At 39.1% G+C, this 188,399-nt stretch carries 166 protein-coding genes, 21 tRNA genes, 1 other RNA gene, 1 pseudogene and 1 other annotated feature; of the genes and pseudogenes, 81 read left to right on the top strand and 108 right to left on the bottom strand.

All coding sequences use genetic code 11. The features are described from left to right. Positions 1-134: 134 nt before the first annotated feature. The 3 genes from H5122_RS00945 to H5122_RS00935 all read right to left on the bottom strand — a co-directional run bounded on the left by H5122_RS00945 (position 135) and on the right by H5122_RS00935 (position 543). Positions 135-210: transfer RNA gene (locus H5122_RS00945), tRNA-Glu, on the bottom strand. Positions 211-354: 144 nt separating this feature from the next. After that, positions 355-430, bottom strand: a tRNA-Glu gene (locus tag H5122_RS00940). A gap of 37 nt (positions 431-467) precedes the next feature. Continuing rightward, positions 468-543: transfer RNA gene (locus H5122_RS00935), tRNA-Ala, on the bottom strand. 1,130 nt (positions 544-1,673) lie between these two features. On the opposite strand from H5122_RS00935, the gene H5122_RS00930 reads away from it, so the two are divergent. From H5122_RS00930 to H5122_RS00895, 8 genes are all read left to right on the top strand, one after another. Beyond that, positions 1,674-1,749, top strand: a tRNA-Val gene (locus H5122_RS00930). A 152-nt stretch (positions 1,750-1,901) separates the two neighbouring features. Then, positions 1,902-1,977 (top strand) — tRNA-Val (locus tag H5122_RS00925). A gap of 50 nt (positions 1,978-2,027) precedes the next feature. Beyond that, positions 2,028-2,103: transfer RNA gene (locus H5122_RS00920), tRNA-Val, on the top strand. A 152-nt stretch (positions 2,104-2,255) separates the two neighbouring features. Beyond that, positions 2,256-2,331: transfer RNA gene (locus tag H5122_RS00915), tRNA-Val, on the top strand. Between the two features lie 48 nt (positions 2,332-2,379). Continuing rightward, a tRNA-Val gene (locus H5122_RS00910) sits at positions 2,380-2,455 on the top strand. Between the two features lie 32 nt (positions 2,456-2,487). Continuing rightward, positions 2,488-2,563 (top strand) — tRNA-Val (locus H5122_RS00905). Positions 2,564-2,624: 61 nt separating this feature from the next. Then, positions 2,625-2,700 (top strand) — tRNA-Val (locus H5122_RS00900). Positions 2,701-3,205: 505 nt separating this feature from the next. Then, positions 3,206-4,852: a response regulator gene (locus H5122_RS00895; RefSeq protein WP_029753297.1), complete on the top strand. Its 1,647-nt coding sequence runs from the start codon at positions 3,206-3,208 to the stop codon at positions 4,850-4,852. A gap of 4 nt (positions 4,853-4,856) precedes the next feature. Here the strand turns inward: H5122_RS00895 and msrB are convergent, their stop codons facing one another. The 10 genes from msrB to H5122_RS00845 form a co-directional block, all read right to left on the bottom strand. Beyond that, positions 4,857-5,297, bottom strand: a complete 441-nt coding sequence (gene msrB, locus H5122_RS00890) for a peptide-methionine (R)-S-oxide reductase MsrB (protein ID WP_002958586.1) — start codon at positions 5,295-5,297, stop codon at positions 4,857-4,859. Positions 5,298-5,444: 147 nt separating this feature from the next. Further along, positions 5,445-5,885 (bottom strand): hypothetical protein, encoded by a 441-nt coding sequence (locus tag H5122_RS00885; protein WP_182671375.1) that lies wholly within the window; start codon positions 5,883-5,885, stop codon positions 5,445-5,447. A gap of 2 nt (positions 5,886-5,887) precedes the next feature. Next, positions 5,888-6,406, bottom strand: coding sequence for a DUF2919 domain-containing protein (locus tag H5122_RS00880; RefSeq protein WP_138489372.1), 519 nt, complete (start codon positions 6,404-6,406; stop codon positions 5,888-5,890). Positions 6,407-6,415: 9 nt separating this feature from the next. After that, on the bottom strand, positions 6,416-8,434 hold the full coding sequence (ligA, locus tag H5122_RS00875) for an NAD-dependent DNA ligase LigA (RefSeq protein ID WP_182682099.1): 2,019 nt from the start codon (positions 8,432-8,434) through the stop codon (positions 6,416-6,418). 80 nt (positions 8,435-8,514) lie between these two features. Beyond that, positions 8,515-9,282, bottom strand: a complete 768-nt coding sequence (gene zipA, locus H5122_RS00870) for a cell division protein ZipA (protein WP_154903395.1) — start codon at positions 9,280-9,282, stop codon at positions 8,515-8,517. A 74-nt stretch (positions 9,283-9,356) separates the two neighbouring features. Further along, positions 9,357-12,758: a chromosome segregation SMC family protein gene (locus tag H5122_RS00865; RefSeq protein WP_182682098.1), complete on the bottom strand. Its 3,402-nt coding sequence runs from the start codon at positions 12,756-12,758 to the stop codon at positions 9,357-9,359. A 67-nt stretch (positions 12,759-12,825) separates the two neighbouring features. After that, positions 12,826-13,557 carry an RNA methyltransferase gene (locus H5122_RS00860; RefSeq protein ID WP_182671353.1) on the bottom strand — a complete coding sequence of 244 codons (732 nt, stop codon included), beginning with the start codon at positions 13,555-13,557 and terminating at the stop codon, positions 12,826-12,828. A gap of 76 nt (positions 13,558-13,633) precedes the next feature. Beyond that, positions 13,634-15,670 carry an FUSC family protein gene (locus H5122_RS00855; RefSeq protein WP_182682097.1) on the bottom strand — a complete coding sequence of 679 codons (2,037 nt, stop codon included), beginning with the start codon at positions 15,668-15,670 and terminating at the stop codon, positions 13,634-13,636. Between the two features lie 10 nt (positions 15,671-15,680). Further along, on the bottom strand, positions 15,681-16,541 hold the full coding sequence (locus tag H5122_RS00850; RefSeq protein WP_138489375.1) for an HlyD family secretion protein: 861 nt from the start codon (positions 16,539-16,541) through the stop codon (positions 15,681-15,683). A 168-nt stretch (positions 16,542-16,709) separates the two neighbouring features. Continuing rightward, the gene (locus H5122_RS00845; protein ID WP_024597474.1) at positions 16,710-16,913 is read right to left on the bottom strand and encodes a DUF1656 domain-containing protein; all 204 of its coding nucleotides are present in this window, start codon (positions 16,911-16,913) and stop codon (positions 16,710-16,712) included. 392 nt (positions 16,914-17,305) lie between these two features. Here H5122_RS00845 and H5122_RS00840 point away from each other — a divergent pair, with 392 nt between their 5' ends. The 3 genes from H5122_RS00840 to H5122_RS00830 all read left to right on the top strand — a co-directional run bounded on the left by H5122_RS00840 (position 17,306) and on the right by H5122_RS00830 (position 19,994). Further along, entirely contained in the window at positions 17,306-18,415 is a 1,110-nt protein-coding gene (locus tag H5122_RS00840) for a YjgN family protein (RefSeq protein ID WP_182682096.1), read from the top strand. 9 nt (positions 18,416-18,424) lie between these two features. After that, positions 18,425-19,447, top strand: coding sequence for a M48 family metallopeptidase (locus tag H5122_RS00835; protein ID WP_182682095.1), 1,023 nt, complete (start codon positions 18,425-18,427; stop codon positions 19,445-19,447). A 181-nt stretch (positions 19,448-19,628) separates the two neighbouring features. Then, a complete protein-coding gene (locus H5122_RS00830) occupies positions 19,629-19,994 on the top strand; it encodes a DoxX-like family protein (protein ID WP_310736074.1) in 366 nt (121 codons plus the stop codon). Positions 19,995-20,048: 54 nt separating this feature from the next. Here H5122_RS00830 and speB read toward each other — a convergent pair whose 3' ends face one another. The 6 genes from speB to H5122_RS00800 all read right to left on the bottom strand — a co-directional run bounded on the left by speB (position 20,049) and on the right by H5122_RS00800 (position 27,855). Next, entirely contained in the window at positions 20,049-20,972 is a 924-nt protein-coding gene (gene speB / locus H5122_RS00825; RefSeq protein WP_008138249.1) for an agmatinase, read from the bottom strand. Positions 20,973-20,975: 3 nt separating this feature from the next. Continuing rightward, positions 20,976-22,889 (bottom strand): biosynthetic arginine decarboxylase, encoded by a 1,914-nt coding sequence (gene speA / locus H5122_RS00820; protein ID WP_002958572.1) that lies wholly within the window; start codon positions 22,887-22,889, stop codon positions 20,976-20,978. Positions 22,890-23,436: 547 nt separating this feature from the next. Beyond that, positions 23,437-23,769 carry a YnfA family protein gene (locus H5122_RS00815; protein WP_182682094.1) on the bottom strand — a complete coding sequence of 111 codons (333 nt, stop codon included), beginning with the start codon at positions 23,767-23,769 and terminating at the stop codon, positions 23,437-23,439. A gap of 62 nt (positions 23,770-23,831) precedes the next feature. Then, entirely contained in the window at positions 23,832-24,701 is an 870-nt protein-coding gene (locus H5122_RS00810) for an MYG1 family protein (protein WP_024597468.1), read from the bottom strand. Between the two features lie 232 nt (positions 24,702-24,933). Continuing rightward, entirely contained in the window at positions 24,934-25,395 is a 462-nt protein-coding gene (locus tag H5122_RS00805; RefSeq protein WP_024597467.1) for a GNAT family N-acetyltransferase, read from the bottom strand. 207 nt (positions 25,396-25,602) lie between these two features. Continuing rightward, the gene (locus H5122_RS00800; RefSeq protein WP_182682093.1) at positions 25,603-27,855 is read right to left on the bottom strand and encodes an EAL domain-containing protein; all 2,253 of its coding nucleotides are present in this window, start codon (positions 27,853-27,855) and stop codon (positions 25,603-25,605) included. Between the two features lie 310 nt (positions 27,856-28,165). Here H5122_RS00800 and cysZ point away from each other — a divergent pair, with 310 nt between their 5' ends. Further along, positions 28,166-28,876, top strand: coding sequence for a sulfate transporter CysZ (gene cysZ / locus H5122_RS00795; RefSeq protein WP_182671383.1), 711 nt, complete (start codon positions 28,166-28,168; stop codon positions 28,874-28,876). Positions 28,877-28,948: 72 nt separating this feature from the next. On the opposite strand, the gene H5122_RS00790 is transcribed toward cysZ, so the two are convergent. From H5122_RS00790 to hemA, 14 genes are all read right to left on the bottom strand, one after another. Beyond that, a complete protein-coding gene (locus H5122_RS00790; protein ID WP_182682092.1) occupies positions 28,949-29,470 on the bottom strand; it encodes a hypothetical protein in 522 nt (173 codons plus the stop codon). 1 nt (position 29,471) lies between these two features. Then, the gene (locus H5122_RS20275; RefSeq protein WP_182682091.1) at positions 29,472-32,780 is read right to left on the bottom strand and encodes a PKD domain-containing protein; all 3,309 of its coding nucleotides are present in this window, start codon (positions 32,778-32,780) and stop codon (positions 29,472-29,474) included. 16 nt (positions 32,781-32,796) lie between these two features. Further along, entirely contained in the window at positions 32,797-33,882 is a 1,086-nt protein-coding gene (rlmM, locus tag H5122_RS00780) for a 23S rRNA (cytidine(2498)-2'-O)-methyltransferase RlmM (protein ID WP_024605425.1), read from the bottom strand. Positions 33,883-33,899: 17 nt separating this feature from the next. Next, complete coding sequence (locus H5122_RS00775) at positions 33,900-34,268, bottom strand: DUF423 domain-containing protein (protein WP_024595287.1); 369 nt, start codon at positions 34,266-34,268, stop codon at positions 33,900-33,902. 19 nt (positions 34,269-34,287) lie between these two features. Then, complete coding sequence (locus H5122_RS00770; protein ID WP_182682090.1) at positions 34,288-34,923, bottom strand: alpha/beta family hydrolase; 636 nt, start codon at positions 34,921-34,923, stop codon at positions 34,288-34,290. 2 nt (positions 34,924-34,925) lie between these two features. After that, positions 34,926-35,828, bottom strand: a complete 903-nt coding sequence (locus tag H5122_RS00765; protein ID WP_002958561.1) for a transcriptional regulator GcvA — start codon at positions 35,826-35,828, stop codon at positions 34,926-34,928. A 121-nt stretch (positions 35,829-35,949) separates the two neighbouring features. After that, complete coding sequence (kdsA, locus tag H5122_RS00760; protein WP_182682089.1) at positions 35,950-36,804, bottom strand: 3-deoxy-8-phosphooctulonate synthase; 855 nt, start codon at positions 36,802-36,804, stop codon at positions 35,950-35,952. A 9-nt stretch (positions 36,805-36,813) separates the two neighbouring features. Continuing rightward, positions 36,814-38,067, bottom strand: coding sequence for a DUF819 domain-containing protein (locus H5122_RS00755; RefSeq protein WP_182673859.1), 1,254 nt, complete (start codon positions 38,065-38,067; stop codon positions 36,814-36,816). Between the two features lie 14 nt (positions 38,068-38,081). Then, a complete protein-coding gene (locus H5122_RS00750; protein ID WP_002958558.1) occupies positions 38,082-38,909 on the bottom strand; it encodes a tetratricopeptide repeat protein in 828 nt (275 codons plus the stop codon). A 149-nt stretch (positions 38,910-39,058) separates the two neighbouring features. Then, positions 39,059-39,433, bottom strand: coding sequence for a SirB2 family protein (locus H5122_RS00745; RefSeq protein WP_024605422.1), 375 nt, complete (start codon positions 39,431-39,433; stop codon positions 39,059-39,061). A gap of 29 nt (positions 39,434-39,462) precedes the next feature. After that, on the bottom strand, positions 39,463-41,007 hold the full coding sequence (locus H5122_RS00740; RefSeq protein WP_182673860.1) for a response regulator: 1,545 nt from the start codon (positions 41,005-41,007) through the stop codon (positions 39,463-39,465). A gap of 54 nt (positions 41,008-41,061) precedes the next feature. Continuing rightward, on the bottom strand, positions 41,062-41,901 hold the full coding sequence (gene prmC / locus H5122_RS00735) for a peptide chain release factor N(5)-glutamine methyltransferase (protein WP_182682088.1): 840 nt from the start codon (positions 41,899-41,901) through the stop codon (positions 41,062-41,064). Between the two features lie 2 nt (positions 41,902-41,903). Then, positions 41,904-42,989: a peptide chain release factor 1 gene (gene prfA, locus H5122_RS00730; RefSeq protein ID WP_002958554.1), complete on the bottom strand. Its 1,086-nt coding sequence runs from the start codon at positions 42,987-42,989 to the stop codon at positions 41,904-41,906. A gap of 7 nt (positions 42,990-42,996) precedes the next feature. Beyond that, complete coding sequence (gene hemA / locus H5122_RS00725; RefSeq protein WP_024594740.1) at positions 42,997-44,253, bottom strand: glutamyl-tRNA reductase; 1,257 nt, start codon at positions 44,251-44,253, stop codon at positions 42,997-42,999. A gap of 83 nt (positions 44,254-44,336) precedes the next feature. On the opposite strand from hemA, the gene lolB reads away from it, so the two are divergent. From lolB to H5122_RS00645, 16 genes are all read left to right on the top strand, one after another. Then, on the top strand, positions 44,337-44,924 hold the full coding sequence (gene lolB, locus H5122_RS00720; protein ID WP_033020640.1) for a lipoprotein insertase outer membrane protein LolB: 588 nt from the start codon (positions 44,337-44,339) through the stop codon (positions 44,922-44,924). Between the two features lie 2 nt (positions 44,925-44,926). Further along, on the top strand, positions 44,927-45,784 hold the full coding sequence (gene ispE / locus H5122_RS00715; RefSeq protein WP_154903382.1) for a 4-(cytidine 5'-diphospho)-2-C-methyl-D-erythritol kinase: 858 nt from the start codon (positions 44,927-44,929) through the stop codon (positions 45,782-45,784). Between the two features lie 88 nt (positions 45,785-45,872). Next, positions 45,873-46,820 carry a ribose-phosphate pyrophosphokinase gene (locus H5122_RS00710; RefSeq protein ID WP_002958550.1) on the top strand — a complete coding sequence of 316 codons (948 nt, stop codon included), beginning with the start codon at positions 45,873-45,875 and terminating at the stop codon, positions 46,818-46,820. A 149-nt stretch (positions 46,821-46,969) separates the two neighbouring features. Next, the gene (locus tag H5122_RS00705) at positions 46,970-47,581 is read left to right on the top strand and encodes a 50S ribosomal protein L25/general stress protein Ctc (RefSeq protein WP_002958549.1); all 612 of its coding nucleotides are present in this window, start codon (positions 46,970-46,972) and stop codon (positions 47,579-47,581) included. Between the two features lie 19 nt (positions 47,582-47,600). Continuing rightward, on the top strand, positions 47,601-48,185 hold the full coding sequence (gene pth, locus H5122_RS00700; protein ID WP_002958548.1) for an aminoacyl-tRNA hydrolase: 585 nt from the start codon (positions 47,601-47,603) through the stop codon (positions 48,183-48,185). Between the two features lie 53 nt (positions 48,186-48,238). Continuing rightward, positions 48,239-49,330 carry a redox-regulated ATPase YchF gene (gene ychF / locus H5122_RS00695; RefSeq protein ID WP_002958547.1) on the top strand — a complete coding sequence of 364 codons (1,092 nt, stop codon included), beginning with the start codon at positions 48,239-48,241 and terminating at the stop codon, positions 49,328-49,330. Between the two features lie 453 nt (positions 49,331-49,783). Further along, a tRNA-Met gene (locus tag H5122_RS00690) sits at positions 49,784-49,860 on the top strand. Between the two features lie 46 nt (positions 49,861-49,906). After that, a tRNA-Leu gene (locus tag H5122_RS00685) sits at positions 49,907-49,991 on the top strand. Between the two features lie 39 nt (positions 49,992-50,030). Beyond that, positions 50,031-50,105, top strand: a tRNA-Gln gene (locus H5122_RS00680). A gap of 5 nt (positions 50,106-50,110) precedes the next feature. Continuing rightward, positions 50,111-50,187 (top strand) — tRNA-Met (locus H5122_RS00675). A 90-nt stretch (positions 50,188-50,277) separates the two neighbouring features. Next, positions 50,278-50,362 (top strand) — tRNA-Leu (locus tag H5122_RS00670). Between the two features lie 38 nt (positions 50,363-50,400). Beyond that, positions 50,401-50,475: transfer RNA gene (locus tag H5122_RS00665), tRNA-Gln, on the top strand. A 71-nt stretch (positions 50,476-50,546) separates the two neighbouring features. Next, a tRNA-Leu gene (locus H5122_RS00660) sits at positions 50,547-50,631 on the top strand. 39 nt (positions 50,632-50,670) lie between these two features. Next, positions 50,671-50,745: transfer RNA gene (locus H5122_RS00655), tRNA-Gln, on the top strand. Positions 50,746-50,816: 71 nt separating this feature from the next. Continuing rightward, positions 50,817-50,901: transfer RNA gene (locus tag H5122_RS00650), tRNA-Leu, on the top strand. 39 nt (positions 50,902-50,940) lie between these two features. Next, a tRNA-Gln gene (locus H5122_RS00645) sits at positions 50,941-51,015 on the top strand. 41 nt (positions 51,016-51,056) lie between these two features. Here H5122_RS00645 and H5122_RS00640 read toward each other — a convergent pair. Next, a complete protein-coding gene (locus H5122_RS00640; RefSeq protein WP_007585601.1) occupies positions 51,057-52,640 on the bottom strand; it encodes a bifunctional diguanylate cyclase/phosphodiesterase in 1,584 nt (527 codons plus the stop codon). Positions 52,641-52,794: 154 nt separating this feature from the next. Then, positions 52,795-53,964 carry an FAD-dependent monooxygenase gene (locus tag H5122_RS00635; protein WP_259395741.1) on the bottom strand — a complete coding sequence of 390 codons (1,170 nt, stop codon included), beginning with the start codon at positions 53,962-53,964 and terminating at the stop codon, positions 52,795-52,797. 256 nt (positions 53,965-54,220) lie between these two features. Here H5122_RS00635 and miaB point away from each other — a divergent pair, with 256 nt between their 5' ends. From miaB to lnt, 5 genes are read left to right on the top strand one after another with little or no spacing between them, the layout of a single operon-like run. Continuing rightward, a complete protein-coding gene (gene miaB, locus H5122_RS00630; protein WP_002958544.1) occupies positions 54,221-55,669 on the top strand; it encodes a tRNA (N6-isopentenyl adenosine(37)-C2)-methylthiotransferase MiaB in 1,449 nt (482 codons plus the stop codon). A gap of 50 nt (positions 55,670-55,719) precedes the next feature. Beyond that, a complete protein-coding gene (locus tag H5122_RS00625) occupies positions 55,720-56,778 on the top strand; it encodes a PhoH family protein (RefSeq protein WP_182682085.1) in 1,059 nt (352 codons plus the stop codon). Positions 56,779-56,782: 4 nt separating this feature from the next. Then, positions 56,783-57,241 carry an rRNA maturation RNase YbeY gene (gene ybeY, locus H5122_RS00620; RefSeq protein WP_024596412.1) on the top strand — a complete coding sequence of 153 codons (459 nt, stop codon included), beginning with the start codon at positions 56,783-56,785 and terminating at the stop codon, positions 57,239-57,241. 22 nt (positions 57,242-57,263) lie between these two features. Then, complete coding sequence (gene corC / locus H5122_RS00615) at positions 57,264-58,148, top strand: CNNM family magnesium/cobalt transport protein CorC (RefSeq protein WP_182673865.1); 885 nt, start codon at positions 57,264-57,266, stop codon at positions 58,146-58,148. Then, positions 58,129-59,679 carry an apolipoprotein N-acyltransferase gene (gene lnt / locus H5122_RS00610; protein WP_182682083.1) on the top strand — a complete coding sequence of 517 codons (1,551 nt, stop codon included), beginning with the start codon at positions 58,129-58,131 and terminating at the stop codon, positions 59,677-59,679. Before corC ends, lnt begins: the two co-directional genes overlap by 20 nt. Before the next feature lie 480 nt (positions 59,680-60,159). On the opposite strand, the gene H5122_RS00605 is transcribed toward lnt, so the two are convergent. The 4 genes from H5122_RS00605 to H5122_RS00590 form a co-directional block, all read right to left on the bottom strand. Then, entirely contained in the window at positions 60,160-60,609 is a 450-nt protein-coding gene (locus H5122_RS00605; protein ID WP_182671335.1) for an ATPase, read from the bottom strand. 89 nt (positions 60,610-60,698) lie between these two features. Continuing rightward, on the bottom strand, positions 60,699-61,547 hold the full coding sequence (locus H5122_RS00600) for an alpha/beta hydrolase (RefSeq protein ID WP_182682081.1): 849 nt from the start codon (positions 61,545-61,547) through the stop codon (positions 60,699-60,701). Positions 61,548-61,576: 29 nt separating this feature from the next. Then, complete coding sequence (locus tag H5122_RS00595; RefSeq protein ID WP_182682079.1) at positions 61,577-62,587, bottom strand: RDD family protein; 1,011 nt, start codon at positions 62,585-62,587, stop codon at positions 61,577-61,579. A 152-nt stretch (positions 62,588-62,739) separates the two neighbouring features. After that, positions 62,740-63,825: an alkene reductase gene (locus tag H5122_RS00590; RefSeq protein WP_138489391.1), complete on the bottom strand. Its 1,086-nt coding sequence runs from the start codon at positions 63,823-63,825 to the stop codon at positions 62,740-62,742. 180 nt (positions 63,826-64,005) lie between these two features. Between H5122_RS00590 and H5122_RS00585 the strand changes: the two genes are divergently transcribed. Both H5122_RS00585 and H5122_RS00580 read left to right on the top strand, forming a co-directional pair. Next, positions 64,006-64,782, top strand: coding sequence for a hypothetical protein (locus H5122_RS00585; protein ID WP_182682078.1), 777 nt, complete (start codon positions 64,006-64,008; stop codon positions 64,780-64,782). Positions 64,783-64,849: 67 nt separating this feature from the next. Next, the gene (locus tag H5122_RS00580) at positions 64,850-65,374 is read left to right on the top strand and encodes a CIA30 family protein (RefSeq protein WP_182682076.1); all 525 of its coding nucleotides are present in this window, start codon (positions 64,850-64,852) and stop codon (positions 65,372-65,374) included. A 21-nt stretch (positions 65,375-65,395) separates the two neighbouring features. Here H5122_RS00580 and H5122_RS00575 read toward each other — a convergent pair whose 3' ends face one another. From H5122_RS00575 to H5122_RS00560, 4 genes are all read right to left on the bottom strand, one after another. After that, positions 65,396-65,932 (bottom strand): hypothetical protein, encoded by a 537-nt coding sequence (locus H5122_RS00575; RefSeq protein ID WP_182682074.1) that lies wholly within the window; start codon positions 65,930-65,932, stop codon positions 65,396-65,398. Positions 65,933-66,075: 143 nt separating this feature from the next. Next, the gene (locus H5122_RS00570; protein ID WP_182682072.1) at positions 66,076-66,552 is read right to left on the bottom strand and encodes an FKBP-type peptidyl-prolyl cis-trans isomerase; all 477 of its coding nucleotides are present in this window, start codon (positions 66,550-66,552) and stop codon (positions 66,076-66,078) included. A 2-nt stretch (positions 66,553-66,554) separates the two neighbouring features. Continuing rightward, on the bottom strand, positions 66,555-68,978 hold the full coding sequence (locus tag H5122_RS00565) for a Lon protease family protein (RefSeq protein WP_223231687.1): 2,424 nt from the start codon (positions 68,976-68,978) through the stop codon (positions 66,555-66,557). A 77-nt stretch (positions 68,979-69,055) separates the two neighbouring features. Then, on the bottom strand, positions 69,056-69,514 hold the full coding sequence (locus H5122_RS00560) for a zinc ribbon-containing protein (protein ID WP_002958528.1): 459 nt from the start codon (positions 69,512-69,514) through the stop codon (positions 69,056-69,058). A 175-nt stretch (positions 69,515-69,689) separates the two neighbouring features. Here H5122_RS00560 and leuS point away from each other — a divergent pair, with 175 nt between their 5' ends. The 13 genes from leuS to lipA all read left to right on the top strand — a co-directional run bounded on the left by leuS (position 69,690) and on the right by lipA (position 82,653). Next, the gene (gene leuS / locus H5122_RS00555; protein ID WP_182682071.1) at positions 69,690-72,278 is read left to right on the top strand and encodes a leucine--tRNA ligase; all 2,589 of its coding nucleotides are present in this window, start codon (positions 69,690-69,692) and stop codon (positions 72,276-72,278) included. 1 nt (position 72,279) lies between these two features. Continuing rightward, positions 72,280-72,771 carry an LPS assembly lipoprotein LptE gene (lptE, locus tag H5122_RS00550; protein ID WP_010554703.1) on the top strand — a complete coding sequence of 164 codons (492 nt, stop codon included), beginning with the start codon at positions 72,280-72,282 and terminating at the stop codon, positions 72,769-72,771. Beyond that, positions 72,771-73,808, top strand: coding sequence for a DNA polymerase III subunit delta (gene holA / locus H5122_RS00545; RefSeq protein ID WP_182682070.1), 1,038 nt, complete (start codon positions 72,771-72,773; stop codon positions 73,806-73,808). Before lptE ends, holA begins: the two co-directional genes overlap by 1 nt. Before the next feature lie 17 nt (positions 73,809-73,825). Then, positions 73,826-74,461, top strand: a complete 636-nt coding sequence (nadD, locus tag H5122_RS00540) for a nicotinate-nucleotide adenylyltransferase (RefSeq protein ID WP_182682068.1) — start codon at positions 73,826-73,828, stop codon at positions 74,459-74,461. 55 nt (positions 74,462-74,516) lie between these two features. Beyond that, complete coding sequence (gene rsfS / locus H5122_RS00535) at positions 74,517-74,834, top strand: ribosome silencing factor (RefSeq protein ID WP_002958523.1); 318 nt, start codon at positions 74,517-74,519, stop codon at positions 74,832-74,834. Between the two features lie 37 nt (positions 74,835-74,871). Beyond that, the gene (rlmH, locus tag H5122_RS00530) at positions 74,872-75,342 is read left to right on the top strand and encodes a 23S rRNA (pseudouridine(1915)-N(3))-methyltransferase RlmH (protein WP_002958522.1); all 471 of its coding nucleotides are present in this window, start codon (positions 74,872-74,874) and stop codon (positions 75,340-75,342) included. 9 nt (positions 75,343-75,351) lie between these two features. Beyond that, entirely contained in the window at positions 75,352-77,220 is a 1,869-nt protein-coding gene (gene mrdA / locus H5122_RS00525; protein WP_182682067.1) for a penicillin-binding protein 2, read from the top strand. Next, positions 77,217-78,323, top strand: a complete 1,107-nt coding sequence (rodA, locus tag H5122_RS00520; protein WP_182671323.1) for a rod shape-determining protein RodA — start codon at positions 77,217-77,219, stop codon at positions 78,321-78,323. Before mrdA ends, rodA begins: the two co-directional genes overlap by 4 nt. Then, positions 78,323-79,087 (top strand): septal ring lytic transglycosylase RlpA family protein, encoded by a 765-nt coding sequence (locus tag H5122_RS00515; RefSeq protein ID WP_182682065.1) that lies wholly within the window; start codon positions 78,323-78,325, stop codon positions 79,085-79,087. The genes rodA and H5122_RS00515 overlap by 1 nt, the downstream gene beginning before the upstream one ends. 314 nt (positions 79,088-79,401) lie before the next feature. Continuing rightward, entirely contained in the window at positions 79,402-80,565 is a 1,164-nt protein-coding gene (locus H5122_RS00510) for a serine hydrolase (protein ID WP_002958518.1), read from the top strand. 174 nt (positions 80,566-80,739) lie between these two features. Then, positions 80,740-81,018, top strand: a complete 279-nt coding sequence (gene ybeD, locus H5122_RS00505; RefSeq protein WP_002958517.1) for a DUF493 family protein YbeD — start codon at positions 80,740-80,742, stop codon at positions 81,016-81,018. Between the two features lie 19 nt (positions 81,019-81,037). Next, positions 81,038-81,691 (top strand): lipoyl(octanoyl) transferase LipB, encoded by a 654-nt coding sequence (lipB, locus tag H5122_RS00500; protein ID WP_010554695.1) that lies wholly within the window; start codon positions 81,038-81,040, stop codon positions 81,689-81,691. After that, complete coding sequence (lipA, locus tag H5122_RS00495) at positions 81,688-82,653, top strand: lipoyl synthase (RefSeq protein WP_002958515.1); 966 nt, start codon at positions 81,688-81,690, stop codon at positions 82,651-82,653. The genes lipB and lipA overlap by 4 nt, the downstream gene beginning before the upstream one ends. 78 nt (positions 82,654-82,731) lie before the next feature. Here lipA and H5122_RS00490 read toward each other — a convergent pair whose 3' ends face one another. Next, positions 82,732-84,018, bottom strand: a complete 1,287-nt coding sequence (locus H5122_RS00490; RefSeq protein ID WP_182682064.1) for a VCBS domain-containing protein — start codon at positions 84,016-84,018, stop codon at positions 82,732-82,734. A gap of 255 nt (positions 84,019-84,273) precedes the next feature. On the opposite strand from H5122_RS00490, the gene H5122_RS00485 reads away from it, so the two are divergent. Both H5122_RS00485 and H5122_RS00480 read left to right on the top strand, forming a co-directional pair. Further along, positions 84,274-84,513: an RNA-binding protein gene (locus H5122_RS00485; RefSeq protein WP_002958513.1), complete on the top strand. Its 240-nt coding sequence runs from the start codon at positions 84,274-84,276 to the stop codon at positions 84,511-84,513. Between the two features lie 404 nt (positions 84,514-84,917). After that, positions 84,918-86,537: a M28 family metallopeptidase gene (locus H5122_RS00480; protein ID WP_182682062.1), complete on the top strand. Its 1,620-nt coding sequence runs from the start codon at positions 84,918-84,920 to the stop codon at positions 86,535-86,537. Positions 86,538-86,586: 49 nt separating this feature from the next. Here the strand turns inward: H5122_RS00480 and H5122_RS00475 are convergent, their stop codons facing one another. The 25 genes and pseudogenes from H5122_RS00475 to H5122_RS00355 form a co-directional block, all read right to left on the bottom strand. Next, positions 86,587-87,534 carry a PDC sensor domain-containing protein gene (locus H5122_RS00475; protein WP_182682060.1) on the bottom strand — a complete coding sequence of 316 codons (948 nt, stop codon included), beginning with the start codon at positions 87,532-87,534 and terminating at the stop codon, positions 86,587-86,589. Positions 87,535-87,754: 220 nt separating this feature from the next. Next, positions 87,755-87,970, bottom strand: a complete 216-nt coding sequence (locus H5122_RS00470) for an EF-hand domain-containing protein (protein WP_024597051.1) — start codon at positions 87,968-87,970, stop codon at positions 87,755-87,757. Between the two features lie 80 nt (positions 87,971-88,050). Beyond that, a complete protein-coding gene (locus H5122_RS00465; RefSeq protein ID WP_182682058.1) occupies positions 88,051-88,257 on the bottom strand; it encodes a calmodulin in 207 nt (68 codons plus the stop codon). A gap of 169 nt (positions 88,258-88,426) precedes the next feature. Then, positions 88,427-88,639, bottom strand: a complete 213-nt coding sequence (locus H5122_RS00460; protein ID WP_007585535.1) for a calmodulin — start codon at positions 88,637-88,639, stop codon at positions 88,427-88,429. A gap of 597 nt (positions 88,640-89,236) precedes the next feature. Continuing rightward, entirely contained in the window at positions 89,237-89,452 is a 216-nt protein-coding gene (locus tag H5122_RS00455; protein WP_002958506.1) for a TIGR02450 family Trp-rich protein, read from the bottom strand. A gap of 80 nt (positions 89,453-89,532) precedes the next feature. Further along, a complete protein-coding gene (locus tag H5122_RS00450) occupies positions 89,533-89,886 on the bottom strand; it encodes a cupredoxin domain-containing protein (RefSeq protein WP_182682056.1) in 354 nt (117 codons plus the stop codon). A 20-nt stretch (positions 89,887-89,906) separates the two neighbouring features. Next, entirely contained in the window at positions 89,907-92,153 is a 2,247-nt protein-coding gene (locus H5122_RS00445; protein ID WP_182682055.1) for a heavy metal translocating P-type ATPase, read from the bottom strand. Further along, positions 92,143-92,586 carry a MerR family transcriptional regulator gene (locus tag H5122_RS00440; RefSeq protein ID WP_010554688.1) on the bottom strand — a complete coding sequence of 148 codons (444 nt, stop codon included), beginning with the start codon at positions 92,584-92,586 and terminating at the stop codon, positions 92,143-92,145. Before H5122_RS00440 ends, H5122_RS00445 begins: the two co-directional genes overlap by 11 nt. Before the next feature lie 508 nt (positions 92,587-93,094). Continuing rightward, positions 93,095-93,592 carry a DUF2059 domain-containing protein gene (locus tag H5122_RS00435; RefSeq protein ID WP_182682054.1) on the bottom strand — a complete coding sequence of 166 codons (498 nt, stop codon included), beginning with the start codon at positions 93,590-93,592 and terminating at the stop codon, positions 93,095-93,097. 130 nt (positions 93,593-93,722) lie between these two features. Further along, the gene (locus H5122_RS00430) at positions 93,723-94,055 is read right to left on the bottom strand and encodes a Na+/H+ antiporter subunit G (protein ID WP_002958501.1); all 333 of its coding nucleotides are present in this window, start codon (positions 94,053-94,055) and stop codon (positions 93,723-93,725) included. Between the two features lie 9 nt (positions 94,056-94,064). After that, positions 94,065-94,334, bottom strand: coding sequence for a K+/H+ antiporter subunit F (locus H5122_RS00425; protein ID WP_007378493.1), 270 nt, complete (start codon positions 94,332-94,334; stop codon positions 94,065-94,067). Continuing rightward, positions 94,328-94,864 (bottom strand): Na+/H+ antiporter subunit E, encoded by a 537-nt coding sequence (locus tag H5122_RS00420; RefSeq protein ID WP_182682052.1) that lies wholly within the window; start codon positions 94,862-94,864, stop codon positions 94,328-94,330. The genes H5122_RS00425 and H5122_RS00420 overlap by 7 nt, the downstream gene beginning before the upstream one ends. Next, positions 94,864-96,381 carry a monovalent cation/H+ antiporter subunit D gene (locus H5122_RS00415; RefSeq protein WP_182682050.1) on the bottom strand — a complete coding sequence of 506 codons (1,518 nt, stop codon included), beginning with the start codon at positions 96,379-96,381 and terminating at the stop codon, positions 94,864-94,866. Before H5122_RS00415 ends, H5122_RS00420 begins: the two co-directional genes overlap by 1 nt. Further along, the gene (locus H5122_RS00410; protein WP_010554685.1) at positions 96,378-96,731 is read right to left on the bottom strand and encodes a Na+/H+ antiporter subunit C; all 354 of its coding nucleotides are present in this window, start codon (positions 96,729-96,731) and stop codon (positions 96,378-96,380) included. The genes H5122_RS00415 and H5122_RS00410 overlap by 4 nt, the downstream gene beginning before the upstream one ends. Further along, a complete protein-coding gene (locus tag H5122_RS00405; protein WP_024603510.1) occupies positions 96,731-99,523 on the bottom strand; it encodes a monovalent cation/H+ antiporter subunit A in 2,793 nt (930 codons plus the stop codon). Before H5122_RS00405 ends, H5122_RS00410 begins: the two co-directional genes overlap by 1 nt. A gap of 215 nt (positions 99,524-99,738) precedes the next feature. Next, a complete protein-coding gene (locus tag H5122_RS00400; protein ID WP_182682142.1) occupies positions 99,739-100,914 on the bottom strand; it encodes a hypothetical protein in 1,176 nt (391 codons plus the stop codon). Then, positions 100,901-101,779 carry a lipoprotein NlpI gene (gene nlpI, locus H5122_RS00395; RefSeq protein WP_002958493.1) on the bottom strand — a complete coding sequence of 293 codons (879 nt, stop codon included), beginning with the start codon at positions 101,777-101,779 and terminating at the stop codon, positions 100,901-100,903. The genes H5122_RS00400 and nlpI overlap by 14 nt, the downstream gene beginning before the upstream one ends. Before the next feature lie 141 nt (positions 101,780-101,920). Then, positions 101,921-104,047, bottom strand: a complete 2,127-nt coding sequence (gene pnp / locus H5122_RS00390) for a polyribonucleotide nucleotidyltransferase (RefSeq protein WP_002958491.1) — start codon at positions 104,045-104,047, stop codon at positions 101,921-101,923. A 527-nt stretch (positions 104,048-104,574) separates the two neighbouring features. Continuing rightward, the gene (gene rpsO, locus H5122_RS00385) at positions 104,575-104,844 is read right to left on the bottom strand and encodes a 30S ribosomal protein S15 (RefSeq protein ID WP_002958490.1); all 270 of its coding nucleotides are present in this window, start codon (positions 104,842-104,844) and stop codon (positions 104,575-104,577) included. 153 nt (positions 104,845-104,997) lie between these two features. After that, positions 104,998-105,957, bottom strand: coding sequence for a tRNA pseudouridine(55) synthase TruB (gene truB, locus H5122_RS00380; protein ID WP_182682049.1), 960 nt, complete (start codon positions 105,955-105,957; stop codon positions 104,998-105,000). Further along, complete coding sequence (gene rbfA / locus H5122_RS00375; RefSeq protein WP_002958487.1) at positions 105,941-106,423, bottom strand: 30S ribosome-binding factor RbfA; 483 nt, start codon at positions 106,421-106,423, stop codon at positions 105,941-105,943. The genes truB and rbfA overlap by 17 nt, the downstream gene beginning before the upstream one ends. 109 nt (positions 106,424-106,532) lie before the next feature. Next, positions 106,533-109,193, bottom strand: a pseudogene (infB, locus tag H5122_RS00370) (translation initiation factor IF-2). A 25-nt stretch (positions 109,194-109,218) separates the two neighbouring features. Beyond that, positions 109,219-110,718, bottom strand: a complete 1,500-nt coding sequence (gene nusA, locus H5122_RS00365; RefSeq protein WP_182671311.1) for a transcription termination factor NusA — start codon at positions 110,716-110,718, stop codon at positions 109,219-109,221. Positions 110,719-110,757: 39 nt separating this feature from the next. Then, positions 110,758-111,213, bottom strand: a complete 456-nt coding sequence (gene rimP / locus H5122_RS00360; protein ID WP_002958482.1) for a ribosome maturation factor RimP — start codon at positions 111,211-111,213, stop codon at positions 110,758-110,760. Positions 111,214-111,494: 281 nt separating this feature from the next. Next, positions 111,495-111,571 (bottom strand) — tRNA-Met (locus tag H5122_RS00355). A gap of 434 nt (positions 111,572-112,005) precedes the next feature. Between H5122_RS00355 and H5122_RS00350 the strand changes: the two genes are divergently transcribed. Further along, positions 112,006-112,467: a globin domain-containing protein gene (locus H5122_RS00350; RefSeq protein WP_002958480.1), complete on the top strand. Its 462-nt coding sequence runs from the start codon at positions 112,006-112,008 to the stop codon at positions 112,465-112,467. 289 nt (positions 112,468-112,756) lie between these two features. Next, a complete protein-coding gene (locus H5122_RS00345; RefSeq protein WP_182682047.1) occupies positions 112,757-114,313 on the top strand; it encodes a cryptochrome/photolyase family protein in 1,557 nt (518 codons plus the stop codon). A 60-nt stretch (positions 114,314-114,373) separates the two neighbouring features. Here the strand turns inward: H5122_RS00345 and H5122_RS00340 are convergent, their stop codons facing one another. From H5122_RS00340 to H5122_RS00300, 9 genes are all read right to left on the bottom strand, one after another. Further along, positions 114,374-114,820 (bottom strand): Hsp20 family protein, encoded by a 447-nt coding sequence (locus tag H5122_RS00340; RefSeq protein WP_024595972.1) that lies wholly within the window; start codon positions 114,818-114,820, stop codon positions 114,374-114,376. Positions 114,821-115,056: 236 nt separating this feature from the next. After that, on the bottom strand, positions 115,057-115,587 hold the full coding sequence (locus H5122_RS00335) for a peroxiredoxin-like family protein (RefSeq protein WP_182671309.1): 531 nt from the start codon (positions 115,585-115,587) through the stop codon (positions 115,057-115,059). 113 nt (positions 115,588-115,700) lie between these two features. Beyond that, positions 115,701-117,098, bottom strand: a complete 1,398-nt coding sequence (locus tag H5122_RS00330) for a sigma-54 dependent transcriptional regulator (protein WP_082007326.1) — start codon at positions 117,096-117,098, stop codon at positions 115,701-115,703. A 9-nt stretch (positions 117,099-117,107) separates the two neighbouring features. Next, positions 117,108-117,482 carry an Hpt domain-containing protein gene (locus H5122_RS00325; RefSeq protein WP_039489282.1) on the bottom strand — a complete coding sequence of 125 codons (375 nt, stop codon included), beginning with the start codon at positions 117,480-117,482 and terminating at the stop codon, positions 117,108-117,110. 108 nt (positions 117,483-117,590) lie between these two features. After that, a complete protein-coding gene (locus H5122_RS00320) occupies positions 117,591-118,331 on the bottom strand; it encodes a bifunctional diguanylate cyclase/phosphodiesterase (RefSeq protein ID WP_182671381.1) in 741 nt (246 codons plus the stop codon). 500 nt (positions 118,332-118,831) lie between these two features. Continuing rightward, a complete protein-coding gene (locus H5122_RS00315; protein WP_182671308.1) occupies positions 118,832-119,122 on the bottom strand; it encodes a hypothetical protein in 291 nt (96 codons plus the stop codon). 688 nt (positions 119,123-119,810) lie between these two features. Further along, positions 119,811-122,621, bottom strand: a complete 2,811-nt coding sequence (locus tag H5122_RS00310) for a PAS domain-containing hybrid sensor histidine kinase/response regulator (RefSeq protein WP_182682045.1) — start codon at positions 122,619-122,621, stop codon at positions 119,811-119,813. Beyond that, a complete protein-coding gene (locus H5122_RS00305; RefSeq protein ID WP_182682043.1) occupies positions 122,614-123,225 on the bottom strand; it encodes an isochorismatase family cysteine hydrolase in 612 nt (203 codons plus the stop codon). Before H5122_RS00305 ends, H5122_RS00310 begins: the two co-directional genes overlap by 8 nt. Positions 123,226-123,247: 22 nt before the next feature. After that, positions 123,248-124,285, bottom strand: a complete 1,038-nt coding sequence (locus H5122_RS00300; protein WP_259395742.1) for a response regulator — start codon at positions 124,283-124,285, stop codon at positions 123,248-123,250. A 258-nt stretch (positions 124,286-124,543) separates the two neighbouring features. Here H5122_RS00300 and H5122_RS00295 point away from each other — a divergent pair, with 258 nt between their 5' ends. From H5122_RS00295 to H5122_RS20115, 3 genes are all read left to right on the top strand, one after another. Beyond that, positions 124,544-124,807 carry a GrxA family glutaredoxin gene (locus tag H5122_RS00295; RefSeq protein ID WP_182682041.1) on the top strand — a complete coding sequence of 88 codons (264 nt, stop codon included), beginning with the start codon at positions 124,544-124,546 and terminating at the stop codon, positions 124,805-124,807. Between the two features lie 160 nt (positions 124,808-124,967). Further along, positions 124,968-126,812: a DEAD/DEAH box helicase gene (locus H5122_RS00290; RefSeq protein ID WP_024606656.1), complete on the top strand. Its 1,845-nt coding sequence runs from the start codon at positions 124,968-124,970 to the stop codon at positions 126,810-126,812. Between the two features lie 513 nt (positions 126,813-127,325). Continuing rightward, positions 127,326-127,640: a hypothetical protein gene (locus H5122_RS20115; RefSeq protein WP_259397659.1), complete on the top strand. Its 315-nt coding sequence runs from the start codon at positions 127,326-127,328 to the stop codon at positions 127,638-127,640. Between the two features lie 76 nt (positions 127,641-127,716). Here the strand turns inward: H5122_RS20115 and H5122_RS00280 are convergent, their stop codons facing one another. From H5122_RS00280 to prmB, 8 genes are all read right to left on the bottom strand, one after another. After that, the gene (locus tag H5122_RS00280; RefSeq protein ID WP_182682038.1) at positions 127,717-129,270 is read right to left on the bottom strand and encodes an AbgT family transporter; all 1,554 of its coding nucleotides are present in this window, start codon (positions 129,268-129,270) and stop codon (positions 127,717-127,719) included. A 143-nt stretch (positions 129,271-129,413) separates the two neighbouring features. Then, positions 129,414-129,689, bottom strand: a complete 276-nt coding sequence (locus H5122_RS00275) for a YfcL family protein (protein ID WP_024596509.1) — start codon at positions 129,687-129,689, stop codon at positions 129,414-129,416. After that, on the bottom strand, positions 129,686-130,849 hold the full coding sequence (locus tag H5122_RS00270) for an ATP-NAD kinase family protein (protein ID WP_182682036.1): 1,164 nt from the start codon (positions 130,847-130,849) through the stop codon (positions 129,686-129,688). The genes H5122_RS00275 and H5122_RS00270 overlap by 4 nt, the downstream gene beginning before the upstream one ends. Further along, positions 130,839-131,393, bottom strand: a complete 555-nt coding sequence (locus H5122_RS00265; RefSeq protein WP_182682035.1) for an elongation factor P hydroxylase — start codon at positions 131,391-131,393, stop codon at positions 130,839-130,841. Before H5122_RS00265 ends, H5122_RS00270 begins: the two co-directional genes overlap by 11 nt. 118 nt (positions 131,394-131,511) lie before the next feature. Beyond that, a complete protein-coding gene (locus tag H5122_RS00260) occupies positions 131,512-131,973 on the bottom strand; it encodes a zinc-ribbon domain containing protein (protein ID WP_182682033.1) in 462 nt (153 codons plus the stop codon). Positions 131,974-132,137: 164 nt separating this feature from the next. Beyond that, positions 132,138-132,530 carry a DUF4112 domain-containing protein gene (locus H5122_RS00255; protein ID WP_182682032.1) on the bottom strand — a complete coding sequence of 131 codons (393 nt, stop codon included), beginning with the start codon at positions 132,528-132,530 and terminating at the stop codon, positions 132,138-132,140. Positions 132,531-132,649: 119 nt separating this feature from the next. Beyond that, a complete protein-coding gene (gene aroC, locus H5122_RS00250) occupies positions 132,650-133,747 on the bottom strand; it encodes a chorismate synthase (RefSeq protein ID WP_002962170.1) in 1,098 nt (365 codons plus the stop codon). A 64-nt stretch (positions 133,748-133,811) separates the two neighbouring features. Then, a complete protein-coding gene (gene prmB, locus H5122_RS00245; RefSeq protein WP_007377743.1) occupies positions 133,812-134,747 on the bottom strand; it encodes a 50S ribosomal protein L3 N(5)-glutamine methyltransferase in 936 nt (311 codons plus the stop codon). Between the two features lie 152 nt (positions 134,748-134,899). On the opposite strand from prmB, the gene smrB reads away from it, so the two are divergent. Further along, positions 134,900-135,457: an endonuclease SmrB gene (smrB, locus tag H5122_RS00240; RefSeq protein ID WP_007377742.1), complete on the top strand. Its 558-nt coding sequence runs from the start codon at positions 134,900-134,902 to the stop codon at positions 135,455-135,457. Positions 135,458-135,484: 27 nt separating this feature from the next. Further along, positions 135,485-136,414, top strand: coding sequence for an AEC family transporter (locus H5122_RS00235; RefSeq protein ID WP_182673898.1), 930 nt, complete (start codon positions 135,485-135,487; stop codon positions 136,412-136,414). 1 nt (position 136,415) lies between these two features. Here H5122_RS00235 and H5122_RS00230 read toward each other — a convergent pair whose 3' ends face one another. Genes H5122_RS00230 through sixA form a run of 3 tightly spaced genes read right to left on the bottom strand, consistent with a single transcriptional unit; the run spans position 136,416 to position 138,009 of the window. Next, positions 136,416-137,153, bottom strand: coding sequence for an SDR family oxidoreductase (locus H5122_RS00230; RefSeq protein ID WP_182682030.1), 738 nt, complete (start codon positions 137,151-137,153; stop codon positions 136,416-136,418). Between the two features lie 8 nt (positions 137,154-137,161). Then, a complete protein-coding gene (locus tag H5122_RS00225) occupies positions 137,162-137,515 on the bottom strand; it encodes a RidA family protein (protein ID WP_002962161.1) in 354 nt (117 codons plus the stop codon). A gap of 23 nt (positions 137,516-137,538) precedes the next feature. Continuing rightward, entirely contained in the window at positions 137,539-138,009 is a 471-nt protein-coding gene (sixA, locus tag H5122_RS00220) for a phosphohistidine phosphatase SixA (protein WP_182682029.1), read from the bottom strand. 191 nt (positions 138,010-138,200) lie between these two features. On the opposite strand from sixA, the gene H5122_RS00215 reads away from it, so the two are divergent. After that, complete coding sequence (locus H5122_RS00215; protein ID WP_182682028.1) at positions 138,201-140,924, top strand: insulinase family protein; 2,724 nt, start codon at positions 138,201-138,203, stop codon at positions 140,922-140,924. A gap of 54 nt (positions 140,925-140,978) precedes the next feature. Continuing rightward, entirely contained in the window at positions 140,979-143,231 is a 2,253-nt protein-coding gene (locus tag H5122_RS00210; RefSeq protein ID WP_182682026.1) for an EAL domain-containing protein, read from the top strand. Here the strand turns inward: H5122_RS00210 and H5122_RS00205 are convergent. Together H5122_RS00205 and yeiP are read right to left on the bottom strand one after the other, a co-directional pair. After that, positions 143,228-143,422, bottom strand: a complete 195-nt coding sequence (locus H5122_RS00205; protein WP_024604473.1) for a hypothetical protein — start codon at positions 143,420-143,422, stop codon at positions 143,228-143,230. The genes H5122_RS00210 and H5122_RS00205 overlap by 4 nt on opposite strands. 139 nt (positions 143,423-143,561) lie before the next feature. Then, positions 143,562-144,134 carry an elongation factor P-like protein YeiP gene (yeiP, locus tag H5122_RS00200; RefSeq protein WP_182682024.1) on the bottom strand — a complete coding sequence of 191 codons (573 nt, stop codon included), beginning with the start codon at positions 144,132-144,134 and terminating at the stop codon, positions 143,562-143,564. A gap of 194 nt (positions 144,135-144,328) precedes the next feature. Here yeiP and H5122_RS00195 point away from each other — a divergent pair, with 194 nt between their 5' ends. Next, entirely contained in the window at positions 144,329-144,715 is a 387-nt protein-coding gene (locus tag H5122_RS00195) for an MmcQ/YjbR family DNA-binding protein (protein WP_024596739.1), read from the top strand. 35 nt (positions 144,716-144,750) lie between these two features. Here H5122_RS00195 and H5122_RS00190 read toward each other — a convergent pair whose 3' ends face one another. From H5122_RS00190 to fadI, 3 genes are all read right to left on the bottom strand, one after another. Continuing rightward, on the bottom strand, positions 144,751-145,260 hold the full coding sequence (locus tag H5122_RS00190) for a GNAT family N-acetyltransferase (RefSeq protein WP_182682023.1): 510 nt from the start codon (positions 145,258-145,260) through the stop codon (positions 144,751-144,753). Positions 145,261-145,334: 74 nt separating this feature from the next. Continuing rightward, positions 145,335-147,542: a fatty acid oxidation complex subunit alpha FadJ gene (gene fadJ / locus H5122_RS00185; protein WP_182673903.1), complete on the bottom strand. Its 2,208-nt coding sequence runs from the start codon at positions 147,540-147,542 to the stop codon at positions 145,335-145,337. Continuing rightward, positions 147,542-148,852: an acetyl-CoA C-acyltransferase FadI gene (gene fadI, locus H5122_RS00180; protein ID WP_004335629.1), complete on the bottom strand. Its 1,311-nt coding sequence runs from the start codon at positions 148,850-148,852 to the stop codon at positions 147,542-147,544. The genes fadJ and fadI overlap by 1 nt, the downstream gene beginning before the upstream one ends. A 306-nt stretch (positions 148,853-149,158) precedes the next feature. Between fadI and H5122_RS00175 the strand changes: the two genes are divergently transcribed. From H5122_RS00175 to H5122_RS00135, 9 genes are all read left to right on the top strand, one after another. Further along, positions 149,159-150,115, top strand: a complete 957-nt coding sequence (locus tag H5122_RS00175; protein ID WP_007377762.1) for a MoxR family ATPase — start codon at positions 149,159-149,161, stop codon at positions 150,113-150,115. A 3-nt stretch (positions 150,116-150,118) separates the two neighbouring features. Continuing rightward, positions 150,119-151,063 carry a DUF58 domain-containing protein gene (locus H5122_RS00170; RefSeq protein ID WP_004335626.1) on the top strand — a complete coding sequence of 315 codons (945 nt, stop codon included), beginning with the start codon at positions 150,119-150,121 and terminating at the stop codon, positions 151,061-151,063. Positions 151,064-151,065: 2 nt separating this feature from the next. Next, entirely contained in the window at positions 151,066-151,500 is a 435-nt protein-coding gene (locus H5122_RS00165) for a DUF4381 domain-containing protein (RefSeq protein ID WP_182682021.1), read from the top strand. Beyond that, positions 151,493-152,479 carry a VWA domain-containing protein gene (locus H5122_RS00160; RefSeq protein WP_182682020.1) on the top strand — a complete coding sequence of 329 codons (987 nt, stop codon included), beginning with the start codon at positions 151,493-151,495 and terminating at the stop codon, positions 152,477-152,479. Before H5122_RS00165 ends, H5122_RS00160 begins: the two co-directional genes overlap by 8 nt. Beyond that, positions 152,479-154,410, top strand: coding sequence for a VWA domain-containing protein (locus tag H5122_RS00155; protein ID WP_182682018.1), 1,932 nt, complete (start codon positions 152,479-152,481; stop codon positions 154,408-154,410). The genes H5122_RS00160 and H5122_RS00155 overlap by 1 nt, the downstream gene beginning before the upstream one ends. Further along, a complete protein-coding gene (locus H5122_RS00150) occupies positions 154,404-156,062 on the top strand; it encodes a BatD family protein (RefSeq protein WP_182682016.1) in 1,659 nt (552 codons plus the stop codon). The genes H5122_RS00155 and H5122_RS00150 overlap by 7 nt, the downstream gene beginning before the upstream one ends. 61 nt (positions 156,063-156,123) lie before the next feature. Beyond that, complete coding sequence (locus H5122_RS00145; RefSeq protein ID WP_032827217.1) at positions 156,124-156,681, top strand: sigma-70 family RNA polymerase sigma factor; 558 nt, start codon at positions 156,124-156,126, stop codon at positions 156,679-156,681. Further along, positions 156,681-157,433, top strand: a complete 753-nt coding sequence (locus tag H5122_RS00140) for a DUF3379 family protein (RefSeq protein ID WP_138489429.1) — start codon at positions 156,681-156,683, stop codon at positions 157,431-157,433. The genes H5122_RS00145 and H5122_RS00140 overlap by 1 nt, the downstream gene beginning before the upstream one ends. A gap of 164 nt (positions 157,434-157,597) precedes the next feature. Further along, positions 157,598-158,449, top strand: a complete 852-nt coding sequence (locus H5122_RS00135; protein ID WP_182682015.1) for a Tim44 domain-containing protein — start codon at positions 157,598-157,600, stop codon at positions 158,447-158,449. A 50-nt stretch (positions 158,450-158,499) separates the two neighbouring features. Here H5122_RS00135 and ggt read toward each other — a convergent pair whose 3' ends face one another. Beyond that, complete coding sequence (gene ggt / locus H5122_RS00130; protein ID WP_004335612.1) at positions 158,500-160,173, bottom strand: gamma-glutamyltransferase; 1,674 nt, start codon at positions 160,171-160,173, stop codon at positions 158,500-158,502. Between the two features lie 98 nt (positions 160,174-160,271). Then, positions 160,272-160,814: a GNAT family N-acetyltransferase gene (locus H5122_RS00125; RefSeq protein ID WP_004335610.1), complete on the bottom strand. Its 543-nt coding sequence runs from the start codon at positions 160,812-160,814 to the stop codon at positions 160,272-160,274. Between the two features lie 51 nt (positions 160,815-160,865). Between H5122_RS00125 and H5122_RS00120 the strand changes: the two genes are divergently transcribed. Further along, on the top strand, positions 160,866-161,231 hold the full coding sequence (locus H5122_RS00120) for a hypothetical protein (RefSeq protein WP_024596750.1): 366 nt from the start codon (positions 160,866-160,868) through the stop codon (positions 161,229-161,231). A gap of 101 nt (positions 161,232-161,332) precedes the next feature. Here H5122_RS00120 and fabB read toward each other — a convergent pair whose 3' ends face one another. Next, positions 161,333-162,544, bottom strand: a complete 1,212-nt coding sequence (gene fabB / locus H5122_RS00115; RefSeq protein WP_007582000.1) for a beta-ketoacyl-ACP synthase I — start codon at positions 162,542-162,544, stop codon at positions 161,333-161,335. 179 nt (positions 162,545-162,723) lie between these two features. On the opposite strand from fabB, the gene mnmC reads away from it, so the two are divergent. Continuing rightward, complete coding sequence (gene mnmC / locus H5122_RS00110; protein WP_182682014.1) at positions 162,724-164,733, top strand: bifunctional tRNA (5-methylaminomethyl-2-thiouridine)(34)-methyltransferase MnmD/FAD-dependent 5-carboxymethylaminomethyl-2-thiouridine(34) oxidoreductase MnmC; 2,010 nt, start codon at positions 162,724-162,726, stop codon at positions 164,731-164,733. Positions 164,734-164,790: 57 nt separating this feature from the next. Here the strand turns inward: mnmC and H5122_RS00105 are convergent, their stop codons facing one another. Next, complete coding sequence (locus tag H5122_RS00105; RefSeq protein ID WP_182682013.1) at positions 164,791-166,272, bottom strand: OmpA family protein; 1,482 nt, start codon at positions 166,270-166,272, stop codon at positions 164,791-164,793. A 318-nt stretch (positions 166,273-166,590) separates the two neighbouring features. On the opposite strand from H5122_RS00105, the gene H5122_RS00100 reads away from it, so the two are divergent. Both H5122_RS00100 and H5122_RS00095 read left to right on the top strand, forming a co-directional pair. Further along, positions 166,591-166,914, top strand: coding sequence for a hypothetical protein (locus H5122_RS00100; protein WP_004335602.1), 324 nt, complete (start codon positions 166,591-166,593; stop codon positions 166,912-166,914). Between the two features lie 183 nt (positions 166,915-167,097). Then, positions 167,098-167,733 carry an NAD(P)-binding oxidoreductase gene (locus H5122_RS00095; protein WP_182682012.1) on the top strand — a complete coding sequence of 212 codons (636 nt, stop codon included), beginning with the start codon at positions 167,098-167,100 and terminating at the stop codon, positions 167,731-167,733. Positions 167,734-167,908: 175 nt separating this feature from the next. Here the strand turns inward: H5122_RS00095 and H5122_RS00090 are convergent, their stop codons facing one another. Then, complete coding sequence (locus H5122_RS00090) at positions 167,909-168,667, bottom strand: sulfite exporter TauE/SafE family protein (RefSeq protein ID WP_182682011.1); 759 nt, start codon at positions 168,665-168,667, stop codon at positions 167,909-167,911. Positions 168,668-168,853: 186 nt separating this feature from the next. Between H5122_RS00090 and H5122_RS00085 the strand changes: the two genes are divergently transcribed. The 3 genes from H5122_RS00085 to H5122_RS00075 all read left to right on the top strand — a co-directional run bounded on the left by H5122_RS00085 (position 168,854) and on the right by H5122_RS00075 (position 171,462). After that, positions 168,854-169,858: a YHYH protein gene (locus H5122_RS00085; RefSeq protein WP_182682010.1), complete on the top strand. Its 1,005-nt coding sequence runs from the start codon at positions 168,854-168,856 to the stop codon at positions 169,856-169,858. Positions 169,859-169,893: 35 nt separating this feature from the next. Next, complete coding sequence (locus tag H5122_RS00080) at positions 169,894-170,199, top strand: hypothetical protein (protein WP_182682009.1); 306 nt, start codon at positions 169,894-169,896, stop codon at positions 170,197-170,199. 156 nt (positions 170,200-170,355) lie between these two features. Further along, positions 170,356-171,462: a hypothetical protein gene (locus H5122_RS00075; protein ID WP_310736073.1), complete on the top strand. Its 1,107-nt coding sequence runs from the start codon at positions 170,356-170,358 to the stop codon at positions 171,460-171,462. Between the two features lie 104 nt (positions 171,463-171,566). Here the strand turns inward: H5122_RS00075 and ssrA are convergent. After that, positions 171,567-171,923, bottom strand: a transfer-messenger RNA (tmRNA) gene (gene ssrA / locus H5122_RS00070). Between the two features lie 260 nt (positions 171,924-172,183). On the opposite strand from ssrA, the gene H5122_RS00065 reads away from it, so the two are divergent. Further along, the gene (locus H5122_RS00065; protein ID WP_182682007.1) at positions 172,184-173,809 is read left to right on the top strand and encodes a DUF342 domain-containing protein; all 1,626 of its coding nucleotides are present in this window, start codon (positions 172,184-172,186) and stop codon (positions 173,807-173,809) included. Here the strand turns inward: H5122_RS00065 and rnt are convergent. Then, the gene (rnt, locus tag H5122_RS00060) at positions 173,793-174,497 is read right to left on the bottom strand and encodes a ribonuclease T (protein ID WP_165744211.1); all 705 of its coding nucleotides are present in this window, start codon (positions 174,495-174,497) and stop codon (positions 173,793-173,795) included. The two genes, H5122_RS00065 and rnt, sit on opposite strands and share 17 nt — an antisense overlap. A 202-nt stretch (positions 174,498-174,699) precedes the next feature. On the opposite strand from rnt, the gene H5122_RS00055 reads away from it, so the two are divergent. Beyond that, the gene (locus tag H5122_RS00055) at positions 174,700-175,578 is read left to right on the top strand and encodes an OmpA family protein (RefSeq protein ID WP_002961265.1); all 879 of its coding nucleotides are present in this window, start codon (positions 174,700-174,702) and stop codon (positions 175,576-175,578) included. A gap of 132 nt (positions 175,579-175,710) precedes the next feature. Here the strand turns inward: H5122_RS00055 and H5122_RS00050 are convergent, their stop codons facing one another. Next, on the bottom strand, positions 175,711-176,604 hold the full coding sequence (locus tag H5122_RS00050; protein ID WP_138489441.1) for a DMT family transporter: 894 nt from the start codon (positions 176,602-176,604) through the stop codon (positions 175,711-175,713). A 216-nt stretch (positions 176,605-176,820) separates the two neighbouring features. Here H5122_RS00050 and H5122_RS00045 point away from each other — a divergent pair, with 216 nt between their 5' ends. Then, on the top strand, positions 176,821-178,023 hold the full coding sequence (locus H5122_RS00045) for an aromatic amino acid transport family protein (protein ID WP_007581988.1): 1,203 nt from the start codon (positions 176,821-176,823) through the stop codon (positions 178,021-178,023). A 72-nt stretch (positions 178,024-178,095) separates the two neighbouring features. Here the strand turns inward: H5122_RS00045 and H5122_RS00040 are convergent, their stop codons facing one another. From H5122_RS00040 to H5122_RS00025, 4 genes are all read right to left on the bottom strand, one after another. After that, positions 178,096-179,286, bottom strand: coding sequence for an amino acid aminotransferase (locus H5122_RS00040; RefSeq protein WP_002962951.1), 1,191 nt, complete (start codon positions 179,284-179,286; stop codon positions 178,096-178,098). Positions 179,287-179,366: 80 nt separating this feature from the next. Continuing rightward, a complete protein-coding gene (locus tag H5122_RS00035) occupies positions 179,367-180,026 on the bottom strand; it encodes a GAF domain-containing protein (RefSeq protein ID WP_182671246.1) in 660 nt (219 codons plus the stop codon). A gap of 56 nt (positions 180,027-180,082) precedes the next feature. After that, entirely contained in the window at positions 180,083-181,732 is a 1,650-nt protein-coding gene (locus H5122_RS00030; RefSeq protein WP_182682006.1) for a fused response regulator/phosphatase, read from the bottom strand. After that, on the bottom strand, positions 181,732-182,037 hold the full coding sequence (locus H5122_RS00025) for an STAS domain-containing protein (protein ID WP_002962948.1): 306 nt from the start codon (positions 182,035-182,037) through the stop codon (positions 181,732-181,734). Before H5122_RS00025 ends, H5122_RS00030 begins: the two co-directional genes overlap by 1 nt. Before the next feature lie 135 nt (positions 182,038-182,172). Here H5122_RS00025 and H5122_RS00020 point away from each other — a divergent pair, with 135 nt between their 5' ends. Continuing rightward, positions 182,173-182,502, top strand: a complete 330-nt coding sequence (locus H5122_RS00020) for a translation initiation factor (protein WP_002962947.1) — start codon at positions 182,173-182,175, stop codon at positions 182,500-182,502. Between the two features lie 12 nt (positions 182,503-182,514). Here H5122_RS00020 and H5122_RS00015 read toward each other — a convergent pair whose 3' ends face one another. Next, positions 182,515-185,529: an EAL domain-containing protein gene (locus H5122_RS00015; protein WP_182682005.1), complete on the bottom strand. Its 3,015-nt coding sequence runs from the start codon at positions 185,527-185,529 to the stop codon at positions 182,515-182,517. A 192-nt stretch (positions 185,530-185,721) separates the two neighbouring features. After that, positions 185,722-185,839 (top strand) — a sequence feature (Phe leader region). A gap of 44 nt (positions 185,840-185,883) precedes the next feature. Here H5122_RS00015 and H5122_RS00010 point away from each other — a divergent pair. Then, on the top strand, positions 185,884-187,041 hold the full coding sequence (locus tag H5122_RS00010) for a chorismate mutase (RefSeq protein WP_002962945.1): 1,158 nt from the start codon (positions 185,884-185,886) through the stop codon (positions 187,039-187,041). Positions 187,042-187,102: 61 nt separating this feature from the next. Here H5122_RS00010 and tyrA read toward each other — a convergent pair whose 3' ends face one another. Further along, the gene (gene tyrA, locus H5122_RS00005; protein ID WP_182682004.1) at positions 187,103-188,236 is read right to left on the bottom strand and encodes a bifunctional chorismate mutase/prephenate dehydrogenase; all 1,134 of its coding nucleotides are present in this window, start codon (positions 188,234-188,236) and stop codon (positions 187,103-187,105) included. Between the last annotated feature and the right edge of the window lie 163 nt (positions 188,237-188,399).

Genomic DNA, 188,399 nt, shown 5'->3' with positions numbered 1-188,399 from the left:
CCGTGAAAGGGCGGTGTCCTAGGCCTCTAGACGATGGGGACACATAAATGTGTCACTAGGACAACTGAATTTTTAGACTCGTTTCAGGCGAGCTTTCTTAATAACACTACACTTCCCTATTAAAAATAAGTAAGTGGCGTCCCCAAGGGGATTCGAACCCCTGTTACCGCCGTGAAAGGGCGGTGTCCTAGGCCTCTAGACGATGGGGACACATAAATGTGTCACTAGGACAGTTGATAAGTTTAACTCACATCATGAGCTTTAAGGTAATTGCGTTTAATACAAGTAAAGACTCGAGCTTTAATTGTGACGCTATTTTCTCGGTAAAACCGCCTTTAACTAATAAAAGTTAAGTGGCGTCCCCAAGGGGATTCGAACCCCTGTTACCGCCGTGAAAGGGCGGTGTCCTAGGCCTCTAGACGATGGGGACACAGAAAACTGCTACCCTAGGACAAAACACTAATTTTTGGTGGAGCCATGCGGGTTCGAACCGCAGACCTCTTCACTGCCAGCGAAGCGCTCTCCCAGCTGAGCTATGGCCCCAACTTAATCAATACCCGTCGTGACAAACACATCGTGTATCGCTTAGTGCGGGGCGCATTCTATGCACCACCCAAAATAAAGTCAACAGTTTTTTACCTAGCTTTATTTAAATGGTTTAATTTTCAACAAACTGGCTATCAAGCGTGCTAAAAAACACAATTTGAATAAGATTCTAGCCCTACTGCTTATAATAACATCACTATATTGCAGCGAATACTTAACAACACCCTACTCCCCTATTTAATGCAACAAAATTGCATCAAAGTAAAGGTATACATTTATATGCAAATTAAACTTATCTAAAAAACTACCAATTAAGGTCCCGCCAATCGCTTTAATCTTTTAAAAGTTACAATTGCTTATAATAATCAAAACTTAAATGTGGGTTTGAGAGTACCCGCAGCCTTTACTTGCTTAATAACCAGCGTAACTCGTACTAAAAAATTCGATTATTGTTTGAAGAGCATTTTTAAAAGAGCATTGTAGCTTCGTAATTCTATGTATAAAACTTCAAGGCGCGTTGACCTTTGGTAGGTGAAGCGGAAGCTTTGCTCGGCTTTTACTTGGCCCACTAGGTTACAAACCTCGCGCCGCGATTTAATCGCCCCTAGATTGAACAAATTTGAATCCACAAAGGTCAACACGCCCTAGTTATATGTGATCTATTTAGTCATAACCTGAAGGCTAGTAGCGAGGAATACGTATTTACGAGATGGCTAGGTTGGCTTATAAAAATAAAGTAAGTACAAAAATAGAGTTTAGAATGCTGAAAATAGTATTTGTTTTGGGAAGTTTAGATTAAATTCATTTTTAAATGACCGCTCTATTCGCTAAATAACTCGCCCTAATATTAATCCATCTTGCTCATAATCATAAAAACGACTCCAGTAAAAAAACAATGAGTATCGTAAAACTAATTTTAAGGTTAATAAAATACAATTCCCTACTCACTTTTAGGTGCTTAATTGAACTGCAATATCAAATTTGATGATAAAATAGACTTCAACCATATCCTATTGTTTATAAAACCTTCATTCAGCACATTTTTATCATTCAAGTGTTGACACATTTCCAACTCTATCTATAATAGCGCCCCACAACAACGCAGCAATGCAATGTTGTTTAGATGTGGGTGATTAGCTCAGTTGGGAGAGCATCGCCCTTACAAGGCGAGGGTCACTGGTTCAAGTCCAGTATCACCCACCACTTTTTAGTTAAAGTGTTCACATCTAAATTCTATATGGGTCATAAGCTCAGTTAGAAAATAGAGAGCATTACCGCTACTTACAAGTAACGGCAAAGTTCACTGGTTAAAGTCCAGTACTATTTATTTAATAGTAGCGTTTTAAATTATATGTGGGTGATTAGCTCAGTTGGGAGAGCATCGCCCTTACAAGGCGAGGGTCACTGGTTCAAGTCCAGTATCACCCACCACATATAAAACCTATTACTATATTAATAGTCGTGTTTTAAAATTGTAATATGGGTCGTTAGCTCAGTTGGGAGAGCATCGCCCTTACAAGGCGAGGGTCACTGGTTCAAGTCCAGTACGACCCACCATTCCTAGAATGGTGCATATTACAAAAAAATCTAAATGGGTCGTTAGCTCAGTTAGAAAAAGAGAGCATAACCGCTATTTACAAGTAACGGCGAGGTTCACTGGTTAAAGTCCAGTACTATTTATTTTAATAGTAGCGTTTTAATTTATATGTGGGTGATTAGCTCAGTTGGGAGAGCATCGCCCTTACAAGGCGAGGGTCACTGGTTCAAGTCCAGTATCACCCACCACATATAAACCTATTATTATATCAATAGTCGCGTTTTAAAATTTAATATGGGTCGTTAGCTCAGTTGGGAGAGCATCGCCCTTACAAGGCGAGGGTCACTGGTTCAAGTCCAGTACGACCCACCATTCCTAGAATGGTGCATATTAAAATGTAATTTGGGTGATTAGCTCAGTTGGGAGAGCATCGCCCTTACAAGGCGAGGGTCACTGGTTCAAGTCCAGTATCACCCACCAAATTACATCAAGCGGTTAATTGATAATAAAGAATTAAATAACAGGCATACCTATTATATGTGGGTGATTAGCTCAGTTGGGAGAGCATCGCCCTTACAAGGCGAGGGTCACTGGTTCAAGTCCAGTATCACCCACCACATATAAATACCATCAGATAACTTCTCTAGTAATAACTCTTTCTTTTCATATTAAATACATTTAAGAACTTTATAAAAACTCAATATATAAATCGTGTGTAATTAACTTAGCCGTAAGAAAAAGAGCATCACCACCCTTTACAAATAATGGCCAGGGTCACTGGTATCAAGCCAAGTAATCACCCACCACATATAAATACCATCAGACAACTTCTCTAGTAATAACTTTTCCCATATTAAATACGTTTAACTCCAATTTTTACCTTAAATACATTTCATATTTTTATTAAAATCTAAATTTCCATATCAAAGCACTCATCAAATATAGCGTTTCCATTTTACTTATTTGGTTTTTAATTATGTTATTCGGCTCAGTACTTTCGTAGTTAGATAAACGTATTAGGCAAAGTTAAGTACCTAATAAATACAGCTATCATTTAAATTCCCTTGTAAGGAGTTAAACTGTTGATTATAGTCTGTGTTAAATACAATTACGCTTAAGCCAATGCCAACTAAGATCTATTCAAAAGCCAAAATACTTATAGTAGAGGAGCAGCCACTTGCTCAAAGCTATATGAAACAATCGTTAGAAAGGCTTGGCTTTCGGCAGTTGCGCTTTGCTGATCATGCAAACTCTGCAAAAGAGCAGTGTTTAAGTGAAGAATTTGATCTAATAGTTTGCTCATTCAACTTAAACAAACACCAAGATGGCTACCAGCTTTATGAAGAGCTACGTGTAAAGCAGCTCATAAAAAGTTCGACTGGCTTTATTTTTATCTCAGCAGAAACAAGTGGCTCACTCGTTCATAGTGTTCTTGAGCTGCAGCCAGATGACTTTTTAGTTAAGCCTTTTACAGTACAAGAGCTTAAAACACGCATTGAACGAATCTTAAAGCGTAAACACGACTTACAAACAGTGTATTCATTAATTGATGATGGTAACGATTCAAAAGCTATTAAATTTATTGATACCGCTCTGGATAAAAAAAATAATAATTACAGTCCTATCCTACTTCGCTTAAAAGGCGATGCCCTACTTCGCTTAAAGCGTGCTCAAGATGCAAAAGACTTTTTTAAGTCTGTTCTCGATATTCAAAAATTTGCTTGGGCAAAAGTAGGTTTAGTAGAGGCACTTATAGCGAATAACGAACATATTTTGGCGCAGCGAATGCTCAAGACAATGTTAGAGCGCCAAGAAACTCGTTTAGTAGCCCTTGATTTGTTGGGCAGATTAGAAATAAAGCTAAATCAGTTTGAGCTAGCACAAAGCTTTTTAAGTCAAGCAGCAGACATTGCACCGCGAAACATCACACGCCAAAAATCGTTAAGTAATGTGTCGCTAATTAATCACGACTACGAAAAAAGCTATTTAACTCAAAAAGATATAGCCTCCTTTGCAAAGCACTCAATACACGACCACCCCGATGTATATTTGAATGCAGCACGTGCCGGTATCGACTTTGCGTTAACGACTGATCAAACTGATCAAATTCAACGAATTTCTAGACAAACAAATCAGTACATTAATGATTTAAAAAAACAGTTTCCTAATAATGCAAATCAAGCTCAGATTGATGTACTAAATGCACGACTTCATTACTTAAAAGACGAGCATCAAAAAGCGAAAAAGCTAATTGAGCAGCTTGATGACGACGATACTCATATCCGATCGGTTGATGGAGCACTTGATAAAGCAAAAGCATTTCATGAACTGGGGTTTCATCAGAAGGCGCAAACCTTATTCACACAAATAATTAGCCACTGTGAAAGACACCCTGCAGTTAGCGACACAACTTACTTGCGTTATATTCAGCAGCAACAAAGTGAGCGACGCGATATTAAAATGGGTCCAAAAGAGCTTAATAACCATGCCGTTAATCAATTTAATAAAGGGCAGTTAAATACTGCGCTGGAAGCTTTTACGCAAGCGTTTAGAGTCATGCCTCGTAATCAAAGTATCGCACTTAATTTATTACAGTGCCTATTTGATTCAACTAAGCAATCTGGCAGCTCATTTAATATGGATCTTGCTAGGAGATGCTACGCCCTTCTTGATAAAACTAAATTACAAGCAGATCAGACGCAGCGTTTAGATAAGATTTTACATATAGCAAAAGAAATGAATTTAGATATTCAAAGCGCTAGTAAATAAAATATTAGAGCTTTTTCATTGCTGCAGCATTAACGCAATAACGTAAACCTGTTGGTAATGGTCCATCTGGAAAAATATGGCCTAAGTGCGAATCGCACACATTACAAACCACCTCTATGCGCTCCATACCGTGACTTGTATCATTTACATAACCAATCGCTTCAATTGTCGCAGGTTGCGTAAATGACGGCCAACCAGTGCCACTATCAAACTTTTCATCGGCATCAAACAATAGGTTATCACAGCAAATACACACATACTTGCCAGGTTCAAGTAATGTACAACTACCCGAGCTATCTGGGCGCTCTGTTCCTTTCTTACGTGTTACGTAATATTCATCTTCTGATAGTTGCATCCGCCACTGCTCGTCAGTTTTGACTACTTTTTTACTTGGGGTAGGATTGCCGTTAGTGGCAAAGTTAATAACATCATTCCACTTCAACATAATAGCCTCATTGAATAGTTGATTAACCGTACTTAATAAATTTATAAGAAGTACGGTCAATTATTACGTTATTTAATACATTAAAGATCAGCTAAAGAGTGTTGACCGTTTAAAACTAAAACTCGTTCAATTTTAAAGGTAATCTCCTCAGCTAAAGGTAATATTTTGTTTTTCTGAGTCGGTAAGTATTCGTTTAATAAAACTATCTAGCTCTGCTTTTTTTACAGGTAAACTAACACTCATTTGGCGCTCGTTATTACTGTAAATTATTAGCTCATCATCCTTTGTCGTTATGCGTTCAATACTCTCAATAACTAACCAATCTGGACCATGCTTTTTATCAAAAAATCCCATCAAACTAAAAAGTAGTAAATGTTGGGCATCTCGCTGAATAAAATCCTCTAGCCTATTTCTTGATTTAAATAAGGGCGTTAGCCTATAAACGCTTGAGCAAAAAACAAATACCCACAACCCAAATAGCGCTTTAAACCACATAGACTCTAAAAGCCCAGTGCTAATCATTAAAATAATAAGCACTAACCCTATTAACGATATAGCTATCGCTATTTTTTTATTTACAGCGTCCACAACTAATCCCTTTTAAGTCGCTTTTTTTCTTCTGATGCTTTTTCTGTCGGCTCAGGCCAATCATTAAAAAAAACGGTTAAATAACGGCTTTTCACCAAATACCACAATACCCATAAAACAATCATCATTTGTACTGCTAAAAATGATGAAAATCGATAATGGCTATGCGCGGCTTGAATACTTAACCATGTTAAATCAACAACAGCACATACAATAAGGGGCCAGCGCATATGCCGCCATATTTTTGCTAACTTATCGCTCGCACTGTGTGAATCTCGTGGTCTGCGTAAACAAAATAAAATAGTTGGTATTATTGCGATACTTCCAATTGCTATTGCAATAAAAAAATCATTTTTATTTTTAAAAAATAACGACATTAAATCAAGTTCAGGCCTGCGACTTAAAGCCGCAATCACCCAAATAAAATAGCCACGTAATAGCACAAGCAAACTTAAATTAAATGCAATAGGAGTTCGGTAACTTCCGTACTTATCCCAGTATTCTGGACCGTATCGGCTCATTGTTGCGTCCTAACCATTATGCTTTTGAAGCAGCTCAATTAATTCATCTTCCGTGAGTATGTCGATATCTAAATCTTGGGCTTTAGTCAGTTTTGAACCCGCTTTTTCACCCGCGACTAACGCATCAGTTTTCGCTGATACGCTACCAGATACTTTAGCACCTAGTTGCTGTAAGCGTGCTTTTGCGTCATTACGATTAAGCGTATTTAGCGTACCAGTAAGTACATAAGTAAGCCCAGCAAGCGGTTGTTCTTCTTCAGAAGGTGCACTCAACGCTGGCCAGTTTACGCCTTGCTCTATAAGCGCATTAACAACTTCTAAATTATGCTCTTCATCAAAAAAGCCTCGAACATGTGTTGCAACTATTTCGCCTACATCACTTACCTGCGTTAAACTATCAATGCTGGCATTTATTATATTTTCAAGGGTAAGGAAGTGATTAGCTAAATTTTGTGCTGTTGCCTCACCTGCTTCGCGAATACCTAATGAATATAAAAACTTAGCAAGCGTAGTGCCTTTCGCCTCTTCAAGGGCTGTTACTAAATTTTTGGCTGACTTAGGTCCCATGCGTTCAAGTGATTCAAAATGTCCTTGTTTTAAAATAAACAAATCAGCGGGCGTTTTTATAAGCTCTCTGTCTACCAACTGATCAACAATTTTATCGCCAAGGCCGTCTATATCCAGCGCTTTGCGTGACGCAAAGTGTTTAATTGCTTGTTTGCGTTGTGCAGGACATACAAGCCCCCCCGTACAACGAGCGACAGCTTCGCCTTCAACCTTTTCAACATGAGAGTCACAAATAGGACAAGTTACTGGAAATTCGATATCTCTGGCATCATCAGGGCGGCGCTCAAGTACAACTTGCGTTATTTGTGGGATTACATCTCCAGCACGGCGAATAATAACTGTATCACCTACTTTTACGCCTAAACGTGCAACTTCATCACTGTTATGAAGCGTTGCATTTGATACGGTAACGCCACCCACAAAAACAGGCTTCAAACGTGCAACCGGTGTAATGGCGCCAGTACGACCGACTTGAAAATCAATATCAAGTAGTTGGGTTATTTCCTCTTGCGCCGGAAATTTATACGCAATAGCCCAGCGGGGAGCTCGTGCCACAAAGCCTAAACGCTCTTGTAAGGCCTTTTGGTTTATTTTTATTACTACGCCATCAATTTCATATTTAAGCTCGCCACGGCGCGTTAAAATATCGCTGTAGTACTCAAGCGCGGCTTTAGGACCTTCAACTAATTTTGTCTCTGGGCACAGTGGCAACCCCCAGTCAGTTAACTTTTCTAACTGCTGATAGTGATCCTCAGGAATACTGCCATCAGCTACAAGCCCGGTACTATAGGCATAAAACATGAGTGGGCGTTTAGCTGTAATTTTAGAGTCGAGTTGACGCAAACTCCCCGCGGCTGCATTACGCGGGTTAACAAATACTTTTTCACCGCGTTTTTGCGCTTCAGTATTTAATTTATCAAAGCCAGCGCTGTCCATAAATACTTCGCCGCGCACTTCAAGCTCTTTTGGGTAATCACCACGTAACTTAAGCGGTACATTACGAATGGTTTTAACATTTTGAGTAATGTTTTCACCGGTAAAACCATCACCTCGCGTAGCCGCTTGTACAAGCACACCATCACGATAAATAATTGATACGGCTAATCCATCAAGTTTTGGCTCACAACAAAAAGTAAGCTCATCAGTACTCATTAAGCGCTCTTTTATACGACGATTAAACGCAGTGAACTCTTCTTCACTAAAGGCGTTATCAAGTGAGAGCATGGGTACTTGGTGCGCTACTTGCTCAAATTTACTCAGTGCGGCACCGCCTACTTTTTGTGTCGGAGAGTCGGCGGTTAAAAATTCAGGGTGCTGCATCTCTAGTGCGCTTAATTCGCGTAATAACCTATCGTATTCAGAATCAGGAATACTGGGGGTGTCGAGCACATAATAGTTATAGTTGTGTTGCTCTAATGTAGTACGAAGATGATTAATTTGCTCACTAATGCTGCTAGACATTTAAACCTCAATAAACATAAAAAAAGCCACTTTGACGATTCACCGTCCAGTGGCTTATAAAAATATAATGTATGCGTTATTTACGCTGAAAAAGAACGAACCTGTTCAACATATTGCCTGATGCGCTCTACTGTCATTTCATTTCGCTCAGCATCTAAAATTTGTGCACCAAATTCATCCGCTAACTTTTTAGCTGCGCTGTGCAACATATTAAATGCCGCTAGACCATCGCCGTCGCACGGTAACGTCATAAATAAGCTTACCCCAGCGGTACTAAACTGTTCCATATTATCAATATCAAACGTACCTGGGTTATACATATTTACTAATCTAAATAAAACAGGGCCTTGGCCAGCCGGATCTAAGTGGCGATTAAAAAAACCTTCCTCAGAATATTTAAAACCTAAAGTATTAACTGCTGGTAATAATTTACTGCCCTGCATACTAAGCTCTTCTGGCATTTGAATATGCACAATAACAAAGTCAGACATTTGAGTAGGCGCTTCTTCAGCACTTTGATCTTTTGTTTCAAGATCATCAACTATCTCTAGGTCGTCTTCAATTGGTGTTTCTGGCACGCTTGTATCAATTTGCGGCTCATTTGCATCAAAGTTAAGCTCGCCAAATTGTGGCTCATCACGTTCGTCTTGCATTGGCTCTTTTGGCTCAGCCTCAGTACGAAACGGTTTAGATGAAGCTGGTGCGCTTTGTTGTAATGGCTCAACCCGTTCATTATCCGATACTTCTGGGCGGTCTTTTTTTCTAACTGACCACAATCCATGTATTAATAAACCACCAATGACAATTACACTGATAACGATTAAAACCCATCTTAATTGTTCGGCCATCCCCTCACCTTTTATTATTTGATATGCCTAAAACCTGTATATTAATGAAAAACTAATACACTTGTTATAAAAATTTATGCGTGTGCAAGTTGCACAGCTTGCTCTATATCTACAGCAACCATACGCGATACGCCAGGTTCTGCCATAGTAACACCTGTTAATCTACCTGCCATTTCCATCGCAATTTTATTATGACTAATATAAATAAACTGCACTGATTGTGACATTTCTTCAACCAAACGGCAAAAACGCACAACGTTGGCATCATCTAGTGGTGCATCTACTTCGTCCAGCATACAGAAAGGAGCTGGATTGAGCCTGAATATAGAAAACACTAATGATAATGCGGTCAGCGCTTTTTCTCCACCACTTAACAAATGAATTGTTGAATTTTTCTTACCCGGTGGTCGTGCCATTATACTAACACCACTTTCGAGTAAATCGTCACTGGTTAATTCTAAATACGCGCTCCCACCACCAAAAACTTTAGGAAATAGCTCAGCAAAGTCTTCGTTAACTTGATCGAACGTCGCTTTAAAGCGTGTTTTGGTCTCACTATCAATTTTACGAATTGCACCTTCAAGGGTGCTTAACGCTTTTGTTAAATCATCTAATTGATTATCAAGATAATCACTACGTGCTTTGGCTAAATCAAACTCTTCTATTGCCGCCAAGTTTACTGCACCTAATTTATCTAACTGATTAGTAAATCCTGTTAACTGATTTTGTGCTGCACTTAAATTTAATGAATCTGGTAATTCATCAAGTATTGCTTTTAAGCTTTGTCTCAACTCTTCTAATGGCTCAAGCGCAACTTGCGCTTTTATTACTAAGCTTTGTTCTTCAATTGTTAGCTTTTGGTGCTGCTCTTGCAAGCCCACCAGCTCACCTTGTGAATTTTTAAGGCTTATTTGCTTAGTGTTTAAGCTCTCTTTCGCCTGAGCTAATTCTTTTTGTAGCAATACTAATGCCTGCTCACCTTTTTGATGCTGTGCTAAAAGCTGCGTAATTTTATCGCTAAGTTCTTGCTCTGGTATCAGCAGCTCTTCTATTTCACTAAGTAGTTCTTGCGCACCTTCTGATGCACTAACGTGCTCTTGCTCTGCATGGCTCAATTTGGTTTGGCTTAACTGCCATTCACTGCGTGCCTTTTGCTCTGAGAGCGTTGCCTTATGTGCTTGTGTTTTATATTGCTCAAGCATGCTTAATGCTTCGCTATAACTTTTATCACTTTGTGAGCGCAAGCTATTTGCAGCGTCTACTTCATCCGCTAAGTTAAGTTGCTGCTCATTTAACACTTCAAATTGCTCTGTTTGCTCATCAAGCACGGTATTTAATTGTAAAAGCTGAGCGGTTAATTGCTGTTTTTGTTGCTGTAGCTTTTCTAGTTGTAACTTAAATTGTGCTACTTGCTGCACAAGCATGTCGCTGCGCGTACTGGCTACCGCTATATTTTGCGCAAGCTCATGTATGGCTTCTTTTAGCTCGCTTTGCTCGTTAACTAACTTTATTTGCTCAGCTGTATGTTCGTCACGAGTGTGTGTTACTTGTTGTAACTCGTCCTCGGTATTATTTAATTGCTGCGCTTTATCTTGCAATTGCTTATGCTTTAACAGTAATGAGTTTTCTGCATTACATTCAGCACTTACATGCCAATTACGACCATATAAAGCACCGTTTTTATCCATAACGGCTGTATAAAAACTATCTTTTAGTATTTCTAAATCACCGCTTTCACTATAAGCAATACGTGCTAAATGCTCTGGATAAACACCGCTTGTTATATATGTAGCTAAGCTATTTGTTGGCACACTTTTATCACTATTTGGCCAAACACTGTTATCAGCTTGCTGCTCACTTACATTTAAATGCTCTAAAGATTTAAGTGCTTGCTCTATTAGAAGCTCAAAGCCTTCTTTAACACTTAGCTGATTAAACAAACCATTAGTACGTTCACTTTTCTCATCAAGCCCTAATGTACTTTTAAGCCCCGTTATACTGGCTTTTAACTCGTTTATTGTTTGAGTGAGCGTCGAATATTGTTTTTGTGAGTTATTAACAAGCTCATTTTGCACCTCAAGCTTAGCAGTGCACTTCGTATGTGCTGTTTGTTTAGCGGCAAGCTCTTGAGTTAATGTTTGTGTTTGCTGTGTTTGCTGTATTAACTGTTGCTCTACATCACTACTTTGTAGCTCGTTAAGCTGAACAGTTAACTGATCAATTTGTTCGTTAACATGATCAATTTGCTGCTGAGTTTGTTTAATGTGACTACTATGTAGTTGCACGTTATTATTAAGCTGTTGCTGTTGCTCACACAAAGCTTGCCAATGAGTATGGTGGCGCTGCTTAAGTGCTAATAATTCCTCAAGTTCATGCGTTAACCCACTAACTTGCTCTTCACATACTAAGGCGTTTTCACTTGCCTCTTGCAGGGCTTCATTAAGTTGCTCGCACACAATTTGCTGCTGCGATTTTACCTCAGCACTTTGGATTTGGCGTTGCTGTAATTTAATTAAACTTTGTTTAAGCGTTTGGGTTTGCTGCTTTACATTGATTTGTTGTTGCTCAGCGCGAGTAAGCTCGGTGTGTATTACATGTTGCTGATGCTGTGCATCGCTTAGTTTATCTTGCTGGGCTTGTACTTGCCCTTCTAAGCTTGCAAGTACATCGTCATGCCCTGAGTTAGCGGTTTTAAAAAACAAAATTTGATCATTAAGTTTTTTAATTTGGGCACTTTTTTCAAGTTGCTGCTGATGTAACTTTTGCCATTTTAAAACGGCAATTTGGCCTTTTAGCATGCGTTCTTGTGCTTTTAATTCGCGGTATTTTTTTGCATCAACCGACTGCACAGCCAATTTATCGAGCTGGCTTTGTAGTTCTTTACGCACATCTAACAAACGTTCAAGATTTTCGCGAGTGCTTTTTATACGAGTTTGTGTTTCGCGGCGGCGCTCTTTGTATTTAGAAACGCCTGCGGCTTCTTCTAAAAATACGCGCAGCTCTTGTGGTTTACTCTCTATTAAGCGCGAGATCATCCCTTGCTCAATAATTGCGTAACTACGTGGACCAAGACCGGTGCCTAAAAATATATCGGTAATATCGCGCTTACGGCATTTACTGCCATTTAAAAAATACAGTGACTGTCCGTCGCGCGTTACTAAACGCTTAATAGCAATTTGGTTTCGATCGGCAAATGTGTTTGAAGGACTTCCTTTATCGTTATCAAAAACAAGCTCTACAGAGGCTTGTGATATGGCTTTTCGATTAGTTGAGCCATTAAAAATAACGTCGGTCATGGCATCGCCACGCAGGTTTTTAGCAGAGCTTTCACCTAGCACCCATCGTACTGCATCAATAACGTTAGATTTGCCACAGCCATTGGGGCCAACAACACACGTCATTTGATCAGGAAATGGAATTTTAGTGGGCTCTACAAACGATTTAAAGCCCGCTAATTTAATAGTGCTTAAGCGCATCTTATTGTTATTACCGATTATTATTGTTATTGATTACAAACAATTTAACTCATTAACAGTTAAATTGTTAAGCTTGACGTTTAAAATTATCTAAAATAATACCGGTCGCCATTGCAACATTAAGCGACTCTGCACCACCAAAAGCGGGAATGGTGATTTTATTAGTTACTAACTTTGCACATGTCTCGCGTATTCCATGCGACTCACTACCCATTAGTAAAACGCCTGAGCTCATAAATTGGGTTTTATGCACGCTTTGCCCATCTAAAAAAGCACCGTAAACAGGTAAATTTAAAGACTGTAGATAATCAGGTAAATCTACTTGGCTTACCGATACCCTTACAAATGAGCCCATTGTGGCGCTAATTGTTTTTGGGTTGTAAGCGTCTGCGCTGTCGGTGCTAGTTACTATATGTTTAATACCGTACCAGTCTGCCACTCTTATTATTGTGCCTAAATTACCAGGGTCTGATACGCCATCAAGTGCGAGTATTAAACCACTTGCTTGTGGTAAAGCTGCCTTTGGCATATCAACAATAGCAATGGCTGCATTATTGCTAACTAGCGTGCTGGCTTTGGTGAGGGTCTCTTCATCAGCTTCTATAAAGTTAGCTTGCGGATACTTAACTTGGTACGCATTTATAAATTCGTTTGTAGCAAAAATATTAACCACATTTAATGGGCTGTTTAATAACTCAAGTACGTTTTTCTCACCCTGTACAAGGTATTGATTATATTGCTTTCGGTACTTTTTTTGGCCAAGTTGGCGAATAAGTTTGAGTTGGTTTTTTGAAATCATAACAGCCCCATAAAATTATCCAGCAAGTATAACAGATTTCACTATAACATCTGAACTCGAAAAGCAGCGAATGGGGCTAATTTATCTTACTCGCACTTCTTTCAAAGGTCAGATTAATGCGAATAAACATGCCTTTTATTGCCTCTAATTGATTTGAATCGTCCACCGTCTGAGCCAATTCCCCATAAAGATTATCTGACGCTTGCTTAAACTTATTATTAAACTTGCCCTTGGTTGCCAACATAAATGCATCGGCTAATGTACGCTGCCACTCATTTAAATACTTTAGCTTTGTATTACCAGCCAAATTTTCACAAATTGAGTTTAAACGTACCGACGCATGCCCTAAATTTAGAGCGGTTAGTGCAAGATCAGTAATTACGCGTGAGTGTGAACCTTGATCGTAATTAGTTAGGCGAATTAACCTATCGGCCATGCGGCGGTTATACCAAATACTTGGGGTTGGATGGTTATTTATTTCGAGTAAATCTTTATAAGTGGCCTTAAAAACACGATGAACAAGTAATTGTACACTTGGTCCTGTAAATAACTGAAAAATCCAAAATAAAATACTCACCCCCGCAAAGATTGCCATTGCAGAGCTAAGTGTGTAATCGATTGAAAACGCAAGGCTCATATCGGTACTGGGTCTTACCAAAATCGTAAATGGGATACAAAACCCCAAGCCATATGGCAATGTTTGTTGATCAGCTAGCAGCAGTAAACCCAAAAAATAAGGCCCTGCTAATACAAGTAGCAATATTTCTAATTGCCCACCACTTTGTGATAATAAATTGAGTGCGTAAAAAATAGTTACAATAGCAGCAACCACCACGCCTACCAATAAACGCTTTATTACCACCTGTAAAATAGCTAACGGTATTCTCGCCAACATTATCGAAAATATGACCGGTAAAATCATAATTAATAATGCAGCAGAAGAGCCTGTATTAATCCAAATAAATGCGCCGATAGAAAATACCAAAGCAGTTCTAAATCCAACAATAATGCCAGCTAATGGGTCGCGATATGTAAGCATACTGGGTGCATTTAATAATGTATTATCACGCTCTTCTAACGCTCTGTATGCGCGTAGTAAAATTGTTAAGTCGGCTGCTACTTCTAAGCTCACATTGAGCATGTGAGATTCAAATGGCGAATCACACACCGTATTTGCTCTATAGTCGGTTAGCTCTTTACGCAGCGTTTTAACTTGTTCGGCGCAGTAATCAAAATCGTCAGACTCTTTAATTTGCGCAAATACGTGCTTAAGTTTACTTATTAATTTATCTAAAGTTGGTGTAATAAGGTCTTCGTGGTTTCGCTGTAGGCGGCCAATTATTTGAATTAAGGCCAATAAAGAAAGTACTTTTTGCGACAACTGATTTGCAGCACGCGAGCGCCCTGGACCTTTTGGTCCTTCGTACCTTACTGCGCTGGAATCTTCGTTTATTGATCCCAATGTTGCCATAATGCCATCTATTTGCTGGTGACGGTTTTCGTGCGAGCCCTTAGAATCAAGCTCAATAACTAAATAATGTAACGTTTGATTTATAACCGACCGCGCTTGTACTTGTAGTAAATTTTTAACCTTTACAGGCCAAAATAGATGACTCACAAGCCCAGCACATACAGAACCTATTATTATTTCGCTTACTCGCGCTTGTGCAATATCAAATATACTTTGGCTGCTCACCATTGCCGGAGTAACCATGACTAAAAGCACAATAATGGCGGCTGTTACACCGGCCATAGCAAACGCATACACAAAGTTTGCTTGGCGTACCATTGCCGATAACGAAGAGTTCACCCCCAACCATAATGCCAGTGCACCGAGCGCTAAATAAGGGTAGAGAATTAACTGAGTTAAAAGCAATATGCCAAATAAACCGCCCACTATGGTGCCTATTATTTGGCATATTGCTTTTTCAATAACCAATCCGCTTTGCGGGCGTAATTGCAAAAAAATAGCCGAGACTAACGCCCAATAAGGCCTTTCAAGATTAAGCGACATAGCAATAGTGAGCGCCATCACCATGGCTATAACGCCCTTAGTCGCAAAAATAATTGCCTGTTTTTTAGGAAAAAACAAATTTTGTAATACAACGCCCACTGTATTCCCCTTAACGTGTAGCGAGATGTATAGTGGCGGTCATTCCTGCGCTAAGCTGTGTATTTTCGGGCAACGAATCTAACTTAATATCAACAGGAATACGTTGCGATAAACGCACCCAATTAAATGTTTGTTGCACTTGCGGTAAAAGCTGACCGTTACTTTGTGTATTCGTATTTGCAATGGCTTTACCTACACTCACTACATGCCCTGTTAATTGCTTACCACCACTTAAAAGGGCTATTTTAGCTTTTTGATCAGGATAAATAAGCGGTATTTTACTCTCTTCAAAGTAACCCGTTACATAAAATGAATCTGACTGAACAATAGCAAAAACAGGTGTGCCTTGAGCAACATAGTTACCTTGGCGTAAATTCAAATTAATTATTTGCCCTGATGCAGGCGCAACAATTTTAGTTCTATCAACATTTAACTGCGCAATTGTTTGCTCTGTCTTGGCTAGGTTATAATTTGCCTCAGCAATTTTAGTATTAATACGTGTTGATTCTAGCGTTTCTTCACTAATTGCCTGTTGAGTGTTTAGCTCAACACGTCTTTCGTATTTATGTTTAGCAAGTTCCCATGTATACAATGCGTTTTCTGTGTTTGCTTTACTTTTATCAAGCGCTGCTTGATAACGCTTTTTATCAACATTAAAAAGTACTTCGCCTTTTTGTACGTTTTGACCATCTTTAATATTTAAAGCAGTTACCCAACCCGACACGTCTGGAGCAACCGTGACAATATCGGCTCGAATACGCCCATCACGCGTCCAAGGAGTATGCATGTAGTCAGTCCATACCCAACGCCCAGCAAAAACCGCAGCTATAACAACCAAGATAGTAAAAGTAATACGCAGATATTTAATCATTCAATTTATCTTCCACTTAGTAATACCAACCCGCAATAATACTTGAGTAATTTGAGGGCTTAAACCTGACGCTAACTGTGTTAAAAATTTCTGATATAGAACAACTAAATAACGAAATTTTTGCCTTGTTATCGACACGGTTTTCTTACCTCAAAATAGCTCAATTAATTAAGCAAATTGGTATAAATAGACGGCGAGTGCCAAGTAACAAACAAATAGTGACACCTCAAACCAAGCCACTTTCCAAATACGGTCATGCCAATCTAGTCGATGCAAAGCAAAACGAGTCAACGCCGTTAAAATAAATGCTATTGGGAAGTAAACAATCAGCGGGCTAAACTCTAATCCCCCTAACACGACTGCTTGGAACATAATAAATATCCTAATGTTATTTAAAGCGATGATAAAAGCTGTAAAACCTAAATAAATTTACATCCGCACTACTCTTACAATCTATTATTTTGGCATATAAATCAATTAGCTTAATTGTACGTAGGTGTGCTTAATACATAATTAATGCCATTACATTTAAGCAGCACTAAGTATGTATAGTAGCTAAATCGCATATTAATAAGCTAAAGACCCCAGTTACCAGCCAAATAAATAAACCAGCGAGGTTTGTTTATAAAAAAGTATTAGAGTATTTAACTCAATATTTAAAACGCCTATTTATAGCTGTTTGCAGAAGGGTTGGATAATTATAAACATTGAATTTTGCACTAAAAATGGGTAAATTAACAAAAAAACAACATGGATATAATTTAATGGAATCAATACACCCTACCCCATCTGAAATAACCCCACCAATAAATGAACCTGCTGAACCAATTTTTAGCGGAAAAGTGCAATTTAGTGGTAAAGGTGGTGAGTTTTTTGGAATTTGGATTGTAAATATATTACTTAGCGTTATTACGCTTGGCATATATTCGGCGTGGGCTAAAGTACGTACGCATCGCTATTTTTACGGCCACACCCGTATAGATGGCCATAGTTTTGACTACCTGGCAACACCAATACAAATTTTAAAAGGTCGGATTTTAGCGGTTGTTGTATTTTTTATTTACACATTTTCAATTAGCTTTATGCCTATTTTAGGCCTATTTATTGCTCTTGGTTTTATCTTTTTAATGCCATGGATTATTAACCAAGGTTTACGTTTTAATCTGCGCATGACCCGCCATCGTAATGTTCGCTTTGCTTTTAAAGGCAGCTATGGCGAAGCCTTTGTTAACTTTATACTTTTACCTATTGCCAGCATATTTACGCTTTATTTATTAATGCCTTACGTTATAAAACGTATTGATAGCTATATCCATAGCAATATTAGTTATGGCGATAAACCACTTACTGTAAATCTTAAAGGCGAAACCTATTACCTAACAGCGCTTATTTGCTTTGTAGTGAGCTCTATCACCATGGTGGTATTTATGGGGATTTTAGGATTATTTGGCCTCAACTTAGTAGATATTGAAAACCAACAAAATTTAGAAAACTCTGCAGCGATGGTTATGCTTCCTATCTTTATGATGATTGCCTATGTGCTAATGATTGCCATTGTTTCTGCTGTATGGCACGCCGCTATTAGAAATCACATTTTTGATAACAGCCATTTTGAAGGCGTTGCTACATTTAAATCAGAGCTAAAACCAATTCCTTTCGCTGTTTTACTATTAACTAATATGTTGGCTATTGTATTTTCTTTAGGGCTTGCATACCCATGGACAAAAGTACGTACATCAAAAATGCTCGCTGATGTAACTAACGTCACTATTTATCCTGGTGCATTAAACCTAATCGATACCGCGCAAGAACAGCAATCATCATTTGCTGAAGAAGCTGCAAACGTATTTGATATTGACCTTTCTCTAACTTAAGAGCTCACCATGCATGTAAAGGGACATTTTTTCCCCATCGCATCGAGTAACTATCAAGTGTGTGTTGCCACTATTAGCGACACACACATTGAAGTTATTAACGATGAACACGTTATAGCTCGCCACGCAATCTCAAGTCTAAAATTAAGTTCGGGGATGGCAGGACTTGCCGACGAATTAAACTTTGAAGATGGCAGTCGTTTTATTCCTCAAGATGTAAGTTACAGATGGCCATTTAAAGAAAATAACCACCACGTAATGGAACGCCTTGAAAAAAGTAAATGGGCAATTTTAGCCGCAGTAATATTTACACCGCTTTTTATGTGGTTAGTACTTTATAAAGCAGTACCCGCCATTGCTGTTTACAGTGTTGATACCCTGCCACGTAATGTTGTAGAACAAATGGGGGAGCAAAGTTTTACACTAATTAAAAAGATTGCGCTTGACCCAAGTGAGCTGCCCGCAGAGCAGCAAACTAAAGTACAAGCGCATTTTACAAGTATGCTTAATGCTTTATCGCTTGATCAATCGGTGTATAGATTATCGTTTTATAAATCCGACAGCTTTGGTGCTAATGCGTTTGCACTACCCCATGGCCGTATCGTGGTCACAGATGATTTAGCAAATTTACTTGCCGATAAACCCAATGCACTAAAAGCGGTATTGCTACACGAAATGGGCCATGTAGTCCACCAGCATAGCGTACGTATTACAGCACAATCTGCCGCAAGTACGATTGTGCTAGCGGTTGTATTTGGTGATTTAGAAGGGGTTGCAGAGGTTGCATTAGGTACAGGCGCATCATTTGCTCAGCAAGGGTTTTCACGTGATATGGAACGCGAGGCAGATACCTTTGCACTCATTCAATTAGAGTCACTTGGGTATTCGAGTAATGATTTTGCTGATGCAATAGAAGCGCTGCAAGAAAGCCATACCAGCGAAAACGAGCACCTCGAAAAAGTAAATGACTTATTAGAGTACTTATCTAGCCACCCAAGTGCACAAGAGCGTATTGACAATGCTAGGAAATAATCGCGGTTATATTCAACTTGCTCGCATCATAGTGAGTTTAAGTTGGATATACTAATTCAATTAACTATGGGGGCTATTTTAACGTTAAATAAATCATTTAGTAACTAGGCAAAAAACTTTGTGTTTAGTGGTTCTAAATAAAAGTTTTTTAACGACGTTAGTAATTGATTTAGATCGTTAAATTGTTCAAATAGTTATTTGGGTTAGTATCATTCACGGCTTTTTTCCAAAGCTTTATCATATTGCACCGCTTGAAAAATTAATGACTGGCAGTGCTGGTTTTTCAGCAGAAGTGTCTGATTTAATTACACGTTCAGCGGGAGTCGGCGAAATTATATTTGGCTTGTGTTTATTTGTGTTTTATAAACATAAGCATTTGGTAGCTTTAAATATATTGGCGCTTATGGGGCTTTTACTTGCTGTAGTTGTAATGCAGCCACAATTGCTTATTGAAGCATTTAACCCTGTAACTACTAACCTGCCGCTTATTGGGCTAAGCGTTATTTGGTTAAAAGAAATTGAGCAGTTGAATAATCGATACCTCTAAATAAAAAAGGGTATGCAAATGCATACCCTTTTTTGTAGTACAAAATTTATAAAATTAGTACTTATTTTTATGCGTCCACAAATGCAGTAATTCGCTCGCAATGGTTGCTGCAGCAATTGCGGTAAGCTCACTTTGGTCGTACGAAGGTGATACTTCTACCACATCCATACCCACCATGTTTATGCCTTTTAGCGCACGCAGTACTTTAAGTACTTTATCTGACGTTAAACCACCACACACAGGAGTGCCTGTACCAGGCGCAAACGCAGGGTCTAAACAATCTATATCAAACGTTAAGTAAACAGGTAGGTCACCTACTCGCTCAAGTATTTGCGCTGCAATTTCATTTGCATGTAAATCATTGGCTTGCATTGCATCAATCACAGCAAACTCATGTTTACTTTGATCAAAGTCGGTACGAATACCTATTTGTATACTGTGCTCAACATCAATCAGCCCTTCCATTGGTGCATGATAAAACATAGTGCCGTGATCAAATCGCGAGCCATTGCTATAAGTATCGGTGTGCGCATCAAAATGCACTAACGCCATTTTGCCATGTATTTTTGCATGAGCACGTAATAGCGGAAGCGTTACAAAGTGATCGCCCCCTAAACCTAATAGTGTTTTACCTTGGCGAAGTATTTGATCCGCAGCCATTTCTAGTTGCGCAGTAAAATACTCAGGATCCCCGACAGGGTAAGTAAAGTCCCCTGCGTCTGCCACTTTTAAGCGCTCAAACAACGGGAACGTCCACGGGTATTTAGTGTCTTCCCATGCTAAATGAACCGATGCACGACGAATTGCATCAGGGCCTAAGCGCGCACCAGGGCGGCCCGAGGTCGCTAAATCAAATGGTAAGCCTAAAACCACTACGTCTGCATCAATGGCATTAATGTTTTGCACCATAGGACGACGTAAAAACGTCATCCCATTTGAGTACAATGAGTGATCTGCGTGACCAAACAAAGTCGACATTGCTTATAACTCTTCTAAATAAGTGTAGCCATCAAGGCCGCTTTGCAACTCGTCTAAAACGCTTTGCTGTTCGTGTTTTTCAATTTTAGTGCTTACTAACTGCTCGTATGATTGCTGAAAACTTTCAACATCTAAATGTACATAGCGCATCATATCGGCAACAGTGTCACCTTGGTTTATCTCGGTAATACTTGCAACGCCTTGCTCATCCATATTGACAATTGCGCTGTGCGTATCGCCAAACAAGTTATGCATGTCACCTAAAATTTCTTGATAAGCACCCACCAAGAAAAAGCCCATTAAATAAGGTTTATCAGCGCTAAACTCTGGCACTGGTAGTGTGCTTTCAATACCTTGTCCATCTACGTAATGCTCAAGTGCGCCGTCTGAATCACAGGTTATATCAAGTAATACAGCACGTTTTTTTGGTGCTTCAGTTAAGCCACTTAATGGCAATACCGGAAACACTTGATCAATGCCCCATGCATCTGGAAGCGATTGAAATAACGAGAAGTTTACAAAAAACTTATCGGCTAAACGTACGTTTAACTCGTCAATAATCGGACGATGAAAACGGTTTTTATTATCCATGTGCTTGTTGAGTTCATAACAAATTCGAATGTTAATTTGTTCAGCCCATGCACGCTGCGATAAGTCTAATAAACCGAGTGCAAATTGGTTATGCGCTTCAGCTAAATCACCTTGGCTGTCGTGATAAATCTCAATTAATGCACGGTCATCCGTTAAATCAGTTAACTGTACAAACGATGCCCACATGTTTTTTAATAACAGGGGTGCATCTGCCGCTGGTGCTACTAACTCTTCTGGCGTGTAACTTTCAGTACCAATAACATTAGAAATAAGCACAGCATGATGCGCCGTAAGCGCACGACCCGACTCAGAAATAATAGTCGGCATTGGTTGCTCATATTGCTTACATGTATCACCAATGGTGTACACAATGTTATTCGCATATTCAGCTAAGCTGTAATTCATAGAGTTATGCGACTGGCTACGCGTGCCGTCGTAATCAACAGCTAAACCGCCACCTACATCAAGGCAATCAATTTCTGCGCCTAGTTTACGTAGCTCACAGTAAAAACGCGCAGCTTCGCTTACACCTAAACGTACGTCACGAATGTTCGCCATTTGTGACCCTAAGTGAAAATGCACAAGCTGCAATAAATCAAGCTGGTTTGCGCCTTTTAAACGATTAACTACATGTAAAACTTGCGATGCAGATAAACCAAATTTTGATTTTTCGCCGCCACTCGCTTGCCACTTACCTTTACCTTGCGACGCTAAACGTACACGAATACCAATGCGTGGTTTTACGTTAAGCTCTTTTGCTTGGCTAAGGACCATGTCTAGCTCAGAAAGCTTTTCAAGTACGATATACACTTTATGACCTAGCTTTTCGCCAATAAGTGCTAAACGTACGTATTCTTTATCTTTGTAGCCATTACATACAATAACAGCGCTGGTTTTTTCAGCCAGTGCTAGTACCGTTAGTAATTCAGGCTTGCTGCCGGCTTCTAAACCAAGTTGCTTTTTTTCTACTTGTGCTTGGCTTGCTACTATTTCTTCAACCACTTCACGTTGTTGGTTTACTTTTATTGGGTAAACTAATAGGTAGTCTTTAGGGTAACCATAGTTTTCAATCGCAGTATTAAATGCGCCGCATAAGCTGTGTACACGATGGTGTAAAATTTGCGGAAAACGAACTAAGGCAGGTAAGCTTAAACCTTTATCTTGTAGTTGCTTTGCGATATCTGTTAGTGCAATGGTTTGCTCTGGGGCATGAGCCTTGGGCGCAACATACACATCACCTTGATCATTAATACCAAAAAAACCTTGGCTCCAATGACGAACATTGTAGCTCGTACGAGCTTGTTCTAGTGATGTTGTCTCTTTCATTTATCTTTCTCTTTTATTTAATTAATGCCGACTCGGCTAGTGCCGCGCATTAAAAGAAAAATAGAGATTCAAGTCCAACAAGTATTTTTACTCGTAACGAGTGATTTTTGATGTTAAAAAAATAACCAAACAACTATTGCCCGCTAGCATATATAAAACAGGACTTTGATGATTTTTAAAGATAAGAAAAGTTATAAAAAATGGCTGTTTTTAAATGACTCATTATAAATTTTATTAGCAAAAATGAATTAGCTCATTCAATAAAATTCATCTTGAGTTACTTTGTTTATAAAATTTACTTTTGATGGATTAGAGCAAGACGTTCTCAACACCTCAATTACTCACAGTTGAGGCTGCGTGTTGTGACCAAGTAATACCTATGTATTCTGCAAAGTGAATAAAAACTGCACGTCAAAAACGTTTAGCATACATCCACCAGCTTCAATCATGACTTGGCGCATATGTAGCGTTAGGTATTGCCTGTGGTATTGAAAGTAGGAAATTGCAGTAGTGTATAAGCGAATTCGATTAATTGAGTATAAGCTAACTATGCACTTTTTGGGGCGAACATAATTATAGCCATACCTAGCAGTGCAACTAAACCACCAATAATATCCCACATAGTAAGCTTTACGCCATCTACAACCCATAACCATAATAGCGCAACACAAATATATACGCCGCCATAAGCTGCATATACCCGCCCTGCTGCAGTAGGGTGTAAAGATAGCAACCATGCAAATAGTACCAAACTTAACGCTGCAGGAATTAAAAGTAAAATGCTTTTATCTTGTTTTAGCCAAAGGTAGGGCAAATAGCACCCCAATATTTCAGCTAAGGCTGTAATAATAAAAAGTGCGATTGTTTTTAATTCAAACATAATGCTCCGCGCAAAAATAACAAGCATAACAATCTATATAAATTGTTATGCTTAGTGCGTTGTTATTCGCTAAGCGCCATAGTGGCAAGTTTCATTGTACTTTCAAACGACTTAGTGCCCGCTATAAATAAACCGTTGTGACAGAACACGGCATCGGCAATACCTGTTTCATCTACAAACGCTTGATCAGATAAACCAGACCACGCTTTAGGAAGCGGTTTTCTATCTTCAAACGAGCCAGGCTCAACGGGTACTGTTTGTAATATCCATTGCCCAGAATGCGATGGGTAAACCATGTATAGCGCCTCACTTGATAAAATATGCACTGTTTTTTTCCACGGTGTGTACTTTTCAAGCACGATTACTCTAGCATCTTCTGCATTTTCAATTGCTTTGGCGACAATCTCTTTTGCATTAACACTACCGTGAGCTGAGGCGATAAAACGAATGAGCATACGTGCTGCAAATTCAACGGCTTCATCAAAGCAGGTATCAAAGTTACTTTCTTCTTCCCATGTAGGGTTAAACATTGAAATTGTTTGGCTCAAGCTTATCCCTTTCGATACACCTTCAACATGACCACAATCAATGGCGTCAATAGTTGAAACTAAGCCTGAATCCACTCTATCAGCAACGGCCTGGTTATCATCACACAGTGCTAAGCCGTATTTTTTCCACACTAAACCAAATGATGAAAAAGGAATGCCATTTTCTCGCTCGCCTGCACCACCACGTTGATGATGATCAAAGCGATTAGTTTCAGGGTCGTATTCCCCACCTACATCTATTACGTAGTCGGCACTTTCTATAAGCGCTTTATCGCGTGTGCGTACCAATTTAAACGTTGGCAAAACATGTTTAAGTACCGCAATACTAAAAACGTCATCTGCATGAAAATTACCATTGTGGGTTACTACTGTTATTTCGCTCATTTGTTTATTGCTACTTTTAGAAAAGATAAAAATTCTCGCTTTGTAAGTTAGTCACTAATTATCGAGGCAGATTTTATACGAAGACAGGTGTTAAAAACAGTGAAGTATTCTTGCATCACTATAAAAGCTGCTTTTATAGTTACTAGTTTGAGTATGACTTTTATTACAAGATAATAATGAAGGCAGATATTTACGACACATTAAGCTTTAACATGTCGCAGCGTTAATGAACTTATTTACTAAGCCCTAATTCCATAAAAACACTTTGTGGATTATCTACATATGAGCCAAAACTGCTACAGCGTTTAAAGCCTAAATTTTCATATAAATTGATTGATTTCATTTGTTTTGGGCCTGTTTCTAAGCGTATTAACGGGATTTGTTTTTCGCCAGCTTGATGCAATAAAATCTGCATAATACGTCTTGATAGCCCTTTACCACGATGACTTGGTTTTACATATAAACGTCTTATTTCGCCGTAAGGCTGGGTATCAAATTTCTCTACAATCGCACCGCAGGCAATAATACCTTCTTCAGTTTTTAAACCAATAGCGTACACATTAGGTAAGGTTAATTCGTTTAACTCCAGAGACTGTGCGGTAGCCACAGGATATAAAGAATTTATAAGTCGGTCTATATCATCAAATACATTTACCACGTCGGGATCATTCGGGTTCAAATCGACTAACTGCATAAAGCTTCCATTCATTGTTATAAGTTTATTAAGCTTTAAATAATATATTTAAGCGGTCATAGCTTAGCATTGTTTAATTAAAAAATCTTTACTCCTTATTTAGCATATGGGTTATGACATTTCACCAGCTAAAAGAGCAAAAGTGGCCTAGCAAGTGTGTAAATTTTGCTAAATTATTACTAATTAATAAATAGTAGTGTTCAAGTATTATTGCGCATTAGTATTAGCGCTATGCCATTTTGCATAGCCTTCTTTATCCATCGGCCTTGCAATTAAGTAGCCTTGCATGGCGTCAATATTCATTTTTTTAAGTAAGTCATATTGTTCTGTTGTTTCTACGCCCTCTGCAACTACCTCTAAGTTTAAGCTTTTTCCTAAACTGATAATTGTTTGCGCAATATTAAAGCCAACCGTGCTATCTAAAATTTTATCAATAAAGCTTTTATCTATTTTTAATTCTTTAACAGGAAACGCACTTAAGTACGCTAAGCAGGAGTAACCGGTTCCAAAATCATCAATCGAAAATAAAAAGCCAGCGGCAATGAGTTCTTTCATTTGTCTAATTGTATAATCTATATCGCTTGAGAGCATTGACTCAGTTATTTCTAACTTAATTTGCTGCGCTCGAATATCAAATTTATTGATAGTGCTAAACAGCTCTCCTTTTAAATTTGATGAATTAAACTGGCTTTGACTAATATTAATTGAAACACTAAACGAATCGTCAATTATGTTATCTGCTTTAAGTTCGTTTATTAAAATACATATATCATGTAAAACAATATTTTGTAGTTTTTGAATAAGCCCGTATTGCTCTGCAATTGGTATAAATTCGTTTGCCGCTATTAACCCTTTTTGAGGATGGTTCCACCTAATGAGTGCTTCAGCACCAATAACATCACCATACGTATTTACCTGAGGCTGAAAATAAGCACAAAACTCATCAGATGCAATCGCTCTGACTATATCTGTTTCTAGTTCAGTTTGTTTTTCAAGCAGTGTTTGTAAGGCTGGATCGTAAAAGCTACTGCTATTCCCCCCTTTATTTTTAGAACGATACATAGCCGTGTCTGCAAATTTTAATATATTGCCTGCCTGCGCATTTACGCTATCAATTAGACAAATACCTATGCTGCAGCTTACTTGAAATGCAAGGTTGCCCACTTCAAATTTATCATGAAAAGCTCTTTGAATCTCTTTGGCTACTATTTTGCACTCTATGCTCGCCTGCTGTGTATTTTCTCCAACGTGTTTTAGTAAAATAATAAACTCATCGCCACCCGCTCTGGCCAACGTATCACATCCTTTTATTATTGCGCTTAACCTTTTTGATAATTCCACAAGTACTTCATCACCCGCACTGTGCCCAAGTGAGTCATTAATACGCTTAAAATTATCTAGGTCTAAAAATAATAACGCCCCTATATTTTTATCACGCTTAACACTCTCCACACACATGCTTAATTTGTCGCTAAGCATTCTTCTATTTGGAAGATTCGTTAATGGGTCGTAAAAGGCAAGCTTATGTACTTCTTGTTCGGCCTTTTTCTTTATTGAAATATCTCTGGCCATCCATACTACGTGCCTTTTTGTAGGACTATTGGGGTGGTAATGATCTAATGCAGCAGCCCTGCCTTCAAAAACTATATTGCCCTTTGGTACAGCTAATTCATATTCAAAAATTTGCGTCTCGTTAGTCGAGAGTGTTTTTTTAATAACGTCCATTATCATTTGTGCATCGTCTTGAGAAAGCAGGTCCTTAACACTTTGACCAATAAGGTCCTTGCTTGAATCAAGCAGTAACTCATTAGAGGTACCATACACATCGGTATAAATTCCCTCTTCACTTAAAATAAGAATGAGATCGGGCATTACCTTAGTGAAGGCTTTAAACTTTTCATTACTTTGCTGTAAATTCGCGAGAAGCTGTTTTGCTTTGTTAAATTCGTTACTTTTTTCAAGAGCGATACTAGAAAAGTGCACAAAAAAATCGATTAACTCTAAATCTTGCTTTGATGGTGATTTAGGAGTGCTGTGATAGATAGCAAAGGTGCCTAATAAATCGGCTTGAGTTGAGAAAATAGGCGTTGACCAACATGACTTAAGACCAAACTTTAGTGCCAAGTCTTTAAAGTCCTCCCACAGCGGTGAAGTTTCGATATTTTCAACAATAGTGCGCGATTTCGAAAATGCAGTAGTACCACATGAGCCCACTTTTGGCCCTATATAGACTCCATTAAGCAAACTACAGTACTCTGGATGAATATTAGGAGCTGCGCAATGAAAAAGCTGCTGGCCTTTAACTGATAAGATTGAACACCTAGCGGATTCATCATCAATAATCTGCTCGATTGATGAACAAATTTCAGTAAGCACCTCACTTAAAGGTACCCCTAATGCAATTTTAGATAAAATGCCTTGCTGGTGAGATAATAACTTTTTTAACCTATCCGTACCCATTTTCCTTTACCCGTATTATTTATACACATTGAAACAACAAAAGCTTTAATCAAGCGCTTTTTTCTTACGCAGTAAAGTTCAGTATAGTCATGATTAGTAAGTTTTTTATTTTATTGGCAAAAAATAATCGGGCCTGTCTTAAATAATCATAGTTGCATATTACTGAACACCTATTGTTACTATATAAACAAAACCACAATATTAAAGCTAACACTTTGTTACTTAAAAGTACTGTTCAAAATTTTTAAGCTATTTATACTATAAGTAATGGTAAATATTTTTTGAGGTTACAGTGCAGATCACACAAGGTATGGAATACTTTTTTTCGGGGTTTAAATTAATTAGCCAAAAAGGGCTAAAGCGTTTTGTCCTTATTCCGCTATTAATTAATATTTTGCTGTTTGGTAGCTCGCTGTTTTTTTTAGTTGGCTGGTTAAGTGATAGTTTTAGCTACATAAACAACATGCTCCCCGAGTGGTTAAGCTGGTTAGAGTGGCTAATGTGGCCTATTGCTGTATTAGTTGTTTTGTTTAGCTATAGTATGCTCTTTACAGTTATCACTAATTTTATTGCAGCCCCATTCAATGCGCTCTTGAGTGAAAAAGTTGAGCTTTACCTAACAGGTCAAAAAATTAACGATGACGGCTTTGCCGAACTAGTTAAAGATATACCTCGCATGCTTGCCCGTGAGTGGACAAAACTATGCTACTACCTTCCTCGCGCAATTGGCTTTTTTATATTGTTATGGGTTTTACCGGTCATTGGCCAAATACTATGGGTGTTATTTACTTGTTGGATGTACGCAGTTCAATACGAAGACTATGCGTTTGATAATCATAAAATTGACTTTAAGCAAATGAAAGACGATTTAAAATCTAAGCAAGGTTTGTCATACGGATTTGGTTTTGCTGTTATGTTGTTAACTGCTATCCCTTTTATAAACTTAATAGTTATGCCAGTAGCAGTGTGCGGCGCAACACGTTTATGGGTAGATAACTATCGTCCAAAATATCGCAGTTAATTAAAAGGTTGCTAACTTTTTCAATATCCGAAGGACACCGCATTCTAGATTAAAAAGCACCTAAGGTGCTTTTTAATCTATTTTTAAAGCAATAAACTCAAGCGATGCACGCCTTGGTAATGCATCGCTTTGTTTATCTACTTCTTCAAATTTTTTAATCAAAATACTAAAGCGCTGATTATTAATATTAACGGCTGTAACTTCACCAATTTTTATACTGTAGTTTTGCTGCTGATAAAACAACTTTAGTATTTGACCTTTTACACGCTCTACGTATAAATAAGGTGTTTGGTCTGGCATCTTTAAACGAATGACATTGATTTTACTTAGTTCATGTACCGCGACCCAATTCTGACTCTGCATTAACGTATTATAACGACTAATACCTTCAGGCTGATAAACAACATCTTGGCTTATAACGCATGTATTACAGCCCTTTACTGATTCAATTCGCCAGTCAACAGCTGTATTTTTATAATACAAATTATCATTTTTTAGTAACCACTCACGTGTATTGTTAGTATCGCTACACGCTATTAGTAAGCTAAAAAAACTACTCAAGATAATAAACTTAGTGCTGAGCATTGGCTTCATACTATTGCTCTTTAATTGCTTTTAACTCAGCAATAATTGCACTACTTGGCTGTGCTTCTTTTATATAACTGGGCAGCGTTTCAATATTAGTAGGCGAGCTTTGTAAATTATGCACCTTACTGTTATTTGTCTTTGGCACCCCAAATCGATTACCTGCACTTTGCATATAAAACTGTAAATTAAGCATGCTCCACTCATCTACATCACTCAGTATTGATATTGTATTATCTTGGTTAGTATCAAAGCTGGTTAAGCTTTCGGTGTTAATTGCATTACAATTAAAATCAACTGGTAGTGAGCTATTTCTATTTAACCCCTGTACTTCAAGTATGGTGCTTTCATTTAAATCTGCTGAACTACCATTTGAATAATCAATAATAAAATCATCCGTAGAGCCTAAATGACTATTTGTATTTGGTGCAATATCGCAACTAGCATTGCCTGGGTAAAAACGCTCATAGTAGCGATCACCTTCGTTATTACCTATTGTTGATAAACCCGCTAATTGATATAAATAATTCATAGAGCTTAAATGATTAGGCTTAAAATTAACTTCTTCATCACCGCCATGGTATAAACCTAAGTTATGACCTAACTCATGAAATATTGTTGATGCTTGATAATTATAAGTTACATTGGTTGCTACTTGCGTATCAAGCGTTAAACCCCAGCCCCCCATAGTTACCATTAAATCATTACCGCTTATCTCAGCAATACCCGAACCACTAATACTACCGTCTTCGTTACCACTACTTGCCATTAATAAATAATGGAAAATGGGCCTGCGAGTTATATCGCTATATTCCATTTTGTAAGCAAATAAATTAGGGCTACTTAAATCGTATTCAAACGGGGTATAGCTATTAAAAGGGACAAGATTTCCGCCACCTAAATCAAAGTTTTGCGGTGCTGTATTTGTATTTTGATCAAACAAATCACCCACGTCAAAGTGGACTGTATAGCCTTTTTCTGCAAAAACAGTGGCTACTTTTTCAAGTGCTGTTCGATGTGGAGTAATACCTACATCACTGCTGTCCATATAATCAACTTCAATAAATATATCTTTTTGTGCGGTACGCGCCCCCCACTCATAAAGTGGTAAACCCGCGAATGTTGTACCCTGTTGCTCAGCGCAATCAGGAATACCATCCTCATCATCATCTATTGTGCAATTTATATTGTTTGGCCCAGCGGGTGTGTTAAACACAGAATAACTCCAATCAGTACTTTGATTAGTGTCTTTCGCATTAAGATCGCGCTTTAAGCTGCCTCCTTGCTCGGAGATGATTTGCTCTGCGTTACCACCTTGCCATTGTGATGGCGTTACTGGTTCTTGTACTGAGTTACCAAATTTTACAAAGTCGATTGTTTGTGTACCTGCACTATTAAGTAATTCTACAAAACCGTTTATGTACCAATAAGGTCTAATTTCATCACTAGCATTACCTACAAGCGCTATTTTAGGGTTGTTAAATGACGCATTTGCTAAAAAATCATCTCCAAACCTACTTTGTAAAATAAGGTACTCACCATTTTCAAGCTCTTTATTGGGCAGTGAAAAAGTTGTCTCTGCACTAGTCGAGCTATTAACCATATTAATACTGCGGGTTTTAAGCGAATAACTCTGTAAGTTTACAGCAGCCCCTGTGCCGTTATAAATTTCAATCCAAGGTAGGTCGTTACTAAATTGCACAGAAGAAACTTCAGTTATTTTTATATCTTGGCTAGAGGTAGTAAAAAAAGTAGCTGTTTGCGTTTCAATGGCCGTATCATCAAAATTAGTTAAATCAGCTGTAACACGGACAATATATTGGGTATCTTCATTAAAGCTTGCGCTTACATTTACAGTATGAAAATAAGTACTTGTGTCACTAGTAGTACCCGACAAACTTTCAATATTTAAGGCCAAGCAAGTAGTAAAATCATCTGCTGACACTTGTACGCTTCCTGTACAAGCACCACTACTAGAATTAACTGCTAAAGTGCTCGTTAGCATAATATCTGAAAATGTAATACTAACAGGGCTATCTACAAGAACTGGGTCATTATTACTTTGGGGTGTTACATTACTAATTGTAGCGGGCGTTGAATCAACCACAGTAATATTCAGGGTAAATTCGGTTGTGTCTTTTGAATCAGACGCAGTTAACGTATAGCTTTGTGAAGTGATACTGTTTGCAGGAGGTGTGTAGCTAAAAAGTAAGGCTTGTGCATCAATAACACTAATTTGTGCACCATTTAAATCATCACCAAAATCAATCTGAACGGTATCGTTATCGGCATCGCTAACTACTAAACTAAATTCTGTGGCTTGATTATATTGCACGCTAATACTTACATCATCTGCAGTTGGTGGATTGTTTGGTGCTAATACTACAACTGTTTTTTGAGCGCTATTTGTAGCGTTATCGTCATCGGTTACAGTAACCACAAATGTAACATTGGTATTTTGTGAAACAGTGGGCGCATTAAAGCTAATGCTTGTTTGTGTTTGAGTAAGTTCAACTACAGGACCACTTATTTGCTGCCAAGTTATGCTATTAATACTACCATCGCTGTCTTGTGCATCTGCAACTAGGGTTACGCTGTCACCTTTTTCAGCTTCTTCAGGGCCTGTAACAATGACTGTTGGCGCGCTATTTACTTGATTAATTAAAACCGTTTTACTCGCTTGAGCGCTTTTACCTGCATTGTCAGTTACGGTTACGCTAAAACCTAGTGTTGTATTTTCAGATACATTAGGGGCGGTAAAACTAAGGACTCCATCAGTTTGTGAAAACTCAACATTGTCCCCAGCAGACTGAATCCAATTAATATTACTTATAGTGCCATCTGTATCTTGAGCGTTAGCAACTAAACTAACTTGTGTGCTGGCAAGTGCACTACTTGGGCCTGTTATATTAACTGTAGGAGCATTATTTTGAGAGGTGATAGTGCCTGAAAAAACTTGTTGTGCAGTAGCACCTGAGTTGTCAGTAACTGTAACCGAAAAGCTAAAGGTCGTATCGGTTGTTACACTAGGTGCAGTGGCTGTAAGCGTGTTACCGTTAGAGGTAAACGTAAACTCAGGCCCGCTAAGTTGTTGCCATTGATAGCTGGCAATTTGTCCGTCGCTATCACTTGCAAGCGCTGTAATAGTAAATGATTGATTAGAAGTAATAACGTTACTGCTAACCGAAAGCGTAACACTGGGCGCAGCGTTACCAGGGGCCGTAGTTGTATCACTACTTTCGCCTCCCCCGCCACAGCCTGTGATTAAAAGTGATAAAAAAAGTAAACTTAGCCATTTATTAATATTATTTTTTACCACTTTTAGCCTCTACATATTAACTATACAAATTTTGTGGCACCTTAGTAACGTTTAAATGAACGGTTATTTCCTCACGATCATGATATAGATGTTTAGCTTGCAACTCGTAATTGATACCTTGTTTCTCAAGCTCTTTTCTGATCATCGAAAGACATTCATAAACACTATCAAAGCGTTTTTTCATAGGCAGCTTTAAGTTAAATATAAACTCTTTTGCGTATGCATTTACTGCCCAGTCAATCATTAGCGTAGTCACTTTGGTCGGTTTTTCCACCATATCGCACACTAACCAAGTAATATTTCTTTTTTCTGGGCGATATTTAAAACCGTCGGCTCTAAAATGTTTAACTTGCCCAGTTTGCATTAAATCGTCATTCATTGGGCCGTTATCAATCGCACTTACAAACATACCACGGCGTACAAGCTGATAAGTCCAACCGCCTGGGCATGCACCTAAATCAACACTGCGCATACCGGCAGCTACGCGTGACTCGCGTTGTTGCTCAGGTATAAATACGTTAAATGCTTCATCGAGTTTTAACGTTGAGCGACTCGGTGCATCGCTTGGCATACGAAGGCGCAAAATACCCATGAAAAATGGAGAATTATTAAAGCTATACGAGTAACCAACATAAGCCGTATTGTTTGTTAAAAACATGACATGCATTACTGGGCGATTTGCTTTTGGCTCACGTAGTACAGTATTTTGTTTTTCGAGGGCTTTTTTAAGCGGTGTTGAGATTTTTTTACAGAACGTTAAAAGCTCTTTGCCTTCGTTTGTGTCTGGCGTTTCAACGCGCAGTTCTGAGCATAATGTAAAATCTTTAGCAGCTTCAACTACTGCGCTCACACGGTCCTCTACTGGCATGTTTTCAAGTAATGTGCCGGCAAACCATTGACGTGCAAACACCATGTTTTTAAAATCAACTTTTTTGATTATTTCGTCGCTGTGATGCGCTTCAAAACATTCGTAAACAACATAACCTGTATTTGGTTTTGCTTTTACATACCCTGCAAAACCTTGCTCTGCAGCATGAAACGTTATTTCAGCAGCGGCATCGTTTTCAAAACCACTACGACAAAAAATCACAACACTAGACATATTAACCCTTAAACTCTTTAAAACTTAAATCGTGCAACTTGCACTAAAATAACAATCCAACCAATAATAAAGCACAGCCCACCAAGCGGTGTTATAGGCCCAAGCCACTTCATTCCTGTTAGAGCGAGTAAATATAAACTACCACTAAAAAGTAGTGTGCCCATTATAAAAAAGCCACCAGCCCAACTCAGGTTTATGCCCCATTTAATTAAAATAGCCACCGCAATAAGTGCAAGTCCATGTACCATTTGATACTCAGCAGCCGTTTTAAAAACGCCTAATGAATACTCCGATAAGCGGCTTTTTAAACCATGGGCAGCAAATGCACCTAACATCACCGAAAGCATACAAAAAATACTACCGGTCATTAAAAATAATTTAATCATCTAACCCCCTGCTCAAGTCTTAACGTATCTCAATTTGTTGCTTAATAAATTCAACGGCACTTAACGCTGCTGTTTCTCTATTTTGCAGCTCAGTTACGCCACTTTTTTTACGTGGTTTTAATGAATGATCGCCATCACTCAGCCAAGTAAACAAAGGCTGCTTTGGCATTTTCATAGTAAGAAGTTCTTCACGTGTACCAAATGTATCTCGCTCGCCCTGTAATACTAAAAAAGGGCAAACAATATCAGCAAAATGATCGGTGCGTAATTTTTCTGGCTTACCCGGCGGATGAAATGGATAACCAAATGCTATAACACCTGAAAGGCTTTGCTCTGTACTACATGCAAGCATTGATGCCATGCGACCGCCCATCGATTTACCACCTATAAACAACGGTAAATCTGGCTGCGCATTCGTTAGCACTCGTTCATAATAAATAAGTAACTTTGGTGCTCGCTCAGGAGGCCTGCGTTTATTAGTTTGTTTAGCGATTTGCATATATTCAAAATCAAATAAACCAACATCAACACCCTGCTCGCTTATTAATTTTGCCATGTGCTGCATAAAGTCAGAATCGCTACCAGCACCTGCGCCATGTGCAAATATAAACTGTGCTATTGCAGGTTGCACCGTGCTTTTAAACCATTCAATCATTATTAATACTCATGTTCTTGCTCATGCTCTACTAAGCTCAACATCCACTCTTTAAACGAAACTATTTTACCAAGCTCTGTTTGCGACTCACGAAGCACTAAGTAATACGCATTTTTACTCTCTAGGCTATGATTAAACGGAATTACCAAACGCCCTGCGTCTATGTCGGGTTTAGCTAATACACTATTGCCAATTGCCACACCTTGTCCATGTACCGCTGCTTGTAACACCATAGAGGAGTGGCTAAATATAGGCCCTTGATTTACCTGGATGTTACGCACGCCTGCGGTTTTCATCCACGTTTTCCAGTTTTTACGTGTAGTGTCGTGTAATAGTGTGTGATGCGCTAAATCACTAGGTTGATCAAGCGGCTTTAACCCGCTTAATAACATAGGACTACAAAGTGGTACTAAATATTCGGTATGAAGCTTGTACGCTTGTACGCCATTCCAATGACCCCTTCCATAATAAATAGCAATATCTACGTCATCAGTGAGTGAGTTTTCATCTTGGTCCTGAGCTTTTATTCGCACATCTATCTCTGGATGTAACTCATTAAACAAACTCAAACGAGGCACTAACCACTGAATAGCAAAACTTGGGGTTAGGCTTACCGTTAGGGAGCCCTTAGCGCCACGAGCTAATAGCTTTTCAGTTGCATCAATAAGCTGAGTAAAAATCTCTTTAATATCTAAAAAATAGCCTTGGCCTTCTTCAGTTAATAATAAAGAGCGGTTTTTACGTAAAAACAGCTTCAAACCTAAATGCTCTTCAAGTGTTTTTATTTGATGACTTACTGCCGCCTGCGTTACATAGAGCTCTTCTGCTGCTTTTGTAAAACTTAAATGGCGAGCAGCCGCTTCAAAGGCTTTTAATGCGTTTAATGGAGGTACCCGTCTTGACATAATAACCAAGCTTAGAATTAGTTTTTCTTATGCGTGAGATTATATACATCATATAAGTTTGTGTATATTAAAGGCATAAAAAAAGCGACCTGAGTCGCTTTTTAATAAACATCATGCTTAATTATAAATCGCTTGCACTTGTATCAAGTGGGGCAAAGCTTTTAATTAAATCATCAACCGCTTTCATTTGCGTTAAATAGCCTTCTAACTTACTAAGGGCTAGCGCACATGGGCCATCACATTTAGCTTCGTTAGGATTTGGATGCGCTTCGATAAATAAACCAGCAATACCCAATGCCATACCGCTGCGCGCAAGCTCTGCAGCTTGTGCACGACGACCATCAGCAGAGTCAGCTCGTCCACCAGGGCGTTGTAGCGCATGTGTTGCATCAAAAATAACAGGTGCCATTGCCTTCATGTCATCCATACCCAGCATATCAACCACAAGGTTGTTGTAACCAAAGCTAGAACCACGCTCACAAAGAGCTACGTTGTTATTACCAGCTTCATTAAATTTAGTAATGATATGACGCATTTCATGTGGCGCTAAAAACTGTGGTTTTTTCACATTAATAATTGCACCTGTTTTAGCCATCGCCACAACTAAATCTGTTTGACGCGCTAAAAAAGCAGGTAACTGAATTACATCAACAACTTCTGCAACAGGTGCAGCTTGATGCGGTTCATGTACGTCAGTAATTAGTGGAATTTTAAACGTGTTTTTAATTTCTTCGAATATTTTTAAACCTTCTTCCATACCTGGACCACGGTACGAATTGATTGAAGAGCGATTAGCTTTATCAAATGAGGCCTTAAATACATAAGGAATATTTAGTTTCGTCGTAACTTCTACGTAATGCTCTGCAACACGCATTGCTAAATCGCGAGATTCTAATACGTTAATACCACCAAACAGTACAAACTGTTTATTGTTTGCAAGTTCAATTTCATTAATTTTAATAATTTGGTCTTTCATTTAAATTCCTTAAGGTGCAACTGCTTGCATCATTAATCCACAAATATAAGCCATATAAGTACCCACACCGTAGCCTAGTACAGCTAACAAGACACCAACAGGCGCTAGTGACGGATGAAACGCTGATGCGACAACAGGTGCTGACGCTGCGCCGCCCACATTAGCCTGAGAACCCACTGCCATATAAAATAACGGTGCTTTAATCAGTTTAGCCACAATTAACATAATGCTTGCATGCACTAACATCCAAATTGCACCCACTAAAAATAGCCCAGGGTTATTGAAAATAGCGGTTACATTCATGTGTAAACCAATCGATGCAACCAAAATATATAAAAAGCTAGAAGCTACTTTTGAAGCGCCAAACGCTTCTATTTGCCTCACTTTAGTAAACGATAAGCCTATACCAATCGTTGTTGATATAACAATTAGCCAAAAGAATTTACTGTTTAAGCTGTATTCTTTTGCCCATTCATAAGTAGTGCCAAAGTATGGCCCTAAAAAGTCAGCGCAAAAGTGCGCTAAACCAGTTATACCAAATGCAATTGCAATCAGCGTCATGTAATCATTAAGAGTTGGAATGCGTGCATGTTCTGCATGATATTTTTCCACACGCTTTTTCAAATCTTCAATTGCGCTTGTATCAGCACCCGTCGCTGCATCAATCTTTTTATGATTTGCTGCCATTAACAATAAAACAGCCATCCAAATATTAGCGACAATTACATCGACTGTAATCATTACTGAGAATATATCACCACCAACTTCAAACATTTCTTTCATTGATGCTTGGTTAGCGCCGCCGCCAATCCAGCTACCTGCAACAGTTGTCATACCGCGCCATACGGCATCTGGTCCATGCCCACCAACAATACTTGGGTCAAATGCGCTCACCACTAAAATAGCTAATGGCCCACCAATAACAATGCCTAAAGTACCCACTAAAAACATAATAAGTGCTTTAGGGCCTAAGTTAATAATCGCTTTTAAATCAATACTAATGGTAAGTAGTATTAAACAGGCAGGTAGTAAGTAGCGCGAAGCCACATAATAAACATTAGATTTATTACCATCTACAATACCAAAGGTATTTAATAACGAAGGTAAAAAGTAACACAGTAATAAAGCAGGTACGTATTTATAAAATCGTTTTAAAGCTGGACGCTCACTGTTTGAGGTTTTAAAAATAAACCCCAAAATAATAGCAAGCAAACCAAGCACAACGGCATCATTTGTAATTAATGCGCTTTGAGTTTCAACCATAATTATTCCTATTCTTAATGGTGCGTTTTATTATTATCTTCTAGTTCTTCTATTTGGTGTTGAATAATCTCTATTGCAGGATCGTCCGGACACTCATCTACAAAAAACTGTAAATCATCACGTGCCATTTTAGGGCAACCGAGCTGATTTAATAAGTAACCTCTGTCGCGTCTCTCATACGGGTCGTCGCCTATTAACTCCATTAGCATCTCTACACAGGTTAAAGCATGACCAAATTTATTTTCGCTAATGAAAGACCATTTTTGCTGAGCTAAAAATAACTTATATACTTCGTCATCAAAAATCAGTTCTAGTGGCTCTTGCTCTTGACCATCATCTTCATCTGCGTTTTCAGGGATAATATACCAACTTTGTTGTCCACTGCTTGGCTCTATTATGTAGCCTTCTTCATCACTAATCGCCACATGTACGCCAACATCACCTTGGGTAAGACTAAGGTTCGCGTCACAGTTAGCTTGTTGTAAAAAATGACAAAGTATAATTGCCAGTGTTGTAGGTGAACCACTGCGCATAGAAAGCGTATAGCTTAATGTATTTAATTTATATTCAGGCACTTTTAAACCTGATGCACTAAATAGCCAATCACTGTAAAACATATCTAATAATTTTTCGAGGCGATCGTGCTCATCACTCACTTTTAAACACAGCGCTGAAATTTGCTGTTCAAAGTCAGTTAAAGTTTCATAACATGGTGTTAAATCTATCTGAGGGTCCCACTTTGACTCTGCTTTAATACAGCGGTAAATCGCTGGAGGTGTAAATTCATCGTAAGCATCATCAAGATAAGATTCATCGTGTTCGTCAAACCCGAGGGTAGTCATTAATACTGCAACATTTTAGAAAACGAAGGCGTAGTTTACCTAACTTTAAAGCTATATACCAATATAGAGGTGTATTTGAATATTTTCTGAGAGGGAGTTGTATTTGAGCTTTACAAAACACCTATAAAGCTCAAATAGTCAGATATTACTTAAAGCAAAAAAGCTGATTTAGACGTCGCTAAATAACCTATCGCTAAAATAACAGCAGTGTTAACTAAAACGTAAGCAACTTTAGCCGCCATTTTAGTTTGTCGGGCGCTTTTAGCCCCAATACCAATGTATATAACCACTAAAACTATTTTTTCTAATAGCCAATATTGTTCAAACGGATTAATTTTAGCCATAAATATAAGCGTAAGTGCAGACACTAACAATAAAGTATCTATACTGTGACTACCAATCATTACCGCTTTATTTTTTGCTAATTTACCACTGCCCATTCGCGAAAAAGCGCGAACATAAAATAATATTACACTTAACATCGCAATTGCCATGTGCGAGTGCTTTACTGCTAAATAATCCATATGCCCCTGTACTTCTGTTTTATAAAAATTTAATCAGGAAAACGGCTAAGAACCGCCTCTAACTCATCAAGCTTTTCGTTAAATACTTCAACCATTTTTGGTTCAAAATGTGTGCCTTTTTCAGCATTAATTTCATCAACCACATTTTGTAATGTCCAAGGCTCTTTATAACACCGTTTATGGCGAAGTGCATCGTATACATCAGCAAGTGCGACTATGCGACCAAATACATTAATTGCGTTTCCGCTTAGACCTTGTGGGTAACCAGACCCATCCCATTTTTCATGATGCTCTTTTGCAATAATTGCACCTGTACTCACAATTTCATGGGGAGAGTCTTTTAAAATAGTATAGCCTTTATCAGTATGGGTTTTCATCACTTCCCATTCTTGAGGTTCTAACTTTGCTGGTTTGTTTAAAATCGCATCAGGAATACCCACTTTACCTACATCATGAAGAGGAGACGCCAACCTTACTAAATCTGCATCATGTTTAGATAAACCATAGCCCTCAGCTAAAATATGACAAATATGTGCTACACGTTTAACATGATTACCTGTCTCGGTTGAGCGCTGCTCTACTGCTTCACTTAACCTATAAACAAGCTCTTGTTGTGTCGCTTCTATTTCAGACTGAAGCTGCACATTTTCAAAGGCAAGTTGCACATTTTGAGAAAATATTTTGATTAAATGACGCTGAGTATCCGTTAAATCCTTTGGGACACCAGATATGAACAGCATTGAATTATGATTGTACTCACTACTGCAGTACGCAAATAAGTAATTATCTTTATAAATGATGCTTTTATCATTAAGCGCCTGATGACACGCACTTAACTGCTCAGCTTGTAATACCTTATCAAGCTCTTTACCTTCACTTTTTTCAAAATCGCCAGTGCCAGAGCAAACTATTAGTTTTTTATTTTTTTCATGTTCTGGGTTTTGTGCAACTAAAGTGGTTGCATACATAGCTTGATCAGCAATACCCAATAAAGATGTTAATTGCTGCATAACGCCTTCAATAAAGTGCTCTATTGAATGCGCAGAAAAAATATCACGAGACGCTATAATTATTTTCTCAAGCCCTTCGCGTGACTGCTCAATCGAAATAATATCCCGATACGAGCGTAGGCTCGACATAATAACAGTAAATAATTTTTGAGCCGTTAGCTCCGTTTTCGATTTGTAATCGTTAATATCATAATTAATAATGACTTGACGTTCAGGTGCCTGGCCAGGTTGGCCTGTTCTTAAAATAATCCGTATATGATTATTTTTAGCTTCTTCACGAATAAACTTAGCAACCTGCAAACCAGCGTCGTCGGTTTCCATTACCACGTCAAGTAGCACAATAGCGGCATCTGGATGCTCTTTTATGAGCTCTTTCGCTTCAGCACCTGAGTAGGCACTAATAAACTCTAAGCGTTTATTTTGAAACTCAAAATCACTCAGTGCTAGTTTTGTAACAGCATGTACTTCAGGTTCATCATCAACGATTAATACTTTCCAGGTACCGTGTTCAATCTCATCGATTGTTTCTTCTGGTTCATCTGAAAATAAAAAATCACCCATCATAGTCGAAATTCCTTCATGGCATTATTTAACGCACTAGTAGGCAATTATTATTCTCTAGGGCCACAGTGCAAGTGTTACACGGTCATTGTTACCAAGGTCTTTCACTGTTTTAATATTAACAAACGCCATTTTTTCAAAGAAATGACGTACAGCTTCACTTTGCTCAAAACCGTGTTCTATTAAAAGATAGCCATTAGATGACAAATAGTCACGTGATTGTGTAATTATTTGTTTAATATCAGACATTCCGCAATCATCAGCCACTAATGCCGATAAAGGCTCAAAGCGCACATCACCCTGATTTAAATGTATATCGCTACTTTCTATATAAGGAGGGTTAGTGACAATTAAATTGAATTTTTCGCCATGCAACTCACTAAACCAGTTACTCTGTTTAACATGTACATTATTAATCGCTAATCGCTGCTGGTTACGTGTAGCAAGTGCAACTGCATCGCTTACTCTATCTACTGCAGTAATTTGCCAACTAGGCATTTCACTACCCAGTGCCAACGCTATTGCACCAGTACCTGTGCCTAAATCAAGCACCTTTGCTGTAGCGGATAGCGCTATTTCAAGTGCTTGCTCGACTAATGTTTCAGTATCTGGTCGAGGTATTAGGGTCGTTGCGTTAACTTCAAGCGATAAGCTCCAAAATTCACGCAGCCCAGTTATATGGGCTACGGGCTCACCTTTTAAACGTCTTTGGATAAATACATTAAACTGCGATTGTTGCTCATCACTAAGCGCATGTTCTGGCCAAGTAAAAAGGTAACTGCGAGGCTTTTTAAGTATATGAAGAAGTAAAACTTGTGCATCTAATTTAGCACTTTCGCTGCTAGATGCTAATAAGTCAGCACCTGCAGCAATTGCTTGTTCAAGAGTGTGAGCCACAATTACTCGTCGCCCATGGCCGCAAGTAAGTCAGCTTGATGCTCTTGCATTAATGGGTCAATAATCGCACTTAAATCACCGGCTACCACTTCGTTTAAACGATAAAGTGTTAAGTTAATACGGTGATCTGTAATACGACCTTGCGGGTAGTTATAAGTACGAATACGCTCAGAACGATCGCCACTACCTACCAAGTCACGACGTTCAGAGGCTTCTGCCGCATGGCGTTTTTCATCTTCAGCTTGTTGCAGTCGAGCTGCAAGTACTGACATCGCTTTAGCGCGGTTTTTATGTTGCGAACGCTGATCCTGACACTCCACCACAACACCGGTAGGTATATGTGTAAGTCGAATAGCAGAATCAGTTTTATTTACATGCTGACCACCTGCGCCTGATGCACGAAATGTATCAACTTTTAAATCTGCTGTATTAATTTGTATCGCTTCAGCTTCTGGTACTTCTGCCATAACCGCAACAGTACACGCTGAGGTATGAACACGACCTTGTGATTCAGTCTCTGGTACACGTTGTACGCGATGTACGCCTGATTCAAACTTTAATTGACCGTAAACGCCTTCGCCACTGATATTTGCAATAACTTCTTTGTAACCGCCATGCTCACCTTCATTGGTGCTTACAACTTCTACTTTCCATTTTTTATTTTCTGCGTAGCGGCTGTACATACGAAATAAGTCACCAGCAAAAATAGCCGCTTCATCGCCGCCCGTCCCTGCTCGTACTTCAACAAACACGTTGTTGTTATCTCGCGGATCTTTTGGCAACATTAATACTTGAATTTGATCTTCAATCACTAGTATTTGTGCTTTTGCTTCTTTATATTCTTCTTGCGCCATTTCACGCATTTCAGGGTCAGAATCTTTAAGCATTTCTTCTGCACTGGCTAAATCGTCTTGCGTTTCTTTATAGTTTAAAAACGTTTTTACAATCTCTTCAAGCTCAGAATACTCTTTTGAAAGCGCACGAAAACGGTTTTGATCACTAATGACCGACGGGTCGCTTAGCAGCGCTTGTACTTCTTCGTAACGCTCTACTAAGGTTTCTAATTTATTATAAACAGACTCTTTCATTTAACGGTTATTCCTGATCAATACCTAACATTTTTTTCAACTGGTTTAGCTGCGCCACTTCACCTTTTTTCGCTGCATCTTGTATTGCACGGGTAGGCGCGTGCATTAAGCGATTGGTTAATTTATTGGCGAGCTCTAATATAATTTTTTCTGCATCTTTACCTGTATTGAGCTGACTAACAGCACGCTCTACAAGTTCAGACTTAATTGTTTGTACATCGTTTCGATAATGGCGGATTAAATCTACCGAATCGAGTGAACGCATCCACATTGCAAATTCTTTGGTGCGTTCAGTAATAATTATTTGCGCTTGCTGTGCAGCTTGCTCGCGCGCTGCCATATTCTCGCTTACAATGGTTTGTAAGTCATCAACGGAATATAAATAGGCAGCATCTAGCTCCCCAACTTGGCTTTCTATATCACGTGGAACCGCTATATCTATAAATAGCATAGGTTTGTGACGTCGCTGCTTTAGCGCCTGCTCAACCACCCCTTTACCAATAATAGGCAAAGTGCTGGCTGTAGAACTAATCACTATATCGGCTTTATGCAAACGCTCAGGCAATTGCGCCAAAGCAATCACATCTGCCGACACTTCGTCAGCTAAGTTACGAGCTCGCTCAATAGTTCTATTTGCAACAGTGATATTTTGAGGCTCATTTTGGTATAAATGTTTAGCAACCAATTCAATGGTTTCACCTGCGCCAATTAATAACACATTGGTCTTATCAAGCTTGCCATAAATATGCTTTGCCAAGTTAACTGCAGCAAACGCTACCGATACCGCACTTGCGCCAATATCGGTTTCAGTTCTAACTTGTTTCGCTACTGAAAATGTTTTTTGAAACAACCTATCAAACGTAACACCTACTGCATCGTGGTTTTTAGCACTAAAAAACGATTGCTTTATTTGCCCCAGAATTTGCGGTTCGCCCAACACCAAAGAATCCAACCCACACGCCACGCGCATTAAGTGATTAATAGCATCGTTATCTTCGTAGCAATAAGTGTTTTTGCTCAGTTCATGTTCATCCAAACCATGGAAACTGGCAAGCCAGCTCAACAGTGTTTGGGAATTTTGCTGAGCGAGGCTACAATAGATCTCGGTTCGATTGCAGGTAGACACAATAACCGCTTCATTAAAGTCGGCATGGCCACTTAATTGTTGCAACGCCTCTGAAATTTGCTCAGGCGAAAAAGCCACTTTTTCACGTAATTCTACGGATGCGGTTTTGTGATTTATACCTAGTGCTATTATGGTCATATTTGCCAAATATTGCTGAGCCCTACTTCAAAGGCGGTAATTTTACCAAAAATCAGCGGAATATGGAAAGTAAGGAACAACATTTGATTCGACAATATTTGATTTTATTCATGTTTTTTTTGTTTTTAGGTGGCTGTGCTCATCAAATTGATACAAAAACAACACTTTATGATGATTGGAAACCACGTTTAGCTGCTCAAAAAACTTGGCAAGTAGAAGGTAAACTTGCATTTATTAGCCCAGAAGAGCGTCAATCTGCAAACTTAAATTGGCAGCAAACAACAAATTCCAATAATTTAATACTGACTACTTTTATTGGTACTCGTATTTTGTCGCTTAAACAAACAGCTAACGGTGCTGAATTAGAGTTTGACGGTGAACAATACTTTGATACTAACGCTGCAGAGCTTTTAAAACGATTAACGGGTTTTACACTACCGGTTGATAATGCCGATAACTGGCTTAAAGGCACTATTGACGATGAAAGTTTAATTGTTGATGAGCTTGGGCGTGCAAAGCAAGTATTGTGGTTTGATAATACAGGCAAAAAATGGCAAATAGATTATGGCACTTATGTACAAAACGCAGGTTACTGGTTACCTACTAAACTGACGTTAAAGCACCAACAAATAAAAATTAAAATTCAACTATACGATTGGCAGTTTAAATAAGTATGAATAACAAAACCTCTTTTTCACTTATTGCTCCGGCAAAACTCAATTTATTTTTACATATTAATGCTCGCCGAGAAGATGGCTATCATGAACTTGAAACCTTATTTACTTTTTTAAATTTTGGTGATGAGCTGCATTTTGAGTTAACAACAGATGGGAGTATTTCTGTCGGTGGTGATACTAAAGACATCCCTCTAAATGATAATCTCATCTATAAAGCGGCTTTATTATTACAAACACACTGTAAAACCTCTTTGGGTGTAAAAATAAATTTAATTAAGCGCTTGCCGATGGGGGGCGGTGTAGGAGGAGGTTCATCTGACGCAGCGAGTACTTTATTAGCCCTAAATAAGTTATGGAAATTGGCACTAAATTTAGAAACACTAGCACAATTGGGGCTCAAGTTAGGGGCAGATGTTCCGGTGTTCATACAAGGTCAAAGCGCCATAGCGCACGGTATTGGTGAAAAACTACACCACGTAACACTTGAACAAAAATGGTACTGCGTTGTACACCCTAACCAACATGTAAGTACCGCAAAAATATTTACACATCCAGATTTAAAACGCGACACACCAAAAATAATAGGCGACTGGAAACACCATACTTTAACCAACGATTGTGAGCCATTAGTTAAAAAGCTTTGCCCCGAGGTTGAAAAAACCCTCCAGTGGTTGCTAAAATACGCACCGTCGAAGATGACCGGAACAGGTTCATGTTGTTTTGTCGAATTTGCTAGTCAAGTTCAAGCACAAGATGTACTTGAAAATCTCCCCCATACTTGGCAGGGTTTTGTGGCTTCAAGCGCAAATGTCTCACCTGCTCATACGGAGTTAACCGCCATATTCGATCAATGAAGTAACGTACAAGTAATCATAAGTTAACCCGCAGTGATATTTATCATTGCTCGTTAGTCCAAATATTCAGTGCCTGAGGAACCCTACCGTGCCTGACATGAAGCTCTTCGCTGGTAACGCAACACCTGAGTTAGCTCAAAAAGTTGCAAAACGTTTATATATTGAATTAGGCGATGCTGTTGTTGGCCGTTTTAGCGACGGTGAGATCAGTGTTCAAATAAATGAAAATGTTCGTGGCTCGGACGTTTTTATCTTGCAATCAACCTGTGCCCCTACAAACGATAACCTAATGGAACTTATCGTTATGGTTGATGCTCTACGTCGTGCATCTGCAGGTCGTATTACTGCCGTCATTCCTTATTTTGGTTATGCGCGCCAAGACCGTCGTGTACGCTCTGCTCGTGTTCCAATTACCGCTAAAGTTGTTGCCGATTTCTTATCAAGTGTAGGTGTTGACCGTGTTCTTACGGTTGATTTACACGCAGAACAAATTCAAGGCTTCTTTGATGTACCTGTAGATAACGTATTTGGTAGCCCTGTATTACTTGAAGATATGAAAGAACGCGACTTTGAAGACGTCGTTGTTGTATCTCCAGATATCGGTGGTGTTGTACGTGCCCGTGCAATTGCAAAACTACTAAACGATACCGATTTAGCAATCATTGATAAACGTCGCCCTCAAGCAAATGTTTCTCAAGTAATGCACATTATTGGTGACGTTGAAGGTCGTGATTGTATTATCGTAGATGATATGATTGATACCGGTGGTACATTGTGTAAAGCCGCTGAAGCACTTAAAGAACATGGCGCTAAGCGTGTATTTGCATACGCAACGCACCCTATCCTTTCAGGTAAAGCAGCCGAAAACTTACGTGACTCAATGATTGATGAAGTGATTGTAACTGACTCAATCCCGCTATCTGATGAGCTTAAAGCCCTTGATAAAGTTAAGGTACTTACGCTTGCTGACATGTTAGCAGAGACTATTCGTCGTATTAGTAACGAAGAATCTATCTCAGCGATGTTTGAACACTAAAATTAAACATTCCTGAATATAAAAGCGCCTTTTGGCGCTTTTTTTGTAAGCGATGTTTATTTTATCTGGGCGTGGTGGTATGATAGCGCGCCTTTTGGCTAGGGACCTTGGTCGCAAAGGCCCTACACATTTAAATAACTGGAGACATCATGTCTAACAAAACTTATACGTATAACGCTGAACTTCGCGTAGAAACTGGTACTGGTGCGAGCCGCCGCCTACGTCGCGAAGACAAAGTTCCTGCAATCCTTTACGGAGCTGATAAAGAAGCTTTATCTCTTACTTTTGCTCATAAAGATATGATCAAAGCTCAAGAAGACGAAGGTTTCTACACGCATATCCTTACGCTTAACGTTGATGGCGAAGCTGTTGAAGTAATCTTAAAAGATATCCAACGTCACCCATTCAAGCCTAAGCTTACTCACCTTGATTTCCAACGTGTAGATGCTACTCATAAATTTCAAACTAAAGTTCCTCTACACTTCATCGGTGAAGAGATTGTAACTAAAGCTGGCGCAACTGTTGTTCACCAGTTAACTGAAGTTGAAATTACGTGTCTTCCAAAAGCACTTCCAGAATTCATTGAAGTAGATGTTTCTAAGTTTGTTGTTGGCGATTCAGTTCATATCTCTGACCTAACTTTCCCTAAAGGCGTTAGCTCTGTAGATTTAGCTAAAGGCGAAGGCCATGATCAGTCTATCCTGACTATCAAAGCAAACAAAGCAGCTCCAGTTGAAGACGACGCTGCAGCAGCAGAATAATATTTAAGGTCTCGCAACCTTGAATTCTATTCAAATGCTTGTGGGCCTGGCTAATCCAGGCCCCGAATACGCAAACACACGCCACAATGCAGGTGCTTGGTTCATCGAGCAAATCGCTGCACGCTATAACTGCACTCTAAAACACGATCCTAAATATCACGGCCTTACAGGCAAAGTGATCATTCAAGGCCAAGAATTCAAATTATTGATCCCCACTACTTACATGAATTTAAGTGGTAAAGCGGTCAGTAGTTTAGCTAATTTTTTCAAAATCCCTGTCGAGGACATTTTAGTTGCCCATGACGAATTGGATTTAGACCCAGGCGTTGCCAAATTAAAAAAAGGTGGCGGGCATGGCGGTCATAATGGTTTAAAAGACATTATTGCAAAAATGGCAAATCAAAAAGACTTTATGCGCTTGCGCATTGGTGTAGGTCATCCGGGGCATCGTGAAATGGTAACTGGTTGGGTGCTTGGAAAAGCGGCCAAAGAAGACCAAGAAAAGATGGATGCTGCTGTTGATGAAGCAGTTCGTTGCATGGAAATACTTGCAAAAGATGGTGTGTTAAAAGCACAAAACAGACTACATTCGTTTAAACCCTAGTAACTTGGGTCCAAGTACACCGTTTAAACGAATTCTAAACAAGGTATCTTACTATGGGTTTTAAATGTGGCATCGTTGGCTTGCCTAACGTAGGTAAATCAACGCTTTTCAATGCACTAACTAAAGCGGGTATTGAAGCCGCTAACTTTCCTTTTTGTACCATTGAGCCTAATACAGGTGTGGTGCCTGTGCCAGATCCTCGTCTAGACGAACTTGCTAAAATTGTTAATCCTCAACGAGTTCTTACCACTAGTATGGAATTTGTAGATATTGCTGGCTTGGTAAAAGGCGCATCTAAAGGTGAAGGCCTTGGTAACCAGTTTTTAGCTAACATTCGTGAAACCGATGCAATTGGCCACGTAGTTCGCTGTTTTGAAGATGAAAACATCATTCACGTAGCAGGCACTATTGACCCTGCTGACGATATTGACGTAATCAACACTGAGTTAGTACTTGCTGATATGGATAGCGCTGAAAAAGCCCTTTTCCGTAACGCAAAAAAAGCAAAAGGTGGTGATAAAGACGCCAAAGAGCAAAATGCCGTACTTGAAAAAGTAAAAGTGCATCTTGATGAAGGCTTAACTTTACGCGCTTTAGCATTAACTAAAGAAGAAAAAGCAGCAATCAGCTCTATCAACTTCTTAACTATTAAACCAACTATGTATATTGCAAACGTTGCTGAAGATGGTTTTGAAAATAATCCATACCTTGACCGTGTACGCGCTATTGCTGCAGCTGAAGATGCGATTGTTGTTCCTGTATGTGCTGCTATCGAATCTGAGCTTTCAGAATTAGATGACGAAGACAAGCTTGAGTTTATGGCTGATCTTGGCTTAGAAGAGCCCGGCCTTAATCTTGTTATTCGTGGTGGTTATGAATTACTACAATTACAAACTTATTTCACTGCGGGTGTTAAAGAAGTGCGTGCATGGACAATCCCTGTAGGTGCAACAGCGCCACAAGCAGCGGGTAAAATCCATACCGACTTCGAGCGTGGCTTTATTCGTGCGCAAACGATTGCTTTTGACGACTTTGTTGCCTTTAAAGGTGAAAGTGGCGCAAAAGAAGCAGGTAAGATGCGTCAAGAAGGTAAAGAGTACATTGTTAAAGACGGCGATGTAATGAACTTCTTGTTCAACGTATAAGTTAAATGAAACCAAATTAGTATTGGTAATAATTTTAAAGGCTCGTTTTTACGAGCCTTTTTTGTACCTCCAACGTTATAAACTTATAAAATTGATATAGCCCCAACCTAAATGCCTACGTTTAATTTAAAAAACACACTGCGCAGAAGATCAAACCTCAATAATAAGTACCTCTTAAACAAATTAATGTTAAGATTTAACCAGAGCGTAATAATTTGTCGAATAATCAAACAGCTTCAAACTATTGGTTTTTGCTTTTTTTATTTAGCGACAAATTTTGTATGTGAATTGCACTCAAAAAATCATCATTTTTATTAAAATTTAGCCGCTTAGCTTAATTTTCCTGCAAACAAACACAGTTAAGTGTTTTTTTGCAAAAAAGGTGTTGACGAATTTGGGTCATATCAGCATAATACGCCCCGCACTCAGCGATGAAGTGCTAACAAAAAAGATGGCTAAGTAGCTCAGCTGGTTAGAGCACATCACTCATAATGATGGGGTCACAGGTTCAAATCCCGTCTTAGCCACCATATTTTTTTGTTGCTCAATGAAGAGTTTAAAATAACTACCTTGTGTGCGGGAGTGGCGGAATTGGTAGACGCGCTGGATTTAGGTTCCAGTATCTTAGGATGTGAGAGTTCAAGTCTCTCCTTCCGCACCATAATTCTTGATAAGAATTAAAACTATCAATTGTTATTGTTGGGATATCGCCAAGCGGTAAGGCACCAGGTTTTGATCCTGGCATTCCCAGGTTCAAATCCTGGTATCCCAGCCAACAATGGCTAAGTAGCTCAGCTGGTTAGAGCACATCACTCATAATGATGGGGTCACAGGTTCAAATCCCGTCTTAGCCACCATTTCTTCTTTTAGAAATGGCTCTGCAAGAGTTAAATTGCAGCTCAATGAAGAGTTTAAAATAACTACCTGTACTTTATTGTACAAACGATGCGGGAGTGGCGGAATTGGTAGACGCGCTGGATTTAGGTTCCAGTAACTTCGGTTGTGAGAGTTCAAGTCTCTCTTTCCGCACCATTTCTTGATAAGAAATAAAATTATCATTAATTCTTTGTTGGGATATCGCCAAGCGGTAAGGCACCAGGTTTTGATCCTGGCATTCCCAGGTTCAAATCCTGGTATCCCAGCCAACTTCTTCTACCAAGGAAAGTTGGATAAAAGAATTGCTCTAGCTTAGAGTTTAAATTGGCAAATTGTTGATGCGGGAGTGGCGGAATTGGTAGACGCGCTGGATTTAGGTTCCAGTAACTTCGGTTGTGAGAGTTCAAGTCTCTCTTTCCGCACCATGTTCTGATAAGAACTAAAATTATAAAAGAATTCTTTGTTGGGATATCGCCAAGCGGTAAGGCACCAGGTTTTGATCCTGGCATTCCCAGGTTCAAATCCTGGTATCCCAGCCAACTTCTTCTACCAAGGAAATTTGGATAAAAGAATTGCTCTAGCTTAGAGTTTAAATTAGCAACTTAGTGATGCGGGAGTGGCGGAATTGGTAGACGCGCTGGATTTAGGTTCCAGTAACTTAGGTTGTGAGAGTTCAAGTCTCTCCTTCCGCACCATGTTCTTATTAAGAACTAAAACTAATTCAAATTTATAGTTGGGATATCGCCAAGCGGTAAGGCACCAGGTTTTGATCCTGGCATTCCCAGGTTCAAATCCTGGTATCCCAGCCAATTTGACTCCCCTGTCTAAAACTTCTCAATACTCATTAAATTCAACTTACTTTTTCTGCACTTAAATAAACATTTATAAATTCATCTATATTTATTGGTTTGCTATATAAATACCCTTGTAAATAATCACAGTTAAGACTCAACAACGCCTGTTCTACCTCTTTAGTTTCTATTCCTTCAGCAACTACATCGCAATTTAATCGACTCGCTAAAAACAATGTAGATTCTACAATGGCGTAATCAGGCGAGTTAGTAAGCATATCTTTGACAAACGACTGATCAATTTTTATTTGATTGATTGGCAGCTCTCTTAATAATGACAGTGACGAAAAGCCAGTACCAAAGTCATCAACACTAAATTTAAACCCGCGCATACTCAACTGTTGCATCATTTTTCTAGCAGCCGGTATATTTGTCATCATTGCACCTTCTGTAATTTCAAAAATTAACGAGTCGCTTAATGTAGGGTCGGTTGCGAGTAAACTAATTATAAAATCGTAAAACTCGCTGCTTTCAATATCTTTAGTCGATAAGTTGACATGTATAGTACCGGTGAAACCAAATAGCTTGAGCTTTCTAATATGATTAACGGCTTCTTGTACAACCCATTTCGATAAAGGAAAAATAAGCCCTGTACGCTCAGCTACGGTTATAAACTTTTCTGGACTAATAAAGCTACCATCATCTTGCGGCCATCGGATAAGCGCTTCTAGGCCATGTAATTGCAGATCTTTAGAGTCCATTATGGGTTGTAAATAAAGCTCAAACTCATCTTTATGTAATGCCACTTTAATTTTGGCTGATAAATCAAAAAAGTCCTCAGCTCGTTTACCTATTGCAGATGAGTAATTTACCAAAGGTTGAAATGTTTTTTTAGCTTCATGCAGTGCCAAGTCAGCTTTTTTTAATAGCTGATCGGGCAATCGGCTATCATCAGGAAAACGGCTTACGCCTATACTTAATTGTATTTTAACCATTTGCTCATTCGTACAAAACGGACTTTTGACGGCTGAGTTTATAATGTTTACACAATAATTCATGCTTTCATCTGTATCGGTATGCAATAAAAAAGCAAACTCATCGCCACCTATTCGATATAACTTAGCAATGCCGCATAATTCTTTATTTAATTTATTGGCAAATGCAGCCAAAAGTTGGTCACCACACTGATGCCCAAACGCATCATTAATTTGTTTAAAGTTATTTAAGTCGATATAAAATAGTGAAAATGGGGAAGGATATTCAACTTGTTTACTTAAAGATTTAAAAAATTTATCGCGATTAGGTAGAGTTGTTAAGTTATCGTGCTCAGTTTGATATTTTTGATACTGCGTTGCTTGCTCTATTTTAAGAATACTTTTTAAGCTCAGTTTAATAACTAAAAAAACAAACCCACCACCGCCAAGTAACAACATAGCCACCATATTCATAACGACGGGTGCAATGTCGTGGTTTGAAAAATAATAAAGTATCCACCAATACCCTATAATAAAAAAAATAATAGCGCATAGCAGTACACTCCATGCTCTTTGCGATGTTTTTTTGCAAACTTTAACGGTTGTTTTTAAGCTAGCAACAAGTAGTAGCGCACCTAAAATAATTATTACTGTAAAAAAATTATCCACACACAGGCTCTTTAAAGTTATTAAATTGCGATTTAGTGATGTAACACCAGTTAAATTAAAACCGTGTTCAATATAGCCGAGTCACTATTTGCTGACTTAAAAACAGACATAAAAAAAGGCTCATAAATGAGCCTTTCTAATATCTACTTTAAATTTAGCCTAAATCACCACTAATTGCGTATTTTAAAACCCAGTTTTTTATCGGCCCCGTATTATTAGCCATTTTTAAAAACTGGCTACGTGCCCATTTAAGTGGCGCGACTTGGTTAGAAAAGCCAAAGTAACAAGCATCCATCATGCTCATCATTAATAAATTAGCCTTACGGCGAGCTCGCTCGTATTCTTTAAGTTTTAGTGGGCAACCTATATCCCCTGCATTGTCTAAAACCTCAGCAAGTGCCACTACATCCTGGAAACCTAAATTTACCCCCTGCCCTGCAAGCGGATTTATTGCATGTGCAGCGTCACCGACTAAAACCAAGCGCCCTTGTGAATAGTTGTTAGCGTGTTGGCGAGTAAGCGGAAATATTGCATGAGTTTGTACTTCAAAGTCTCCAGCAAGTTCAGGAAATTTATTAAGTATGTGCATTTTTAGCTCAGCTGGGTTTAGTCCTTTAAATGCTTGCAGTGTATTTGCATCGTCGTACCAAATTAAATTAGCGTATGGTGCCTGCATTGGCAAAAATGCGAGTGGCCCACTTGGCGTAAACTGCTGCCATGTTTTTATTTGTTGCGGCGCATCGAGTTTAATTAATACCCCCATGCAATGTTGCTGATACTGCCAGCCGGTAATTCCTATATTAGCTTTAGCACGCAGCTGCGATTGTCCGCCATCGGCTGCAATCACTAAATCAGCGGTATAGGTTTGAGCTCCATACACAAGCGTAATTAAATCATCCGTTTGCTCTATTTTAGTAATAGGTGTGGCTTGCTCAATAACCTCAATTTTATAATGATCAAATTGCTGCCATAAACTTGCTTGAATTAAACTATTTTCAATTAAGTGGCCTAAATGCGTGGTGTTTATATCGGCGCAGTCAAACAATAAATTATCACCACCGCGCTCAAATGCCTCTAATTGCTGATAAGGCGCTATGCGGTTTTGCCTTAAAAGCGGCATTGCTCCTAATTCATCAAGTAAATTTTCTGAAAAACGATTAATAGCCGACACTCTAATATCAACCTTATCACTACTAAGAATCTGTGATGGGTCTATTAGGTGTTTTTCGATTATGCGTACGCCAAAGCCCTGTTGAGCAAGCTTTATCGCCATAGCCGCGCCAACCATGCCACCACCAACTACTATCACATTATTTTTAGTCATGTTTTTCATCATTTTATTATTACTTGAGTCTGTTTTAATTGTATCAAAATTAATTTGTTTTATACCAGAGGATATCCCTAACCGCTGATTAAACTCGCCTCGTATTGATTTGAGATCACAAACATGAAAACTATACTTGGATCTGGACGGGTATCCAGCTAAAATACGCCTCCTTTAAGTGAGCATGCTTGCTCCTTAATCCTGTTTCAAGCACATTTTTGTGCCACTATCGAATTGAACACGAGGCTATATTTCAATGAGCAAAAAGCTGCATATTAAAACCTGGGGTTGTCAGATGAACGAATACGACTCTCAGAAAATGGCTGAACTTTTAGATGCCACCAACGGCTACCAGCTAACTGAAGATGCAACAGATGCCGACGTAATCTTACTTAACACCTGTTCAATTCGTGAAAAAGCACAAGAAAAAGTATTTCACCAATTAGGTCGCTGGAAGTTATTAAAAGACGACAAGCCAGATTTAATCATTGGTGTAGGTGGTTGTGTTGCCTCACAAGAAGGTGACTCTATTCGCCAACGTGCACCATTTGTAGATGTTATTTTTGGTCCGCAAACGCTACACCGTTTACCAGAAATGATTAAACAAGTGCAAGGCGACAAAGGCTCATCGGTTGTTGATATTTCATTCCCAGAGATTGAAAAATTTGACCGCCTGCCAGAGCCAAAAGCAGATGGCCCATCTGCTTTCGTATCAATTATGGAAGGCTGTTCTAAGTACTGTACTTTTTGTGTTGTACCTTATACTCGCGGTGAAGAAGTTAGTCGCCCAGTAGATGACGTACTACTTGAAGTTGCACAACTTGCAGAGCAAGGCGTACGTGAAGTAAATCTTTTAGGTCAAAACGTAAACGCATACCGCGGCGATACGCACGATGGCGAAATTTGTTACTTCTCTGATTTAATTCGTCTTATTGCAGCTATTGATGGTATTGACCGTATTCGTTACACCACATCGCACCCGGTAGAATTTACCCCAGATATAATCGACGTTTACGCCGATGTACCAGAGCTTGTAGATCACTTACATTTACCAGTACAAAGTGGTTCAGACCGTATATTAAACCTAATGAAACGTGGCCATACGGCAATTGAATACAAATCGACAATTCGTAAGTTACGTAAAATTCGTCCTAACTTAAGTATGTCGTCAGATTTCATTATTGGTTTCCCAGGCGAAAGCAAAGAAGACTTTGAAGCAACCATGAAGCTTATTAGCGACATTGGTTTTGATATGAGCTTTAGCTTTATTTACAGCGCACGCCCAGGTACGCCAGCGGCAGATTTGCCAGATGACGTAACAGAGCAAGAGAAAAAAGAGCGCTTATACTTACTACAAAACCGTATTACACAAATGGCGCAGCAAATTAGTCGTCAAATGTTCGATACAGAGCAACGTATACTTGTTGAAGGTCCTTCTAAGAAGAACCCTATGGAATTACGTGGCCGTACCGAAAACAACCGTGTAGTAAACTTTGTTGGCCCGCACACAGTGATCGGACAGTTTGTTGATGTACGTATTACCGAAGCACTACCTAACTCTTTACGTGGTGACTTAATTCGTACAGAATCAGAAATGAACTTACGACGTGAAGTCGCTCCTTCAGCTATTTTAACTAAAGCTGCAGCTGCAGAGCCAAAACCAGACACTGTTAACGAAATTGGCGTAGCTACTTTCGTTCCTTAGTCACACAATTAGCGCCAGTTAACGCTGGCGCAGTACTATAGGAAGCAATTTTGAGTAATCAGTTAAAAACATTAGAGATTTATTTAGAACCTGCCGATAACAAACGCCTTTCTTCTTTATGTGGCCCGTTTGACGAAAACATCAAACAAATTGAACGCCACCTGGCTGTTGAAATAATTCACCGTGACAACTTTTTTAAAGTAACCGGTAAACTACACAACTGCGCCGGCGCTGTAGAAATCTTAAAAAACCTTTATGTTGATACTCAGCCAGTTCGTGGTGTTTTAGGCGAAATAGAACCCGACGCTGTTCATTTAGCTATTACCGAATCAAAAGCCTTAGAGCAAGATGCATCCAGCAGCGCTTATGGCAAAGAAATGGTTATTAAAACCCGCCGTGGTGTTATTAAGCCACGTAACGACAACCAAGGTGTTTATGTGGCTAATATTTTAAACCACGACATTACCTTTGGTATAGGCCCTGCAGGTACTGGTAAAACCTACCTTGCAGTTGCTGCCGCCGTCGACGCCCTTGAGCGCCAAGAAATACGCCGTATATTGCTAACACGCCCTGCTGTAGAAGCAGGCGAAAAGCTTGGTTTTTTACCAGGCGACTTAAGTCAAAAAATAGACCCATACCTGCGCCCTCTTTACGATGCTCTTTTTGAAATGCTAGGTTTTGAAAAAGTAGAAAAGCTTATCGAAAAAAATATCATCGAAGTCGCACCGCTTGCTTACATGCGCGGACGTACTCTAAACGATGCCTTTATTATTTTAGATGAAAGCCAAAATACCACCGCCGAGCAAATGAAAATGTTCTTAACCCGTATAGGGTTTAACTCAAAAGCGGTTATTACAGGCGATATTACACAGGTCGATTTACCTCGTGGCACACGCTCAGGCCTTCGCCATGCAATTGAAGTGCTTGATGGTGTAAAAGAAATTAGCTTTAACTACTTTAAAGCCCATGACGTAGTTCGTCACCCTGTTGTAGCACGCATAGTAGAAGCCTACGAGCGTAACGACGAAAGCGAGCGACTTAAGCGCATTGAAAAGCAAAATGCAAAAGACGCACTCGCTGCTCTTCAACAGCCTACTACTAAAGAGTAATACTTTGACAACCGAACTTGATTTACAAATAGCCTGTGAGTTTGACAACCTCCCAAGCGAAGAACAATTTGCACTATGGGCCGACAAAGCCCTTAGCCAATACCGTGATGAGTCCGAACTCAGTATCGTTATTAGCGACGAAGCGCAATCGCAACAACTTAATAACGACTATCGCGGTAAAAATAAACCGACCAACGTACTGTCGTTCGAATTTGAAGCACCACCAGGCATAGATATTCCCTTGGTTGGTGATTTAATTATTTGCCCAGCCATTGTATTAGCTGAAGCAATTGAGCAAGAGAAGTCATTTCATGACCACTTTGCTCACATGGTTATTCACGGATGCTTGCATTTGCTTGGATTTGACCATATAAAGAGTGAAGACGCTTTAGAGATGGAAAGCATCGAAAAGCAATTACTTGCAGAGCTAAACATAGCAGACCCATACCGGGACGATATTTAAATTAACGGAGCAATTAGACGCAATGAGCGACGGTAACTCGCAATCTAGCCAGGGTTCTTCTGGCAAAACGTGGTTGGGCAGAATAGCCCAAATGTTGCAAGGGGAACCCCAGAATAGAGAAGAGCTGGTCGAAGTTATTGCCGATGCGCAAGAACGAGACGTAATCGATCCTGAAACAAAAGAGATGATAGAAGGTGTGCTTGGCGTGTCTGAGCTTAAAGTGCGAGACATAATGGTTCCGCGCTCACAAATGATCACTCTTGAGATAGACAGCCCGCTTGAAGAGCTAATTCCAATGATGGTTGACTCAACTCACTCACGCTTTCCTGTGGTGATTGAAGATAAAGATCATGTAGAAGGGATATTACTCGCAAAAGATTTACTGCCACTGATCTTAAATAAAGACGAGCATTTACCATCAATACGCGATTACTTACGCCCAGCAATGGTAGTACCTGAAAGCAAACGCGTAGATACCCTACTAAACGAATTTCGTCAGCAACGCTACCACATGGCTATTGTTATTGACGAATACGGCGGTGTATCGGGCCTTGTGACAATCGAAGACATTCTTGAAATAATCGTTGGCGAAATCGAAGATGAGCACGACGAAGAAGAAGATCAACAAGATATTCGACAGCTTGCTAAGCACGTATACGTAGTACAAGCGCTTACCCCTGTAGATGACTTTAACGAGTACTTTAAAACAGGTTACAGCACCGACGAAGCCGACACCATTGGCGGCACTGTATTACATGCATTTGGCCATATGCCAAGTCGCGGTGAAACAATAGACATAGAAGGTTATCAGTTTAAGGTAACCAACTCTGACAATCGTCGTATCTTACAACTGCAAGTCACCGTACCTAAGGTTGATGAAAACGACAGTGAAGACTCTGCTAACTAAACTCACCCTGTTAGCAAAAGATAAAAAAGCATGGCTCGCACTTATTGCGGGCCTTGTTTTAACTTTTGGCTACGCCCCCTTTGAAATTTGGCCCATTGTATTTATTAGCCTTGGTACCATAATTTTTTGCGTTAATCCTAATAATATCGGTAAAGCACACGCAAAAACCGCCGCTAAATATGGCTTTATATTTGGCCTAGGCTGGTTTGGTGCAGGTATAAGCTGGGTACATGTTTCTATTGCCACCTTTGGCGGTATGCCGCTTATAGCATCGCTCTCGTTAATGGCTTTTTTGTGCTCATACTTAGCACTATTCCCCGCCCTTGCCTTTTGGGCAACTACACGCTTTGCTAGTGGCCCTAAAAGCTTTGGCGCATTACTAATTGCCTGCTTTGCAATTAGTGAATATTTACGTGGCACCGTACTTACCGGTTTCCCGTGGTTAAGTTTTGGCTATACACAAACCGACGGACCACTCAGGCTGCTTGCCCCTTATATTGGCGAGTTTGGCTTAACTCTTACCTGTGTCGCTATTGGCTTTGCACTATATAGACTTACCCAAAAAGATTTTAAAACCCCGGCGGTTACTGCGACAGCTGTTGCGCTTATTTTTACAGGTGCAAATACCACAGGCAGCATTCATTACACAGATAAAAACATGTCAGTATTGCTCGTACAAGGCAACATACAGCAACACCTGCGCTTTGAGCCAAGTGAGTTTTGGACCACAATGAGCAAATACCAAGACATGACACGTCCACATTGGGATGCCGACTTAATAGTATGGCCAGAAGCCGCAGTGCCTGAAATAGAAATGCTTGCCGATTCCTACCTAGCCAATTTAGACAGTGCCGCCTCGTTTAATAAAACCGCCCTTGTAACCGGTATTGTTGACTACCAGCGAGACACCAAAAATATATTTAACACCTTAATTGTTGTCGGTAATAAAGAGCGCGGCGACGAGCATGGGCATTACCATTACCTTGATAAAAACCGCTATCAAAAACACCAGCTACTACCTATTGGCGAATTTGTACCGTTTCAAGACTTTTTGCGCCCTATTGCCCCATTATTCGATTTGCCTATGTCATCGTTTACCCGTGGCGACAAAGTACAAAACAACTTACGCGCCAATGGCTATAACTTACTCCCTGCTATTTGCTACGAAATTGTTTTTGCCGACTTAGTACGCGGTAATTACAAAAGCGACTCCGACCTACTCTTTACTGTAAGTAACGATGCCTGGTTTGGCGACTCTATTGGACCTTTGCAACACATGCAAATAGCCCGTATGCGCGCGCTCGAACTACAGCGCCCTCTAGTGCGTGTTACTAACAATGGTGTAAGCGCCGTATACGACCCTATAAGCCACACTCAACAAACCATGCCTCAGTTTGAAGCTACAACATTGAAAGCCAACATTAAGCTCATAAAAGGCGACAGCGTGTACAGCCAATACGGCAATGTGTTTGTGTGGGGATTTGTGTTGTTGATGGGAGTTGTTGGGTTTGGGGTTAGGTTGAGAAAGTGAATTAAAATTAATAGCTGTCGGTGGACAGCTATTTAAAAAAGTGTTTATTGTTAGGTTTCGCTTCGCTCTACCCAACCTACGCAAATTTACTTTTTAATCTATCCTATGCTAAAAATATAACGAGCTTTGTTCTATTTTTAATGCTTGGTGTTGCTCAATATCAGGTTTAAAAAGTTAAACTCGACTGTAATTTATAATTGGATTTTCACAGATAAACTCACCACTTTTAACGGCATACATCAATACAATATTGAGATTGAGCCTAAATGCCGACCGACTTTAACTTTATCGGTATGCGACTTTATTTCACTTACTTGCGGGAGTTTAATTAAGTATCAAATTTAAATGAGGTTAGCATACAGCATAGTAACATTTTATCGTAACCCGACTATTGGCGTCCTCGCTCCCAACTAAATAACTTTTTAGTCATAACTACTCGTTATGCTTTTTGCTTTCTATGGGGGTAGTTTACAGCAACTATCAAAACCACTTAAACTTTAGCTTTGCTGAGTGCACTCTACTCACCTGTGGCCTCAGTAGATTACAATGAATATCAATATAGCTACTTTTATTTGGTTCTATAAAAATGTCATCGCTTTTACCTAAACAATTACCAACAAACTTTCCGTTTTTATCGAATGTAGATGCTATAACACCACCTGCATATATGCTTTCATTGGTGATATTTTTTAACTCTGCAGTTATTCTTACTCGCCCATTTTCTTTAAAAATATCAGAAAGGGTAAGTTTATAATCACTCTTTAAGTCGTCAGTGCCCTCCAATGCTTTATTTGATACCTGCTCTTTAAAGCCACTATCAACTTCTGCGGCTATTGTTAGCGCGTACACACTGATACCACCGAGTGTTGCTATTACAAACCCTATCCCCCAAAAAAAGCCCTTTATAGCCTCATTAAAATTATTACTCATTTAATTCCCTTTTAATTTTTCACTACTAAATTTCGTTAACAATATACCCAAAATCACTCCTTTCACTAACCTAGTATATAAATTAAAACTTATTTTTGTAATAAGCTTTTTAAACCATAGTACCAACTAAGCGCTGCCACCGTGCCATGAGTTTCTTCTTCAAAGTAACGTTGATTTATATATAAACTATTACTCGGGTGCGCTTTTAGTTTTTGAGCAAGCTCTAAGCCCCATTTATAATTAGCCTCTCCAATTTCACCAAAAGCTGCATTATTAGCAAAAGTAAAATATACATTGCCTTGAAGCTGCTTATTTATAAGTTGTTGTTCGTCAAAATAACGATTGAGATAATTATTATCCCAAAGGTAGGTTGCATCAATAATTAAGTAATCGGTAAATAAAGAGTGATTTGTAAGTAAAACATAACTTGCGAACAAGCCGCCGAAAGATTCCCCAATTAATACCCGCTTATTTGATGTGCGGTAATTTTTATTAATGAAGGGAATAAGTTCTTTTTCAAAGAAAGCGGTGTAGTTTGCGGCATTGCCAATATTTTCAAATTTTTCGAGTAGCTTGCCGTTAAAAGTCCAATCGACATTGGTAGGGGTAAAGTCGCGCTCTCTTATCGCATTTTTACTGTTTGGAACAGCGACAATAATTGCTTGTTGAATTTGTTTTTCTAGCAGCTCAGTACTGAGTGCTTCAACAAGCCCCGCTAAGGCTTTTAAATGGGTTGGGTCGCCATCAAGCAGGTAAATAACAGGATATACTCGTTCGAGGTTTTGCTTGTAGCTTGGCGGTAAATAAACACTATAACTGCGCTGCTCACCTAAAATAATAGACTTAAGCTGATGTGTTTCTGCTAACACAATATTTTCTGACGCATACGAAGCTGTAATAAAATACAGATAACTAAACGCCATTAATAAAGCTTTCATAACCATCCTTGTAATTAATAAGAGCAAACTTAACTTTTTACAGTCTCTTCTACCGTTTCCACATTTACAACTTGATTCAAGTTACCTTTAATAACCACCGTCGCTGATATTTTATCTTGAATGGCTTGCCTGTTTGGGTCCCAATATATCTGTAAAAAGCCCAATAAGCCCGTTGCAAAGCCTGCACCGTAGCCGCCGTAGCGACCAAAACAATCTAATAAACCTAATGGCTCACCGCTTAGAGCGACAACACGGATATTACAAACCTTTTTACCCGGCGTTTGGCCGCGCCAAAGTAACGAGAACAACGTAAAGTAAACAGCAGCCCAGCCAAAACCTAAGCCCAAGTCTTGAATAATGCCTTTGCTCCACTGCAAAATACTATTTGTGCTTGTTTGTGCAGGTTTTTCTTCTATTAACTGTGTAGGCTTTATTTCGTTATTTTCACTGAGCACTAATAGTTGTAAAAGTACGGTAGCAAGTTGTGGGCTTTGTAGGTCGTCCATTTCTGCTAATTTGGGAACTTGCCCAATTAAATTATCAAACGCGTTTTGTTGGCAAGGTTGCTCACAGCTTTCATCAGCTGTTTGCGCTAAATAAGTATTTACCCGTTGCTTTTCTGTGGCGGTAAGCTGTATTTCATCTTGTATTTTTACGCCCTGAACAGCTAAACCTTGATCAGTGTTATCGTCTTCTAGGTAATCAATGCCAATTGAAAGCACAGTCAGTGCGCTTACAAATAAAATACTTGCTGCCGTTATTTTTAAGATTCTTCGCCAAACATTCGACATTTTTGGAAGGTATTGCTGTGCAGTGCCTTTATAAAAGGCCATTGCAGCGACAAACGCTATTAAAGCAGCGCTGAGTTTGGCTGCTAAAAATATCAGTGCAACATCAATAATAATCGCTAATGCACGCTGAATAGGTGTAGCTAAAGGCAAGCCCAGTAAAGCGCTGTCAATTTTAAAAGCGTAGGGTGTAATAACTTCTCGGGTTTCAGAATTTGATAATTCTAATTGTTCTATTTCTGTGGCTTTCATTTATTTTCTTGTTATTAAAATAGGTAACCCGGTTAACTTACGCGTTTTTTATTTTTTGCTCAAGGTAAAGCTATTAGAATCAATGCACAAAAAAGGGCTGCATAAAATGCAGCCCTTCATGTTTTTACTCAATGTTAATTACTTACTAGCAATTATACCGTTGGATAATCGGTATAGCCTTGTTCTGCGCCACCAAATAAGGTGTCGGGGTTGTGGCTGTTAAGAGGCTTGCCTTGCTTTAAACGTGCTGGTAAGTCTGGGTTTGATACAAACGGGCGACCAAAGCCAATCATGTCGGCCCAGCCTTCGCTAAGTGCTTTGTCTGCGCGCTCTTTGGTGTACTTACCTGCGTAAATTAATACTCCACTGTAGGCTTTGCGAATCGATTTTTTAAACTCAACACTCATTAAAGGTGCGTCATCCCAATCGGCTTCGGCTATATGCATGTAACCTACACCGGCTTTATTTAATGCCTCAGAAACCGCTAAGTAAGTTTCCTCAGGGTTTTCGTCTACTGTGCCATTAAGGGTTGTTAACGGGGCAAGTCTTACGCCTACTTTACTGCTACCAATTTCGTCACTAACAGCATCTACCACTTCAATTAAAAAGCGTATGCGGTTTTGCACACTGCCACCATATTCATCGGTGCGAGCATTTGACTCTGAGTCTAAAAATTGATTAATAAGGTAACCATTTGCAGCATGAAGCTCTATGCCATCAAACCCTGCATTAACTGCATTTTTAGCTGCTTGGCGAAATTCGCCTATGACATGCGTAATATCTTGTTTGCTCATTTCGCGTGGGAGTTGGGTATCTACAAACCCCGGTGCGCCGTTTGTATCTACAAATACTTTTACGTCTTTTGCGGCAATGGCCGATGCAGAAATAGGCTGCACGCCACCAGTGTTGTCACTGTGGGTAACACGGCCAACATGCCAAAGCTGAGCAAACATCACTCCACCAGCGCTATGTACTGCGCTTGTTACTTTACTCCAGCCTGCAACTTGCTCATTTGAATAAATACCCGGAGTCCAAGCGTAACCTTTACCAAGCTCACTAATTTGTGTGCCTTCGCTTACAATTAGTCCGGCACTTGCGCGCTGTGCGTAATATGTTGCCATTAAGTCGTTAGCTATATCGCCAGGCTGCGTTGAACGCGAGCGAGTCATTGGGGGCATAACAATACGGTTTTTTAATGTTTTACCTGCAAGTTCTATTGGTTCAAAAAGTAATGTCATAATGCCTCCTAAGTTTGATTGCGCTCATAATAACGTAACCAAGCACATGCAAAAACAACAAAAACTGCAAAATAGTTTTGTTGTATCTGCAATAAAGCCACAAAGTAAAACACATTAACTTTAGGTGAACTAAATGTATTTAATTGACTCTTAACAGCACTATTAAGTCGAGGGTTTGATGTGAATAAAGGGAATGCATGGCCGTGGATTATCTCGTTGTGTATACACGCTATTGTGTTGTACTTTTTGTTTTCGCAATCTATTAAAGTTGCGCCGCCAAAACAGGAAAAAAACGCAATAATACTGGCCTATGTTACGGTTAATTTAGCAAGCCTACCTAAGCCAAGCTCAGTTGTTACAACAACCAATGCGCCTGACATAAAAACTGTAAACACTAAAACTGATGCACCAAATTCAGTGACCTCTAACACTACACCTATAAAAAAAGATTCTACAAAAGCCAAAGTAAGGGTAACTAAAAAAACGCAAGCCAAAACCATCACGTTACCAAAGGCACAAACAGAGCTTAAAAAAGCCCCTGTAAAACCTGTTGAACCCCAGTTAGCCGCGCCTTCAGAGCCTACAACAAAAGCTTCTCAAACATTTAAAAAGCTAAATCCATACGCGCCGCTATTTGGCTCTCCTGTAAATAATATGACTCATAAAAAAATGGTCTCCTTTGGTGAAGATAAAAACCCTGAAAATGATGAGATAAACAATAAGCCCACAATTAAAACGCCAGTAAAATCTGATAATTCAGAAGTTATTAGCCAAAATACAACTGGCACACGACGATTAGAAAAATTTAACGGTAAATGCTATTTAATTGATACTTCAACCGTATTTGGTAGTAATGGCATGCCTCAAGGTAGCGGTAAACCCTGCCCTGAGGATAAAACTGATAAAGAAATTAGGTTTGAAAAAATCATGAAAAAATGGAGCCGTAAAAATAATTAGCTTTAAATAAGTGAACAAATAATATGTTTATCCGTATTGACAAGCTTAAAGTAATTAGGAGTAAGCCATGATCACCAAACAACTATCCTCACTTTTTGTATTTAATTTATTAGTTGTAAGTGCACAAGCTAATGCAAACCAGCGCTGGTACGTTATTAACGACTCAGTAATGGGCGGTGTATCTAATAGCCAAGTAACACAAACTCAAGAAAGTTTGCTTTTTACAGGCAATGTTTCGCTTGATAATAACGGCGGTTTTGCATCAATACGTACAGAGCTAAATACACAAAGCCAAAACACTAAAGCTATAGCACTGCGTGTTAAAGGCGATGGACAAACCTATCAGCTCAGGCTCAGAACAACCAATTACCTTGATGGCGCAGCGTACACCCACTCATTTAAAACTGTAAAAAATGAATGGGTAGATATAAACTTTGCTCCGAGTGATTTTACTTTAACGTATCGCGGACGAGTGCTTGAGCAACAACCTATTATTGATTTTGATGATATAAAACAGCTAGGTTTTATGATTGCAGGCAAGCAAGAAGGTCAATTTAAACTTGAAGTGAGTAAAATTGAGTTTAAAAGCTAACCCACCAGCCTGTTGGTGGCGCTAAATAGTATAGTCGTCGCCCCGCCTCTTTAGTTCACTAATAACCAGTTCAACCATTTGTTGCTTTATTGCCGCTTGCTCTAATTTTAACTCCCCTAATTGCAGCTCTAACATATCTATTTGATCTTGCTGTTGCGTATTTTTATATTTTTTAGAACCTAGGTGCTCTGCATCTAAAACTGAATTTGCATCACTTTTATTTAGCTCATTGGCGCTGCTATCGATGGTTAAACTTCGCTGTACGGGGCTTTGTTTAAGTTTATTAATTTGCTCTTGCAGCGCAATAACTCGCCCAGTAAAGTGCTTGTATACTTTTTCTAGGTTTTTATATTGATTGCCAAATGTAGCGTTATCTTCACTATACTCTTCGGCTTTGGTATCTAGAAACTTTGATAACACATATTTTGGCTCTTCCTCATTTTCTTCCTCGCTCTTTTCTTCACTCGCTTTTTCAACAGGTAGTTTATCTAATTGCGCTAAAGTTTGAGTATTTGAGCTGTGTACTTGGTATGCAATGGGAGCCGCTAAAATCTTCATTATTTTATCCCTAAAATAGCTTTGTAACTATTATGGGTATCGACCTCGTATTAAAATCCTTGAGTAAATTTTATTGTTAGCTAAAAGCAAAAAGCCCCACTTTATTAAAGTAGGGCCTTAGTAGTTTATTACTTCAAATAAAATTACGACTCAATAGCCAGTAACTCTACTTCAAAAATAAGTACTGAAGCAGGAGGAATACTCCCTACTCGCTTTTCACCGTAGGCAAGTTGGTGCGGTACATAAAAAATGTATTTATCGCCTGGGCTCATCAGTTGTAAGCCCTCAGTCCAGCCTTTAATCACTTGGTGCAAGCCAAAGCTAATCGGTGTTTTACGCTCTACTGAGCTGTCAAACACCGTGCCGTCGATTAGTGTGCCGTGGTAATGCACGTTAACCATACTTGTTGGGCTTGATGTGTTTTCACTCTCACCTTTGTGTACTATTTTGTACTGCAAGCCAGAAGCTGTTTCTACTACACCTTCTACTTTTGCGTTAGCGGCTAAGTAATCTGCCCCTATTTGTGCATTTATGCCTGCTTGTTGTTTTGCTTTTTTACTATTTTGAAATATTAAAAAACAAAAAATGGCGATAACCACCGCCAAAATTATATTGATCATTATTAACCTTTTTCGTTATCTAGTTCTTCGTCTTTTTCGTCATCGTTATCGCCATTTACTATGTCGGCAATTTCTTTAAGGCGAGCAAGCGCAATTCCGTTTACTGAGTTTTCTGGATACTGGTCATCAATAATATCGCCAGCTTCTATATCCATTAACAGGTTAAGCGCTTGGTCTACGGTTTCAACTGCGTAAATATTAAATTTACCCGCTTCAACCGCATTAAGTATTTCGTCATCAAGCACTAAGTTAACTTGGTTTGATTTAGGAATGATAACGCCTTGCGAACCTGTTAAGCCACGCATTTTACACAGTTTGAAAAAGCCTTCTATTTTTTCGTTTACGCCACCAATAGCCTGTACATCACCATGTTGGTTAATAGAGCCTGTAAGTGCAATTGATTGGCTAATAGGTAGGCTTGTAATAGACGAAATAAGCGCACACAACTCTGCCAAAGATGCACTATCGCCATCTATATAACCGTAGCTTTGCTCAATAGCGATATTAGCGCTAAGCGTTAAGCTAAAGTGCTGTGCGTATTTATTACCTAAATAACCGGTAAGTAGCATTACCCCTTTTGAGTGAATTGCTTTACCAAGCTCGGCTTCACGTTCAACATCTATTACGCCATCGGCGCCAGCATAAACCGTTGCCGTAATACGCGCAGGGGTACCAAAAGAGGTATCGCCAATGTGTAATACGGTTAAGCCATTTACTTTACCAATGGCTTGGCCGTCGGTTGCAATAAGTGTATGACCTTCTTTTATATCGCTTAACATGTTTTCACTAATTTGGCCGGTACGGTATTGCTTACCTTCAATGGCTTCATCAATATGATGCGCATCTATAACAGTTAATTTATCTTGTTTTGCGTAGTAACTTGCCTCTGCAACTAATTCAAGTACATCAGCAAAACGCGCAGAAAGCTTATTGTGATGCTCTGCTTGGCGGTAGCTAAACTTAAGTAAACGCACCATAGCAGCTTGCGTGGTAGTGCACTTTAATGTTTGCTCGCAGTACTCGGTAACTTTAGTTATAAATTGGTACTGTAATTTATCGCTACTTGGTAAGTAGTAATCAAAGTCAGCTAATACTCTAAATAACTCTGCAAACTCTTCATCGTATTCACCTATGGTGTAATACAGTTCGCGCGAGCCTAATAAAATAATTTTCACGTCAAGCGGTATAAGCTGCGGGCGAAGTGTAAAACTACTGCCTACTGAGCTATCTTGATACGGTAAGTCGTTTTTAATTTGATGCGTTTTAAGCGAAAGTTTTAAACCATCCCACACTTGAGGGTTAGCCATTACCTTTTCAGCATCCATAATTAAATAACCGCCATTAGCACGGTGCAATGCTCCTGGCTGAATAGAACGATAACTGGTAATTAAAGACCCTTGCGATGTGGAATACTCAATTTTACCAAATATATTACCAAATGTTGGATTGGGCTCGTAAACCACGGGTGCTGCATCGTCTTCTTTAAACTCAACTAAAATATTAGGTGCAAAAAAGTCGGTAAGCATGCCTTTACGATCAAAGTCTTCTTTGCTTTCTTCGCTTTCGTCTTCGTCATCGAGCCATTCAAGTACCGCGTCTATAATTTCAACGCGTATATCTTTTAAATAACGCAGTACACCAATATGAGTTGCATATTTATGTTCTAAGTCTTTTAAAAGCGGTTTTGTGGCCTGCTCTGCAGTCGACTTTTTAAGATTACGCTGTTTTTCTTTTGATTCGCGCTTCCAGCGTGGCAGCTCAATTAACGCTTCTATTAATGCATCTTCTAGCTTTTCAATTTTTTCAAAAAACTCTTCGCGTAACGTTTCTTCAAGTTCGCCAAATTCGCTATCGCTTAATTGTTTACCATCTACAAGCGGTGCAAACCCAACTGAATTTTTTTCTTCGACTAATGCAACACTTTGCTCAAATGCCGCAATTTCTACTGCGGTAATAGCGCTGTCGTAGGCATCGTTAAATTCACGGTCGATTGATTTTTTTTTGCGTTGATATCCTGGGTTATCAAATGCAGCAGGAAATGTGTCGAGTACTTCATCTAAAAATGAATCTATGTCGTCACTAAGTTGCTTGCTTTGCCCTGCATGCATAAACAGCGCAATAGGCTCTCTGTGGTCATCGTAATTATTTACGTATAACCATTCGTTTGGGGTTGGGCGGTCTTTTGCATGTTGCTTAAGTTTATCTTTAACAAGCGTAAAGCGCCCATGGGCAGCCTCGCCCATTACATAAACGTTATAACCCGGCAGTTCCATCCCTAAAGAGAAATCTAAGGCACTTTGGGCGCGTTGTTGGCCTATAAATGTTAGTTGCTCGGGGTATGGATTGCTCATACACGTATGTACGTGATTAGTAGAAATACTCGGTGCGAGCTTTGAAACAGATAGTGGCAGCAATTTTTTCGTCATTCTAACTTCTTTTTTTACCAACATATTCGCTGGCCTTTGGGCGTATTAAGTGGCCCGCAGCCACTTAATACTTATATTTAAGGGTGCAGCGCCTTACGACTAAAATAGATTCCATCACATTCAATACACGGTGTAATTTGTGTCGCGTGATAAACATCGTAACTATGAGTGCAATTCTTACATACTAATGTGCCCATGGCTATCCATTCGCCTGCGTGATACACACCATTGTGCTTAAAATCTTGACTAAGAGATTGCCACTCAAGCTGAGTTTTATCTTCTATGTGCGAAAGCTCAAACCATAATGATTCTTTAAGCTCTTGCCATGCAAGCGAATTATAGTGCGATTCGTTTTCTTGGACATGTTCTATATCGCGCTGTAAATAACTTTTATATAAAGCGTATCTTTCTTGCCCTAAATCTTTAAGTGCCTGCTCAGATTCAACAAATCGAGTAACTGCGTCTTTTACTTCATGATCTTTTACATCTTTTAGCCATTTGGTTAAATCGCCAAGCCATGCTTTATAATCTGCCATTTTTTACTCCTTCAAAATTGCTGTTAAATCACCCTATAACTTAGATAAGTATAGGTTAACCTGAACTGAAGGTTAGAATTTATCAAAACCGCGTTTTTGACGCTGTGAATAGCACTTTATTTGGGGTATCCTAATGGCAATTTTTTATTAGTTTGCAAGAAGTCTGGAACCATAGATGCAAGAGCAATATAACCCGCAAGATATAGAGTCAAAAGTACAAAGCTACTGGGAAGAAAACCAGGTATTTAAAGTCACTGAAGATGAGAGCAAAGAAAAGTATTATTGCCTTTCTATGTTTCCTTATCCGAGTGGTCGACTGCATATGGGTCATGTACGTAACTACACCATTGGTGATGTTGTTTCTCGTTTCCAGCGTCTGCAAGGCAAAAACGTAATGCAACCTATGGGTTGGGATGCGTTTGGTTTACCTGCAGAAAACGCTGCTATTAAAAACAAAACAGCTCCTGCTAAGTGGACATACGAAAATATTGATTACATGCGTAACCAACTTAAGCAATTAGGCTTTGGTTATGACTGGGATCGCGAAATTGCGACGTGTCATCCAGAATACTACAAGTGGGAGCAGTGGTTTTTCACTAAGCTTTACGAAAAAGGCTTAGTGTATAAAAAAATGTCGACGGTTAACTGGGATCCAGTGGATCAAACTGTACTTGCTAACGAGCAAGTAATAGATGGCCGCGGATGGCGCTCTGGTGCAGTGGTTGAGCAAAAAGAAATTCCACAGTGGTTTATTAAAATTACCGACTACGCACAAGAGCTACTTGACGATTTAGACAAGTTAGAAGACTGGCCAGAGCAAGTTAAAACAATGCAGCGCAACTGGATTGGCCGCTCTGAAGGGTGTGATATTGAATTTAAACGCACCGATAACGACGAAACTTTTAGCGTATATACAACTCGTCCAGACACCTTTATGGGTGTTACGTATGTTGCTGTTGCCGGTGGTCACCCTATTGCACAAGAAGCCGCTAAAAATAGCGATGCTGTTGCAATGTTTGTTGAAGAATGCAAAAACACCAAAATTGCCGAAGCAGACATGGCAACAATGGAGAAAAAAGGCATAGCAACAGGCTTTTACGCAACTCACCCATTAACGGGCGAGCAAGTACCAATTTGGGTCGCTAACTTTGTATTAATGCATTACGGCTCAGGCGCTGTTATGGCGGTACCTGCACACGACCAACGCGATTTTGAATTTGCAACGGCTTACGGCCTTGATATTAAACAAGTAATTGCACCGGTTGAAGGCTCAGATCTTGAAGTAAACCTTGAGCAAGAAGCATTTACCGACAAAGGTGTACTTGTAAATTCAGGTGAATTTGACGGTCTTGATTTTGACGCTGCGTTTAAAGCTATTGCCGACAAGCTTGAAGCACTCGGTGTTGGGGAGCGTAAAGTAAACTTCCGTCTACGTGACTGGGGTGTGAGCCGTCAGCGTTATTGGGGTTCTCCAATCCCAATGCTTAGCGACGAAGAAGGCAAAGAACTTGCAGCAACAGAAGATATGCTACCAGTTCGCTTACCAGAAGATGTGGTAATGAACGGTGTAACGTCACCTCTTAAAGCAGACCCAGAATGGGCTAAAACAACAGTAAATGGCGCACCTGCGTTTCACGAAACTGACACGTTTGACACCTTTATGGAATCATCTTGGTACTACGCACGCTACTGTAGCCCACGCTACGACGAAGGCATGCTAGATCCAGCGGCTGCTAACTATTGGTTACCAGTAAACCAATACATTGGTGGTATTGAGCACGCTATTTTACACTTATTGTACTCGCGATTTTTCCATAAATTATTACGTGACTTTGGTTTAGTAAATTCAGACGAGCCGTTCGACCGCTTACTTTGTCAAGGTATGGTACTTGCTGAAACATTTTATCGTAAAGATGAAAAAGGCGGCGATGTATGGATTTCGCCAAGCGATGTAAATACCGAAACCGATGACAAAGGCCGCGTAACTAAAGCATGGCATAAAGAAGATGGTGAGCCGGTATTCTCATCTGGCATGAGTAAAATGTCGAAGTCTAAAAACAACGGTATAGACCCACAACAAGTAATTGCCCAATACGGTGCAGATACAGTGCGTTTATTTATGATGTTTACAGCACCACCAGAGCAAACGCTTGAATGGTCAGACTCAGGTGTTGAAGGCGCACATCGCTTCTTAAAACGTGTATGGAAATACGCAGTAGATGTTAAAACAGTAGGTTACCAAGCACTTGATAAATCAGCGCTCACTAACCCGCAAAAAGTACTACGTCGTGACTTACACAAAGCAATTGCTAAAGTGACTGATGATGTTGAACGTCGTCAAACCTTTAACACCGCTATTGCAGCCATTATGGAGCTTTCTAATAAGTTATTAAAAGCACCACTGAGCGACAAACAAGATGTAGCGATTGCTAACGAAGCACTTGAAGCATTAGTTATTATGCTTGCACCTATTACTCCGCATTTATCACATGAGCTTTGGAAAGAGCTTGGTAAAGAAGGCGAGATTTTAGATGCAGCATGGCCAAAAGTTGATGAGTCGGCACTTGTTGAAGACGAAAAGTTAATTATTGTCCAAGTAAACGGCAAGCTTCGCGCTAAGTTAACAGTGGCAGCTGATGCCACTCAAGAGCAAGTAGAAGCCCTTGCGTTTGCAGAATCTAACGTAACTAAATTTACGGATGGCGCAACTATTCGTAAAATCATTTACGTACCAGGTAAACTACTTAACGTGGTAGCTAACTAATATGGCTGCATTTAACGCCATTAAAAATGGACTAGCCTTAGTGCTAGTCTGTTTTTTGTTATCAAGCTGTGGCTTTCATTTAAAAAAAGCCTCTAGCTTGCCTGATAACTTAAAACAGCTAACACTTGTAGGCGATGATGAAAAATCGACTTTATTTACTGAGCTTAAAAAAGAGCTTAAAGCGAGTAACGTAGAGCTTGTATCGTCAGCTAAAGATAAAGCCCAATTGTATTTACGCAAAGAAAGCATTGAACGCCAAACACTTTCGCTGTTTCAAAATGGTCAGGTTGCTGAATACGAACTTGCTTATGGCGTGTCGTATGTAGTTAAACGCCCAGGCGAAAAAGCGATAGAAAAACGCTTTGAGCTTTATCGTAATTACCAAGACGATCCTGATCATGCATTAGCTAAAGCAAAAGAGCTTGAGCTACTCATTAGCGAGATTCGTGAGCAAGCCAGTCGTCGTATTGTTAGAGAGCTGTCGCAACTATAATGCGCTGCTACGCTAATCAACTACCGAGTGAATTAAATAAAGGGCTAAAGCCCTTTTATTTAGTATTTGGTGAAGAGCCTTTTCAAGAAGCGCAGTGCGTGCAACAAATTCGCGACTGTGCTAAGCAACAAGGTTTTGATGAAGTAATTAAGTTTACTTTAATGCAAGGATTCGATTGGCAAGAAATCATAGCCCAGTATCAGAGTATGTCGCTGTTTAGCGCCCGCACTATTATTGAGCTTGATTTAAACCAACAAAAGCCAGGCGTTATTGGCAGCAATACCTTTAAAAAAGTAGTTGAGCTGGTTAATCCCGATACTATTTTAATTGTTAAAGGCGCTAAAGCCAGTCAAGAAGTACAACGTGGTGCATGGTTTAAAGCTCTTGATAAGCAAGGCGTATTTGTACCTTGCTACCCACTTACTGGCTCTCATGTAAAACGATGGCTTGATGAGCAATGCCAACGTTTATCACTTAATATGCAAAGCGACGCCAAAGTAAGCTTAATAAATGCCACTGAAGGCAACTTATTAGCCTGTTTTCAGGAGCTTGAAAAGCTCTCACTACTACACGGCAATGCATTAATTACTCAGCAACTAGTTATGCAAGGGCTGTTAAATCAAGCCAAGTTTGATATTTTTGATTTAAGCGATGCACTATTAAATGGCCACGCTAAACAAGCTATAAAAGTACTAAACAAACTTGCCAGCGATAACACCGAAGTGGTGAGTATTTTGTGGGCTATAACCAAAGAGCTTAATACACTTATAAGTGTGCAACTTGGTTTATTAAATGGCGAACCTATTGCTAATTTATTTAAACAAAAAGCAATTTGGAAAAACCAACAAGGTCCAGTTCAAAATGCTATTAACCGTTTAAATATGCACACACTAGAACAAATAAATAGTGATGTTGCGTTGTTTGATGCCAGTTACAAGCAAGGTAATTTAATTGCACCTTACCAAGCGCTTGCTCATATTTGTATTAAATTTTGCCAGCCGCTCAACATTCCTATGCCGTGCCACGCGGTTAATTAATAAATAATGGGTGTTAAATGATCGCAATTTTTGGTGGCACTTTCGACCCCGTCCATTTAGGCCATCTAAATATGGCGCAGCAATGCGTTAATGCGTTTAATTTAGTTACGCTTTATTTTATGCCATGTGCACTCCCTGCACATAAAGCAGCGCCGGGAATTAGTACGCAGCACCGTATTAATATGTTAAACGCAGCCATTGCACCTTATCCTCATTTTGAACTCGATTTAAGAGAGCTTAACCGAGCTGGTCCATCGTATTCACTACTTAGTTTGCAAGAACTTCGTAAAGAGCACCCCACTACACCTATTTTATTTTTAATTGGTATGGACTCATTTAACAATCTCGATAAGTGGTTTGAGTGGAAGGCAATAACACAGCTTTGCCATATTGTGGTGTACCAGCGCCCTGCTCAACATTGCATTGTAAAAGGTGAGCTCAAAAGCTATATGCAACGCGCAAATGCCAGCGAAGTCGCGGCACTAAAACACTCACTTGCAGGTAAACTTTATTTTTTACCCGGCGAAATGCTCGATGCGGCCTCAAGTACAATTCGCAAGCAGCTAAAAAAAAGTAATAAAAAGAATGAACTATTGCCCGACGCAGTGAGTCATTACATAGAAGTGCATCAGCTCTATCAAATTGATGCTTAAAAACTCCTAGCGTGTTAAAATGCGCGCCATTAAATTTTTAAATTGAGACAAAACCTTGGATTCAAAACAACTACTCGCCTTTGCAATGGATAAAATTGACGATATGAAAGCGCGTGACATCGTTCATATTGACGTAACTGAAACATCAGATATTACAGATTACATGGTAATTTGTTCTGGTACTTCTAAACGCCACGTACAGTCAATTGCCGATCACTTAGCAAAAGAAGCGCGTCATGCAGATTCAGAGCCACTAGGTTATGAAGGTGAAGGCGACGGCGAATGGGCACTGGTTGATTTAGGTGATGTGGTTGTACACGTGATGCAAAACGAAGCACGTAGCTATTACGATCTAGAAAAACTGTGGGGCTAAACGCTCACTCATTTTAGACAATGCTTGGAAGTAATACGTGAAAATACAAATGATTGCTGTTGGTACTAAAATGCCAGCATGGGTAGAAACGGGATTTGCAGAATATCAGCGCCGTTTCCCTAAAGATATGGCGCTAGAGTTAATCGAAATTCCAGCCGGTAAACGTGGTAAAAATGCAGATATAAAGCGTATTTTACACATTGAAGGTGAAAAAACATTAGCGGCTATTCCAAAAGGCAATCGTATTGTAACGTTAGAGGTAACAGGGAAAGCACTCGATACTCACCAACTTGCTAAAAATATGGAAAAATGGCAACTCGATGGCCGCGATGTAAGTTTACTTATTGGCGGACCTGAAGGACTTGCTCCAGAGTGTATTGCAGCGTCTGAGCAAAAATGGTCGTTATCTAATTTAACATTGCCGCATCCTTTGGTGCGTATAATTGTTGCAGAGAGCCTTTACCGAGGCTGGAGCTTAAATAACAACCATCCTTATCATCGCGAGTAACCCCTTGCCATGCTAAAACATAGACCCACTATTCGTGACCACTCCGCAGAAGCAAACTTATTTGCTAGGCGAGCATTCGTGGGTTTTGTTTTTGTATTAGGATTAGTCGCAGTATTGCTTTCTAATCTTTATACTATTCAGGTCGAAGATCACCAAGACTACCAAACCCGCTCCAACGATAATCGTATTAAAGTTATTCCTATTGCACCCAACCGTGGTTTAATTTACGACCGTAACGGTGTGCTACTTGCTGAAAACAAACCTGTTTACAACCTTGAGGTCATCCCCGAAGAGGTAGACGACCTTGACGAATCGCTTGATCAAATAAGTAAAATAATTGCGATTACAGAGCAAGACAAACAAGACTTTTTAAAAGATATAAAACACACCCGTCGTTTTAAATCACAAGTATTAAAAGCCCGCTTAGACGAAACAGAAGTGGCGAAATTTTCGGTTAATCAACATAAATTCCCTGGTTTTAGCATTGAGGCACGCCTTGCACGCTACTACCCATTTGGCGACACACTAACGCATGCGCTCGGTTACGTTGCCAAGCTTAATAGAAAAGAGCTAAACCAATTAGGACAAGAAGACCGTGCAACCAATTACCGCGCCACACATGATATTGGCAAACTCGGCATAGAAAAATATTACGAAGAAACACTGCACGGTAAAGTAGGCTCACAACGGGTAGAAGTTAATAACCGTGGCCGTGTAATACGCACCCTGAGCATGACCCAACCGCAACCTGGTAGCGACTTAGTACTTACTTTAGACGTTGGCTTGCAACAAATAGCACAACACGCGCTTAAAGATATGCGCGGCGCTGTTGTAGTTATGGACGCCAAAGATGGCGGCGTGCTGGCACTTTATTCAAACCCAAGTTACGATCCAAACTTATTTGTACACGGCATTAGCAGCAAAAATTATAAAGCGCTGCTTAACCAAGACCGGCCATTAATAAACCGTACTACGCAAGGTCGTTATGCGCCGGCCTCTACTGTAAAGCCATTAATGGCTGTATTAGCGCTTGAAGAAAATATAGTAAATGAAACAACATCAATGTGGGATCCAGGCTTTTTTGAAATACGAAACGTAGAGCATAAATGGCGAGATTGGAAACGTTGGGGCCATGGTCATGTAGATGTATACAAAGCCATTGAAGAGTCGTGTGATACCTATTTTTACGATGCGGCTTATCGATTAGGCATTACTAAAATAAGCGATTTTATGGCCCGTTTTGGCTACGGTGATTTGTCAGGTATTGATATTCACGAAGAAACTACTGCTATTCTACCTTCAAAAGAATGGAAAGAAGGACGCTTTAAAGAGTCTTGGTGGCCTGGTGACACAATTTCTGTAGGCATTGGCCAAGGTTATTGGACTGCCACACCTATTCAAATTGCAAATGCAACTAACATATTAGTTAATCGTGGTATTAATCACCCCCCTCATTTGGTGCAAGTGATAAAAAAAGATAACGACATAACGCAAATTAACAACGAAGAAAAACCCCCAGTTATTTTAAAAGATCCGCGCCATTGGCAAGTATCGTTAGATGCAATGCATAATACAGTACAAAAAATATCAGGCACAGCCCACAAAGCATTTAAAGGGACTAACTACGACTCGGCTGGTAAAACCGGTACCGCGCAAGTAGTTAGTATTGCCCAAGGTGAACGCTACGATGCAGAATCTCTTAAAGAGCGCCAACGCGATAATACAATTTATGTAGGCTTTGCACCTTATAGCGATCCTAAAATTGTGGTTTCTGTTGTGTTAGAAAACAACCACGGCGGCATTCAAATAGCTCGCCAACTTATGGATTACTACTTTGCAGCCAATCCTGTTAATCTTGCAAGGAACGAGACACCATGACCGCTTTGCACGATAAACGCTCTATTTGGATGCGTATGCACCTAGACCTACCGCTGCTTATTGCACTACTTATAATGATGGCTGGCAGCATAATGGTTGTTTACAGTGCAAGCGGGCAAGAGTCTTCTATGATGATTAGGCACATGACCCGCATGGGCGGTGCGGTTGTTGCTATGATTGTTTTAGCCCAGTTTTCGCCTGCCACGTTAAAGCGGTTAGTGATCCCACTTTATTGTGTTGGGTTATTAATGCTAGTCGGTGTACTTTTATTTGGTGTAAGCTCAAAAGGCGCGCAGCGTTGGCTCAATTTAGGGGTGACACGATTTCAACCTGCAGAATTAATGAAGTTGGCTGTCCCGATGATGGTAGCTTGGTATATAGGTAGAAACCACTTACCACCTCGCCCGCTACATTTAATTATTGGTTTTATGATTGTAATGCTCCCTACATTATTAATTAAAGAACAACCCGACTTAGGTACCGCTATACTTATTGCAAGCTCAGGTATATTTGTATTATTTTTGTCTGGGTTGAGTTGGCGTTTAATAGGCTTTTTAAGCTCGATTGTAGCGCTTGCTGCATGGCCATTTTGGCACTACGGTATGCACGATTATCAAAAACAACGTGTACTCACCTTTTTAGATCCTGAGAGCGATCCGCTTGGTTCGGGTTATCATATTATTCAATCGAAAATTGCTATTGGATCAGGCGGCATAGAAGGTAAAGGCTGGTTGCTTGGTACACAATCGCAATTAGAGTTTTTGCCAGAGCGCCACACCGACTTTATATTTTCGGTTTTAAGCGAAGAATTTGGCTTATTCGGCGTATGTGTTTTACTTAGCCTGTACTTATTTATTATTGGTCGTGGTTTATACATTGCTGTTAATGCACAAGATGCATTTGGTAAATTGCTCGCAGGCGCACTCACCCTCACCTTTTTTGTATATGTATTCGTAAACATAGGCATGGTATCGGGTTTATTACCTGTTGTAGGCGTACCTTTACCACTGATTAGTTATGGTGGTACATCGATGGTGACGTTAATGGCAGGATTTGGCATTATTATGTCAATCGCGACAGATAAAAGGATGCTTTTAAAATAATGCGACATACAAATCAGCTTATATTTACCACGTTATTAATTTTGCTTTTAAGTGCTTGTAGTAGCGGTTCTAGTAGCCGTTATAGTATGCGTCATGATGCAGCGCCATTAAGAGCCCCAACTACACTTGAGATGCAAGACGCTATAGTTACTGAAACCACTAAAAGCGCTAGCGCTAGCCGCCCATACACAGTGCTTGGTAAAAGCTATTCGCCCATGCTTGATGAGACGGGTTATAGTGAGGAAGGCATTGCCTCTTGGTATGGTCGTAAATTTCATGGTTATCACACCTCAAATGGTGAAACGTATGATATGTTTGCGATGACCGCAGCGCATAAAACGCTCCCCCTACCTAGCTTTGTTAGAGTAACCAATACAGCAAATGGTAAGTCGGTAATAGTACGCGTGAACGACCGTGGCCCGTTTCATGACGATAGAATAATTGATCTTTCGTACGCAGCCGCTTATAAGCTTGGCTACTACACCCATGGTACAGCAAAGGTTAAGCTAGAGGCCGTTACGCTTGCGGGCGCAACTGCGCGTCAAACCTATATTCAGGTAGCTGCAGGTAGTACACTTGCTAATATTGAAGCACTTGCCAGCACATTGCGAGAGCAATACAAATTACCAACAAATATTGTGCAAAAAGACGATATTTACAGACTGCATTTAGGGCCAATAAAAGATACCCCTCATGCAAACGAAGTATTAAAAAAATTAAAAGAAAATCAATTTCAAAACGCGTTCTTGCTTTACACTCAGTAAGACTAATACCCAAACTACCCCAGGATGCAGAATTCAGCGTTGCACTGGGGCTTAATATCTAGGCGTTACTTTGTAGAAATGGTAATCCCTTTTAAAAAGTAACAACACAGAGAGTAAGCTCCAGTGAAACGCCCTAAGGGTTGGTTTAAAAACGATTTATACTGCGTTATTGATTTGAACAATAGAGTAACTATTATTTGCAATCAATGCCTTGCCTAAATCGTTTTTAACTCCAACTGAAACTCGCATCTCGGGGTAGTTTGGGTATAGAATGGCGTAACGCGAATCTTTAACTTTAACCATTAATGAGTATGATGAAATCTATTAAACATAAAATCCTCAAAGGTGTATGCGGCCTAGTTTGTACAGCCGCCGTATTCTCAGCCAGCGCCCAAATTATTCCGGCACCACCTCAAGTTAATGCGAAAGGTTATTTTTTAGTCGACTTTACAACAGGTAAAGTTATTGCTGAAGGTGAAGCCGATACACAGCTAGCACCTGCAAGTTTAACTAAAATGATGACCAGTTATGTAATTGGTACTGAAATTAAAGCAGGTAATATTGCCACTACCGATATGGTAACGGTAAGCGAAAAAGCATGGGCTAAAAACTTTCCAGAATCTTCAAAGATGTTTATTGAAGTAGGTAAACAAATTAGTGTTGATGAGCTTAACCACGGTATTATTATTCAATCAGGTAATGATGCATGTGTAGCAATGGCTGAGCATATTGCTGGAAGCGAAAGTGCATTTGCTGATTTAATGAATGCCCATGCTGCTAAATTAGGTATGAGCAACAGTCACTTTATCAACAGCCACGGCCTTGATACTGACGAGCACTTCACAACTCCACGCGATATGGCGACACTTGGTGCTGCTCTTATTCGTGATGTGCCAGATGAATATGCACTTTATAAGCAAAAATCGTTTACTTACAACGGCATTAAGCAATATAACCGTAACTCATTATTATGGGATGAAAGCTTAGATGTTGACGGCATTAAAACAGGGCATACATCAGAAGCTGGTTACAGCCTAGTTACCTCAGCAACTAAAAACGATATGCGTTTAATTGCTGTTGTTATGGGTACCTCAAGCGAACGAGCTCGTAAAGTAGAAAGTAAAAAGCTACTTAACTATGGTTTTCGTTTTTATGAAACAATTACTCCGTACAAAGCAGGCGATAGCTTTGCAGAACAACGTATTTGGATGGGTAACAAAGAGAACGTATCTTTAGGTATTTTAGAAGATACACCAATTACTATCCCACGTGGTCAGCATAAAAACCTTAAAGCTAACTTTGAGCTAGATAATACGCTTGAAGCACCACTTGCTAAAGGTACTAAAGTAGGTACGTTATTCTTACAACTAGAGGGCGAAGATATTGCTCAATACCCACTAGTTACACTTGAAGAAGTGGAAGAAGGCAGCTTCTTTAGCAAAATTTATGATTACTTACGCTTACAGATCATGCAGTAATTTATATCTCCCCTATTAACTAGGTAACTAATTTAAACGTCTCCACTGTGAGGCGTTTTTTTTTGCTTGAAAAATGTTAGAATACGCCCCATATAAGCAAGACTGCTAATTGCCTATCTGTATTAAGCTTCAAGCTTGCATAGAGTCCACACTTTTGTATGAGGAGTCACCGTCGTGGTTCAACCTGTTAAAGATACTAAATTTGATGAGTACCTAGAGTACCCTTGCCCATTTACATTCAGAATAATGGGTTTAGCTAACGTAAACTTAACTGATCAAATTTTAGCTAAGTTACAACCAATAGCACCTGGCGATTACGCCCCTAAAGTAAAACCAAGCAGCAAAGGTAATTACGAGTCAGTAAGCCTTGTAGCAACAGTTACTAGTGGCAAACACATTGAAGAAATTTACAACGTGATCAGCAATATTGATGACGTACGCCACATGCTTTAATCCATAGTTGAGATTTGTTGTGAACGAAAACACTTTGATCGTACGCCAACTGGGTCGTCAGCGGTATATGCCAATTTGGCAAAAAATGCAGGACTTTACCGACACCCGTGATGAAAATACGCCAGATGAAATTTGGCTTGTAGAGCACGAGAGTGTATTCACCCAAGGTCAGGCTGGTAAGGACGAACACTTACTAGCTCCTGGCGACATTGAGGTGATTAAAGTTGACCGTGGCGGGCAAGTAACTTACCACGGCCCTGGCCAGCAAATGATGTATGTATTATTTAATCTACGTCGTTTAAAGATTGGTGTACGTGAACTGGTTACTTGGCTTGAAGAGTGCATTATTGAATCACTCGCCGAGTATGGTATTGAAGCTTATGCTAAAGCTGATGCACCAGGTGTATACGTTAATGACAGTAAAATTGCATCCCTTGGTTTAAGGGTTCGTCGAGGTTGCTCGTTTCATGGCTTAGCATTAAATGTTAACATGGACCTAAGTCCATTTTTACGCATTAACCCATGTGGTTATGCGGGCATGAATATGGTGCAAACTAAAGAATTAGATGGTCCTCAAAACCTAGAAAGTGCGGGTGAAGGATTGGTGAAACACATGATCAAGAAGCTTAATGCAACACAGGTTAAGCATACTGAAGGGTTTGAAAACGAATGAATAAACCAGTCAAAATGGAACCAGGTGTAAAACTACGCGACGCAGAAAAAATGGCGTTGATCCCAGTAAAAGTTTTACCTACAGAAAAAACTGAAATGTTGCGTAAGCCAGAATGGTTAAAAATTCGCTTACCTAAATCAACCGATCGTATTGACGGTATTAAAAAAGCGCTACGTAAGCATGGCTTACACTCGGTATGTGAAGAAGCTTCGTGCCCTAACCTATCTGAATGTTTTAACCACGGTACAGCTACCTTTATGATTTTAGGTGCAATTTGTACTCGTCGTTGCCCATTTTGTGATGTTGCACATGGTCGCCCATTAAAACCTGATGCCACTGAACCTGAAAAGCTAGCACTTACTATTAAAGATATGAAGCTAAGCTACGTTGTAATCACTTCAGTTGATCGTGATGATTTACGTGATGGTGGTGCACAGCATTTTGCCGATTGTATTCGCGAGATTCGTAAACATAATCCAACTATTACTATCGAAATTTTAGTACCTGATTTTCGTGGTCGTATGGACCGCGCACTAGAGATATTAATCGAGACGCCACCAGATGTGTTTAACCACAATCTTGAAACTGCGCCACGTTTATACAAACTAGCTCGTCCAGGTGCTGACTATAAATGGTCATTAGAGTTACTTCGTCGCTTTAAAGAAGCTCACCCAGAAGTAAAAACTAAATCAGGTTTAATGGTTGGTTTAGGTGAAGAAATTAGCGAAATTGAAGAAGTGCTTCGCGATTTACGTGCTCACAACGTTGACATGCTAACTGTAGGCCAATACCTACAACCTTCTAAGCATCACTTACCGGTTAAGCGCTACGTGCCACCAGTAGAGTTTGACGGCTTAAAAGCGTATGCAGACGAAATTGGCTTTACTCACGCGGCTTCTGGCCCGTTTGTACGTTCAAGCTACCATGCTGATCAACAAGCAGCGGGTAAAGAAGTGAAGTAATCACTTTCTCAAAAAATTAAAAAAGCCGTTAATGATGCATAATCATTAACGGCTTTTTCATGCTAATTGATAAAATAGCTACTGCGCTATCTTACCTTTTGTAATAGAAAAATCAGCAAACCTAACACGTTCTTCATCAGCGCGAAGGCTGTTGGTTTCAACAATTGAGCGGTATATTCCCCACTTAGGACGAGCAAAATCAGCATCACTAAAGCCGCGCCACATATCTATGTTTTGCTCGCTTATATTAAATATCTCTGCATTATCGCTTAAGCGCGTTAACGTCATATCAAACTTGCCATTTTCACTAAATGTAGCTTGTACAAATACCTCGACCCATTCATCTGTAATGAGTGACCAGTCGGTTTCAATGAGGTTTTTATCAAGCCCTGTGCTGATACCGTTTTCGTCAAAGCCTGCACTATATCGCACTTGCAGCTGGTTACCTGTACTATTTTTTTGCGCACCCGAGAGCGTAATAATAGGCTGATCGTCATTACCATTGGTGTTGTCGTTACTTTCGTTACGGGCTTTTATTTGAAAAAAATGGCTAAACTTACTCGTAAGCTCAAGCTCGCTGCTTACTTTAAATTTCCAGCTATATTGAAATGTCTCACCCTCAAACGCCAGTGTTTCTTGTGGTGATTTATCGTAGGTTTTTATTTCGTTACGTTGTCTATCACTTACGCCTTTGTCTTTATCTTGGTCATCATCTCGGTGAGCTAAAAAGACAAAATGGTTACCAATTATCGTATCGGTATCTTCAATAATATGGACAACACTTTCATGATTGCCACCATATAAGTCTGGAGATTCAATTGACCCTTCGCCGAAGGTATTTTCAATAAGCGTGTATGCGCCAAGCCCCGAATTAACGCCATCTGATCGCAATAAAACGTGTGATATTTTCTCAAAGCCATCAGCTTGAGCTATTGGTGCACCTACAATTGTTATGATAATTTGTGCGCTGGTACCATCTACAGAGTTTACTGTTATTGTATCTTGTAGTGTTTCACTTTCACTTAAAGATGTTATTGAAGCGTTTAAATCGTCAAGTGTGTATGACCAATCTCCACCAGCATTTAAGCTAAAAAAACCATAGCTTGTAGCGCTATTTTCTTGTGCTACAAAAGCAGCTTCACCTGATTGTTGATCCGTAATAGTTAACGAGCCTGTTATTGCATCATTACTATCGCTAATAACTTCACCTAGAGTGTTACCAGCAATTGTTGCAGGAGTTTGTGAAGAAATCGCTTCATTATTTTGCACCGTAGGATCAGAGCCTGAGCTGCCACAACCAGTAACTAAACAAGATAGAAGTATAGCTGTAACTGTATTACAGGGTTTAAGGGTATATTTAGACATGAGTAGTTCTGCGGTTAATAGTAAGTTAATTAAATATGAATTTACCAATTTATTGTACAAATAACCACAATTCAATTACCAATTAACATTACCAATTTACTGATATTTTAAATTTAATTATAAAATCTATTATTTTCATAGTGATACAAAAAATTATTTCTATAGAGTGTTTATTTATATTTGTTTTAAAATAAAATTAGGTTAAACCTGAGTTACTTGAGATAATTAATACTGACATAATTATTTAGGTTCATTATGAAACTATTAGTTCGTAACTTGTCTCGTGCTACCACTGAGCATGAGCTTCGTACTTTATTTGCAGAGCACGGTAAAGTGACTACCTGTAACTTGGTACTTGATAAAGAAACTGGCCAATCTAAAGGTTTTGCCTTTGTAGAAATGCCAAACGACATAGAAAGTAAAAGCGCAATTACTGCACTTAACCAATCTACTGTTGATAAAAGTAAGATCCGCGTAAAACTTGCAGACGCATAAAGCTAGCTGCAACCTATGCAAAAAAACCAGCTAATGCTGGTTTTTTGCTTTTAGTGCCAAGTATTAAGTATTGTATTTAAGCTTTATATTTAGCTAAAAAAACTAAGCGGTTATTAAACCGCTTTTTTATACTTATAGTGCCCAGTATTATAAAAGAAGCAGACAGCACAAAAAATGTCTCCTGCTCAGCTAATATTGCAGCAGCAAAAAATGCAATGCCACTAGCTATAAATAAATACCCACTTTTTTTACATTGGCCCATTATATGCTCCTTTAGGTTGTTCGTTATTTATACACTTTATAAAATCAATCTGCAATTGAATGAAAAGTTCTCTATAAAAATTCGACATCGCTGCGGTGCTTCCTTTATATTGAAAGCCTAATTAAATAACAATATGAAGACTATGGCATCTACTCTTTTAAAAAGCGCTAGCCTGAGCTTGCTAGTTGCACTCTTTGGCTGCTCAGAGCCTGCAAGCGAACAAACTCCATTAGAAAATACAGCAGGTGTAAGCCTTAGCAATATTAAACAGCATATTAAAACGCTAGCCTCTGATGACTTTGAAGGCCGAGGCCCGCTTACTCATGGTGAAGTAAAAACCGTAGGCTACTTAAGCGAGCAATATAAAGCGCTGGGTTTAACCGGTGCTTATAAAGGTAAATACTTACAGCCTGTAAAAATGGCAATGGTGACAGCTAATCAGGATATGCAGTTAAAGGTAGGTGATTTAAGCTTTGAATCAGGTAAAGACTTTACCGCACGTACCGAGCAACTTCAGCCATTAATTGATGTACGCAATTCTGACGTTGTATTTGTTGGCTATGGTATTAATGCACCAGAATATAACTGGAATGACTATAAAAATATCGATGTAACTGGTAAAACTGTGGTTGTGCTAGTTAACGATCCAGGCTTTGCTACTCAAAACGACGCCCTTTTTACTGGTAATGCAATGACCTACTACGGTCGTTGGACTTATAAATATGAAGAAGCCGCTCGCCAAGGTGCAAAGGCTGTATTTATTGTTCATGAAACAGCACCTGCGGCATATCCTTGGGGCGTAGTTGAAAGTTCAAACACCGGCACTAAATACACGTTAATGGATAACAATTTAAACGCGTCTAAATTACCGGTTATGGGCTGGCTAACACTTGATGCGACTGAGAAAATGTTTAACGCCGCAAAGCTTAACTATCAAGATTTAAAACAAGCAGCATTAAATAATGACTTTAAAGCGACGCCACTTAACTTAAAAGCAAACCTTGCCTTTAAAAACGAAGTATCACATGCCAAATCGCATAACGTAGTTGCACAAATTACAGGTAGCGAATCACCTGACGAATACGTTGTTATCAGCGCTCACTGGGACCACTTTGGTACTAAACAAACTGATACCGGCCCTAAGATTTATAACGGCGCGGTAGATAACGCTTCAGGCACTGCAGCCACGCTTGAAATAGCACGTATAATGAGCGAAATGAACAAGCAAAAACCATTTAAACGCTCAATTATTTTTGCTAACTTTACAGCAGAAGAAACGGGGTTAATTGGTTCTGAAGAATTTGCATCGGGTGCGGTTGTACCTACAAAACAAATGGTCGGTTTATTAAATATTGATGGCATGAACGTGCTTGATGGCACTGACTACATTTTACAATACGGTAAAGATTTATCGACAATGGAAAACTATTTAGCAAAGGCTGCAAAATCACAAGGCCGTGTTGTTAAAATGGATCCTCGCCCGCAAAATGGCTTGTTTTTTAGATCTGATCATTTCTTGCTTTCTAAGCAAGGCGTGCCTAGTTTATTATTTATGAGTCTGGGCGATACCGACCCTGAGTACATTGCGCATAAATACCATAAAGAAGCAGACGACTACTCAGCTGATTGGTCGTTAGGTGGTGTTAAGCAAGATATAGATCTTATTGTTGATATAGCCACACAGCTTGCAAATAATGGCGATTGGCCAACATGGACGAGCGAGTCTGACTTTAAAGCCAAACGCGCGCAAGATAAGCAATAAATAGCTATTAAATAGTTATTAAATAGAGTTATGTAATATAAAAATCCTCCTACTTGGAGGATTTTTGTTTTAAACGAGCGCGCATTAATAGCGTTTCGGCCTTTGCCCCTAAATAAACATAAATAGCCAGTGCAATTAAAAGCCCTACTACTGCCAGCATCATCGCTATGGCAGGCATTAAATACTCCGATTGCCCCAAAGCCGCTTTAAACATAGTTAACAGCGCCTCAATTGATATAGCAATCAACACAGTAGAGATAAACCGTGTAATAGTGCGCCGCGTAGACGAGTGCCTAAAAATATCCTTATGCATCAGGATTTCTTCTTCGAGTATTGTTTTACCTAAATCAAATACTGCCAATGCCAAGGTGATGTAAATAATGATACTAAAGGGTTCAAGTGGGTCTGATGAGGTATCTACATGAGTTAATAGCGCGTATATATCACTAAAAACGATATTTAGTAAAAATAATACTAAGCAAAATAAGCACGCCACAATAATACCGTAACCCGCCTTGAAGTAAGGCGACATATTAGCGCGCGCAGTATCACCCATTACAAACTCAATAAGCTGCGTTAAGCTCACATCAACGACCAAGTAATGTTGATTATTAATTGGTTTTTTTAGCTCTTTAATCGCCGATATACATAAATGGTTAGTCGCTATAGAAATATAGGGATCAGTAAAGCACACTTTATCACTTGCTTTAGCGTTCAAAAAATAGGGTCGCTCGCTTAAATCTTGTTGATTACCACTTTCACCTAATTTTTTGCTGTATGCGCGTTTAAAGCAGACGTTATTACCCTGCTGCAAACCTTCTGCATTTAAACAATATTGTAACTCTAAAAATGGGTACTGCTTAATCAGATAGCGGGTATCACGCTCATTAGTTAATCCGTCCTCAATACTCATTAAAATAGATTCAAGTAAACTGTGTATTACATGCTCATATTCGTGGTAGCGCTCAACACTACTGATATAACTCATCCGCGCCATTTCAAATACTCATTGACCTAAGTTATAAATAGATTTGCAAGTTTAAAACCAACAATAAAATAATTTAATAATCAGTAACTTGACACTATTCAAACTCAACTTTTGCACTACTTTGGTGACTAAATAGTAATATATTAAATTAAATGCACAAAAAAGCAGCTAAGTATTAATTACTTAGCTGCTTTGTGAGTATGACTGGTAAGGTTCTACATAGAGCTTATTACTGAACCTTCGAAAACTCTTCTTTAGATAACTCGCCATTTCCATCTGTATCTAATTGATCAAAAAGCTGTACTAGTTGCGAGTTTACTTGGGCTTCTGTTTTGCTAATTACGCCGTCGCCATCTGTATCAAAAGAATCAAAATCTACCGCAGCAAACGCCGCTGAAGAAGAAGCTAGGGCTACAAGAGCTAAAGTTTTATGTAATGTTTTCATAATCGTTTCCTTAGGCTTTGGGCCTGATTAGGGGTAAGAAGTCCTTTTCAAAGATCCTTTAGGAGTAAAGTGTCTATAAATTAATATTCAAAAAAATCATTTTCTGTCGGACCACCGCTACTTTGAACATTCAGCTCGTCAAATTGCTCTATCACTTGCGCCGATTCTTCAAAGCGACTAATTGAAGCGTTGTCGTCTGCATCGCGTGTTTCAAAGTCTGTGTTTGCAAATACTACTGACGAAGAAACAATAGCCATAAGTACAAATGTTGATTGTAGCTTTTTCATAATTTAATCCTTCAAAAGTATGCGGTGTCCTAAATAAATTTGCTCTATAGTGCTCTCTAGTCACTTCCTGGTTATTCTTTTTAGTAGGCTCCCTTGCCTACTTAGGTTGTCTTTGGCAACTCAGAATTTAGATAACATCACAGAGCATTAACTGCTTAAGGCTTTAATTTTAGGCCTTAGAAAACTCATCTTCAGATAGCTCACCATCTTGGTTTGTATCGAGTTCTTCAAATTTGCTTAAAAGCTCAGCATCTACTGAAGCTTCGGCTTGGCTGATTGCGCCATTACCATCTACGTCTAACGTATCAAAATCTGTTGCTGCAAAAGCCGCTGATGAAGAAGCTAGCGCCATTAGTACTAATGTTGATTGAAATGTTTTCATAATAGTATTCCTTCATTGGGTTGTTGCGATTAAGGCCTTTGGCTTTCATCACGTTTTGCTTAATACACTCTAGGTATTACAACTTCGGTGCCACTTTTTATTTATTACTTAAAAACAATGAGTTAAATGATATAAAGCGAGAAAAGCTTAATTTGGGGAGGTGTTATTGTTGCTATTTAGCAACAGCTATTTAACTAAAAATAATAAACCATTATAAATCAATTGGTTAAGTTTAATTAAAAAGACACACTTTTGCTAAAAAGCCAATAAGGGGGCGTTTAGGTTAGCCTTCAAAATAAACTGAATATGAACATGGAAATTACATAGGATTTATTTGCGGTTATTAAATAATTAATTTATTTATAATCAGTAAGTTATATTGTTTTTGAAATTTATTATAAAAATTTTGGAAAGATATTTTGAAATTAACTGTTTTGTTGCCAAATGGCGAATTTATCTAGGAAGGTTTCAATGCTAAAGCTAAGTTGTAGCATTAAACTCATAATTTAATGCGTTGTAAAGCATAGGTTCGCTTGAGTTAAACAGACCTACATCGTGTGCCAGCTATTGGAGTGAGGTAAATTATATAGATTTAAACTACTTCCACCCTTGCAGCCACTTTTGGTTATCTTTTAAATCTCGCCAACTAATTGGATATTGATTTTTTGACATAACAGCCTCAGTAATACATTCAATTACATTGCCGTCTTCATCAAATTCCACCTCAACAATAATGAAGTGTTTTTCTTTATTTATAGCAGGTGTTGCGGTCCATTTACTATTCAATAATTTTTTAGGGTTTAGTTTATTCATTTAGTATAACGACTCCTACTCATCTATTTATACAGCTTATATAAGGCAATTATACGACCCCAACACCTACTTAGCTCAGATTACTCTGCAACTAGCTTGCCTTTGTACATTTGCATTTGGCAATGAAAGTCATACTCACCGGCTTCAAGCGCAGGTAGTTTAACTGTGTTGCCATCACCCATTGCCAGCGTTTTACTTATATCAAGCTGTGGAAATACCACTGTTTCGGCGCACGGCGCGCTGTCTTTTCTATCAAAGGTAAGTACAACCTCTTTGTTGGCTGCCACTTTAATGTGTCCTGGCTTATAAACACAGTTATCAACGACTATTGTTTCTTTGTTGTCATCACTTTGTGTTTGCTCTGGTTTGTATAGCCAAAACCAATAAATAATTGCACCTATTAACAGTGCACCACCTATATTAATCATCAACATAATGTACTCCTTAGCTTAAATTACGATTTATTTGGTTTGAAAAAACGTAAGCGATTAGCGTTACTTACCACTGTAAGCGATGAAAGTGCCATAGCTGCACCTGCAACAACAGGGTTAAGTAGGATGCCAAAAAATGGATACAACACGCCGGCTGCAATCGGAATACCCGCCACGTTATAAATAAAGGCACCAAATAGGTTTTGTTTAATATTTGAAATAGTTGCATTACTCACTGCAATTGCATCAGCAAGACCATGTAACGAACCACGCATTAAGGTAATGTCTGCACTTTCTATTGCAACATCGGTACCTGTACCAATTGCAAACCCTACATCGGCTTGTGCAAGTGCGGGGGCATCGTTAATACCGTCACCTGTCATACCCACTATTTCACCATTTGCTTGGCGTTTTGTTACTTCGTTTACTTTGTCATCGGGCATTACTTCTGCAATAAAGTCATCAATACCAACTTGTTTAGCAACGGCTTGTGCAGTGGCTTTGTTGTCACCTGTTAGCATAACTAGGTGGATACCTTTATCTTGCAGGCGTTTAATAGCTTCAACTGAATCCTCTTTAATTGGATCGGCTACTGCAATAATAGCGTGGAGCTTATTATTACTTGCAAAATACATGGGCGTTTTAGCATCACTGGCAAGTGTTTGAGCTTGCTCGGTTGCATCATCAACGGCTACATTGTATTTATCCATTAGCGCTTTATTGCCAAACAATAATGTTTGCCCGTCAACACTGCCGGCTACACCTTTACCTGTAATTGCATTAAAGTCGGCTACTTTACTTAAAGCTAAGCCCTGCTTTTTAGCGTGAGCCGTAATTGCTTGGGCCAGTGGATGCTCTGAGCTACTTTCAAGGCTTGCAACAAGTTGCATTACTGTGTTTTCATCACTGTTATTAAAGGTAACTACATCGGTAACTTGCGGTGTGCCTTGAGTAATAGTGCCTGTTTTATCTAAAATCATGGTGGTGATTTTAGATGTTGTTTGCAGCGACTCACCATTTCGAATTAATATTCCTGACTCTGCAGCTTTACCAATACCCACCATAACCGACATAGGGGTTGCGAGTCCTAGCGCACAAGGACAAGCAATAATAAGTACAGTGGTAACCGCAACAACGGCATAAGCAATTGATGGCTCAGGTCCAAAGTTTAACCATGCAAGGCCTGCAAGCACCGCAATAATCATGACTGTTGGTACAAATATTCCTGATATAACATCAGCTAAGCGCCCTATTGATGGCTTTGAGTTTTGTGCACGCTTTACCATATTGATAATATTGGCAAGTGTGGTTTCGCTACCAATGTGCGTGGCTTTAAATAATAAAGTGCCACTTTTATTAATACTTCCGGCAACGACTTTGTCGCCCGTTTTTTTGCTTACAGCCATTGGCTCACCAGTAAGCATTGACTCATCAACCGTACTGCTGCCTTCAATAACATCGCCATCCACAGGGATTTTTTCACCCGGGCGTACGCGTACTTCATCATTTTTTACAACATCACTAATGTCGATGTCTTGCTCTTGGTCATCGCGAATTACGCGTGCAGTTTTTGGTTGCAGGCCAATTAAGCGTTTAATTGCTTGTGAGGTGCGCCCACGTGCTTTTACTTCAAAAGCGAGCCCTAAACTAATTAAACCGATGATCATCGATGATGCTTCAAAATATACGTGTCTTGCGACTTGTGGTAATAAGTTTGGTGCTATTACTACGAACATTGAATACAACCACGCAGTACCTGTACCAAGCGCTATTAATGTATCCATATTGGCAGCATGGTTTTTAAATGCCTGCCAAGCACCGTTGTAAAATTGCTTACCTGATATAGCCATAACCACAAGCGTGACTATACCCACTAAAAACCAGGCTATTCGTTGTGTGTCGGTGGTCACACTCATATCAAAAATAAGCCCGTATATCATTAACGGTGCACCGACCCCTAACGCTAATATCATATTACGCATTAGCTTTTTGTAATGTGCCTCATCCGATTTTGCTTTTTCATCAAGTGCATCTTGATCAGACTCATTACTCATTGGCTTAGCTGAATAACCAATGTTTTCGACTGCTTTAATAAGCGTGCTTTCGCGGGCTTTACCTTCTACACGGACAGTACGCTGTGCAAAGTTCATTTCTACGTTTTGCGCGCCTTGCACGCTATTAAGGGCTTTTTCAATTTTAGCCACACAACTGCCGCAATTAGCACCTTCAATAATAAAGTTTTGCGCGGTGTCTTTTGTATTAGTCGTCATTACGCTGCTCCTTATTTGCAGAATCGTTTATTGGATCAACAAAAGATTCTATTAAACTACATACGTCACTGGCATTTGCACCATCGGCTGATGTATCCCATTGCGCCAGAGCTGCGTGCATTCTGTTTCGTAATTTTAATGTTTCTTGAAATAGTGCTTCGGTTTCTTCTAGGCGTTTAGTAATGAGTTTACGCGTTAACGGACAAGGACAATTCCCCTGCTCTGACTCGCCTATAATGTGTTGAATATCTTTGAGTGAAAAACCAAGTTGACGAGAGCTAATAATAAACTTTAAACGCTGCTGGTCTTGCTTTGTATACTCTTGATAGCCATTTTCTTCACTGCGTATTGGGTTAAGTAACCCAACACGTGTGTAATGACGAACAGTATCGGCAGTCACGCCCATTAACTTGGCGAGTTGTTTAACATACATAATTTAGCTCCGTCGTGTTTCAGTAGCTTCATAATAAACCTAGGTGCAACACATAGGTCAATGACTATTTTAAAACTAATAAAATAATACCAATTCGCTTAATTAAGTAACCTATTTAAGACAAGAAAATAGTGTTGATAACAAGGCAAAGGTTTCGTTATTTAGTTGTTATCACTAATTGCCTCTGCATCCATGCAGTCGTATATCAAAATGTTTAACGCAGTTAACACCGAATTTAATCCCTCAAATTGATTAAGTATTGTTGCTCATTGGTATAGTGACACAAACATAATTAACTTAAGCTGATATCGGCCGTGTATTATCTGGAGGGGGGTAATTTAGGAGAGAAGCGCCTAAGTAAGGCGCGTATTAATCTAAGGGCGTGTTGATCATTGGTGGTTTAATTTACAGCAGACTGTTTGGTCTTTAGGCAAGGCAGAGCCTATGTTGTGTGGTTACCCCCCATAAACAGGCGATAACGCAGCATAAATACCAAATATGCGCTGCCCTAGTTTGATTCGCTACGGCTTTGCTCTAATTCGTCGCTTAGTTGCTGCGCTAAAGTTTGTATTTTAGGCATAGCATCTTTCATTAAGCTTTGTGACATTTGCATAGACTCTTGCATTACAACAGGCATTTTTTCAAGTATTTTTTGCCCTGTATCTGTTTTATAAAACGCTAACATATCGGCAATCTCTTGCTCACTAAAATGCTTGTCGTATACATTGACCATCATTGGCTGCATTTTAGCCCAGCTCATTTCGGTTTTTAATACCGTCGTCATGTCGCCGTAGTACTTATCAAAAATAGCTTGCTCAGAAGGCTCAACACCCATTTGGTCTGACATGCCTTTCATCATACCTTCAACCTGGCCGTACATAGAATCAACCATTGAATCTAAATTCATTACACTAATGAGTTCATCTATTTTTTGCTGCTTAGTATTTTGTTCAGCATATAAACTACTAGAAAAAATCAGTAATGATAAAAGTAGTACCTTACCCATAATAATATCCTTTCATATAAATAATTAATTTATAGTCACATGAATAGTTTGTATTGTAAAGGGTACAAGCAATCATTAAAAAGGCCGAATAAAATGAATTTATTCGGCCTTTTATAAATTACTTTTTGCGTTAGTCGTCTTCTACATTATCTAGGCCTTTAGTGCCTTCTTTGGCTTTTAGCTTATGATGAATAGCTGACTTTATCAGCATGTAACCACTAATCGGTGCTGTAATTAGTAAAAATATAGTAATGAGTATTTCTTTAACACTTAGGCCATGCTCTGAACTTGCAAAATAAACCATAGCCGCAATTAACATACTCGCCATGCCTAACGTGGTTGCTTTAGTTGGTCCATGCAAACGCATAAAAAAGTCAGGTAGTTTAATTAAACCTATTGAGCCAATTAAAATAAACGTACCACCAAATAACAATAATATTGATACAACCCATTCGCTGATCATGTTTTCACCTTATTCAATTATATCGCCACGTAGTAAATACTTACACACTGCAACCGTACTTATAAAGCCGAGCATGGCAATAAGCAATGCAGCTTCAAAATAAAGCCCTGTATCCATACTAATGCTGTATAAAATAATCAGTGCGATGACGTTAATGTACATAGTATCGAGCGCTAAAACACGGTCAGGCACTGACGGACCGATGATCAATCGCCATAAATTAAGCAATAATGATAAGCCAATCATCGAAAAAACAATGAGTAATACGGTGTCTAACATTGAAATATCTCCTTTAGTGGAGCTTCGTAGCGTTGTTTTATTTGTTTGATAAGTGCTTCTTCATCTTTAAGGTCAAGCACATGTATTAATAAGTAGCGTTGCGTTGGCTCTCCACCTTCAGGTAACGACTCAGCAATTGGATAAACTTCTGCACTCACAGTACCAGGTGTAAGCGATACACAACTGGCCAATATGGTAATTGGCATATCATGAGTTAAATCTATCGGTACTTTTATAAATGCCGGACGCAATTTTTTTGATGGCCCAAGTATAAGTAAAGCCACTTGTAAATTTGCAACAACAATATCGTACAGCACTATAAGTAACTGTTTAAGCGCCAAGCCTGGCTTTAAAATCAGTGGCTGAGGGTCTCGAAACGAAAAACTTAAAATAGGGATAAGTATCGCAAAAATAGTCGCTAATACTAAGTGCCCTATCGATACGCTATTGTTTAACAATAACCAAACCATAAACAAAAATAAGCTACGAAATGGCGTTGGTAACCAACGAAAACGGGCTTGTAATCTCATCACATGCCTCCTTTAAGTACAGCATTAATACCGCCGCTTAGATCATGTAACTGAGTAGCAGCATTTAGCATATATTCACTTATTGGTCCGCCCAAAATAACGAGCAATGGCGAACATGCAAGTAAAGCTATAATTACAGTTACCTGCAACGGGTGTGCACTTGCACAATCGGCATTTTCGCTATTTTTGCTTCTATGCTCCCAGAACAAAGTTGTGCCAGCGCGCGAAAGCGCAACTAACAACGCAAAACTTGTTACTAAATATACTGGCCAAAATAGTAAAGCTTGCTCACTGTTTAATGTCGCTTTAAGTATCCAAATTTTACCTACAAAGCCTGACAGTGGTGGCATACCAACTACCGTTAAAGACGCAATAATAAAGCACACACCTAATAAAAATGGCTGTTTAACAGAGCGACCTGCTACTAGTCTATCGCCAACTTTACCGCGCTGGATTGAAACTAAGTCTGCTAGTAAAAATAGTGCGGCACTAACAAGTGTTGAATGCACTAAATAATATAAAAGTGCAGCAGTGGCATTTACATTTTGCAATGCTATTAGCGCAACCAGCGTACCTACCGATACTAATATTAAGTTAGAGGTGAGTTTACGTAAGTCTTGTGCTGCCATCACACCAATTGCACCTACTATAATGGTCGCAATTGCTAAGCCCCAAAGCCAAGGCTGCGCCATGTGTTCAAGCGCTCCGGCTTGTTCACCAAATATCACCGTATAAACACGAAGCATAGCGTAAACACCTACTTTGGTCATAATCGCAAACAATGCAGCAACCACAGGTTTAGCACTTGCGTAAGTATTTGGAAGCCATAAATGCAGAGGTAATAGTGCGCCTTTTAAAGCAAATACTATTAATAGTAGTAAGCCACCTGCTTTTGCTAGATATACATCATCACCTGTAAGTAGTGATACCTTTTGCGTCATATCTGCAATATTAAGCGTACCAAGCACACCGTACAAAATACCCAAACCGATTAAAAATACGCTTGAGCCAACTAAATTCAATATTACATATTGCAATGCCGCACGAGTATTTTGTTTATCACCTGCGTGCATTAACAGTGCATATGATGCAATCAGTAGCACTTCAAAAAATACAAATAGGTTAAATAAATCGCCAGTTAAAAACGCGCCATTTACACCTAATATCAAAAAGTGAACAAGTGGGTGATAAAAGCTACCTTTTTCATCATCGCCAGCACTACCATATAAAATAGCGCCCAAACCTAAAAATGAAGTTAACGTAACCAATAAGGTAGATAACATATCGGCTACTAAGACTATTCCAAATGGTGCAGACCAATTACCAATAGCGTAAACGTTAATACCCGTATTATTAACATGTACAAGTAAAAGCACACTAATGGCAAAAGTAGCTATTGCCATTACAATTGAAACTAAGCGGCGAATTTTAACGCTTTTACCACATGGTGGCAGCAATAAAATAACGGCCGTCAGCATAGGTAATAAAATAGGGAGCGAAGCTAAATGTTGGATCATTTTTGCTCCTTATTATCTGCAGAGGTGTTAGGCACATAACCATCAACATGGTCGCTACCTAAATCGGCGCGTCCACGTATTGCCAAAATAACCACGAATGCGGTCATCGCAAAACCAATAACAATAGCTGTAAGCACTAAAGCTTGAGGTAACGGATCGGCGTATTCTGTACCAGTACCAAGCACTACAGCTTTATTAATAGTAAGACGACCTGCTGAAAACAAAAATAAGTTAACAGCATATGAAATCATAGTAAGCCCAAGTACTACAGGGAACGTACGAGCTCTTAGCAGTAAAAACACACCGCAACTGACCAATACTCCAACGCAAGATGCGTACAATAATTCCATTAAATATTTACCTCTTTTTTCTGGGTATCTGCCGTCATATTACCTAAGCTTGCCAAAATCATTAGCGTAGCGCCTACAACCGTTAAGTAAACACCTAGGTCAAATGCAATCGCGCTGGCAAGCTCTGTTTTACCGACAAACGGAATATCAAAGTAGTCAAACCAAGTTGTTAAAAATGGCTTATCAAAGAACCAGCTACCCACACCAGTGAACAGTGAAATACCAATGCCTGAAGCTATGATTTTACGATAATTAACATCAAAACGTCCGTTTATCCATGCTGTACCATGCGCCATGTATTGCAAAATAAACGCGATTGACGTTACCAGTCCAGCAATAAAGCCACCGCCAGGTAAGTTATGTCCGCGTAAGAAAATATATGCAGAAACCAATAACGCAAGCGGTAATAAACTTTGTGAAATACTCGCCAGTAAGATTGGATGGCGCTCTCGTGCCCATGGGCGCCCTTCGCTGTCACTTGCTGGCATAAATAATGGGATTCGAGAAAGTACTTTAAATATACCTAATGCGGCAATGCCTAATACGGTAATTTCACCAAGCGTATCAAAGCCCCTAAAGTCGACTAAAATAACGTTAACTACATTAGTACCACCGCCACCAATTTTAGCGTTAGCAATAAAGAAGTCTGAGATTGAATCTAATGGACGTGTAAGTAATGCATAACAGATACTCGCTATAACTACACCTAACGTAGAGGCAATTCCTAAATCTCGAAGTACGCGTAATGAACTTGATTCTTTTGGCGTATGCTGGGGCAAGAAAAACAATGCAAGCATAAGTAAAATAATAGTAACAACCTCAACAGTTAACTGTGTAAGTGCTAAATCAGGAGCAGAAAAGCGTGTGAATACAACCGATACCATTAACCCTACGATTGAGAGCATTAACAACGATACCATTCGAGAGCGATGCCAAATAACGGTAGCAAGAGCACCAATAATCAATAAGCCCGCACCAATTGCATTGTGCACATCAACAGGGGTAAGTGGCATGCTGCCAGCAAGTTGTTGCATTTCAAATAATGGCCAACCGGCACACAGTAAGACTACCGCTAACATAATTACTAGGTAGCGCTGCAGCGATCCATTTTCGATACTGCTTACCTTTGACTGACACCAAGCAACAACACTTAAAATTACACGTTCAAAGGTTTTTTTAGCATTTAAAGGTGGTAATGACGCTTGAAACTGAAATAGATATTTACGATTAATATAAATAAATAAACCGCCAGCAATCGCCATTGCACTCATTAATAGAGGCAAGTTAAACCCGTGCCAAATAGCCAATTCGTAAACTGGCATTTCTTTTCCAAGTACAGCTAAAGAGGCCGCAGATAAAATGCCATCAATTGTAAAGTGTGGGAACATACCCACTAGCAAACAAATCACAACTAATATTTCTATTGGTACCCGCATATAACGTGGCGGTTCGTGCGGCGTGCGAGGTAAATCGATTGGCTCACCATTAAAGAACACGTCATGAATAAAGCGTGCGGAGTACGCAACAGCTAATGCGCCTGCAACCGTTGCCAGTACTGGAATTAACCACGACATAGAACCAAGCACTTGCTGATGCAGCGTTTCTGCAAAAAACATTTCTTTAGATAAAAACCCATTAAGTAATGGAACCCCTGCCATAGCAGCCGCCGCGACCATTGCAAGCGTTGCAGTGTATGGTAAGTATCGCCACATACCATTTAATTTACGCATATCGCGCGTGCCTGTTTCATGATCGATAATACCAACGGCCATAAATAACGACGCTTTAAACGTTGCATGGTTAATTATATGAAATATAGCAGCAACAGTCGCAAGCTCAGTATCAAGCCCGAGTAATAGCGTTATTAAACCCAAATGGCTTATTGTTGAGTAAGCTAACAATCCTTTTAAATCGTGTTTGAATAATGCTATATAAGCACCAAACAACAGCGTAGCTAAACCTGTTAACCCAACAAGTAAGAACCACGTATCGGTGCCAGCTAAGGCAGGATGAAAACGTGCTAATAAAAATATACCGGCTTTTACCATGGTTGCAGAATGTAAATACGCGCTCACTGGCGTAGGCGCTGCCATTGCATGAGGAAGCCAAAAATGAAATGGAAATTGTGCCGATTTAGTAAACGCACCCAATAGCACCAATACTAATGCTACTTCGTATAAATCGTGAGATTGAATTATCGCTTTACTCGCTAGGATAACATCTAGGTCATAACTACCAACAATATCACCTAATAGCATTAAGCCTGCAAGTAACGCTAAGCCGCCCGCGCCTGTTACAGCAAGAGCCATACGAGCACCCTTTCGCGCTTCAGACTTATGCCACCAAAAACTAATTAATAAAAATGAGCTGATGCTCGTTAATTCCCAAAACAACCACAGCTGAATAACATTGTTAGACATAACAATGCCAAGCATTGCGGTCATAAACAGCATTAAATAACTATATAACTTAGCCATTGAGTCGTTGGCACTGAGGTAGTAACGCGTGTAGAGGATAACGAGCAAGCCTATGCCTAAAATCATAAACATAAACAATAAACTGAGGCCGTCTAACCGCAGAGATAGGTCGAGCCCTATTGACGGGATCCAAGCGAAAGAGTAACGAATGGTTTCGCCCGCTAAAACTGCAGGTGCATGGTATAAAGTTATTCCCAAAGCCGTTAAAGGCGCAAGAGCCGTTAAACTAGTGCTTAAATTGCGGGATAACTTACCTGTGCATGCAGAAATAACACTGCCAATTAAGGATAACAAGGGTATCCAGAGCAAAGTCATAATGTAGGGCCTTTTATAATCATAAGTTTATCAGGGCATCTCTTTTTAATACTAAGGGATGCTTTTACTGCCTGTTTTTAAACGACATTAATGACTATAGTTATACTGAAAAACACTGATTTTGTCTATAAAAAGCGGTTCTGTATGGGTGTTTTTTAAACATGAACTAACAATTTATTAAGCCTACAAAAACAATTAATTAATACTGATAATTGTTAATTTAATATGGCCTTATTTGCAAATGTAAGCGCGCTGGAGTGGCGATAAGAATTACCATTGGTCATATCTAAATGCTTCAACCAAATCTCTCTATACTGCGCCGAGAGCCCTAACTGCTGATATTGCATAATAGACCAATTTTCACTAGGTTTATATGCAACACCACCTATCTGGCAACTCTTTGCTTTATGCCAGCCTATTGGGGGCGACTCATCATGAGAAATAAATAAATTAGGTGCCACAAAACCTGTTTTTGCACACAACCATGCTTGTTTAGTTTTAGGCAAAGCATATTCATCTTCAAAACCGTTAAAATGCATCAACTCATGCAAAAACACACTGTATTTTGCTTTTGAGTTTATTAGCATTGTTCCTTTAGTAACATTAGCCGTTCCATCTTTTGGCATCATTACTATAAAATCAAAATTGTTAGGAAGCTGGTTATTGAGTTTAGCTGATTGCCAGTCACACTTTGCTATTTGATTAGTGCTACTTTTACACTCAAGCATACCTGCAACGTAAACAGGTTTTGAAAAGCAAAAAATATTTTCACGGGGCTCTGGCTGTTTGTTATAAGCATTAATAAACTCGGTGAGTTTATATAAGCCACTGCGATGATCGCTCATAGTCAGCACGTTAAACATACATTGCTTATTAGGTTTGCTTATATTTATTAAAGATGAAAAACCAAGAGCGTGGATAAACTCACTAGATACTTTACTCTGTGGTGTTTTTAACTGAAGCTTTAGATGATTTAGCACATCCCCTGCTGGTAATTTGTTTTTACTAGCGAGTAACTTTAAATCGCTCCAACGTGAGTGCTCAAGTAACTTTGCTGATAATATTTTACGCTCTGGGATTGTTAAATCATTTAATGCTCTGAGCCAAAATTGTTTTGCAGTATCGCTCTGACCGTTTTTAATAAGCTTAAGAGAATACAAATATTGGGCTGAAGAAATTTCACTGCGGGCGAGTATAGCTAAAGAGGTATTTGGTAACTGTTCTAAATGAGCAGAAAAATAACCAGGTGATTTCCAATAACTTTGTAGCACATTAGCTTTTACGTTTAAAACATGCCAAAAGCCAATAGCGCCTAGGTGATTACTCGAGCCTGTAATTAACAAACAACATAGTAATACACCTATTAATTTAAAACGCTTAACTTGCGTCAACACCTTGCATCAACTCAAGCTCTAAACGCGCATATTTGTACTCAATAAACTCGTGTACATTAGTTGCTAGCGCAAGCCTAAAGTAGTCTGATGCTAAATACAGCTCACCTGCTGCTTGATGCATTTTAGCTAAATAAAAATAAGCTTCGCATAAACGCTGCGCATATTCTTGCTCAGTTCTAACACCATCACTAATGCCAGATAAAAATGCATGTTCACTCATATCCCCCGTATAAAGAGAAATTAACTGGTACGCCCATTGTGACTCATCAAGCGCAGTGGCATTTTGTTTAAGTGCATCAAGCGCAACGGCTTTATCCTCTTGTGCTTGTGCTAAATAAACCCATAAAACTCGGTACGGATCTTTTGGAGAGCGAGCTAAAAATTCATTAAAATCATTTTTAGCAAGGCCTGCTCTGTCGCCGTAATACAGTGCGATACCACGATTTAAATAGGCGTATTCATGCTCTTCATCAAGCTCTAGGGCAGAATCGAAAAACTCATAGGCTTTTTCATACTGCTGCATAAGCGTATGTTGAATACCTAAAAAATTATACACTTCAGCTAAATCAGGCTTAAGCTTTACTGCGCGATTAAAATCAATACGCGAAAGAGTTGTCATACCTAGACTATCAAAAAGTACACCACGGTCGTAATAAAGCTTAGCTTGTTGTTCTTCGCTTAAGTCGGCTCTATTTAATAGCTCTGAGTAGCGTGCAATAGCAATTTCACTTCTAAAGTCAGAAGCTAAAGGTGCAGTAAATGGCACATTAACAATCGGGGTTGGTTCTGATTCTGTTGTAGTTTGGCAAGCGCTTAAAGACAAAATAGCAAAAGATGCCAAAGCTAAATGTTTGAGTATCATTAAAATCCTTAATACCAAGATATATCGCGATTAATATAAGACAGACCTTGTCCAATAAGGTTTCATTAAAGCATAAAAAAAGGGGCTAAACAGCCCCTTTTTTACTATCTAGCTAATATAACTAGATTAATAAGTTAGCAATTACGCGTCAGTTGGCGCGTCAGCTGCAGGTGCTGCTGATTCCATTGCTTCTTTAATACTTAGACGTACACGGCCTTGGCGATCTACTTCTAGTACTTTAACTTTAACTTCTTGACCTTCAGAAAGGTGATCAGCCACGTTATTAACGCGCTCAGTACTAATTTGAGAAATATGTACTAGACCATCTTTGCCAGGAAGAATGTTTACAAACGCACCGAAGTCTACGATACGTACAACTTTACCTTCGTAGATAGTACCTACTTCAAGTTCAGCTGTTAATTGCTCAATACGGCTAATTGCATTAGCTGCACTTTCGCCATCTGTAGCGGCAATTTTAATTGTACCGTCGTCACCGATTTCAATCGTTGTACCAGTTTCTTCAGTAAGCTGACGAATAGTTGCGCCACCTTTACCAATAACTTCAGCGATTTTCTTCTGTGGGATTTTCATTGTGTATATGCGAGGAGCAAACATCGATAGCTCTTCAGAAGGAGCAGAAATCGCTTCATCCATCACTTCTAAGATATGTAAACGTGCAGCTTTTGCTTGTTTAAGCGCAATTTGCATGATTTCTTGAGTGATACCTTCGATTTTGATATCCATTTGAAGTGCAGTAATACCCGCAGCAGTACCGGCAACTTTAAAGTCCATGTCACCTAAGTGATCTTCATCACCTAAAATGTCAGAAAGAACAACGAATTTATCGTCTTCTTTAACTAGACCCATCGCAATACCGGCAACAGATGCTTTAATTGGTACACCCGCGTTCATAAGTGCTAGAGAAGTACCACAAACAGACGCCATTGAAGAAGAACCGTTTGATTCAGTAATTTCAGATACTACACGGATTGAGTAAGGGAACTCAGTAAGTGTAGGCATTACAGCTGAAATACCACGCTTAGCAAGGTTACCATGGCCGATTTCACGACGCTTAGGAGAACCAACAAAACCAGTTTCACCTACACAGAATGGAGGGAAGTTGTAGTTAAGCATAAAGTGGTTTTTATGAGTACCAGTTAAATCGTCGATTAACTGTGAATCACGTTCTGTACCAAGTGTCGCTGTTACTAACGCTTGAGTTTCACCACGTGTAAAGATAGCAGAACCGTGAGTACGCGGTAATACGCCAGTCATTACGTCTAGTGCACGAATCATATCTGGTTCACGACCATCGATACGTTTTTCGCCAGCAGCGATACGGCCACGAACGATTTTCTTCTCAAGTGAACCGAAGATTTTGCCAATTTCTTGCTTGTCTAAAGACTCGCCTTCAGCAAGTTCAGCTGTTAATACTGCAACAACTTCATCTTTAGCTTCACCAAGAGCTTCTTTACGCGCTACTTTATCAGTGATTAAGTAAGCTGCGCCTACTTTTTCAGCAGCAATAGTTGCTACTTTATCTTCTAGTGCAACATTTTTCTCAGGTGCAGTCCAATCCCAAGTAGGCTTGCCTGCTTGCGCTTTAAATTCTTCGATTGCAGTAATGATCGCTTGAGATTGCTCATGACCATATACAACAGCGCCAAGCATTACGTCTTCTGCAAGTACGTTAGCTTCTGATTCAACCATAAGTACCGCTTTATCAGTACCGGCTACCACTAAATCAAGTTGGCTTTCTTCAAGCTCTTTTAATGTAGGGTTAAGTACGTATTCGCCGTTGATGTAACCAACACGAGATGCACCAATTGGACCACTGAATGGAATACCAGAGATAGCAAGTGCTGCTGAAGTACCAATCATCGCAACCATATCAGGTTGGATTTCAGGGTTAACAGAAACAACAGTAGCAATAACTTGTACTTCGTTTACAAAGCCGCTTGGGAAAAGTGGACGAATTGGACGGTCAATAAGACGTGCAATAAGAGTTTCGCCATCGTTAGGACGGCCTTCACGCTTTAAGAAACCACCAGGGATACGACCAGCAGCGTACATACGCTCTTGGTAGTTAACTGTTAGTGGGAAAAAGTCTTGACCAGGTTGTGCTTCACGCTTACCAACAACAGTTACTAAAACTGAAGTGTCGCCAATGCTTGCAAGTACAGCGCCGTCTGCTTGACGAGCGATTGCACCAGTTTCTAGAGTCACTGTATGTTGACCTAGTTTGAATTCTTTAATAATTGCTTGCACTTAAAATATTCCTTAAATGTATTCTAATAAGTTGTCATCAAAGTACCAATTACAGTACATAATTGTATTCAGTTGGAAATCAATTAAGTACTACAATTGGCAATGATGTGAATAATTGCAGATAAACCTTTTTACCTACGCGCATAGTATATACCAAAGCTACTTCAAAATGCGAGTCTAGGGTGTGTTGTTCTTTGTGGATTGAAATTTGTTCATCCTAGGGCAGCGCATGTTTGGCATTTATGCTGCGTTATCGCCTATTTATGGGGAATAACCACACTACATAGGCGCTGCCTTGCCTAAAGACCAAACATACAGCTGCAAAATTAATCACGAAAGGTCAACACACACTAGCTACTAGATTTAAGCTGGGCTAATGAGCGGGTAAATACAACGTTGCTTGATAAGCTATGAAATAGGAGTTTTACAATATAATTCAATAAGTTTATAAATTTGTCTTATTTTCAAACACAAATTTTAGGCACAAAAAAAGGAGCTAAAAAGCTCCCATTTCTATAATCTAGTTCTTAACGACGTAGGCCAAGTTCTTTGATTAGTGCAGTATAACTAGTGATATCTTTACCTTTAAGGTAATCAAGTAGTTTACGGCGAGTGCTTACTTTACGAAGCAGACCACGACGTGAGTGGAAGTCATGCTTGTGATCAGCAAAGTGACCTTGAAGCTTGTTGATATCATAAGTAAGTAATGCTACTTGTACTTCTGATGAACCTGTATCGCCTTCTGCACGTGCAAATTTAGCAATGATATCGATTTTTTCTTGATTGCTTAGTGACATAGTAACTCCAAAAATTAAATTTAAAAGGTGTCTTAGCCGATCACTAATTCAGCCAAAACGATTAAGCCGGCGTATTCTACCAACTGTGGGAATAACTACAAGTTAATTATTCCCATCTACAACTAATAAGCCACTGCTGGGCACACTAATTGCTTATTCAGGCTTTACGTAATCATCTTGCTGGCTAGCAAGACCACGTTTAACCTTTAAATGGCCACTTGAGTTGCGCTCGCCAGTACCAATAAACACACCATCCGAAACAACTTTAATTGCCCCCTCAGGTAAAGCTTCAGGTAACTCGACTGCTTGCCCATGACTAAATACTTTGCCCTGCTCTTTCGAAATTTCAATAACAGGTAAATCAGTTAAAGCAGTGTCTATAGGTAATAACAACGAGTCTAAATAAGTAGAAGGCGCAAGCTCTTCTGCTTTCGCTTTAGCAAGCAACGCTTCAATTTCATCAAGCGAAACCATTTTATCTGCCGGATACTGACCAACAGCAGTTCTGTGAAGCATTATAACGTGTGCGCCACATCCTAGGTTTTCGCCCAAATCATCAACGATTGTACGAATATACGTCCCTTTTGATACATGAGCCGTCATTTGTAATACGTTGTTTTGTTCATCAAATTCGTCAAACGATAAGCTAAACACATTTATTTTTCTGCATTTACGAGGGACTTCAATACCCTCTCGTGCGTACTTATATAATGGTCTACCTTGATACTTAAGTGCTGAGTACATTGATGGATATTGATCTGACTCTCCAACAAAAGCTGCAATTTCTTTTGTTAACTGCTCACGCGTCACATTCACATCTTTCGTGCTTACGATTTCGCCATCAGAATCTGATGTCGTTGTACGCTCACCCAGTTTTGCACGAACGATATAAGTTTTATCTGTATCGAGTAGAAACTGCGTAAACTTAGTCGCCTCACCAAAACAAATTGGCAGCATACCTGTAGCAAGCGGGTCTAAAGCCCCAGTGTGGCCAGCTTTTTGTGCAAAATAAACACCTTTCGCTTGCTGCAGAGCTTTATTTGATGAAATGCCTTGCGGTTTGTTTAACAACAAAATACCGTCAACTGCACGGCCTTTACTGCGCTTTGCCATCTGTATCAGTGCCTTCTTCGCTATCTGTATCTTCTACGTGCTTAGTACTTTGTTCACTATCTGAAATATCAGCATCAACACTTTCTACATCTTCATCGACATGCTTTGCGTTATCTTCGCGGATAATAGAATCCACTAAATTAGAAATACGCATACCTTCCATCAGTGAATTATCAACTACAAACTTTAACTCAGGCATTATACGAGCACGAATACGCTTACCAAGTAACGAGCGAATATAACCCGTTGCTTCATTAAGTACTTTTGCGCTTTGCTTTGCTGCATCTTCGTCTTGTGTGTTAAACACAGTGATGAAGATTTTGGCATAAGATAAATCACGCGATACTTCTACCGCTGACACTGTCACCATACCTAAGCGGGGATCTTTAATTTCGCGTTGTAAAATTACAGCAATTTCTTTTTGGATTTGCTGTGCAACACGATCAGTGCGAGAAAATTCTCTCATTGCATTTGTCCTAAAATCATAACTTATTGAAATTTAATAATAAGCTAATTAAATAATGGATACACAAATGGGGGCTAAGCCCCCATTTATTAGTTTAGCGAGCTAACAATTAAAGAGTACGTTGTACTTCAACTGTTTCAAATACTTCGATTTGGTCACCAACACGTACGTCATTGTAGTTCTTAACGCCGATACCACATTCCATGCCGTTACGAACATCAGCAACATCGTCTTTAAAGCGACGAAGTGACTCAAGTTCACCTTCATAGATAACCACGTTTTCACGTAGTACACGGATTGGAGCGCTACGTTTAATAACACCTTCAGTAACCATACAACCAGCGATTGCGCCAATTTTTGGAGACTTGAATACGTCACGAACTTGAGCAAGACCGATGATTTCTTGTTTAAACTCAGGTGCTAGCATGCCTGACATGGCTTGCTTAACTTCTTCGATTAAGGCATAAATTACGCTGTAATAACGAAGGTCTAAGTTTTCAGTATCAATCACTTTACGAGCAGAAGCATCAGCACGAACGTTAAAGCCAACTACAATTGCGTTAGACGCTGCAGCTAGTGTCGCATCAGTCTCAGTAATACCACCAACACCAGAGCCTACAATCTTCACTTTTACTTCATCAGTAGAAAGTTTAGTTAGTGAATCAGAGATTGCTTCGATAGAACCTTGAACGTCTGCTTTAAGTACCACGTTAACTTCAGAAACATCACCTTCAGTCATGTTAGTAAACATGTTTTCAAGCTTAGCTTTTTGCTGACGTGCTAGTTTAACATCGCGGAACTTACCTTGACGGTATAAAGCAACTTCACGCGCTTTACGCTCATCTTTAACTACAGTTGCTTCGTCGCCTGCAGCTGGAATACCAGAAAGACCTAAAATTTCCACTGGAATAGATGGACCTGCCGACTTGATATCTTTACCGTTTTCATCGCGCATTGCACGAACACGGCCATACTCAAGACCACATAATACAATGTCACCTTGGTTAAGCGTACCAGATTGAACAAGTACTGATGCAACTGGACCACGGCCTTTATCAAGACGAGATTCAATTACAACACCTGCAGCCATACCTTCGGTAGGGGCTGAAAGCTCTAAAAGCTCAGATTGCATAAGTACGGCTTCAAGAAGGTCATCAATACCTAGACCAGTTTTAGCTGAGATATGAACGTACTGCGTATCGCCGCCCCATTCTTCAGGGATAACGTCTAGCTGAGCTAGTTCGTTTTTAACGCGATCTGGATCTGCGCCTTCTTTATCCATTTTGTTTACAGCAATGATTAAAGGAACGCCAGCTGCACGTGCGTGCTGTACCGCTTCTTTAGTTTGTGGCATAACACCATCATCTGCTGCAACCACTAAGATTACGATATCTGTCGCTTTAGCACCACGAGCACGCATTGATGTAAATGCAGCATGTCCTGGAGTATCTAAGAAGGTAATCATATTGCCGTTTACATCAACATGGTATGCACCAATATGCTGTGTAATACCACCGGCTTCGCCAGAAGCAACCTTCGCAGAACGAATGTAATCTAGAGTCGATGTTTTACCATGGTCAACGTGACCCATTACAGTTACTACTGGAGCACGAGGCTCTGACTTACCATCTTCATGGCGGTCGTTAAGTACTGTTTGCTCTAATTCGTTTTCTTTAACAATGATAACCTTGTGACCCATTTCTTCTGCAACTAGTTGTGCAGCTTCTTGGTCGATCACTTGGTTAATAGTAACCATGTCACCCATTTTCATCATTGTTTTAACAACTTCAGCGCCTTTAACAGCCATGCGTGATGCAAGCTCAGCTACTGTAATTGTTTCGCTAATACGCACTTCATTTTTAACATCAACAGTTGGTTTTTGGAAACCATGCTGCAGCGATGCTGGTGCTTTTAATTTAGACTTGTTACGGCCTCTTGACGCTGCAAATTTATCTTTTGCTGGCGCTTTTTTCTTTTTCTTAGCACGGCGAGTGCCTTGCTCATCACGAGCATCGGCAACATCTTCTGCTTCACGTGCATAAGTTGAAGTCGTAAGATGGTGATCCGCTGTTTCTTCGCGTTTCTTACGTTCTTCTTCTTCTTTCTTCCAGCGTGCTGAAGTCTCTTCAGCTAGCTTTCTTGCCTCTTCTGCTGGACGTTTCGCTTCTTCTTAAGCTTTCTTCAATGCGGCCTCTTCTGCTTCTTTTTGCAGACGCTCAGCTTCTATGCGATCTTTCTCAGACTTAGCACTTTGCTCTGGGGTCATCTGCTTTTGTTTCGCTTTACGCTCTGCATCAGCTTTGCGTTTAGCTTCTTCTTTGGCTTTACGGTCAGCTTCTTCTTTCGCTTTACGTTCTGCCTCTTGTTTCGCTTTTAATTCTGCGGCTTCTTGTTCAGCTTTTTGTTGCTGTTCAAGACGGGCTTTTTCTTCAGCGGCTAAGCGTGCTTGCTCTTGTTCTTGTTCCATTGCGCTTTTCTTCACGTAGGTACGTGTTTTGCGAACTTCAACTTGAACATCTTTAGCTTTACCCGTAGAACCAGTCACACTTAATGTGCTTTTGCTCTTACGTTGTAAAGTCATACGCGCTGGGCCATCTGAACCTGTACCACCATGATGCTTGCTTAAATGATCAAGTAACGTTGCTTTTTCAGCTTCTGTTACGTTATCAGTTGCTTGCTTAGTGATACCTGCTTGTGAAAACTGCTGTAGCAATTTATCAACAGTTGTACCTATATCGCCGGCTAGTTTTTCAACATTTACTTCTGCCATAGTGTGTAATACCTCCGTTAATAAATTACTCGTCTGCAAACCAACAAATGTTTCGTGCAGCCATAATCAGTTCACCCGCTTTTTCAGATGAAAGTTCTGTGATATCAACTAATTCGTCAATACCTTGCTCTGCCAAGTCTTCAAGTGTAACAACACCTTTGCTTGCCATAACAAATGCTAAGTGACGCTCTAAGCCTTCAAGCGCAAGTAAGTCTTCAGCAGGCTCTGCGCCATCTAAGCTTTCTTCCGTTTTAAGTGCTTTAGTTGTCAATGCATCTTTTGCGCGTGAACGCAATAAATCTACAGTATCTTCATCAAGACCATCAATTTCTAAAAATTCAGACGCAGGTACATACGCCACTTCTTCAAGTGTCGAGAAACCTTCGTTAATAAGTAATGATGCAAACTCATCATCTATATCTAAATTTTCAGTGAATAAGTTAAGTAACTTATCAGATTCAGCTTCATTTTTAGTACGCATGTCTTCAACAGTCATTACGTTCAGTTCCCAGCCAGTTAATTGGCTTGCTAAACGAACATTCTGACCATTACGACCAATTGCTTGTGCTAGGTTATCGGCTTCTACAGCGATATCCATTGAGTGAGTGTCTTCATCCATTACGATTGAAGCAACTTCTGCTGGCGCCATTGCATTGATAACAAATTGTGCTGGGTTGTCATCGTAAAGTACGATATCAACACGCTCACCACCAAGCTCAGACGATACAGCTTGAACTCGTGCGCCACGCATACCAACACATGCACCAATTGGATCAATGCGTTTGTCGTTAGATTTAACAGCAATTTTAGCGCGTGAACCTGGATCACGTGCAGCTGCACGTAACTCAATCATCTCTTCGCCAATTTCTGGCACCTCAATGCGGAATAATTCCATTAGCATTTCAGGTTTAGAGCGCGTTACAAATAATTGTGCACCGCGTGCTTCAGGTTTAACTTCATATAAAAGACCACGGATTCGATCACCCGGGCGGAAGTTTTCACGTGGCAACATGTCATCACGGTAAATTACCGCTTCTGCGTTGTTACCTAAATCAAGTACGATTGCATCGCGAGTTGCTTTTTTAACAACACCCGTTACCAGCTCGCCTTCTTGATCTTTGTATGCTTCAACAACTAAAGCGCGCTCAGCTTCACGTACTTTTTGTACGATAACTTGCTTAGCCATTTGTGTTGTAATACGGTCAAATTTGATTGAGTCAATTTGCTCTTCAACATAATCACCCATTTGCAAATCAGGTTCTTCAACCTGTGCTGCTTCTAGAGTGATTTCGCTGTATGGGTTCTCTAAAGAACCATCTTCTAATACAGCGGCAATTTGCCAGCGACGGAACGTATCGTAATCACCGGTTTTACGGTCAATTGCTACACGTACTTCAATTTCGCCATCGTGTTTTTTCTTTGTCGCTGTCGCTAGAGCGAACTCTAGAGCTTCAAAAATCTTTTCTTTTGGAACCGCTTTCTCATTGGAAACGGCTTCAGCAACCAATAATATCTCTTTTGCCATGGGTAATGCCTCGCTTGCCCTATTCCTTCGCACTCGAATTTAAAACTTCGCGATTAAATTCGCACGTTCGATGTTACTAAGCATGATCAGATGCTCTGCACCATCGCTAGATAGTGTGATCATATCGCTGCTAACTGCTACTAAGTCGCCTTTAAAATTACGACGACCATCCTGTGGAAGTTTAGTACGCACGCGTACTTCCTCTCCTTGCGCCTGCTCGTAGTGATCTTGTTTGAATAATAGACGATCAACACCAGGAGACGATACTTCCAAATCATATTCATTTGTAATTGGGTCTTCGACGTCTAAAATCGCACTAATTTGGCGACTGGCATCCGCACAGTTATCAACTGAGATCCCATCCTCATGAGCAATATATACTCTTAAGGTAGAATGGCGACCCGCTTGTACAAATTCAAGACCATGCAACTCAAAGCCTAACATTTCTACCGCAGGCGTTAACATGGTTACTAAATCTTGTTCAAGTTTTGTCACGAAAATCCTCCATACAAACAAAAAAAGGGCTTATAGCCCTAAAATACTGAGTTTAAATTTTAATTTGATAGCAATTGCCACAAATCGTAAGGTGCAGATACAACAACGCCCCGAACCAAGCGGGGCGTCACACCAATAAAGCATAAAACTGTGTGGCCGAGGGCCAAGCTTGGTTGCGAGTCAGTAAACTGACCTAATTAAACTACATAGCCTAAAACGCAAAACGCGCATTACTTAGAATGCGCGATATAAATTAGTAAGGTAATACCTACTAGTAGAATTGGTTGCGGGAGCCGGATTTGAACCGACGACCTTCGGGTTATGAGCCCGACGAGCTACCAGACTGCTCCATCCCGCGCCAATAGATATCAAACCTTAAATTTAATATCGCTGTTAGCTGTTATACAACACGCTAAACAATGGCCGCTATTATAAGGATGTACAGGATAATTAGCAACTATAATACGCAATTAGTTTATAAAATTTGCAATTCGTCAAGATGCTAATTTAATGTATATGTAAGTAACATAAGTAATCAGCCAACTTTATAAAATGCCCATATTTGAGTCATAAAATGTAGTAGCTTATTATTTCAGGATAAAAATCAGATAAACTGAAGTTTAATAACTCTTAAAATACGTTTTAAAGGCTCACTAATTACCAGAAAGTAAATAGATATAACAAAAAGCCATACTTTCACACTAAAAAACGTGCAGAATTTGAACTGCCCGCTATAATCAACATTATTCCTACTTGATAATAATAGTTATTACTCACTGCAACGAGATAAAAATGAATCAACAACAATCAGCATTATTAAATAACTTAACAATTATTAAGCCTAACTTTCATGCGTTTACGGCTAAATTTCATAGTAAATTAGCCCAATCTAGTATTGAGATGAATTACCCGACGGCCTTACAGTTTAACGAAAAGAGCTTTACCCTCTTTTGCGTATTAGAACGAATTGTTAAGCATTTAGATAAACCAGCATCGGTAGCTCCTTTTTTAGCTCACCATTTAATGTATCTAAAAAAAAGCGGCGCTTCACACAGTGACATTGCCCTTTTATCTAACGCTTTTTACGAAACCCTTGAAGAGCACCTTGGTAAACATTTTACTACTGAGAGTCAGCTCGCTTGGAAAAAAGCGCTTAGGTACTTTGAAAGCTTTGCAAGCAATGTTCTTTTCAACGTTACCAATGTGGTTTCGTTACAACAAAGAATGCAGCAAAAGCAAAGTAATAAAATTTAGATATTCAATTGGGGGGGAGACTTAATTTACTTAATCTCCCCTTAATCAGGAACGCCTTGATATGCGGTTAAACTTTTTTGCCCTATTGCTAACAGCACAATGTATTGCGTTATTTACCGCCTCTATTCGTTTTACTAATCTATTATTAAACTCAAGAAACAACTAATCCCCAGCATTAAAAACAGCAAACTATTGTCGTTATGCACTTAATTACTCCTATTTGCTTGTTGTAAAATATTAAAACGATCGTTTAATTAACTATACCCGTATAAAAAAATTTGGCCTTACTATGACCCATCATAAAACACTTAGATTAATACTAGGCGATCAGCTAAACCCATCTCATTCATGGTATAAACAAAAAGACGACGACACGCTTTATCTCATCGCAGAATTAAAACAAGAAACCGACTACGTTAAGCATCACATTCAAAAACTGTGTGCTTTTTTTAATGCTATGGAAAACTTTGCAACTGCATTAAAAACGGCAGGTTTTAATGTTTTGCATTTGACACTTGACGATACCTCTGACGACAAAGACTTAATTGGATTACTCAAGCGAATTGCCGATAAATACCAATGCGAAACTATTGAATATCAATATCCTGATGAGTTTAGGCTTAAGTCTCAATTAGCTAAGTTTAAAAGTGATGCCTCATTTGATGTAATTGCCACAGATACTGAACATTTTTTATTACCGTTCACCGATATAAAAACACGCTTTACAAAAAACAAGCATGTGACAATGGAGCACTTCTATCGTGCTATGCGTAAGCAGTTTAATATATTAGTTGATGATACTAAGCCAACCGGTGGCAAATGGAATTTTGACAGTAATAATCGTAATAAATTTTCCAAAGCTGACTTAGCGTGTATACCAAAACCTAAGCTATTCAATAATAATGTCAAGAGCATCATTTCTCGCTTAAATAAGCACAAGATCGTTTACTTTGGCGAAATAGCCGATCAGAGACTAGAGTGGCCAACAACGCGTAAACAAGCTATTGAATCTCTAGAATACTTTTGCGAGCATTTACTTAGTTGCTTTGGTCACTTTCAAGATGCGATGACAGATCAAAGTAAAAATAATACCAGCTTGTACCATAGCCGATTATCGTTTGCCCTAAACGCAAAAATACTCCACCCGTTATATGTAATCAAACGTGTAATAAGAGAATACGAACAAAGACCAAGTGAAATATCCCCCTCGCAAGTAGAGGGCTTTACTAGGCAAATATTAGGTTGGAGAGAATATGTACGTGCCATTTATTGGATTAACATGCCCGACTACGCTGTTAAAAATCAATTACAAGCCAAAAACACACTACCATCTTATTTTTGGAACAGCTCAACAAAAATGAATTGCCTAAGCCACTCATTAAAACAAAGCCTTGAAACCGCTTATGCCCACCATATTCAACGCCTAATGGTTATTGGAAACTTTTGCATGCTTACAGGAATAAACCCTGATGACGTAGATAACTGGTACCTAGGTGTTTATATCGATGCCATAGAGTGGGTAGAGATGCCCAACACCCGAGGAATGAGCCAGTTTGCCGATGATGGAATAATTGCGACTAAACCTTATGCTGCAAGCGGTAACTACATTAATAAGATGAGCGATTACTGCAAAAGCTGTCAGTACGATGTTAAACAAAAAGTAGGTGATAAAGCTTGCCCGCTAAATAGCCTGTACTGGCATTTCATGAATAAACACAGAGACAGACTAGAAAAGAACCCACGTATTGGTATGGTATATAAAAACTGGGATAAACAAGAAAAAACACTCCAAGAACAAACGCTGCAACAAGCAACCTACTACCTTAATAATTTAGAAGCGCTGTAAACAAAAAGGCCGCCTCGAATGAGGCGGCTAAGTAATCAGGGAAATATGTACTTTAGAAGATTATTTACCTTCTATTAGATTGCTATTACCAATTTCAATTTTACGTGGTTTTAGCGCTTCAGGGATTTCACGTTCTAAGTCAATACTTAGTAAGCCATTGGCTAAATCTGCGCCAAGTACTTTTACATGATCTCCTAACTGGAATTTACGTTCAAAGTTACGCTCAGCAATACCTTGATGAATAAATTTACGCTCTGCGTTTTCATCTTTATTTGCTTTAGTACCTGTAACTTTTAATGTGTTATTTTCTGACTCAATGGTTAATTCGTTATCGCTAAAACCGGCAACGGCCATAGTGATTCTGTATTTGTCTTTATCGAGTGCTTCTATGTTGTAAGGAGGAAAACTTGGCTGCTTATCTGTATTAGCTGCCGCATCCATAAGTGATGCTAAATGTTCGAAGCCGATAAATGAACGATAAAGTGGTGATAAGTCTACTGTACGCATAATAATATCCTCATATTTAAGCGATATTTTGCATGTGCTCTTCTATTGAACAAGCTCAAGCAAAGTTTAATTAATAATATAAATTTCAATTGTTTAAGTTTAATTTAGGACCCATCAGGCGTCCTACTAAACTATATAAGGACGGTAAAATTGTTTTCAAGAGATTAATTTTAAAAAATTAAAAATAAATAAAAAAAGGCACTAAAAAGTGCCTTTTGAAACCATGAAAATGAATGTTATTTAATAAATGTGCCTCGGATTGGATAGTCGTTTTCTCTAGAAAACTTAATTCCACCTAGCAGTTGCTCTAAATCAGGACGAACAAATGGGCTGTTTGATATATCGACCATTTGAAGCTGATTTTTTTCATTAAGTACAAAAATGCCTGGCTCAGCAAATGGATGATCAGTTTCTGCATCACTGCGAGGCTCGCTGATATGTAGCCCTAAATCGGTCATTTGTTCGATTGTTAAACCATAGTAAATTGGGAAGTTAACATCTATTTTTTCAAGATGTTTATCAAGCTGCTCATGGCTATCACCACTTACCGCAACCACTTCAACACCAGCATCTTTAAAGTCTTTATGAACTTTAGCAAGCTCGTTAAGTTGCGCAGTACATTTAGGGCAGTGCTGGCCTCGATAAACAACAATCATTTTCCAGGGAGAGTCACTTACTCTATCAACTAAATCTACCTTGTTCTCATCAACATCACTCACGACTAGTGATGGCATAATATCCGCAGGTTTTAAACTAGTGTTACTCATTGCGATCTCCTTTTACTGTGTCAGATTAAAAATTAATTTGCTCTTACCCATAAAGCTTAGGGTAACTTTTATTAATTCAATCTGAAAAGTGTAATTAAAAAACGATTATAACTTTAAGACCATCCCTTTATTTTTCTATAAATGGTAGATGCACTAACCCCTAGATAAGCAGCAGCAAGAGGAATATTGTCTTCACAGCTTTTAATCGCATTTTCAATCGCCCTTTTTTCAACTTGCCACAAAGGTTCTATATCATGAACAGACATAGGCGATAATTGAACACTCTGCTCGTTTGTATTGTGAACTGACTTAGCGGATATCGAGTGCTTCACAGCGCCTAATCCAAATGAGCTTGGTAGCATGTCTTTTTCAATTACATCGCCATCATTAATAACAACGGTGTTTTCAATTACATTTTGTAGTTCGCGAATATTTCCTGGCCAATCGTAATTACAAAAAAGCGCCTTAACTTCATCAGAAAAACCAGTGAAATGCTTTGCATTACTATCGCTTTTTTGTTTCAAAATATACTCAGCAAGCAGTAATATATCGCCTCCGCGTTCTCTTAAAGGGGGGAGCTTTACGGGGATAACATTTAAACGGTAATATAAATCTTCTCTAAAACGCCCTTCTGCAACCTCTATGATTGGGTTTCTGTTTGTTGCACAGACTAAACGAACATCGCTGTGTAATACTTCACTACTACCCACCTTACTAAAAATGCCTGTTTGTAAAAAGCGTAATAACTTTGCTTGTAAGTTAAGTTCCATTTCACATAATTCATCTAAAAATAAGGTACCGCCGTTGGCCACTTCAACAGCCCCTTTTCGATCGCTTAATGCCCCACTAAACGCACCTTTAACATGACCAAAAAATTCTGATTCAAATAGCTCAGCAGGAATAGCTGCACAGTTTATGGCAATAAATGGTCCTGTATTTCTCGGGCTTGTATCATGAAGGGTTTGTGCGCAAACTTCTTTACCGGTTCCACTTTCACCTGTGATAAATACACACGCTTTGCTTCTAGCTGCACTATCAAGTAATCTAAAAACGGTTTTCATTGCCAGAGATTCACCAACAAAATCTTGATTTTTATCCCTGTTTTTAACCAATGGTTGAACTTTAACTTGCTCTTTTGGCGTCAAGGCACTTTCTACTGAACTAATGAGTCGTTGACTTGTGAAAGGTTTTTCTAAAAAATCAAAACCGCCTAAACGCATTGCTTCCACTGCAATATCAATAGAGCTGTTTGAGGTGATCATGACTACATTAGCAGGATTTTTCTGCTTATTTACAAATTGTAATACCTCAAGCCCACTTATATCTGGCAAGCATACGTCTTGTACTATGACCGCTGGCATTTTTTCTTTAATACCGACTAAAGCAGAGTACCCATCTGTAAAGTGTTTGCATTGGAAACCAGCCTGCTCAAGCTGACTTGCATATAAAGCACCACTGGCAATGCTATCTTCAACAATATAAACAAGACCTTTATCAATTATATCTGACACAGCTTTCTCCTAGATAGCTATACTATTACTCATTATTTGATACGCATCTCGGGTTTTATCCAAGTTGTGTTTAATAACAAGTGCTGCGTGCAAGTTTTCTTGTGTAGTTGAGGGTGGCGAATCGTGTAATTGTGTTGCTAACGCGGCTAAAGCAGATGCACCGTATAAAGCTGCTGAATTTTTTAAGACATGCATTACTTCTTTAATTTTAATAGTATCTTCACTACTAATTGCCGTATCTAATTGGTTAGCCATAGTAACTAATTCATCAATAAATAATTTAATTAAACGAGCTAACACGGTTGTCCCAACATCCTTTTCGAGTTGAGTTAATACATTTAGCTCGGTAATACTTTTATCGACAAACTGCTCTGATATGGGCATAGATAACCTTTGTGTAAGTTAAAACTTCGTACACTATTAAAATGTAAGAGTTGTAGTTTAAGAGTAATTTGTTTTTTGCATTTTGCAAATCAAAATGAATATAAACATTTACAAAGTCCAAGTATCAATACTTTTAGTTAACGTTTGAGGCTTATCTAGCAGGTACCCCTGAGCTATATCGCAACCAAGTTGTTCTAATATTTGTAATTGCTCATTCTCTTCAATACCCTCTGCTACCGTTTGTAAACCCAATCGTTGAGCCATCGCAATAATTGCGCTACATAACGTAAAGTCTTCATTATTAGTTGCAATACCACTTACAAAACTGCGATCAATTTTTAAACCATCAATATCAAATTGACGAAGTAAACCTAAAGAGGCATACCCAGTGCCAAAATCATCAATCCACACCTTTACGCCTTCTTTATGGAAGTTTTCAAACGCCTTAGCTATTTTATCAGGACTATGAATGAGCGCTGTTTCCGTTAATTCGACTTTAATAGCCTGTGGTGGTATTTGGTGCTTTTCTAGCAAAGACATTACTTTTGAAAACACATCACCATCTAAGATTTGTAACGGTGAAATATTTAATGAAACAGCAATATCTGTCATACCAAACTGCCGCATATGCTTTAAATCAGACAAGCATTGCTCAAAAATCCAGTCACCTAATTCTAAAATCATTCCCGATTGCTCTACATGAGGGATAAACTCATCAGGGCCAACAATGCCAAAGCGCGGTGATTGGCACCTTACTAGCGACTCAAAGCCGACCAGCTTTCCAGATCCCAATGATACAAGCGGTTGATAAACCATTTTAAAATAATTATTTTGCATTGAATCAGACATGATCCTCTCTAACTCATGCCATCTTGCTAGATTGACTGGTTTTTCCGATTCTAGGTATTTAAACGCACTCATGATTTTGCCCCGGTTTCACTCTTAGTGACTTATTATATTAAAGAGCAATTTACAGGCCATTTTAAATACAAAAAAACAGAAATAAAAACCAATATATTCAGGTAGTTAAATTAGAAGATTAAATGGATTTACTTCTCCCATTTCATTCGCATTTTGCAATTCAGTTTGCAATGCAGCTAAATTGGCAAGTGAGCGCTTAATCGAGCTTATAAAACACAGATAAGCCAGTTAATAGATACTGACCAAAGCTAATATTAGCAATTGTATATGAGAAAAGAGAAAGTTTTGATAAAACCCTGTTTAGGTTAAGCACCATCTAAATTTAAGAGAATATAAATAATTTTATGGGGAGGGATTAAAAAGTTAAATTGGTGGTAGGAACATAAAAAAACGCAGGCAACTATAAATAGTTACCTGCGCAAAAGTCTCTAGTTTGGAAGAGTGTCGTTATTTTCGTTTTTAGAAGAAGTTACATGTTGTGCATAGTTGGTATTTTGCGAGTCAAACGTATTACTCATCAACTGAGCGTTTTCAACATCAGCTTGTGTAAAAGTAATTGGCTGAATATCTGCCAGCGGTTCAATCGAATCGCTACCTCGTAAAACTGTTATACCTATTACTAAAGTGGCAACAAGCAAAATTGACAAAACCATAATTTCAGGTGTTAGTACCCAATTGTTACCTTTAGGCTGTTGTTTGGCTTTTGTGTTTGTTTGCATATTGCACCCCTTAAAAATTTAACTAAATTCGTCTTGATTTGATATTTAATATATTGCGAAAGTCGTGCCAACCAGATAACAACTTTACAAAAAAGTAAAAACCTTACAAAATCATGTCGTTAAAATAAATTAAAGGTATGATTGAGTATTTAAATAAAGTTCATAACATTTTATTTTTATTTTGAATTGCAATTTGCGAATCAAATTAAAAAAACACACACTAAAAACACTCATTAATTACTAAAAAATAAATTTAACTTACCCCTAAAATACTAGGTTAATTTCTCCGTTTATCAAGTTTTATGCAACACAAACCCACTTTTTATATTGTCTGTTGATCTTTGCGGATTAAAATTCGTTCAAACTACAGGCGGTTTAATCCCGGCGCGAGGTTTATAACCCAGCGGGTTCTGTAACAGCTCCTGCGTTACCCTACTAACTTACATCGATGTAAGACCGAGCGAAGCTTCTGCGTCCTGCTCACGCCCCTTACCTACATCCATGTTGGCAACAAAGAGTAAATAGCCCCTAGGAAGATCCCTTTGGGCAGCGCCTGTTTGGCATTAATGCTACGTTATCGCCCATTTATGGAAAATAACCACACTGCATAGGCTCAACTTTGCCTAAATACCAAACACACTGCTACAAATTTAACCCTAAACGTTTAACAAACCCTAGCCTTCATTGCTCAACTCAGCTTTTCCCAAACTTGCGCTAAACGAGAGAGCTTTAAATGTTTAGATTCAATAACCTGCTCTGGGGCATATTTATCAAGTAATAAATAAAGTGTCTCACTTACAATTGGCTTAGCTAAATAGTCATTCATCCCCGCGTCTATAAATCGCTCTTTATCACCATGAATCGCATTTGCAGTGAGTGCTATTATGGGGGTGGCTATACCTAACTTTCTGATTGCTTTAGTTGCAGAAATCCCATCGAGTATTGGCATTTGGATATCCATAAAAATAATATCAATTTCATCGTTTTGCGCCTTTATTATTGCCTCTTGACCATCACTAACAATATATACACGGCAACCTTTTTGTTCTAAAAACTGTCGAATTACAACTTGATTATTCGTATTATCTTCAGCAACTAATACCTTGGTTCCGCTTAACTGAGTTAACCCTAAGGGGCTTTCTAAAGTTTCTTTTTGCTCACGATTGGTAAATATAATATCCAAATGAAACAACTGCTCTTCTAATAAACTAATTGCCCGTAGTACATGGGATACTTTATAAGGGCCATTTAACCTGAGCTCTCTGTCGTTAATATTTTGCGGTAATAAGCTTTTACCTAGCAAATCTAGGATGAGTAAACACGGTGAATTAAGGGAGTTGTATGTATTTATACGCTCGCGTGTTTGGGCTAACATTTGAGGATCAGTTAGTACAATTGCATCAGGAAAACTATCGTACTTGGGTATATCTGGGCATACTTCGTAGTGTTCAAAAGTGATAGAAAACCGAGTGAGCGTATGCTCCAAGGCTGTTTTTAGAATTTCGTGATTTCCTACTATCCATACTTTTGGCTTTTTACTTCGTGCTGCAAACCCTTCTCTTAAAATTGAGTCAGTTGTGTCTATTTGCAGCGGGTAATTAACTACAAACTCGCTTCCTTTATTAAACTCAGAACTAACCGAAATATCTCCACCTACTACATCACAAATTTGCCTACATATCGCAAGCCCTAAGCCACTCCCACCATGCTTTCGAGTAATTGAATTATCGGATTGAATAAAAGGCATAAACATACTGTCAATTTTATTTTTAGCAATTCCCATACCCGTGTCTTTTACAGATATATAAAGGTTTAAATTATTACCTTCAATATGAGTGCACTTAACAGTAACCGTTATTACACCATGTTGAGTGAACTTAATCGCATTGGCTAATAAATTTATGACTATTTGTCTTATACGGGCATGATCACCAATTACTTGAGCTGGTACATCAGGATAAAAATCAAAAATAACCTCAAGCCCTTTTTGTAAAGCGCTTTGGGAAATTATATCTATTGCCTCTTCAATACACGTATCAATACTAAATGGCTGATTATTTAGTGTTATGGCTTGTGCTTCAAAACGTGAGTACGTTAATACATCGTCCAATACACTTAATAGCGCGTCAGAACTTGTTTTAATCATTTGTGTATAGCGCATTTGTTCAGAAGTTAAACCGGTATGATGCAAAATATCTGCAGATCCAATCACAGCATTTAATGGTGTGCGAATTTCATGACTAATATTTGCCATGAATCGGCTTTTTGACTCCGCTAGGGTTTCTGCCTGATGTTTAGCTTCAAGTAATATTTGCTCGCTTTCAATACGCTCTTGTATATCCACAAGTGTCGCAGCAATTGATGATAAATCACTTTCGTAGCCACCAACAATTGGAGTAAGTGTAATTTCGACCCAGTTATTTATACCTTGTGCATTAATTAAACGTATATCAAAGCGACGTATATCACGCTTACCTTGTTTATAATCAAGTAAAGTGCTACTAATTTTTTCTACATCTTCTTTTGCTATAAACTTAATTATAGGTAAACCAAGGCTCTCATCTACCCTGCTGTGTAGCACTCGCTGCCATGCTTGATTTATAAATAATAGATTGCCAAATGTATCAAGGCGTAAAACAATATCAGGGATATTATCAACGACAGAGTGATAATTATATTCTATCTCTGCCATTGCTTGTTCGGCTTTAACTCGCTGCGTAATATTAGTTTCTATAGCGATAAAGTGCTTTACTTGGCCTTCATCATCTCGCACTGGGTTTGCATCAATAGCAACCCAATAAATATTACCGTTTTTATCGTAATTTGTAGTTTCAACTTGAAAAGGAAGTCCATTTTTTACGGCATGAGACATGACCTTACGGCTTTTTTCACATGTTTTTGGCCCTTGCAGTAAATGACCAGGACTGGTGCCTATAACCTCATCACAGGTGTAACCTGTAAGTACTTCAAAACTATTGTTAACCCACTCAATTACGCCAAATTTATCTGTAATTATTACTAAGTTATTTGTATGACTCGCAACAAGCGATAAGCGCTTTACATATTTTTGCTGTTGCGTTAGTAAAAATTGAGAATCTTTATGGCGTTGAATGTCATAGAGTGAACCTATAAAACCGCTTTTTTCATCATAAACTAGCCTCAACTCAAACCAGTTTAAGAGTCCATGACTATTTTTTATTTGTATTTCTACACTAGGAGTCTGCTTTCCTTCAAGCAAACAACAACTGTATGCAACAAAATGCATAATATCATCGCAATTCATTAACTTAGTGATATTAGAACCAATTAATGAATCGCTTGAGTAACCTAGTTTCTTCTCCCATGCTTCGTTAATATAGGTAAGATTTAAATGTTTATCACACTCAAAAATACATTCATCTAAAATAGCTAATAGCTTTGCTTGACGTCGATTACTATTGGAGAGCTTTTCGACCAATGCATATTGGATTTGCACTTGTAGTTCATCGTTGTTATCCATGCTCTCTCCAATGCTTAATAAAAGTTTTACTATCACAAACTCGCGCATAAAGAGGAAAAACCTCTTCACAGTAAAAAGTTTGTTCAAAAGGAGTGCGACTCGATGTGCAGTCACTTAAAATAGTGACGTTAAAACCAAGTTCAACAGCCGTACGCGCAGTTGAGTCAATACAAATAGAAGTCACCGTACCGGCTAAAATTACATTAGTGACACCATGTTCTTTGAGCTTTTGCGCTAGAGCAGTATGTGTAAAAGCATTTAAACCTCTTTTCCCAGGCACCACTTCTATAACATTGCTAAAAAAATCTAGCTGCTCAATGGTTTGAGCGCCGTACGAACCTGCTTTAAATGCGCCCACATCAGCAATAGCTTTTAATATGCCAATCGGATTTTTAAGCTCACTGTAGTTTTGTGTAAAATGAATGGGTGTATTAACAACTAACGCAAATTGCTCTGCACAGGCGGCCAATAAAGAGAGTGTATTTTCTACCACGCCAGTAATTCTTGACGACTCTTCAACCACGTCATACAAAATACCTTTTGGTGAAAAGTAATCATTTTGAAAACCAATCAAAATAAGCGCTGTTTTAGAAAAGTCATGCATCATTGCCACCTTATTAACCAATTTAAGACGCTAATTGCCAAGGTTTAATAAACTTTTCGAGCACTGCTTTGGTCACTGGTTTTTGTAAATAGTGCGTAATACCTTTTTCAAATAACTCAGCTATCTGCTCATCCCCTGTTAGTCCCGTTAAAATAACTTTGGGTGTATCATTATTAGGGGTATTTTGACGCACCAATTGCTGTGCTACGTCACTGCCAAACATTCCTGGCATGCGCTCATCTAAGAGCAGTAAATCAAATGGTTCATTTTGAGCAAGCGTTAAGGCACTAGCGCCATTTTCTGCACATGTTACTATGCAGCCCAGCATTTCGAGCATCACTTTTGTTGCAATTTGGCTTGGTAAGCTGTCATCTGCCACTAATACAGATAAACGTGTTTGCGTATGAAATGTTGTTAAAATAGTAATTAGGTCAGTATCAAAAAATGGCCAACCTAATATTTTTTTAGATAGTTTATTCTCTTGGCTCAGCTCACTAATGTCGCTAATAGTGCATAACTTTATGTGTCTATTTATGCTGTCACCATTTAGTTTATCAGTTAGCGCATCACCACTAAGGTGACGTAAATCTTCAATCTGTACCGTTTCCTTAAAAGTGCTATTGAATAATTTAAAATTTAAGCCAAAGCGCTCATGGGTATTATCCGATGTTATTAAACAACTTTTAAATAACGCCTCACAATCAGTTAGAACGTCTATATTTTGGCTAATATCTAGTGCCAAACTAACAGACTCTTTTGTTGCTAAAAGCCCATGAAAATCCAGCGTGCTTACTTGCTCAGAATCATCAATCTGATAATGAAGACTAACCCCTTGTATATTTGCTTCTAGGTTAAGTAAAAAGCTCTGCTTAACAGATGCTAGCGCTGGAATCAGAAATTCCTCGCATTGCGCAATCATTTGCTCAAGAGGGATTTGCAAACAAACGTAGTTACATTGCAACTTATTAATTAAAGTAACTGAAAAATTTCGATTTTGGGTTTCACAATATTTACCGATTACCCCTTGGATAATTTCTAACACGTGACTATTAATATTCATAAAGTATTCTCCTTAACCCAATGTATACCTCTTAATCATCAAGTTATGTGCCACAAATTAATTCTTGTAAACACACTTGCATTCATATACTTAAGTATTAGTCAGACAACGCTTTAGTTTCTCATTCGCATTTTGCAAATCATATTGCTGTGCAATATATGATTTATGGTTTTTATTAGAATGGTGTAATCGATTTTTTTTGCTTTAAATAATTTTTCAATCATTTAAACTGATTTTAATCAAATTGAGGAGAAAGCTATGTTAACTGTAATTTTTGGCCGTGAAGGTTGTCCATATTGTGTTCGTGCAAAATATGTTGCGGAGCAACTATCAAATGAACGTGATGACTTTAAATTTCGTTACATCGATATAATTAAAGAAGGCATTAGTAAGGCCGATCTTGAAAAGTCAGCTGGTAAACCTTGCCCTACCGTTCCACAAATTTTTGTGGATCAAAATCACATCGGTGGATTTACAGAATTTGAAGCTTACGCAAAAGAAAACCTAGGCTTGTACAAATAAGCGTTGTATTAAATATGTTAACCAGTTTAATAAACCCCAAATTAAACTGGTTAAATTTCGACCAACATCAAACACATAGAAATTAGTTTCAATTTATACAAGCATTTGCCTCGCGAATCCTATATAATGCGCGCCTCTTTAAATTCGTTGAGGCGTATTAATGTCAGAACCAGTCACGTTTGAATCTCTAAATCTTTCTCCTGCAATTTTGAAGGCAGTTGAAGAGTTGGGTTACAAGACACCATCTGAAATCCAAGCTCAATGTATACCGTTATTGCTAGAAAGAAAGGACGTACTGGGACTAGCTCAAACGGGTACAGGTAAAACCGCAGCATTTGCACTGCCATTACTAAATAATATTGACCCGTCTGTGAAACAGCCACAGATCCTTGTACTCACACCAACACGTGAGCTTGCGATCCAAGTTGCTGAGGCATTCGAACAATATGCTAAACATGTTCGTGGTATTGAAGTATTGGCACTATATGGTGGCCAAAGCTACAGTATCCAATTAAGCGCACTTCGTCGTGGCGCTCAGGTTATTGTTGCAACTCCAGGTCGTTTAATCGATCACATTAACCGTGGCACTATCAAGTTTGATGCTCTACAAGCACTTGTACTTGATGAAGCCGATGAAATGTTACGTATGGGCTTTATCGATGATGTAGAAAGCATCATGGAAAAAACACCGCGCGAAAAGCAAACATGTCTTTTCTCTGCGACTATGCCTAAGCAAATTCAAAACATCAGCAGCAAGTATATGAACAATCCTGAACAGGTTCATATTTCTGCGCGTAACTCTACAGTATCATCTGTTGAGCAAGTGTTTTGGAATGCAAGCGTACATAAAAATAAAGCAATTGTTCGCTTCTTAGAAGCTGAGCAATATGAAGGTGCTATTGTTTTCGTACGTACGCGTAACGATACAGTACAACTTGCTGAGTTATTAGAGCGCGAAGGTTTCTCTGCTGCTCCACTTAACGGTGACATGAACCAGCAAGCACGTGAACGCACTGTAGATCGCTTAAAAAGTGGCATGCTAAACATTGTTATTGCAACAGATGTAGCGGCACGTGGTCTAGATGTTGACCGTTTAAGCTTAGTTATCAACTACGATATCCCACAAGATTCTGAAGCCTACGTTCACCGTATCGGCCGTACAGGTCGTGCTGGTCGTACTGGTAAAGCAATCTTATTCGTAAAACATAACGAACGTTATTTACTTAAAAATATTATTCGTCATACGAAGTCTGAAATTGCTCAAGTTGAATTACCTACAGCAAAAATTGTTGAAGAAAAACGTATCGAAGCGTTACAAGCAAAATTAACTATTGCGCTTGAAAACAAAGACATCACGTTCTTCAATGAAGTAGCTACTAACATGGCTGAAAAACTTGACCTTCCTCTTGAAAGCTTAGCGGGTGCGTTACTGTGTTTAGCACAGCAACAGTCGCCAATTAAAGTTGAAGAAGTTAAGATTCAACCTCGTGAACGTAACGAGCGTAACGACCGCAATTCACGCAACGATCGTGGTGACCGTGGACGTCGTAACGAACGTGGCGGCGAACGTGGTGGAGAGCGCGCTGAGCGTAAACCTCGCGAACGTAACAGCCGTGATGCAGGTCCTATGGATACGTACCGTATCGAAGTGGGTCGTGAACATGGTGTTCAGGTTAAAAATATTGTTGGCGCTATCGCTAACGAAGCTGACATATCAAGCAAGTTTATTGGTGATATTCGTCTACACGACAATCACAGCACGGTTCAATTACCGCAAAACATGCCTAAAGATGTACTTGATCACTTCCAAAAAGTGTTTATTTGTAAACGCCCTATGGGCTTAACAATTACAACTGATCAAGGCCCTGCTGAACCACGTGGCGAACGCTCTGAGCGTCCAGCTGGTGATAAGAAACGCAGCTTTAATAAAGATGACGGCGCACGCGGTGATAAGCGCAGCGGTCCTCGTAAAGAACGTCGCCCTGTAAGCTTCACAGCTAAATAAGCAACGACTCTTTAATAAAAAAAACCTTGCCACGAAAGTGACAAGGTTTTTTTGTTTTTAAGCTGCTGCTACAGTGAAAACAAAGTAAACTTTCGCGTCAATTCAATAGCGGCTTGAGATAGTTTTTTTATCCTGAGTTCGGGTTGCTTAATGCCTATAAATACATTTCTCTGATTTTTAAAATAACAAAAATTCTGTAAACTAGACAAAGGCTATAGTTCACGGACGAATTAAAAATTGAAAAAGATTTACGACAACTTGCTCCTTGTAGCAATAATACTCCCCATTTTATTATGCATCACTCTTCCTATTTTAATGGACTTTACAGATCCACCATTCATCTCAAATGAACTATACGACGTTGTTTTCTTTATAACCCTCCCTATTATCTGTTGTGCGCTATTTATCTATCTAAATATACTTATATTTAATGAATATAAACGCTGCAGTAAATATAGAGAATCACTTAAATACAATTTCTCAGATACTAAAATAAAATTAGCATCCATTTTCATGTACCCATTATCCCCTTTATTAGTCTATGGAATACTCTATATTTTTATCTCTGATCCTATTAAATTATGGGCTTACTACACGCAAGGCGACTATTGGTATAAAGAATACATCCTGACCGATGTACAAGAGTGTGGCACTGAGTATGAAGATAGCTGTACTCGTTTATACTTCAAAGAGCCTAAAACGAATAAGATTCATGATTTTAGGTGGTATGACGATAAGTCTACAATAATGAACAATAAAAATGATCATGTGTATATTGTTGGAGAGGCCAGCTTATTTGGCTATATAGTGAGAGATTTAGAAAGGTAACTTAGACTTACTTTTACATTACAGAACTTTTATTTAAAAACCTCACTCAAGTGAGTGAGGTTCATAAAGGTTTAGGCTAAGGCAATGCTGGATAAATGTAGCTTGCATCTAAACCTAAAGGAATACCAAGTGCCCAGTAACCTAATAAAAAGATACTCCAGCCAATCATAAAGGCAATTGAGTACGGCAGCATAATAGCAATTAAAGTGCCTATACCTGTGCCTTTGACATACTTTTGACAGTACACCACCACTAATGGGAAGTATGGCATTAACGGTGTAATAATATTAGAGCTTGAGTCACCTACACGATAAGCGGCTTGAGTTAAGTCTGGCGAAATGCCAAGTTGCATTAACATCGGTACAAAAATGGGGCCAAGTAACGCCCATTTTGCTGAACTTGAACCTACAAACAAGTTAACAAAGCCAGTTAAAAAGATAATGCCTACAACCGTTACTGCACTTGGCAATTCCATCGCCTTTAATAACTGCGCACCTTCAATTGCGAGCAGTGCACCTAAATTTGATTTACTAAATGCAGCAATAAATAGCGAACAGAAAAACGCCATGACGATATAATATGCCATACCGCTCATCGCTTTACTCATAGCATCAATCATATCTTTTGAAGTTTTAAAAGTGCCTACCGTAAATCCATATACAGTGCCTGGAATCCAAAAAAGTAAAAATATTAGTGGCACAATTGATTGCATTAAAGGAGAGCTAAAATTAGTAAGGGATCCGTCACTACTGCGCATTGCAGAATCGTCTGGAGCAGAGACAAATGCTAATAACGCAAGTCCTGCAATCATCACGGTACTGGCTATATAAAAGGCCCGTTTTTCATCACTACGTGCATCTTCAAATACAGGTAAATCCTCTTTAGCACCATCAATCGCTGTTTTTTGTAAACGTGGTTCAATAATTTTATCGGTAATGTACCAGCCTAATGCCACAATAAATAAGCTAGATGCTGAAGCAAATGCCCAGTTATTTAACGGGTTAATTGTTATTGCAGGATTAATTATTTGCGCCGCACTTTGGGTAAAACTTTGTAGTAATGGATCAATCCCTGATGGAATAAAGTTAGCCCCAAAACCACCACTGACTCCTGCAAATGCAGCTGCAATACCCGCAAGCGGATGGCGTCCTGCTGCATAAAATATAACACCGGCAAGTGGAATAACTAATACATAACCTGCGTCAGTAGCGGTATGGCTCACAATGGCCACTAAAATGATTGAAGGCGTTAATAGCTTTTTAGGAGTCACTTTAAGCATTAACTTAAGGCCGGTATTAATAAAGCCCGAATGCTCTGCAACACCGACACCTAACATAGCTACTAAAACAACACCTAAGGGAGCGAAGCCAGTAAAGGTTTTTACCATAGAGGATAAAAAAGTAGCGAGCGAATCACTTGCCAGCATATTATTAATAATAATCGCTTCACCGGTACGTGGGTCAATTGCATCAAAACTCACGCTTGAAAACCACCACGACAAAAACCAAATTAATAACATTGCAAACAGAAATATTACGGCTGGATCTGGAAGCTTATTTCCTACTCGCTCAACAAAATTTAAAAAACGCGCTACAACCCCTGAAGGTAAAGCGTCTTGATTATTATTCATTTTTATTGTTCCTAAAATTTATTTTAGTAACAATATCGCATAAAAACAAAACAGTAAATTAACATGGGAATGTGCTTTAAAAGTTTTGGGCACAAAAAAACACGATAGTGATAAACAAATCGTGTTCTTTTTGCCACTTAGGGTTAAGCAAGGGCTTTAACTTCATCCCACAAGCGTGCAACTAATGCCTTGTCTTCTTCGTTAAGCTCGCCGTTGCGATATGCTTTAACTAAGCTTTGCTCTACAGTTTCGTTTAGCTCATCTATACTGATTGTCAGCTTTTCTACTTCGGCATAACCAACTGCAAGATCAAAATGACCTCGTAAATAGCCGCCAGCAAATAACTCATCGTCAGTTGCTTTTATTACTAAATCATCGAAGTACTGCTGGGCTGCATCGATATAGTTCACTAAACTCATTTATTAATCTCCTGGTTTTGCAAAGCACCTGTATTTTCAAGGTTTTGGTGCCCTACTGCATACATAATATGGTCGTTAAATCCGGTGGTTACTTTAATATAACCGGTTAATTCATCATCTAATTCGCCATCGCCGGTGTCACAAATAAGGGGGCGGCTATTAAGCGCTTGTAGTTTTGTTTTTGTTGCTACTACAATAATGTTTTCTTTGCCAATTGCACGTATAAGCGCAGGGCTCAATTGCTGATTACCACGGCCAAAAATATGCCCTTGCCCGCCAATGAGCGTAATGACTAACTTAGTACTTTGATCATGTGTAAGCTCAAGTAATTGCTTAGCCGTTAAATCTTGAGCAACTAAGGTTTGATCTTTTATTAAATCAACACCAAGTAACGTATTTTCAAGCCCCATTTCTTCCATTATGGCTTCAACCGTTGAGCCGCTACCCATAATATAAAATGTGTCTTCATCCATTTGCGATACAACATGCGCTGCAATGTCGGCAAGTACGAGTTCGTCGGTTTCTTTACCGCCATTTTTAACCGCTTGCATATAGCGTACTTCGCTAGGTGTTTGCATTTCGCCGTAGCGTTTGGCTTTTACTGTGCCTTGCCTGAAAGCATCTTCATCTATATCCATTACATCTGCATCGGCTAAGGTAACTAACTCACCCTTAACCAGCATTTCGACTACGCGCCCTGCAGCCTTTGGCGTGATAGCGTAAACACCAGAATGAATTTTACAACCTGCGGGAATACCAAGTACGGGAATGGTATCCTCTATTGCATGGCAAATGTTACGTGCTGTACCGTCGCCTCCGGCAAATAAGACTAAATCAACACCAGAGTTTTTAAGTATTTTTGCGGCTTGTTCTGTGTCATCCGGGGTTGTTATTGCTGAAGTGTTGTATACAACCTCTACATTAAAGCCCAAGACTTTTGCTGTTTGCTCACCCATGTCACCGTTAACGGTGTAAATGGTTAAGCGCTCTTTATAAGGCAATAGCACTTCAAGCGCTGCTTTTGTGCGGCTATTTGCTTTGGGTTCTGCACCTAATTCAATTGCTTTAGCGGCTGTGTTTGCGCCATCACTACCTTTTAAAGCAACTGTGCCGCCTAAACCTGCTACAGGGTTTACAATTAAGCCTAATTTAAACGCCATTACAAAGCTCCTTTGGATGCTGCCAATTAAATTGCTGCGCTGTTAATGGCCACTGTGTATTGTAAAAATCACACAGTGCTTTTAAAAGTGATTCTGTACGGGAGTTAAAGCCATTTTCGATTAGCGATAATACCTGTGCATGTACTCGCTGCTGAAAATCAAACCGACATGTTTGCTCGCCGTTTAAGTTATCCACCGACACATTAAAATTAAACCCTGCTGCGGTGCTTAATAACCACTCGATGGCTTGGGGCTTTACTTCTACCTTTTCAAACTCAGCTTGTTTTTGTTTGTCGCGCCCATCGGGGCAGTACCAATAACCGTAGTCTTCTTGTAAACGACGTGCATCGCCTGCTACTAGCCAATGTGCAATTTCATGCAGTGCACTCGCGTAAAAACCATGAGCGAATACAACCTGATGAAAAGGCGTTGTATTATTAGCTGGAATATAAATAGGCTCGCAATCGCCTTTTATCAGCTGTGTATTATAACTTTGATAAAAAGTGCGTTCAAAAATTGAAATTAGATCAGCTATTTGATGCATAAAAATTGATTAATTCGTCTCGGTTACAGCGCCATATTAGCGCACTAAAAACGAGACGAATTGTACGGGCTTTTACAACTAAAGTAAAAATAAGGCGTGATAGTAAAATATAAGCGGACTAATCTTTCACTTTATTGATATTTTTAATAATACCTAAACAGTAAAGCGTATTGGCAAGTTCTTTACGCTGTGTTTTTTCACTTGAGGTTTTATTGGCTAAGCTAGTTAACATATCGTACCGTTTACGTAGAGTTAGTATATATCTGGCATGCTTACGGCATTCAAAACAACGTGTACAGTGTGAATCGACCCAAAAATCAAGTACCTCAAACCAATATTGCTGCTCTTGAGCAAAAAAAATAAATGCCTTAGAGCAACTTTCGCACTTCTCTTCAATATCAACATAAAGTGTTCGAGGAAAAATAGCATAATTTTGCTTTTTTATATCAGCCAATATTGCCGTATTAGGGAAGTATTTAAGACTCGAGTAACGCCAATGCCCTTTCTTTATCTCCTCTATTGTCACTGAGGTATTTGTAGTTATTGGTCTATTGCCATACCTTAGGTGGTTAAGGTACATATATCTACCTATTTTAAATTCACAGCTTACATCTTAAAAGTAAGCTAAATAAAAGCAAGTTAAGGCAAAATCAATAATACGTAGTTATTATCCGAATTTAGGTATAAGTAATTTCTACACTTTGAATAATTTAGCCCATTAAATACATTCGGCATTAGCATTACTTAGTGTTCTATGCCCTCTGATTTTACCTGCTTAGCTATATGTTTTTTTAACAAACGGGTATTACGCGTGTTAGCTTTAAAAAACGCATCAAAAATATCACCAAAAAATGGTACCAAACCGCCCACAAAATCTATGAGCATATTAATGATCATTTTAGTCTTTATACGTTTACTCACACCTAAACGCTGCGCTTCTATCAGCACATAGCTTGATAAAATTAGCCCTGCGGCATCACCTATTACAGGGATTAAACCAATCACCGCCTCCAAACCTATATTAAATTTAGTAAAAGGAATACCAATGCTGCTATCCGTTAACTTACTGAAACGTTCTAAGCGGGCTATTGCAGCTTGGGCTTTTATTTGTGAGTGTTCATTAATATTATCGTTCATGATTACTACCCTCCTTCTTGCAGTATATAGGGCTTACTTGAACAACTCCTGAAAGGCTTTAAACTAAATTACAGACATAAAAAAACGCGGTAATTCGCGCTTTTTATAATTATAAATACTTACACTGAGCCGTTAATTGGCCCGTGCTGATGATTTACATGCGGATTTTGTCCGCGTTGACGCAGTAAGTGGTCCATTAAGGTAATGGCCATCATTGCCTCAGCAATCGGGATTGCACGAATGCCCACACACGGATCGTGACGACCTTTAGTGATCATCTCTACCGCTTCGTTGCTTGTATTAATACTGTTACCTGGGATGGTAATGCTCGACGTTGGTTTTAGCGCAATAGAAGCAATAATATCTTGCCCTGTCGAAATACCCGCAAGTACGCCACCAGCATGATTTGATGTAAAACCTTCAGGGGTTAGCTCGTCGCGATGCTCAGAGCCTTTTTGCTCAACTACGTCAAAGCCATCACCAATTTCAACGCCTTTAACCGCGTTAATACTCATTAATGAGTGCGCAAGTTCGGCGTCAAGACGGTCAAATACTGGCTCTCCAAGACCAACAGGTACATTGCTTGCCACTACTTTTACTTTAGCGCCAACTGAGTCACCTTGCTTTTTAAGGTCACGCATATATTCGTCAAGCGCTTCAAGCTTACTTGCATCAGGGAAGAAGAATAAGTTATTTTCCACTTCATCCCAGTCAAACGTTTCCGCCTTAATAGGGCCAAGCTGACTTAAGCATGCTTTAACTTCAATACCATGAAATTGCTTTAAGTATTTTTTAGCAATAGCACCTGCCGCTACGCGAATCGCGGTTTCGCGAGCAGATGAACGACCGCCACCGCGATAATCGCGCAAGCCGTACTTATGCCAATACGTGTAATCGCCATGACCTGGGCGAAATACATCTTTAATTTTACCGTAATCTTGCGAGCGTTGATCGGTATTTTCAATCAATAAACCAATGCTGGTACCTGTGGTTTTACCTTCAAAAACGCCTGCTAATATTTTTATTTGATCGCTTTCACGGCGCTGCGTTGTATAACGGCTTTGGCCTGGTTTTCGGCGATCTAAATCAATTTGTAAGTCGGCCTCTGTGATTTCAAGACCTGCGGGAGTACCATCAACAACGCCGCCTAATGCAACGCCGTGGCTCTCACCAAAGGTGGACACTTTAAATAACTGCCCAATGCTATTACCTGCCATTAACTTTCCTCATTCCTAATGACTACCAATAGCCAAGCACTTGGCTTGGCTATTCATTTTTTACTTATTTTGCAAAATACTCATCTAGCTGCTTTTTGCTAATTACAAATACACCTAAGCCGCCTTGTTCAAATTCAATCCATTCAAACGGCGCGCCCGGATACAGCGCATCCATATGTACCATAGAGTTACCAACTTCTACAAATAACAAACCGTTATCAGTTAGATGTTCACTCGCTTCGCTCAATATAGTACGGGTTACATCTAAACCATCGTGGCCTGATGCAAGCCCAAGCTCTGGCTCATGATGAAATTCGCGTGGTAAGTCAGCCATATCTTCTGCATCAACATACGGTGGGTTTGCTACTATTAGGTCGTATTTTTGACCTGGTACACCGCTAAATACATCAGACTGAATCGGTAACACGCGATCACTCAACATGTAATCGTTAATGTTAATGTCTGTCACTTCAAGCGCTTCATACGATATATCTACCGCATCAACTTGTGCCTGCTCAAAAGCTTGCGCAAGTGCAATTGCGATACAACCCGAACCCGTACATAAATCTAATATACGGTTTACCGATTGTGGCTCTTCAAGCCACGGCGTAAAGCGGTTACTAATAAGCTCGGCAAATGGTGAGCGAGGTATAAGTACACGTTCATCAACATAAAACGGCATACCCGCAAACCATGCAATGTTTGTTAAGTAAGGTACTGGTGTGCAGTCGTTAATACGTTCTGCAATAAGACCAGCAAGTCGGTTTTTTTCTGTGCTTGTTAAACGCGCGTGCATTAATTCTTTTGGCGCATCAACAGGCAAGCTAAGCGCAGGCAGTAATAAGCTTACAGCTTCATCCCATGCGTTATCTGTACCGTGTCCAAAAAATATACTACTACTTGCAAATTGGCTTGTAGTCCAACGTAACCAGTCATGTAAAGTTGACAGTTCTGCAACGGCTTCTTCGAGTGTTGCTTCTTCTATTTGTAAATCGCTCATATATTTTTACCTGTATTAGCTTACTGACTGTTTTGAGTCTTTAAGACGATTGCATTGCCTATCTGCGCTGGGCAAATTACAATTGCCCCTCATTTAAGTATTGTACCGCCTTTTGCGCTGCGTTTTTACGTTTTTTTGTTTAGGTAATAGTTATGAAAAAAGACACTCCATCACATTCGTCCCTAAGCAATGACGACATAAGCTTATTTCGTCAAACGATCACAGGCGCCAAAGTATTTAAACAAGATACTCATCGTTTTGATACAAAGCCTAAGGTGTCACAAGCTAAGCAATTTGCCCAGCAAAAAAAGCAGGCTCAATCTGAATTTTTCTTCTCAGACGTTTATATTCCCGATATAGACACCCACGGCACGGTTAAATATGTAAAACCTGGCCAAGATACTTTCCTAGCTAAACAGCTTCGCCGTGGTGACTTTGCACCCGATTTGACGCTAGATTTACACGGCTTAAATAAAGAACTTGCTAAAGACGAACTCGCTGGACTCATTCACGAATGTAAAAAGCAGCATTATTATTGTGCATGTGTAGTGCATGGTATTGGTGGCGGTGTACTAAAGCACAAAGTACCGCAGTATTTAGTACAGCACCCTGACGTAATAGCGATGCACCAAGCCCCTCTCGAATATGGTGGAAGAGGCGCTGTACTTATTTTAATTAATTTACCGCAAAGTGATGAATTTAGACGCTAACTTTAGCCATTACTAGGATGTAACTACGTGCATATTTTTTCAATTATTTTTCCGCTCATTTTTATTGTTGCGCTTGGTTATAGCTGTTGCCGATTAAAATTTTTCGAAAAGCAGCATATCGCAGGCCTGAGTAAGTTTACTTTTTATATTAGTTTGCCTGCTTTTTTATTATTAAATATGTCGCAAATTAACTTACAGCAAAGCATTAGCCTTTTTGCATTTTTGAGCTTTTACATACCTGTTCTGAGTGTATTTGGGGTGGGTATTTTAATTGACCGCTTTTATTTAAGTAAAAAACATTTAAAAAATTACCAACAACACGGTGTCTTTGGACTTGCTTCTAGCTATTCAAATATGGTGTTAGTGGGTATTCCTATTGTTATTGCCTCGCTTGGCAAAGAGATGATAGCCATTGCATTTATGATCATTACTTTTCATAGCACATTGTTATTTGCACTTACTTTTTTAATAGGCGCTAAAGGTAGTAGCGATAAATTTTCGTGGTCGCACTTTGGAAAAAGTATGGTGTTAAACCCAATAGTACTAAGTATTGGGTGCGGGCTTATATTAAACATATTAGGAGTTACACTGTTTACCGACTTAGCAAATAGTTTGGAGCTATTAGCTAAACCAGCAATTGCCTGTGCGCTATTTGTACTTGGTGCAAATTTAGCTTTTTATAAAATAGCTGCAAATTGGCAACCGGCGTTAATAGCATCAATTTTAAAAATATTTTTATTGCCTGCGCTAGTTTTATTGGTAGGCACCTATGTATTTAAGCTAGGCACGCAAATACTTAATGTATTGGTACTTTTAAGTGCGTCCCCTGTTGGCGTAAATGCTTATCTTATTGCGACTCAAATAAAGCAGCATGAAGCCACGCTTGCTGGGGCTGTCGTACTTTCTACTATCTTAAGTGTTATTAGCTTTACGTTTTGGCTAGCTTTATTACTTTAGCTTACAAACCGCCGGCTACATCAACAAAGCTACCCGTTGTAAAAGAAGCGTGCTCTGAAGCTAAAAAGTAAATTGCTGCAGCAACCTCTTCGGGTGTACCGCCTCTGCCAAGGGGTAGTTTACTTTTAAGACGATCGACTCGATTTTCTTCACCGCCATCGCTATGCATATCAGTGTAAATAAGCCCAGGTCTAACCGAGTTAACTCGAATACCTTTACCTGCCACCTCTTTTGCCAAGCCAATAGTAAATGTGTCCATTGCACCTTTAGATGCTGCATAATCAATGTACTCATTAGGAGAGCCCGTTTTAGCAGCCCTCGATGAAACATTAACAATACTACCGCCATTTCTCATTCGTTTTATTGCCTCTCGGCTACATAAAAAAGCACTGGTAATATTTGTAGTCAAAACTTCGTTTATGCGCTCGGCACTCATTTCTAACAAAGGCATTTGTGGTTTTAAAATACCGGCGTTATTTATTAGTACATCAAGTTGGCTAAATTCTTTATCAATAAAATCAAACAACGCCAAAACATCTGCCTCTTTCGATACATCTGCTTTTATAACTTGAGCTCTAACGCCAAAGCTTCTTACTTGATCGGCTACTAGCTTCGCACTAGCTAAATCAGCTTTATAATTAATGCAAACATCATAACCATGCTTTGCAAAATATAGTGCGGTAGCTGCGCCAATACCTCGGCTAGAGCCTGTGATAAGTACAACGGGGGAGCGATTCATTAAAGCTATTATTCTTTTAAAGCTGCAACTACTGAAATTTCAACAAGTAGTGCATCACGTGCCATTTTAGCTTCTACGCAGGCACGTGCAGGCGCATAACCCTCGGGTACCCATGCATCCCATACTGCATTCATATCAGCAAAGTATTCCATGCTCTTTACATAAATAGTCGCGCTAAGCATATGTTCTTTTGAACTCCCTGCTTCATCAAGCAGCGCCTCTACTTTATCAAGCATAGTTTGAGTTTGCTCTTTAATACCTTTTTGCGCGTCGGCGCATACCTGCCCACATAAATACACAGTGCCGTTGTGTTTTACTATGCGGCTCATGCGCGCACCTGTTTGTAAGCGTTCTATCGTCATATTACTTTTCTCAATTATTTATATTAAAGGTTTTCTGGGGCATTTATACTTATATAACTACTACGCTGGGTTTGCTCATCATAACTAATAACAGCAACAGCACCTGTATTAAAAATTGGCATATTACCAGGGCTTAATTGGTCCACTAAATAACTTACAATAGGCATGTGTGCCACTATAAGCCATGTGTTGCATTGGGGATGAGTAGCAATAAGCATTTCAAGATAGTCAGCAGCAATTTGAGGTTTGCCTTCGGGGATAATATCGGATGTGGTTTCGCTAAATTTAAATACGTTATTTTTAGCCACACCTGCAGCTGTTTGCTGTGCACGAATGTAAGGACTAACTAACAGTGCATCAGGGCAATGTGCTTTACTGAGCCAAAGGCCCATTTTTTCAGCTTCATCGTGCCCTGCTTGGGTTAAATTTCTACCTGCATCATCAGCCTGCATGGGTGTTGCTTCGCCGTGGCGCATTATTAGGATTGTTTTCATAAAAAATCAACCGATTAAAGAATATAAAACAGTAGCCAGTTTGCCCATTTGTCAGCTATATTAACAACATAAATCTATTTATTTCTAAATAATTCTTTCATGAGATTCAGGTAAATCTTTAAGCTGTATTTCGCTTTCCTGAAGCCATCATCTGTTGTTAACAAGTAAACGTTTAGTTTCAGGAGCATCATTTGAATATCAGCCGCAATGATAACAGAGCATACCGCGCCTTTACACTGGACAATGGTCTAAAAGTACTATTAGTGCAAGATAAAGATTCTACAAAAGCGGCAGCATCAATGGCAGTTAACGCCGGGCATTTTGACGATCCTCTTGATAGGCAAGGCCTAGCACACTTTTTAGAGCACATGCTTTTTTTAGGCACTGACCAATACCCAGATTCAGGCAGTTTTAATAATTTTGTTTCGCAAGCCGGTGGTAACACTAATGCGTGGACTGGCACTGAGCATACCTGTTACTTTTTTGATATTAATAACCAAGAATTTGAACAGGCGCTTACCCAATTTAGCCGTTTTTTTATTGCGCCACTTTTAAATTCAGCCGAAACAGAAAAAGAACGCAACGCAATTGAAGCCGAGTTTAAGCTAAAAATAAAAGACGATGGTCGCCGTATTTATCAAGCCCACAAAGAAACGGTAAATCCTGCTCATCCATTTGCTAAATTTTCTGTAGGAAACCTACAAACCTTAGCTGACAGAGAGCGCTGTATTAGTGATGAGCTTCGCGACTTTTTTAATAGTCAGTACCAAGCTCAGTGGATGACTTTAGTTATTTGCGCAAACGAAACATTAGACACACTACAAAGCTGGGCACAAACTTACTTTGGCGCAATTAAGGGTAATAAAAACCTCAAAAAGCCAGAGATCAGTGAGCCCCTCTATCGCAAACAAGACATAGGAAAAATACTCCATATTGAGCCGCATAAGCATATGCAAAAACTTATCATAAGTTTTGCTATGCCTAATATTGACGACTTTTATCGCCACAAAACAGTGAGTTTTATTGCCCATTTACTTGGCTATGAAGGCGCGGGTTCTCTTTATTCTATTTTAAAAGAGCAAGGCTGGATAAACGCGCTTTCTGCTGGCGGTGGTATTAATGGCAGCAACTTTAAAGACTTTAATATTAGTTTAGCGCTTACCGATGAAGGTATTGAATACTTCGAAGACATTATTGAAATGGTGTTTGAATACATTTGCTTAATTAACGATAACACCGAAAAATTGCCGCGTTTATATCAAGATAAAAAAAATCTATTACAAATAGCATTCGATAACCAAGAAAAGTCACGCTTGATTGATTGGGTCAGTAATTTAAGCATTAATATGCAGCATTACGATGAAGCAAACTACGTACAAGGCGACTATTTAATGGAAGGCTTTAAAAAAGCGACCCACGAAATGGCCATGCAGTGGTTAACGCCACATAATATGCGCATCGTACTTATACATCCAGATGTAGAGTCTGAACATAAAACCGCATGGTACAACACACCATATAAAGTAGAACATATTTCACCTAGTTGGCTTGATGCACTTAGCGAGATAAATAAACCGCTGAGCGAAATGCTGCTGCCTACCGCTAATCCTTATTTAACAAAAGAAGTGGTGTTATTTGATGTCATAAAACCACAAACAAAACCCGAGTTATTAGTAAAAGAACCCGGTTTTGATTTTTGGTTTAAACAAGACAACACATTTCGTGTTGCTAAAGGCCATTTTTATTTGGCCATGGATTCTGATTTTGCCGTAAAAGATGTAAAGCATATGGCACTCACCCGCTTATTTACAGATTTATTTATGGATAGCGTAGGCGAGCAATTTTATCCTGCAGAACTTGCGGGGCTTAGCTATCACTTAACCTCGCATCAAGGTGGATTAACTCTACATACCGCAGGGCTTTCATCTAGCCAGTTAGAGCTTGTTGATCAATTAATAGATGCTTTATTTAATGTAGAAATTTGTGCAAAACGCTTTGCTGAATATAAAAAACAACTTGTAAGGCATTGGCGCAATAGCAACCAAAACAAACCAGTCAGTGAGTTGTTTAGTATTTTAGGCGCAAAAATAATGCCTTGGAACCCTCAACCTGGGGAGCTTGCATCGGCATTAAAAAACACTTGTTTTCAGCAATTTAATGAGTTCAGAACAGACTTTTTTAAAGCACTACATGTTGAATCATTTTTACATGGTAACTGGCAGCAAAGTGATGCATTAGCCTTTCAAAAAAAGGTCGCCGAACACCTAAAAAACGCAGCCATAATTGAAGATTTAAGACGCCCTCTTTTTGAAATTAAAAAAGTAACTCGCTACGAGTTAGAACTTCCTTGTAGCGACCATGCCATGGTAGTTTACTATCAAGCGCAAACGGATTGCGTGGCCGAAAAAGTAAAAATGATGGCGTTAAATCATTTAATTAATCAAGATTACTTTAACGAATTACGAACAACACAACAGCTAGGTTATTTAGTTGGCGCAGGTTATGCACCTTTTAATACTCGTGCTGGAATAGCATTTTATGTGCAGTCACCTAAGTTTGATGCAAAAACATTATTACATCGCCATAACAGCTTTATTAAAAAATACCTTGATAACATTGATGCACTTGATGAAAACGATTGGCAACAGCAAAAACATGGCCTTAGTACTCATATTGCAGAAAAAGATAAAAACTTGCGCCTGCGCTCACAACGGTTATGGCTTGCTATTGGTAACAGAGATCATGAATTTCATATGCAGCAGCGACTTTTAGATGCCCTAAACGCACTAACACTAAGAGAAATAAAAGTTTATGCACTAAGCCTATTTGATGATAATAGACCAAGATATGAGCTTTTAAGCTCGGCGAAAGTCAGTAAATCTCAAAATATGCCCGTTTACTCTCAATCTCTTTGACTCTAGGTTTAGCTTGTTTTAAATTATCATTTGTAAATTAGAAGTAATCAAAAAATGATAAAAACAATAATAAAACTAAGCATGCTTGTAGTACTTGCTTACTCATTTGAGCTTTTTGCCTTTGAGTCATCACTTAATTACAACTCAGACAATATACTTATACTAGCAAGCGCCATTATAGCGCTTGCTTTGCCCTACCTGTTATTTGTAATCCACAAACTTAGACGTTCACGCCGCCAACTTCGACTTTCGGAAAAACGCCTTAAAAGTACTGTAGAAGGTAGCGGCGATACACTTTGGGACTGGAACATAAAAACAGGCGAAGTTATTCGTATTAACGATAAGTATTTAATGGACTCAACTACGTTAATGGGGTTTCCACCAAATAAAGGCCTTATCCATCCTCACGATATTAATAACGTTGAGCACTTGCTAAAAGTGCACTTTGCAGAGCAGTCTGCTTTTTTTGAAGCCACCTACCGAATCAAAGATACTTTTGGTCGTTGGCACTGGGTGCTCGACCGCGGAAAAATAATTGAAAAAGACGCCAACTTATCACCCCTTAGAATGACAGGTACCGTTCGCGATATATCACAGTTAAAATCAACTGAAGAGCGCTTAAACCTTTTTGCAAAATGTGTTGAGTCGCTTACTGACGCCTTAGCAATTTACGATAAAAACTTTAAACTGGTTGATATAAACCCTAGCTTTTTAACCTTGTTTGGTGGCGTACGCGAACAATACTTAGGAAAAAATTTTAGCCTATCTGGGTATGAGCCAAGCTACACAAACAGAATTATTGAAATAGTAAAAGAGCGCGAACATATTCAACAAGAAGTGAAGCTTCGTAATAGTGAGCGTATTTTATTACCGATAGAAATATCCATAGATGAAATTAAAAACGATCAAAATCAAATAACTAATTATGTCGTTGTATATTCAGATTTAACAGAGCGTAAAAAAGCAGAATCGCAATTACATAACTTATCGAATAGAGATCGCACAACCAGTCTGCCTAACCGAAATTTATTTTTTACTGATTTGCATAAACTAGTAAAACTCAATTCGCATCACGCCTTGCTTGTATTCGATTTAGATAACTTTAAAAAAATAAATGACTCGTTAGGACATCAGCTAGGTGACAGCTTATTAGCTAAACTAGCAATGCGCTTAAATAAACTAACCCGCGAAAATGATGTGTTTTATCGTTTAGGCGGCGATGAGTTTGCTCTGGTAATGTCTGACACTAACGACATACATGTAATTACACGCATGGCTAAACAGTTTTTAGCAGCCATTGCTACACCATTTAAAATGGCAGGCCACGAACTGGCAATCACCTCAAGTGTAGGTATTGTATTATTCCCAGAAGACGGTAATACACCTGAACTGCTTTTAAAAAATGCAGATACCGCCATGTATCATGCTAAAAAGAAAGGTAACAGCTACTTATTTTTTAACGACACGATGAACCGCCAAGCCGTTAAACGACTGCAAATTGAAAACCTCATGCGCTTTGGTTTAAAAGAAGACCATTTTGAAGTGTACTACCAACCAAAAATGAATATTCGCACAGGCAAGCTAACCGGAATGGAAGCATTAGTTCGCTTTATAACCCCTAAAAAAGGCATTATTAGCCCTGGTGTATTTATACCTATAGCTGAAGAAACAGGCCAAATAATTGAAATCGGTGAAGTGGTATTAAACAAAGCCTGCAGAGACGTAAAAGAATGGCTAGATAACGGTTTATTTAGCGGCCGAGTAGCTGTCAACTTATCAGCAAAGCAATTTAGCCTCCCCGATTTAACCTCTCGTATTGACGTTATTTTGCAAAAAAATGAATTACCTTCTTACTTTTTAGAGCTTGAAATAACAGAAGGTACTGTAATGGATGACCCTAAAGAAGCCATTGCAATTATGCGTTCGTTAAGTGCCCGAGGTATTCATTTAGCAATGGATGATTTTGGTACTGGTTATTCATCATTAGCGTATTTAAAGCAATTTCCGCTTAATACACTTAAAGTAGATAAAGCATTTATAGATGACATGACCAACGAACGTGGCCGTAATATGGTCGACTCAATAGTCACTATTGCGCATAACCTTGATTTACATGTAGTTGCTGAAGGTGTAGAACAAGCCCATCAAATTGATATACTCAAAAAGCTTAATTGCGAAACAGTACAAGGTTATTACTATTCTAAGCCTCTATCAAAAAGTGAATTTACTGAATTTTTAAAGCAGCAACAAACTAAAGCAGCCCCAAGTTTAATTAGAAAAAATAAAAATGTGGCATCGATAAATTAAGGGCGCCATATACACGCATTTATTCCTACATTTCTTACTAAAGCACGACGATAATGTAGATTAAACAAGCACCAGGCTACAGGTCCAAGTAAACCGCCTAAAATCAGCCATCGCTTAATTGGCATGCCTTTTTTAATGGTTTCTAAATACATTAAAGCTATAAATGCACTGCTTAGTAAAACTATAAACAAAGCTACCCCTTAAAGTTGCTCAAAAATACGGCGCTTATTCTAACGCTAACGTGATTAAATTTAAAGCAACAAATCCCCGCGCGCAAAAAAGCCGAAGCTGTTAAATACAGATTCGGCTTTTAAAATTATAATTTACAAGTTACTTTTCAGCACGACCCATAAATTTGTGTTCAACAGTATTAATACGGATACGGTCACCTGTTGAAATATGCTCTGGCACAGAAATATTTAAGCCAGTAGACATACGTGCAGGTTTTGAACGAGCACTTGCAGATGCACCTTTGATAGATGGGTCTGTTTCTTCAACAACAAGTTCAACACTTGACGGTAAATCAAGTCCTACTGGCGCGCCATCAATAACAATGACGTGTACGCCTTGCGTTTCTTCATTAACAAATAAAATTTCTTCGCTAATAGCACCTTTGTTTAAGTTGTAAGGCGTGTAATCTTCATTATCCATGAACACATACTCGTCGCCATCAATGTACGATAGCATTACTTCACGGCGTGTTAAATCAGCCAGCGTTAGCATGTCACTGTCTTTGAATGTTTCGTCAACTTTACCACCGGTTACCACATCGTATAAACGCATACGGTATAAACTACCACCAGCACGACCTTGCGGCACAGAGCGCACAATATCTTTTACAACTAAAACGCGGCCATTGAAGTCAATAGCAGTACCTTTTTTAACATCACTCGCCTTTGGCATGTGTGAATTCCTATTATTTTTTTGATTGCCAGAAACATACCACGAACTGGATTTTGTTCAACTAAAATTACGTTGGTTTTACGCTACATGTTGTATTAGCTTGTAAAATTTTAATTTATACTAAAATACATATAATCAAATGTGAAAAAAACTGCTATGGTAGCTTTACCGAGTATGACTTCAAGGAATGGATCATGGACCAGAAAAAAGTACATGAGTATTTAGTTAAAAAACCACTTGTTCAGGTTACAAAACCATTTGCGCAAGAGGTTGATGTATATAAAGTGAATCATAAAATGTTTGCGACTCTTGCTATTGGCAATGACGGTCAAACTAATGATGATGGTGAGGTTATTTGGTGGCTTAACTTAAAGTGCGATCCTGATGAAGCAATATCATTGCGTGATACTTTCCCGGCAGTGATCCCTGGTTACCATATGAATAAACGCTTATGGAACACAGTAATTTTAGACGGCACAATTGCACAAAGTGAAATTGAGAGAATGATTGATAACTCATTTAATTTAGTCGTAGAAAACATGCCAGAAAAAGACCGCAAAGCTATCGCACTTCACTTGTAGCACTTTTTGGGCTAGGCTACTAGCCCATTAAAACCTTACACCTTAAGCGTATAAATTAAATCGTCGTATAACTTTCCGCCTATTGTATGCACTTTAAAAAGTGTATCGGTATGGGTTAAGCCGCACTTACTAAGCACCTTTTCAGAACCAATATTGCCACGCGTTACGACTGCTTTAAACTGCCTAATACCACATTCTTTCCAAGCCCAATCAATCACACCTCTTAACGACTCTGTCGCGTAGCCTTTATTAAAATACTCTGGCAATAATAAATAACCGAGCTCTGCGGTTTCTCCGTCATAGGCAAAGCCTGTAACACCCACTGGTTGTTTTGTTTTATTATTAATAATGAGTAAGCACAGTGGATGGCGTGATTTAGTATTCCACTTAGGTAAGCGTACCTCAAAGCGGTTTCTTATCAGTGACTCCATTGGCATATCAAAACAATACTTAAGGACTTGAGGATCGCGATGAAGCGCTAGAAAAAGAGGCCAATCAGACTCTTCTATTTGGTACATGCTCAATCTTTGTGTAAATAATGTCATTAAGCTCCTCATTTAAATATTAAAAATCATAAAAAAACCGCATCTAAATGCGGTTTTTATAAACAGTAGAAACTTTATTCTTTTGTTTCAATCTCTTTAGTAACTTCAGGCTCAGTGACACTTTGCTCTTGTGGCTCAGTGCTTTGTACTTCAGGAGCTACAACCTCAACAGTTGCTGCATTATAAAAAGTAGTACCAGAGCTTGCCATTGTTACCAGTGACTCACAAGGAGCAAAATTAGCATCGCTGTTAGCCAATGTAGACATATCAGAGCTTATTTTACTTGCGCCTAATTTATCCATATAGCTAAACGGGCCACCTAAAAATGGTGGGAAACCAATACCAAATATTGCACCAATGTCGCCATCACGAGGGCTTGCAATAATACCATCATCTAAACAGCGTACTGCTTCGTTAAGCATTTTTGATACACATCGCTTAGCAATTTCGCTTTTGTTTAAACGTGGAGCAGGGGTAACACCCAATAGTTCGTAAACTGACTCATCAACCTTTTTGCCTTTTTTATCGTATTCATAAAAACCACGACCCGACTTACGGCCAAGGCGTTTTGAATCAATCATACGCATAAATGCATCAGGACCTTTAAAACGCTCACCTAATTCTTTTTCAAGAATTGGAGCAATTTTAGAGCCAATATCAATCCCTACTTCATCAAGTAGAGCCAGCGGTCCTACCGGAAAGCCAAACTCAACTAGGGCTGCATCAATCTTTTCAATTGGCTCACCCGCAAGCATTAAGTTAGCAGCTTCATTTAAGTAAGGCGCTAAAATACGATTTACGTAAAAACCGGCCATGTCTTTTACAACAATTGGCGTTTTACCTTGCTTACGTGCAAAGTTAACAACGCGAGCAATAGTCTCTTTAGATGTACCTTCGTGTGGAATAATTTCCACTAATGGCATTTTTTCTACTGGTGAAAAGTAATGTAAGCCAATTACATTTTCAGGACGTGCTGCCTGCGCTGCAATTTGCGAAATTGGTAATGATGACGTGTTACTAGCAAAAATTGTATTTTCTTGGCATTGCTGCTCTACGTCTGCAACCATACCTTGCTTAAGTGCAAGATCTTCAAACACCGCTTCTATTACTAAATCAATGTGTTTAAAGCCACTGTAGTCTGTTGTACCTGTAATGCGGTTCATTGTTAATTGCATATCAGCTTTAGACATAATACGGCGCTTAAGGCGCTTGTCTAAAATTTTGTAGGTGTAGCTCATTGCATTACTAATGCCCTGCTCTGCTACATCTTTAATACGTACCGGTACTTTAGCTTTAACAGCACTTACGTGCGCAATACCTGCGCCCATTAGTCCACCACCTAAAACAGCAGTTTTGCTAATTGCGGGGGCGTCATCATTGCGCCACTCTTTTTTCATTTCAGTGGTTGCAAAGAAAATACCGCGAAGCGCTTTCGATTCGTCACTCATTACAAGTGTTGCAAAGCTTTCAGCTTCTGTTTTATACGCTTTTAGCTCATCAAGCTCTACACTAGCACGCACAGCTTTAATAATAGCGAGTGGTGCTGGGTAGTGCCCGCCCGTTTTTTTAAGTACGTTTTCTTTGGCTTTTTTAAAGATAAAGTTACGACCAAACGGGTTTGACTCTAATAATTTACTAATATTGTCGAGCTTTGGCTCTTTTGCTTGTGGCTTTTTCTTAGTCGCAAATTCTTTTGCAACTTTTAGCAGCACACTGTGTGGTACACAGTCATCAAGCACGCCTGCTTTTTTAGCTTGCTTAGGGCGAATTTGTTTACCTGTTAGCATCCACTCAAGTGCTTTTTGAATACCAACAATTTTAGTTAAGCGCTGCGTACCGCCGCCACCTGGTAGTAAACCTAGTTGCACTTCTGGTAAGCCAATTTTTGTTAAATCGCTGTCGGTACCAACACGGTAGTCACACGCTAAAGCAAACTCTAAACCACCACCTAATGCAGCGCCATGAATCGCGCTTACTGTTGTGTATGGCAGTTTTGTCATATCAAAAAATGCTTGATGACATAGTTCGCTAATAGCTAAAGCATCATCACGCTTTTGAACGCTATCGAGCATTTTTACATCGGCGCCCGCGATAAAGTTATCGCTTTTTCCGCTTATAAATACCATGCCTTTTACATTTTGCGACTTAGCGTCTTCTAATAATGCTTTTAAGTCATCGGCAAAACTACTGCGCAGGGTATTCATTTTCTCCCCTGGCACATCAATCGTTACTACGGCAATTTTGTTTTCATCTACCGCTAAATTAAATACTGAATCAGTCATTACGCGCTCTCCAATACAAAGGCTGCACCTAAACCACCAGCAGCACACGCTGTTGTTAATGCCAAACCGCCACCACGACGTTTAAGCTCGTGTAAGCTTTGCGTAATTAAGCGTGCACCTGTTGCTGCAAATGGGTGACCATATGCTAAAGAGCCGCCGTTAACGTTAAACTTATCCATGTTAATTTCGCCAATTGCTTTGCTGCGACCTAAATGCTCTTGTGCAAATTTGTCTGAGGCAAACATTTTCATATTGGCAAGTGTTTGCGATGCAAACGCTTCGTGCATTTCAATTAAATCTAAATCAGCAAGCGTAATACCCGCTCTATCTAGTGCAATAGGCGTTGAATGAGCTGGGCCCATTAACATGTCTTTTTCTACGCCAATTGCCGAAAATGCAAAGCTACGTACGTAACCTAGTATTTCATAGCCAAGTGCTTTTGCTTTGCTTTCGCTCATCATAAGTACGGCCGCTGCACCATCAGTTAATGGTGTTGCATTTGCAGCGGTAACAGTACCGTGCTGACGGTCAAAAACAGGTTTAAGCTTGGCGTAGCCTTCAACCGTTGAGTTTTTACGAATGTTGTTGTCTTCTGAGATAAAGCTTTTATATGGCGGTAAATGCGCCGTCATTACTTCATCTTTTAACTTACCATCAGCCCATGCTTGCGTTGCAAGTGAGTGAGAACGATGCGCTAATGCATCTTGATCTTCACGGCTAATATTATGTGTTTTAGCCATTTGCTCAGCAGTTTGCCCCATTGAAAGGCCTGTTGAGTACTCTGCAACTGCAGGAGGCACTGGTAATAAATCTTTTAAGCGCAGTTTTGAAAATATTTTTAAACGTTGACCAAGCGTACGCGCTTTATTTAAATCAACTAAGCTGCCTGCTAGCTTTTTACTAACACCAATCGGTAGTACTGATGACGAATCTGCGCCGCCTGCAATACCTACACTTACAGATCCCGCCATAATAGACTCAGCTACATTAGCAATAGCCTGAAAGCTGGTAGCACATGCGCGCGATACAGAATATGCATCAACCGATACAGGCATACCTGTGCCCAATACAATTTCACGTGCAATATTTGGCGCTTCTGGCATTTGTACTACTTGACCAAATACAAGTTGATCAATTTCTGACTTATTGAAATTTAATCGTTCAAGCATTTCGTTAACCACCAATTTACCCATATCAAGTGCTGGTACATGGTGAAACGCTGTTGCTTGTTTTGCAAAAGGTGTACGTAAGCCGCTAACTATGGCAATACGGTCGCCCTTTGGTGTTTTTAGTATGTTTTGCTCAGACATTTATGCTCTCCCGCTGACAGGTCTGACCTGTTTGTTTTCCTCGATTCTAAACAACCCGTGCCCTAAAGCCAATAGATAAACACAAATTTATATAAACAGTGTTTAATTACGACTATCACAATAGGCTTTTTTAGACGCATTTACAAAGTTTTGTGGTACGCTAAAATTCGTTAAAAAATAACGAACTATTTTAAAAAATACAGTCTAACTCTTGAGTTACCCAATTATAAACCTTATAAATAGGTCAGTATTTATCACCTAACACTATTAGGTACAAACCCAGCTGACGAGGACAGTCCACTTATTATGGCAGCTAACGCATTTTCACAATTAAAAACGTACTTAGATACACAAATCATTGGCCAGCCAGAGCTTACACAAGCACTACTTATTGCTATTTTAGCTGATGGTCACTTATTAGTAGAAGGCCCTCCTGGGCTTGCAAAAACACGTGCAGTTAATGCACTTGCTAAAGGCATTGAAGGCTCATTTCAGCGCGTACAGTTTACGCCAGATTTATTACCAGCTGATGTAACAGGTACCGATATTTACCGCCAACAAACTAGCGAGTTTGTATTTGAAAAAGGCCCTCTTTTTCATAACCTAATTTTAGCTGATGAAATTAACCGTGCACCAGCCAAAGTACAATCAGCACTATTAGAAGCCATGGCAGAGCGACAAGTAACCGTGGGTAAAAATACCTATCCGCTTAGCGAGCTGTTTTTAGTTATGGCAACGCAAAACCCGCTAGAGCAAGAAGGCACATACCCGTTACCAGAAGCCCAGCTGGATCGCTTTTTACTGCACCTAAGTATTGACTACCCTGGCGCAGAGCATGAGCTTGATATACTGCGTTTAACACGCGGCGAAGCGCTTAATGAACAACAACCAGTAATGCAAAAAATTAGTCAAAGCGACTTATTTGCAGCTCGTAAAGAAATATTAGGCCTTTATTTAGCAGAGCCGCTTGAGCAATATTTAGTACAACTTATTATTGCTACCCGTGAAGGCGCTAAATTAGATGCGCAACTAGGTAGCTGGATTGAGTTTGGTGCGAGCCCGCGTGCAACAATAGCACTTGATAAATGTGCTCGTGCTCATGCATGGCTTCAAGGCCGTGACTTTGTAGCACCTGATGACATTCAAGCTGTTGTGCATAACGTACTGCGTCATCGCATTATTTTAAGTTACGAAGCCCAAGCCGATGGCATTACTAAAGATCAAGTAATAAGCCGTATAGTTGAACTTGTAGCCGTACCATAAGTTATGCAAAAACAATTAGAAACCCAAGCATGGCTCAAACAGAGCCATAGCCACGGTGTTAATTTAGCACTCAAAGAGCTGATGTATTACAAAGCCAAAGCGCAATTGCTTGAACTTGCCCCTAAGGTAAAAATAAAAAATACCTTAACAGGACAATACCTTGCACCGCACAAAGGCCGAGGAATGGAATTTGCCGAAGTGCGACATTATCAGCAAGGTGACGATATTCGCTCTATTGATTGGCGAGTTACTGCGCGTACCGGCGAGACTCACACAAAGCTCTTTCAAGAAGAAAAAGAGCGTCCTGTATTTGTATTTACTGATTTTTCTAACTCAATGCTGTTTGGCTCAAAGTTACTGTTAAAGTCGGTGCAAGCTGCGCATATAAGCGCTCTTGTTGCATGGTCGGCGTGTCAGCGCGGCGATAGAATTGGCGGTATTGTGTTTAATCAGCACTCGCATTTAGAGCTAAAACCCAGCGCCCGTGAAAAAGCCGTGCTTAAGCTTTGTCATAATTTATGCGACAACCACCAGCAAGCGCTCAACAATATTGATAAAACAGCCACTAACAACTTTAGCGATAACCTAAAGCGCCTTAACCATTTAGCAAAACCAGGCAGCTTAGTGTATTTAGTGTCTGATTTTAATGCTCTGGATGATGCGAGCTTTAAGCAACTTGAAATATTAAGCCGCCACTGCGAGCTGATTGGTTGCCACATAAGCGATCCGTTTGAGCATCAGTTACCTGCGTTTAAGCAAGCCGTTACTGTTAATGCAAATGGTCAAGACTTTGCCCTACCATTAATGGATAACAGCTTTAGAGAACGTTTTGCTAAAAATGCTGAGCAAGCATTTAGCGCGCGCTTTAATCGCCTAACTAAATCGGGTCTTAATTTAATATCATTCAATGCAGCAACACCGCTTGAGCTGCAATTAGTGAGAAAATAACCATGCAAACCAATCCACTCGATGGCCTGCACGATATAATAGCGCCAAGCCAAGTTAATTGGTGGCCACTCGCCCCTGCTTGGTGGGTTATTATTACACTGCTGTTTTTAGCATTGTGCGCAGCTATTTATATATTTTATAAAAAACATAAATTTAAAAAGCCTAAACGCTACGCAATACAATTGAGCCAAAGTGAGCAAAACCCTCAGCAACTGCATATTATTTTAAAACGTTTAGTGATTGAATATTACGACAAGCGACTTGCTGCGCAATCTACCTCTAAATGGTGCACAACACTTAATACACTCACCGGTTTAAGCTTTACAGAACAAGAAATACTAAGCTTGTATAACCCTAGCCAAAAAGATACAACACTGTGCGAAAAATTTCGCCAAGGTATTAAGCAATTTAAAATAAAGGAGTCAGTAAATGTTTGAATTTAGCTGGCCATGGTTATTTTTATTACTACCCTTACCTTTATTACTTTTACTATTAAAACCCGCAGCAAGTAATGCCAGTACGCGTTTACGTATACCCAGTTTTGCAAAGCACAATTTAACCAGCCAAAGCATTGAGCCACACGCACGACGTTTAAATCCCCTCGAGTGGATAATTTGGTTATTACTTGTTACTGCTGCTGCCAATCCAACATGGTTAGATGAGCCAATCTCATTACCAAATGAAGGTCGCGACATAATGTTAGCGGTTGACTTGTCAGGCTCTATGACCGAGCAAGACATGGCTTACAATGGCCAATATGTTGACCGCCTTACCATGGTAAAAGCCGTACTCAGTGATTTTATAGAGCAGCGTCAAGGCGACAGGCTTGGGCTGATATTATTTGGCGACACCGCATTTTTACAAACCCCCCTCACGCGCGACGTTAAAACAGTAAGTAAAATGCTCAGTGAAGCGCAAATTGGTTTAGTGGGACGCGCAACAGCCATTGGTGATGCATTGGGTCTTTCGGTAAAACGCTTTGCCAATAAAGATGAAAGCAATCGTATTGTGGTGCTATTAACCGACGGACAAAATACCGCTGGTAATTTAAACCCAGAAGATGCTCTGCTGCTAGCTCGCGAGGAAGGTATTAAAGTGTACACCATTGGCGTTGGCTCAGATAATCCGCGCGGCTTTAGCCTCTTTAACATGGGTGGCTCTAGTGGCAGTAGTTTAGATGAAAGCTTACTTAAAAAGATTGCCGAGCAAACTGGCGGGTTATACTTTAGAGCCAAAGATGTAGCTGGCCTTCAACAAATTTACGCAGAGCTTGATAAGCTTGAACCTATTAGCGCTGATGAACAAACATTTCGCCCACAAAGCTCATTATTTTACTACCCGTTACTTATCGCTATTTTACTTATTAGCTTAAAAGTAATGCTTAGTACACTGCGTGCATTAAAGGAGCCAAACTAATGGATTTTGAATTTATTCGCCCCGCTCTTTTATGGTTACTCATCCCTGCTGTGGCATTATTTTTTGTTGCCTTAATTAAGCATAAAAAAACCACCAGTGAGCAGTTAATTGCACCTCATTTAGCACAATTTATAATGAGCGAAGCAAACACTAAAGCCAGCCAGCCACTTTGGTTAGTTGCTTTGTTTTGCAGCCTTGGCATTTTATTTAGTGCTGGGCCTAGTTTTGAAAAAAAACAAGTTCCTGTATTTCAAAGTAAAAGTGCCCGTGTAATTGTTATGGATATGTCGTACTCAATGTACAGCACCGATATTTTGCCAAATCGTTTAATGCAATCACGCTTTAAAGCGCTTGATATGATTGAGCTATTTAAAGAAGGTGATACCGCGCTTGTAGCTTACGCAGGCACGGCCTATGTAATTTCACCACTAACAAACGATGCCACAACACTCAGTAATTTAATTCCAAGCTTGAGCCCTGAAATAATGCCAGACAAAGGCTCAAACGTTTTAGCGGGTCTTGATATGGCCAAAGAGCTATTAACGCAAGCGGGTTATATAGATGGCGACATTATTTTAGTGACCGACGGTATTGACCAACAAGAACAAAGCGACGTGAGTAGCTTTACCAGTAACACCCAATATAGATTAAATATATATGGTGTAGGTACCGCTCAAGGCGCACCAATTAAGTTACCTGAAGGCGGCTTTTTGAAAGACAGATACGGCCAAATTGTAGTACCTACAATTAATGCCTCTCAGCTTAAAAATTTAGCATCAAGCAGCGGTGGTAAATTTGCTAGTTACCAACCTAGCAATAATGACATAAATACGTTTGCCCCAAATGCGCAGAGTGAATTATTGAAAGACGAAAAACAAAGCCATGCACTTTGGCGAATAGATGCAGGTATTTACGGACTCTTGTTATTACTGCCATTTGGTTTGTATTTATTCAGACGCGCTGCCTTGTTAGGCGTATTTTTAGCTTTTGGTTTTTTACCGCAGCAAAATGCGTATGCCGTAGAGCTCCCTACTCTTTTGCAAAATGCAGATCAACGTGCATTGCAGGCTTACAATAATAAAGAATACGATGCGGCAACACAGGCGCAATCGAGTGAGTTAAAAGGCGCGGCGCTATACCAGCAAGGTAATTTTGATGCTGCACTTAATGAGTTTAATAATGATAAGTCGGCTACCGGTTTATACAACTACGGTAATGCCCTTGCCAAAGCTGGCAAGCTTGAGGACGCAATTGAGGCGTACAAACAAGCCCAAAGCTTACAAGATGACTTTACGCAAGCAGCCGATAACCAAGCCTTAGTTGAGCAATTACTAAATCAACAAGAGCAACAAAACCAGCAAGATCAGCAAAGCGACGGCGACGACTCTCAAGACCAAGATGATAGTCAGAAAAAAGATGAGCAGAACCAAGGGCAAAATTCTGATGAGTCAAAACAGGATCAGCAACAAAATGGTGATAAAAGCGATTCTGAAAAAGGCGAAAACGAAAGTCAAAGCTCAAGCGATGAAAAATCAGATAAAGAGTCTGAACAATCAAAAGATCAACAAGGTGAGCCTGGCGAGCAATCAGATAAGCAAAATGAGCCTGATATGCAAGCTCAGCCACAAAGTGAGCAAGGGCAAAATAAAGACGCTGACCAGCCTAAAGAGGATGAGCAGCAACAAAGTAAGCCACAAGCAATAAGTGAGCAACCTGCCACTGATGAGCAAAAACAAAATGCTCAGCAACAAGCGATGCAAGCCCAAGCAAGTGAGCTCACTAATGAAGAAAAAGAAAAAGCACAACAGCTTAATCAACTACTTAGAAAAGTCCCGGACGATCCGGCTATTTTATTACGGAATAAAATGCAATTAGAAGCCCAAAAAAGACAATATAAACGTCGCCCTACAGGAGTCGAAAAATCATGGTAATGCGATTATTTTGCTGTTTATTGCTATTAAGTGCGATGCCTTCGTGGGCTGCCACCAAATTAGAAGCCAGCATAGATAAAAACCCTGTATTAGCGGGTGAATTTTTTATGCTTAATATATCGGTAGACGATACAGTTAAAGGCGAGCAACCAGACACCTCATCGCTGTTAAAAGACTTTGTTGTAGGCCCGACGAGCTTAAGCTCTCGTACCAACATTATTAATGGCAGCATTAATAAACAAACTACGTGGTCAGTTAAACTAATGACCCGTACAGAGGGTGATTACACGATACCGGCATTTAGCGTTGCAGGGTTAACCTCACAACCTATTAAATTAAAAGTGGCAAAACGCTCAGTTGATGCAGATAAAAATAACGAAATATTTTTAAAAACGTCGCTCTCAAGTAATTCATTATTTGTCCAAGAAGCCGGTGTTTACACTGTTAAGCTCTACCTTGCCAAAGAACTGCTTGATGGCAGCTTAAGCACACCAAGTATGGAAGATGCTCAGCTAACCCAATTAGGTAAACAAACTGAGAGTTATGAGCTGGTTGATGGCAAACGCTACCTTGTTATTACTCGTGAGTATTTAATTCAGCCACAAAAAAGTGGTGCCTACACGATTGCAGGCCCCGCTTTTCAAGGGCGAGTACAGCAAAATTACCGCCAACTGGAGGTATCTGCTCTTGGCGAGGATCAGCAAGTAGAAATAAAACCAATCCCGAGTGACTATAAAGGCGCATGGTTACCAAGCGAATTGGTTAACCTTGATGAAGAATGGCAACCTAACGACAACACAGTAGAAGTAGGTACGCCTATAACACGTACTATTACGCTTACCGCGCTTGGAGTTACAAAAGAGCAATTACCTGAAATCTCTATGCCTACTATTGATGGCATACGCAGCTATCCTGATAAAAAAGAAAATAACAATGCAGTGCGAGACGGACGCGTTGTATCGCAACAAACGGCATCATATGCCTTACTGCCGCAAAAACCAGGTACTTATACTTTGCCTGAAATAAAGCTGCCTTGGTTTAATACCAAAATGAACCGTATTAGTGTAGCTACATTACCAAAGCGTACTATTACAGTAACGCCAAGTACTACCGCGCCTAATACAGCCATAGCAAACCCACAACCCAGCACAAATAATTCACCTACTCTTGAAAATATTTCGAATCAAGCAACTGGCACACAACCTATTGAAACTAAAAGTGATACTCCTCTTTGGTTAATAGTTGTTGCCGCTTTAGGGTATATTTTATGGATTGGTACTGTAATTTTTTACTTAATAAGCCGTTCTACTAAAAATACGACTGAAAAATTACAGCTAAACACCCGTGGTACTTCTCAGCCAAGCTTAAATGAGCTTAAAGCATTAGCCAAAAAACACGATGTGAAAGCCTTTTACACCGCATTAAATAACTTTTCTGTAAAGGTGACCCATAAAAATGTTGGCGCGATTGATGAGCTCTGCATCCACGTAAACAGCAGCGAGCTTAACGGTCTCATTAGCCAATTGCAGGCACAACTTTATAGTAATAAAGGCGCAAACACGGATCTTAATGCTATTATTAAAATTCTTGAGATCTATCAAACTCAGGCATCAAAGTCGCAACAAGCTGTATTAAAAGACCTTTATGATTAATAACTACGAACCTTAGGTCTTTTTTTGCAATAACTAATAATTTTTAATTAAAAAAGTGCTTATGCTTGGAAAGAAAAAATCAAACAATCAGGTCTTAATCGATATGGCAGAGAAACAAAAGCGTTATGAAGCCTTGGTCCACGTTTACAATAAAGAGCTTTATCGCTTTGCTTATTGGTTATGCCGTGATCCGCACATAGCAGATGATTTAGTACAGGAAACGTTTTTACGCGCATGGCGTTCACTCGACTCTTTACTTGATCAAAAGGCAGCTAAACCTTGGCTGCTTACTATATTACGAAGAGAAAACGCACGCCGATTTGAACGTAAACAGTTTGATTACAGCGACGTAGAAAACGATACGCTTGTTGATGAAACCAGCCATTCATTAGACGATGAAATGGAACAAACGGTAATTCAACGCCAGATTGCACTGCTATCTGATGAATACCGAGAGCCATTATTACTGCAAGTTGTAATGGGCTGCTCTGGTGAAGAAATTGCAGGCATACTCAATTTAAATAAAAACACGGTAATGACTCGTTTATACCGTGCCAGAAATCAACTTAAAGAGGCTTTAAGCCGTGATGATGAACAACTTAAAGGGGCATCAAAATAATGGATGAACTTGAGTTTCGTCGCCGCACTATTGCGCAGCCAAACGACATTGACAAGGAGCTTATGGAGTTTGCTGACAATAACCCAGAGCGACAAAGTTTTATTAACGATATGAAAGATTTTGATAAATTCATTCAAGATTCTTTAGATATACCTGTGCCTGAAAATCTTGCAGACCGCATTCTTTTAAACACATCCTTAAAAGAAAAAGCACTCCAAGAAGAACAAGCAACTGGTAAAAACGTGGTTGATGCTCGATCGCGTTTTAAGTTTGATCGTGTACATCTTGCGTTAGCAGCGTCTTTTGTAGTGGCGATTAGTGCCTTCTTTTTTAGTACAGAGCAAAATATTGCACACGAAGCAGGTGAGCATGCGCTTGCCCATGTGTACTACGAAATTAATGCGCTTGATAAAAAAGAGCCCATTAGCCTACAAAGCGTTAACGACAAGCTTGCAGTATTAGGTGGTCATCTTGATGAGCTTCCTGGCGCTGTAACTTATGCCATGTTTTGTGATTTTAAAGGCGAAAAAGGACTGCATTTAATATTTGAGTCTGACTTTGGTCCAATGACGGTATTTATAGTGCCTTCTGAAAATAAATCATTTGGTTTTGGGGATGACAACTTCCGCGATGAGCGCTTTGAAGGTCACATTAATCGTGGCTCACAAGCTGATACTATTTTAGTGGCAAGTCTTGGAGCACCTCTAGATACATACAATGAACGCGTTACTGGCGCAATTCGTTGGCTTTAAAATAGACAAATTTACCGCTTAGTTTCTACTGAGCGGTTTTTTGATTATATACTCACTAACAAAGCGTTTCTTCTCTCCCCAAAACCTCTGATTTTTAAAGTAATTAATTAAATTTCTAAAGAAAGTAAATTATAATCGCGGCTCGATTTTAATTAGGGAATTTCATGAAGAACATCATCGTTATTTTTTCATTATTGGCATTATTATGTACTGCCAGTTTTGATGCACACGCACGTAAAAAGTTTGGCAGTAGTAAACGCGGACAGACACCTGCAACACAACAAACAGCGCAAAAACAGCAAACAGATACAACAACACCTAACGCTGCACCTAAAGCCACATTAAATAAAAAAGGCATTATGGCAGGCGTTTTTGGGGGACTTTTAGCGGGTGGCTTAATTGCAGCAATGTTAGGCGACGATTTCGAAGGTTTTCAGCTATTAGAAATGATTTTATTAGCTGGCGGACTCTTTATTTTATTTAAGCTAGTAACGGGCTTTTTACGTGCTAATCGTGCCCCACAACTTGCCAGTGCAAATACAAGTGCTCAGCAAAATGCTCTTAAACAAGCACCTATCGAGCAACCAACAAGTACAGGCTTTGCAAGCAGCGCCCCACAAGGTGAAAGTGTGCCTTTTAATTTACCACCTAACTTTGACGTTAATGGCTTTTTGCAAGGTGCCCGTAGTCATTACCATACGCTACAAACTGCATGGAACAATGCCGATTACACCACAATGGCTGAATACTTAAGCCCTGCACTTGTTGCCGAGTTTAAAGCTGAACGTGAAGCTATACAAAGCGTAGAAACAGAAGTGATGTTTATTGATGCCGAACTTGTGCGCGCAGATACAAACGCGCAATCGTGGCAAGTTAGTGTTCGCTTTAAAGGTAAGTACCGTGATTTAGGCGATAAAAAAGAAGAGCCTATTTTAGAAATTTGGCACTTAGAGCGTCTAATTTCAGACGACGCTCCATGGCTAATAGTGGGTGTTGAAGATTTAATTGATACTTAATAATTTTATATTGTTTAAAACACCGCGCTCTTAACGCGGTGTTTTTTTATTTAAAAAACAATTGATTTACCACGTCCTGATGCTTCAGAAGCGGCATCTAATTGGCCCTCTTTATTAATAATAACGTGTAAGTCACCAAAGTGATTCTCATCTATGGTGTAACCCATTTTTGTAAGCTCTGCTTTTACGCTATCGGTTAAACCTATGTGTGTTCTAATTATATTTTTAGGCCATAGTTGATGATGAAAACGAGGGCTATTTACAACCTGCTCAGCAGTCATATCAAACTCTACCGCATTTAAGATAGATTCGTACACAGAGCTAATAATTGTTGTGCCACCAGGCGAGCCTGTCACCATTTTAACGGTGTTGTCTTTAAGGAGTATTGTAGGCGTCATAGAGCTAAGCATACGCTTGTGCGGCTGTATTTCGTTAGCTTTACCGCCTATTGCACCAAACACATTCATAACGCCTGGTTTGGCACTAAAGTCGTCCATTTCATCATTTAAAATAAACCCTGCACCTTCAACAACTACACCGCTACCAAACCCTAAGTTTATTGTGGTGGTATTTGCGACAGCGTTACCCATTTTATCAACGATTGAAAAGTGTGTAGTTTGCTCACTTTCTTTAAGGCCCGGTTTAATATTTTCGGTAGTCGAGATAGCGGTTAACGAAATGCCATTACTGCGCTCTTTGAGGTAGTTAATATTAGTTAATGCGTTGACTGGTACATCAAAAAAATCAGGATCGCCTAAATACTCCGCCCTATCTGCAAATACACGTTTACCTATTTCAGAAAGTAAGTGTACATACTGAGTAGAGTTATGCGCTAAGCCCGCATCTGGTTTTTGTAACTCATACATTTTAAGCCACTGTAAAATAGCAATACCACCTGAACTCGGCGGTGGAGAAGTAAGTACTTCATAACCATTCCAACTCGCTTTAATAGGTGTACGTGATTTAGCGGTGTAACCTTTTAAATCATCTTGATTAATTATACCGCCATGTTGGTGCATAAATTTAGCAATAATATTTGCAGTTTCGCCTTTATAAAACCCATCTTGTCCGTTATCACGGATACGCTTTAGCGTCGCCGCTAACTCGGGTTGCTTAAATACTTTATTAGCTTTTACATCAGCAAAGTATTTTTCGAAGTTTACATTTATTTTTTGCTCTTTTAGGTGGGCTATATAATTGCTCACACCTTTTGCTAACTTAGGCGGAACTACAAACCCTTGCTCAGCCAACGTTACCGCAGGTTGTACTAATTCTTCCCACTTTAAAGTGCCATGCTTTTGATGGGCAAGCCACATGCCCGCTACACTGCCAGGTACACCGCTTGCGTGAATGCCATATATTGATTTGTTTGCAATAACATTACCTTGCTCATCTAAATACATATCACGATGAGCTGCTGTTGGCGCTGTTTCGCGATAATCTATAAAATCACCCTTGCCATCTTTTTGAATAAGCATAAATCCCCCGCCGCCAATATTGCCGGCTTCAGGAAGTGTTACTGCAAGTACAAATTGTGCCGTAATAGCCGCATCAACAGCATTACCGCCTTGCTCTAATATACTTTTAGCAGCATCGGCACTGAACGAGTCAGGCATTGCTACCGCGCTTTGCGATAAAGGCTGCGCTAAAACGCTAAAAGCAGCGAACTGTAAAACCAGCACACTTTTGACGATTAATTTACTTGGTGCAAAAAACAATCCCATACAACATCCTTAATTTATTATTTTTTAGTTACGCATTCTTATTAATGCACGTCACTTAAGGACAGGTCAATCTTTATACTGTTGATATTTAATCATCTTTAAACACTTTTTGAATAAAGCACCGCGGGTAAGTCGCCTTGCTCGTCTGTATGTGTATAATTTTTTATAAATTGCAGGCCTAGCTTTTTCATTATATTTATAGAGGCCGTATTATCTTTTAGTGCCGTTGCACTTATCGCCTTAACGTCATCTTGCTTTATAAGTTCATCACATAATGCTAAAGCCGCCTCGGTTGCATAACCATGCCCCCAACTTGCTTGCTTAAAGCGCCAGCCTATTTCAATATCACTGTAGTTTGGTGCATCAGTAAAAAAGCCCATAGGCCTTATTAATACCCAACCTATAAATGTATTGGTTTGCTTTATAGTGATACTCCACAGCCCCCAGCCTTTAAGCTCATTTCGATATGCGAGCATACGAGGCACTCCCTCATTTTTTATTTGCTCTAAAGAGGTAGGTTCACCTCGTGTTAAATACTGCATTACAGCTGGGTCTTGGTCGAGTTCAAATAATTGAGGCCAATCATGCTCATTCATTAATTTAAAATTTAATCGTTTTGTTACGGGGGCGTTCATTTTCATTGTTGTATAGTCTGCCTCGAATTAATTATCAGTCTCTAAAGGAGATAGCACATGAATAAATTAGCAGGTTTAGCTTTATTAGGCACTTTAATTACATTAACTGGTTGTGAAGATGCCAACGAAGTAAAAGAAGATGCAAAAGATAAAAGCGCACAAATGCAAGAAAAGCTTGGTGATGCATGGAACGACGTTAAAGAGACAACTAACGATCTTAAAAATGACGAGTCTTTAAACGAGCTATTAGAGCAAAGTAAAGCAATGGGCTTAGACATGTACGACGACGGCAAAGAGATTGCGGTTGACGCATGGATTAAAAGCAAAGAAGCTGCTGGCGAGTTAACTGAAAAGACTAAGCAAAAAGCGCAAGAAATTGCTGACGAAATTGAGCAAGCGCGTCAAGAACATAACGAAGGTTAATTAAACTTTCGATAATAAAAAAGGAAAGCCTAGGCTTTCCTTTTTTGTTTTGGGCTATTTAGCCCAGATATACGTTTGCATATAGGGCTTATAAGCTCAAATTAACCTTTGTACTTACTCATAACTAAAGTCGCGTTTGTGCCACCAAAGCCAAAGCTATTAGACATTACAGTATTTAACTCAACGTCACGACGCTCAGTAATAATATCTAAACCTGCTGCTTGCTCATCTAACTCATCAATATTAATTGAAGGTGCTACAAAGCTGTGCTCTAGCATTAATAATGAGAAAATAGCTTCGTGAACACCTGCAGCACCTAATGCATGACCTGTCATTGCTTTAGTTGCACTGATCATTGGTGATTTACCACCAAACACTTCTTGTATCGCACCTAACTCTTTAACATCGCCTACAGGCGTTGATGTGCCGTGCGTATTTAGGTAATCAATACTATCTACATCTTGCATAGCTTGGCGCATACAACGTGCTGCACCTTCGCCAGATGGAGCAACCATGTCGTAGCCATCTGATGTTGCACCGTAGCCAACAATTTCAGCGTAAATGTGCGCGCCACGTGCAAGTGCATGTTCAAGTTCTTCAACTACAACAATACCGCCGCCGCCAGAAATAACAAAACCATCGCGATTTGCATCGTATGTACGAGACGCTTTTTCAGGTGTTTCATTGTATTTAGTAGAAAGTGCGCCCATAGCGTCAAATTCCATTGCCAATGTCCAGTGTAGCTCTTCACCACCACCAGCAAACACAACGTCTTGCTTGCCAAGCTGGATTTGCTCTACTGCATTACCAATACAATGCGCAGATGTTGCACATGCAGAGCTAATTGAATAGTTAACACCTTTAATTTTAAATGGTGTTGCTAAACAAGCAGATGTAGTGCTCGCCATAGTGCGTGGCACCATATAAGGCCCTACACGTTTTACGCCTTTTTCACGTAAAATATCAGCAGCTTCTACTTGCCATTTAGACGAACCACCGCCAGAGCCAACAATAATACCCGTGCGCTCATTTGATACTTGGTCGTCAGACAAACCTGAGTCTTCAATTGCTTGCGTCATTGAAATATAAGAGTAAGCAGCAGCATCTCCCATAAAGCGCATTGCTTTGCGGTCAACGTGTGCTTTAACGTCAATATCAATTTTACCCGATACGTTACTACGTAACTTATAATCGGCAAATTCTTGATTAAAAGCGATGCCGCTTTTGCCCGTTTTTAACGATTCTAATACTTCTTCTTTGTTGTTACCTATACTTGATACAACACCGATACCTGTAATTACAGCTCTTCTCATGGGTAATTCCCTTAGCTTAATACTTAATTGCATTCTATTTTACGCGAATTTAATCACCTAAGTGGTCAGCTTTCTAGCGTACACTTGTACTCTGAACTGCTAGCTTATAAATAACGCCAGACTATTTCAAAGAAAACCCGTAAAATAATTAAAAAATATATCTATAAAATTAAAAAATCATGATCAAAAATGCACATATACACTTTAATAATTTAGGTACACCTTTCGCTAATGACTTCGGTGATATTTATTTTTCTAATGACGATGGCTTAGCTGAATCGCATTATGTGTATTATGAGCAAAATAATATAGATGCACGATTACAAAATCATGACCAGCCACATTTTGTTATTGCCGAAACCGGCTTTGGTACAGGTTTAAACTTTTTAAATACATGGCAACGCTTTACTGACCACCTTGCACGTCAACAAGTTCAAAATCAATTAGATAATGGTGTTAAACGCTTACACTTTATTTCATTTGAAAAATATCCACTGCACATAGATGATTTAAACAAAGCACTACAAGCATGGCCTTCATTAAGTGCCTTTAGTAACAAATTATCTAAACAATACCCAATTAATTTAGAAGGATGCCACAGACTCGAATTTGACAATGGACTTGTTGTTCTCGATTTATACTTTGGAGATGCACTTGAATCAATACAAGCAATGAGCTATCCGCAAACAGGAATTGTTGACGCTTGGTATTTAGATGGTTTTGCGCCAAGTAAAAACCCCGAAATGTGGCAGCAAAGTTTATTTAATTCTATGGTCAATATATCAAGGGCAAATGCAACCTTATCAACATTTACTTCAGCAGGTTTTGTTCGCCGTGGATTAATTGATGCAGGCTTTAATACTAAAAAAGCCAAAGGCTTTGGCCAAAAAAGAGATATGCTTGTTGGCCAACTAGAGTGCGTAAATGATGCTCAATCAGCTCCTGCATATTTTCATCAAGATAGCAGCGCTTTAAAAAATGTAGCGGTCATTGGCGGCGGTATAGCCAGTAGCTGCATTTTATATAGTTTGGCTAAACGAGGCATAGCAAGCCAATTATTCTGCCAAGATGAAAAACCAGCTATGGGGGCATCGCACAATGTGCAAGGCGCTATCTACCCTCACCTACAAGCTAAAAACTCGCCGCACAGCGAATTGTTTGCACATAGCTTTTTATACGCAAAGCGCCTATATAACAACTTACTTAGCAGTGGTTTTAATTTTGATTACGATTGGTGCGGCGTATTACAACACGCAGTAAAAAAACCTCTGGCCGATAAACATGAAAACTTAGCACAAAAACAACTGTGGCCAACCCAGCTAATGCACAACGTAACCGCAGAGCAAGGCGACGAAATAGCCGGCGTAGAAACAGGTTATTCGGGCGTGTTTTTTGAACAAGGCGGCTGGGTTAACCCTCCGCAATTAGTAAACGCCATGTTAAGCGCTGCAAATAGCATAAACCCATTTAAAAGCGTACCTAACTGCAATATAAAACAGCTTAAAAAAACTGACAGCGGTTGGTTTTTATTAACGAATGATGAGCAGTTAGGTCCTTTTAGTGATGTAATTATTTGTGCAGGCGAGCACAGTGATGCATTTGAGCAAACAAAAGCGCTACCAATAGTAGGCGTACGCGGGCAAGTTTCACATATTGAGGCAAGTGAGCAATCACGCAAACTTAAAACAGTGCTATGCCATAAAGGGTATTTTACCCCAGCCTATTTAGATCATCACTGCATGGGTGCAACGTTTGAAAAAAATACTAAAAGCCGTCAAGTTACAGCGCTCGACAACCAATTAAACCAAGAGCAACTACTTAGCTTTTATCAGCAAAGTGAATTTGCCTCTACCCTTGGCAATATTACCTCGGCAAAAGCAGCTGTACGATGCACATTTATAGATCACCTACCAATGGCAGGGCAATGGTGCGAACAAAGTGATTATACAATGGCCTTTGCTAACTTACGCTTAGGAAAACGCTATCAATATGAGAAACTTAATAAGCCACAACAAGGCCTACATATTTTTACCGGCTTTGGCGCCCGCGCTTTATGTAGCGCACCGCTAAGCGCAGAACATCTCGTGAGTTGTTTAAATAACGAGCCTCGCCCATTAAGCGAACGTGTAAGCCAAGCTATTCACCCTGCCCGGTTTATAGTGCGAGACTTAATTCGTAATAAAATTTAAATGAGGTATGCACATTAAAACAATAGGTCTAATGTGCATATAAATTAAAAACATAAATTATTTCGAACTAGACAACCTTTCAACTAATTCAACACGGCGATTTAGTTCACGACCTAAATCATTTTTATTAGTTGCAACGGGTGAATAAGGACCCGCTCCTTGAGCTAATAACCTTGCTTTAGCTACCCCATAATCAGCAATTAATGCGTTAACAACCGCATCAGCACGGCGCTTTGAAAGCTTTAAATTATAATCAAACGAGCCTTTATCATCGGTATGACCAACAACATATAAACTCAATTTTTTATTTTTTTCCATAACTTGAGCAATAACATCTAACGCCTCTTTAGATTCAGCTTTAATAGTGGCTTTATCATAATCAAATAAAACACCGTAAATAGACGCTTTTCCTTTTTGCTCTAACTGCTCAAGAATTTTATCACTATTCGTTTCTATTAAGCCTGTCACTAAGGGCTCTGTACGAGCAACAACAAGCTGAATACGAGAATCGCCATTATAATTACCTATAAAAAAGGCAACGTAGGTAGTTTGCTCATTTAGAGTGTTTTTCATAACTTGATATCTAGGTTGGTGAAAGTAGTTATAAACAGATTTGATTGCCAGCTTATCGCCTAATGCTTGAATCTCTTTTCTTTTTGTACCGCATTCATTTTTTTGACAAGAAAATACGGTTTCAAAACCTTCTTTAGTCAAAGCACTCACATAGTTATGATAAATTTTTAACGTCGATACTTTATTCGCAATATAAGTAATTCGCGTTAAATCTCCTGTAACATCAAGCATAGGTGAAGTACTCGTTTTTTTATCAGACTTGCCAATTGGGATACTAAACTCCTCATAATCAACATTTTGATAATCCTCGATATAGCTACCAGGGTAACGACTTAATAAAAGATGATCAGCAGAACCTTTAAGATCTTCATGTGTAGATTTTTTTATTTTATTACTAACTTTTTTCTTGAATGCTTCAAAATCAGCTTTTATCAGCCCAGTTTCAATTTCTTTAATATTGATCGTAGTCAAAAGCGCTTGTGTCGTATTTTTATATTGTCCAACAAATAACGAAATGGCAGCTTCAGGAACCTCTCCTTTTGCTGCGTAAATATAATGTGGTTGTCCGTAATAACTAGACACGTTGAAATAGCTCGACTCTTCAGCCAGCAATTTATCCTCTCGCTTTTCATAACAATCGTTTAAAGAACATGTATACAAAACTTTAAATCCAGCATCATTTAAAGCGTCTTTGTAGTTTTCTATTACCTTTAAAGAAGCAACATTCTTTATTAGATAAGAAAAATGACTTACATCACCAATAAATGTCTTATATTCAAATTGTTGAGGTTTTTTTAGCGCAGGATTAAAGGCTGATACAAACTGTGCTTCTTCACCCGATAAAGTGACTTTTCTCTCTAATTTCGCATCGGGGTAAGCCGTTAATAATGGCTTTGCTTGCAGGTTAAATATGCAGCACAGGTAGGTAGTACAAATTAAAAGTACTTTGATAATATTATTTTTCATAAAAATTCCTTTTAAAGTATTAGTTTACATTAGCACTATGCCTAATGAGCAAACTTAATTCAACGATCCTTATTTGCGTAACTTTTTCAAACTTCAACGTGTAACTGGAGTGCAGCCATATTAAGAGTTGTATAATGCGTCGGTTAATAAGTTGTTTAAATAACGAGCCCCGCCCATTAAGCGAACGTGTAAGCCAAGCTATTCACCCTGCTCGGTTTATAGTACGAGATTTAATTCGTAATAAAATTTAAATGACAAAGGTGCTTATTGAGGTAAAATGAGTACCAATAAATGGAATTTATTATTTAAAGGACTTTAATGAAAACTTTAGCATTTTTAATAATACTGCTATGCACTCTATCGTTTAATGTACTTAGCCAAAACGTCACTGAAATCCCACTTCCTGAAGAGTTTGTTACAACAATGGATGTAGCCGGCGAATACCCAATGGTTCGCACTGGTTATTTAACAGATTCAATTTCTGATATCGCTCGCTTTTATCAGCAAAAATTAGGTGAGCCGTTAAAAACAAACGGCAATAATACATATCGCACTTTGTTTTATAATTACCAAGAACATAAGGTTCGTATTAGTCTATATCGCCGTAGTTATGTGACCGAAGTGAGTATAATGGTTGAATAAAAAGTTCTAAAAAACACGCCAAAAGCAGCTAATTTTAATGCTCAGTTAAGTATTGAATTTTAATTAAAGTATTTTTTGAAATTAGCTCATTTAAACTCTTTTTTACCCTTTAAAAATTATCCCCTACCCCCAAGGTCTGTTTGTAAGCACATTACTTTTACTATTTATTGGAAGGAGTTAATTATGAGTAAGACCCTAATTATTGGCGCAAGCGGACAAATAGGTAAAATGGCAACTGAGCTACTTTTAAAAAATGAGCAAAATGTTGTGGCATTAGTGCGTGACAAAAATAAGCTAAGTGATTTAAACAGCTCTTTTTTAACTATTGTTGAGCAAGATCTTGAAGGCGATTTTGGCGAAGCAATAAAAGGCTGTGACCAAGTGATTTTTGCTGCAGGTTCTGGTGGAAGTACAGGCGATGATAAAACTGTACTTATTGATTTATGGGCTGCAACTAAAGCAGCTACCTTTGCAAAAGAACATGGCGTTAAACACTTTATTATGGTCAGTTCAATTGGTGCAGACGACCCAGATTCAATTCAAGGTGATTTAAAACCTTACTTAGTTGCTAAGCACATGGCTGACGAGCACTTAATCAATAGTGGTTTAAATTACACCATTGTTCGCCCTGGTACACTGACTGATGATAACGCTTCAATGCAAGTAACGACGCAGCGACCAAGTGATCGTTCTGAGGCTAAAATTAGCCGTGAAAACGTAGCCAATGCATTATTACATATTGCGACTAACTCATTTATTACTAACCGCATCTTTGAATTATTTGATGGCGACAAACCAATTAAAGCCGCTGTTAAATAAGCTTTAATACCTATTTAATTAAACGTATAAACAATTATTGCAGATTAGTATAGCTCATCGATAAGCCAAAAATTACAGTGTAGTCACTCTGCATCGGTAGTTTTTAGGCAATGAGTTATTTAATTCGCTTAAGTAATTTATGTTTAATAAAGTTAAATTTACTCCACTAAGTAAATTAGTGGAGTAATATTTTAATACCTTGCCAACCGAGTTGTAGCGTTAATAGCGTTAAAACGACTCTAAAAATACGCTTAAATTTATCCCCAGCCATCCTTTTAAGTAATTTAATTCCAAACCAAGTACCTACAGCACCACTTAGTACCATAGCAATTACAAGCGGCATCCATTGCCAAAAGCTAAAACCAACAGCACCATAAATTACCGCTTTTAATAAATGTTGCACACTCATAATGCTCGAAAACGTTGCCGTAAACTTTAACTTTTCGTAATTATTTATATATAAACAGCTACCAACTAATGGCCCGCTTGCCCCCACAAACATAGAAATAAAAGTCGTTATGCCACCGGCGACCATACGCCATAGCTTAGAGGTTAATTTTATAGGTGGCGTTTTACCCCACAGTAAATAAATAACAAAAATAGCGACCACTAACTTCATAGCATCAAGCGATATATCATCAATAACAAAACTTGATAACCCCGCCCCTACTAAGCCGCCTAACGCAAAATATACAAACATGCTTTTATCTATATGTTTAAAGCTGAGTAAAAACCTATTTGCATTAGAGCCAAGCTGTACTAAACCATGCACTGGCACAACAACTGCCATAGGCATAAACGACGCCATAACAACAAGCAGCATTAATCCGCCACCCGCACCAAATGCAGCAGATATAAAAGAAGTAAAGCCAGCGGTGATCATCATTAATAAAAACAAAAATAAAGACATACTGTCGGGAAATAAAAAATCCATAAAACTCCACTGTCTATTTAGGTACTTTAAAGTCGCAGTATCTTAAACAATTAAAGGTACAACATACACTTATAGCAAGCGGTATCAGCCTCTATTTCAGGCAATGTATTATGTTGCGTTGTTTTTGCACTTTATTTGCACATTTAACAAATATTATACATTCAACTTCATTACCGGATATTTCTGATGAGAAAACTTAACGCACCAATTTTAGCACCGCTTGCAGTTTGTATACTTACACTGGGTTTAGCTGCCTGTAACGGTAGCGATACTCAAAGTAGCGTCGTAACTGAAACAACCACCGATGAGGGAACTACAACAGATACTTCAACCGATCTTGTTGTAGAAGTTGACCCTTTTAACTTTGAAAGCGATGCGCTCATTTCATCAATTACCACTCAAACATGTACGCTAAGTAATGGCGATGAAGCTTCATGCTACAAAATTGATATTGCAGGTGCACCTTCAAATTACGAGATTGGTGTATTTTGCCCTAGAAATATCACCTCAACAGCAGACGAAGCCGGTATTTGGTTTGATGGCACCGGTGAGGTTTATGATATAACTGGTGACTTTATTTTAAATCTTCCTACATTATATAACGATAGTCATTGGCAGCTATACGACGAAGGTACAGGCCTTGTAAATGTAACAGACACACAAGAATCGTGTGATGGCGCTGCACGTCCAAACGTAGAAGAACAATACCAAAACCACTGCGTAGAATGCTCTATTGATTATGTTGATGGCGGTATATCAGAATCATTTTTAATACCAATAACGCCCGTTGCAACCACTCAAAACAGCAGTATTGGTAATGCTAATGTAGGTGTTGCTCTCAATGGTGTTGTACTTGCTGCACCCGCTCCTGTTGAGGCTATTTTAGGCGCATACACTATTGCAGCCTTTGATGATTGCGCTGGCCATATTAACTTAGTAGCAGGTTATCACTATCACGGTGAAGCAGGCTGTAGCCAAACACAAATTCAATCAGACGGTCATGCCGCCATGATGGGTTATGCACTCGATGGATTTGGTATATTTGGCATGCTTAACGAAGATGGATTAGAACCCACTGATTTAGACGAATGTAGAGGCCACACCGACGATACACGCGGATACCACTACCATGCAGCCGATGTATCTGAAAACATGTTTATTGGTTGTTTTAAAGGTGCTACCGCAAGATAACTCGCATTCTGGCCAAATAATTAACTGAGATACTAATGAAAATATTTAACGTGATAAAAGCACTAACCACTGGCTTTTTACTTGCTGCCTCATGCTCAGCGCTAAGTCATGCAGGCCACGGCTCAAATGCGCCTTGGGAAGCATGTGAAGCATGTGAAGCAAAAGCCATTAATGAAGATTGCAGCTACACAAGCCATGATAAAAAAGCGACAGGCACATGCCAAGCAATGAACAAAGTACTTATGTGCGTTCGAAATAAACCACTTGAAACATTAATAGACAAAGCAACCCAACCAGCAAGTGATCAAAAGCAATCTGTAAAATCACTCGCTAAACGATAAAGTAACAGCTACACGCCAAAGCCTTAACGCTGTTTGTTAAGGCTTTTTTAATCGCAAATCATTAGAAAGCATATCCTTTATCTGTTAAGTTAACTTTGTGTATCAAATAATAAAAATAAAATTCCAAAAATGGAATTACACAAGCAAGGTACTAACGTGAGCGCCACATTTAAAATTGTTTTTAATGGTCAGTTATATCAAAATACTGATATTACCTCTGCCCAAGAAAAACTTAGCCAACTTCTTAATATTCCTCATAATATAGTTGTTCAGTTATTTGATGGAAAAGCTTACGCTTTAAAAAAAGACTTATCGAGTATTGATGCTGTTAAAATAGAATCCTCACTAAAAAAGCTAGGTTTGATTACTAAAGTAGAACCTCAACTCTCTACTGTAAGCTCTCAGTCTCAAAATAATCAAATAGCACTCACTGAGCACAGTAAAAATACAGATAAACACATTAGTGAAAGCACTAACGGCAAAAATATCTCAATACAAAACGAACGCCTAGATACAGACGAAGCCCCAAATACAGCTGCAGCTATTAAGCAAAGTTATAATAAATATAAACTACTGCGTAACACTTTAAAAAGCGCATTGTACTTTTGCTATTGCGCACTTTGTATTATTACCATAATAGGCGTAGTGATCAGTGTTAATGCACTTAAAAATAACTTTGGCACTCTAAATAATGGAACCACAAATAACACAACTACAAACAGCTTAAGTTACCAAAACTATAAACAATATTTGATTGATCAAAATAGCCTAAATAAACCAACACAAAAAGTAACAAACGAGCAAACAGCTAACCCTACACAGCAAAAAAGTAATGAGTACTTTAGTCGCTTTTCATCGCTAATAAATAGCTACGCGCAAAGTACAGGACAAGCTGATATAAAAGCGATGGGGGGCAATAAATTACAACAGCACCTGCAAGAAATAGATGACCTAGGCCCTAAAAATGAATTTTGGCAGCAACTGATACAACTTTCAAAAAGCTTAGATAACGATAAGCACGCAATAGGGATGCTAAACAATACTGACCCCGCCAAAGTACAATGGATAAACGCGGTAGATTGGATCAGCCAAAGCTATATTAGGCAATATCAAAACTCGCAAACTATAAATAACTCTCCTGTCGCTACCTATGAGCCAAGTAACCCCATACTTAACCTAACGTTGTTAATAAGTATGCTGTCATTATTTAGCCTGCTTGTGATTGCAATAAAAATAAAGCTACGTGCTATAAGACATTCTTAAACTTTATTTTTACTTTATAAATTTCATAAAAAAACCCGCAAATTTGGATTAACAAATTTGCGGGTTTCTTATGGTTTTCGAATAACGAGTTCAAAAACCTTTATTGGTGGAGCTGGGGGGATTTGAACCCCCGTCCGAAAAGCCTCGACCGTCGGTACTACATGTTTAGTATTGTCATTTAATTAACCTTTAAGTCCCGGACAAACACGGTAAATAAAGGCGAGGCCGCTTAGTTTTAACGCTTCAACCCCGGCCAGGGTTTCCGTCGCGATCAGGTGTTAGGGTGACACTCCAAAATCCAGTCCACAAGAATACATGGAAGGAGCGCTAGCCAGCCTAAGCTGCTAGAGAGTAGTTATCGTCGTTTGCGATTACTTTAGGTTGCGGCTGTTTAACGAGGCAAACCGCACCTCGACATGCACCTTGGGCTTCTTGAATTCCGTCGAATCCTAATCAGCCCCTGAATTAGTAACTCAATCCAGAGCGTGCAAACAGTATAACTGAGTAAAGTACTGATACTCAAGGCCTAGTAACGCTTTATTTTAATTGCGTGCACTAACCGAGCATTAAGTAACCAAAATTTAGTTTATGCAAGCCCATCTAAACATTTGCTTAACAATGTGTTTAACCTGTGTTCAAATAAGGAGTTAAGGTTTTTGTCATTTCTAAACCTTTAGTTGTAAAAAAAAATAATAACAGGCATAGAGTAGGGAATTAATAAATGTCGGTTTTTTCATTTGATCAAAATACAGGGTTTGTCTCTTTAGTTAGTCACCCTATTGATAGTGGCTTTCCTGTTACGAGTACTCAGCTTACGCAAATGCTCGAACAATCTGAGTTTAGTGAGTACGAAGCTGTCATTGCCAATATTGGAAAGCTTTTTGCGCCAACTAAAAACTATCAGGAAGTATCACTTGTCGTTGCTAAAGCGGTAGATGCGTCGCTTGTCATTAATATTGATGAAAAAAACATGGTCGCAGAAGCAACATTAACTACCGCTAAAGGTGGTGCGCTTTTGTCTATGGAAGGTGCACAAAAAGCGCTTGCTAATGCAGGTGTTAAAAAAGGAATAAGCCCACGCGCGCTTGATACCTTTTTAGGCCAGCAATTTGAAAAACCAGCAGGAAGCTCTTATAGCGCCATAATTGCACATGGGCGTAATCCTAAAAAAGGCAGCGATGCTAAATTTGTGCGTTTATGCTCAACAGCCCAAGACCGTGTGCTTAGCCCACAAGCTAAAGAAGGCGGTAAGGTTGATATGAAAAATCTTGGCGCTATTATCACCGTAAAACCTGGTACTCCCTTAATGCAGCGTATTGCCGCTACCCCTGGAGAAGATGGCTATACGGTATTTGGCGATTCAATTAGTGCAAAACCAGGTACAGATCACCAACTCCAGCCTTTCGAAGGTACAAAAGTAGATCCTAATAATCCTAATATGCTTATTGCCGACTGCAAAGGTGTGCCCGTTGCCCTAACCCGAGGTATGCGTGTAGATGACGTTTTATGCTTTGATAATGTAGATGTAAGTACAGGCCACGTTGATTTTGATGGTAGCGTAATTATTACTGGCGATATTAAAGACGGCATGCGTGTAAAAGCCAATGGTGATATTACGGTACTGGGTTTTGTAGAATCAGGATCTGTTGAAAGTAAAAGTGCGGTAACCATTATGCTTGGCGCAATTGGTAGAAAACGTGAAGGCGAGGAAGCATTTACATGCTCTATAACCGCTCAACGAACTATTTCTATTGGTTATGCTCAGTACTGCAATATTAAATCAGAACAAGATTTATTTATTGAACGCCAAGCTCTACATTGTGATTTAAGCGCTAGGCGATTAATACGTGTAGGCAAAGCAAATGATCCGCGAGGTAAAATTATTGGCGGTAAAATTTTAGATGCTATGCGCATTGAAACGGGTGAGCTAGGCGCGCCAGCCGGTACTAAAACACGCGTATTTTTAGCACAACTCTGGTTTGAGCTTCGCCAAAAGCAAACACAAATAACCGATTTTGAAAAAGTACTTGCGACTAAAGTAACCGCTTTACAACAGGCTCGTGAAAAAGCGAGTAAAATTGCGGGGGCTGCTCAGCGTCAGCAATTCATGAATAAGATAACTGAAAATGAAAAGCATATAAAAATACGCTCTGCGCATATTCATCGTCAAAAACTACTTATTAAGCAAAAAATAGTGCAATTACTTGCCAGTAGTCGTTTAAAAGTAAATGAATTAATGCACCCTGGTGTGGAGCTTAAAATAGCGAAAGATTCTAAACAATTTTCGCGTATTTACCCGCCCCACCTAGTTAAGCTAACTGAGGGTAAAATTACTCAGACGTTTTAGTTTCTTCGTTATTTTGTGTCTCAGTTTCAACTTCGGCATTAGCGTCGCAATCGTCGGTTGGCGCTAATGGCCAACCACCTAATTGCTGCCAGCGATTTACTATTAAACAATAAAGCTCAGCTGTACGTTCTGTGTCGTAAAGCGCTGAGTGTGCTTGGCTGTTATCAAACTCGATACCTGCCGCTCTACATGCTTTTGCTAATACAGTCTGCCCTAACGCTAAACCCGCTAAAGATGTTGTATCAAAGCTTACAAATGGATGAAATGGCGTACGCTTAATGTTATTACGCTCTATTGCTGCATTTAAAAAGCCATGATCGAATGCGGCATTATGCGCCACAATAACTGAGCGTTGGCACCCAGCGGCCTTTTGCGCTTTGCGTACTACTTTACATATTTCTTTAATTACTTCGTCTTCAGGTACTGCGCCACGTAATGGTGAAAACGGGTCTATACCGTTAAAGTCGATGGCTGCTTGTTCAATATTAGCGCCTTCGAATGGCTGAACATGAAAATGAACAGTATGATCTATGCTGAGCAGTCCTTCGTCATCCATTTTTAAAACAGAAGCTGCTATTTCTAACAAGGCATCTGTCTCTTTGTTAAAACCTGCAGTTTCAACATCAATAACAACAGGAAAAAATCCACGAAAGCGTTTTGCGAAAGGTGTTTGCTCAGTATTTGCCATAGTCTTCTTTGTTTATACGTGTAAGCTGACTATTATGTCAAAATTGATGCCCCCTAGGCTAGGGGATTTAAGTATTTATTGCTTTAAAATTGTAGGCACATAACTTGCTTTAACTTATAAGTTAGTTACGTAGAGAACAAACTAATCATTGCAGTCGTTAATTTGCCAAATTATTGGCATTCCCGGATAGCTGGAGAGCACCATGAAGTATAAGTTGTTATTTATTAGCCTTAGTATAAGTGCAGTGCTTTACAGTACTCACTCGCAAGCTGCTATGCGCCAATATACAGCAACCCAAGACAACTCCAACTGGGAAGTAGTTAAAACAACGCGCTTACAATGCCAATTAAATCATGAGGTTCCTTATTATGGGGAAGCTATTTTTAAAGCTTCAGCAAGTAAAAATAAAAACTTAACGTTTAATTTAGATATGGTTGTACGCCCAGATAACTACGCAATTGCTGGTTTAAAAGCCGTGCCACCGTCTTGGCGTGCAGGCTTACCGGCTCGCGATATTGCAAATATGAAATTACTTAAAAAGTTTGATGGCGAGCTGGGCAATAAAACCGCATGGGAGATGCTTAGCGAGCTTGAAAAAGGCTACTACCCTACTTTTTATTATCAAGACTGGCAAAACAGTGCCGATAAAATTGCCGTTGGTATATCGAGCGTAAACTTTAAACAAGCTTACTGGGCTTTTTTACAATGCCGTGATGAGCTACTCCCTTACAGCTTTGAAGATATTTCGTTTACTGTAATGAACTATCAATCTAACAGCAGTAAATTAACTAAATCGTCGCAACAACGCCTTGATAAGATTGCTGAGTATTTAAAAAATGATGCAAGCATAGAGTCCATTAGTATTGACTCATACACTGATAGCTATGGCGGCCGCTGGAATAACTTAGATTTATCGCGCAAGCGCGCCAAAACTATAAAAGATTATATGGTGAGCTTGGGTGTCGATGAAGCAAAAGTGCAAACCACCGGTTTAGGCGAAAAACGCTTTGTTGATAATAACGATAACATTTTAGGCCGAGACAAAAACCGTCGTTTAATTATTCAAATAGAGAAAATGTAGTAAAACTAATTTGTGTTTACTTTCTTTCGCTTTAAAAACTTATCACCAAATTGGAAAAATGCAGTAAAACTAATTTGCGCTTACTCTCTTTCGCTTTAAAAATTTATCACCAAATTGAAAAATGTAGTAAAACTAATTTGCGCTTACTCTCTTTCGCTTTAAAAATTTATCACCAAATTGGAAAAAGCCCAGACTAATTAAAATAATAACCGCACCAATTATTAGCTCTTGGCTTAATGGCTCATTGTTTAGCCAAGCTCCTAAGCCTAACGCAAAGCTAGGAGTTATGAGCGTAGTAAGTGATACCGTACTCGCATTTAGGTTTTGCAGTACATGAAAATACGCCAAAGCCCCAACTAAAGATCCAAACACACCTAGATAACCAATTGCCCACAATGATTTTGCACTCCAGTTTTGTATATGCAACTGACCATCTAATAACCACCAAGCAATAAAAAAGAGTGGGGTTACAAAAACTAAGGCACCAAATGTTGTCGCCATAGGGTGAATCGCAATTTGTACGCGCTTAATCATCACACCACTTAAGCTAAAAAAGCAAACAGCCATAAACACATAAAGTAACCCGAGCCCTTGAGTTTGCGAGTTTTGTACTTGGTTATAACTAACAAAATATAAGCCGATTAGGGCGCACGCTAACGCCACTAATTTAATCGGGCTAAATTTAGGTTCATTTAGTAATTGCTGAGCAAGCAACCCTGACAAAATAGGTGCAAGGCCAAACATAAGCGAAATAATACCCGAAGGGACTGTTTTAGCTGCCATATAGCTCAGTAACATACCGCCAAAAATACCTATACTCGAATAAAAATAAAGTAAGCACGCATTCTTGCTCCAAGGTACTCTAATGTTTGTTATGGCAACAATTAAACCACCTAAAAACAACCCCACCAGCATACGCATTAATACAGCAAGCGTTGGCGATACTGTTTCACTACTCCACACTATACCCAGTGGTGTAGTGGACCATATAAGAACCATTAAAAAATACGATACTTTTACCGGCACATGCCAATCCTTAGCGTTTTATAACGCAATCCAACGTACATAAAATTATACCCTCACCACCCTATTTTAATACTTTTAAATGCATACAAGTCCTTAATAAATACAGTTGTAAATTGTAAGTTACATTTTAATACAGCTCTTTTATTACAAAACTATTTGAGATTTGAGTAACTAGTTATATCGTGCATGTATATTAATAATAATTAAGGTAATTAAGTGCTTAAAAATAAAACAACTGGAAGCATGTTAATTGTTGCAGGCACAACTATCGGTGCAGGTATGTTGGCACTGCCAATTGCATCTGCCGGGCTTGGGTTTAGCACCGCGCTTGCATTAATAATTGCTAGCTGGTTACTAATGACCTACACCGCACTACTCATGCTAGAGCTACACCAATATGCACCACGCGATGCAACGTTAAATACGTTGGCTAAATTATGGCTTGGAAAGCGCGGACAATACATCGCGAATTTTTCGATGGTTTTTTTATTTTACGCTTTATGCGCTGCTTATATTGCAGGTGGTGGTGCACAACTTCAAGCGCGTATAAATATAGGCTTTGATGTAAATATAGCCCCACAGTTTGGCTCTGTGATCCTCGCTGTTATTATTGCAAGTGTGGTAACGCTGGGCACTAGCAAGGTAGATAAACTAAACAGAGTGTTATTTACAATAAAAATTATTGTATTAGCTAGTTTGTTTTACATGCTAACCCCTTATGTACAAGGTAAGCACTTATTAGAGATGCCTGTAGAGCAAGGATTAATCCTTTCGGCTATACCGGTTATATTTACTTCGTTTGGCTTTCATGGCTCTATTCCTTCTATTGTTAAATATGTTGGTGTAGAAATAAAAGTACTGCGCAAAGTAATGATTGCTGGAGCCGCCCTCCCTTTAGTCATTTATATTTTTTGGCAACTACTTAGCCAAGGTATTATGAGCCAAGCTGACTTACTCAACAGCCAAGGCCTTAGTGGCTTTGTATCAAGCGTGGCAAGTATTGCGCATAACCCAAGTGTGGCAACGGCCGTTAAGTTATTTGCTGATTTAGCACTTGCGACATCATTTTTAGGGGTGAGTTTAGGGTTATTTGATTTTTTTGCTGATACATTTAAAAAAGGTGACAATAAAACGGACCGAATTAAAACGGCCTTGATTACGTTTATCCCGCCGCTTGGCTTTGCATTATTTTATCCTCAAGGCTTTATTATGGCTTTAGGTTACGCTGCAATAGCACTTGTCGTACTTGCAATATTTTTGCCTGTAGCAATGGTTTATAAACAGCGTACAACATCAAGTAAAACAGGCTACAAAGTTAAAAGTGGGAATGTTGGGCTTGGCATAGCAGCTATATGTGGCATAACGATTATTGCTGCGCAGTTTATGCAAATGGCGGGGCTAATTCCTGCTATCGGTTAAAGCTTTTTGTTTTAATTTAGATAATAAAAAACCGCACATCATTAGATGTGCAGTTTTTTATATTAACTGCGTTTATTTACAAACGTCAGCTACAGCATTTGAAAAGTATTCAATATTTGACTGGCTAACACCTGCAACATTTACGCGGCTAGAACCTACAATGTAAATACCATATTCTTTTTGTAGGCGAGCAATTTGCTCTTTATTAATACCTAAGAAAGAAAACATACCGTTTTGGCGTTCAATAAATGAGAAGTCTTGCGCAATATCTTTAGTTGCTAAGCTTTCTTTAATTAAGCTACGTAAGCCATTTATGCGGCTACGCATTTCATCAAGCTCAGAGTGCCATAATTGTGTAAGCTCTGTACTGCTTAAAATAGTATTAACAATATCAGCACCATGCGCTGGCGGCATTGAGTAAATACTACGTACAACGCTTAGCATTACAGAGTTTGAAATATCTGCTGTTGCGCTATCTTTTGCAATTAGTGAACATGCACCAATACGCTCGCGGTATAAGCCAAAGTTTTTAGAACATGAAGAACAAATAATTAGCTCTTCTACTGCATCAGCTAAAATACGTAAGCCACGTGCATCTTCTTCAAGTGAAGCTCCAAAGCCTTGGTATGCAATATCAACAAGTGGTGTAAAGCCAACTTCTTTTGCAAGTTCGGCAACTGTGTTCCACTGTGTTTCGTTTAAGTCCATACCGCTTGGGTTATGACAACATGCATGCACTAAAACCACATCACCTTTAGGCACTTGTTTAAGTGTGTTGATCATTTCATCAAACAGTAAGTCTTTATTTTCGTAATCGTAATACGGGTATTCTTTTACTGTTAAGCCTGCAGCTTCAAACAAGCTAATATGGTTTGCCCATGTTGGATTAGTTACCCATACTGTTGCATCTGCATTGCAACGCTTAATAAATTCAGCTGCAACGCGAAGTGCACCCGTACCACCTGGTGCTTGCGCAGTACGTACGCGATTTGCTAGCAATGCTTGATGTTCGCCTAGTAGTAACTGCTCCATCTTTTGGCAGTAATCTAAGTTACCCGCTAAACCAATGTAAGATTTGCTCATTTCGTTTTCAAGACGAAACGCTTCAGCTTTTTTAACCGCTTTAAGAACCGGTGTATTGCCTTGCTCATCTTTGTAGACACCTACACCTAAATCAATTTTATTAGGGTTTGTATCTTGTTTATAGGCCGCCATAAGGCCAAGAATAGGATCTGTTGGTAATGGTTTTAATACTGAGAACATTGGCTATCTCTTATCGTTATTTAGGGGTTAGCTGTTAAGCTAAGCTTAACATAAAAGCACATCATGTTGACTAGCGTTATTTACACTAGAAAGTGAGGAATTTTAATACAACATGCAATTAAAACGGCAAGCGTCTTTTCATCAAAAAAATCATTTTTAAAAGCTTCAGCATCTACAATACCAACACATTCATTTTGTGTATTAAATAAAGGTAAGCAGGTTTCTGATTTAACTTTAGGATCGCATGTGTAGTATTCACCACCTTGTGATAAGTACTCTTCAACGTTATTAATAATACGGCCCTTGTGAGATAGCGCAACCTGCACGTTATTACTACCTGCCGCAAATGCTTGCGTTAAAGGGAACAACGGACGACTAGGCACACCATGATAAGCCAATTTTAATAGTTGCTTACCTTCACTAGTATTAGTTGATTGATAAATACCATACCAATCAACACTTGTTTGGTGCTCAATGTAGCTCACAATACTTTGTAAATTAGCTAGCTTGAACTGGGTTTGCTCATCATTTTCAAGATAATCAGTTAATTTGAATGGCTCATCTTGTAGGTAACCAAATAAACTACACGCACCGCCCTCGCCAAGCTCAGGTATTTGATACTCCCAACATACATCAGGCAAAGCTGTGTTTGCTAAATGTAGCTCAAGCTTTTCAAGCTCTGTTGAAATCAAAGCTGGATTAGCACTTAGTTGTGCTTTTTTTAGGTAAGAAGAAATCATTTGGCCATCCATACATCTAAAGTTTCGAGAATAATAGCATGGATATTTTTGCAGAGCTAGCTCAACTTGTAGCACATTTCAACTTGGTTACCGCTGGCGTTATAAGTTACCTTTTCGGCTATTTCTTCTAGTAAAGACACCCCTCTACCAAATTCATTATTAAACTTTGCCAACTCATCGTGCTTACTACTAAACCCTCGGCCTGAGTCACAAATAATGAAATATAAACTGAGCGTGTCGGGGCAATAGCGCATATCAATAATAATCATCGCATCTGTAAGTTTAGCAAGAGCTGCCTCTCTTAATTCATAATATCGAAAAAAGCCGTCTTCTTGTTTTTTAATCTCTGAGTTAAGCCCTAGTACACCATGATCAAGCGCATTGTTATAAGCCTCAGACAACAGTAAAAATATATTAGAACGATGGGCATTTAGCCCCCCAACACTGCTTAAAATATTAACAACGTCGTAAACGGGGTCTGTTTTTTTTATTTGTTCTGAGTTTAAACTTAAAGATAAATTAAACGCTAAAGTAGAGAATGCTTCTCGCTCTTGCTCCTCAGGAACTAAAGGCAGGCAGTTTAGTAAAACAATGCTTAAATCATCTTGCTGTTTAGTGCCATCTGCAAACTTAGTAACGTCACCCACTATATCTTCGCTACTAATCATCGATTTACTTTTTAAGGTTTGTAAAAAACGCTCTTCCCCAAAAAATGTATCTTCTTTGTTTGCTGTTTCTATAATACCGTCGGTTGCTAATACTAGGCGTGTATTACTATTTGTTTCAAAGTGAATAACTTCATATTCAAATTCTTGGTCGTCTAAAATCCCCAGCGCCATATGTTGCGACTCTAATGTTTGTTTTACATTACCGTCTTTATCTATTAGGTACGCATCTGGCAGGCCGCCCATCCATGCAGAAATACTTTTACCGGATGCACTAAGCTCGATAATGGTTGCAGCACAAAACATGTGTCCAGGTAGGAGATTGTAAAGCAGTGTATTTAGCTCACAGGCAATGTCATTAATCGCCATGCCTTTTTGTACCATAGTATAAAAAACACGAGAGATAGGTAATGCACCAATAGCTGCCGCTAAGCCGTGTCCTGTAAAGTCTCCCAACATGCAATACAGATTGCCTATTGGACTTTGCGCCACTAAAAACATATCGCCGTTAAACATAGACGCCGGCGATAAATTAAAATCGAGGTACTCTTTAAACTTGCCTTGATTCTCTAATGAGTTATTAAAAATATGCTCAATTATTTCGTGTTCACGTTCAATTTGATTGTGATGATATTCAAGCAGCTTTTTTTGTTGATTTGATTTTTTACTCAACTCTCTGGTGCGGCTATGTGCTTTAATTTTTGCATGCAAAATAACTTTGTCAAATGGTTTATGAATAAAGTCATCGCCACCTACCGCAAGGCAGCGCTCAAAACTTGCTTGATCTTCTAAGGAAGTTATAAAAATAATCGGTAAGTAAACTTCACTATACTGCTGTTTTATTTTTTCAGCGGTTTCAAAACCATCCATTACGGGCATTAAAACATCAAGTAGAACAATGTCTATTTGCTCTCTTTTAAGTACATTAAGTGCATCTAGCCCATTGTAAGCCACTGAAATTTTGTAACCTTCCTGCTCAAGCATTTTACTTAGTAAAATGCGATTGAGCGCCTGATCGTCAACAATCAACACATGTATCATTAGCTAATATCAAACTTTTTATCAAAACGTGAAATTTGTAGGATTTTTCTAAGCTGAGGCTGGCAATTACTTATTTCGATGGTTTTTACTTGGCTATCAATGGTTTTTTTCATGTTAAGTAACATGCCAAGTGCTGAACTATCCATATAATCAGTCTCTCTTAAATCGATAATAACCTTTACTGTTTTTTCGCTCATTTGAGCATAAGCTTGGCGAAAAGATTGCACTAAATTAAAATCAAACTTACCTTTAATTTGTATTGTTAATGTAGTGCCATCGACTGATTCATTCTTAGTTAAACTCATAGTAAACTCCAATAATATTTCCTTTGAACTAAATATAACCTGTTAAAAGTATTTAGCAAAAAGAAAAACACACAACTTCAAATTTGCTATCATTTACACCAGTATTTAATTCATTTTTATCCACAAAGGTAAGGTATGAGTGATAGTCACTTAGTATATTCAACTAGTACGGGTCGCATTGACCAGCCGAAACCAGAAAAAGAGTTGCACGCTAAACTTTTTAAAGATGGTTTTATTCGCATTGAGCGTCAAACAAAAGGGCGTAAAGGCAAAGGCGTAATGCTAGTTGTTGGCATTGATCCAAAAGATCATGATTTAAAAAAGTTAGCTAAAACTATAAAAAGCAAAATGGGCCAAGGCGGCGCAGTAAAAGAAGGCATTATTGAAGTACAAGGTGATGACCGAGATAAACTAAAAGGCATTTTAGAAGCGTTAAAATTTAAAGTTAAAATTGCGGGTGGTTAACCCGCAATTTTATTAACTAGTTACTTCGCTATTTGCGAGTTCATTTAACCTTTCATACAAATTCGGTAGTTCGTGCTCAGCAATTGGCTTACTAAAATAATAGCCTTGCACAATGAAGCAATTATTATTTTGTAAAAACTGCATCTGCTCTATTGTCTCAACCCCTTCTGCTACCACGTCTAGCTTTAACTTTTGCGCCATGGCAATAATAGCTGCAGTGATTTCCATATCATTTGTATCCTCTGGGATATCTTTTACAAATGAACGGTCAATTTTCAATATATCAACCGGGAATCGTTTTAAGTAACTGAGCGATGAATAACCTGTACCAAAGTCATCAATAGAAATAGATATACCTAATGCTTTAAGCTCGTGCAATTGTGTAATGGCTGCCTCTACATTACCCATTAGCATGCTTTCGGTCAGCTCTAAATGAAGGCGCTTTGCTGAAACACCCGACTTAACTATCATTTTGCTCAGTGTTGTAACTAAGCTAGAGTCTTTAAACTGGCGGGCCGATAAGTTTATCGATATATTATTTTCTAGACCTTGTTCTGCCAATCTTACGGCAAAATCACAAGACTCTTGAAGCACCCATTCACCTAATTCAACTATAAGGCCTGTCGCTTCTGCAATAGGAATAAATTTATCTGGAGGGATTGCGCCTTCAGTTGGGTGGAACCATCTTAATAACGCTTCATAACCAACGACCTGATGAGTACGGCTATCAACTTGAGGTTGGTAGTAAACTACAAATTGCTTTTCTTTGAGCCCTATACGTAACTCATTTTCAATAAATAAACGCTCATTTGCGGCCGCATTTAATTCTTGGCTATAAAAGTGGAAGGTATTACGTCCTTTTGCTTTTGCCTCATACATTGCCAAATCAGCATGTTTGAGTAACTGATCTTCCTCTAAGCTATCGTAAGGAGCCATAGTTATACCAATACTCGCGCTCACAATAACTTCATTGCTACCTAGTTTTATAGGCACATTCAGTGTTTTTTGAATTGTATTGGCAACATCAGCCGCGTGAGCTTGGCTTTCTATACCACTGAGCAACACTGCAAATTCATCACCACCTAAGCGCGCTATGGTGTCCTCGGCTCGTAAACGTTTTTTAAGTCTGTTTGCCACTTCAATTAATAATTGATCGCCAGCATCGTGCCCTAATGTGTCGTTAATACGCTTAAATTCGTCTAAATCAAAGTAAAACAAAGCAAATGCATAATGTCCGCGCTCTGCTAATGCCATTGATTTACGCAATTGCATTCTAAAAAATGTTCTGTTGGCAAGTCCCGTAAGGGTGTCAAAGTAAGCCAATTGTTCCATTTTACGCTGGCTTTCTTTTACAAACGAAATATCTTGTGCTGATGCTACATAACTGGTTATTTCACCGCCCTCTTCACGAATTGGCGAAACACTTAAAGACACCCAAATTGGCTCTTTGTTTAAACCAGCTATTAATGTGTCCCCGCGCCAGTAATTACGGCTGCGTAAATCTATGTCTATATCTTCAATTAAAATAGACATTTCTGAGGCAATAATATTAAGTAATGGTGCTCTATTAAAATGGCTTTCTGGATAGCCTGTCATTTCGAGCATTTTGGGGTTTACGTACTCAATGACAAAATTTTCATCGGTGATCACAACCCCGGTGCCCGAGAACGCGACCGCTTTAGATAAACGATTAGCTGCTTTCTCAGCAATTTCTTTTTCTGTAATTCTTTGGTTTAAACCATCAATAAGCTTGCGGATTTCTACCGTCATGTCTCTAAATGAGCCATTAAGGGTACCAATCTCATCTTTGTTTTCTGGCGGAAACTCTGTTGTTAGCTGACCTTTACCAAAGCTTGTTACTGCATAAACTAAAGTATGTAAACGGCGAAGCACTAGTTGATAAAGCGCCTGATGCAGCAATAAGGCAACTAATATTGCGTATAAAATAAAGAGTCCAAAAAACTTCAGTTTTAAATCTTGTAACGCAGATAACGTTGATGAACGTTTTTTATAAACCCCTATGTACCAATCTAAATCATCAATTTTACGGATATTAATAATGTGAGCTTCATCATTTTGTTCAAATGAATTGGCGTATTCTGGTAACTTCACCGCAATTGCATCGTCAATAATTGACTGCAGTTCTGGGTTTACAAATTCGTTAGTAGCGAGTGCTTTATTGTCACTACCGTAGTCAGCTAATAATGCGGGGTTTAGATTGGGATGGGCTAACAATTGCCCTTTACTATCAAATACAAGTAAGTGTTTTTCTTTATCGCCAACAGGTAAAAATGAAATAAGTTTGTTAAGGGAAATATCGCTTCCCGTTACACCTAAAAACTCGTTATCAACATACACCGGCACTAGTAAGCTAATAACCCACTTTCGCCATACTGTATCGTAATAAACTTTTGACCATGCAGGCTCTCGCTCTGACCCCAACATACTTTTAATATATTTATACGTTGTTCCTTGCGTAACTCTAAACTCGGCTGGTGCATTTAATGCCCAGTTTGGAGGAGAAACACGAATGAAATCGTCATCGGTAATTAAATAAAAGTTAAAAAAGTCGTGTACCAGAGTCGGAGAAATTATACGCCATAACATTTCAGAATCATTAAATAGGCGTTTATAAAAGGGAGAGTAATTTTGCTGTGGTAAAAATGCTGCTGACAATCCATCAGCCGAGGCACTTCGAATGGTACCATCGCTATTAAACTGTAACTGTGATTTATTACCTAAATTAATTGGTGAATTAGATTGAAAAAGCTGCTCTGTTACTACGTTATTAGCTTGCTGAGCAATATTTATTTTTGTTTTAATACGCTCATTAAACTGCTTCACTAATAAATCTGTAGAGCTTTTTAACACCTCATGTTCTTCAAAAACAAGTTGTTTCTCTTCAGATTTAAGCATTAAGGCAGCCGCACATACCCCTGCTATTAAACAAATAGCAGATATAAGCAGTGAAAGTTTTACACTTAAAGAATTCAATCCAAAACGAGATGGAGGCCGTCTGTAAACCACGGGTCAACCTTAATTATTAATAATTGTTATTATTTGAACCAGTTAACGAAATATACCAGATCCGCATTCATATTTATAAATTATTTGTAAAGTTTCTATAATAACCACCTAAGGTAAATAAATAGTACCCTAAGCTTATTTAGATCTTTATTGACATTGTTGGCAACTCTCCATACATTAACCGTATGAACATATTTATCTCTCGCACTTTTTTTTCGTTTTTTAGCTTCTTTATATAGAAGAGGCTTCCCTGTTTGTGAGATAAAATCAATCGAATAGTAAAGCCTCCCAACCGGGAGGCTTTTTTGTTTTTGCTGTGTAATAACAGCCTACTTTTGGAATGAGGATACCAAAATGACAAATGATGTATTAAATGCTCTAAGACACGATATAAATGAAATAGACTCCGACTTACTCGTGTTATTAGCTAAACGCCGTCGCATTAGCCACGGTGTGGTTGAATATAAAATCGCCAACAACAAGCCAATTCGCGATGAAGCACGTGAACTCGCGCTTCTAGAAAAATTAATTGGTTATGGTAAGTCACTGGGTTTAGATGCTTACTACGTAAATAATGTGTTTCAAACTATTTTGGAAGATTCAGTTTTACACCAACAAGCAATGTTACAAAAAAACCTTAATCCAGACGCACTGAGTGAAACACACCGTGTAACTTACTTAGGTGGTCAAGGTTCTTATAGCCAGCTTGCATGTCATAAATACTTTAGCCGCCGCCCTGGTAAATTAATTGAAATTGGCTGTACATCGTTTGACGAAATAACAGGTAAAGTAGAAAACGGCCAAGCTGATTTTGGTTTATTACCGATTGAAAACACAAGCTCTGGTAGCATTAACGAAGTATTTGACTTATTACAGCACGCACAAGTCTCTATTGTTGGAGAAGTCACTCACAGTGTAGAGCATTGCTTACTCGCAAACCCTGATACTGAACTTAGCCAACTAACAAAAGTATTTGCACATCCACAACCATTTGCACAGTGCAGCCGTTTTTTGCAAGGCTTGGGTGATTTGCAACACGAAACTTGTGACTCTACATCAAGCGCATTACAATCAGCTCTGAACACACCAAATAGTGCTGCAATTGGCTCTGCACAAGCAGGAAAAAATGTCGGCCTTGAGGTTATTAAATCAAACCTAGCTAATCAAAGCGAAAACCATAGCCGCTTTATTGTTGTTGCGCGTAAACCTCTGCAAGTGTCTAACCAAATTCCAACTAAAACTAGTTTAATCATGTCCACAAAACAGCAAGCGGGCTCACTAGCCGATGCGTTGATGATTTTTAAACAGCATAAGATTAATTTAGTAAAACTTGAGTCGCGCCCAACTCCGGGCAATCCGTGGGAAGAAGTATTTTATGTGGATCTTGAAGCAAACTTAGCTGATAGCCAAGTAAAAGAAGCGCTAGAAGAACTTAAAGAACACACCCAATATGTGCGTATTTTAGGCTGCTATCAAAGCGAGTCATTACAGGCTGTAAGCGTTAATACCTAATACACACTTTCATAACTAAAAAGGGCCGATATCGGCCCTTTTTAGCAAAAAGTGACAAGTATTAGTCTAAAACTTTTGAATCATTCGCTTTATTTAATAAGCTTCGGCTTTGTGTTAAAAAGTGCTCTGTTGAGTCAGAAAAGTAAACTTTCGCCTGTGCAAAAGAATCAATAAGCGCTGCTTTATCTCCTGCTTTTAATTTTTCCAATGTACTTGCAAAAGTGTCTTGGTACTGTGCGAGTAGGCTCTCTACATCATCGAATTGCGCTAACATAATATCTGAGTACAACTCCGGCGACTGCGCAAATAAACGCCCTACCATCATCAGCTCTAATTGATATATAGGTGATGAGCAACTACGTAACTCTTCTAGTGTATGACTTTGTTTTGCTAAAAACTGTCCGTACACAAATGTTGTTAAATGGCGCATTACCTGAATAATTTGCATTGCTTCGTCGTGTTTTTTAGCATCAAGCTCAACAAGCTGACAACCCCATACTTGTAACTGCTGTAACAAGCCTTTTGCCGCTTGGTGCTCTCGCCCTTCACATACAACGACTGTTTGTTTTACCCAGTGTGATATGTCAGGGCCAAACATAGGATGCAAACCAACCACAGGGCCACTGTGCGCAGCTTTTAGTGCTTTAATAGGCGATTGCTTTACCGATGTAATATCAACTAGTAAACAGTCATCATCTAGTTTAGGTAACTTAGCAACTACTTCGTCCAATGCATTAATTGGTACGCTAATCATTACTAGCTTGGCACCTTTTAAAATATTTTGCGCATCGTTTTGCTGATCTTTATCTAAAACTTTAACTTCGTAACCTGAGCGAATAAACTGCTGAGCAAATAGCTGCCCCATAGCACCTTGGCCACCTACAATAACAATTGGCGAAAGTTCTGGCGCTGCACATGCAAGTTTTGCTTGTTGGTTTTGATAGGCTTCTCGCATCATGCGTCTTAGTATATCTTCAACGAGATCGGGGCTTACATTTTGATTTATTGCTTCTTGTCTTCTTGCCGCTAATAGCTCTGCTTCACGATTAGGAGCATGTAAAGGCGCGCCTGTTTGTTGTTTTATCTCACCAATTTTTTGCGTAATACCATTACGTTTAGCAAGTAAGGCAACAAGCTGTGCGTCGCATTCATCTATACCTTCTCTCAGCTGTGCTAAATCACTTATGTCAGCCACGTTCATACCACCTTAAAAAACAAATAACGTAAATATAAATTTACATAAAAGTAAACTAATCAATACGATAAATACTAACAGGATCAGCTAACTGATAAAAGGCTAAAGCTTAAATTTTACTTATGAGGAAATAAGAATTGAGAATGGAGAATTGAGAATTGAG

Source organism: Pseudoalteromonas sp. SG43-8 (assembly GCF_014164245.1).
Lineage (GTDB): Bacteria > Pseudomonadota > Gammaproteobacteria > Enterobacterales > Alteromonadaceae > Pseudoalteromonas > Pseudoalteromonas distincta.
Note: the sequence above shows the minus strand (reverse complement) of the source record. Positions and strands in the feature narration are given on the sequence as shown.

Bases quoted from the DNA above. Each gene is read 5' to 3' on its own strand.
- H5122_RS00170 (WP_004335626.1), top strand. From the start codon at position 150,119: ATGCAAAAACAATTAGAAACCCAAGCATGGCTCAAACAGAGCCATAGC.
- H5122_RS00460 (WP_007585535.1), bottom strand. From the start codon at position 88,639: ATGAAAACATTTCAATCAACATTAGTACTAATGGCGCTAGCTTCTTCA.
- H5122_RS00895 (WP_029753297.1), top strand. From the start codon at position 3,206: ATGCCAACTAAGATCTATTCAAAAGCCAAAATACTTATAGTAGAGGAG.
- H5122_RS00055 (WP_002961265.1), top strand. From the start codon at position 174,700: ATGAAGTATAAGTTGTTATTTATTAGCCTTAGTATAAGTGCAGTGCTT.
- H5122_RS00475 (WP_182682060.1), bottom strand. From the start codon at position 87,534: ATGGCGCGGATGAGTTATATCAGTAGTGTTGAGCGCTACCACGAATAT.
- H5122_RS00770 (WP_182682090.1), bottom strand. From the start codon at position 34,923: ATGATTGAATGGTTTAAAAGCACGGTGCAACCTGCAATAGCACAGTTT.
- H5122_RS00125 (WP_004335610.1), bottom strand. From the start codon at position 160,814: ATGAAAATGAACGCCCCCGTAACAAAACGATTAAATTTTAAATTAATG.
- H5122_RS00810 (WP_024597468.1), bottom strand. From the start codon at position 24,701: ATGAGCGAAATAACAGTAGTAACCCACAATGGTAATTTTCATGCAGAT.
- rnt (WP_165744211.1), bottom strand. From the start codon at position 174,497: ATGGCAAATACTGAGCAAACACCTTTCGCAAAACGCTTTCGTGGATTT.
- H5122_RS00420 (WP_182682052.1), bottom strand. From the start codon at position 94,864: ATGAGATTACAAGCCCGTTTTCGTTGGTTACCAACGCCATTTCGTAGC.
- H5122_RS00605 (WP_182671335.1), bottom strand. From the start codon at position 60,609: ATGAGTAATAATTTTAATGAGGCTATAAAGGGCTTTTTTTGGGGGATA.
- H5122_RS00515 (WP_182682065.1), top strand. From the start codon at position 78,323: ATGCGACATACAAATCAGCTTATATTTACCACGTTATTAATTTTGCTT.
- H5122_RS00255 (WP_182682032.1), bottom strand. From the start codon at position 132,530: ATGAACGATAATATTAATGAACACTCACAAATAAAAGCCCAAGCTGCA.
- H5122_RS00790 (WP_182682092.1), bottom strand. From the start codon at position 29,470: ATGAAGCCAATGCTCAGCACTAAGTTTATTATCTTGAGTAGTTTTTTT.
- fadI (WP_004335629.1), bottom strand. From the start codon at position 148,852: ATGTCTGAGCAAAACATACTAAAAACACCAAAGGGCGACCGTATTGCC.
- H5122_RS00190 (WP_182682023.1), bottom strand. From the start codon at position 145,260: ATGACATTATTTACACAAAGATTGAGCATGTACCAAATAGAAGAGTCT.
- H5122_RS00410 (WP_010554685.1), bottom strand. From the start codon at position 96,731: ATGGAATTATTGTACGCATCTTGCGTTGGAGTATTGGTCAGTTGCGGT.
- H5122_RS00160 (WP_182682020.1), top strand. From the start codon at position 151,493: ATGTTTGAATTTAGCTGGCCATGGTTATTTTTATTACTACCCTTACCT.
- H5122_RS00490 (WP_182682064.1), bottom strand. From the start codon at position 84,018: ATGTCTAAATATACCCTTAAACCCTGTAATACAGTTACAGCTATACTT.
- H5122_RS00595 (WP_182682079.1), bottom strand. From the start codon at position 62,587: ATGAAAGCCACAGAAATAGAACAATTAGAATTATCAAATTCTGAAACC.
- H5122_RS00600 (WP_182682081.1), bottom strand. From the start codon at position 61,547: ATGAAAGCTTTATTAATGGCGTTTAGTTATCTGTATTTTATTACAGCT.
- sixA (WP_182682029.1), bottom strand. From the start codon at position 138,009: ATGAAAACAATCCTAATAATGCGCCACGGCGAAGCAACACCCATGCAG.
- speB (WP_008138249.1), bottom strand. From the start codon at position 20,972: ATGTCGACTTTGTTTGGTCACGCAGATCACTCATTGTACTCAAATGGG.
- H5122_RS00300 (WP_259395742.1), bottom strand. From the start codon at position 124,285: ATGAATATTAATAGTCACGTGTTAGAAATTATCCAAGGGGTAATCGGT.
- mrdA (WP_182682067.1), top strand. From the start codon at position 75,352: ATGCTAAAACATAGACCCACTATTCGTGACCACTCCGCAGAAGCAAAC.
- rpsO (WP_002958490.1), bottom strand. From the start codon at position 104,844: ATGTCACTAAGCAATCAAGAAAAAATCGATATCATTGCTAAATTTGCA.
- cysZ (WP_182671383.1), top strand. From the start codon at position 28,166: ATGGAATACTTTTTTTCGGGGTTTAAATTAATTAGCCAAAAAGGGCTA.
- H5122_RS00145 (WP_032827217.1), top strand. From the start codon at position 156,124: ATGCTTGGAAAGAAAAAATCAAACAATCAGGTCTTAATCGATATGGCA.
- H5122_RS00580 (WP_182682076.1), top strand. From the start codon at position 64,850: ATGATCACCAAACAACTATCCTCACTTTTTGTATTTAATTTATTAGTT.
- H5122_RS00765 (WP_002958561.1), bottom strand. From the start codon at position 35,828: ATGTCAAGACGGGTACCTCCATTAAACGCATTAAAAGCCTTTGAAGCG.
- H5122_RS00590 (WP_138489391.1), bottom strand. From the start codon at position 63,825: ATGACATTACTTTTTGAACCAATAGAACTTGCAGGTAAAACATTAAAA.
- H5122_RS00175 (WP_007377762.1), top strand. From the start codon at position 149,159: ATGGCAGCTAACGCATTTTCACAATTAAAAACGTACTTAGATACACAA.
- H5122_RS00405 (WP_024603510.1), bottom strand. From the start codon at position 99,523: ATGACTTTGCTCTGGATACCCTTGTTATCCTTAATTGGCAGTGTTATT.
- speA (WP_002958572.1), bottom strand. From the start codon at position 22,889: ATGAAAGAGACAACATCACTAGAACAAGCTCGTACGAGCTACAATGTT.
- rbfA (WP_002958487.1), bottom strand. From the start codon at position 106,423: ATGAGAGAATTTTCTCGCACTGATCGTGTTGCACAGCAAATCCAAAAA.
- truB (WP_182682049.1), bottom strand. From the start codon at position 105,957: ATGGCAAAGCGCAGTAAAGGCCGTGCAGTTGACGGTATTTTGTTGTTA.
- H5122_RS00290 (WP_024606656.1), top strand. From the start codon at position 124,968: ATGTCAGAACCAGTCACGTTTGAATCTCTAAATCTTTCTCCTGCAATT.
- H5122_RS00085 (WP_182682010.1), top strand. From the start codon at position 168,854: ATGAGAAAACTTAACGCACCAATTTTAGCACCGCTTGCAGTTTGTATA.
- H5122_RS00335 (WP_182671309.1), bottom strand. From the start codon at position 115,587: ATGAGTAACACTAGTTTAAAACCTGCGGATATTATGCCATCACTAGTC.
- H5122_RS00230 (WP_182682030.1), bottom strand. From the start codon at position 137,153: ATGAATCGCTCCCCCGTTGTACTTATCACAGGCTCTAGCCGAGGTATT.
- fabB (WP_007582000.1), bottom strand. From the start codon at position 162,544: ATGAGAAGAGCTGTAATTACAGGTATCGGTGTTGTATCAAGTATAGGT.
- H5122_RS00560 (WP_002958528.1), bottom strand. From the start codon at position 69,514: ATGGCAGATTATAAAGCATGGCTTGGCGATTTAACCAAATGGCTAAAA.
- holA (WP_182682070.1), top strand. From the start codon at position 72,771: ATGCGCTGCTACGCTAATCAACTACCGAGTGAATTAAATAAAGGGCTA.
- H5122_RS00745 (WP_024605422.1), bottom strand. From the start codon at position 39,433: ATGGATTATTTAGCAGTAAAGCACTCGCACATGGCAATTGCGATGTTA.
- mnmC (WP_182682014.1), top strand. From the start codon at position 162,724: ATGATCAAAAATGCACATATACACTTTAATAATTTAGGTACACCTTTC.
- ligA (WP_182682099.1), bottom strand. From the start codon at position 8,434: ATGTCTAGCAGCATTAGTGAGCAAATTAATCATCTTCGTACTACATTA.
- H5122_RS00775 (WP_024595287.1), bottom strand. From the start codon at position 34,268: ATGATTAAATTATTTTTAATGACCGGTAGTATTTTTTGTATGCTTTCG.
- H5122_RS00035 (WP_182671246.1), bottom strand. From the start codon at position 180,026: ATGATTTCTTCTTACCTAAAAAAAGCACAACTAAGTGCTAATCCAGCT.
- H5122_RS00860 (WP_182671353.1), bottom strand. From the start codon at position 13,557: ATGATTTCAAAAAACCAACTCAAACTTATTCGCCAACTTGGCCAAAAA.
- H5122_RS00135 (WP_182682015.1), top strand. From the start codon at position 157,598: ATGAAGAACATCATCGTTATTTTTTCATTATTGGCATTATTATGTACT.
- H5122_RS00095 (WP_182682012.1), top strand. From the start codon at position 167,098: ATGAGTAAGACCCTAATTATTGGCGCAAGCGGACAAATAGGTAAAATG.
- H5122_RS00850 (WP_138489375.1), bottom strand. From the start codon at position 16,541: ATGATTAAATATCTGCGTATTACTTTTACTATCTTGGTTGTTATAGCT.
- H5122_RS00270 (WP_182682036.1), bottom strand. From the start codon at position 130,849: ATGGCGTTTAAATTAGGCTTAATTGTAAACCCTGTAGCAGGTTTAGGC.
- H5122_RS00030 (WP_182682006.1), bottom strand. From the start codon at position 181,732: ATGATACATGTGTTGATTGTTGACGATCAGGCGCTCAATCGCATTTTA.
- H5122_RS00090 (WP_182682011.1), bottom strand. From the start codon at position 168,667: ATGGATTTTTTATTTCCCGACAGTATGTCTTTATTTTTGTTTTTATTA.
- H5122_RS00565 (WP_223231687.1), bottom strand. From the start codon at position 68,978: ATGACGAAAAAATTGCTGCCACTATCTGTTTCAAAGCTCGCACCGAGT.
- H5122_RS00315 (WP_182671308.1), bottom strand. From the start codon at position 119,122: ATGCAAACAAACACAAAAGCCAAACAACAGCCTAAAGGTAACAATTGG.
- H5122_RS00345 (WP_182682047.1), top strand. From the start codon at position 112,757: ATGACCCATCATAAAACACTTAGATTAATACTAGGCGATCAGCTAAAC.
- lipA (WP_002958515.1), top strand. From the start codon at position 81,688: ATGAATAAACCAGTCAAAATGGAACCAGGTGTAAAACTACGCGACGCA.
- H5122_RS00295 (WP_182682041.1), top strand. From the start codon at position 124,544: ATGTTAACTGTAATTTTTGGCCGTGAAGGTTGTCCATATTGTGTTCGT.
- hemA (WP_024594740.1), bottom strand. From the start codon at position 44,253: ATGACCATAATAGCACTAGGTATAAATCACAAAACCGCATCCGTAGAA.
- H5122_RS00350 (WP_002958480.1), top strand. From the start codon at position 112,006: ATGAATCAACAACAATCAGCATTATTAAATAACTTAACAATTATTAAG.
- H5122_RS00310 (WP_182682045.1), bottom strand. From the start codon at position 122,621: ATGGATAACAACGATGAACTACAAGTGCAAATCCAATATGCATTGGTC.
- ispE (WP_154903382.1), top strand. From the start codon at position 44,927: ATGAATAACAAAACCTCTTTTTCACTTATTGCTCCGGCAAAACTCAAT.
- fadJ (WP_182673903.1), bottom strand. From the start codon at position 147,542: ATGACTGATTCAGTATTTAATTTAGCGGTAGATGAAAACAAAATTGCC.
- prmB (WP_007377743.1), bottom strand. From the start codon at position 134,747: ATGAGCGATTTACAAATAGAAGAAGCAACACTCGAAGAAGCCGTTGCA.
- zipA (WP_154903395.1), bottom strand. From the start codon at position 9,282: ATGGCCGAACAATTAAGATGGGTTTTAATCGTTATCAGTGTAATTGTC.
- H5122_RS00140 (WP_138489429.1), top strand. From the start codon at position 156,681: ATGGATGAACTTGAGTTTCGTCGCCGCACTATTGCGCAGCCAAACGAC.
- H5122_RS00280 (WP_182682038.1), bottom strand. From the start codon at position 129,270: ATGAATAATAATCAAGACGCTTTACCTTCAGGGGTTGTAGCGCGTTTT.
- H5122_RS00865 (WP_182682098.1), bottom strand. From the start codon at position 12,758: ATGCGCTTAAGCACTATTAAATTAGCGGGCTTTAAATCGTTTGTAGAG.
- H5122_RS20115 (WP_259397659.1), top strand. From the start codon at position 127,326: ATGTACCCATTATCCCCTTTATTAGTCTATGGAATACTCTATATTTTT.
- lptE (WP_010554703.1), top strand. From the start codon at position 72,280: ATGGCTGCATTTAACGCCATTAAAAATGGACTAGCCTTAGTGCTAGTC.
- smrB (WP_007377742.1), top strand. From the start codon at position 134,900: ATGAAAAAAGACACTCCATCACATTCGTCCCTAAGCAATGACGACATA.
- H5122_RS00210 (WP_182682026.1), top strand. From the start codon at position 140,979: ATGATAAAAACAATAATAAAACTAAGCATGCTTGTAGTACTTGCTTAC.
- H5122_RS00265 (WP_182682035.1), bottom strand. From the start codon at position 131,393: ATGCATCAAATAGCTGATCTAATTTCAATTTTTGAACGCACTTTTTAT.
- H5122_RS00040 (WP_002962951.1), bottom strand. From the start codon at position 179,286: ATGTTCTCAGTATTAAAACCATTACCAACAGATCCTATTCTTGGCCTT.
- H5122_RS00455 (WP_002958506.1), bottom strand. From the start codon at position 89,452: ATGAATAAACTAAACCCTAAAAAATTATTGAATAGTAAATGGACCGCA.
- H5122_RS00880 (WP_138489372.1), bottom strand. From the start codon at position 6,406: ATGAGCCGATACGGTCCAGAATACTGGGATAAGTACGGAAGTTACCGA.
- H5122_RS00150 (WP_182682016.1), top strand. From the start codon at position 154,404: ATGGTAATGCGATTATTTTGCTGTTTATTGCTATTAAGTGCGATGCCT.
- aroC (WP_002962170.1), bottom strand. From the start codon at position 133,747: ATGGCAGGTAATAGCATTGGGCAGTTATTTAAAGTGTCCACCTTTGGT.
- nlpI (WP_002958493.1), bottom strand. From the start codon at position 101,779: ATGATACTCAAACATTTAGCTTTGGCATCTTTTGCTATTTTGTCTTTA.
- H5122_RS00510 (WP_002958518.1), top strand. From the start codon at position 79,402: ATGAAATCTATTAAACATAAAATCCTCAAAGGTGTATGCGGCCTAGTT.
- H5122_RS00800 (WP_182682093.1), bottom strand. From the start codon at position 27,855: ATGGGTACGGATAGGTTAAAAAAGTTATTATCTCACCAGCAAGGCATT.
- H5122_RS00105 (WP_182682013.1), bottom strand. From the start codon at position 166,272: ATGAAAAATAATATTATCAAAGTACTTTTAATTTGTACTACCTACCTG.
- H5122_RS00010 (WP_002962945.1), top strand. From the start codon at position 185,884: ATGACAAATGATGTATTAAATGCTCTAAGACACGATATAAATGAAATA.
- yeiP (WP_182682024.1), bottom strand. From the start codon at position 144,134: ATGCCAAAGGCGAGTGATGTTAAAAAAGGTACTGCTATTGACTTCAAT.
- miaB (WP_002958544.1), top strand. From the start codon at position 54,221: ATGAGCAAAAAGCTGCATATTAAAACCTGGGGTTGTCAGATGAACGAA.
- H5122_RS00480 (WP_182682062.1), top strand. From the start codon at position 84,918: ATGGCATCTACTCTTTTAAAAAGCGCTAGCCTGAGCTTGCTAGTTGCA.
- H5122_RS00165 (WP_182682021.1), top strand. From the start codon at position 151,066: ATGCAAACCAATCCACTCGATGGCCTGCACGATATAATAGCGCCAAGC.
- H5122_RS00465 (WP_182682058.1), bottom strand. From the start codon at position 88,257: ATGAAAAAGCTACAATCAACATTTGTACTTATGGCTATTGTTTCTTCG.
- H5122_RS00425 (WP_007378493.1), bottom strand. From the start codon at position 94,334: ATGTTAGACACCGTATTACTCATTGTTTTTTCGATGATTGGCTTATCA.
- H5122_RS00470 (WP_024597051.1), bottom strand. From the start codon at position 87,970: ATGAAAACATTACATAAAACTTTAGCTCTTGTAGCCCTAGCTTCTTCT.
- H5122_RS00340 (WP_024595972.1), bottom strand. From the start codon at position 114,820: ATGCGTACAGTAGACTTATCACCACTTTATCGTTCATTTATCGGCTTC.
- prfA (WP_002958554.1), bottom strand. From the start codon at position 42,989: ATGAAAGAGTCTGTTTATAATAAATTAGAAACCTTAGTAGAGCGTTAC.
- leuS (WP_182682071.1), top strand. From the start codon at position 69,690: ATGCAAGAGCAATATAACCCGCAAGATATAGAGTCAAAAGTACAAAGC.
- H5122_RS00835 (WP_182682095.1), top strand. From the start codon at position 18,425: ATGCATGTAAAGGGACATTTTTTCCCCATCGCATCGAGTAACTATCAA.
- msrB (WP_002958586.1), bottom strand. From the start codon at position 5,297: ATGTTGAAGTGGAATGATGTTATTAACTTTGCCACTAACGGCAATCCT.
- H5122_RS00195 (WP_024596739.1), top strand. From the start codon at position 144,329: ATGGACCAGAAAAAAGTACATGAGTATTTAGTTAAAAAACCACTTGTT.
- H5122_RS00755 (WP_182673859.1), bottom strand. From the start codon at position 38,067: ATGGTTGAAACTCAAAGCGCATTAATTACAAATGATGCCGTTGTGCTT.
- H5122_RS00025 (WP_002962948.1), bottom strand. From the start codon at position 182,037: ATGAGTTTAACTAAGAATGAATCAGTCGATGGCACTACATTAACAATA.
- H5122_RS00575 (WP_182682074.1), bottom strand. From the start codon at position 65,932: ATGAAGATTTTAGCGGCTCCCATTGCATACCAAGTACACAGCTCAAAT.
- H5122_RS00260 (WP_182682033.1), bottom strand. From the start codon at position 131,973: ATGTACCTTAACCACCTAAGGTATGGCAATAGACCAATAACTACAAAT.
- H5122_RS00845 (WP_024597474.1), bottom strand. From the start codon at position 16,913: ATGTTCCAAGCAGTCGTGTTAGGGGGATTAGAGTTTAGCCCGCTGATT.
- H5122_RS00320 (WP_182671381.1), bottom strand. From the start codon at position 118,331: ATGTCTGATTCAATGCAAAATAATTATTTTAAAATGGTTTATCAACCG.
- nusA (WP_182671311.1), bottom strand. From the start codon at position 110,718: ATGGCAAAAGAGATATTATTGGTTGCTGAAGCCGTTTCCAATGAGAAA.
- H5122_RS00065 (WP_182682007.1), top strand. From the start codon at position 172,184: ATGTCGGTTTTTTCATTTGATCAAAATACAGGGTTTGTCTCTTTAGTT.
- ggt (WP_004335612.1), bottom strand. From the start codon at position 160,173: ATGGGATTGTTTTTTGCACCAAGTAAATTAATCGTCAAAAGTGTGCTG.
- H5122_RS00305 (WP_182682043.1), bottom strand. From the start codon at position 123,225: ATGCATGACTTTTCTAAAACAGCGCTTATTTTGATTGGTTTTCAAAAT.
- H5122_RS00705 (WP_002958549.1), top strand. From the start codon at position 46,970: ATGTCTAACAAAACTTATACGTATAACGCTGAACTTCGCGTAGAAACT.
- H5122_RS00080 (WP_182682009.1), top strand. From the start codon at position 169,894: ATGAAAATATTTAACGTGATAAAAGCACTAACCACTGGCTTTTTACTT.
- H5122_RS00435 (WP_182682054.1), bottom strand. From the start codon at position 93,592: ATGGGTAAGGTACTACTTTTATCATTACTGATTTTTTCTAGTAGTTTA.
- H5122_RS00225 (WP_002962161.1), bottom strand. From the start codon at position 137,515: ATGACGATAGAACGCTTACAAACAGGTGCGCGCATGAGCCGCATAGTA.
- H5122_RS00570 (WP_182682072.1), bottom strand. From the start codon at position 66,552: ATGATCAATATAATTTTGGCGGTGGTTATCGCCATTTTTTGTTTTTTA.
- H5122_RS00100 (WP_004335602.1), top strand. From the start codon at position 166,591: ATGAAAACTTTAGCATTTTTAATAATACTGCTATGCACTCTATCGTTT.
- H5122_RS00485 (WP_002958513.1), top strand. From the start codon at position 84,274: ATGAAACTATTAGTTCGTAACTTGTCTCGTGCTACCACTGAGCATGAG.
- rlmM (WP_024605425.1), bottom strand. From the start codon at position 33,882: ATGTCTAGTGTTGTGATTTTTTGTCGTAGTGGTTTTGAAAACGATGCC.
- rodA (WP_182671323.1), top strand. From the start codon at position 77,217: ATGACCGCTTTGCACGATAAACGCTCTATTTGGATGCGTATGCACCTA.
- nadD (WP_182682068.1), top strand. From the start codon at position 73,826: ATGATCGCAATTTTTGGTGGCACTTTCGACCCCGTCCATTTAGGCCAT.
- H5122_RS00325 (WP_039489282.1), bottom strand. From the start codon at position 117,482: ATGCCCATATCAGAGCAGTTTGTCGATAAAAGTATTACCGAGCTAAAT.
- H5122_RS00840 (WP_182682096.1), top strand. From the start codon at position 17,306: ATGGAATCAATACACCCTACCCCATCTGAAATAACCCCACCAATAAAT.
- H5122_RS00740 (WP_182673860.1), bottom strand. From the start codon at position 41,007: ATGATGGGTGATTTTTTATTTTCAGATGAACCAGAAGAAACAATCGAT.
- H5122_RS00750 (WP_002958558.1), bottom strand. From the start codon at position 38,909: ATGACTACCCTCGGGTTTGACGAACACGATGAATCTTATCTTGATGAT.
- H5122_RS00415 (WP_182682050.1), bottom strand. From the start codon at position 96,381: ATGATCCAACATTTAGCTTCGCTCCCTATTTTATTACCTATGCTGACG.
- H5122_RS00450 (WP_182682056.1), bottom strand. From the start codon at position 89,886: ATGTTGATGATTAATATAGGTGGTGCACTGTTAATAGGTGCAATTATT.
- H5122_RS00445 (WP_182682055.1), bottom strand. From the start codon at position 92,153: ATGACGACTAATACAAAAGACACCGCGCAAAACTTTATTATTGAAGGT.
- H5122_RS00275 (WP_024596509.1), bottom strand. From the start codon at position 129,689: ATGAGTTTAGTGAACTATATCGATGCAGCCCAGCAGTACTTCGATGAT.
- H5122_RS00815 (WP_182682094.1), bottom strand. From the start codon at position 23,769: ATGTTTGAATTAAAAACAATCGCACTTTTTATTATTACAGCCTTAGCT.
- H5122_RS00440 (WP_010554688.1), bottom strand. From the start codon at position 92,586: ATGTATGTTAAACAACTCGCCAAGTTAATGGGCGTGACTGCCGATACT.
- H5122_RS00020 (WP_002962947.1), top strand. From the start codon at position 182,173: ATGAGTGATAGTCACTTAGTATATTCAACTAGTACGGGTCGCATTGAC.
- H5122_RS00635 (WP_259395741.1), bottom strand. From the start codon at position 53,964: ATGACTAAAAATAATGTGATAGTAGTTGGTGGTGGCATGGTTGGCGCG.
- H5122_RS00805 (WP_024597467.1), bottom strand. From the start codon at position 25,395: ATGCAGTTAGTCGATTTGAACCCGAATGATCCCGACGTGGTAAATGTA.
- kdsA (WP_182682089.1), bottom strand. From the start codon at position 36,804: ATGAAAGACCAAATTATTAAAATTAATGAAATTGAACTTGCAAACAAT.
- corC (WP_182673865.1), top strand. From the start codon at position 57,264: ATGAGCGACGGTAACTCGCAATCTAGCCAGGGTTCTTCTGGCAAAACG.
- H5122_RS00120 (WP_024596750.1), top strand. From the start codon at position 160,866: ATGAATAAATTAGCAGGTTTAGCTTTATTAGGCACTTTAATTACATTA.
- H5122_RS00430 (WP_002958501.1), bottom strand. From the start codon at position 94,055: ATGATCAGCGAATGGGTTGTATCAATATTATTGTTATTTGGTGGTACG.
- H5122_RS00155 (WP_182682018.1), top strand. From the start codon at position 152,479: ATGGATTTTGAATTTATTCGCCCCGCTCTTTTATGGTTACTCATCCCT.
- ychF (WP_002958547.1), top strand. From the start codon at position 48,239: ATGGGTTTTAAATGTGGCATCGTTGGCTTGCCTAACGTAGGTAAATCA.